Origin of the sequence: Pedobacter vanadiisoli (assembly GCF_042684385.1) — a bacterium.
Classification (GTDB): domain Bacteria; phylum Bacteroidota; class Bacteroidia; order Sphingobacteriales; family Sphingobacteriaceae; genus Pedobacter; species Pedobacter vanadiisoli.
In genome coordinates, this window is sequence record NZ_JBHULL010000009.1 from 288357 (window position 1) to 481270 (window position 192914).

Annotated in this window: 136 protein-coding genes and 2 tRNA genes (1 of these 138 only partly in view); 96 read left to right on the forward strand and 42 right to left on the reverse strand. The window is 39.3% G+C overall.

The window, feature by feature from the left end; translation table 11 throughout:
* The 3 genes in view from ACFSR6_RS12465 to ACFSR6_RS12475 are tightly spaced (at most 9 nt apart) and all read left to right on the forward strand, a layout consistent with a single transcriptional unit that may run on beyond the window.
* Positions 1–1270, forward strand: partial view of an N-acetylmuramoyl-L-alanine amidase gene (locus tag ACFSR6_RS12465; protein WP_379079320.1) — the 3' portion only. It extends 290 nt beyond the left edge of the window; 1270 of the gene's 1560 nt are visible here — the last part of the coding sequence; the start codon falls outside the window, past its left edge; its stop codon occupies positions 1268–1270.
* 9 nt (positions 1271–1279) lie between these two features.
* Entirely contained in the window at positions 1280–2944 is a 1665-nt protein-coding gene (locus ACFSR6_RS12470) for a M56 family metallopeptidase (RefSeq protein ID WP_379079323.1), read from the forward strand.
* Positions 2945–5317 carry a TonB-dependent receptor domain-containing protein gene (locus ACFSR6_RS12475; RefSeq protein ID WP_379079326.1) on the forward strand — a complete coding sequence of 791 codons (2373 nt, stop codon included), beginning with the start codon at positions 2945–2947 and terminating at the stop codon, positions 5315–5317. It abuts the gene before it with no gap.
* 149 nt (positions 5318–5466) lie between these two features.
* Here ACFSR6_RS12475 and ACFSR6_RS12480 read toward each other — a convergent pair whose 3' ends face one another.
* Positions 5467–6597, reverse strand: coding sequence for a BamA/TamA family outer membrane protein (locus ACFSR6_RS12480; protein ID WP_379079329.1), 1131 nt, complete (start codon positions 6595–6597; stop codon positions 5467–5469).
* A gap of 442 nt (positions 6598–7039) precedes the next feature.
* Between ACFSR6_RS12480 and ACFSR6_RS12485 the strand changes: the two genes are divergently transcribed.
* From ACFSR6_RS12485 to ACFSR6_RS12610, 26 genes are all read left to right on the forward strand, one after another.
* The gene (locus tag ACFSR6_RS12485; RefSeq protein WP_379079332.1) at positions 7040–8020 is read left to right on the forward strand and encodes a deoxyhypusine synthase family protein; all 981 of its coding nucleotides are present in this window, start codon (positions 7040–7042) and stop codon (positions 8018–8020) included.
* A gap of 255 nt (positions 8021–8275) precedes the next feature.
* The gene (locus tag ACFSR6_RS12490; RefSeq protein WP_379079335.1) at positions 8276–9574 is read left to right on the forward strand and encodes a c-type cytochrome; all 1299 of its coding nucleotides are present in this window, start codon (positions 8276–8278) and stop codon (positions 9572–9574) included.
* Between the two features lie 48 nt (positions 9575–9622).
* On the forward strand, positions 9623–12664 hold the full coding sequence (locus ACFSR6_RS12495) for a TAT-variant-translocated molybdopterin oxidoreductase (protein ID WP_379079338.1): 3042 nt from the start codon (positions 9623–9625) through the stop codon (positions 12662–12664).
* 26 nt (positions 12665–12690) lie between these two features.
* Positions 12691–14163 carry an NrfD/PsrC family molybdoenzyme membrane anchor subunit gene (gene nrfD / locus ACFSR6_RS12500; RefSeq protein WP_379079341.1) on the forward strand — a complete coding sequence of 491 codons (1473 nt, stop codon included), beginning with the start codon at positions 12691–12693 and terminating at the stop codon, positions 14161–14163.
* Between the two features lie 2 nt (positions 14164–14165).
* Entirely contained in the window at positions 14166–14702 is a 537-nt protein-coding gene (locus ACFSR6_RS12505) for a DUF3341 domain-containing protein (RefSeq protein ID WP_183767752.1), read from the forward strand.
* Complete coding sequence (locus ACFSR6_RS12510) at positions 14674–15279, forward strand: c-type cytochrome (protein WP_379079344.1); 606 nt, start codon at positions 14674–14676, stop codon at positions 15277–15279. Before ACFSR6_RS12505 ends, ACFSR6_RS12510 begins: the two co-directional genes overlap by 29 nt.
* 16 nt (positions 15280–15295) lie before the next feature.
* Positions 15296–16516 carry a quinol:cytochrome C oxidoreductase gene (locus ACFSR6_RS12515; protein ID WP_379079347.1) on the forward strand — a complete coding sequence of 407 codons (1221 nt, stop codon included), beginning with the start codon at positions 15296–15298 and terminating at the stop codon, positions 16514–16516.
* A gap of 67 nt (positions 16517–16583) precedes the next feature.
* On the forward strand, positions 16584–17816 hold the full coding sequence (locus ACFSR6_RS12520) for a cytochrome c oxidase subunit II (RefSeq protein WP_379079350.1): 1233 nt from the start codon (positions 16584–16586) through the stop codon (positions 17814–17816).
* Positions 17817–17839: 23 nt separating this feature from the next.
* Entirely contained in the window at positions 17840–19720 is a 1881-nt protein-coding gene (locus ACFSR6_RS12525; protein ID WP_379079353.1) for a cytochrome c oxidase subunit I, read from the forward strand.
* Positions 19721–19802: 82 nt separating this feature from the next.
* Positions 19803–20861 (forward strand): COX15/CtaA family protein, encoded by a 1059-nt coding sequence (locus ACFSR6_RS12530; protein WP_379079356.1) that lies wholly within the window; start codon positions 19803–19805, stop codon positions 20859–20861.
* Positions 20862–20873: 12 nt separating this feature from the next.
* Entirely contained in the window at positions 20874–21782 is a 909-nt protein-coding gene (cyoE, locus tag ACFSR6_RS12535; RefSeq protein ID WP_379079359.1) for a heme o synthase, read from the forward strand.
* Between the two features lie 15 nt (positions 21783–21797).
* Entirely contained in the window at positions 21798–22364 is a 567-nt protein-coding gene (locus tag ACFSR6_RS12540) for a cytochrome c oxidase subunit 3 (protein WP_379079362.1), read from the forward strand.
* Between the two features lie 31 nt (positions 22365–22395).
* A complete protein-coding gene (locus ACFSR6_RS12545; protein ID WP_113947728.1) occupies positions 22396–23109 on the forward strand; it encodes a cytochrome c oxidase subunit 3 in 714 nt (237 codons plus the stop codon).
* A 25-nt stretch (positions 23110–23134) separates the two neighbouring features.
* The gene (locus ACFSR6_RS12550) at positions 23135–23488 is read left to right on the forward strand and encodes a cytochrome C oxidase subunit IV family protein (protein ID WP_379079366.1); all 354 of its coding nucleotides are present in this window, start codon (positions 23135–23137) and stop codon (positions 23486–23488) included.
* Positions 23488–24183, forward strand: coding sequence for an SCO family protein (locus ACFSR6_RS12555; protein ID WP_379079369.1), 696 nt, complete (start codon positions 23488–23490; stop codon positions 24181–24183). The genes ACFSR6_RS12550 and ACFSR6_RS12555 overlap by 1 nt, the downstream gene beginning before the upstream one ends.
* Before the next feature lie 85 nt (positions 24184–24268).
* Entirely contained in the window at positions 24269–24811 is a 543-nt protein-coding gene (locus ACFSR6_RS12560; protein WP_379079371.1) for a DUF420 domain-containing protein, read from the forward strand.
* A 218-nt stretch (positions 24812–25029) separates the two neighbouring features.
* Positions 25030–25629 (forward strand): RNA polymerase sigma-70 factor, encoded by a 600-nt coding sequence (locus tag ACFSR6_RS12565; RefSeq protein WP_379079374.1) that lies wholly within the window; start codon positions 25030–25032, stop codon positions 25627–25629.
* A gap of 61 nt (positions 25630–25690) precedes the next feature.
* Entirely contained in the window at positions 25691–26851 is a 1161-nt protein-coding gene (locus ACFSR6_RS12570; protein WP_379079377.1) for a FecR family protein, read from the forward strand.
* A gap of 345 nt (positions 26852–27196) precedes the next feature.
* Positions 27197–30766 (forward strand): SusC/RagA family TonB-linked outer membrane protein, encoded by a 3570-nt coding sequence (locus tag ACFSR6_RS12575; protein WP_379079380.1) that lies wholly within the window; start codon positions 27197–27199, stop codon positions 30764–30766.
* A gap of 14 nt (positions 30767–30780) precedes the next feature.
* Entirely contained in the window at positions 30781–32364 is a 1584-nt protein-coding gene (locus ACFSR6_RS12580; RefSeq protein WP_379079383.1) for a RagB/SusD family nutrient uptake outer membrane protein, read from the forward strand.
* 2 nt (positions 32365–32366) lie between these two features.
* Positions 32367–33260: a zinc-binding metallopeptidase gene (locus ACFSR6_RS12585; RefSeq protein ID WP_379079386.1), complete on the forward strand. Its 894-nt coding sequence runs from the start codon at positions 32367–32369 to the stop codon at positions 33258–33260.
* 10 nt (positions 33261–33270) lie between these two features.
* Positions 33271–34080: a DUF4302 domain-containing protein gene (locus ACFSR6_RS12590; protein WP_379079388.1), complete on the forward strand. Its 810-nt coding sequence runs from the start codon at positions 33271–33273 to the stop codon at positions 34078–34080.
* 488 nt (positions 34081–34568) lie between these two features.
* Complete coding sequence (locus ACFSR6_RS12595) at positions 34569–34841, forward strand: hypothetical protein (RefSeq protein WP_379079391.1); 273 nt, start codon at positions 34569–34571, stop codon at positions 34839–34841.
* 4 nt (positions 34842–34845) lie between these two features.
* Positions 34846–35241, forward strand: a complete 396-nt coding sequence (locus ACFSR6_RS12600; protein WP_343523412.1) for a DUF983 domain-containing protein — start codon at positions 34846–34848, stop codon at positions 35239–35241.
* A 258-nt stretch (positions 35242–35499) separates the two neighbouring features.
* Complete coding sequence (locus ACFSR6_RS12605) at positions 35500–36162, forward strand: DUF2461 domain-containing protein (RefSeq protein ID WP_379079394.1); 663 nt, start codon at positions 35500–35502, stop codon at positions 36160–36162.
* Between the two features lie 108 nt (positions 36163–36270).
* A complete protein-coding gene (locus ACFSR6_RS12610) occupies positions 36271–37110 on the forward strand; it encodes an OmpA/MotB family protein (RefSeq protein ID WP_379079397.1) in 840 nt (279 codons plus the stop codon).
* Positions 37111–37763: 653 nt separating this feature from the next.
* Here ACFSR6_RS12610 and ACFSR6_RS12615 read toward each other — a convergent pair.
* Positions 37764–40355, reverse strand: a complete 2592-nt coding sequence (locus tag ACFSR6_RS12615) for a hypothetical protein (protein WP_379079400.1) — start codon at positions 40353–40355, stop codon at positions 37764–37766.
* Positions 40356–40593: 238 nt separating this feature from the next.
* Here ACFSR6_RS12615 and ACFSR6_RS12620 point away from each other — a divergent pair, with 238 nt between their 5' ends.
* The 4 genes from ACFSR6_RS12620 (at position 40594) to ACFSR6_RS12635 (ending at position 60328) form a co-directional block, all read left to right on the forward strand.
* On the forward strand, positions 40594–54057 hold the full coding sequence (locus tag ACFSR6_RS12620) for an Ig-like domain-containing protein (protein WP_379079402.1): 13464 nt from the start codon (positions 40594–40596) through the stop codon (positions 54055–54057).
* Positions 54058–54094: 37 nt separating this feature from the next.
* A complete protein-coding gene (locus tag ACFSR6_RS12625; RefSeq protein ID WP_379079405.1) occupies positions 54095–55096 on the forward strand; it encodes a PorP/SprF family type IX secretion system membrane protein in 1002 nt (333 codons plus the stop codon).
* 70 nt (positions 55097–55166) lie between these two features.
* Positions 55167–57167 carry an OmpA family protein gene (locus ACFSR6_RS12630; protein ID WP_379079408.1) on the forward strand — a complete coding sequence of 667 codons (2001 nt, stop codon included), beginning with the start codon at positions 55167–55169 and terminating at the stop codon, positions 57165–57167.
* Positions 57168–57529: 362 nt separating this feature from the next.
* Positions 57530–60328, forward strand: a complete 2799-nt coding sequence (locus tag ACFSR6_RS12635) for a lantibiotic dehydratase (RefSeq protein ID WP_379079411.1) — start codon at positions 57530–57532, stop codon at positions 60326–60328.
* Here the strand turns inward: ACFSR6_RS12635 and ACFSR6_RS12640 are convergent.
* Entirely contained in the window at positions 60325–61440 is a 1116-nt protein-coding gene (locus ACFSR6_RS12640; RefSeq protein ID WP_379079414.1) for a sensor histidine kinase, read from the reverse strand. The two genes, ACFSR6_RS12635 and ACFSR6_RS12640, sit on opposite strands and share 4 nt — an antisense overlap.
* 144 nt (positions 61441–61584) lie before the next feature.
* Here ACFSR6_RS12640 and ACFSR6_RS12645 point away from each other — a divergent pair, with 144 nt between their 5' ends.
* Positions 61585–61737, forward strand: coding sequence for a hypothetical protein (locus ACFSR6_RS12645; protein ID WP_183767802.1), 153 nt, complete (start codon positions 61585–61587; stop codon positions 61735–61737).
* 152 nt (positions 61738–61889) lie between these two features.
* On the opposite strand, the gene ACFSR6_RS12650 is transcribed toward ACFSR6_RS12645, so the two are convergent.
* A complete protein-coding gene (locus ACFSR6_RS12650) occupies positions 61890–62633 on the reverse strand; it encodes a LytR/AlgR family response regulator transcription factor (RefSeq protein ID WP_379079417.1) in 744 nt (247 codons plus the stop codon).
* A 366-nt stretch (positions 62634–62999) separates the two neighbouring features.
* On the opposite strand from ACFSR6_RS12650, the gene ACFSR6_RS12655 reads away from it, so the two are divergent.
* Together ACFSR6_RS12655 and ACFSR6_RS12660 are read left to right on the forward strand one after the other, a co-directional pair.
* Positions 63000–63374 (forward strand): hypothetical protein, encoded by a 375-nt coding sequence (locus tag ACFSR6_RS12655; protein ID WP_379079420.1) that lies wholly within the window; start codon positions 63000–63002, stop codon positions 63372–63374.
* 22 nt (positions 63375–63396) lie between these two features.
* Positions 63397–63861, forward strand: a complete 465-nt coding sequence (locus tag ACFSR6_RS12660) for a type I restriction enzyme HsdR N-terminal domain-containing protein (protein WP_379079423.1) — start codon at positions 63397–63399, stop codon at positions 63859–63861.
* Positions 63862–64031: 170 nt separating this feature from the next.
* On the opposite strand, the gene htpG is transcribed toward ACFSR6_RS12660, so the two are convergent.
* The 6 genes from htpG to ACFSR6_RS12690 all read right to left on the reverse strand — a co-directional run bounded on the left by htpG (position 64032) and on the right by ACFSR6_RS12690 (position 73255).
* On the reverse strand, positions 64032–65918 hold the full coding sequence (gene htpG / locus ACFSR6_RS12665) for a molecular chaperone HtpG (RefSeq protein ID WP_379079426.1): 1887 nt from the start codon (positions 65916–65918) through the stop codon (positions 64032–64034).
* Positions 65919–66112: 194 nt separating this feature from the next.
* Positions 66113–66505 (reverse strand): response regulator, encoded by a 393-nt coding sequence (locus ACFSR6_RS12670; RefSeq protein ID WP_379079429.1) that lies wholly within the window; start codon positions 66503–66505, stop codon positions 66113–66115.
* Positions 66506–66615: 110 nt separating this feature from the next.
* Entirely contained in the window at positions 66616–67479 is an 864-nt protein-coding gene (locus ACFSR6_RS12675; protein ID WP_379079432.1) for an N-acetylglucosamine kinase, read from the reverse strand.
* 253 nt (positions 67480–67732) lie between these two features.
* Positions 67733–69043 (reverse strand): TolC family protein, encoded by a 1311-nt coding sequence (locus tag ACFSR6_RS12680; protein WP_379079434.1) that lies wholly within the window; start codon positions 69041–69043, stop codon positions 67733–67735.
* A 1-nt stretch (position 69044) separates the two neighbouring features.
* Positions 69045–72155 carry an efflux RND transporter permease subunit gene (locus ACFSR6_RS12685; RefSeq protein WP_379079437.1) on the reverse strand — a complete coding sequence of 1037 codons (3111 nt, stop codon included), beginning with the start codon at positions 72153–72155 and terminating at the stop codon, positions 69045–69047.
* Entirely contained in the window at positions 72152–73255 is a 1104-nt protein-coding gene (locus tag ACFSR6_RS12690; protein WP_379079440.1) for an efflux RND transporter periplasmic adaptor subunit, read from the reverse strand. The genes ACFSR6_RS12685 and ACFSR6_RS12690 overlap by 4 nt, the downstream gene beginning before the upstream one ends.
* Before the next feature lie 405 nt (positions 73256–73660).
* On the opposite strand from ACFSR6_RS12690, the gene ACFSR6_RS12695 reads away from it, so the two are divergent.
* A complete protein-coding gene (locus tag ACFSR6_RS12695; protein WP_379079443.1) occupies positions 73661–75439 on the forward strand; it encodes a M61 family metallopeptidase in 1779 nt (592 codons plus the stop codon).
* Between the two features lie 108 nt (positions 75440–75547).
* Here ACFSR6_RS12695 and ACFSR6_RS12700 read toward each other — a convergent pair whose 3' ends face one another.
* The gene (locus ACFSR6_RS12700) at positions 75548–76012 is read right to left on the reverse strand and encodes a hypothetical protein (protein WP_379079446.1); all 465 of its coding nucleotides are present in this window, start codon (positions 76010–76012) and stop codon (positions 75548–75550) included.
* A gap of 257 nt (positions 76013–76269) precedes the next feature.
* Here ACFSR6_RS12700 and ACFSR6_RS12705 point away from each other — a divergent pair, with 257 nt between their 5' ends.
* The 6 genes from ACFSR6_RS12705 to ACFSR6_RS12730 all read left to right on the forward strand — a co-directional run bounded on the left by ACFSR6_RS12705 (position 76270) and on the right by ACFSR6_RS12730 (position 87013).
* On the forward strand, positions 76270–78039 hold the full coding sequence (locus tag ACFSR6_RS12705) for an AMP-dependent synthetase/ligase (protein ID WP_379079448.1): 1770 nt from the start codon (positions 76270–76272) through the stop codon (positions 78037–78039).
* A gap of 48 nt (positions 78040–78087) precedes the next feature.
* Positions 78088–79509 carry a TlpA family protein disulfide reductase gene (locus ACFSR6_RS12710; RefSeq protein WP_379079451.1) on the forward strand — a complete coding sequence of 474 codons (1422 nt, stop codon included), beginning with the start codon at positions 78088–78090 and terminating at the stop codon, positions 79507–79509.
* Between the two features lie 95 nt (positions 79510–79604).
* Positions 79605–81326, forward strand: coding sequence for a gamma-glutamyltransferase (ggt, locus tag ACFSR6_RS12715; protein ID WP_379079453.1), 1722 nt, complete (start codon positions 79605–79607; stop codon positions 81324–81326).
* A gap of 81 nt (positions 81327–81407) precedes the next feature.
* Complete coding sequence (locus tag ACFSR6_RS12720) at positions 81408–83744, forward strand: GAF domain-containing protein (RefSeq protein WP_379079455.1); 2337 nt, start codon at positions 81408–81410, stop codon at positions 83742–83744.
* 100 nt (positions 83745–83844) lie between these two features.
* Positions 83845–85554: a DUF885 family protein gene (locus ACFSR6_RS12725; protein ID WP_379079458.1), complete on the forward strand. Its 1710-nt coding sequence runs from the start codon at positions 83845–83847 to the stop codon at positions 85552–85554.
* Positions 85555–85690: 136 nt separating this feature from the next.
* A complete protein-coding gene (locus tag ACFSR6_RS12730) occupies positions 85691–87013 on the forward strand; it encodes a DUF6089 family protein (RefSeq protein WP_379079460.1) in 1323 nt (440 codons plus the stop codon).
* A 215-nt stretch (positions 87014–87228) separates the two neighbouring features.
* Here the strand turns inward: ACFSR6_RS12730 and ACFSR6_RS12735 are convergent, their stop codons facing one another.
* Complete coding sequence (locus ACFSR6_RS12735) at positions 87229–88212, reverse strand: hypothetical protein (RefSeq protein WP_379079463.1); 984 nt, start codon at positions 88210–88212, stop codon at positions 87229–87231.
* Between the two features lie 119 nt (positions 88213–88331).
* Between ACFSR6_RS12735 and ACFSR6_RS12740 the strand changes: the two genes are divergently transcribed.
* The 8 genes from ACFSR6_RS12740 to ACFSR6_RS12775 all read left to right on the forward strand — a co-directional run bounded on the left by ACFSR6_RS12740 (position 88332) and on the right by ACFSR6_RS12775 (position 97181).
* The gene (locus ACFSR6_RS12740) at positions 88332–88766 is read left to right on the forward strand and encodes a MarR family winged helix-turn-helix transcriptional regulator (RefSeq protein ID WP_183767829.1); all 435 of its coding nucleotides are present in this window, start codon (positions 88332–88334) and stop codon (positions 88764–88766) included.
* A 73-nt stretch (positions 88767–88839) separates the two neighbouring features.
* The gene (locus ACFSR6_RS12745; RefSeq protein ID WP_379079466.1) at positions 88840–91245 is read left to right on the forward strand and encodes a 3-hydroxyacyl-CoA dehydrogenase/enoyl-CoA hydratase family protein; all 2406 of its coding nucleotides are present in this window, start codon (positions 88840–88842) and stop codon (positions 91243–91245) included.
* A gap of 137 nt (positions 91246–91382) precedes the next feature.
* A complete protein-coding gene (locus tag ACFSR6_RS12750; RefSeq protein WP_379079469.1) occupies positions 91383–92558 on the forward strand; it encodes an acetyl-CoA C-acyltransferase in 1176 nt (391 codons plus the stop codon).
* A gap of 106 nt (positions 92559–92664) precedes the next feature.
* Positions 92665–93015 carry a four helix bundle protein gene (locus tag ACFSR6_RS12755; protein ID WP_379079471.1) on the forward strand — a complete coding sequence of 117 codons (351 nt, stop codon included), beginning with the start codon at positions 92665–92667 and terminating at the stop codon, positions 93013–93015.
* Positions 93016–93185: 170 nt separating this feature from the next.
* Positions 93186–94979, forward strand: coding sequence for an acyl-CoA dehydrogenase family protein (locus ACFSR6_RS12760; protein ID WP_379079474.1), 1794 nt, complete (start codon positions 93186–93188; stop codon positions 94977–94979).
* Between the two features lie 196 nt (positions 94980–95175).
* The gene (locus tag ACFSR6_RS12765) at positions 95176–95622 is read left to right on the forward strand and encodes an FKBP-type peptidyl-prolyl cis-trans isomerase (RefSeq protein ID WP_379079477.1); all 447 of its coding nucleotides are present in this window, start codon (positions 95176–95178) and stop codon (positions 95620–95622) included.
* 155 nt (positions 95623–95777) lie between these two features.
* Positions 95778–96263 carry an FKBP-type peptidyl-prolyl cis-trans isomerase gene (locus tag ACFSR6_RS12770; RefSeq protein WP_379079480.1) on the forward strand — a complete coding sequence of 162 codons (486 nt, stop codon included), beginning with the start codon at positions 95778–95780 and terminating at the stop codon, positions 96261–96263.
* 3 nt (positions 96264–96266) lie between these two features.
* On the forward strand, positions 96267–97181 hold the full coding sequence (locus tag ACFSR6_RS12775) for an FKBP-type peptidyl-prolyl cis-trans isomerase (RefSeq protein WP_379079483.1): 915 nt from the start codon (positions 96267–96269) through the stop codon (positions 97179–97181).
* On the opposite strand, the gene ACFSR6_RS12780 is transcribed toward ACFSR6_RS12775, so the two are convergent.
* Both ACFSR6_RS12780 and ACFSR6_RS12785 read right to left on the reverse strand, forming a co-directional pair.
* Entirely contained in the window at positions 97171–98472 is a 1302-nt protein-coding gene (locus tag ACFSR6_RS12780; RefSeq protein ID WP_379079486.1) for a cryptochrome/photolyase family protein, read from the reverse strand. The genes ACFSR6_RS12775 and ACFSR6_RS12780 overlap by 11 nt on opposite strands.
* Before the next feature lie 113 nt (positions 98473–98585).
* The gene (locus ACFSR6_RS12785; RefSeq protein ID WP_379079489.1) at positions 98586–99488 is read right to left on the reverse strand and encodes a TIGR01777 family oxidoreductase; all 903 of its coding nucleotides are present in this window, start codon (positions 99486–99488) and stop codon (positions 98586–98588) included.
* Positions 99489–99655: 167 nt separating this feature from the next.
* Here ACFSR6_RS12785 and ACFSR6_RS12790 point away from each other — a divergent pair, with 167 nt between their 5' ends.
* The 4 genes from ACFSR6_RS12790 to ACFSR6_RS12805 all read left to right on the forward strand — a co-directional run bounded on the left by ACFSR6_RS12790 (position 99656) and on the right by ACFSR6_RS12805 (position 105697).
* Positions 99656–100930, forward strand: coding sequence for a DASH family cryptochrome (locus tag ACFSR6_RS12790; RefSeq protein WP_379079492.1), 1275 nt, complete (start codon positions 99656–99658; stop codon positions 100928–100930).
* 186 nt (positions 100931–101116) lie between these two features.
* The gene (locus ACFSR6_RS12795; RefSeq protein ID WP_379079495.1) at positions 101117–103912 is read left to right on the forward strand and encodes a 2-oxoglutarate dehydrogenase E1 component; all 2796 of its coding nucleotides are present in this window, start codon (positions 101117–101119) and stop codon (positions 103910–103912) included.
* Between the two features lie 98 nt (positions 103913–104010).
* Positions 104011–105237 carry a 2-oxoglutarate dehydrogenase complex dihydrolipoyllysine-residue succinyltransferase gene (odhB, locus tag ACFSR6_RS12800; RefSeq protein ID WP_379079498.1) on the forward strand — a complete coding sequence of 409 codons (1227 nt, stop codon included), beginning with the start codon at positions 104011–104013 and terminating at the stop codon, positions 105235–105237.
* Positions 105238–105337: 100 nt separating this feature from the next.
* Entirely contained in the window at positions 105338–105697 is a 360-nt protein-coding gene (locus ACFSR6_RS12805) for a ribosomal maturation YjgA family protein (RefSeq protein ID WP_379079501.1), read from the forward strand.
* A 143-nt stretch (positions 105698–105840) separates the two neighbouring features.
* Here the strand turns inward: ACFSR6_RS12805 and ACFSR6_RS12810 are convergent, their stop codons facing one another.
* The 4 genes from ACFSR6_RS12810 to ileS form a co-directional block, all read right to left on the reverse strand.
* Positions 105841–106524 carry a 3-keto-disaccharide hydrolase gene (locus ACFSR6_RS12810; protein ID WP_379079504.1) on the reverse strand — a complete coding sequence of 228 codons (684 nt, stop codon included), beginning with the start codon at positions 106522–106524 and terminating at the stop codon, positions 105841–105843.
* Positions 106525–106864: 340 nt separating this feature from the next.
* Complete coding sequence (locus ACFSR6_RS12815) at positions 106865–107467, reverse strand: lipoprotein signal peptidase (protein ID WP_379079507.1); 603 nt, start codon at positions 107465–107467, stop codon at positions 106865–106867.
* Entirely contained in the window at positions 107467–107850 is a 384-nt protein-coding gene (locus ACFSR6_RS12820) for a TraR/DksA family transcriptional regulator (protein ID WP_039481375.1), read from the reverse strand. The genes ACFSR6_RS12815 and ACFSR6_RS12820 overlap by 1 nt, the downstream gene beginning before the upstream one ends.
* A gap of 30 nt (positions 107851–107880) precedes the next feature.
* Complete coding sequence (gene ileS / locus ACFSR6_RS12825) at positions 107881–111282, reverse strand: isoleucine--tRNA ligase (RefSeq protein ID WP_379079511.1); 3402 nt, start codon at positions 111280–111282, stop codon at positions 107881–107883.
* 83 nt (positions 111283–111365) lie between these two features.
* Between ileS and ACFSR6_RS12830 the strand changes: the two genes are divergently transcribed.
* The 8 genes from ACFSR6_RS12830 (at position 111366) to ACFSR6_RS12865 (ending at position 118137) form a co-directional block, all read left to right on the forward strand.
* A complete protein-coding gene (locus ACFSR6_RS12830) occupies positions 111366–111554 on the forward strand; it encodes a hypothetical protein (protein ID WP_379079514.1) in 189 nt (62 codons plus the stop codon).
* Positions 111551–111817: an isoleucyl-tRNA synthetase gene (locus ACFSR6_RS12835; RefSeq protein ID WP_379079517.1), complete on the forward strand. Its 267-nt coding sequence runs from the start codon at positions 111551–111553 to the stop codon at positions 111815–111817. The genes ACFSR6_RS12830 and ACFSR6_RS12835 overlap by 4 nt, the downstream gene beginning before the upstream one ends.
* Before the next feature lie 347 nt (positions 111818–112164).
* The gene (locus tag ACFSR6_RS12840; protein ID WP_379079520.1) at positions 112165–112830 is read left to right on the forward strand and encodes a DUF6134 family protein; all 666 of its coding nucleotides are present in this window, start codon (positions 112165–112167) and stop codon (positions 112828–112830) included.
* Position 112831: 1 nt separating this feature from the next.
* On the forward strand, positions 112832–113836 hold the full coding sequence (locus ACFSR6_RS12845; RefSeq protein WP_379079522.1) for an NAD-dependent epimerase/dehydratase family protein: 1005 nt from the start codon (positions 112832–112834) through the stop codon (positions 113834–113836).
* Positions 113837–113888: 52 nt separating this feature from the next.
* On the forward strand, positions 113889–114680 hold the full coding sequence (locus tag ACFSR6_RS12850) for an SDR family NAD(P)-dependent oxidoreductase (RefSeq protein WP_379079524.1): 792 nt from the start codon (positions 113889–113891) through the stop codon (positions 114678–114680).
* Positions 114681–114756: 76 nt separating this feature from the next.
* Positions 114757–115323: an RNA polymerase sigma-70 factor gene (locus tag ACFSR6_RS12855; RefSeq protein ID WP_379079526.1), complete on the forward strand. Its 567-nt coding sequence runs from the start codon at positions 114757–114759 to the stop codon at positions 115321–115323.
* 4 nt (positions 115324–115327) lie between these two features.
* Positions 115328–116278, forward strand: coding sequence for a FecR domain-containing protein (locus ACFSR6_RS12860; protein ID WP_379079528.1), 951 nt, complete (start codon positions 115328–115330; stop codon positions 116276–116278).
* A gap of 5 nt (positions 116279–116283) precedes the next feature.
* Positions 116284–118137 (forward strand): STN and carboxypeptidase regulatory-like domain-containing protein, encoded by a 1854-nt coding sequence (locus ACFSR6_RS12865; protein ID WP_379079530.1) that lies wholly within the window; start codon positions 116284–116286, stop codon positions 118135–118137.
* 43 nt (positions 118138–118180) lie between these two features.
* On the opposite strand, the gene ACFSR6_RS12870 is transcribed toward ACFSR6_RS12865, so the two are convergent.
* Both ACFSR6_RS12870 and ACFSR6_RS12875 read right to left on the reverse strand, forming a co-directional pair.
* Positions 118181–118774, reverse strand: a complete 594-nt coding sequence (locus ACFSR6_RS12870; protein WP_379079532.1) for a transposase — start codon at positions 118772–118774, stop codon at positions 118181–118183.
* Between the two features lie 57 nt (positions 118775–118831).
* Positions 118832–121183 (reverse strand): efflux RND transporter permease subunit, encoded by a 2352-nt coding sequence (locus ACFSR6_RS12875; RefSeq protein WP_379079534.1) that lies wholly within the window; start codon positions 121181–121183, stop codon positions 118832–118834.
* A 120-nt stretch (positions 121184–121303) separates the two neighbouring features.
* Here ACFSR6_RS12875 and recO point away from each other — a divergent pair, with 120 nt between their 5' ends.
* From recO to ACFSR6_RS12895, 4 genes are all read left to right on the forward strand, one after another.
* On the forward strand, positions 121304–122029 hold the full coding sequence (recO, locus tag ACFSR6_RS12880; RefSeq protein ID WP_379079536.1) for a DNA repair protein RecO: 726 nt from the start codon (positions 121304–121306) through the stop codon (positions 122027–122029).
* A gap of 94 nt (positions 122030–122123) precedes the next feature.
* A tRNA-Val gene (locus ACFSR6_RS12885) sits at positions 122124–122201 on the forward strand.
* Positions 122202–122255: 54 nt separating this feature from the next.
* Positions 122256–122330: transfer RNA gene (locus ACFSR6_RS12890), tRNA-Val, on the forward strand.
* 167 nt (positions 122331–122497) lie between these two features.
* Positions 122498–122668: a GIY-YIG nuclease family protein gene (locus ACFSR6_RS12895; protein ID WP_379079538.1), complete on the forward strand. Its 171-nt coding sequence runs from the start codon at positions 122498–122500 to the stop codon at positions 122666–122668.
* A gap of 310 nt (positions 122669–122978) precedes the next feature.
* Here ACFSR6_RS12895 and ACFSR6_RS12900 read toward each other — a convergent pair whose 3' ends face one another.
* On the reverse strand, positions 122979–123395 hold the full coding sequence (locus ACFSR6_RS12900) for a VOC family protein (RefSeq protein WP_379079540.1): 417 nt from the start codon (positions 123393–123395) through the stop codon (positions 122979–122981).
* A gap of 124 nt (positions 123396–123519) precedes the next feature.
* Between ACFSR6_RS12900 and ACFSR6_RS12905 the strand changes: the two genes are divergently transcribed.
* From ACFSR6_RS12905 to ACFSR6_RS12915, 3 genes are all read left to right on the forward strand, one after another.
* Positions 123520–124431: a UbiA prenyltransferase family protein gene (locus ACFSR6_RS12905; protein ID WP_379079542.1), complete on the forward strand. Its 912-nt coding sequence runs from the start codon at positions 123520–123522 to the stop codon at positions 124429–124431.
* Positions 124432–124547: 116 nt separating this feature from the next.
* Positions 124548–125180: a class I SAM-dependent methyltransferase gene (locus ACFSR6_RS12910; protein ID WP_379079544.1), complete on the forward strand. Its 633-nt coding sequence runs from the start codon at positions 124548–124550 to the stop codon at positions 125178–125180.
* Between the two features lie 68 nt (positions 125181–125248).
* Positions 125249–126145, forward strand: a complete 897-nt coding sequence (locus ACFSR6_RS12915; RefSeq protein ID WP_379079546.1) for an NAD(P)/FAD-dependent oxidoreductase — start codon at positions 125249–125251, stop codon at positions 126143–126145.
* A gap of 14 nt (positions 126146–126159) precedes the next feature.
* On the opposite strand, the gene ACFSR6_RS12920 is transcribed toward ACFSR6_RS12915, so the two are convergent.
* Complete coding sequence (locus tag ACFSR6_RS12920; RefSeq protein WP_379079548.1) at positions 126160–126324, reverse strand: hypothetical protein; 165 nt, start codon at positions 126322–126324, stop codon at positions 126160–126162.
* Positions 126325–126529: 205 nt separating this feature from the next.
* Positions 126530–127984 carry an amino acid permease gene (locus ACFSR6_RS12925; RefSeq protein ID WP_379079550.1) on the reverse strand — a complete coding sequence of 485 codons (1455 nt, stop codon included), beginning with the start codon at positions 127982–127984 and terminating at the stop codon, positions 126530–126532.
* Between the two features lie 579 nt (positions 127985–128563).
* Between ACFSR6_RS12925 and ACFSR6_RS12930 the strand changes: the two genes are divergently transcribed.
* From ACFSR6_RS12930 to ACFSR6_RS12955, 4 genes are all read left to right on the forward strand, one after another.
* Positions 128564–128899, forward strand: coding sequence for a PadR family transcriptional regulator (locus ACFSR6_RS12930; protein ID WP_379079552.1), 336 nt, complete (start codon positions 128564–128566; stop codon positions 128897–128899).
* Positions 128900–128916: 17 nt separating this feature from the next.
* Entirely contained in the window at positions 128917–130659 is a 1743-nt protein-coding gene (locus ACFSR6_RS12945) for a PspC domain-containing protein (protein ID WP_456238601.1), read from the forward strand.
* A 77-nt stretch (positions 130660–130736) separates the two neighbouring features.
* Entirely contained in the window at positions 130737–133190 is a 2454-nt protein-coding gene (locus tag ACFSR6_RS12950) for a TonB-dependent receptor domain-containing protein (protein ID WP_379079554.1), read from the forward strand.
* 172 nt (positions 133191–133362) lie between these two features.
* Positions 133363–133728, forward strand: coding sequence for a hypothetical protein (locus tag ACFSR6_RS12955; protein ID WP_379079556.1), 366 nt, complete (start codon positions 133363–133365; stop codon positions 133726–133728).
* Between the two features lie 424 nt (positions 133729–134152).
* Here the strand turns inward: ACFSR6_RS12955 and ACFSR6_RS12960 are convergent, their stop codons facing one another.
* Complete coding sequence (locus ACFSR6_RS12960) at positions 134153–134344, reverse strand: hypothetical protein (protein WP_379079558.1); 192 nt, start codon at positions 134342–134344, stop codon at positions 134153–134155.
* Positions 134345–134725: 381 nt separating this feature from the next.
* Positions 134726–135799 carry an FISUMP domain-containing protein gene (locus ACFSR6_RS12965; RefSeq protein ID WP_379079560.1) on the reverse strand — a complete coding sequence of 358 codons (1074 nt, stop codon included), beginning with the start codon at positions 135797–135799 and terminating at the stop codon, positions 134726–134728.
* 285 nt (positions 135800–136084) lie between these two features.
* On the opposite strand from ACFSR6_RS12965, the gene ACFSR6_RS12970 reads away from it, so the two are divergent.
* Entirely contained in the window at positions 136085–136531 is a 447-nt protein-coding gene (locus ACFSR6_RS12970; protein ID WP_379079562.1) for a hypothetical protein, read from the forward strand.
* Positions 136532–136651: 120 nt separating this feature from the next.
* On the opposite strand, the gene ACFSR6_RS12975 is transcribed toward ACFSR6_RS12970, so the two are convergent.
* The 4 genes from ACFSR6_RS12975 to ACFSR6_RS12990 all read right to left on the reverse strand — a co-directional run bounded on the left by ACFSR6_RS12975 (position 136652) and on the right by ACFSR6_RS12990 (position 138714).
* On the reverse strand, positions 136652–136900 hold the full coding sequence (locus tag ACFSR6_RS12975; RefSeq protein WP_379079563.1) for a hypothetical protein: 249 nt from the start codon (positions 136898–136900) through the stop codon (positions 136652–136654).
* 1 nt (position 136901) lies between these two features.
* Positions 136902–137276 (reverse strand): DUF6864 domain-containing function, encoded by a 375-nt coding sequence (locus tag ACFSR6_RS12980; RefSeq protein WP_379079565.1) that lies wholly within the window; start codon positions 137274–137276, stop codon positions 136902–136904.
* Between the two features lie 163 nt (positions 137277–137439).
* On the reverse strand, positions 137440–138183 hold the full coding sequence (locus ACFSR6_RS12985; protein ID WP_379079567.1) for an adenylate/guanylate cyclase domain-containing protein: 744 nt from the start codon (positions 138181–138183) through the stop codon (positions 137440–137442).
* 6 nt (positions 138184–138189) lie between these two features.
* Positions 138190–138714, reverse strand: coding sequence for a Pycsar system effector family protein (locus tag ACFSR6_RS12990; RefSeq protein ID WP_379079569.1), 525 nt, complete (start codon positions 138712–138714; stop codon positions 138190–138192).
* Positions 138715–138995: 281 nt separating this feature from the next.
* Between ACFSR6_RS12990 and ACFSR6_RS12995 the strand changes: the two genes are divergently transcribed.
* The 11 genes from ACFSR6_RS12995 (at position 138996) to ACFSR6_RS13045 (ending at position 160303) form a co-directional block, all read left to right on the forward strand.
* Positions 138996–141077 (forward strand): FUSC family protein, encoded by a 2082-nt coding sequence (locus ACFSR6_RS12995; RefSeq protein ID WP_379079571.1) that lies wholly within the window; start codon positions 138996–138998, stop codon positions 141075–141077.
* A gap of 1281 nt (positions 141078–142358) precedes the next feature.
* A complete protein-coding gene (locus ACFSR6_RS13000; RefSeq protein ID WP_379079572.1) occupies positions 142359–143021 on the forward strand; it encodes a GDSL-type esterase/lipase family protein in 663 nt (220 codons plus the stop codon).
* A 716-nt stretch (positions 143022–143737) separates the two neighbouring features.
* A complete protein-coding gene (locus ACFSR6_RS13005) occupies positions 143738–146656 on the forward strand; it encodes a triple tyrosine motif-containing protein (protein WP_379079574.1) in 2919 nt (972 codons plus the stop codon).
* 261 nt (positions 146657–146917) lie between these two features.
* The gene (locus tag ACFSR6_RS13010) at positions 146918–150037 is read left to right on the forward strand and encodes a SusC/RagA family TonB-linked outer membrane protein (protein WP_379079576.1); all 3120 of its coding nucleotides are present in this window, start codon (positions 146918–146920) and stop codon (positions 150035–150037) included.
* Between the two features lie 10 nt (positions 150038–150047).
* Positions 150048–151577, forward strand: a complete 1530-nt coding sequence (locus ACFSR6_RS13015) for a RagB/SusD family nutrient uptake outer membrane protein (RefSeq protein WP_379079578.1) — start codon at positions 150048–150050, stop codon at positions 151575–151577.
* Between the two features lie 88 nt (positions 151578–151665).
* Positions 151666–153069, forward strand: a complete 1404-nt coding sequence (locus ACFSR6_RS13020; protein WP_379079580.1) for a glycoside hydrolase family 30 protein — start codon at positions 151666–151668, stop codon at positions 153067–153069.
* A gap of 18 nt (positions 153070–153087) precedes the next feature.
* Positions 153088–154839, forward strand: coding sequence for a cellulase family glycosylhydrolase (locus ACFSR6_RS13025; RefSeq protein WP_379079581.1), 1752 nt, complete (start codon positions 153088–153090; stop codon positions 154837–154839).
* 54 nt (positions 154840–154893) lie between these two features.
* On the forward strand, positions 154894–156051 hold the full coding sequence (locus tag ACFSR6_RS13030) for a multiheme c-type cytochrome (RefSeq protein WP_379079583.1): 1158 nt from the start codon (positions 154894–154896) through the stop codon (positions 156049–156051).
* Positions 156052–156146: 95 nt separating this feature from the next.
* A complete protein-coding gene (locus tag ACFSR6_RS13035; protein WP_379079585.1) occupies positions 156147–158468 on the forward strand; it encodes a TonB-dependent receptor in 2322 nt (773 codons plus the stop codon).
* A gap of 4 nt (positions 158469–158472) precedes the next feature.
* Positions 158473–159282, forward strand: a complete 810-nt coding sequence (locus tag ACFSR6_RS13040) for a DUF4249 domain-containing protein (RefSeq protein WP_379079587.1) — start codon at positions 158473–158475, stop codon at positions 159280–159282.
* A gap of 61 nt (positions 159283–159343) precedes the next feature.
* A complete protein-coding gene (locus tag ACFSR6_RS13045) occupies positions 159344–160303 on the forward strand; it encodes a 2-hydroxyacid dehydrogenase (protein WP_379079589.1) in 960 nt (319 codons plus the stop codon).
* Between the two features lie 106 nt (positions 160304–160409).
* On the opposite strand, the gene ACFSR6_RS13050 is transcribed toward ACFSR6_RS13045, so the two are convergent.
* From ACFSR6_RS13050 to mutL, 6 genes are all read right to left on the reverse strand, one after another.
* On the reverse strand, positions 160410–163136 hold the full coding sequence (locus ACFSR6_RS13050) for a carboxypeptidase regulatory-like domain-containing protein (RefSeq protein ID WP_379079591.1): 2727 nt from the start codon (positions 163134–163136) through the stop codon (positions 160410–160412).
* A gap of 455 nt (positions 163137–163591) precedes the next feature.
* On the reverse strand, positions 163592–164224 hold the full coding sequence (locus tag ACFSR6_RS13055; RefSeq protein ID WP_379079593.1) for a nitroreductase family protein: 633 nt from the start codon (positions 164222–164224) through the stop codon (positions 163592–163594).
* A gap of 505 nt (positions 164225–164729) precedes the next feature.
* On the reverse strand, positions 164730–165842 hold the full coding sequence (locus tag ACFSR6_RS13060) for an endonuclease/exonuclease/phosphatase family protein (RefSeq protein WP_379079595.1): 1113 nt from the start codon (positions 165840–165842) through the stop codon (positions 164730–164732).
* Positions 165842–166696 (reverse strand): rhomboid family intramembrane serine protease, encoded by an 855-nt coding sequence (locus ACFSR6_RS13065; protein WP_379079597.1) that lies wholly within the window; start codon positions 166694–166696, stop codon positions 165842–165844. The genes ACFSR6_RS13060 and ACFSR6_RS13065 overlap by 1 nt, the downstream gene beginning before the upstream one ends.
* A complete protein-coding gene (locus tag ACFSR6_RS13070; RefSeq protein WP_379079599.1) occupies positions 166689–167408 on the reverse strand; it encodes a rhomboid family intramembrane serine protease in 720 nt (239 codons plus the stop codon). Before ACFSR6_RS13070 ends, ACFSR6_RS13065 begins: the two co-directional genes overlap by 8 nt.
* A gap of 181 nt (positions 167409–167589) precedes the next feature.
* On the reverse strand, positions 167590–169428 hold the full coding sequence (gene mutL / locus ACFSR6_RS13075) for a DNA mismatch repair endonuclease MutL (RefSeq protein ID WP_379079601.1): 1839 nt from the start codon (positions 169426–169428) through the stop codon (positions 167590–167592).
* Between the two features lie 363 nt (positions 169429–169791).
* Here mutL and ACFSR6_RS13080 point away from each other — a divergent pair, with 363 nt between their 5' ends.
* From ACFSR6_RS13080 to ACFSR6_RS13090, 3 genes are read left to right on the forward strand one after another with little or no spacing between them, the layout of a single operon-like run.
* Positions 169792–171426, forward strand: coding sequence for an amidohydrolase (locus tag ACFSR6_RS13080; RefSeq protein ID WP_379079603.1), 1635 nt, complete (start codon positions 169792–169794; stop codon positions 171424–171426).
* Complete coding sequence (locus tag ACFSR6_RS13085; protein ID WP_379079605.1) at positions 171413–173230, forward strand: serine hydrolase domain-containing protein; 1818 nt, start codon at positions 171413–171415, stop codon at positions 173228–173230. Before ACFSR6_RS13080 ends, ACFSR6_RS13085 begins: the two co-directional genes overlap by 14 nt.
* A gap of 59 nt (positions 173231–173289) precedes the next feature.
* The gene (locus ACFSR6_RS13090; RefSeq protein WP_379079607.1) at positions 173290–173811 is read left to right on the forward strand and encodes a hypothetical protein; all 522 of its coding nucleotides are present in this window, start codon (positions 173290–173292) and stop codon (positions 173809–173811) included.
* A gap of 149 nt (positions 173812–173960) precedes the next feature.
* On the opposite strand, the gene ACFSR6_RS13095 is transcribed toward ACFSR6_RS13090, so the two are convergent.
* Positions 173961–174923: an isopenicillin N synthase family dioxygenase gene (locus ACFSR6_RS13095; RefSeq protein WP_379079609.1), complete on the reverse strand. Its 963-nt coding sequence runs from the start codon at positions 174921–174923 to the stop codon at positions 173961–173963.
* A gap of 360 nt (positions 174924–175283) precedes the next feature.
* On the opposite strand from ACFSR6_RS13095, the gene msrA reads away from it, so the two are divergent.
* On the forward strand, positions 175284–175883 hold the full coding sequence (msrA, locus tag ACFSR6_RS13100; protein WP_379079611.1) for a peptide-methionine (S)-S-oxide reductase MsrA: 600 nt from the start codon (positions 175284–175286) through the stop codon (positions 175881–175883).
* A 408-nt stretch (positions 175884–176291) separates the two neighbouring features.
* Positions 176292–177809, forward strand: a complete 1518-nt coding sequence (locus tag ACFSR6_RS13105) for a malate:quinone oxidoreductase (RefSeq protein ID WP_379079613.1) — start codon at positions 176292–176294, stop codon at positions 177807–177809.
* A gap of 295 nt (positions 177810–178104) precedes the next feature.
* On the opposite strand, the gene ACFSR6_RS13110 is transcribed toward ACFSR6_RS13105, so the two are convergent.
* From ACFSR6_RS13110 to ribH, 4 genes are all read right to left on the reverse strand, one after another.
* On the reverse strand, positions 178105–178320 hold the full coding sequence (locus ACFSR6_RS13110) for a hypothetical protein (protein ID WP_379079615.1): 216 nt from the start codon (positions 178318–178320) through the stop codon (positions 178105–178107).
* Between the two features lie 78 nt (positions 178321–178398).
* Complete coding sequence (gene ytxJ, locus ACFSR6_RS13115) at positions 178399–178731, reverse strand: bacillithiol system redox-active protein YtxJ (RefSeq protein ID WP_379079617.1); 333 nt, start codon at positions 178729–178731, stop codon at positions 178399–178401.
* Positions 178732–178816: 85 nt separating this feature from the next.
* A complete protein-coding gene (locus tag ACFSR6_RS13120; RefSeq protein WP_255420130.1) occupies positions 178817–178939 on the reverse strand; it encodes a hypothetical protein in 123 nt (40 codons plus the stop codon).
* 113 nt (positions 178940–179052) lie between these two features.
* Positions 179053–179544 carry a 6,7-dimethyl-8-ribityllumazine synthase gene (ribH, locus tag ACFSR6_RS13125; RefSeq protein WP_090501043.1) on the reverse strand — a complete coding sequence of 164 codons (492 nt, stop codon included), beginning with the start codon at positions 179542–179544 and terminating at the stop codon, positions 179053–179055.
* Positions 179545–179706: 162 nt separating this feature from the next.
* Here ribH and ACFSR6_RS13130 point away from each other — a divergent pair, with 162 nt between their 5' ends.
* Positions 179707–186066, forward strand: coding sequence for an alpha-2-macroglobulin family protein (locus ACFSR6_RS13130; protein WP_379079619.1), 6360 nt, complete (start codon positions 179707–179709; stop codon positions 186064–186066).
* A 50-nt stretch (positions 186067–186116) separates the two neighbouring features.
* Here ACFSR6_RS13130 and ACFSR6_RS13135 read toward each other — a convergent pair whose 3' ends face one another.
* A complete protein-coding gene (locus ACFSR6_RS13135; RefSeq protein WP_379079621.1) occupies positions 186117–186791 on the reverse strand; it encodes a LytR/AlgR family response regulator transcription factor in 675 nt (224 codons plus the stop codon).
* A 246-nt stretch (positions 186792–187037) separates the two neighbouring features.
* Positions 187038–188570, reverse strand: coding sequence for a sensor histidine kinase (locus ACFSR6_RS13140; protein ID WP_379079623.1), 1533 nt, complete (start codon positions 188568–188570; stop codon positions 187038–187040).
* A gap of 325 nt (positions 188571–188895) precedes the next feature.
* On the opposite strand from ACFSR6_RS13140, the gene ACFSR6_RS13145 reads away from it, so the two are divergent.
* The 4 genes from ACFSR6_RS13145 (at position 188896) to ACFSR6_RS13160 (ending at position 192681) form a co-directional block, all read left to right on the forward strand.
* The gene (locus ACFSR6_RS13145) at positions 188896–189243 is read left to right on the forward strand and encodes a Spx/MgsR family RNA polymerase-binding regulatory protein (RefSeq protein ID WP_379079625.1); all 348 of its coding nucleotides are present in this window, start codon (positions 188896–188898) and stop codon (positions 189241–189243) included.
* Positions 189244–189311: 68 nt separating this feature from the next.
* The gene (locus tag ACFSR6_RS13150) at positions 189312–190052 is read left to right on the forward strand and encodes a carboxypeptidase-like regulatory domain-containing protein (RefSeq protein WP_379079627.1); all 741 of its coding nucleotides are present in this window, start codon (positions 189312–189314) and stop codon (positions 190050–190052) included.
* A gap of 119 nt (positions 190053–190171) precedes the next feature.
* Positions 190172–192157, forward strand: a complete 1986-nt coding sequence (locus tag ACFSR6_RS13155; protein WP_379079629.1) for a M1 family metallopeptidase — start codon at positions 190172–190174, stop codon at positions 192155–192157.
* A 116-nt stretch (positions 192158–192273) separates the two neighbouring features.
* Positions 192274–192681, forward strand: a complete 408-nt coding sequence (locus ACFSR6_RS13160) for a RidA family protein (protein WP_379079630.1) — start codon at positions 192274–192276, stop codon at positions 192679–192681.
* Positions 192682–192914: the final 233 nt, after the last annotated feature.

Consider the following 192914-nt stretch of genomic DNA (forward strand, 5'->3'; position numbering starts at 1 on the left):
ACTGATATATGGTTATTACACTATCCTGGCAATCCTTGTTTTCAGGATCTTGTTTATGATGGTTCGTATCCAGGTTCAATTACGCAAACATGCGATAGGTAAAGATGGCGCTATTATTTTGGTGGATAAGGAATCGACGATAAAAAACTGCTCTTTTTTTAACCAGATTATAGTTGATGCTTCCTTGCCGGATGATGAAAAGCATTTGGTTATCCGGCACGAATATATACATGTGCAGCAATGGCATGTGGTTGATAAGCTGCTGGCTAACCTGATAACCGTTGTTCTTTGGTTTAATCCTGTCATTTATTTCTGGCGCAATGCGATTGATCATAACCATGAATTTTTAGCCGATCGTGGAAGCGTCCGGTTTGCAGATAAAAAAATATATGCTTCACTGCTGTTAAACCTGGCGATGCCTGCTAAAAATTTAGTGGTGAATAGTTTCAGCAAACTTCCGTTAAAAAACAGGATTACGATGTTGTACAAAGAAGAAAATGTAAAGCTTCAAAAGCTGGCTTACCTGGCCGTTATGCCAGTTTTAATAACTTGCTGTATGGCCTTCGTAACCCGCAAAGAAATTATTGTAGCAAAAGCTGCAAGCGGAAACCTGGCCGCTGTAGACGCACCTCAAGGGCCAAACGTTTATGCCATGAGGTATTTAAATGGCAATATTAAAGTTGATCCGAATGCGCAACCTGCTTTAAAAGAGGTAGCTCCTGTGCTGGTTATTGATGCCGGTCACGGGGGTAAAGATGGTGCGGTAGCTGGCCTTGATGGGCAAAAGGAAAAAGACCTGAACCTGCGAGCGGTAAATATACTGAAAGAAGAGGCCGCAAAAAGAGGCATTAAGGTTATACTCACCAGAAATTCTGACCAGTTTATCTCACTTCGCGACCGATTGCCAAAACAGGAAGCCACAGCATTTATTTCTATCCACCATAATGCTGCACGTGCAGACGCCTCAGCCCCTTTTGGCGGAATTGAAGTTTATGTTTCTAAACTAAATGGCAATATTAAAGCTGCCGAAGATCTTGGAGCAGGCATTTTAAGCAAGCTGAAACAATTGAATGGTTTGGCGGTAAAAGATTCTTTAAAAGATGCGAACCTGCTCTTGCTCAGAGAATCGAAAGTACCTGCGATTTTAATTGAAATGGGAAATATTTCGGATCAGAAAACACTCGATTACATCAACCAGGAACAAAATATCCGTAAGATCAGTAACCTGATTTTAGACGGCTTTGTACAGTTCTCAAAACGTGGATGCTAAATAATTAAAATGATGGAATGGTTAATCTACCTGCTTAAAGTTACCGTTTGCACGGTATTGTTTTTCGGCTTTTACCTGTTGTTTTTAAGAAAACTCACGTTCTTTAAAATCAATCGCTTTTACCTGTTGGGTACCTTATTGCTGAGTTTTATTATCCCTGTTGTGCAATTTGAAATTAAACGCGAAACAGTAGTAACAGAGATCCAAAATTCGGTCAATGTAGGTGAAATAAAGCCATTTAATTCTGTTCAGCCTATCTTACCTGAGTATGATGGTCAGGCAAAACCCGAGATAAACTGGTCGGAGCAGATTTATGGAGCTTATGTTGCAGTAGCTTCACTTTTATTACTGATCTGTTTATGGCGATTGTTCAATTTACTAAAATATACAGGCAAATACACTAAAAATGGCAGTGGATTAAAACTCATTTCCAAATCGGTTGGTTTTACCAATTGTTCCTTTTTTAATTATGTTTTCATCAATGAGTATAATATAAGTCAGTCGGATATGGCCGTTTTGCTTAAACATGAAGAAGTACATGCCAGGCAATTCCACTCTGCTGATAAAATGATGCTGATGATTTTTAAATCCATTTTATGGTTTAATCCCGTTATTTACCTGTACGATAAGGTTTTGGAACAGGTGCATGAATATGAGGCTGATGAAATAACCTCGAACGGTTTCGGAAATCAGGCTTATGCCAATCTATTATTGAAACTGGCCATCAGCAAAAGTGATATGCCCCTGATCCACAATTTTGTAAAAAATCCGGTTAAAGAACGTATTAAAATGCTGTTTCACTCAAAATCTAAAAACATGAAGAAATTAATGTACCTGTTGGCACTGCCAGTAGTGGCAGGGTTGTTCTGGTTATTTGCTGTGCAGGTGGTATATGCCAATAAACTGGCTGGTTTAAAACATGGTGGCTTATTGGTGCAAGAAGGAAAGATATTATTTACCGATATCAACAGCATCAGAAACATTCCTGGCGAAACCCTATCTTCAGGAAAAATTGATAAGACTACTTCTGCTTTATATAAGACTGCACAGGTTAAATCTAATAAAGAAGTGCTAACAGATACAGTTAAACCTAAGCCCGTTAAGCCTAGAATCATTTCATATCGTAAATTGAGGGGCGATGTAAAGACTAAAACTTATTATATAGAGAACGCTGTTATAGATATTGTCAACTGTAGATTGGAAGCGGGATATGTAGAATTTGACCAGGCCAATAATAAAATACTTGCCAGGAATGCCACTCTTAAAACGCTCGATAGGAAAAGTACAATAAAATCAGCCTTATTTACCTTCGACTTGAATAGCGGAACCTATAGTGCTGAAAATAATGAAGCTAAAACAGGAGGGAATATACATGATGCTGAGCGTAAGAAGGATCTTTTAATAAAGTTAAATGACAAAGTAGATTATGCTGCCAAAGATTCGGTTAAAATAAGCCGGGATAAATTAATTGTATCTCTATTCGGAAATGCAATGTTATCTTATAACGAGGTAAAGTTATCGGGGTCTAAAATTGTTTATAACAAAAAGGATAATAGGGTGCTTGTGAACGATGCAACCATGACTTCAGGTGATACTAAAATAAAAGCAGATAGTTTGGTTTTTGATATAAAAACAAAAAAGACCAAATTATTCGGAGCCGATTTTAATCACTAGATGCTGAGGTATATTTTCTTCTTCATTACGGTTTTTTCTGGTTTTTCTTCCCAGGCACAGCTTAATCTTTCGGGCAAGGTAGCGGATGAGGCGTTTAAAGCTTTACCGTTTGTTACAGTTAAAATTTCTGGAGCTCAGAATAAAGTATTTTATACCCAAACCGATAGTTTAGGTATATACCAATTTAAATTACCAGCAGGGAAATATTCGGTTGTTTTTTCTGCAGTCAATTTTAAAAGTCTTGGCCGTTTGATTACAATAACGGCCGATACGATCATTAAGGTTCAACTGCAAAGAAGTGCGGATACGCTTGCCGATGTTCAGGTTAGTGCTAAAAAAGCATTGATGGAGAAAAAGATCGACAAGACAGTTTTTAATGCAGAAAATAGTATCTCTGCAATTGGAACAGATGCCTTAGAGTTACTTTCGAAAGTTCCTGGCGTACGCATTTTGAACGATAAGGTTTTGCTGGTAGGCAAGGGAGGGGTTAACGTGATGATCAATGATAAACTGGTGCCTTTATCGGCAGATGATCTATCGAATTATTTAAAATCCATCCCTTCAGCTAATATTGCTAAAATTGAAATCATTACCAACCCTCCTGCTAAATTTGATGCACAGGGAAATAACGGGCTGATTAATATTGTGCTTAAGAAAGTTAATGCCGAAGGTTTTAAAGGTTCTGTTAATGCGGCTTTGACTAAAGCAAGCTATTTTACCGGATCTGCCGGCGGGAATTTAAATTACCGGAAAAACAAGATTACACTTTATGCTAATTTTAATATCAGAAAGGGGTCTATTGTTCCTTTTGAGCAAAGTGACGTTTTTTATCATACACAAACCTGGAATATTGTAAATAAAGACCGCAATTTCAGGATGGTACCCGGCGGACAGGTAGGAATTGATTACCAGGCTTCCAAAAATACCTTATTGGGTTTATCGTATAATGGAGGATTAACCGATTTCCATTCTGAAGAGAATATCAGAACAAAGGTTTACAACCAAAGCAAGGGCTTAGATTCGATGCTGAATTCTGATGCAAATGCTAAAATTAAGTCTCATTACCATTCGGCGAATATTTATTTAAAACAAGCCTTGGATTCGGTAGGTAAACAGCTCACCGTTAATGGCGATTGGTTTACCTACAGGGATGATAAAAACAGGTTTTTTAATAATACCAGTTATTTTCAAAATGGAATGGAAATTCCGCATTCCTTTGCCGAATACCTGTCGACAAGTAAACAAAATATTGATTTATATACTTTGAAAGCTGATGTAGATCTTCCTTATAAAAGCTTTAAATTATCTTTCGGTGCAAAGCTGAGTTTTATTAAAAACCAAAGCGATCTTGCCTTTTATAAGTCGCGAAACAGTAATTATGAAATAGATCCACAACAGAGCAATTTGTTCAAATACGATGAAAATACCCAGGCATTATATATAAATTTTAATAAAACGATTAAAAAATGGGATTTTCAGGGTGGATTAAGGGGAGAATATACACAGGTTGATGGAATATCAGTTAATGAACGGAATAAAAATGACTATTTACGCTTTTTTCCGACGATTTACGTAGTTTACAGGGCAAATGATAAAAACACTTTTTCGCTAAATTATGGCCGCCGTATTAACCGGCCCCCTTACCGTAAACTTAACCCTTTCCGCTGGTATAGTAACCAGTATGCTTATGCCGAAGGCAATCCTTTTTTGCAGCCTTCTTATAACGACAACATCGAATTTTCCCATACCTATAATATATTTACTACTTCTTTATCTTTTACAAAAACCTCAAATGGTTTTAATGATGTTAATTTTACTGATCAGGCGACTAATATTCAGGCTTCCAGACCGGTTAATTTTATAACCGGCTACCACTATCAATTGAGTCATACCATTGGTTTTAATGTTATAAAAGGATGGGAAAGTAACAGCCAGCTAGATTTTTTTTACAATGTAGCTCGTTCCGGTATTGCCCAGACCCTGGGGAATTTAAACGGATTTGGCGTCTACTTTTCTACACTGAACCAGTTTGTTTTTAATTCTTCGAAAACCATTTTAGGCGAAATAAGCCTGTGGTATCAGCTCCCTACTGTTGACGGATTGAGCCAAAATAAAAGTCAATACAACCTCGATGTGGGGATCAAAACTTTATTGCTTAATAAAAAGATACAATTGGCCTTTACAGCGGCTGATGTTTTCAAAACAAACCGATACCGTTTTAGCAGTGTGATCAACAATATCAGGCAGGAATACCATAACTATTACGATAGCCGGCAGCTGCGGATTACGTTCAGGTATAATTTTGGGAATGAAAAAATTAAAACCCGCGATAGAAAATCGGGGAATGAGGAGGAGCGGGGAAGGAGTAACTAAGGATGGATGATGGAAAATGGGTGATGGAAGAGAAGTATTTGTTTTTCCCCTTCCATAATTAAAAGGTGCCTAACTGTATTCAGGATGATGAAAGGGATAGGATAGGGTATTGCTCTATCATCCATTCTCCCTTTCACCTCTTCCATCCCTTAAAACGCTTCCGCTAAACTGATGTAAAAACCGGCCTGCCGTTTTTCATTTGCCAGTTTTTCGCCTATGCCATAATCAAGGCGTACACTTAAACCTTTCGCCGGATCGAAGAAATAACGCCCACCAACACCGAAGTTTGGTTTTAGACCATCGAAATTGAATGCTCCGTTGCTAAAAACTTTTCCGGTACCGGCAAAGGCCACGATGCCAAAACGGTTCATAAAACGGTAGCGGATTTCGGCCTGTGTGGCCATCAGGTTTTCATCGCGGTAACGGCCGCTATAATAACCGCGCATCATCTGGTCGTTGCCTAATTGCTGCAATAAATAAAACGGTGTGTTTTTACTTTGTATCGTATAAAATATGCCTTGTACGCCCAGAACCACTTTCGGTGCGAGACTGAAGAAACCGCGGAGATCTAACTTAATCTGTGAGCCATTGAAACTTTCGCCGCCGAAAAAATCTGGTGCATACTGATAAGTTGCCCTTCCGAAAAACCCTTTGGTAGGGTAATTGTTGCTATTGCGGGTATCGTAACTCTGCGAAGCACCTACCCAGGCTACTGAGCCGCCATCTTTATCTAAAATATTCGGATTGGTGCTAAAAATTCCTCCGGCTACCTTATCTATAAAATGGTAATTCTCGAAACCTAAAGATATACCGGTATAGGCTTTGGGCAGGGTATTCATCTCGGCATCGAAAAGTGTTTTAAAAATCTTTTGGTCTAATTTATCTTCATCTGCTTTTTTTGCATCATTGCCAATGCCGTAAAAGTTAAAGGGCTGATTTTTGAAACGGATATCGCCGATAAAGTGATATTTGTTTCCTTTTGTCCACATATCGCCCTTAAGCATAAAATTAGCTGTCTTTTTGGTAGAATAGGTCGTGTTCAGGGCAAAATTAGAACTGCGGTTCAGTGTATCCTTACGGTCTATATAAAAGGAATAAATGGCGCCAACGCCAAATTCAAATCCTGTTTCCTGACTATAGCCAAAAGCAGGAAGTGGCAAAAAGCTTGCCTTACGGGTAGTATCTTTTTCGTTGGAGAGCATTTTCCTGATCAGTTTCATTTGTGCAAAAGAAGTTCCTGAAACGAGTGCAAGTAAAATAATCAGATAATATTTTTTCATCAGCGCAAAGAAAAGGAAATTAGTTAATAGTTCATTCGTTCACTGGTCATTTGTTCATTGGTCATTTGTCATTAGCTCATTGGTCATTGGTTCGTTTGTCATTTGAATTGCCAATTGCCTTATTGCTATTGCCTTCTGTTAAATAAACCGGATTGAAGGGTAAAGCCCGGAGCGAAGCGAGGACTTGTACCGGAAAGCCGGACTACCTTTAATAAAAGCTACTGCAACTGCTTTTCAAATAAAAGATCCTTCTACTACGCTCAGGATGACAATCGCAGGAGAAGATTTATCTGATGTAACTGACTAAGGACTATGGATTCGAGATTCTTCACTTCTGACTAATTTAACGCCAAACGCAGCCCGCCAAACGCTAAACACGTTTAGGCTTTCACCTTTCGGCCTAAATGCCTATTTTTGCCGCAAACAATACAAAACGAACACAATGAGCAATACAAGAGGACCAATATCTCAGTTTATGGAGCGTAATTATCTCCATTTTAACGCTGCGGCCATGATGGATGCAGCTAAAGGCTACGAAACGCATTTAGATGAGGGTGGTAAAATGATGATCACGCTTGCTGGTGCCATGAGTACTGCCGAACTGGGTATTTCACTTGCAGAGATGATCCGTCAGGATAAGGTGGCCATTATTTCTTGTACAGGAGCCAACCTTGAAGAAGATATTATGAACCTGGTTGCACACTCACATTATAAACGTGTACCTAATTACCGCGACTTAAGTCCGCAGGATGAGTGGGATTTGTTAGAGAACCACTATAACCGCGTTACTGATACCTGTATCCCTGAGGAGGAGGCTTTCCGTCGTTTACAAAAACACATCCACAAAATCTGGAAAGATGCAGATGATGCGGGCGAAAGGTATTTTCCGCATGAGTTTATGTACAAAATGCTGCTAAGCGGTGTTTTAGAACAATACTATGAAATTGATCCTAAAAATTCATGGATGTTGGCTGCAGCCGAAAAGAATTTGCCAATTGTGGTACCGGGATGGGAAGATTCGACCATGGGTAACATCTTTGCTTCTTATGTGATCAAAAACGAGTTCAAAGCTACAACGATGAAAAGTGGGATTGAGTATATGGGCTGGCTTGCCGATTGGTACGTTAAAAACTCTGCAGGCAAGGGAATCGGTTTCTTCCAGATCGGTGGAGGTATTGCCGGCGATTTCCCGATCTGTGTGGTGCCGATGTTATACCAGGACATGGAAATGGAGAATATTCCGTTTTGGAGCTATTTCTGCCAGATTTCAGATTCGACCACTTCTTATGGTTCTTATTCAGGAGCTGTACCAAACGAAAAGATTACCTGGGGCAAACTGGATATTAATACGCCAAAGTTTATTGTAGAAAGTGATGCAACAATTGTAGCACCGTTAATGTTTGCCTGGATATTAAAACAATAACGATAAGATTTTAATAAACCAAATTGGTTTTTGGTATACCCGTTCGGAATTTCAAGTCAAAAATGGGCATTTTTATTGCCTGAACGGCCTGAAATGACGTTTGTTTAGAATGATTATAAATTGTATTTCCCGTCACTATTATGTCATGGGATTTATTAATAAGTTATACTTTTGTTCAAGTTTTGGTGGGGCTATCTGGGTTCAATCATCAATTTCACAACAAAAAGTAAATTAAATAAGTATAAAGTGTTCATTATGAGAGATATCTCGATGATTTTAAAAAGCGTTTGGAAGTCGTTATTCGTATTTTCAGCAATTTCCGTAATGGCGGTTTCTACCGTAAATGCGCAGGATGCTAAAGAGGGGAGAACGCTTTTCAAAGCGAAATGTTCTTCGTGCCATGCGTTAGATCACAAAGTTGTTGGTCCGGCATTAGAAGGAGTAAGCGATCGTCACCCTGAAGCGTTCCTATTAAAATGGATCCCGAACAACGCGGCTTTAATTGCTGCCGGAGATCCTGCCGCTGTTAAATTATTTAACGATAACGGTAAAGTGCCTATGACTACTTTCCCTGAGTTAGATGAGGCGAAAGTAAAAGATATCTTAGCATACATTAAAGAAGGTGAGCCTAAAGCAGCTGTAGATCCAAAGTCACCAAAAGCAGGTGCCGAAGATCATGGTACTTCAGGTTTATCAATCGCAGGTATCGTTGCTATCGTAGTATTAGCTATCGTTATCCTTGTAATCTTAGGTCGTGCTTCTAAATTGCTGGAGCGTTTGATCCTGCAGAAACAGGGCATCGAGATGGAAGAAGATGTGCCGTTAAAAGTAGGTGTACGCAAAATGTTCAAAAACAAGAAGTTCGTGATGTTCTTTATCTTGTGTTTGATCATCTGTTTAGGTTCATTCGGTTGGATGGGCATGTGGAACACTGGTGTTCATACAGGTTATCAGCCGGTTCAGCCAATTAAATTCTCGCACGAACTGCATGCCGGTATCAATCAGATCGATTGCCAGTATTGCCACAACGGTGCGTTTAAATCTAAAAATGCAACCATCCCTTCATTAAATGTTTGTATGAACTGTCACAAAGCGGTACAGGCAAGGGATAAATATGATGGTGAGATTTCTCCTGAGATCAAAAAAATCTACAGTGCTTTAGGTTACGATCCTGAAACACAGAAATACGACGAAAGTAAGTCAAAACCAATGGAGTGGGTACGTGTACACAATCTTCCTGATTTTGCTTACTTCAACCACTCTCAGCACGTGGTGGTTGCAGAAGACGCAATCCGTAAAGCAAAAGGATTACAGCCAACTGAACCTGTTTGTTTCGCTTGTCACGGTCCGGTTAATACCATGGAAGAAATTTATCAATATTCTCCATTAACCATGAAATGGTGTATTAACTGCCATAAAGAAACAGATATTTCTGGTCAGAAAAACAATGCTTTCTACGCTAAGGTTATCGAAGCGCACGAGAAAATTAAAAAAGGCGAGAAAATCACACCAGCTTTATTGGGTGGTTTAGAGTGTGGTAAATGCCACTATTAATAGATTAGAGTTTAGTAAGAACGTTCGATAAACAGTAATATAGCTTAAATGGAAAGCAATAAAAAATACTGGAAAGGCTTAGAGGAGTATAACAATACACCCGATTTTGTTAAGAATAACAAAAACGAATTCGCCGAGCCACTTCCAATTGAAGATGTTTTAAATGAAGCAGGGTTAAGTACCGTTACCCCACGCCGCGACTTTTTAAAGGCGTTAGGTTTTGGTTTAGGTGTGGTTACATTAGCTGCCTGCCAAAGTACACCGTTAAAAAAATCTATCCCTTACCTGGTAAAACCTGAGGAAGTAACCCCTGGTATACCTAACTTCTATACTTCCAGCTTCAATGGCCAGAGTATCTTGGTTAAAACAAGAGAAGGACGTCCGATTAAAATTGAACCAAATCCTAATGCGGGACAATTTAACTGCGGTACGGATGCAAGAGCACAGGCTTCTGTATTGGATTTATACGATGTATCTAAACTAAAAGCACCTGCTACCGTGAAAAATGGACAGGTTGAAGAGACCACCTGGGCTAAAATCGACAGCTTTGTAAAAGGCGAACTGGCAAAGGCACAGGCGGGTGGGAAGAAAATCCGTATCGTATCATCAACGGTAAACAGCCCGTCAACAAATGCAGTAATTGCTGCTTTTGTGGCGAAATATCCTGCTGCTAAACTGGTGCAGTACGATGCAGTTTCTTACACAGGTATTATCCAGGCCAATCAGAACAGTTTCGGTAAAGCTGTTTTACCAAAATATAACTTTGATAAAGCCGATTTAATTGTAAGTTTCGGTGCCGATTTCTTGGGTACCTGGATCAGTGGTGAAGAGTTTACTGCTCAATACACCGCTAACCGTAACTACAAATCGTTAGAAAATAAAAAAATGAGCCGCCACATTCAGTTTGAAAGTGGAATGAGCTTAACAGGTACCAATGCAGATACCCGTGTTCCGGTTAAATTATCGGAAGAAGGTCCTGCTTTAATTGCTTTATATAATGCAATTACAGGTGCAGCTTTACCAGGCGGAACGTTGGGTAACAACGCTACTGCCGATAAAGTAATTAAACTGGCAGCAAAAGAATTATTGCAAAATAAAGGTAAAGGCCTTGTAGTTTGCGGTTCTAACGACGTTTCTACTCAGATTTTAGTAAATGCCATTAACGCCGCTATCGGAAGTTATGGTACTACTATCGATTTGGATAATGTTTGCCATTTATATGCTGGTAACGATGCCGAATTTAATGGTCTAGTTGCCGAAATGAGCCGTGGTGAGGTTGGTGCAGTATTATTCTTAAACAGCAACCCGGCTTACGATGCAGCAAATGCAAAAGCATTTACAGATGCATTGGCAAAGGTACCTACGAAAATTTCTTTCTCAGACCGTGCCGATGAAACTGCTTCACTTTGCGATGCCATTGCGATTAACCATAACTACTTAGAATCATGGGGTGATGCTAACGCTTACGAAGGATATTATTCTATCGTTCAGCCAACCATTAACCCGGTATTCAATAGCCGTCAGGCAGAAGAGAGTTTATTAATCTGGGCAGATGCCCCTGTTAAAGATTACTACCAGTTTGTACGCAGCAACTGGGAAGCTAAAGTATTACCGGCTGCCGGTCTTAAATGGGATCAGGTTTTAGAAAAAGGTGTGGTAACTACCACTGCTAAAACGGCTGGAGCCTACAGCTTTACTTTATCATTAAATGCTGTAGCAACTTCAATCATCAATAGCAGCAAAAGCCTTGCAAAAGGTGGCGATCAGTTAGAGTTACAGGTTTACGAAAATGTACCGATGCGTGATGGTAAAAATGCCAACAACGCTTTCTTACAGGAATTACCTGATCCGGTATCAAAAGTAACCTGGGATAACTTTGTTGCACTTGCACCAAAAACTGCTGAAAAATTAAAAGTTAAAGAATTTGACGTTGTTGCTGTTAAAGGTAGCAATGGATATTCAGTAGAGCTTCCGGTGTTGATCCAGCCAGGACAAGCACAGGGAACAGCCTCTATTGCTTTAGGTTATGGCCGTCAGAAAGCAGGTAAGGCAGGAAATGATGTAGGTAAAAATGCTTTCCCTTTCATTTCTTTTGTAAACGGAACCATGCAATATGCTACCAATGTAACCATCAGCCCAACAGGCGGTTACTATGAGCTTGCACAAACACAGACTCACCATTCTTTCGAGGGCCGTGCCGTGATTAAAGAAGCTACTTTTAAGGAGTACTTAAAAAATCCTGGTGCAGGTAACGAGAAAGGCGAGCATAAAGATTATGATCTTTGGGATCAGTATGAGAAACCAGGTAACAACTGGGTAATGGCAATCGATTTGAATGCTTGTACTGGTTGTGGTTCTTGTATTGTTGCGTGTAACGTAGAAAACAACATTCCGGTAGTAGGCCGTGATGAGGTTCGCCGTCGCCGCGAGATGCACTGGATCCGTATAGACCGTTACTATAGCTACGAAACACCAGCAGGTGATGTAACTAAAGAAAAAGAAATTGCTAAGTTGGAAGACTTGGATCATGTTTCTGTGGTTCACCAACCAATGTTGTGCCAGCACTGTGATCATGCACCTTGCGAAACCGTTTGTCCGGTATTGGCTACCGTACACTCTTCAGATGGTTTAAACCACATGGCTTACAACCGTTGCGTAGGTACACGTTACTGTGCTAACAACTGTCCGTACAAAGTACGTCGTTTCAACTGGTTCAATTACTGGAACGATTCGCGTTTCGATAACTATTTAAATAACGAGTTTACCCAATTGGTTTTAAACCCTGATGTAACTACACGCTCGCGTGGTGTGATGGAGAAATGCTCAATGTGTATTCAACGTATACAAGGTGGCAAATTACAGGCTAAATTGGAAAAACGTCCATTAAAAGATGGCGATATTAAAATGGCTTGTCAAGAAGCTTGTTCAGCAAATGCAATCATATTTGGTGATTCAAACGATCCTAATTCAGAGGTTTCAAAAGCATTACGTTCTGAGCGTATCTACTACGTATTAGAAGAAATTAATGTGAAACCAGGTATCGGATATATGACTAAAATTAGAAACACAGATACAAAAGTACAAGCGTAAGCTTTAGTATAAAGAAAATACAAATTATGTCAGGACATAACGAATCAATACTTAGAGAACCATTAATTACCGGCGATAATATCACGTATGCTAAAATTACGGACGATATTTTGATGCCGGTAGAAAACAAGCCAAATAAAGCTTGGTGGATTGGTTTCACCGTTGCCTCATTAGGTGCCCTACTTTGGGTTGTAGCAGTAAGCTACACTTTCTGGAATGGTATCGGATCTTGGGGTTTAAATAAAACAGTAGGTTGGGCATGGGATATCACCGGTTTCGTATGGTGGGTAGGTATTGGTCACGCCGGAACACTTATTTCGGCCGTACTTTTACTTTTCCGTCAGAACTGGCGTAACTCGATCAACCGTTCGGCAGAAGCGATGACTATCTTCGCCGTAATCTGTGCCGCAACTTACGTTGTATCGCATATGGGCCGCCCTTGGTTAGCGTATTGGGTATTACCCCTGCCAAATCAGTTCGGTTCACTTTGGGTAAACTTTAACTCACCATTGGTGTGGGATATGTTTGCGATCTCTACCTATTTCTCTGTATCATTATTATTCTGGTACACAGGTTTATTACCAGATATCGCGACCATCCGCGACCGTGCAGTAGGTACACGCAGAAAAATCTATTCAATCTTTTCATTTGGATGGAGCGGAAGCGTTAAAACATGGCAGCGTTTCGAAGCGGTGTCGTTAATCTTAGCTGGTATCTCTACACCACTTGTACTTTCGGTACACACCATTGTATCAATGGACTTTGCAACTTCGGTAATTCCTGGATGGCACACTACCATCTTCCCTCCATATTTCGTGGCCGGGGCGATCTTCTCAGGTTTTGCGATGGTATTAACGCTATTATTGGTTGCACGTAAAGTATTGGGTCTGGAGAACTACATCACCATGTTCCACATCGAGTCGATGAACAAGATCATCATCTTAACCGGATCAATTGTAGGTGTGGCTTACTTAACAGAGTTCTTCATTGCCTGGTATTCAGGTTCTGAATATGAATCATATGCATTCGTTAACCGTTCTACAGGTCCTTACTGGTGGTCGTACTGGATGATGATGACCTGTAACGTAATCTCACCACAGTTATTATGGTTCAAAAAGATCCGTTTAAGCATTAAAGCTACCTGGATTTTATCAATCGTAGTAAACGTGGGGATGTGGTTTGAGCGTTTCGTAATTATCGTAACTTCATTACACCGCGATTACATCCCTTCAAGCTGGGCGATGTTTTATCCAACCTGGGTTGATATCAGTGTATTCGTAGGTTCAATCGGATTATTCTTTACTTTATTCTTATTGTTCTTAAGGGTATTGCCATCAATTGCTATTGCAGAGGTAAAAATCATTCTTAAATCGGCTTCAGAACAGGCTAAGAAAAAGATTATTGAAGAAGGTTCAGAAAAACCTGAATACATTAACGAGTATATTGAATCGTTAGAAAAATTTGATAGTGTTAAACAAGAAGATTACGCAAAAATATAACAATGAGTGATATCAAATATATTTTAGGCAGCTTTGGCGATCCTGATGAAATGATGCACGGCATCGAAAAGCTTCAGGAAAATAACATCAGTATTTATGATGTATATACCCCGATGCCTATACACGGAATAGAGGCCAAATTAGGAATTAAAAGATCAAGGATTGATATCGCAGCGTTTTGCTTTGGTATTACCGGTACCTGCTGTGCATTCGCTTTGATTTATTTCTGCGCAGTAATTGATTGGAGAGTAAACATTGGTGGTAAACCATCATTCGCATTGCCGGATTTTGTGCCGATAATGTTCGAGCTTACCGTATTATTCTGTGCTTTCGGTATGGTATTAACGTATTATGCTTCTACCCACTTATTTCCGGGTAGGGCGCCTCGCGTAATGGATTTAAGGGCAACTGACGACCGCTTTGTAATTGCAATTGATGCAAAAGACAACGCAGAACACACTGTAATTGATGGTTTATTAAAAGGTGCAGGTGCTTTAGAAGTAAAGTATAATGAAAGGAAGTACGTTAGCTATGAATAAGAATAAATTTGTTTACAGGTCGTTTTTAGCTATTGCTTTCGCAGTTACCTTTTCGGCATGTAGAGATAAACGCAGTACTGGTTTAGAATATGCCAGGAACATGTATGATCCGATTGCTTATAACCCGGATCAGCCAAATAAAAATTTTAAAGACGGTAAAACTGCACAGTTGCCGCCTGCACATACCAAACCGGTAGGATTTACCGAGTACGATGAGTATCCTAATACAAAAGAAGGATATGAAGCAGCAGGTGTAAGCATGGTAAACCCTTTACCGGTTGATACCATTAACTTGGCACAGGGACAACACTTGTTTAAAGTGTTCTGCAGCCCATGCCATGGTGAAAAAGGTGATGGACAAGGACACCTGGTTAAAATAGAGAAATTTAGCGGTGTACCTTCTTACTTCTCCGGAAGTTCGTCAAGAGGTGGAGAGATGAAAGCGCTTACTGCCGGTAAAATCTACCATACCATTACCTACGGTGTAAATAACATGGGTTCGCATGCATCGCAGATCTCTCCAATTGATCGTTGGAAAGTAGTGATGTATGTTCAGGAATTACAAAAACAACAATAAGTAAAGCAGAATATAAATGGGAACTCACAATATTAATTTTAGTGAACAGTTTGAGTTTACAGGTAAAGTAAAAACATTAAGCATAGTAGGCATCATTTTAGGTGTTGTTGCTATAGCTTATGGTTTCTTCGCGGGCGATAAAGTAATGCACGAGCGTACTTTTGCTAACCTGTTACTTATGGCGTATTACTTTGCATGCGTATGTATGTCGGGTACATTTTTCCTTGCTGTTCAATATGTAGCTCAAGCAGGTTGGTCTGCATCAATTTTACGTGTACCACAAGCTATGGCAAAAACGTTGCCAATAGCAGCTGTAATACTTATTGTAGTTATTTCAGCAGGTTTGTACTCACACAATTTATATCACCACTGGCATGCAGATGGTTTAACCGTAGAGGGTAGCCCTAATTACGATGCCATTATTGCTGGTAAATCGGTATTCTTAAATGTGCCTTTCTTCTTAGGTCGCCAGGTGGTGTTCTTAGGTATATACAGTATATTTTCGATCCTTTTTGTTAAGTTTTCTTATAATGAGGATTTAGCAGGTGGTTTAAATTCATACAGAAAAAGCTTTAAAAATGCTTGTATCTTCTTGGTAATTTACGGTTTTACTACACCTGTATTTGCTTTTGATACCATCATGTCATTAGAGGCTCACTGGTTCTCAACCATGTTTGGCTGGTATAACTTCGCAGCAATGTGGGTGAGCAGTTTAGCAACTATCGCTGTGATCATTATCCTACTAAGAAGAGCAGGATACATGCAGTGGGTTAACAATAGCCACTTGCATAACTTAGGTCAGTTTATCTTTGGTTTCTCTATCTTTTGGACTTATGTATGGTTTGCCCAGTTCTTGTTGATCTATTATGCAAACATGCCAGAGGAAACCGTATATTTTTACAAACGCTTTGAATATTACAAATTCTGGTTTTTCTTAAACCTTGCCATGAACTTCTTAGCACCTGTATTATTGTTAATGGACAGGGATAACAAAAGAACTGATGTTAAATTATTATTCGTTTCAATCGTAGTATTGTTAGGCCATTGGGTAGATTACTACCAGATGATTATGCCAGGAACGGTAGAAGCACATAACGGTTTTGGCATTATTGAAATTGGTACAGCACTGGGTTTTGTTGGATTGTTTACCTTTACGGTTTTAACAGCATTGAGCAAAAAACCTTTAATTGCAAAGAACCACCCATTATTACAAGAAAGTTTGCACCATCAGTTATAGTGGTGGTAGGATATAGCAAATATTTTAATTATTATAATTAGCAGTACGGCGTACTACTTTTAAGAAAATGAGTTTAAGAAAGTTTATAACGAATAAAACGACCGCAGCTTTAGCAGTATTGATTACCGCTTTTGCAAACACTAGCGTATTTGCGCAAGATGCAGCAGCAGGAGCTGCCGCGGCACCGAAGGTTGATATGGGCGAGATTTATAAATCAGTAATATTTTATGTACTGGCTTTTCTTGCCATATGTTTATTCATTGCCATTATTGGTAAAGCAATAAGGGTATATGAATTAAGCCGCGAAGCACAGGGTAAACCTGTAGGCATCAACTGGAACAGGATTCATGCAAGTTTATTTGCCCTGTTTTTAGTGGTAGGTTTATATGGTGTATATTGGGAATATACCGTACATGGTGCTATGCTGCTTCCTGATGCAGCGTCAGAACATGGAAAGAAAATTGATAAAATGTTCAATTTAACATTGATCATCACCACAATCGTATTTGTAGTTACACACATCCTGTTATTCGGTTTTTCTTATATCTACAAATATTCTGCTAAAAGAAAAGCTTATTACTATCCGCATAACAATACAATCGAGAAAATCTGGACAATTATTCCAGCTTTGGTATTAACAGTATTGGTATTGATGGGTTTCTTAACCTGGAGATCGATTTTCTTCAAAACAGAAGATCCTAAAAATAAACCATTGCAAATCGAAGTTACTTCTGAGCAGTTTAAATGGTCTATCCGTTATCCCGGAGCAGACGGAATTGTTGGAGCTAAAAACTATAAGTTAACTACAGCTACCAATCCATTGGGTATCGATTTCAAGGACTTGAACTCGCGCGATGATGAGATGGCAGATGAAATGGTAATTCCTGTTGGAAAACCGGTAAAACTGATCCTTACCAGTAAAGATGTAATTCACAGTTTTTATATGCCACATTTCAGAGTACAATTAAATACTGTGCCAGGTATGCGTGTTTTCTTTGAGTTTACACCTACAAAAACTACTGCAGAAATGCAACAGGAAACAAATGATCCTAACTTTAAGTACCTTTTCTACTGTGCTAAAATCTGTGGATCTGGTCACTACAACATGCAAAAAGTGGTACGTGTAGTTTCTGAAGCTGAGTACAAAACTTGGATAGCTGAGCAGAAAACATACTTAAACGACGATTTAAGAAAACAATTTAATTTGCCAGGGGCACCTGCACCTGTAAAATCGGTAGCAGATTCAGCAGCTAAAGATTCAGCTGCTGTGAAAACTAACCAAATGGCTTTAAATAAATAATATTAAGCAGGAGCGAACGAATTATGTCAACAATAGCATTACACGACGAACACAATCACGATCACGCTGATCATGGGCATCATAAAGAGACTTTGATTTCAAAGTATATCTTTAGTATGGATCATAAAATGATTGCTAAGCAATTTTTAATTACCGGTATTATTATGGCGGTAATTGCAATGGGCTTATCAATTTTATTCCGTATTCAATTGGCATGGCCAGATAAAAACTTCCCATTTTTAGAAACCTTTTTGGGTAAATGGGCAGAAGGTGGCCGTATCAAACCTGATTTTTACCTGGCTTTGGTAACCATCCACGGTACCATCATGGTATTCTTTGTACTAACCGCTGGTTTAAGTGGTACCTTTAGTAACTTACTGATTCCGCTTCAGGTAGGGGCGAGAGATATGGCTTCGCCATTCCTGAACATGCTTTCGTATTGGTTCTTCTTCCTGGCATGTGTGGTAATGATGTCATCGTTTTTCATCCAAACGGGACCTGCTTCAGGAGGTTGGACGGTTTATCCCCCATTATCTGTTGTAGCTAAGGCTATGCCGGGTTCAGGTTTAGGTATGACACTGTGGTTAGTAAGTATGGTGCTTTTCGTAGCCTCATCTTTAATGGGAGGTATCAATTACGTAAGTACAATCTTAAACATGCGTACTAAAGGTATGGACCTTTGGAAAATGCCGTTAACCATTTGGGCTTTCTTCCTGACTGCTATTTTAGGTATCTTATCTTTCCCTGTTCTTGTAGCCGGGGTAGTATTAATGGTATTCGACCGTAGTTTCGGAACTAGTTTCTATTTATCAGATATCGTAATGGGTACCGATATTTTACCAAATGAAGGTGGTTCGCCAATTTTATGGCAACACTTATTTTGGTTCTTAGGTCACCCTGAGGTATATATCGTAATTATGCCTGCATTGGGTATCTCCTCTGAGGTAATTTCTGTAAACTCGCGTAAACCGATCTTTGGTTACCACGCAATGGTTTACTCGCTTATCGGTATCACCGTATTATCGTTCATCGTTTGGGGTCACCACATGTTTGTAACGGGTATGAATCCATTGCTGGGCGGTGTATTTATGATCACTACATTGATCATTGCGGTACCATCTGCAGTAAAAACCTTTAACTATTTAGCTACATTATGGCGTGGTAACATCCGTTTCACCCCGGCAATGTTATTCGCGATCGGTTTGGTGTCATTCTTTATATCTGGTGGTTTAACCGGTATCTTTTTAGGAAATGCATCTTTAGATATTAACTTGCACGATACTTATTTTGTTGTTGCCCACTTCCACCTGGTAATGGGTTCGGCAGCAATTTTCGGTATGCTTGCCGGTGTTTACCACTGGTTCCCTAAAATGTTTGGTAAAATGATGAATGCCAAATTGGGATACCTGCATTTTTGGTTAACTTTCATTGCAGCTTATTTGGTATTTTTCCCACTTCACTTCTTAGGTTTAGATGGTGTACCTCGTCGTTACTATGCATTTACCGAGTTCGAATTTATGAAGAAGTGGTTAACAGTAAACGTATTTGTAACTTGGGCAGCTATTATGGCAGCACTTGCACAGGTAGCATTCCTGTTCAATTTCTTCTACTCGATCTTTAAAGGAAAAGTATCTCCTCAAAACCCTTGGGAAGCTAATACTTTAGAATGGACAGCACCAGTTGAACATTTACATGGTAACTGGCCTGGAGAAATTCCAACTGTTTACAGATGGCCTTACGATTATAGCAAGCCAGGACATGATGCAGACTTTATCCCTCAAACTGTTCCTTTCTCTCAAACCATGAGCTCTAACCTGCCTCACGATTTTGAAGGAAATGAAGAAGCAGAGAAAATTCAGCAAGAGTGGGAATTAGCTAATCCTATTGCAGAAAACAAGGGCTAGTCTAAGCTTTAAATAAAATTTTAAAAGGGGTATCTGATTAAGTTTCTGCTTATCCGGATACCCTTTTCATCTTAATAGATATATGGTCAGCAGATCAGAACAACGTTTCATTAACATTAATCTTATAACCATCATCGTTACGCTGCTGGTTATACTTGCCGGAGGTATTGTACGCAGTACAGGTTCTGGCATGGGCTGTCCGGATTGGCCTAAATGTTTCGACCGTTATATTCCGCCAACCGATGTATCACAGCTTCCTGCCAACTATAAAGAAAAATATGTAGCGGGTAGGTTAAAAAAGAACGAAAAATTTGCCAAATACCTTGAAAGCATGGGAAAGGTTGCCCTTGCAGATAGTATCAGGCACGATAAAAGCATTACCATACCAGAGGAGTTTAACCCAGTAAAAACCTGGACTGAATACCTTAACCGATTAGCTGGCGTAGCAGCAGGAATATTTCTGTTTTTAACCGCGGTTTATTCATTTACCTACCGTAAAACGGCTAAACGTATTATCGCGTTAAGTATACTGAATTTATTTGTGGTAGGTTATCAGGGTTGGTTAGGCTCTATAGTGGTATCAACCAACCTCACACAGTGGGTTGTTACCGTACACATGCTTTTGGCATTGGTTATTCTGGCCATATCTATTTATACCTATAATTACGCGAAACAGCTCAGTAAAGCACCTTCAGTAATTATGTACCGGATATTATGGCTAAAAGGCTTCCTGTTTTTTACGCTCGTAATCAGTATTGTTCAGATTGTATTGGGAACCGATGTAAGGGAAGCAGTAGATGTGATTGCAAAAGAACTTGCCTATGGCAGTAAGAGTACCTGGCTTTCGAAGGTAGGATCCGTATTTTCTTACCATCGCGACCTGGCCATTTTGGTGGTGGTAACTAACGCGATTGTATATAAAATGGTAATAGACCGTTTTAGCGGTAAGGCAGCACCATTGTTAACGGCCAGATTTATTCTGATTACGCTCTTGGTACAATTATTAAGTGGTTTTGCATTGGCTTACATTGCTTTTCCGCCGGCAGCACAGGCGCTGCATATCCTGTTCTCTACGTTGCTATTTAGTTTACAATTTTATCTGTACTTGCTGGTTTACCGTACAAGTACTTATAAACAATAATATTTAAGGGAATTGAAACAATATATTTCAGATTTTTCTAAACTTATCAAATTCAGGCTATCGTTTACGGTAGTGTTTTCTGCATCGATTTCTTTCTTAATCGGACAGAAAATGCAGGTAGGCAGAGGTCATATCCCTACCATTGACTGGGGGAACTGGCTGATCTTAATTGCCGGAGGATTTTTAGTTACGGCAGCAGCAAACTGTTTTAACGAGATTATTGAAAAAGACCTGGATAAACTCATGTCGCGGACAAAAGACCGCCCGATGCCGGCTGGTAGAATGACTACCGGGCAAGGCTTAATCCTGGGCGTTTTTATGGGCTTTCTGGGAACCTGGTTATTAGGGAAATTAAACCTTGAAACGGGACTTTTATCTGTGTTTTCGATTTTATTATATGCATTTGCTTATACACCTTTAAAAAGAAAATCGCCAATCGCTGTTTTTGTGGGGGCCATTCCTGGTGCATTGCCGCCACTTATTGGCTATCTGGCTGCTTTCGGGAGCTTAAAGGCAGAAATGTTCCATGAAATTGATTATTACATTGCCGGTATTTTATTCCTGATCCAGTTTGTATGGCAGTTTCCTCACTTTTGGGCCATTGCATGGGTGCTGGATGATGATTATAAAAAAGCGGGTTTCAGGTTGTTACCAACCAAAAAAAGAGACAAAACTTCGGCCTTGCTTACATTTTTAAGTACGCTGATTTTAATCCCTGTGAGTTTATTGCCAACCATTTATGGCTTTGGTGGTTATTATATCGCAGGTTTATCATTAGTAGCCGGATTAATATTTAGCTGGTTGGCTTTTAAACTTTTAATGAACAGAGAATTAAGTGATGCAAAGAAAGTGATGTTCTGTTCGTTTTTTTACATCCCTGCTGTACAGCTGGGCTTATTATTAAATTTTATAGCAAAATAACTTATGGATATCGCGATGGAAAAATTCCAGGATACATTTGATCCCAAACCCAGAAAGTTTATTGTTTGGCTATTTGTAGTAACATCTACCATTATGTTCGCAGGCTTTACCAGTTATTACCTGGTATTTGCGGCATCTAAGGGCAAAGGGCATGGCTTAGTGCTCCCCGATGCTTTTATTTACTCGAGCATAGTGATTATTGCCAGCAGTATCACCTTATTTTTAGCAGCGAAAGCATTAAAAAAACTGAATTTTGGCTTACAGCGTAACCTGCTTTGGGTTACCGTTATATTGGCCATCGTTTTTGGCGTAATGCAGTTTAACGCATGGGGAAGCATGGTAAGAACTGGTGCTACGCTTGTAGGCAATAATGCAGCCATTTCTTTTATTTATGTAGTATCGGGTATGCACTTATTGCACATTATTGCAGGTGTTGGCCTTATTATTAGTGCATTAGCAGGTAGTTATAAGAATATCCCTACTGCTAAAAGCCAGTATAGAATGGAAATCGCTTCTATTTTTTGGCATTTTATAGATATATTATGGATATATCTGTATGTTTTTTTACTTTTGAACCGTTAAATTTGTTAACAAACTATTATACTATTTCCAAATGAATGCAGTATCACAATTAGATCAAGTTAAAACCGGACCATGGAATGGTGGTCGTTCTCCGTGGTCGGTAGAATATGGCAAAATCATGATGTGGTTTTTCCTTTTGTCAGATGCTTTTACCTTTTCATCTTTATTGATCTACTACGGCGCTCAGCGTTTTTCTAAATTAACATGGCCAGCTCCAGATAAAGTTTTCCAATCTATCCCAGGTGTAATGGAACACGGTGCTCCATTGGTATTTGTGGGGATCATGACTTTTATCCTGATCATGAGTTCGGTAACCATGGTATTGGCTGTAGAAGCCGGACACAGACGTTCTAAAAAAGAAGTAATTGGCTGGATGATTGCAACCATTATCGGTGGCTTCATGTTCTTAGGCTGTCAGGCAATTGAGTGGACACACTTACACCATGATGGTTTCTGGTGGGGACATATCCCTTCTGCTGAAGAATTAAAACACTTTTTCAATAAACCAGAAGATGTATCTTTAATTGCATCACAACAATTTGCAAACTTGTTCTTTACCATTACGGGTTTCCACGGTTTCCACGTATTTAGTGGTGTAATCATCAATATCATCATCCTGATCATGACCATTAACGGAACTTTCGAAAAACGTGGTCATTATTTAATGGTTGAAAAAGTTGGTTTATACTGGCACTTTGTAGATTTAGTATGGGTGTTTGTATTTACATTCTTCTATTTGGTTTAATTTATCATATTATAAAAATATTTTTATGTCAGAGCACTCACATACAACAGAAGGTCACGGGCACGATGAGCACGCAGGTTTATCAAAAGGTAAAATCTGGAAAGTTTTTGGTGTCCTTTTATTAATCACGGTAATTGAGTTCATCATTGCGTTGGTATTAATTCCGAAAGGATACATGACCCAGCACATCGGTAACTATGTTTATATTGTGTTAACTTTATTGAAAGCATTTTATATCGTGGCTTATTTTATGCACTTAAAATATGAGAAACTGGGGTTGCAGCTTTCATTAACCGTATCGTTCATTTTTATTATTTACTTTATTGTTTTAATGTTAACAGAAGGTGGATTTTTAAATCTGCACATGCTACACCATTAATGAAAAGAAGCCCGATAAAAAAGGTATTAATCCTGGTAAGCATTTTAGCTATACCGGGATTTTTATTTTTTTACTTATTGCCGCACTTTGCAAAAAACAGATATAAGAGTTTACCAATTTTTGGAAAAAAAATAGTTGCCTCTACATTCCATAGTGTTAAAGGGAAGAAAATACCAGATACCATTTATCATCAGGTTCCGGATTTCAAACTGATCAACCAACATAATGATACTATCAGCTGGAAATCTTTAGAAAATAAGATAGTGGTACTTAACCTGTTCTATTCAGGCGCCGGTAGTCAACAAACTAATAAATATATTAAACAGTTATCTGATGGTTATGAACAAAAACCATTAGTTAAATTTTTAAGTTTATCTGTAGATCCCGCTGATAAAAATAAGCTGAGCAATTTCGCTAAAGGTTTTAAGGCAAAAGAAGGTAAATGGGATTTTCTTGCAGGTGATACTGTGCAGACTTATCCTTTAATTAAACAGGGGTTATTGCTCGATGTGCTCGAAGATGACAGTAAAGAAAAGCCAAGCTTTATTTTTAGCAATAAAATCCTGCTCATTGATAATCTTCATCGTATCCGTGGCATTTACGATGCTGATAATGCAGAGGCCAACGCCAGGTTGGAAGACGAGATAAAAGTACTGATTGCTGAATACCTGAGAAACGTTAAAGACGGCAGGTAGGTTAGTTTGGAGCTGGGAGTCCGTAGTTTGGAGTTCAAAGTTTACAGACGAATAGAATAATTAAATAAATTGATTAAAAATACTCATGGAAAATAGCCCAATAGAGAAGAAATATAACAAGTGGATCATTATTTTATCCGTTTTTATTCCTGTTGCCGTAGCCTTTTTGTTTGTTGTAAAGCTAAAGGATCTTGGAATTGATGCACCAACGCTTCCGTTTCTGCCTCCTATATATGCTACCATTAATGGTATAACAGCCGTATTATTGGTTATTGCAGTTTGGGCAATTAAAAATGGAAAAATCGTTCTGCACCAAAATTTAATGAAAACGGCCATTGGCTGTTCGCTTCTGTTTTTGGTGATGTATATCGCCTATCATATGACTACACCTTCTACCAAATTTGGTGGTGATGGAATGGTAAAATATATCTATTTTTTCATCCTTTTAACACATATATTGCTTTCAATAGCAATTATACCATTGGTTTTGATTAGTTATGTAAGGGCAATTGCCGAACGTTTTGATAAACACAGGAAAATTGCAAAAATTACGTTTCCATTATGGCTTTATGTGGCTGTTACAGGTGTTGTGGTTTACCTGATGATTTCGCCGTATTATCAATATTAGGAAATTTAGAAGCATTATCCAGAAGTATAAATGAAGCCTTATTTAAAAATTAAGGCTTTTATTTTTTGTACATTTTTTAGCACGTAAAATTTCTTAATCTGTATATTTGGTTATAAAGTTATATTAAGGTTAAACTAAATAGTTTTAGTTTTCCATCTCTGTTATCTATCTGATAAATTCAGAAAATGAAATACATGGCGGTTATGATGAACTAACTTATGACAGTAAGTAATATGGATAAAGAACGGGCCCTGATTGATAAGATAGTAGAGGGTGATGAACAGGCTTTTTCAGTACTGTTCTTCAAATACCTGCCCGTACTCCAATTATTTGCCGCAAAATTTACAAAATCCGACGATGCCGCCGAAGAAATTATTCAGGATGCTTTTTTGAGGGTATGGTTAAACCGCGATAAACTGGCTGAAGTAGATAATGTAAAAGCTTATCTATATAAATATGTTTCCAATGAGTGCTTAAGTTACCTTCGTAAAAAATTAAAGGAAGATAGAGTTGTAGATGCATTTACAGCCAAGCAACAAGATAGCCATAACAATACCATCGAAACGATTAACTTAAACGAAGTAACTAAAATTATAGCTATTGCGGTCGAAAAATTACCTGATCAGCGCAGAAATATATATCAATTAAGTAGGCGTGACGGTAAAACCATACCCGAAATTGCCGAAATATTAAATATTTCACCCAATACCGTTAAAAATGCCCTTGTAATTGCGTTAAAATCAATACGCATACATCTGGACCAACATGGGATTGTATTCTTTTTCCCAATTATTTGCTTCTTTTTTAAAATAAAATAAAAAAAAGTGAAATCCCGATAGTCCTAATTTTCTTTTACCGCTTCTTAATATCAGAATCTTTATGGAGGAACGTATACATTATTTATTACAACAGTTTACAGCTAAGAAACTAAGTCAAGCTGAAAGAGAAGAACTTTTAGCTTTGGCTGTCGACAATAATTCATTGCTTTCGGACGAAATTGTGAAAATGATTATCGCTGAAGAGGAGCATGCCACTGATATTGTTGATGAAAAGTGGAATAGGGTTCTGAATAAAATTCTAACGGTAGATAAACCGGCACGGTCGCCTAAACGGATTTTAATGAATAGGTTAAAGTGGGCAGCGGCTGCAGTTGTTTTTATTGTGTTTTCATTTACGGCTTATATTTCTTTACAGAAAAAGAAAGAGCATGTTTTTGCAACTGATGTGGCTCCGGGTAAAAATAAAGCTGTTTTAACTTTGGCAGATGGGAAAAAAATTTCGCTTTCTGATGCTTTAACCGGTAATGTTGCCAAGGAGGCGGGTTTCTCGATCACTAAAACGGCAGATGGCCAACTGGTGTATAATATTGATGAATCCGAAAATATTGACGATACAAGGGTAAATACCATCGCAACCCCTAATGGTGGTCAGTGGCAGATTCGTTTACCGGATGGAACGAAAGTATGGCTAAACGCCGCTTCATCCATGCAATACAGTTTAAACATTGGTAAGGCAAAGCAGCGGCTGGTTAAACTTGATGGTGAAGCCTATTTTGAAGTAGCTAAAGATAGTGCGCGACCTTTCGTTGTTGAAACGGATAAACAATTGGTTGAGGTATTGGGTACTCATTTCAATATCAATAGTTATTACGATGAAATTGTAACCAAAACCACCCTTTTAGAAGGAAGTGTTCGTGTACTGCATAAAAGTACCAATGAAACTGAAATATTGAAACCAGGCGATCAATCTATTGTATCTGCCTCGGGTATTGAAATAAAAGAAGCCGATGTTGATGAAGCCATTGCCTGGAAAGATGGTTATTTCAAATTTAACAACGAAAAACACGTAAGTATTTTACGCAAATTGGCCCGCTGGTATAATGTGGAAGTAGAATATGCCGATCCGCAGGCAAAAAATGTAATATACTACGGAACGGTAAGCCGTTTCGAGAAAATATCGAAAGTTTTAACCAAACTGGAACAAACCGGTAAGGTTCGTTTCGATATAAAGGGTAATAAAATTATAGTTTATAAAGAATAAAATGAGCGGACAGGGGAGTAACTAACCTTTGTCTTTAAATAAAAGAACCTAAAATTAATCAACTAATCAACTTAATCAAAACTATGAAGAAATCTCGACAAAGTATCTAGCCTTATCAAGAATTGAAGCAACAAAAAAGGAGTGCTTCCAACACCCCTTTTTGTTCATCTGTTCATTCGTTCTGGTACGCCAGAACCAATTAATTAATTATTTCTTGGATTAACCGCGAATCGCTTTTTAGCGCTTAAACATAAATGCGTTCGCAAAAAAACAGACTAATAAATGTACAAAATTTATATTGGAATTTTATGTACGCATCGCCGCTACATACCTAAATTGCTATTAATGATGAAGTTAATTACGGTCATTTTGCTTGCCTCGTTAATGCAGGTAAGTGCAGCTTCATTTGGCCAGCTGGTTACATTAAAGGAGAAGAATGTAACATTAGAGAAAATGTTCAGGGAAATCAGGCAACAGTCTGGTTACGATGTATTATTATCAACAAACAGAATTAAAAGTACCACAACCATCAATGCCGATTTTACCAATGCTACCATTGAGGAAGTGATGGGAAAAATTATCTCTGGAATGGATTTGACCTATACAATAGAGGACAAAACAGTTCTCATTAAACCTAAGGAAAAATCTTTGTTCGATAAGGTCATCGATTACTTTGCAGCGGTAAAAGTAACCGGTAAAGTAAGAGACAAGAAAGGTAACGAGCTTCCTGGAGTAAGTGTGAAAGAAAAAGGTGCTGCAAATGGAGTTTCAACAAACTCTACTGGCGACTATACGATCAGTGTAAATGAGCGGGCTGTCCTTGTTTTTACCTACATTGGTTATAAAACAGTTGAAATACCCTTAAACGGCAGGACAAGTATAAATGTCACCTTAGAAGAAGATGCTGCTGAGTTAAATGAGGTTGTGGTTACTGGTATGGGAACCAAAGTAGATAAAAGAACCTTTACAGGTGCTACTTCAAATGTAAAAGTATCGGATGCTGAAATTGGCGGTTTGCCTGATCCGAGCAGGATGCTTGACGGTCGTGTTGCCGGTGTAACCGTTCAAAATACAACAGGTACATTTGGTACTGCTCCAAAAATCAGAATTCGGGGATCGAGTTCTATTTACGGAAGTTCAAAACCGCTTTGGGTTGTAGATGGTGTAATTCTGGAAGATGTTGCTGATATCAGTTCTGATGATTTGTCATCCGGAGATGCGCTAACGCTGATTAGTTCAGCTGTTGGGGGGTTAAACGCAAATGATATTGAAAGTTTCCAAATCTTAAAAGATGGCGCTGCAACATCAATTTATGGTGCAAAAGGAAAAGGGGGGGTAATTGTAATTACCACCAAAAGAGGTAGAGTGGGCGTAAATAGCTTTAGTTACGTGTCAGAACTTACCACACGCTCAAAGTTCTCCTATGATAATTTTAACATCATGAACTCTCAGGAACAAATGGGGGTTTATCAAATGTTAGAGCAAAGAGGCTGGTTAAACAATTCAAGCGTATCCAATGCTTCAAACAGTGGTGTGTATGGAAAAATGTATCAACTCATCAATTCTGGTCAATTACAAAATACTGAAGCCGCTAAAAACGCTTATTTACGGGAGGCAGAATACAGAAATACAGATTGGTTTGATTTGCTATTTAACAATAGCATTATGCAAAATCACTCCATTAGTATGTCGTCCGGAACAGAAAAAGCACAGTACTATTCGTCTTTAAGTGCCATTTATGACCCTGGATGGACTAAGCAAAGCAAGGTAAAAAGATATACGGCAAATTTTAATGCCACCTATAACCTGCGTGATAATTTAAAATTAACGCTCCTATCAAACGGATCATATAGAGATCAAAGGGCCCCAGGAACACTAGGCCAATCTACCGATGTGGTTTTTGGAACAGTAGGCCGTAATTTTGATATTAACCCATATTCCTATGCCTTAAATACATCTAGAACATTAGATGCAAATACTTTTTACACCAGAAACTATGCTCCATTTAATATCTTACATGAGTTAGATAACAATTATATGGATGTTAATGTGGCTGATGTTAAGTTTCAAGGAGAATTGAGTTGGAAAGCGCTGAAAACATTAAACTTCAGTTTTCTTGCCTCAACAAGGTATAACCAAACATCACAACAACATTATATTAAAGACAGCTCCAACCAGGCACAAGCATACCGGGCAATGGGAACTACGATCATCAGAGATAACAACCCATATCTGTATACAGATCCAAGTATCTTATATGCTGTTCCGGTTTCAATTTTACCGTCAGGAGGTATTTACAATCGCGTAGATAATAAACTTACCAGTAACGATTTCCGTTTTATTACTCAATATAACGAAACTTTTGCCGATAAGCATAATATTGATATTGTTGGTGGATCTACTTTAAGTGAAATTTACCGAAATAACAATTTCTTTAGGGGCTGGGGATTACAATATGATTTAGGTGAAATTCCGTTTACAGACTATCGTGTATTTAAAAGAGCTTCAGAAGAAAACACCAATTATTATAGTGTAGGTAATACCAGAAGTAAAGAAGTTGCCTTCTTCGGTGAAGCAGCCTATACTTACAATCAAAAATATACCATTAAAGCAACCGGAAGATATGAAGGAAGTAACAGGTTAGGTAGGTCTACCTCAGCCAGATGGTTACCAACCTGGAGTGTATCCGGCTTGTGGAATGTGATGGAGGAAAAATTCTTTCAGGGTTTAAATACGCCATTTTCGAGCCTATCATTCAAAGGTTCATATGGTTTATCAGCCGATAGAGGTCCGAGTTATGTAACGAACTCGAAGGCAATCTACAGCAGCTACACTCCTTGGAGACCAACTGCTGCTGATAGGGAAACAGGTTTAGAAATTAGCACTTTAGAAAACTCTCAACTTACATTTGAGAAAAAACATGAGTTAAACCTTGGTACCAGCTTTAGCTTGTTTAAAAACAGATTAGCAGTTGATGTAGACTGGTATAAAAGGAATAATTTTGATTTGATTGGTATTATCAATACGCAAGGATTGGGTGGCGAAATTACGAAGTATGGTAACGTAGCTGACATGAAATCAAGTGGTATTGAGGTTAGTGTAGCCGGTACAATACTTAAAAAGAATGATTTCTCTTGGACCGCGAATTTTATCTATACGCACAACCAGAATGAAGTAACTAATTCTGAAAATAATGCCCGTGTTATTGATTTGATTACAGGTACAGGATATGGCTTACAAGGCTATCCGGCCCGTTCTTTATTCTCGATACCATTTGTTAGGTTACAAAATGATGGATTACCAATTTTCACCAACAGCGATGGCAGCGAAACTGTTACAGGAGTATATCTACAAAATAGAGATAAGGTAGACTTCCTAAAATACGAAGGAACTACCGAACCTACTCATTTAGGAAGTTTAGGAAACATCTTTGGCTATAAAGCATTTAAGCTAAACGTTTTTGTTACTTACTCTTTCGGTAATGTAGTGCGCTTGAATCCGGCTTTCAAAACGGGTTATACCGATCTTGATGCCAGTACCAGAGAATTTTACGATGCATGGACTGTTCCTGGAGATGAGTTAAGAACAAATATTCCTGTTATCTTGGATACCAGATATATTAGAAATAACAGTAATTATAGTATTGCTTACAACTCTTATAATTATTCATCAGCAAATATTGCAAAAGGAGATTTCGTTCGTTTAAAAGATATTTCGCTTTCTTACGATTTCAACAAGAAATTATTGTCGAGAATTGGTCTTAATGCCGCTTCGTTACGTTTAAATGCTACCAATTTATGGTTAATCTATGCAGATAAAAATCTGAATGGTCAGGATCCTGAATTTGTAAATGCAGGTGGTGTAGCATTGCCATTAGCCAAACAATATACTTTAACCTTAAGAGTTGGATTTTAACAATGAAACTTACAATGAAAAATAAATATTTATTTCTCGCATTTAGTGCAATTATTATTTCCGGTTTTTCTTCTTGTAAGAAATACCTGGATGAATTGCCAGATAACAGGGCAGAGCTTAATAATACCGAAAAAATAGCAAAAATGCTGGTATCGGCCTACCCTGCAAACTCCTATGTGTTGGTGTCTGAGTTATCTTCAGATAATGTTGATGATTATGGTGAATCAAACCCATACTATGATAGGTTTTCTACGCAAGCATTTAATTGGCAAGATATCACTGAAACAAATAACGATGGTATTGATAGGGTATGGAGCGGTTGCTACAGTGCAATAGCCAGTGCCAATGCTGCCCTTAACGCTATTAGTGAGCAAGGTAACCCGGCAAATTTATCGCCACAAAGGGGCGAAGCCTTAGTGGCCCGGGCATATGGCCATTTTATATTGGTAAATATGTTTGCACAACATTATTCCCCATCAAAATCGGCAACAGATTTAGGTATAACTTATATGACCAAGCCAGAATCTACGCTTGATCCTAAATATCAACGCAATACTGTAGCAGAAGTTTACGACCTCATGATTAAAGATTTGGAAGAGGGTATTCCGTTGATAAATGATGCTGCTTATTCAAACTCAAATGTTGCTAAATATCACTTTAACAAATCGGCAGCAAATGCTTTCGCAGCAAGGTTATTTCTTTACAAAGGCGATTGGGCTAAAGCAATAAGCTACGCTACAGCTTCATTCAACAATTCGCCTTCTACCTATTTAAGGGATTATGCATACATCGCTACTTTTAGTGCCAACTTTGCCAATACAACAAGAGAATACAACTCAAGTAGTATAAAGGCAAATTTTCTGATCAGTACACCCGTGTCATCCGCCGCAGCAAATTTTGGTAATTATTATACGGGTAGCAGGTATTCTCATGGTGCTTACATTGCAGGTAATGAATCAATTTTAATAAGAAATACCCCTCATGGAACTTATTCTGGTGCTCCTGGTTACCGTGTTCGGAGCTACACCTATTCAGGTGCAAATTTAGATAAAGTATTACTACCTCATGTTTCTTATCAATTTGAGTATACCGATCCGGTTGCAGGTATTGGCTATACACATAGTGTTTTTACGCCTTTTACCTTAGAAGAAGCTTTACTTACCCGTGCTGAAGCTTATATTCAATTGAAAAATTATACTGCAGCCTTAGCTGATATTAATCTTTTCGTAGGTAATACTTTTACTTCATCTTTAGCTGTAACACAGGCCAGGGTTGATGCATGGGCTACATCATTTGCCTATTCAACTCCAACAGCTTCAACACCAAGAAAAAAGTTCAATGCTGAATTTAATATTGAAGCAGGTACACAAGAAAATATGCTTCAGGCGGTATTGTATTATAGAAGAATAGAAACCTTACTTACTGGTTTACGCTGGTTTGATGTTAAACGTTATGGTATAGAAGTTACAAGACGTACGATTGTTGCCGGTGCACCAGGCCCGGTTAGCAGCAATACATTAGTAGTAAGAGATAATAGAAGAGCAATACAATTGCCACAAGATGTAATCACTTCTGGTTTAACCCCTAATCCAAGATAGACATGAAATTTAATAAAATTTATTTATTTCTTTTGGCAGGAACATTAGTATTAAACGGCTGCAAAAAGGAAAAGTTGGATCCAAATAGTGTTTTTGTTGATTCGAAAATCGAAAAAAATGCATTAGATAATTATATCTACAATAATTTAGTATTGGATTATAATATTGATGTTCTATATAAATATGTAGATAAAGAATCTGATCAGAACTATAATCTGGTCCCTGCGAATTATGACAGCTCGATAAGAATGACCAAGTTGTTAAAATACCTGGGTTTTGAGCCATATGATGATATAACAGGAGGAAAATCTTTTATTAAAGGCTATTTTCCAAAACTGATCAACTATATCGGTGAAGCAGCTTACAGAAATAATGGTACCAGGATATTAGGTACGGCAGAAGGTGCCAGAAAGATTACACTTTATGAAGTGAACAGGTTGAATGCCACCAGTGGGGTTAATGCAAACTTTTTAACCGACAGTTATTTTCATACCATTCATCATGAGTTTCAGCATATCTTAAACCAAACTACCGATTTTCCAAGTAGCTTTAGAACAATTTCCGGAACTTCTTATGTAGATGATCTTTGGGTTTCTGCTTGGGCTAATGATGGCGCAGCAATCGCAGCAGGCTTTATTTCGCCGTATGCAAGTAGTTCGGATAAAGAAGACTTTGCAGAACTGTATTCTTTTTACGTAACCTTGTCGGCCACCCAGTGGGATGCCAGGTTAAACGCCACCGGAAGTACTGCCGCAGGTAGAACAATTATCAACAATAAGTTGATATTGGTGAAAAATTACATGCTAACGGTGTGGAATATTGATATGGATGTATTAAGGGCAAATATCCAGGCTCGTATTGCCAATCTGCCTAATTTTAATCAAACTTCATTATAATCTATATATTATGAAAAGAAATTATTATCTGTTAACAATCATCTGTTTTCTGTTTTTAGCTGCATGCGATAAGAAAAAAGACAGGGTTTTTGACGAAAGTCCAACGGTGCGATTAAACGCGGCAGTGGCTAATGCGCAAAATATTTTAAGAAGTAAACCTAATGGTTGGATTTTTCAATATTTTCCAGGTGCTAATGCACCATACGGAGGGGTGAATTTATTTGTGAATTTTACCTCTGCTACCGATGTAAATATGCAGGCTGATTATACAACCGGGAATATTACCAGCTCTTATAAAGTATATCCTGGTGCAGGCCCGGTATTAACTTTTGATACCTATAACTCTGTTCTGGATTACTTTGCCCTGCCTGGCGTACTTAGCAACTGGGGGGCTTCTGATACCGGTTTAGGAGGTGATATAGAGTTTCTGGTAGTAAAAGCCAATGCTGATTCCGTTATCTTAAAAGGCAGAAAAAGAAACACAACCCTGGTTATGGTACCAGTACCGGGAGATGCAGCAAGTGTACCGGCTTTAATTGCTAATTACAGGACTTCTTTTAACCGCTTTTACAATGCAAATTCTTTCCGTTTTGTAACAGCGACTAAAACTACTGCTTTATCGTGGGGAACGTATAACGGTTTAATGGCAGGAAGCATTAACTATTCATTCAGGCCAACAGATACAGGCGTTGATGGTTTCCAGCAATATACCGTTGATGGCATAACATTTAAACAGCTAACCTTTAAGGCGGCAACAGCTACTTACACAAAGGGTTATTATGCCAATGCTGATGAAAGCTTGAAATTGGTTATTTTATAATAAATTAACATCTCTAACGAAGCCCCCGAGATATTCGGGGGCTTGTATTTTTTATATGTCTTTATGCTTTATAAACAAATGTTAGGCTACCTGGTTTTTATTTTAAACCACCTCTTCTATATGTTGCTTAATCAAAAAGTATATTCTTTACGGGTTAAGTTAATCAGCAGTATCTTGGGTATTATTGTTTTGGTTATAGGCCTGATCGATTATTCTTTCAATTATAAAAAAGCAAGAAAGTTTTATATCTCACCAAGCTTGTTAATCACTTTAAACCTGTTCATGTGGATTTTATCAGGTTCATATATTTTTAGTATTATCAATATAATTTTATTGACTGCTTTTATATGGTGGGAGAAACAATTAAGTAAGGAACCGAAACACTTAAATAATTAAAAATCTCTAAATTTAAAACCGCCCGATAAGGCGGTTTTTTTATGACATAATTTTTAAACCCCTCCGGTCGTTTATTCATATATTTGTACATCATGAAGAAAAAAGTATTTTTTATCCTGTTGCTATTGGTATTTACTTTTGCGCTGGCCCCAAATGTTAATGCACAATGTGCCATGTGCAGCATTAATGCCGAGCAGGGTGTTAAAAATGGCAATACACAAACCGCAGGCTTAAATACGGGTGTTCTTTATCTTTTATCTGTTCCTTATTTAATGGCCATTATTGTTGGGGTAGTGTGGTATAAAAAATACCGTAAGAAAAATATCCACCTCAACATGCGTAAAGAACCTATTAATCTAAATTAAACGTATGCGGGGGCAAACGTCAAAGCTTTATGCCATTGTGCATTGCAAATGCCCGCATTGTCGCAGGGGAGATATCTTTACAGGCAGTATGTATGGCTGGAATATTCAGCATACCAAAGAAATCTGTGGGCATTGTGCGCAACGTATAGAAATAGAACCAGGTTATTTTTATGCAGCCATGTATGTAAGTTATGCCATGAATGTGATCGAAATGCTGCTAGCCAGCTTGATCACCTATCTCATTTTCGGACCACTTACCGACGCCACTTTCTGGCATTACCTCATCGTAATTTTTACAGGCTGTTTTGTCCTGTATCCCTTTAATTACCGATATTCGAGGATCATATTGCTCCATGTTTTATCGCCAAATATTAAGTATAAGCCGTATTACGATAAATAGGTTAACTGTTTAAACTGTATAAATCGGTTAACTATTGGTTTGGCGATTAGCGAGAATTAACCAATGATCAGTGAGCCATTATTAAATTTTGAGTGGGCGTTTGGAGTTGAGAGTAGCTGAAAGGTAAACAATTAACCAGTATACAGTTTTTAGTTGGCAGTTTACAATTAAGCAATTCGACAATAGCAATATCTAAGCACTGCGCTAACCAATGAACTAATGACGAATGAACCAATGATCAGTTAACCATAAAACTGTATGTTAAAAAAAGAAACCTTAAAATTTATAAAAGATGTGGCGGAGAATAACAACCGCGAATGGTTTGCCGCTAACAAAGATGTATATGAAGGAGCAAAAGCCGATGTATTGGCACTGGTAGCCAAGCTAATTCCTGAATTAGCAAAGGTAGACCCATTACTTTCGGCAGAAGCTGACCCAAAAAAAAGCCTGTTGCGCATTTACCGCGATGTGCGTTTCAGTAAGAATAAAGATCCCTATAAAAACAACTTCGGTATCTGGTTTTCTGCAAAAAGCAAAGGAGGAAATGAGCCTGGTTATTACCTGCATATCCAACCGGGTAAAAGCTTTATTGCCGGCGGATACTGGATGCCGGAAGCGCCACATTTAAAACTCATCCGGCAGGAAATTGATTATAATATAGGCGATTTTAAAGAAATTATCAATGCAAAGGATTTTAAGAAAAACTTTAAACTAGGCTTTGATAATTCGCTTAAAAACGCCCCGAAAGGTTATGATCCTGAAGATCCAAACATCGAGTTTTTAAAACTGAAAAGCTTCGAAGCCATCACAAAAATAGATGATGAAGAATTTTTTAAACCGAACCTCGTTAATAAGTTGATAAATTCTTTTAAAACAGTTCAGCCTTTAGTTGCATTTTTACGAAATGCGATTGAGCAGTAATCAATTCACAGTTGTCAGTTTTCAATAACTAAAAAGCAATTCACAAACTGGTAACTTTAATACTTGCTGCTCGATATAAATATCCAATTCCTAACCCTTGAACAAAAAATGAAAAATACCTTTCTTGCCTTTGCCATTCTCCTCTTTATTTCTTCGCTCACTTCCTGTGTGGTATTATCGCCAAAAAAGTACAAAGCTTTATTGGGAACCAAAGATTCACTTTATACTGCCTTTAACGAAAGTCAGATCAAAATAGAAAACCTCGAAAAAGAAGTGGCAAAACTGAAAAAGGATACCACTTTAATGGCCGAAGAACTGCGCGATCTGCAGAACAGCTATAACACCGTTGATGCGAACTACAAAAAGCTTAAGAGCAACTCGTCAACAGAAATCACCAAATTATCAGGCGATCTGGCTGCACGCGAAAAGCGTTTGAAAGAAGTAGAAGAAGTATTGCGCAAACGGGACGAAGCCACCAATGCATTGAAGGAGAAACTTCAGCAGGCTTTATTGGGCTTTACCAAAAGCGGCTTAACCGTAGAAATTAAAAACGGTAAAGTGTACGTTTCGTTAACAGATAAGCTCTTATTTCCTTCGGGCAGTATCATTATTGATGAAAAAGGAAAACAGGCTTTAGCGCAGTTGGCGAATGTATTAAAACAGCAGCCCGAAATCAATATTGCGGTTGAAGGACATACCGACAACCAGAAAATAAATAATTTAGGACAGATAAAAGACAACTGGGATTTAAGTGTGCTCAGGGCAACTTCTGTAGTGCGTTATTTAACTGAGAATGAGAAAGTAGAGAGCGTAAGGATGACAGCTACTGGTAAAGGCGAATTCCAGCCACTGAGTACCAATGCAAATGCCGACGGCAGGAGCAAAAACAGAAGAATCGAAATTGTACTTTCGCCAAAGCTGGATGAGCTTTATAATCTGATTAAATAACAATACTTACATAATAAGGAGGGGTGTCTCGCTTTTGAACAGGCAAAGCACCCCAAATTATTCCCGTCGCCGTGGTTTGTGTCCTCACATACTATAAAAAAACATTGATTGGTGCCTCACCGGTCAGAATAGGATTAGAAAATGACTGGTCTGTGGTTCTTGGCAGTATGCAGTCCCGCTTTCGCTTATAGTCCTCGCTGCGCTCTGGGCTATTCCGCTCAATCTGGTTTAGGTGGCTTGGCTGGTACAGATATCAAAGGCTAATTATCCAAACGTTCCGACGGAACGAAACGCCAATTGTACAATTGGCTACACAGGAGTCGTCCCGGTAAGACGAATATTTTGTTTTCATAAGAACAAGGTGAATGGCTTTTAACTTATTATCACAGTTCGTCCTGTCAGAACAACAGCCGCTATGAAACATTGTCCCTTGATTTATTAAAAAGAAAAACATTTTATCATTAACTGGAAATGATCGGATCTGCGCGTTTGGCATTTTTAGCCTCCCGCCCGTTGCAAGGTGGGCAGTTGAAGGGCGCCCTAAGGTTGTTAAGTTAAGCCTTCAATTCAGCACAATTTAACCACAGATAAATAGGGCGTACACAGATATAAAATTCTTGTTTATCTGTGGTTAAATTGTTGATGCTGGCTTCTTATAAGTTTTGGTGCCGGCGATAAGATTTTAAAATCTTAAAGGTATGTTCGAACTCATGACTGCTCAGGTTAGTATAATCCGGCATAGAGAGCTTATGCACCGTTAAAAAGTTTAGCAGTTCTTTAATTACGTTCGATACTTCTTCCGATTCTTCGGTATGCTTTAAGGTTTCAATCTTATTTAATAACAGGGCAATCTCGAATATCTTAAAGTTATTCCTGGCCGTAATAGCCAGTCCGTTATTCGTTTCTATAAGTGCCTGTTCATAATTATTGGTGGCATTGTAAAAGTTGGCTTTAAGTACACTAAAGCTGGCCAATATAAAATTGGTATAATAGGTATAATCGCTGCTGATGATTTTATCAACGAATTGTATAATGCGCTGTGCTTTTTTAAAATAGTTGAGCTTGATGTAAGTTTGGCCTAAATGCAGCAATAAAAAAGGAGAAAAAACAGAATATCTTACATAAAAAATATTAGGATACTTACTTAAAATGGCCATGATAAAGCGATGGCATTCTGCATAGCTTTTTTGCGAAAATAAGGTGATCAGTACTAACCGGTAAGAGAGTATTTCAGCAGAAGTGATCTCTTCATTTTTTTGTGGTTTACTCTGGTCTATCTCCTGGCAAAGCTTTACTATTTTCTCTTCGAGGGTTTTGCTCTCGTTGGGTTTATTAACGAGGTTATTGTAGAAGTAAAGAATTAAATCATAAGGATTGATGGGGAAAAGTTCGTTTAATCTTTTGTAATTCCGCTTTAACAGCTGCATGGTATTGGCTAAAGCTATTTTATCTACATCAATTAGATTAACGTTACATTCAATTACATGCAGCATGATCTGAATGTCTTCATTCAGTACATTCTCCGAAATGGTTTTGATGGTTTCCTTATACAGGTCGCTCATGGTTCGTCCTGTAGCTACAATGTCGATAAAATCGATACCAACGCTTAACTTATTGAAGTTTGAATTAGGTTTACTAAGTTCGTACTTAGACACATAACAGATAAAATCAAAAGCATTGTTTTTTTCACTGTTGGTAAACGGTAACCTGTAAATGTTTTTTAGGGCCGCAATTTCGTTCCGGGTGATACAGAACCTGATTGCCCAGTTGAGTATATGGTTTCTCAGAGAGGTTTGACCAGGGAAATTGCTTAAAATATGTTCGAAAAATGATTTACAAGGCTTATAATCAAATTTATCAGTGATCTGTATAAATAGGAAATAGGTATAAATATCATCATTTAGAAAACGGACAATTTCAGTAGGAATGGTTGTACTTAACCTTTTTTCTTCGATGATGATCCCTACTTGTAAAAGTTCTTCGTATGCATCGGGATAACAATTGATATAGCTTAAGATTTTTTCTTTGGAAACCCTTAATTTCTTATTCCCTTCTGAGATGCAATCGCTAATTTTTTTAAGGAGAAATACTTTTTCGGTACTCTTTTTTGCCAAAAACACGCGTTTCTCTAAAAAATAGCTAATTAATTCGTAACATAACAAAGGATTGCTCAGTTCAAGGTGGTGGTTCTCTTCCTTAAGCTTAAAATAAACCTGTAGCCAAAATGGTGTTTTAAACTGAGATAACAGGGGCACGCTTACATCGGTGCGGTTGATGATTTTGTTTTCTACATGGCTTAAGGTGTAAAGTACCTCATCGGCATTTAACGACGGCACATTACTTAGGGTTTCCTGATCATAAAATAAGCCCGTATACCAGGCTTTAGTTAGAGATGCGGAACCATAAATAGCAGGCTGAAGATTGATCCAACTATTTGTTCTGAGGCCAAATACAAGCTTAACAAAGTTGTTTTCTTCAATGCTATATAAGAAATCGATAAACATCTTAAAATAACTGCTTCTTCCTAAGTGTTCATCAATTCCATCAACAATAATGATGAAACGACCTTCTCTCTTTTCTGGATTTTTTTTAAAAAAACTGATCAGCTCGGAAAGGCTCCCGAATTTAAATTCTTTTAAAAACCAGTCTTTTAAAGTATCTCCGTTTTGAATAATGGTATTAATGCTGGTAGAATTAACCATTAAAACAATGTCGTTTTTATAAAGCGCGTTTTCCGATAAGAAAAAATACTCTACCATATGTGCAAGCAGTATCGATTTTCCCTGGCCAGGTTGAGCACTTATGGTTGTAAACAGGTAATTGTTTTTTAAGAAATAATCAAAATCAGGATAAAAAAAACTTCTGTTGGCCGTAGCATTAAATGGAACGCCAGAATTATTTTTTTGGGCAATTAACGATACCTCTGTGATGGCATGTGCTTTTAGTTTTAAATCCTGCCAGATACTTTGAACGGAGGTAGTCTGATTTTCCTTGTCTTTACAGAATGAATCCCAGTCGTTATAGCCTATATACTGCGATAAGCTGTTTAAAGTAAATAAGGAAAATTTATGTAGTGTATTCGCAAAGCCAAAGAATCGCTTAATGGTTGTTTCACTTACATAGTTTTTGGTTTCTTGAAATACATATTCAGAAATAATTTTACAATGAGCTGGGTCGATATTTCTCAAACCAGATTTTATGAGGACAAATTTCCTGAGTTCGATAAGGAGATCGTTAGCATTCATTAATTAACAGATGGGATGACTACCGCTAATGTCATCATAATTTCACAATTGAGGAAATCTATTCACGAAGAAAGCCTCGTATGAATAAAATGAATGAAACAGAATGAATAAAAATGAATAGCAATGGATAGGATAGGATGCCATTCTAGATTTAGATTTGTCATTATATAATGCACTGCCAAACATTTACCTAACAGCAGCATTAGCGCATAGTATGTCTCCTAAAATAACGCCTGACATGATGAAAACTCATACTTTTTCGTCCCTAAATGGGATAATTCGCAATACTTGTGTTGCCATCATCATTGTATTAACGCTCTTCTCCGCTAAATCGTATTCGCAAACTAAAATTTTTGCAAATACAGTTACCAAGTCAGATCACGTAACCAATGCAACCAATGCAACATTGAACGACAATACCTTTGCATCGGTTAATTCGTATGGCGGAGTTGCTGTTGGTATAGGATCGTATAGCGGCGAACTGGAACTAAAATATCCGGCCCCGGTTGCTGCTGGAGTTACTTCTTATATCAGGATAGACTTTGATGGAGATATCCTGAACAGGCTACTGGGCGGTAGCTTAGGTACTTTACTGGCTAATGTGGGCGGAACGGTAGTTCTGGGGAACCATTCGTTCCAGGTTGGTGCCAGAAACGGCGCTACAGCAGTACCCCCAACAGGTGGAAATAGTGTTGATGGCTTTTCTTCAGATTATTTACGGCTGGTAAAAGATGCAAACGGTTTCTTTTACATTGAAATAACCCCAACACAGGCTTACGACAGGGTGTTTATAAAAGACGTAACCAATGCGCTTCTGCTTTCAGTTTCCAATAGCACTAAGGTTTATTACTCGTTTTATACTTCAGGTACCGACCCCTGCGCGCAGGCGTTTACTACCGGCTATGAAGGAACCGGTATTACACTCGATGCATTACAATTGGGTAGTTCGGGTGTAACTAATAGTGAAAGGGCAATTGATTCAGATCCAAATAATTATTCTCAACTCAGTTTAGGTGTACTTGGCGTGGGCGCATCCATTAGCCAAAATTTTTATTTTGCAACACCATCAAATCCTGGCGATGATATTAACCTGAGAATCAGCTCTTCTCCTGCGTTATTAACGGCCGGGCTTTTACAAAATATATCAATAACAGCATACAATGGCGGTACCCAGGTGTATACCGGATCGGTTCCGACTGTGCTAAATCTAGACCTGCTTGGCTTATTGAATAGCGGGCAACCGGTATCTATACCTTTTTCTCCAGGTGCCAATGTGGTGTACGACAGGGTGAAGGTAACACTGGGTTCGGTGGTAAACTTAAATCTTACCCAAACCTTAAATGTTTATGGCGTAATCCGGTCAGCTGGCAGGCCAACACCAGCAAGTACTGCAATTTCTGCATGTTATAACAGTACAGTAGCTTTAAATGCAACTACGCCTTCTACTAACGAATTAAGGTGGTATGATGCAATTGAAGGAGGAACGGCCTTACAAACTGTTGCTTTTGACGGCACCTTTACAACCCCACCATTAACCGCTAACAAAACTTATTATGTTGCTGCCAGAAGGCTTGGCTGTACGGCAGAATCAACAAGGATTCCTGTTACAATTACCGTAAACCCACAAATTATTTTTAATGGGGCAACTTTACCGAATGCTACACCAGGCTTTGCTTATTCTAAACAATTGGATGCAGCCACAGGTGGAACAGCGGGTTATACTTATGCTGTAGCCGCAGGCAGTACACTACCAGCTGGTTTAACGCTATCATCAACTGGTGCAATTACAGGAACACCAACGGTAAGTGGTAATTCGACATTTGATGTAGTGGCTACTGACAGTAAAGGCTGTAAAGCAACTGCAACCTATAATTTAACGGTTACAGCTTCACTGGTGTTTGTTCCAGGCACATTACCTGATGGTATAACCGGAACGGCTTATCCTACACAGACTATTCCTGCCGCTACCGGTGGAACAGGACCATATACTTACAGTGCAACGGGGGTGCCTCCGGGCTTAACGTTTAACCCGGCAACAAGAGAAATTACCGGAACGCCAACACAACCTGGAATATATTCGATTCCGGTTACAGTTGTTGATGCTAATGGAAACACCATTGTTGCGAGTTATTCGATTAAAATTACTGATCCATTTATATTGCCAACAGCCACCTTAGCTGATGGTACAGTTGGAACAGCTTATCCTGCGCAGGTTATTCCAAGTGCAACTGGCGGAACAACACCTTATACCTATTCAGCAACAGGTCTTCCTCCAGGTTTAACTTTTAATCCATCAACCAGGGCCATTACCGGTACACCAACAACACCTGGAACATATACTGTTCCGGTTACTGTAACCGATGCTGATGGAAAAACTGCAACTACAAACTATAGTATTACAATAAATAATCCGTTGGTACTTCCGGCAGCAACCTTGCCGGATGGAACAGAGGGCGTGGCTTATGCCACACAAGTGTTGCCAGCTGCTACAGGCGGTGTCGGACCATATACTTATGTGGCAACAGATCTTCCTCCGGGATTATCTTTTAACCCGGCTACAAGAGAGGTTACAGGTACGCCAACTCAGGCTGGTAATTATGCAATCGGTGTTACGGTTACTGATAGTCAAGGTAAAACAGCAAGTAATACTTATGCTGTTAAGGTAAATGGTACCTTAACTTTACCTACAAAAACTTTACCTAACGGAGTGGTTGGTTCTTCATACTTACCGCAAACATTGCCTGCTGTAACAGGTGGTACCGCACCTTATACCTATGTAGCTACGAACCTTCCTCCGGGATTGTCTTTTAATCCAACAACAAGAGAAATTTCAGGTACACCAACACAGGGTGGCAACTATAATATTTCTGTAACAGCTACAGATGCCAATAATAATAAAGCAACTACCGCTTATGCCATAACCATAACTGTAAATGCACCTGTTGTGGCTTCGGCTACAGTATGTAGTGGAAGTTCTGCTACTTTAACAGTAAGTAACCTTCAGGCCGGCGTAACTTATAATTGGTATGCCTCAACCGGAAGCACCCCATTAGTAACCGGCAATAATGGTACTTTTGTAACACCTGTTGTAAATTCGGCAACTGTATTTTATGTAGAAGCTGTTTCCGGAACGGCAGTTAGTTCAAGAACATCGGTTACAGTTTCAGTTAACCCACCTGCCACTTTAGCAACGGTTACCACCAATAACCAGGTCATCAACTCCGGACAAAGCGCAACTTTAACTGCTACTGCTGACGCAGGAAATACCATAGCCTGGTTTGATGCGCCAACTGCCGGAACGCAGGTTGGAACAGGAACTTCGTTCACTACACCAGCTTTAACGGCAACCAAAACTTATTATATTGAAACTACAAGCAGCAATGGCTGTAAAAGTGCAAGTCGTGTGCCGGTAACAGTAACCGTAATTAACGGTGGCGGTGCTACAGCTTGTAATGCGGCTAATAGTCAGAATACCGGTATTAATGGTATCTGTCTACTTTGTGGTATAAGTGGTGCAGGTAATTCAACTGATGCTGATGCCAACAACTTCACCAGGATTTCTCTGGCTGTAGGTGTTGCCGCAACCGGTTACCAACAGTTAATTTTTCCATCTGTTGGAACAGCTACTGATAGCATTCGCTTAGATTTAGCTTTACCAACGGGTTTAGCCGATGTTGGCCTTTTAAATAATGTAACCGTTACGGTATTAAATGGTACTACAGTTGTAAAAACGGTACAATTAAACGGCGGGTTATTAAGTCTTCAACTTTTATCCGGAAATCGTTTTGCTGCAACTGTTTTAGCAGGAGGAGCTTATGATAGGGTTCAGGTGAGCTTTGGGGCACTGGTTTCGGCTTTAACCAGCTTAGATATTTATGGAGCAACAGTAGTTTATCCTAATCCAACATTTATATCAGGTGCACAATCTATTTGTTCGGGTAGCACTGCAACATTAAGTGCAACGGCAAATGGTGGTACAACTTTAGCCTGGTTCGATGCGCCAACAGGTGGAACACAGGTTGGAACTGGAGCAAACTTCACTACTCCGGCATTAACCACAACAACTACTTATTATGTTCAGGTAACTAAAGGAACCTGCTCAAATACAACCAGGGTTCCGGTAGTGATTACTGTTAATCCGGCAATTGTATTTGCGGGTACTACGTTGACCAATGCAACAATTGCCTCTCCATACAGCAAACAGTTACCGGTAGCTACCGGCGGAACGCCAGGTTATACCTATGCCTTAGCTGCTGGTAGTACCTTGCCAGCTGGTTTAAGCCTATCGGCAAGTGGCCTGGTAAGCGGAACACCAACTGCAACAGGTAACCCAACATTCGATGTTGTAGTAACTGATACAAAAGGTTGTACTACCACAGCAACATTTACTTTAACTGTAACACCTGCATTGGCACTCACTCCGGGAGCATTACCTAACGGTGTAACAGGTACAGCTTATACTACAAACGGAATTCCAGCCGCAACAGGCGGAACCGGACCATATACTTACACGGCTACAGGTGTTCCTCCAGGATTAACTTTTAATCCGGCAACGAGAGAAATCACAGGTACGCCAACTCAAACCGGAACCTTTACAATTCCGGTTACGGTAACTGATGCCAATGGCAATACCATTACTTCTAATTATACGCTTAAAGTAACTGATCCATTGGTTTTACCAGCAGCCACTTTAGCTAATGGAATTACCGGTACAGTTTATCCTACTCAAACTATTCCATCTGCAACAGGTGGTTCAGCACCTTATACTTATGCTGCAACCGGTCTTCCTCCGGGTTTAACCTTCGATCCGGCAACAAGAGCAATTACCGGAACACCTACACAATCCGGAACTTTCACAGTACCGGTAACCGTTACTGATGCCGATGGAAAAACGACAACCAGTAACTATACAATCGTAGTGGTTGATCCTTTATTGTTGCCAACAGCAACTTTACCTGATGGAACAGAAGGAACAGTTTACGCTACCCAAACCCTGCCTTCGGCCACCGGTGGTGTTGGACCTTATACCTATGTTGCCAGCAACCTTCCGCCGGGATTAACTTTTGATCCGGCAACGAGACAAGTTTCAGGAACACCTACGCAGGCCGGAAATTATTCGATCGGCGTAACTGCTACCGATAGTGAAGGCAGAACAGCAAGTAATACTTATGCACTTAAAGTAATAGGTGTACTATCATTACCTGGTGCAACTTTACCAAACGGCACAGTAGGTACCCCTTACCCAACACAAACTTTACCAGCGGTAACAGGCGGAACAGCACCATATACTTATTTGGCTACAAACCTTCCTCCGGGATTAAGTTTTAATACAGCCACAAGGGAAATTACAGGAACACCAACTTTAGGTGGAACTTTTACGATCTCTTTAACTGCAACAGATGCAAACGGAAACAAAGCCACAACAGCCTATAGCTTAACCGTAACGGTTGATGCACCAGTGGTTGCTGCAGCTACAGTGTGCGCCGGAAGTCCGGCTACATTAAGCGTTAGCAATTTACAGGCCGGAGTAACTTACAACTGGTATGCTTCTACCGGAAGTACACCATTGGCTACCAATAATACAGGTGTTTTTGTAACACCTGCAGTAACTGCTCCAACAGTATATTATGTTGAGGCGGTATCAGGAACTGCAGTAAGTTCAAGAACTGCAGTTAATGTTTCGGTTAACCCGCCAGCTACAGCGGCAACGGTAACCACCAACAACCAGGTAATTAATGCCGGTCAGTCTACCACTTTATTGGCAACAGCTGATGCCGGAAATACCATTCAATGGTACGATGCTGCTACAGGCGGAACACAGGTAGGAACCGGTACTTCATTTACGACCCCTGTGCTTAACGCAACTACTACCTATTATGTAGAAACCACCAATGCAAATGGTTGCAAAAGTGCAAGTAGAGTACCAGTAACCGTAACCGTATTAAATAACAATGGTGGTACTGCCTGTAACGCTGCAAATTCGCAAAACTCTGGTATAAACGGAATTTGTTTATTGTGCGGTATAACCGGCCCAGGAAATTCTACTGATGCCGATCCTACTAACTTTACCAGAATATCTCTTGCAGTAGGTGTAACCGGATCTGGTTACCAACAATTAATTTTCCCTAATGCTGGAACAGCTACGGATAGTCTTCGTTTAGACTTGGCATTACCAACCGGTTTGGCAGATGTTGGTCTATTAAACAATGTAACGGTTACCATATTAAATGGTACTACGGTTGTAAAAACAGTACAATTAAACGGTGGGCTATTAAATCTGCGGTTGTTATCGGGTAACCGTTTCACTGCCACTATACTAGCGGGTGGTGCTTACGATAGGGTACAGGTTAGTTTCGGAGCCTTAGTTACCGCTTTAACCAGCTTAGATATTTACGGTGCAACAGTAGTTTATCCTAATCCAACGATAACAGCGGGTGCACAGACCATCTGTGCCGGAAGCACAGCGACTTTAACCGCAACAGCAAATGGTGGTACAACATTGGCCTGGTACGATGCTGCAACTGGTGGTACGCAGTTGGCCACCGGCGAAACATTTACTACACCAGCTTTAACCGCCACCACAACTTATTATATCCAGGTAAGCAAAGCAGGTTGCCCGAACACAACAAGAGTTCCGGTTACTGTAACGGTTACCCCGGCATTACCAACACCGGTACTGGCAACAATTGCCAATGTTTGTGAGGGGTCATCAGCAACTTTATCGGTTGCCAACCCTGATCCGGCAGTAACATACAAATGGTACGATGCCGCAACTGCTGGTAATTTAGTATTTACCGGGGCGGTATTCCAAACCCCGGCGTTAACAGCAGCTACTACTTACTATGTGGAGGCATCGCAAGGTAACTGTACAAGTACTGCACGTGCTGCAGCAGCGGTATCAGTAAATCCTCGTCCGGCTTTACCTGTGGTAACTGCGAGTTCATCAACTGTAAGTGCTGGTCAAACAGCCATTTTAACTGCCAGTTCTGCAGATCCAACCAACACTTTTAACTGGTACACTTCTAATACTTCAACTACACCGGTTTATGTAGGTGCAACTTATGTTACTCCACCGTTGTTGGCCACTACTACATATTATGTAGAGTCAGTTTCTACAAATGGTTGTGCATCAGCAAGCCGGGTACAGATTACGATAACAGTTGATGGCAACGGTTCTCCTAATCCGGTTCCTTGCGAGGCGGCAACAACACAGGTAAATGGGGTTACAGGTGTAGCTTTATTATCGGGTGTGTTTAACCCTACCTTGGCGATTGATAACGATACACAAACTGCATCTTCATTGGTAATGCCAGTTGGGGCACTTGGTGCATCGGTTTATCAAAGAGTCGGTTTTGGATCGTTATCTAAAGTAGGCGATACCGTACGTGTATTGGTATCATCACCAGGAAAATTATTATCACTTGCGTTATTGGGTAACGCTGCAGTTACTACTTATGTTGGAAGCAACAGTAATGGCGATTCGCACCTGTTAAACGATAACTTAATTAATATCCAATTATTAAGCGGCAATACACAGGCCTTAATCACTTTTGTTCCAACGAATGTTTTCGATGGGGTAGAGGTTAGGTTAAACTCAGGTTTATTGGGCGCTTTAACTTCGATTAACTTAAATTACGCACAACGTATTTTAATGGCGCCAACAGTAACGGCTGCCAATGTTACCTCTTGTGTAGGTTCTACTGCACAGCTGCAGGTGAGCAATCCATCAGCAGGTTTAACTTACAGGTGGTATGATGCAAGCGGTACTTACCTAAGCGGTAAAGACGGTGTTATATTTACTACTCCGGTTTTAACAGGCGATACTAAATTCTATGTGGCTGCAGTTTCAGCAACGGGTTGTGTAAGCTACAAAACAGTAGTAAATGTGACTACAAATCCTGCTCCGGTAACGCCTGATTTACTTTCGGCATCGGTTAATACCTGCCCTAACACATCGGTTACCTTCCAGGTTAAAAATCCGGTTGCTGGTACCACTTATAACTGGTACGATACCGCAACCTCAACTACTGTATTATTTACCGGTGATAACTTTACTACACCGTTAATTACGGCAGACAGAAGTTATTTTGTGGCTGCGGTAAACAGCTGTGGTACATCATCAACCAGAACTGAAGGTAAAATTGTACTTGGAACCATTGATGTTCCGGTAATTACACCACCATCAATAACCATTAGTGAAGGTTCTGTTGCTGTATTAAAAGCAACTTCGAGTACAGCGGGAGCAACCATTAACTGGTACACTACTGCCAACGGAACAGTTCCGGTATACACTGGCGAAACCTATGTAACGCCACAATTAAGCAGTACAACTACTTATTATGTAGAGGCTACCATACCAGGCGGATGTACTGCAACGAGCAGGGCAACCGTAACTGTAACGGTAATTCCTAATGGTGGCCCGATACCTACCCCTTGTGGAGCGGCTACAACAACAGTTGCAAGCGGTGTAACAGGTGTAGCAGTATTGGCCGGCGTGTACAACCCTTCTTTTGCGGTTGATAACGACATCAACACAGGATCTAGCCTGGTTATCCCGGTTGGCTTATTAGGTGCATCTGTTTATCACCAGGTTGGTTTTACTGGATTATCGAATGTAGGCGATACCTTAAGAGTAAAAATTACTACTCCGGGTACATTGCTTTCGGTAGCTGTACTACCTAACTTAACAGTAACCACTTTCCAGGGAACAACCAGCAATAACGATGCAGTTTCTGTATCTAACCCATTAATTAGTTTAAAACTATTAAGCGGTGGAACATCGGCTATATTAACTTTCGTACCGACCAGCAGGTTTGATGGAGTAGAATTGAGGTTGAACTCGGGTTTACTCGGAGCACTAACCTCAGTTAATTTCGATTATGCACAAAGGGTAATCACAGCGCCTACAGTTAGCGCCGCTACAGCAAGTGCTTGTCAAGGATCATCAGCAACCTTAAATGTTCAGAATCCACAGGCAGGTGTAGTGTACAAATGGTACCTGGGTACAACTTATCAAACAGGAAAAGACGGGGCAACTTTCACAACCGATCCAACTTTAGCTGCCGGAACCTATGTTTATTCGGTAACTGCAACAGCTAATGGCTGTGAAACTTTAGGTACTAAAGTAACAGTAACCGTATTGCCTCCGGCAGTAGCACCAATTCCGTCAACTACTAATCCGGCTACTACTTGTATAGGTACATCGGCTACCTTGAGTGTACAGGCAGTTGCTGGCATTACTTACAACTGGTATGATGCGGCCACAGGTGGAAATATGTTGGTAACCAATAACAGCAGCTTTAATACGCCTGCAACACTTGCAGCAGGAACCTACGATTATTATGTAGAAGCCGTAAGTGGAGCAGCCTGTTCAAGCTCAACCCGTACCAAGGTTTCAATTACGGTTAATCCATCGGCATTACCTACTGATTTAACGGTAACCGGAACAACTTCACTATGTGCTTCTGGTACGGCAGTACTTACTGCAGCCAGCACCACGGTAACCAGTCCGGTATTTACCTGGTACAGTGATGCAGCTTTAACACAGGTGGCTTATGTTGGAGCAGTGTTTACTACACCAGCAATTACAGCCACCACCAAATATTATGTTACTGTTGGCGGAACAAATAAATGCGCTAACACGGCAGGTAATGCAAAAGAGGTTACCATTACAGTAAACCCTGTTGCAGGCCCATCTGATATCAATTTAGCTGGAACAAGTACAGTGTGCGGCGGTTCCTCAGTTACTTTAACTGCAACAAGTACAACTGTAACCAACCCGGTATTTACCTGGTATAGTGATGCCGCTTTAACAACGGTAGCATTTACCGGAGCTAGCTTTGTTACGCCAACACTTAATGCTACAACCACTTATTATGTAACGGTTAAAGGCGATAATAAATGCGAAAATACGCCAGCTACTGCAAAATCGATTACCATTACAGTTAATCCTGCTGCTACTGATGCTGACATTACTGCAAGCGGAAACACTTCAATCTGTAAAGGATCAACGGCAGCATTATCTGCCTCAACAACGACGGTAATTAATCCGGTGTTTACCTGGTACAGTAATGCTGCTTTAACAACTGTAGCTTACGTAGGAGCAAACTTTACTACACCAGTACTGAATGCAAGTACAACTTATTATGTAACCGTTAGGGGTGATAACAAATGTGAAAATTCAGCTGCTAACGCTAAAGCAGTTACCGTAACCGTTAAGGATTTTGCTACTGCTGCAGACATTGCAGTAAGCAACGCCCAAATCTGTTCAGGCTCTACCGTAATGTTAATGGCCTCGAGTACCACGGTAACACAACCAGTATTTACCTGGTACAGCGATGCTTCATTAACCAACGTGGTATTTACCGGACCAACCTTTACCATAGCTGGCTTAACCGCTACGACCACTTATTATGTAAGTGTTAAAGGAACCAATAAATGCGAAAATGCTGCAGCCGATGCTAAAGCTGTAACCGTAATAGTTAATCCATTGGCTACCACTACCGATATTATTCTTAACGGAAGCACAACTGCTTGCGCAGGCTCATCGGCAGTATTAAGTGCAACTTCGGTAACAGTAACCAATCCGGTATTTACCTGGTACAGTGATGCGGCTTTAACCAATGTAAGTTTCGTTGGCGCTACGTTTACTACGCCGCCTTTAAATACAACTACTACTTATTATGTAACGGTTAAAGGCGACAATAAATGTGAGAATGCGCCTGGTACGGCAAGGGTGATCACCATTACGGTAAGCCCGGTTGCTACAGCTTCTGATATCACGGCTGCTGATGCAACAATCTGCTCTGGATCTGGTACTACCCTGGTGGCAAGTACAACAACGGTAACCAACCCAACATTTACCTGGTACAACGACGCTGCTTTAACTTCGGTTGCTTATGTCGGCGCATCATTTGTTACCCCGGTATTAACGGCAACAACTAAATATTATGTTACAGTTAAAGGCGATAATAAATGTGAAAACTCAGGTATTACTGCCAAAGTGGTAACTGTAAACGTTAATCAAGGTGCAACAGCTGCAGATATTACCTTATCTACACCTACAATAGTATGCGGATCGGGTACAGCGGTAATCAATGCAAGCTCAACAACAGTAACCAGTCCGATATTTACCTGGTACAACGATGCTTCATTAACCAGTGTGGCCTTTACCGGACCAATATTTACCACACCGGTACTAACCACTACCACCACTTATTATGTAACTGTAAAAGGTGCTAACAAATGTGAAAACAGTGCCGCAAATGCAGCAAGTGTTACCATTAAGGTTAACCCAGTAGCAGTTGCAGCTGATATTGTGGTAAGCGGTTCAACCAGTGTTTGCGGAGGATCTAAAGCCGTATTAACAGCAAGCAGCACAACAGTTACCAATCCGGTATTTACCTGGTATACCAATGCAACTTTAACTGATGTAGCTTTTGTAGGTGCAGTATTTACCACGCCAACATTAGCCGCAAACACTACTTATTATGTAACTGTAAAAGGCGATAACAAATGTGAAAACAGCGCGGCAACGGCCAAATCTGTTAATATTGTTGTTAACCCGGTAGCTTCGGCAACTGATGTTACTGCCGCAGATGCAACCATTTGTGCAGGCTCGTCAGCCAGCTTAGTGGCCACTACCACAACAGTAACTAATCCAATATTTACCTGGTACAGCGATGCTGCTTTAACAACACCAGTATTTACGGGAGCAACGTTTAACACACCGGCATTAAATGCAGCAACTAAATATTACCTAACCGTAAAAGGCGATAACAGATGTGAGAGTTCAGCAGCAAATGCGAAAGTAGTTACCGTTAATGTAAATACAGGTGCAACCGCTGCCGATATAACATTATCAACCCCTGCCAGGATATGTGGCTCTGGAACAGCAGTAATCAGTGCAAGCTCGACAACAGTAACCAGTCCGATATTTACCTGGTACAATGATGCTTCATTAACAAGTGTTGCCTTTACCGGACCAATATTTACTACTCCTGTATTAACGGCTACCAAAACTTATTATGTAACCGTTAAAGGTGCCAACAGGTGTGAAAACACAGCAGCAAATGCAAAAACAGTAACCGTAACGGTTAATCCAAATGCTGTTGCAACAGATATTACAGTAAATGGATCAACTTCAGTTTGTGCAAGTACGGCTGCAACTTTGGCTGCAACAAGCACAACGGTTACCAATCCAATATTTACCTGGTATAGCGATGCTTCTTTAAACACAGTAGTATTTACAGGTTCAGTGTTTACCACACCAGTATTAACTGCCAGTACAACTTATTATGTAACCGTTAAAGGGGATAATAAATGTGAAAACACGGCAGCAAATGCAAGGGCAGTAGCCGTTACCGTAAGTGCAGCACCAAACAACCCTGTAGTGTCTGTTCCAAACGGAGGCATATGTGCAGGAGATGGTGCTACCCTAACCGTAACCAATGCACAGGCAGGTGTTACCTACGAATGGTACAATGCAGCAGTTGGTGGTAATTTATTATTCACAGGCACTACATTCAATGTAACAGCTTTAGCGGCAACAACAGATTACTACGTTTTAGCAATCGGAACCGGAGGTTGTAACAACAATGGTGGCCGTGTTAAAGTAACGGTTACTGTTAATGCGAAACCAACGGTACCAACAGTGGCCTCATCATCAGTTAGTGTTTGTACAGGCAGTTCAGCTGTATTAACTGTTACAAACCCTCAAACAGGTGTAACTTACAATTGGTACACGGCATCAGCAGGTGGAACATTAGCCGGAACGGGTGTAAACTTTACAACACCTGCAGTTAATGCAAACATCACCTACTATGTTGAAGGTGCAAACGGAACTTGTACATCGTCATCCAGAACACCGGTAAATGTAACTGCATTACCTGTACCAGTTGCACCGGCATCGGTAACAGCGGCAAATGGAACACTTTGTGCTGGTAGTTCAACCATATTAACTGTAAATAATCCGGTAACAGGATTAGTATACAGATGGTATGCTGCAAGCTCAGGCGGGGCAGTATTGGCCGAAGGTATAACCTTTACTACACCAAACTTAACTGCTACCACCATCTATTATGTAGAGGCAATAGCCGTTGGAGGTTGTGCTAGTCCGACAAGAACAAGTGTTACCGTTAATGTATTGCCAGTACTGGAAAAACCAGTAGTGGTGGTGCAAAACACAACACCAAACAGTGTAAACTTTGCATGGGCTGCGGTTGCAGGTGCTACGGCATACGAGGTTTCTTTAGACAATGGTTTAACCTGGGTTAATCCAACAAGCGGATCAACCGGAACAAGCCATTTGGTTACCGGTTTAAAACCAGATCAAAGTGTAACCATCATTGTAAGGGCCAGAGGTCAGATTGAGTGTCAAACCAGTGCAAATTCTAACCCGGTAACTGGCAAGGCTGCAAATCCTTTTGGAGATCAGGTTTACATACCAAATGCATTTACTCCGAATAACGACGGTAAAAACGATGTCTTCCTAATCTATGGTAATACCATAGCAAGTGCGAAAATGAGTATTTACACACAATGGGGTCAATTGATATTCCAATCAGATAATGTCGCAAATGGATGGGATGGAACCTTCAAAGGTGTAAATCAACCGATTGGGGTTTATGTTTACATGGTCGATATTACATTCACCAATGGAACAACATCATTGAGAAAAGGTACTGTAACGCTGATTAGATAAGAAGAGGATTAATAATAAACAGATAAAAACAAAGACCATGAAAATATTATCGGCTTTAAAAATATATGTTGCAGTGCTAGGATTGCTGCTGTGTACAGCAAAGTCCTTCGCACAAACTGATCCGCATTTTTCACAATATTATGCAAACCCATTGTATCTTAACCCGGCCCTGACGGGAGTAATAGATGGCGATTACCGTGCAACTGTAAACTTTAAACAACAATGGAGCGCGCTTAATAGCTCTTTCTTAACGGGTGGTGCATCTTTCGATATGGCTCCTAAAAAGAACTTCGCATTTGGTGCAACCGTTTTAAACCAGAGGGCCGGAGAGCTTGATTTTAATTACCTGTCGGCCCTGGTATCGGGCTCGTACCGTTTAAGGTTTGGTGCCGAAGGTTTGCAGATGGTAAGCTTTGGATTACAGGCCGGTGTAATTAACCGCAGTTTCGATTTCTCTCAAGCCAGGTTTGGTAACCAGTTTAATCCAATTTCAGGCTATGATGGCGGTATGATGAGCGGCGAAACACTTTCATCCCAGTCCTCTTTGGTTCCTGATGTAAACGCAGGCGTAATGTTTTTTGATGGTAACCCTAACAAAAGTGTAAATGTTTTCTTGGGAGCAAGTGCAGCGCACTTAACACGGCCGATGGATCGTTTTTCAGGCTCAAACTCGCGTATTCCTATCCGTTTTACCGCACATGGGGGAGCACGTATCAAAGCCTCAGATTTATTGGATATTGTACCCAATGCATTGTTCATGTACCAGGGCAATACAAACGAAGTTTCCTTAGGTGCTTATGCACAGCTTAATGTTAACCCATCAGCAAATATCCTGTTTGGTGGCAATTACCGTAATAAGGATGCTGCAATTGCCTTTGTGGGCTTACAGTTAAAGAACATGGTGTTTGGGTTAAGCTATGATATAAATACCTCTACATTTAATCGTGCTTCCAATAGTAACGGTGGATTAGAGCTTTCCATATCACTTATTGGCCGTAACGGAATTATTGGTCCGAATTTCTTTTGTCCACGTTTATAATTAATCAAATGGAGCGATCATGATTTTATGATCATGACCGCTTCATAACCATTGAAACAAGTTTAGAAAGATGAAAAAAATATTACTCTTTTTGTTAGTGGCACTTGGCGGTTTTGCAAACGCGCAGTATGTGGTAAATTATAAAAAGGTTGCCGATACTTATTTCGAAAATAAGGATTATTATGCGGCATCAACTTTTTATAAAAAAGCCTTAAAAATTACTGGCGATAGTACCCAGGCCATTTTACCGTATGGTATGGAAAGAAAATCGGCAACTAATGATAAAGTGATAGAAGATTACGAAGGATCGATTTATAACCTTGCAGAGTCAAGTAGATTGTACAGGGAGTTTAACGAGGCTGAAAAATATTATGCTATAGCGATAACCTTTACCAATACACGATATAGAAAGGCATTATACTATTATGCAGAAAGCTTAAGGGCAAATAAAAAATTTAACCTGGCTATTGATGCTTTTCAACAGTTTATCCAGAAAAATCTGGGTGATGCATTAGCTAAAGATGCCCAAAAGGAAATCGAATCGTGCAAATTTGCGATCGATGAAATGCGCTTTCCACGCATGGTACAGGTTAAAAAAGTACCTGGCAATGTAAATGGTTTAGGATCCAATTATGCTCCTGTTAAAATTAATAACGAGTTGTATTTTACTTCATCTCGCCCGGTTGCTGTAGGGAGTAAGAAAGACATGGTTAAAACAGATGCCGGCGAAGTTCAGGTATCAACCAAAAGCAATCCATTTATTAATGGCATTTATGTAGCTAAAGGCGGATTAACTTCAACAGATATTGCAGTTAAAAAAATTGATATCAGCTTTCCTAAAAATATGGAAGCTGCTGCTGCTGCTTTTACTCCCGATGGAAATACGGTTTACTTCACCGCTTGGAAGGATAAAGAAAAATATGCTATTTATTCTTCAAAAAAAACTGGTGATAAATGGTCAGATCCACAACCTGTTGGTTTACAGGTGAACAGTAAAGATTTTAATTCATCGCAGCCTTTTGTGACCAGCGATGGTAAATTCCTCCTTTTCTCTTCTGATAGAAGTGGCGGTTATGGTAAATTCGATCTTTGGTATTGTGCCATAAGGGAAGATGGTTCATTAGGTCAGGCTGTAAATTTTGGTCCGGAGATTAATACCGAAGCCGACGAACGTGCTCCATATTATAACACCTTAACCAAAAAGTTATTGTTCAGTACTGACGGCCGAATAGGTTTTGGAGGTCTTGATTTCTTCGAGTCAGAAGGTGATCTGGTAAATTGGTCTAGTCCTAAAAACCTGGGTTATCCATTCAACTCATCAAAAGATGATCTTTACTTTACCGCAACCGATGATAAAGGTACGAAAGGTTATATTAGTTCTGATCGCGAATCGTCATGCTGCTTAGAAGTATTTGAAGTGAAAAAAGAATACCTTTCTATAGCAGGACTTTTAACCGATTGTAAAACTAAATTACCATTAGCAGGTGCCGATGTAACCCTAACCAATGCAGAAGGTTCTCAGAAAATAACAACCGGAACCGATGGTATTTACAGGTTTAAGGTAGATTCGAAAAGACCGATCAAATTGCTCTTTGCAAAAGATAATTATTTTGCAATTACTAAAAACTATGCCTATGAAGAACTGGCGAAGGCAGATACCTTAATTTATAAAGATTATTGCTTAAGTCCTTTCAAATTAGGTATCCCAATAACTTTAGAAAACGTTTATTACGAATTTAATAGTGCCGAACTCACCGAAGCTTCTAAAAAGGTATTGGATTTTCTGATCCCGATTATGGAAGATAACCCTGGAATGGAAATAGAACTAGGTTCACATACCGATAATATTGGTACAGATGAATATAACCTGGATCTATCCAACAGAAGGGCAAAATCTTGTACTGATTATTTAGAAAGCAAGGGAATTGCAGCTTCCAGAATGACTTCTAAAGGATATGGAGAATCAATGCCGATTGCGCCAAACGAAATTATCGTTAAACGTAAGAAAAAAGATAATCCTGAAGGAAGAGCAAAAAACAGAAGAACAGAATTTAAAGTGACCAAAAAATAATAAACAATTAACATCCCGGAGAGCCATCTTTTTTTAAAAAAAGATGGCTTTTTTTATGGCTTTTTCATGAAATGAAAAGATCCTTGGTTCATAATACGGGTTTGCAATCCCGGTAAAACGGAGGCTAATTAATTGTTGCTTAGTGGAGGCACGAACCAGGGCATTTGAGCTTTAATCCAATAGCAAATTTTTAATCTCAATTCTTCCTTTGCCCCAGTGCCCTCACGGACCAAAAAACGAATTAAGAGGCTAACGAAGTCCATTACATTTTGAGGTTAACCTTGAATTAAGATTCACCAATTATGAGCTGAGAACTGATAATTAAATTAATCTTTGTAATTTTCGGCTATCATATAAACGCGATGAAGCTGAATATCCAACCAACCATAATTTTTAGAACACCTAAATTTTCATATCAATCCGAACTGGTAGATTGTTGGGAGGAATTAAAACGCGCTATTTCTGTATCTTCAGCAGCTTTTTATGAAACCATAAAAGAGGTAAAGGCAAGCGAACTCAAAGATCTTCCCCCTAGGGTTTATTTTACCATCTGGAAATATTTTAACCGTGCAAAATTCCGGTCGACACCTTATGGCACTTTTGCTGGTTTCAGCTTGTTAAATAATGCCATAAAGCCATCTGAAAGCAGAATCGTAATTGAAGAGGCTCAAAAGGTCCGCGAACTGATAGATTGGCCTTACAAAAATAATATTCAATTGCCTTTAGCAGACCTGTTGCAAAAGAATTGCCTCCTATTTAGTAACAGCAGTTATTATTTAACGCCCAACAGTATCCGGTATATAGCCTGTACCGAAGGTGTTTTCGAACTGGCCGAGTTAGATCAGGATGACTTTGTAAAACAGATACTGGCAGCCTGTTTAAAGCCCGTCAGGTTTAATGATCTGATAAAACAATTAAATCTTAGCGATGCTGAAACCCATAATCTATTTGATTTGCTGCAGGATATGCATGATTTGCAGCTTATTTTTACCAACTATGATCCTAATATTATAGGTGATGATTATTTTGAACGTTTAGGCCTCACGGCTGCAGCCAGGCTGCCGAAATATCTTATTGCACAACGCACAGCTTTATCGGGTGGTATTAATGAACGTTTGTTTCAGGCCATTCCAGGTTTGATCAATACACTGCATAGTATAATTCCGGCAAAAGATCGTGATGCCCTTAGCCAGTTCCAGGCGAGGTTTAGGAAGAAATTCGAAGATCAGGAAGTACCGCTTTTATTAGCGCTTGATCCGGAAATGGGGGTAGGGTACGATGAGTTGGAGCAGTCAGGTCAAAACAGCGGGTTTACCACACGTTTCAATAATAAGCCCCCTAAAAAAGCAGAGGTAGAAAATATAAAAACGGCATTAAAATCCTATCTGACGGAGCAAAACTTCGAAAAAGGTAAAGTTATTTACCTGAACAAACTAGATTTGAAGCCGAATCAGAAATTAGCACCTCTTCCCAATTCGTTTAGCATGGTAATGTCGCTTCATGAAGATTTGATTTTTATTGAACAGATGGGGGGAGCAACATCGAATGCACTGAACGGAAGATTTACTATGGCTGCAGATGAGGTAGCACAATATGCTAAAAACATTGCAACTGCAGAACAAGAGTCAAATCCGGAGGTACTGTTTTTCGATGTGGCTTACATGGTAGAGGCCAATGTAGATAATGTAAACAGGCGAAAACTGATTTATGGGCATCAATTATCCATCTTAAACTTTGATACCTCCGCATCGCCACTCGCCTTAAACGATATACAGATTTCAATTCGAGGCACAGAAATTATTCTTCGCTCTAAGCAATTAAATAAGCGGCTTGTACCAAGAATGGCTTCTGCATACAACTACATACGTTCTGATCTTTCTGTATTCCGGTTGCTGTGCGATTTGCAATATCAGGGCATACAGGCAAATCTTTCTTTTCAACTTGATGCCGTTTTCCCGGACCTGGATTATTATCCAAGGCTACAATATCAAAATATCGTTTTAAGCAGTAATAAATGGAGAATTAAAAAAGAAGCCCTTTTAGGAAACGATCAAAAGCCACTGTCTATCGCCAATTTTAGGTCGTACCTGAGCAATTTAGGCGTTAGCGAATATTTTAAAGCAGGTATATCCGATCAAACCTTGTGCTTTGCCCTTCAAAACGATGATGATATTGGTGCTTTTTTGCAGTACCTGCAAAAAAATGGAAGTACTTACATAGAAGAAATGTTACTGCCTCAAAACAGTATTGTGATTGATGAGGCCACTAAGCCCTATTTAGCGCAGTTTGTAATAAGCATAGGTCACAATGAACAAATTTATCGGGGTTTGACTAAAACACTCGTAAATGAAGAGGTAACAAGATTTTTCTTACCAGGAAAAGAATGGTTGTATTTCGAAATTTATTGCCACCATCAGCGTGGTGATCAGATTTTGGCAGAAATAATCGCTCCCTTTGTATCCGGTTATACAGATCTTATTAAAGCGTGGTTTTTTATCCGCTACAATGAAAATGGAAACCACATCAGGTTTAGGATTCAACTTAACGATCCAGTAAACGGACAGCTATTAACATCAAAACTTATGGATGATCTTGACCTGTTCTTAAATTCGGGTCTGGTGTCTGATGTGCAGATTAAAACCTATAAGCGTGAGTTAGAGCGTTACGGCAGTAATATGATCGAACAGGTTGAGCAGCATTTTGCCATTGATAGCGAATTTGTATTATCGCTTTTGGAAACCCAGACTGATGATTTCAACAAATATCAATTATGTAGCCTTTTGTTTTCAAAGATTATCGAATCTAATATCATAGATAAGGTTGCCATGAATAAAATTGTGAAATTAATGTCTGATAGTTTTAATGAAGAGCACCGGTTAGATGCAGCCGATTTTAAACAATTAAATATTCATTATCAAGAGTTTCGAAAAACAGAAAGTACAGCATTAATAGCAGGGCAGCAGAAAGCCTTTGACCTGTTTTCGGGTTCGTTTAACAAAATTCTTAAACTTTGCAGTCCGGAAAATGCACCAAAGCTATTGACCGATTTAATCCATATGCATGTAAACCGGCTTTTCAGCAAAGATCAGCGGACTCATGAAATGATCATGTACTATTTTCTGCTAAAAGATATTCAGCGCCAGAATGCTACGAAAATTTAGCGGTTTAACTTAGCCAATGGATTCAGGGCCGTTACATTTATTTCAGTAATATAACGGTTAAGCGGATCTTTGTAATGCCTGAATTCATAATCATTGCCATAAAAACTACTCAGGCGCTTGGCAATATTCTCAATTCCAACATGATGGCTTTCCGTCTGCCTGCCCTTATTGTCATTGATCATGTTGATGGTGCTGATATTAAGTTTGTCTTTTTGATAAGCAATTTTAATAAGTGCCTGTTGAGTAGAATGCGAAACATTTCCATGCTTAAACATGTTTTCCACTAGCGTTAATAAAATAAGCGGCGGAAATCTTAACCCGAACATATCACCCGTTACCTCGAGTTCCAGGTTAATTGTGTTAGCGGTACGCAGTTTATGGAGGTTAATCAGATGTTCAATTTGCTCAATTTCTTCACCCAAAGGAACCATCTCTGATGCTTCAGGCCGTTTTAATGCATAACGCATCATTTCTGACAGATTCATGATGGCGTCTGCCGCCATTGGCGCCTTTTTGCGGGCATCATTATAAATAAAGTTCAACGTATTAAACAGAAAGTGCGGGTTGATCTGACTGCGCAGGTAATCGTTTTGCGATTGAACCAAATCATTCTCTAAAGCCTGCTTTTCGATTTGGGTAACAAGATTCTGTCTTTCCAGCGCCTCTAATCTTTTTTGATCCTGGAATGATTTAATAATATATACATAACCGGTAGAATAACCAATATAGAGTATACACCTGTAAACACAAGATAATATAAATTCGCGATCTAAGAATCCTATTGGACTTTTCGTTAGCAGCCCTATTTTTTCAAACAAAATGATCAGTAGAAATGTAGAAACTGTATATCCGGAAATTACTAATGTAATCAGAGATACAATTTTTAATATTTTTAATGATTTCGTTAGCGTTGTTAATGCTTTCTTAAAGAAAAAACCATAAATATAGAATGTAGAAATATTAACAATGTAAACGAGTAAATAAGCGGCAGGTTGTCTGAACCTGTTGGTTACCAAACCAAGAATAAATACTTCATAAACGATGTAAAGACTCCATACCAATAGGTGAAACTTGTACTTTTCGTAGAATGTTTTTAAGTTTAAAAAGTTCATTTTTTTTCCTTTAATCTATTGAAATGGGGTTTTTATCTCCCAAAACTGGGGGTTTGTGTAAAAAAATGGTTGTAGTTAGTTTTGACATGCATCTTTACAGAAAATTAATAACAAAAATAATTACAACAGTTAATATACAACATTATGAAAGCTCAAAATACAACTGCCACAACTAAACTTGCTAAAAAAACTGCTTTTATTTATAAAAACATTAAAGCTCAAAATAACTATTCTACAAGTCCAACAGGCGATATGAGTCATAGCGTAATGACAAGCTTCATTGTAGATGTAATATAGTTTATTCAGAAATACAGTAGCTACGGGTAAATTTGCTAATAAGCGTTTTGTTTATAAAAAATATTAAGGTTCAGAACCATTAAGCAACTCATCTGAGTTCTGAACAAAGCCATGCAATAATACTGATCGACTGGATTTATACTGTTTTAGGATTATTGATTCCTGTTGGATTTTAGTAAACTGCTTTGTACATAGGCGAAGAAAGTATCTTTATAACCTTCGCCAATTTGTATCATTTCGTTATTTACCAAACGGATTATATTTCCATCTACCTTTTTAATTGCAGCCTTGGCAACAATATTAGATTTATTAACACGTATAAATGCGTGGTTTTCTAAAGCCTTTTCAATTTCCTTAAGTGTAAGATAGGTAGTATGGGTTTCAGATTTGGTAATAATCTGTATATAGTTCTGCAGTGCCTTGATGTAAAGTATTTCGTCTATTGCAATATTGGAAAAAGCATATTTATGGTCGCCTTTAATATATAGGGCTGCTGCCGGCTCTGCTTCTTTGGGAGTAACTTTTGTGCTGTTTGCTTCTTTCTTTAAAATCCTGTCGATACCTATTGCAAATTTTGAAAATGAAATGGGTTTTAACAGATACTGATCCGATTGTACGTCAAATGCTTGCAAGGCATAATCCGGATGCGCTGTAGTAAAAATTAAATACTTTGCTTTTTCCCTGATATTTTTGGCCAGTTCTAATCCATTTATTCCCGGCATATCAATATCCATAAATAATAAATCAATTTCGTCTTTTAAACTTATCTCCGTAAGCGCCTGGACAGGGCTGGTAAAAGTTTTAAAAACTGTTAAACCAGGCATTTCTGCAATGTGATCAGTTAGTACTTCAATTGCGTGTTGCTCGTCGTCTATAACAACGCATTTTAGATTCATGGGTATAAATAGGTTTGTTTTGATTTGAATGCAAGTTAAATAAAAATGAATTGATTTAGCACATGGGCTAAAAAAAATCTTCAATCCGTTTCATCTAAAAAACTTAGGGGTTTCGTGTAAAATTCTGGGGGGTTCATGTAAAAAAATTAATCTCACCACTTCTTTTCTTAATCTTTATACTGTTTGCCAAAAACACATAATTAGAAGTGAAAACTGCTAATTGAAAAAAAACATCTACCTGCCCAATTTTGTGTAGCCTGTTATATAATAAAATTAAAAACAGGCCATACAATACTGGGTTAAAATTTACTTAAAACAAAAACCGAAAAACAAAGAAATATTCCCCTACACCTACCAAGTCTCCACATGAAACACAACGAATACGAATATTTACTGAACAAAATCTACTACAAGGGGATTCTGAAAAATCAAGGAATCAACTCGGATATGTACCAAAGAATGCAAAATGAATATAGCAATCTTGACGGACAAAGCATTGTTAAGGGTCAGTTGGAGGGCGATTATGCATTTAGAAAATCTTTCCTGGTAGTACGCAACTACGTTCAGCAGGCCATTAAAGATGGTATGAAAAGCCTTCAGTTTACAATGCAGGCAGCTGATATCAATAAATTAACATACATGGTTGATATGTTAAACAGAAACTTTTTTGATAAGCAAAGTTTAGATCAGATTATTATCACCGCTAACTCGGTATTTAATCAGTACAATTTAAAAAACTAACCACCTAATAAGAGATAAAAACATGGAATTGAAAGACGAAATCGGGCAATTTGCCGTAAGAATTAAGAAAATGCTTCCACAAGTTCAATCTGAGGATTTAACAAGGAATGCGTTAGTTATGCCTTTTATCCAAATCTTAGGATTTGATCCTTCTGAGGTTCAATCTGAAGCTGTTTTAGATTTTGGGGTTAAAAAAAGTAAAAAAGTTGATTATACCATTATGAAAGATGGCGAACCAACTATTCTTGTGGAATGTAAACATCATAATGATAATTTAGATATTCACGATTCACGTCTTTCGAAATACTTCCGTAAAACAAAAGCTAAATATGGTTTATTAACCAATGGTTTAGTATATCGCTTTTACACAGAGAAAATGGTAAGATCAAAGAAAAATCAGGAACCATTATTTGAATTTAAAATAACTGATACTAAAGCGGCAATCATTGCCAAAATGATCGAAGATCATAACGTTGCTTCAATATAGCCCGCATTAATCTAGTGGCAAGCTCAACAAGATTAATTTTAATCGAAGCACTTCCGAAAATTATTACTTAAAAGCCCTGATCTGATCGGGGCTTTTTTATATCCGGTGCCAAAAGAAAAAGGGAGAAACCGATCCGGTTTCTCCCTTTACCATTATAAGTGATTTACTGATTAAATTAGTTCTACACTTCTGCTTACAAAAGCTGTCAATTCTGCACCTGTTAACATACCTTGTGCTAAAAGCGCTAAATCTACAGCTTGTTTGGCCAGGTTGCTTTGCTCTTCTCCTTCAGCTTTTAAAATTTTACTTATCAGCTTATGGTTTCCGTTAATGGCAACCTTATAGTTGTCTGGCATTTGGCCATAGAAGCTCATTCCACTACCCATTGCAGCCATATCTTTCATCCGACGCATAAATTCGTCCATGGTAATGGTAACCGGTAATTCTTCAGGGTGTAAAGCCACAATTTCTACATGCATACCAGGTTTGATAACTGCTTTTTCAAAAATACCAGTTAATTCTTTTACCTGCTCTTCGCTTAATACATGCTCATTCTGTTCGTCTTTTTCAATTAATTTGTCGGCAACACCTGAATCCACACGTTTAATCGATGTTTTTTCCAGTTTTTGCTCTAACTGATTGATAAAGTGGTTGTCAATAGGCGAATCCAATACCAGAACATCATAATCCTTTTTATTGGCCGATTGGATGAAAGCATCCTGTTTAGCGGCATCATTGGTGTATAAATAAACCACAGTACCGTTTTTATCAGTCTGTAAAGGAGATACTTTTTCTTTGTATTCAGGAAGCGTAAAGAGCTCATTTTTAGTGTTACCAACCAAAGCAAAATCTTTGGCTTTATCGTAAAACTTCTCTTCACTGATCATACCGTATTTAACGAATAAACCAATGTCTTTCCATTTGTCTTCATAAGCTTTACGGTCTTTTGCAAAAAGTTCAGCAAGCTTATCGGCAACCTTTTTGGTAATGTAGTTATTGATCTTTTTAACATTGCTGTCAGCCTGTAGGAAACTACGCGATACGTTTAATGGAATATCAGGCGAATCGATTACACCGTGCAATAGCATTAAAAATTCCGGTACAATATCTTTAACCTCATCGGTTATGAAAACCTGGCGTGAGTAAAGTTTGATCTTGTTACGCTGTATTTCGAAGTCGTTTTTCAATTTAGGGAAATATAGAACCCCGGTTAAATTGAACGGATAATCAACATTAAGGTGGATCCAGAATAATGGTTCTTCACTAAACGGATATAATTCGCGGTAAAAACTCAGGTAATCCTCGTCTGACAAATCTGCAGGAGCTTTTGTCCAGATCGGGTTGGTGGTATTGATAATGTTATCAACTTCAACATCCTTATATTTTGCTTTACCCTCTTCATCAACGCCATCTTCAACTGATTCCGTTTTGGTGCCGAATTTAATCGGAACAGGCAAGAATTTAGCATATTTATCCAGGATTCCCTGAAGTTTGCTTTCTTCTAAAAATTCTTCAGAATCTTTATTTACATGAAGGATGATGTCGGTACCACGTGTAGTTCTGGTGCCTTCTGTAATTTCGAATTCGGTACTGCCATCGCAAACCCAACGTGCAGGTTCTGCACCATCTTGATATGATAAAGTTTGAATCTCAACTAAATCTGCAACCATAAAGGCCGAATAGAAACCTAAACCGAATTTACCGATGATTTCATTGGCATCTTTCGCATCTTTAAATTTTTCTACAAACTCACTTGCACCAGAAAATGCAACCTGGTTAATGTATTTTTTGATCTCTTCGGCAGTCATCCCCAAACCATTATCACTAACCGTGATGGTTTTGGCCTCCTTATCAACCGCAACCTGCACCAACGGTGCGCCAACTTCTCCGTTAAACTGACCTAATGAGGCTAACCTTTTAATCTTTTGAACCGCATCTACTGCGTTAGAAACCAATTCACGAAGAAAGATTTCGTTATCAGAATATAAAAACTTTTTAATTATCGGGAAGATATTCTCGGTATGTATCGAGATATTTCCTTTTTCCTGTATGCTCATACGTAAATAAATTGTTTAAATCTACATCCGACATAACAAGGGTTGTTCCAAAAGGATTTGTTTGCCAAAATGACAGATTTGAAAAGGTAATTGCAATAAGGTTGAGGGTAGAAAGTGCAAATAAAGATATCGCAGAAAAAGAAAAGCCAAACAACGGCATGTTATTTGGCTTTTAAAATTGTATATGATGTTCTCTAATTTAAAAGAAAACTGGGCTTATCTTCTTCAAGGGAAAGAATTTTGCTGATTTTTTTAAGCAGCACATCCATTTGGAACGGTTTTGATAAGAAATCATCCTGGCCGTAGTTTAAAGTCGTAAAATCTTTAGGGTCATATAAACCAGAAATAAGTAAAATTGGAATTTTAGAGGTGCTTTCAATAGATTTTAACTGTTCGCATAATACACGCCCATCAATATGGCCCAGAGAAATGTCTAATAAAATTAAATCAGGATTAAATTTTTCAATTCTGTTAAAAATCTCTTCGCCATCATTCAGTGCCGAAACTTTAAACCCCCCGATTTCCAGTATTAATTGTATGGTTTCTAAAACCTCAATATCATCGTCTACTACCAGTATTCTCTTCATATGTGTTAGCAATTATGCGCCATTAAGCTTATAACAAACGTTTGTGCGGATATGTTTACAATCTTAAGCATATTTTAACAATTTTATTATGGCTTAAAGTAGATTTTGATTTAGCCGACCTGCTGTATGATACCTTCTTTCTGCAAAATGAAGCTAAACAGGTCATCTATCGGTTTTTGTAAAATTTTACCCGGCTCGATGCCATTTTCTACCAGTACCGAAATAAGTACATCCTGATAGTAATAGGCAATTGAACCTACAAAATGACATGGTACACTTTTATGTTTGGGATAGTCTTTAATATTCGTATCTATAAACTCCTGAAAGCCTCTTCTTAAGATATCCTGAATAAATGGATGCTCTTTGTGGCTGGCCATAAAACGGCTAAAGCCTGCCAAATAGATATTTGGAAAAGGCTTTTGATACACATTGGTTATAATCTGTTCTTTTTCTGCCGGAAAAGCCTTTTTAAACTCTGCTGCCAAGGTTGATGGCATTTTATTGTACAGGTAGCTTAAAAGTACCTTTTTTCCGAAAAAGGTGCCAGAACCCTCATCGCCCAAAACATAACCTAAGCCATGGTGCCCATCGTGGATTTTTTTTCCATCAAAATAACAGATATTTGATCCGGTACCTAAAATACAATTTAAGCCTTCAGCATTGCCACAGGTAGCATATACAGACCCCAGAAGATCGTGGTCAACCGAAATAAAAGCATTGGTGAAAATGGCTGAAAGGCCATTTGAAACTACCTCATGCTTATCGGGCGAAGAACAACCAGCTCCAAAAAAATAGATTTCTTTTACCTCATCAGCATATTGTAATAAGGACTCATTTTTAGAAATCAGCTTGGTTATTTCTTGTTCACTTAAGAAATAAGGGTTTATTCCGGGGGTGCTAAATTTAATGGTTTCGCCATTATGATAGCCCATCCAATCGGTTTTTGATGAGCCACTGTCTGCAACAAGTATCATGGGACTAAATATAAAAATTAATTATAGAATTTTATACTTGAAATAATTTCGTTACTTGAGTTAAACCGTTTTAGTTAAACGGATAAAATAACCGTTCATCAGGAACAAATGATTAACCAATTGCCAATGAACCAGTTTTGGGTTGAGTGTCAGGAGCCGGTTAAACAATTAACCACATTTCAATTTACGGTTAACAGTTTGCAGACAATAAAGAAATGACCAGTCAATTACGAATGAACCAGTGAACCAATAACTATTTTGATAAATCTATATTTCCGCTGATTGCTTTTAAGTTAGTTTCGGCTATTTTGGCCTGGTATTGCATTTCGATGAAACGGTTTTTGGCATCAATGGCATTGCGCTGTGCCTCTCTTAATTCTAAAGGGGCTATGCTGCCCAAACGGTATTTTGCTAAAGTAATATCCAGGTTTTCTTTTGCAATATCTACATTCCGCTGCTCCAATTTGATCAGATCCAAATAAGTGCTATAATTTTCGTAGGCAGTAAGCAACTGTGCATTCACATCCAGCTTGGTTTTGTTCAGGTTAAGGATAGAATTATCGATCTCTATTTTTGCATTACGTTCTTGCTGACGTTGTAAAAAGCCATTAAACAAATTTATACTCGCTGTAACACCGTAGGTAAATCCATTTGCTGCAAATTTTTGGTTAAAACCGGTAGGGCTGGTGCTGTTTGCCCTGCTGTACCCCGAATTTAAGCTAACTGACGGATAACGTGCCCCACGGATAGATTTTAGATTTAAGGAAGCAATACGCTGATTAATAAATGCATTCTGCACATTAGGGTTCTGTTGTTCGGCCATTTCGGCCATTTGGCTAAACAAGATACCTTTATCCACGTCAATGCTATCTGTAACAGAAAAGGCGGAGCCAATGTCTCTAACCATTAATTGGTTTAAACGCACTTTGGCTACCTGTAACGCATTTTTGGTCTGCAGATAATTTGAAGTATCGGTGTTATAATCAACCTGTGCCGTTAATACATCCAATTTGGAGCCGCGGCCAAGCTGTAATTTGGTTTTGGCAATGTTGGTACGCAATACCGAAACATCCATGGCACTATCAGCTGCTTTAACCAATTGCTGTTGTCTTACAACATCGTAATAAGCCGTAATTACATCGGCCACAGTGGTTAAAATGGTTAAACGTGAATTTAATTCACCCTGTTTTTGCAGTTCTTTTAAACGATCGTAATTGGCAAACATGCTAAAACCATTAAAAATGGTCCAGTTTAATTCTGCACCATAACTGTTATTGGTACTCTTCGCACCTGTAATTACCCGGTCGGGGCCGGTTGCGGGTGTTTGCCGCGTATTCTGGATACTTCCGCCATTGGTATAACTTCCCGTTAAGTTAGGTAACATGCCCGCATTGCCAATATTGGCATTATTCTTTGCTATATCGATCTGGTTTTTACTGATTTTGATGTCGTAATTATGCTGTAAAGCAATGGTAATGGCTTCTTGCAGGCTTAGCTTTTCTTGTGCAAAGCCTGAAAGCGATAAGCTTATCAGCAGGATAAGTATTCTTAATTTCTTGCTCATCTTATTCTTCTGTATGTAAAGCTTCCTGTTCAAAACGATGGGCTTCTTTTAATTCTTTATTTGGTTTGTAAGGTTTGGCCCAATAAGAGTAAATAGCCGGTATAACAAATAGGGTTAATACCAAAGAGAACAAGGTACCACCTACAATGACGGTTCCCATACTCATTCTGCTTTTAGCGGCAGCACCCAATGCAAGTGCAATAGGCAAGGCTCCAATGGCAATAGCCAAACTCGTCATTAAAATTGGGCGTAAACGCGAAACCGCAGCTTCTCTGATGGCCTCTGGGATGGCTATACCTTTTTCTTTAAGCTGATTGGCAAACTCAACAATTAAGATACCGTTTTTAGTTACCAGACCAATAAGCATAATAGTACCGATCTGGCTAAAGATATTCCAGCTCTGGCCACACAACCAAAGTGATAAAAAGGCTCCGGCAACGGCCATAGGTACCGTTAAAATAATGATAATCGGATCTTTAAAGCTTTCGAATTGTGCCGAAAGGATTAAATAAACGAGCAGGAGTGCCAAACCAAATGCGAAGAAGGTATTGGAAGAACTTTCTTTGAAATCGCGCGATTCGCCACTTAAATCGGTAGAGAAAGTCTCGTCCAATACTTTTTTGGAAATGGCATCCATCGCATCGATACCCTCGCCAATACTTTTTCCAGGTGCTAAACCTGCCGAAACGGTAGCGGCAATAAAACGGTTGTTCCTGTAAAGCTGTGGCGGACTACTTTCTTCTTTAGCGGTAACCAGGTTATCAAGCTGAATCAATTCGCCCTTATCATTACGAACATAAACCGAACTCAGATCCAATGGGTCTTTCCTGTCTACCCGATCAAACTGACCAATTACCTGGTACTGTTTCCCGTTCATGAAAAAATACGAGAACCTTTGCCCGCTCAATCCTAAATTCAGGGTTTGTGCAATAGCAGAGATAGAAACCCCTAAATTCTTGGCCTTATCACGGTCAATTGTCAGGTTGATTTCGGGTTTGTTAAATTTCAGGTTCACATCCGAAACAGTAAAAGTAGGATCTTTTGATACTGCATCCATAAACAAAGGGATTTTTTCCCTTAGCTTTTCGAAATTCTGCGCTTGTATAATATAGCTGATCGGTAAGCCACCACGCCGGCCAACTGAGATGGTAGGCTGCTGGTTAACAATGGTTTTACCTTCAGTATATTTTTTAGTCACCCTGGTAAGCATATCTGCAATATCCTTTTGTGAACGCTTACGTTCTTCGGGATTGACTAAACCCATCCTCACAAAACCAGAATTTACCGAACCGGAGCCCCCAAAACCAGGCGAGGTGATGGTAATGTTCACGTTTTTTTCCGGAACGGAATCGATCACCAATTGGTTCAGTTTCATAATAAACTGATCGGTATAGGTGAAAGATGCACCTTCAGGGGTGGTTACATTGATGTTGATGGCGCTTCTGTCATCGTATGGGGCAGTTTCTTTCGGTAAGATTTTCCAGAATAAGAAAATTAAGCCCATACATACCAGAATAATCGGAATGGAAAGCCATCTTTTATCTAAAAACTTATTCAAATTCGATCCATAGGCATCGTTCAGCTTTACAAAGTAGGGCTCCGTCCAGTCGTAAAACTTCGATGGTTTGTGACCACCCTTTTTCATCAGGTAGGCGTTTAACATCGGTGTTAAAGTAAGGGATACAAAAGCCGAAACCAATACAGCGGCACCAATTACCACCCCGAATTCTCTAAACAAACGGCCAACAAAACCCTGCAGGAAAATTACCGGTAAGAATACCGCGGCAAGTGTAATGGAAATGGAGATTACGGCGAAAAAGATTTCGTTAGACCCTTTTATGGCCGCTTCAAATGGCGACATGCCTTCTTCTACCTTTTTAAAGATATTTTCGGTAACTACAATACCATCATCTACCACCAGACCGGTTGCCAGTACAATGGCCAGCAAGCTCAGTACGTTTATCGAAAAGCCAAAGGCATACATAATAAAAAAGGTGAAAATGAGTGATACCGGAATATCGATCAATGGCCTGAAGGCGATGGCCCAGTCCCTAAAAAACAAGTAGATGATTAAAATTACCAGTACCAGTGATAAACCAATGGTTTCGGCTACTTCGGTTACCGAACGCTTGATGAAAAGGGTATTATCCAGTGCAACCTTCAGTTTAATATCCTGGGGAATATCGGCTTTTAATTTATCAAAACGTTTATAAAATTCTTTGCTGATATCGAGGTAGTTAGCACCTGGCTGTGGAATAATGGCAATGGCCACCATGGGCCTGCCCGATTCGCGCAGAATGGTTTCTTCGTTTTCCGGCCCCAGAACTGCATAGCCCACATCTTTTAACTTAACCACCTGGTTACTGTCGGCTCTTAAGATCAGGTTATTAAACTCGCTTTCGTTGGTTAGCTTTCCTAAGGTTTTAACAGTTAGTTCAGTGGTAGCCCCCGTAATTTTTCCTGACGGGAGCTCTACGTTTTCATTGTCTAAAGCGGTAACAATATCCTGCGAGGTTAAGCCGTAGGCACTTAGTTTATTTGGATCCATCCAGATGCGCATGGCATATTTCCTTTGGCCCTGGATCTGTACGCTACTTACCCCCGGAATGGTTTGAATACGGTCGGCAATTACGTTTTCAGCGAAATCGCTTAGCTCCAGGGTATTGCGCTTATCGCTCTGGATTGTCATCGATAAAATCGGATCAGAGTTGGCATCAGCCTTACTTACTACCGGTAAACCGTCTATATCTTTAGGTAAAGTTCTTGCCGCTTGCGATACTTTATCACGAACATCGTTTGCGGCTTCTTCAATATTTTTATCGAGGTTAAACTCTATGGTTATATTACTCGTTCCCTGGTTACTCGATGAAGAAATGTTCCGGATCCCGTCGATCGCATTGATCGATTTTTCCAAAGGTTCGGTAATCTGCGATTCGATAATATCAGAGTTCGCCCCAGGATAAGAGGTTCTTACTGAAACTACCGTCGGGTCAATTGAAGGATATTCGCGAACGCCTAGAAAAGTATAACCTATAATGCCAAAAAGAACAATCAATAAGTTCATCACAATGGCCAAAACCGGCCGTTTTATGCTCGTAGTGGAGATACTCATAATTTTTCCTTAACCAAATGAACTTTTACAGGAGCATCTTTCTTCAGGGCCATTGATCCGGTAGTTAGCACAGTGTCTCCGGCTTTTAATCCCGAAGTAATAACAATGTTTTCATCAGTACGGGTTCCGGCCTCAACCTTAACTTCCTGCGCTTTGCCATTTTTTTGGATATATACAATTTTGCCTTTTAAAACCGGAACAACCGCTTCATTTGGAATGAGAATAGCATTTTGAAGAGTATTGAGTGCCAGTTTAATTTTAGCGAAAGATCCAGGCAACAGCATATTATCTGCATTTGGTGCCAAAGCCCTGATCTGTAAAGTACGGGTAGCCGCATTAATTCCGGGCTCTATAGCATAAACTTTTCCTTTATTTTCTTTAGAAGAGCCGTCAGTAGTAAATATGATTTCTGAATTCACTTTAATCTGTCCGGCATATTTCTCAGGAATGGAAAAAGTAACTTTAACGGGGTTGGTACTTACCAGGTTGGCAATTACCATTGTCGGAGTTAAATAGGTTCCTTCAGAGATATTGCGCAAGCCTACTCTGCCACTAAAAGGAGCACGGATGGTGGTTTTAGCCAGTTGAGCCCTGATTAATTGTGCCTGCGCCTGCAGCGATTTTAAATCTGCAAGGGCAGTATCGTATTCTTCCTGGCTTATTGCCCCTTTAGCCAATAATTGTTTTGCCCGGTTCTCGTTTGTGCCCGAAAGTTTTTGTTTGGTCAATGCATCCTGCAATTGTGCCTGTATATCCCGGTCGTTTACTTTTACCAATATACTTCCTTTAGATACCGTGGTACCCTCCCGGAAATAAATGCCGGTAACCAGACCCGATACTTCGCTCTTTAAAGCAACCGATTCGTTTGCATCAATTGCTCCGGTAATTTCAAGGTCGTTATTAAACGATACAGGTTTTACCACAACACCATCTACTACAAGAGGTGCCGATTTTCCGTCTTTACCCCCAGGTTTACCTTTTCCTGTACCAGCAGACGGACCGCCCTTTCCTTCAAGTTTTTTGTTAGCGTTAATTCTGTAATAAACCAAATAAGCTAAGCCTATGGCTAAAACAGCATAGATGAAATACCTTTTCTTCATGTTTTTATTTGTGTCATGCCTATTCTGGACATTAAAATAAGATTAATATCCCAGCATTATAGCACAAAAATATTCAAATAGTTTAGTCCTAAAATTGTTGTATTAAGGATGTTACCGATTTTCAGTTTGGAGTTAAGTTAGCGGAGAACAGGATGTAACTGGTATTTATATGCTACAACTAAGCTGTAGGCAAGTAAGGCAGTTGATTTTTACAGTCTAATTGGCTAAAAGACCGTTAACCATCAACTATAGTCCAGTGAAACAGAAACAACTATTTTACACCATATTTAGCTATTTTATATTAAAACCCCATCAATAAATCTAAATTTGCAGCAAAACACAGTCAATATCAATATGTTTAACAAAAAATCATTTTTAAGTTTAGTTTTACTACTAACGTGTATTATGGCAGCGAAGGCGCAGGTAAAAATAGGCTTTGAGGTTTCTTTTAAAGAACCGCAAGCGCATTATGCGGAGGTGCAGATGAATATTTCTGGCCTGGCAAAAGATTATGTAGATGTAAAAATGCCGGTTTGGACACCTGGCTCTTATTTGGTTCGCGAGTTTGAAAAAAGTGTTGAAGAATTTAAAGCTACCGCTGCAGGTAAATCTGTAAAAGTTGAAAAAGTGAGGAAAAACACCTGGAGAATTTTTTCAGCCAAGGCTGCCAATATCCAGATCAATTACCGTGTTTATGCATTTGAAATTTCTGTGCGTACACCTTTTATCGACGAATCTCATGCTTTCTTATCCCCAACCGGAATTTTTATGCATCCTGATGGTATGATCAATTCGCCAAGTACAGTTAAAATTATACCTTTTAGTACCTGGAGCAAAGTTTCGACCGGTTTAACCCCGGTTGCCGGCGAGCAGTTTACTTATAAAGCTACCAATTTTGATATTTTATACGACAGCCCTATTGAAGTAGGTAACCAGGATACTTTTGAGTTTACGGCAGCAGGTGTTCGCCATGAAGTGGCCATGTATGGCGGAGGGAACTACGATAAAGAAAAACTTAAGGTTGATATGGCCAAAATTGTAGAAAAAGAAACTGAGGTATATGGCGAAAACCCAAATAAATACTACCTGTTTATTGTTCATAACTTTTTAAAAGGTGGCGGAGGGTTAGAGCATTTAAACTCAACTACTTTGGGTGCGACCAGGAATGCCTATAATACGGCTGAGGGTTACAAAGGCTTTTTATCTTTGGTGGCACATGAATATCACCACCTTTGGAATGTTAAACGTCTGCGCCCCGTAGCGTTAGGCCCTTTTGATTATGACAATGAAAACTATACCACCAATCTTTGGGTAGCCGAAGGATTTACGTCGTATTACGAAAATAAATACCTGCACAGGGCTGGCTTTACCGATGTAAATGAATTTTTGAAAGATTTGGCAAGTGGTATAGGCACGGTATTAAACACACCTGGTTCGAAATATCAATCAGCTGCTTCATCAAGTTATGATGCATGGATTATCGGTTACCGCCCGAACGAAAATTCAAAAAACAATTCGATTTCTTACTATAGCAAAGGTGAGGTAATCGGTATTTTAATGGACCTTGAAATTATTAATGCCACAAAAGGTGCTAAAAGCCTGGATGATGTGATGAAAGCGATGTACCTGCAATGTAAAACGCTAAAACGCGGTTATACCGATGCAGAGTTTAAAGCTATGGTCGAAAAAATATCAGGAATTAGCTTTACCAATTTCTGGGCGAAATATGTTAACGGAGTAGATGATATTGAATATGTAAAATATTTTGGCTATGCAGGTGTGAATGTCTTAACAGAAAATGCAACACCTGGAAAACCGGTTACGGGGGCTTCAGGGCAATTAACCAATGATGGCCTGGTAATTACTTCTACAACACGAAACTCTGCTGCCTGGATAAATGGTTTAAATGTAAATGATGTGGTACTTAGTTTGGATGATACATCATTGAGCGATGCCCTATCAACAGTAAGGTTAAAAAGCCCTTTGATTTCTTTAGATGTAATTCCTTTGGTGGCTAAAAAGAATATTGGAGATGTATTGAAACTAAAAGTAATTCGTGATGGGCTTGAGAAAGAAATTTCTTTAACCTTAAAAGAAAATCCGAATGTAAGGTTAAAAGCAACGGTTAACGAAAATGCAACGCCTGCACAAAAGGCTGTGTTAAAAAAATGGGCTGGAATTTAGTTTTTAGTCCCCAGTCTTGAGTCTTTAGCTCATGGCATAAAAAAATCCCGTAAGACGATTTCTTACGGGATTTTTGTTTTTTAATTTATACTTAGCGCATGCGCTTTGCTAGAAAGTATATCTAAAGCCTAAACCAAATCTGCCGGCATTAAAATCACTGTCGTTAGATCCGATATAAAGTCTTGGTCTCCAGTCTAATGCAAGTGCTAAGGGTGCTCCTGAAAATTTATAATCTAGACCAACCATTGGTACCAGGTAGAAGCTAGAACCACCATCGTACAATTGAACAGATGGACCACCACCAATATACCAATCTAAACCTCTTGCTCCTGGAATTGAAGCATTATACTGTAAAAATCCTTGAATAACTGTTGAGTTACCACCAAAAAGTATATCGCCCTGGATAGCTGCTTTAGGGCTAAAGTGATGTCTGATTGATGGACCAACCAATGTTGCACCATCACCGAAATCAATACCTAAACCTAATCCGGTTTTATAGTTCTGAGCTTTAACGTTTGTTGTACTTAAGGCAAATAATGCAATGCATCCTAAAATTGTAAATAACTTTTTCATAATTGATATGTTTTTGTAAAATAATTATCTGCCTAACAACTTTAATGCCGTTTATGTTTTTAAGGTCAAAATCGAAAAAGAATAAAAAACAATGCTTGCATAGTAATTTTGTAATTGCTAAGTTTAGTTTTAAATTTTTAATCATCATAAATACAGTGCCTGGCAAAGCAGGAATGGTATTATTTTAATTAAAGAGCACATAATGCTCAATCTTAATGATTGATTTTTTTTAACTTAACCAAATAATAGCAATTCATATGGCGGCAGAAATTAAACGGGTTTTTGATCTTTTGAAATATAGCCTCGAAAATCCTAAAGACGAATTCATCAGCGGAAAAATTAATGGGAAATGGATAAATTACAGTACAGCAGATTTTTGTAATGCGGTTGATAATTTAAGTCGTGGGTTAATTAAACAGGGTATCAAAAAAGGTGGAAGAGTGGCCGTAATGTCGCATAACAGACCCGAATGGAATATTGCCGATTTTGCCGCCAACCAGATTGGGGCTTACCAGGTTCCCTTATACCCAACGCTGGCCGAACATGATATCCAGTTTATATTAAAGGATGCAGAAGTCACGATTGTGTTTGTGGCCGACGAAGAATTGTATAAAAAAATAAAGCCCTGTATCGATGCCATAAACCCAGACATTAAGATTTATAGTTTCAACGAAATTGCGGAAGCCGAAAATTGGAAGGTACTGATAACGGAGGGCCAGGCTGCTGCAGATATACATCTGGATGATTACCGTTCGCAGGTTGAGTCCGAAGATGTTTTAACATTAATTTATACGTCGGGTACAACAGGCACCCCCAAAGGCGTAATGCTTACACATGATAACCTGGTGGCCAACTTTGTCAACTCATCGGTATTGATTCCCGAAGGGGTTAAAAAGGGATTGAGCTTTTTGCCTTTATCGCACATTTTCGAGCGGATGATTATTTACCTGTACCTGTTTAATTCTACTGCGGTATATTACGCCGAAAGCATGGAAACCATTGTGGCCGATATTCAACATGTAAAACCCAACGTATTCTCTACCGTTCCGAGGTTGCTCGAGAAAGTGTACGATAAGATCATGGAGAAAGGGAAATCATTAACCGGTATTAAAAGAGCTATTTTCTTCTGGTCGGTTGCTTTGGCCGAGAAATACTCCGTTAACGCGGGTGCCTGGTATAACTTTAAACTGAGTATTGCCCGTAAACTGGTTTTTAAAAAATGGCAGGAAGCGCTGGGTGGAGAAATTGTGGTGATCGTATCAGGTGGTGCTGCACTGAATCCACGTTTAACACGTATTTTTTGGGCAGCTGGTATGCCGGTTTTCGAAGGTTACGGATTAACCGAAACTTCGCCGGTAATTACTGTAAATCATTACGGCGGTATCATGTTTGGTACGGTGGGCGAGGTGATTAAAGGTGTTGAAGTTAAAATTGCCGAAGATGGTGAAGTACTGACACGTGGGCACCAGGTAATGAAGGGCTACTACAACCGGCCTGATTTAACCGGTGAAGCCATAGATCAGGATGGCTGGTTCCATACTGGCGATATCGGTGAGCTGGTAGATGGACGCTTTTTAAAGATTACCGACCGCAAGAAAGAGATGTTTAAAACAGCAGGCGGTAAATATGTAGCCCCACAGATACTTGAAAATAAATACAAAGAATCGATCTTTATCGAACAGATTATGGTTCTGGGCGAGAACAGGAAATTTCCTTCTGCACTGATTGTGCCTAACTTCGAAACCTTAAAAACCTGGGCAGGCCGCAAAGGCATTAGTTTTTCAGCAATAGAGGAGTTGATTAAAAATGAACAGGTTTTAGCCAAATATAACGAAGTAATTGAGGCCGCTAACGCCGGCTTCGGTAAATGGGAGCAGGTAAAAAGATTTGCTTTACTACCTAAAGAGTGGAGCATAGATGGTGGTGAACTTACGCCAAAATTAAGCCTGAAAAGAAAGATAATTACCGAGAAAAACAACGAAATAATTGAAAAGATATATAAAGATGCTGAGGGGTATAAACCGTAAAAAGATTTCAGCATAAGAATTTAAAAAAGTCTTAAGCCAGTCAAAATTATGAACAGGATTATTTTATTTATTATATTAACTACAGCAGCGATAAATACTTCTGCCCAACAGGCAAAAATTACTATCAAGATACTGCACGCCAAAAATAATATACTTAAAATTCAAGCCCCTGTTGATAATACCTGGTTTTATCCTGCTGTAAAGGAATTAAGTTTTGGTGCAGATAGTACAATACATTATTCTTTACCAATAAAAAACTTTGCATGGCTGAGTATCAATAATAACCAAATTTTAATTGAGCCAGGTACCACGAATTTGGTTTTGGATAATAATGTTTTGGTAAAAAGTGACCGGAATATGGAGGGAATGTTGCTTTTTAGCAAAAGGAATACTGAGTTTTATCAATACAGGGCCCGAGATTATTACAAGAGAGACAGCACTTCAGCTGGTTTATATCAGTTGCTCGAAAATGATAAGAATGAAGTACTAAAGCCTTATGCCGAGTTGTTTTCCAAGCAAAAGATCTCGGCAAACTTTTATAACGAAATAAAAAGGTATTTTTCTGCGGAACAGATCATTCTGCAAGCTGCTATCCCAATGATCGTTTTAAGTACGAAGCAAAAAATAAACAACGATTTGGATAAAATGTGGGCAGAGGTATACCAGAAACACCCGGTAGATAATGCTCAATATGTCTTTTATCCTGATTTTTACTACCATGCAAGATACTATGCCAGCACCTATCTTCATTATTATCTTCCTTTAAAAAAGGGGATAAAGCCATCAAAAAGAAACGAAGACGAAAGCCTGAAAAGCAACTATAAAAGCTTTGAAGATAATTTTAGCGGTAGAACAAAAGAATACCTTTTGGCTACCTTTCTTTATGATGAAATGTTGCAGAGTAATCATCAAAGAATTTTGCTTGATTTGTTCGATAACTTTAAATCTCACTATCCTAAGAGCAATTTTTCGCCCTTTTTACAACCATTTGCCAACAAAATTTTAGCTTACCAAAAGGATATAAAAAAGGATTATGCCGCAAATGAAAAATTTGTAGCCAATTATCCTGAAATTAACAGCTTAGACAGCTTAATGAACAGGTTTAAAGGCAAAACGGTATTTGTAGATATTTGGGCAACCTGGTGTGGACCATGTAAAGCCGAATTTGAATATAGTGCAGGTCTGGAAAAATTTCTACAAGCTAAAGGCGTTGAAATGTTATTTATTTCCATGGATAAGGATACGGAAGACCAAAGGTGGAAAGAAATGATAAAATATTATAAACTTTCTGGTAATCATATCCGTACAAATAATGCCCTGCAGAAAGACTTAATTGATAAATTGTGGGGAGGTAAGGGATACGCCATACCACGTTATTTAATTATTAAAGATGGGAAATTAGTTGTGAAAGATGCTTTAAGACCAAGTGATAAGGAAAAATTATATGCACAGATTGGTAAATATTTATAACTTTCCGGAAAAAGTATTCTTCTTTCTGAAAGCCAGGGTTAAATAAGAAATTGGCTGCCGGAAAAAGATAATAAAGCAATAAAAAATCGATAAACATGCTGAGAACGATAAAGCCCCTCAATAATTTTAAAAAATCGGTAAGCTACCTGGGTCTGCTGTTCTTATTGACAGGTTGTGTAACCGGGCAACTGGGTAAAAATAATAGTGGCGAATATAAAAACGGCATGGTGGTTTCTGCTCATCCGGAAGCATCGCAGGCAGGTATAGATATTTTAAAAAAGGGTGGTAATGCGGTTGATGCTGCTGTTGCCGTGCAGTTTGCCCTTGCAGTTGTTTATCCCAATGCCGGTAATATCGGTGGCGGCGGTTTTATGGTATACAGAGGTGCAAATGGCGAAATAAATGCTTTAGATTTTAGAGAGAAAGCCGCAGGGGCAGCGAGCAGAGATATGTACCTCGATGCTGCGGGTAATCCGATAGTAGATAAGAGTCTTTACGGCCATTTGGCTGCCGGTGTACCCGGATCTGTTGATGGCATGGTAGAGGCCCATAAAAAATATGGGAAGTTAACTTGGGCACAGGTACTTCAACCCGCAATAGACTTAGCTAAAAACGGATTTAAAATTACCAACCGTCAGGCTGGTGAGTTGAACAGCTTGCACAGAAAATTAATGGATTTTAATCCTAACGGAACAGCACTCGTAAACTTAGAACATCCATGGCGGGAAAATGATGTATTGGTACAGCCGGAATTGGCCAATACTTTAAAATTGATTCAGGAAAAGGGCAGGGCCGGCTTTTACGAAGGTGCTGTGGCCGATTCGGTGGTGGCCGAAATGCAGCGTGGAAAGGGCTTAATTACCAAAGCAGATTTAGAAAACTACCATTCGGCCTGGCGAAAACCCATTACCGGAAGTTATAAAGGCTATAAGATTATTACCATGCCGCCAACCAGCAGCGGAGGCATTGCTTTAATCCAGCTGCTGCAATCGGTAGAGCCTTATCCTTTAAAAAAATGGGGACACAATGCCGATTCAACTGTACAGGTAATTGTGGAGGCCGAGCGGCGGGTGTACGCAGATCGTGCCACACATCTGGGAGATCCCGATTTTTATGCCGTTCCGCAACAACAGTTATTAGATGCATCTTATAATAAGAACCGGATGGCAAACTTTAACTGGGCTGCGGCAACACCAAGCAGTACCGTAATGGCCGGCGAAATTAAAGGTGCCGAACATGAAGAAACCACACATTTTTCTATTGTAGACCGTGATGGAAATGCCGTTTCGATTACCACAACATTAAACGGCTCTTATGGATCGTTAGTTGCAGTAAAGGGAGCGGGGTTTTTATTGAATAACGAAATGGACGATTTTTCGGTTAAACCCGGTGCACCAAATATGTATGGCCTGGTTGGCGGCGAGGCCAATGCCATTGCACCCAATAAACGAATGTTAAGCTCCATGACCCCTAGCATTGTGGAGAAAGAAGGGAAACTGTTTATGGTGGTGGGTACTCCCGGCGGCTCTACCATTATTACTTCAGTATTTCAGACCATCATTAATGTAATCGATTTTAATATGTCGATGCAACAGGCGGTGGCAGCTAAGAAATTTCATCACCAATGGTTACCAGATGAGGTGTATATAGAAAAAGATGCCATCGATAGCTTATCAATAGAAAAATTAAAGGCAAAAGGTTATAAAATCGTTCCCAGGGGACCAATAGGCAGGGTTGATGCCATCTTAAGAACCAAATGGGGTAATTATCAGGGCGGAGCCGACCCGAGGGGAGATGATAAAGCCATTGGCTGGTAGCAATTTCTCAATCTATTTTTTATCTTAGCATTAGTAATCTTTTTTCAATACAGTTAGTTGTATCGTTTAAAGTTCTAAGAGATGAAAAAGCGCATATTTAGTCTAGCCATCAATTATCCGGATTTACCTGGCATAGATTCTGCCATCTCTTTTGGGCCTTTTATAAAATACCTGCACCGAAAAGTAAAGGAAGAGCAAACTGTAAAATCTGCACTTTACCACAATGCCCTCAAAGAATTTAAAAAGCAGGGTATCGATGATCAGGTTATCGCGCTCGAAGATATTTACAGGCACGAGTTATTGCTCGAACATATGTATACCTGTCTTTCGCCAGCACTTCTTACCGAAGATCATATGGCCTGGGGGCTTTGTGCACCTATGCAGCCCATTACTTTTTACGGAACCGATCTGATGTACGAATTGCTTGAGCATGAAGAAAAAGATCAAAACAGTTTTGCCGGATCAAGAACCGCTGAACAGCAGCAGCACGACCGGTTACATTTTATATATTCCTTTATTCTAAATGAATTATACGCTTTCCATGCACCATTAAAAGAAAAATACCATTCTGGAATCAATTCAGATACTGCGCTGCCAGGCTATTTTCATATTGGGGTAAATACAGGGTTTATAGAAGTAAAAGCTAAGCAACCCTTGCCCGAGCTTAGTTACAGGGAGTTACAGCAATATTTAAGTGAACACTCCGGACTTGATAAGCTACAACAGGTATTGCCCTTATCGCTTTTCGAACTCAGGGGGATTTCGGTGTTGACGATTACCGATGTTACAGCAAGGCAGGCAGTAGAAAATATTAAAGCCGTAAGGTTGAGCCGTGTGCCGGGTAACGAAGGTTCAGCTTATTCAGCAGTCATTCAATCGCTTAAGGTACTGGTCCAAAATGCCAATATAGAATTCGATCTTTTCCCTTTTGTAAGGGTTAACAATAAAATGGTTTACGGTTATGTGAAAGAAGGGAGTGGATTACTTTTTTCGGTGTGGGGTGAAGAAACGCTGAGTCCTGAAGCTTTTCAGGAAATTGCCGAAAGCTATGCTGCAAACCCCAATTCCTTTTATTCGCCCGATATTTGGGCCGAGAGCAGGGAAATGTTTCCCTGGTTAGAGCGCTTTAGAGAACTGAATGTAAAATCAATGGCGCTTTTGCCTGTATTTCATAATCAGGTATTGGTTGGCGTATTAGGCATGCATACCTGGGTTGGCGAAACTTTCGATGAAAAGAAAATTACATTGCTGGACCAGGTACTCGGCCCCATTGCCCAGTTGCTACAGGTTTATATAGATGAATTTAACCTTGAGATAGAAAATATCATTAAAGAGAAATATACCTCCATTCAGCCTGCTGTGCAATGGAAATTTAACGAAGCAGCCTGGCATTACCTGCACGATAAGAAAAAGAATTTGCCCCTGCGTACGGAAGACATAAGCTTTACCGATGTTTATCCGTTTTATGGGGCTATAGATATCAGAAACTCTACAGCCGAGAGGAATGTTGCCAGTAAGGCCGACCTTAATCTGCATTTGAGCCTGTTACGAAATACACTTGAACAGCTCAGTAAGACTTATAGGGATGCATTGCTTGTCGAAATTATTTTTAACTGCAATAAATGGAATACCATTTTACAAGGCAACGAGCTGAATACCACCGAAGAAACCAGCCTCAATGTTTTCCTTAATGAAGAAACCAGCGATTATTTAAAACTCATCTCGCAATCGCATCCCAACACAAAAAAGATTATCGATCAATATCTGGAAAGTATTTCAGTGCAGGGTGGTGAAGTGTATAAAAACCGGCAGGCTTTAGAAATTTCCATGCAGTTGATTAATACCGATATTAACAATTATTTCGAAGCCGAACGCGAAAAACTGCAGGAATCTTTCCCCTGCTATTTCGAAAAATTCAGAACTGATGGAGTGGAGTACGACATCTACATCGGGCAGTCTATTGCCCCCGACCGGATTTTCAATCATTTTCACCTGAAGAACTTGCGGTTGTGGCAGCTTTCATCAATGGCAGCAATAGCTAAAATGATGCGGCAGCGTCAAGCTGATCTGCCTGTTAAACTGGCTACTACTCAATTAATTTTTATCCATAACCATCCTATCGACATCAGTTTCAGGGTCGATGAAAGAAAGTTTGATGTTGAGGGAGCCTACAATATCAGGTACCAGATGATTAAAAAAAGGATCGATAAAGTGCTTATCCGTAATTCTGAGGAACGGCTAACCCAACCTGATAAACTGGCCTTGATCTATTTCAATAAAAGGGACATAGATGACTACCTTCCCTTTGTAAAATACCTTCAGGAAACCGGAGTGTTGGGCACTGAAAGCGAAGATCTTGATTTAGAAGATTTGCAGGGCTTAAGCGGATTGAAAGCACTTCGTTTAACCATTGTTTAATGGTTTAAGGCCCACTATCTTCAATAAGTTACATTGCCCTCTTATGAGCAATTATTCCTGTTTCTTATATTGCGTCAGCTAACCCAAACCACCTATTGCTATGCGGAAACTATTTCCATTGCTTTTGCTTTTAACTTTTACGGCGAAATTACAGGCCCAAACCAACGAAGCCAGCCTTGTAAGCCCACTGATTAACCAATACCAGTCAGACAAGACCATGCTTAACCGCAAGTACAGCATTAAACGGTCAGAAGAATACTTTAAACGGATGGAGCGTTTTTATGCCACGTGGCATAAGCAATTAAAAGCATTGCCATTTAGTAAACTTACTGTAAATGAGAGAGTAGATTACCTCTTGCTTAAACGCGATATACGTTCTGATTCTGCAGGTCTACAACAAAATTACAACGAATTTAAAACCAATATTTTTACGTTACCCTTTGCCAATATCCTGCTGGATTTTGAGGCAAAACGAAGGATTGGCCAGCAGCAGGATGGTAAAACCATAAAACAGCAATTCGAACAATTACAGGCAGCTATCCGGAAAACAGCAAAGATGGTAGAAAACAATGAACGCGCCGTTACGCCTGTACAGGCTTTGTGGGCGCAGCAAACCATTGATCAATACCTTGCTGTATTTACCGAAGCCTATAAGTTTTACGATGGTTATGATCCGCAATTTACCAAAGCTGCCAAACCGGTTTACCCGGAAGTAGTTGATGCCATGAAAGATTATGCTGCGGTACTCGGTAAAATGGCTAAACCTGCTAATGTTCAGGATGACGGAAGTGGCATTATTGGCAATCCTATAGGCAGAAATGCATTGCTAAGCAATTTAAATGACGAAATGATTGCCTACACACCCGAGCAGATAGAAGCTATTGCGATGAGGGAGTTTGCCTGGTGTGATGCCGAAATGCTCAAAGCCTCGCAACAGATGGGTTTCGGGAACGACTGGAAAAAGGCACTCGAAAAGGTAAAAACCGACTATCCTGAATTGGGTAAACAACCCGAACTGGTTTATGAGCTGGCAAATGAAGCGATAAACTTTGTAGAAAAAAACAAACTAATTGTTATTCCGGCAATGGCTAAAGAAGGTTGGCGCATGCGTATGTTAAGTCCACAGGAGCAATTGTATGCCCCGTTTTTTTTGGGTGGCGAATCAGTGTTAATTGCCTACCCGACTGAAGATATGAGCGAAGAGACTAAAATGATGACACTGCGCGGTAATAACAGGCATTTTTCAAGAGCAGTAGTGTTTCATGAACTTATTCCAGGACATAACCTGCAATATTTTATGCAAAACCGCTACAAGCCATACCGGAAAGTATTTAGTACACCTTTCTGGACCGAAGGTTGGTCGCTTTACTGGGAGATGTTGCTTTGGGATCAAAATTTTCCTAAATCTCCTGAAGATAAAATCGGTATGCTTTTTTGGCGTATGCACCGCTGTGCGCGCATTATTTTTTCGATGAATTATCATTTGGGCAAATGGACGCCAAAGCAATGTATCGATTTCCTGGTAGATCGTGTAGGTTTTGAACGCGCTAATGCCGAAGCAGAGGTGCGCAGGTCGTTTACCGGAGGTTACGGGCCGCTTTACCAAATCGGTTATATGTTGGGTGGGCTACAATTCAGGGCACTGCATAAGGAGCTGGTAGAAAGTGGTAAAATGAGTAATATCCAGTTTCACGATCGCATATTACACGAAAATAATATGCCCGTAGAAATGGTAAGGGCTTTGCTTACCAATCAGCAATTGCCAGAAAATTTCAGTACCCGGTGGAAATTTGCAGGCGATATTAAGTAAGTAAAATTCGATAATCAAGATCAGATTTCTAAGACTAACGCTGTGGAAAAGTTGATAAGTATTTTTACAGGTCTGTAGTTTTTGGTATGGCTATTGTAAAGGTTGTGAAACGCTATTCAACGTTATACAGAAAATTATGAAATTACAATTATTCAAAGCCTTACCAGTTGCCCTCGCTGGTTTACTTATCGGGTCAGTTGCTTCAGCTCAGGAAAGCCCTGCAACTTCATCAGCAACGCTCAGAACATGGTCTATCGGTGTAAACGCCGGTGTGCTGACACCATTATCGCCATTGGGTGGTAAAAACGATTTTAGCAACAACAAATCGAGTTTTGGTTATGGCCTTTACATCAAAAAACAATTTACACCTTATTTCTCCCTACGTTTAGACGGAGTTCGTGGTAAATTAAAAGGCGACAATACCGAGCCTTATGAAAGTGGAGCGGTAAACAATTCTCCAGTAAGAGCTTTCGATACACAGCTATCGTATTCAGGAAGTTTGAGTGCTGTAGTAAACATGTTCAACATCGATCTGTTTAAAAAAGAGAACACTTTACAGCTATATGCTTCTGCTGGTGCAGGTATTGCCGGTTATAAACCAACCATTACCACAGCAGCCGGTACTTTTCTTTTTGCCGGAGATAAAAACATCAATGAGTTGATCATCCCTGTAGGTTTAGGGGCTAAATTTAAAATCTCAGATGCGGTTAACTTCGATTTAGGTTGGACAATCAACTTTGTTGATGGAGATAACTTAGATGGTTACTACAGAGGTGGCAACGATAAATACAACTATGCTTATGCAGGTTTAGAGTTTGCCTTAGGTAGCGGAAAACAATTGGCTTTCCATAATCCGGTAGCTTTAACTTATGATGAAGCTTTAAAAGCAAAACAAACTGCAGAAGGTTTGAAATCTGATTTAAATGCACAAAAAGCAGATAATGCCAAATTACGTGCTGAATTAAACGATATCTTAAAAGATTCAGACGGTGATGGCGTAGCAGATAAATTGGATAAATGTCCTGATACACCTGCAGGTACTGTAGTAGATGGTTCAGGCTGTCCATTAAAAACTCCTGAAAAAGTTGTAGAAAAAGTAATTGTAACTGAAGAAGACCGTAAGGTAGTTAATGAAGCCATTAAAAACTTAGAGTTCGATTTAGGTAAAGCAACTATCCGTCCTAAATCTTATGCATCATTAAACAGGGTTGCTGCATTGTTAATTCAGAAAAACTTCAGCTTAAAGTTAGCAGGTCACACTGATAATACTGGTTCGAAAGAATTAAACTTACGTTTATCTAAAGAAAGAGCAGAATCTGTTAAAGCTTATTTGGTTTCTCAAGGTGCCAATGCATCACGTATCGAAGCTACAGGTTACGGTATGGGTCAGCCAATTGCTTCTAATAAAACAGCAGCTGGTCGTCAGCAAAACCGTCGCGTAGAGTTTACACTTTACTAGTCCGTTTTCAAATAACATAAAAAAGTCCCGGTGCAAACCGGGACTTTTTTGGTTTAAGGGGTTTAGGTGGATCTGTCATCCTGAACGTAGTGAAGGATCTTTATTAGACTAACTCTAGTCATAGCGTCTCGCTACGACTAGAGTTAGTTCTGTAATGTTAAGTTAGCATTTCCAGGCCTAGTGAGGCACTAAGACCAGGTAGGTTAGAGACCAGATTATTCCAACTCAGTTTGCTTAAGCGAAACAATCACCTTTTTAATTTCGCTCAAATCATTCATCTCAAAATTTGGTGTTTGGGGATAAAACCGCTGATAAATGATCCTGTTGTCTTTACTGTCATAAACACTGATAATCTTATCCTCAGAGCGTTGCGTATAAATCACATATTTAACAGGGTTTTCTTTGTTCAGGATCAGACTGTCAAGCGTTTTATACGGCGCAAATTTGAGCTTATACGGATAAGGTTCCAAAACGATACCCGATTTAGGCAAGAGTGCCAATTTCGACGAAAATACCTCTTTAATATATTCTGGTACATAAAGCGTTTCCCTTGCCAGCTCTGGCAGGCGGATTTTATTGTAAAACTGGTAATCTATACCATGATTTTCACTTGATATTAAACCGTCATTGATCTGTTTTAAATAACCGGTCAAAAAGCCGGGCGACCAGTTAAGGAAATGGGACCTGTTGTAAAGAAGGGATAAAAGGGTGGCTTTTTTGTTCTTTTTTGAGTCAATCTGTTGATCCAGCAAGGTAATAAGCAGATTTGTATTCGGATCGGTAAAAAGATTAACTGTTGCCAGTACGCTTTCTTCCTTTACTTTCGGTTTTTTAGATGGTGTAATTAATTTCAATGCATAAACCACGTTTATATCGGTTTTGTTATCCAGTTTTTCTGTATAGGCATCGAAATAGAAAAATGAATAATTGGCAAGTGTGTCATACTTTGCAAGTTCATCCGGTTTGATAATTTTATAAGGGGTAATGGTCCAGGTTTTTTTTATCGCCTGGTCATATTTTTCCAGCTCGGCATAATCAGTATATTGAAAGGTGAACAAGGTGGTGGTTTTCTTAAAAACCTCTAACTTTTGACTGTTTAGCAGTGCTGACCCAAAATAAGATACCTGGCTTTTGCAGATTGTAGCCGATAGAAGAAGCAGACTAAAAAGGAATATCCCTTTTGCTTTTGATATATTCATTGATTTCATTTTGTGTACAACGATATTAGAAAAATTTTGACAATTATTTTGAATTTTCCTATTGCATTAACAAAATACATTCATTAGCTTTGTTATGCAAGCATAATAAATTAACAGAAATGAAACAACATCAAACCATAGATTACCATGTTAAGTTTGCGTGGCAAAATATGTTTAATAAGTATAATCAGATGGCATCCGGTTTTGGGATTACACAGGCCATTGGATATATGCTGATCAACATTGACGATACTGATGGCACAGCTGTTTCAAATTTAGCTGCCTTGCTGGGTGTTAAAGCCACCAGCCTTTCCCGTATGTTAAACAATATGGAAGAAGCCAACCTGATTTACCGCGAAACTTCTGCAGGTGATAAACGTTCGGTAAAAGTTTTCCTTACCGATTTTGGTAAAGAGAAAAAACATCTGGCGAAGGGCGTTGTTCGGAAATTTAATGAATATCTGGATGAGCATTTTACTAAAAAAGAGAAAGAAACCTTCATTAATTTACTCATAAAACTGAATGAAATCACGGTAGCTTATACTGTTGATTAATCAGTTATAAATCAACCTGTTTGGCAAATGGTTAACAGGTTCTTTAAGACTACTGAAAAGCAAATAGATAACAATGAAACGAAGCATTAATAAAGTTGCTGTTTTAGGTTCTGGTATTATGGGGTCGCGTATTGCATGCCATTTCGCCAATATTGGTGTAGAGGTATTGTTATTGGACATCGCCCCAAAAGAACTCAGCCCCGAGGAGCAGGCAAAAGGATTAGCACTGGATAACCCAGCGGTAAAAAACAGGATTGTAAATACGGCTTTGCAAACGGCAGTGAAAACAAATCCATCGCCGGTTTATACCAAAAAAGTATTAAATAAGATCAAAACCGGAAACTTCGACGATGACATGCCGAAAATTGCGGGTTATGATTGGGTAATTGAAGTGGTAGTCGAAAACCTTGATATTAAGAAAAAAGTTTTCGAACAGGTAGAGCAGTTCCGTAAGCCAGGCACTTTGATCACTTCAAATACTTCCGGTATTCCGATACACCTCATGGCAGAAGGCAGAAGCGAAGATTTTAAAGCGAACTTCTGTGGAACACACTTTTTTAACCCACCGCGTTATTTAAAATTACTGGAGATCATCCCTACGCCGTATACAAAGCCTGAGATCGTTGATTTCCTTATGCATTATGGCGATAAGTTTTTAGGTAAAACAACCGTTTTATGTAAAGATACTCCGGCTTTTATTGCTAACCGTGTTGGCGTTTATTCCATTATGGCACTTTTACACCTGGTTGAGAAATTAGATCTCACTGTAGAAGAAGTGGATAAATTTACCGGACCGGCGCTGGGCAGACCAAAATCGGCTACTTTCCGTACTTCTGATGTGGTGGGTTTAGATACCATGATCAAGGTGGCCAAAGGCCTTTATGATAACTGCCCTGACGATAAAGCGCATGAACTGTTTAAACTTCCGGCCTATGTGCAGAAAATGGAAGAGAACAAGTGGCTTGGCGATAAAACCAAACAGGGTTTCTACAAAAAGACAAAAACTGCTGATGGTAAAACCGAAATCCTGGCACTTGATTTAAAAACATTAGAGTATAAACCTCAGCAAAAAGTAAAGTCAGCCACTTTGGAAATGACCAAACCGGTGGAGAACCTTCGGGAGCGGATGAAAATTTTTGCTAAAGGAAAAGATAAGGCAGGCGAACTGTTCCGCCACTCTTCTTTTGGTTTGTTCGAATATGTATCTGATCGTATTCCCGAAATTTCTGACGAACTATACCGTATTGATGATGCCATGCGTGCAGGTTTCGGCTGGGAGCTTGGTCCTTTCGAGTTGTGGGATGCTGTAGGTGTAAAAGAAGCCCTAGAAGGCATGGAGCAATACGGCAATAAAGCTGCTGCCTGGGTGCACGAAATGCTCGATGCGGGGAATACCTCATTCTATAAAGTAGAAAACGGCATCAAAAAATATTACGATATCCCTTCTAAAAGTTATAAAGCTTTACCGGGCACAGAAGAGTTTATCATCTTGGACAACCTCCGTGAAAATAAAACGCTGTGGAAAAATTCTGGTGTTTCGATCATCGACCTGGGAGATGGCATTCTGAACGTAGAATTCCACACCAAAATGAATACCATTGGTGGTGATGTAATCTCCGGAATCAACAAAGCCATTGATATGGCTGAGAAAGATTACCGTGGCCTTGTTATTGGAAATGATGGTGCAAATTTCTCTGCTGGTGCAAATGTAGGGATGATATTTATGATGGCGGTAGAACAGGAGTGGGACGAACTGAATATGGCGATCCGCATGTTCCAGAATACTTCAATGCGTATCCGTTATTCTTCCATCCCGGTTGTGGTAGCTCCTCATAATTTAACCTTGGGTGGTGGATGTGAGTTCAGTTTACATGCTGATCATGTGCAGCTTTCTGCCGAAACTTATATGGGCTTGGTAGAGTTTGGTGTGGGCGTGATCCCGGGTGGTGGCGGAACAAAGGAGTTTGCTTTACGTGCATCGGATGAATATAAGGACGATCAGATTGTGCAGAATGCACTGAAAGATCGTTTTTTAACCATCGGAATGGCCAAAGTTTCTACTTCAGGTTACGAAGCTTACGAGCTGGGTTACCTCCAAAAAGATAAATTTTCAATCTCGATGAACCGCAACCGTTTATTGGCCGATGCAAAAGCCAAAGCCATTGAATTGGCCGATGCAGGATATACCAAACCGGTTCAGCGTAACGATATTAAAGTATTGGGTAAACAAGGATTGGGAATTGTGTATGCAGGCGCAAATAGCATGTATGCAGGGCATTTCATCTCTGAACACGATAAAAAAATCTCCGAAAAATTAGGTTATGTAATGTGTGGTGGCGATTTATCTTATCCAACAGAAGTAACCGAGCAATACTTATTGGATCTGGAAAGAGAAGCATTTTTATCACTCGCAGGAGAACGGAAATCGTTGGAGCGGATTCAGTCAATTATTACGAAAGGTAAACCGTTGAGGAATTAGTGAGTTAAATATTTAGGAATGAGTATCAAGTATCAGGATACGAATGACGAATAAAGTTTTACTTACATTAATTAACAAATAAAACAATGCGAGGATTAGGTCTTGATACTTGATTCTGGCTACTAGATACTAAAAAAATGGAAGCATACATAATAGCAGGATACCGTACAGCAGTGGGTAAAGCACCCCGCGGTGTATTCCGTTTCACAAGGGCCGACGATTTAGCTGCAGAAGTAATTAGGGCCCTGGTGGCTTCGGTTCCGAATTTAGATAATGAACAGATTGATGATGTAATTGTGGGCAACGCTACTCCAGAAGCAGAACAAGGGCTAAACATTGGCCGTATGGTTTCGCTAATGGGGCTGGATACCGATAAGGTTCCTGGCGTTACCGTGAACCGTTACTGTGCGTCGGGTTTAGATACTATTGCTACGGCAGTTGCCAAAATTAAGGCAGGTATGGCCGATTGTATCATTGCCGGTGGGGTAGAGGTAATGAGTGGAATGCCTTTTGGAGGCTGGAAACTCGTACCTAATGCCGAAGTGGCAAAAAATAATCCGGATTGGTATTGGGGAATGGGCTTAACTGCCGAAGCAGTTGCTAAAGAATATAAGGTGAGTCGTGAGGATCAGGATGCATTTTCATTAAAATCTCATGAGAAAGCCATTCATGCCATTAAAAATGGTCACTTAAAAGATGGTATTTTACCTATCACCGTGAACGAAAATTACCTGGATGCCAACTTGAAAAAGAAAACGCGTTCTTACGTAGTTGATACCGATGAGGGGCCACGTGCAGATACTACCTTAGATAAATTGGCGAAACTGAAACCTGTATTCGATGCGGTTGGAAGCGTAACTGCGGGTAATTCATCGCAAACATCTGATGGTGCAGCTTTTGTTTTGGTAGTGTCTGAAAAGAAAATGAAAGAACTGAATGCTGAACCGATAGCCAGACTGGTAAGTTACGGTATTGCAGGTGTTCCACCCCGTATTATGGGCATCGGACCAATAGAGGCTATTCCAAAAGCACTGAAACAGGCTGGCTTGAAAAAAGAAGATATCGATTTAATCGAACTGAACGAAGCCTTTGCCTCTCAATCTTTGGCGGTAATCAGAACTTTGGATTTAAACCCCGATGTTATCAATGTTAACGGAGGAGCAATTGCACTTGGCCATCCACTGGGCTGTACCGGAGCAAAACTGACCGTACAGATCATGAACGAATTAAAAAGACAGAACAAAAAATACGGAATGGTAACCATGTGCGTAGGAACCGGGCAAGGTGCTGCGGGGATTTTTGAGTTGCTTTAAATAGTATCAAGATATGAGTATCAAGTGTCGAGATTGAATAATAGGTTTCTACCATTTATAAAATCATCCCAAACATATTTGAATTCATAATTTAATACTAAAATATATGCACAATTTTAAAGAATTAAAGGTTTGGCAGAAATCAATTGATTTGGCAGTTGATGTTTATAAGGCTAGTTCGTTTTTGCCTGTTGATGAGAGATACGGTTTGATTTCTCAAATGAAAAGATGCTCCGTTTCAATACCCTCCAATATTGCTGAAGGGGCGGGTAGGGGAACCGGTGCACAGTTTAAATATTTTTTAACTATAAGTCAGGGTTCTGCTTTTGAACTGGAAACTCAGGTAATTATTTCAAATAGACTGGGATTGTTGGATGATCCGCTTACTATTGATCTGATTGAAAAAACCAGTGAGGTTCAAAAAATGATTTATGCTCTGGAAAGAAGATTAATTTAATGTGGGTATGAAAGTTAAGATTTGATTTCAAGTAATAAGATTGAATTACATGGCTGGAAATGTAAAATGAAAATTTATAATGTAGGCTTTGTTTTGATCCTCGATACTCATGCCTTGATACTTGATACTGATTTCTTGATACTTAATACCCGCGACTAGATATTATAACAATGGAAACAACTGAAAAAAAGACAATTAAAGGTGGAGAGTTTTTAATTAAAGATACCACTTATCAGGAAGTATTCATCCCTGAAGAATTTGATGAAGAGCAACAGATGATTGCACAGACCTGTCGCGATTTTTTGGCGGCTGAAGTTTATCCTAATTTAGATAAAATCGATAAACAGGAAGACCCGGAATTAATGCCTACACTTTTAACCAAAGCTGGCGAACTGGGTATCCTGGGCGTTTCGGTACCCGAAGAATACGGAGGTTTTGGGAAAAATTTTAATACCTCTATGTTGGTTGCCGATGTGGTTGGTGCCGGACACTCTTTTGCAGTGGCACTTTCTGCACATACAGGTATTGGTACATTACCAATTTTATATTACGGAAATGAAGAACAAAAAGCAAAATACATCCCTAAATTAGGCTCGGGCGAATGGAAAGCTGCTTATTGTTTAACAGAGCCAAACTCAGGTTCGGATGCAAACTCAGGTAAAACAAAAGCTAAACTGAGCGATGATGGTAAACATTATATCATTAATGGCCAGAAAATGTGGATCACGAACGGTGGTTTTGCCGATGTTTTTATCGTTTTTGCTAAAATAGACGACGATAAAAATCTAACTGCATTCATTGTGGAGAAAGGTTTCGGCGGTATTACCATGAACCCGGAAGAACATAAAATGGGCATCAAAGGCTCTTCAACACGCCAGGTTTTCTTTAACGATTGTCCGGTGCCTGTTGAGAATATGCTAAGCGAGCGTGAAAACGGTTTCAAAATCGCGGTAAACATTTTAAATATTGGCCGTATTAAACTATCAGCTGCCGCTATCGGCGCTTCAAAAGCAACGTTAAATACAGCGATCAATTATTCAAATGAAAGGATCCAGTTTGGCCGTCCCATTTCTAAATATGGGGCCATCCGTTTTAAAATTGCAGAGATCGCTTCTAAAATTTATGCTGTAGATGCAGCGAATTACCGTGCCGGACAGAACATAGATGATACCTACGACCAATTGGTTGCAGGAGGAATGGAATCGGGCAAAGCCAGGTTAAAATCTGTTGAGCAGTTCGCCGTAGAATGCGCCATCTTAAAAGTATGGGGTTCAGAAGCATTGGATTATACCGTTGATGAAGGCGTTCAGATTTATGGTGGTATGGGCTTTTCTGCCGATGCACCAATGGACAGGGCTTACCGTGATGCACGTATCAACAGAATTTTCGAAGGTACCAACGAAATTAACCGTTTATTAACCGTCGACATGATGCTAAAACGTGCCATGAAAGGCGAATTGGATTTAATGACACCGGCCACTGCTGTAGCAGCCGAATTAATGAGCATTCCCGATTTCGGAGAAGAAGATACTACGCTATTTGCTGCAGAGAAAAAAGTACTGTCGAACCTGAAAAAAGCAACCTTAATGGTGGCAGGAGCTGCGGTACAAAAGCTCATGATGACCTTAAGCAAAGAGCAGGAAATTTTAATGAACATTGCCGATATGGCCAGTTACGTTTATGTGGCTGAATCAGCATTGTTGAGAACCGAAAAATTAGTTGCCATGCGTGGCGAAGCCGCAGTTGCCGGTCAGCTGGATTTGCTTCGCATCTATTTGGTTGAAGCGGTTGATGGAATAGCCAAGGCGGGTAAAGAAGCATTGTGGGCATTTGCCGAAGGCGATGAACTGCGCATGATGCAGGTAGGTTTACGCCGCTTTACCAAAATGGAACCGTTTAATGTTAAAGATGCACGCCAAAGGGTTGCGCAACAATTAATCGAAGCCAATAAATATATCTTTTAAGGTAGAAGGTCCAAAGGTTGAGGGTTTAAGGTTTAGGTGCATGCCTAAATCTTAAACCCTTTTTTTATTTTGCAGATGCTCACTATAGGCAGTCATGCCGAAGCACGAAGAATCTTTCGTTGCAAGGTTTCAACAAGGCAGAAATTCAAAAGTGCATAACATTTAGCTTTAAGGTATTAAAGTCATATTTTCGCATATGATTAAATTTAGATTACTTACCCTTCTTTTTTTAAGTGTAGCTGTTGTTTCATCTTGTAAAAAAGACGAAGACCCCGAGAAACAGATTGCCGAATTTATCAAAAAGAACAATATTAATGCTACCAAAGATGCTTCGGGATTATATTACCAGATCATTAAGCCTGGCACCGGTTCTTTTACCTATCCAGGTAATACCAGGATAACCATCAAATACGAAGGACGATTGTTAAATGGAAATGTTTTTGATAATGGAGGAGGTAATGAACAGACATTCAACCTGGCTGAGCTAATTCAGGGCTGGAGAATCGGCATTCCTAAAATTCAAAAAGGCGGAGAAATCAGGCTGATCGTTCCTCCAGGTTTGGGTTATGGTAGTAGTGCGGTGGGCCCTATTCCCGGAAATTCGGTACTGGATTTTAATATCCAGCTATTAAATGCTCAATAAGTGTAAAGACTAGGAAAAAAACCGAAGCAGAAAGCTGTTTTCTCGATTTTCTATAATGCCTTTTGGTCTTTCTGCTTTTACCTTTAAGCACTTTAAATTTGTTAAAATAGGTTAAAAATTGCAGCATCTGCATTAAAAGCTTATTTTTGCTGACTATGGTTAAGTTTAAACAAGTTATTTTATTGATATGTCTTACGGGATGCCTTGCCGCCTGTAAAAAAAATGTGCCGGTTGATGATTACGATCCTACGCCACAATTTAAGGCCGATACGGCTGCAATAAGTACTTTTGTTAAGACTAATAATATCCCGGCAACAAAAGATGCCAGTGGTATTTTTTATCAGATTATAGCCCCAGGGTCAGGAAATGTAAGTTATCTAACCTCTACGGTAATTACTGCAGATTATGAGGGTAGATTATTAAATGGTACCATTTTCGACAGTACCAAAGGAACCCCAATTTCTTTTAAACTCGGAAATGTTATTTTAGGATGGCAGTTTGGGATTCAAAAAATACAAAAAGGGGGAAAGATCAGGTTAATTATTCCATCTTACTTCGGTTACGGAACACAATCGCCATCATCATCAATCCCTCCTAATTCAGTACTCGATTTTACTATAACACTTACAGACGTACAATAATAAATGAACAAATTTACTAAACTTGGCCTGTTTACACTTTTACTGGCTACTGTAGTTTTCAGCTCGTGCAAAAAGGACTATGAGTCTATTCAAAGTATAGATGATGCTGCTATAAAAGCTTATATATCAAAAAATAATTTAACACAAATGATCCCTGATCCTGATAAAACAGGGTTTTATTATCAGGCTACTAATCCTACGGATGGAACATTTTTTTTGAATCCTGATTCAGTATTCTATGATATAACAGTGAAATCGATGCAAACTGGTGCAACTTATCTTCAGTCTCCTGTTAATGGTAACTTGGGTACTTATGTAGGTTATTTAAACAGTTTTTTCCAATCGTCTTTATCAACATCCATTACTTATAATATACCTGCATTAAGGACTGCTGCTTTGAGTCTTAAGCCAGGAGGAAGTGCGAGGATATTACTACCATCCTATTTAGCTTTTGGTAAAAATGGAGCAGGTCCGATACCTTCTAATGAGAATCTTGATTTTACGATCAAAACTTATCCGTATCGTAAACAGTGGTTATTTGATGATGATAAAATAAAAAATTTTTTAGCTGCTAAAGGTTTAACCGCAAGTGCGACAAAAGATCCAAGTAGAATTTATTACATCGTTAATACTGTTGGTACTGGTGATGTCATAAATGGGATCGAAAGTACGGTAAATGTAAAATATACAGGCCGTACTTTAGATGGAGCATCTTTTGATTCCAATTCTGATGGTTATTCATCAACTTTAACAAGCCTGATTCAGGCTTGGCAAATTATGATTCCAAAGTTTAAGGTTGGAACAAAATTTAGAATGATTATCCCATCAGATTTGGCTTATGGAAAGTCGGGTAGTGGCGCCATCCCCGGTAACGCAGTATTGGATTTCGATATAGAAATTGTAAGTGTTACGAATTAGATAAAGCCTCTTTAAAAATTTTTAACACTCTTTCCCTTGCAAAAGTATGCTCAACTATTGGTTGGGCATATTTTTTTGTCCCGAATTCTGGTACCCACTTTTTAATATATTCAAATTTAGGATCAAATTTTTTGGTCTGTAATTCAGGATTAAACACCCTAAAGTATGGCGCGGCATCGTTTCCTGAGCCTGATGCCCATTGCCAGCCACCAACATTACTTGCCATTTCGTAATCCAATAAATTTTCTGCAAAATATGCTTCGCCCCAGCGCCAATCAATCAGTAAATGTTTGGTCAGAAAACTGGCTACAATCATACGTACGCGGTTGTGCATCCATCCGGTTTGGTTCAATTGCCGCATTCCGGCATCTACTATCGGGTAACCCGTATTGCCTTCGCGCCAGGCCTTAAATTCACCTTCATTGTTGCGCCATTTAATCTTGTCGTATTGCTTTTTAAAAGAATCGAAAGCCGAGTAGGGGAAGTGCCAAAGTATCATCATGTAAAATTCGCGCCAAGCCAGTTCCGAAAGCCAGACGTTTGATTTTGCATTTATAGCATCGCTTACTGCTTTTCTAATACTTAAAGTGCCAAAACGTAAATGCAGGCCAATATGGGTAGTGCCCTCTGCTGCCGGGAAATCGCGTTCTTTTGCATAATCGTCAAGCTTGTTTTTATAACTGATTTTGGGGAAATCCAGTTTGCTTTTTTCAAAGCTCATTTCTCTCAAAGTTGGAAGAGGCAGGTGTTTGGTTTGCAATAAATTTTTGAGGTATTTTTTGCTGGGATAGGCCTTTACATAAAAATCGTTCAGTTTAGCATGCCATTGTTTATAAAAAGGGGTAAACACCGTATAAGGTGTTTTATCGGCTTTTAAGATTTCATTTTTCTCAAAAATAACCTGATCCTTATATGTTTTAAAGGCAATTTTTTCACTGGCTAAATATTCTGCCGTGTTATCATCACGTTCGCGTGCATAAGGCTCATAATCGTGATTGGTATATACTTCTTTAACATCGAATTGCTTTAAAATTTCAGGCCATATCTTTTCTGGTTCTCCATATTTTACCAATAAATCTGATCCAAGTTGCTGAAGTTCTTTTTTTAAATCTGCAATGGTTTGGTAAATAAAAGTTACACGGGCATCATCTTTTAGTAGTTTATCCAGTATGTTTTTATCAAAGATGAAAAGGGGGAGAACCGGATAATTACTTTTTAGTGCGTGGTATAAGGCAGCATTATCTTCTACACGTAAATCGCGGCGGAACCAGTGAATAGATATTGGAGTCATTTTTTAAAGGTTGTTAAAGAATTTAGATGATTGTAAACGTTTGGAGTTGGGCATTTGGCGTTAATGAACCATAAATACGGTTTTCAATTGGCAGTTTGCGGTTAACAATAAACCTACTTATAAAGATCTTTCAAAGCATCCTCCAAATGTGTGAATTTAAATTTAAACCCAGCATCTAAAATTTTTTGTGCTGAAGTATTATTACTCATTAAAACAGCTTCTACGCGTTCTCCGAGCAATAACGCCAATGCTTTCTTAGGGACTTTAATTGGCCATACCGGGCGATGCAACTGTTTGGCAATGGCTTTGGTTAAGGCGCTGTTGGTTACAGGAAAAGGTGCGCAGGCATTGTAACTGTTCTCCATTTTAAGGTTTTCTATGGCTTCAATATACATTTCAACCATATCATCAATATGTAACCAGGGTGTCCATTGTTTGCCTGTACCTAATGGTGCACCTGCGAATAATTTTACAGGCTGGGCCAATTGTGGCAATGCTCCGCCCTTCCTACTGAAAACAATACCGGTACGGAGTTTTACAACCCTTAGGCTTAGCTTTTTGCCCTGATCTACGGCATTTTCCCATAATTTACAGCACTCAGCTAAAAAACCGTAGCCATTTGGACTCTCCTCAGTTAAAATTTCATCACCACAATCGCCATAAAAGCCAACTGCAGAAGAAGAGACAAAAGATTTGACCTGATGATCAAGCTTGGATTTAATGGCTCTGAAAAGCAGTTCTGTAGATTTTACCCGGCTATCGATAATTTGTTTCTTGCGCCCGTTGGTCCACTTTTTATCTGCAACCGGTTCCCCTGCCAAATGGATGATGGCATCAACACCATTAAGGCAATCTGCATCAATTGTTCCCTTGTACACATCCCAAACAAAACCATTCGGATCATTACTCTTTTTTCGCGAAAGTGTATTTACCTCATAGCCTTTGTTTAACAAATGCTTTTTTAGCTCGGTACCCACTAATCCGGTAGCTCCGGTAATCAGAATTTTTTTTACCATATTTTTAAAACACTGAAGATACAAAAGGGTTTGTTTGCACAACTTAAAATGTATTAATCTGGTTTTAATTCTTTTGTTACCTATTTGTAAAGAATTATTTAGGGGTTTGATGTGGAAGAAAAATAAGATAAATTTGTAAAGCGTTCTTATACCCTTTTCGATAAAAGATGTCCAAAAAAATTTTAGTCTGGTTTAGAAATGATCTTCGCTTGCATGATAACGAAATGCTGGTCGAGGCAATTGCTAAATCTGATTCAATTTTGCCTGTTTACATTCTCGATCCCCGTTCTTTTGGCGAAACCAAATATGGTACGCTGAAAACCGGAAATATTAGAGCACAATTTATTTTAGAGAGTGTTTTAGGCTTACGTAATGCTTTAAAACAGATTGGCGGCAATCTGCTGATTGCAGAAGGTAATCCGGAAGATATTATTCCGCAGCTTGTACAGGAATACGAAATTACCGAAGTATACCATCACCGCGAAGTAGCGCGCGAAGAGACCCATGTTTCTACACTGGTAGAAAATGCACTTTGGAAATTACGTGTTAACCTGAAACATTTTATCGGTCATACCTTATATAATAAAGAAGATCTGCCTTTTCCCATTAAGGATATCCCCGACGCTTTTAACCAGTTTAAAAAGAAAATTGAACGCGATTCGATCATCAAGCCTTGTTTTGCGGCACCAGACCGGATCAATGTGGCTGAAGTGATCGATTGGGGCACCTTATCATCGTTGGAAGATCTTAATCTTTTACTCCACCAGAAAGATCAGCGGGCTGATTTTGAATTTATAGGCGGCGAAGCAGAGGGTTTGGCTCACCTACAGAAGGTGATTCTGGCCATGCAACAGGCTGCAACTACCAAGAATTTAATTCTCGCCTCAAAACTATCTGCCTGGCTGGCTATTGGCAGTTTATCTCCCCGTAAAGTGTATTGGGAAATTAAAAAAATGGAAGGTGTACCCAATACCAAAGCCATGTTCAATCATATTTTATTAGGCCTGCTGTGGAGAGATTATTTCCGTTTTATGTTCAAAAAATACGGTAATACATTCTTCAGTCCCGATGGATTTGGTAGCCAGGGTTTGGTTGATACTGCCAATGAGCAAGAAAATCTCCATAAATGGAAAACTGCACAGACAGGATTTGCAGTGGTAGATGCGGTAATGACGGAGTTAAACCAGACCGGTTTTATTTCGAATATTGCCAGGCAAACGGCTGCGCTATACCTGATCAATAACCTGGAAGTAAGCTGGGTTTTAGGAGCCGCTTATTTTGAAGAAAAACTGATCGATTATAACCCGGCAAGTAACTGGGGCAACTGGGCTAATGTTGCCGGCGTAGGAAACGATCAGAAATCAAAAAGTGTATTCGATTTAGATAAAAACATCAAAAATCTCGACCCAAAAGGCAACTATGCTTTAACTTGGGCATCATAGTTGTATTGACTCAATGATTGAGTGTTGAATGATGAAATTGAATTTTATCGATTGGTACAAGTCGTATTTTTGTCATTCTATAATTTAATAATTCGCTCATTCAATAATTCTCATTTTAATCGAGATTTTTGCCGTTTATATAAGGTAAAATTCTAATTTTGTAGTGCTTATAGTAAATAGTTAATAATGGATAAATTATCTTATCTTAATGGCGCAAACGCCGAATATATAGAGTCTTTATATCAGTCGTATCAACAAGACCCTGAGTCGGTTGAGTTTGGCTGGCAGAAATTTTTCGAAGGTTTCGATTTTGGAAGAGGATCGGAATCACCATCAGTAACCGCAGAAACTCCTGAACATTTTTTAAAAGAGGTTAATGTTTTAAACCTGATTGATGGCTATCGCAGCCGTGGTCACTTGTTTACGCACACCAATCCGGTACGCGAAAGACGTAAACATTTGCCAACTTTAGATCTTGCCAATTTTGGATTATCAGATGCAGATCTGGAAACTGTTTTCAACTCAGGCGTAGAGATTGGTATCGGTGCTGCAAAACTGAAAGATATTGTTGCATTTTTACAACAAACATATGTTGGTTCTATAGGAGCCGAATTTAAATTTTTACGTACACCTGAAGTGTTGAGCTGGATTCAGCAGAAAATGGAGAGTGCACGTAATACCCCTAATTTCTCTATCGAAGAAAAAAAGCGTATTCTCCGGAAATTAAACGAAGCAGTAAGTTTTGAAAACTTCCTTGGAACAAAATTTTTAGGCCAAAAGCGTTTCTCTTTGGAAGGAGCTGAGGCTTTAATTCCTGCATTGGATTCAGTGATTGAAAAAGGTGCTGAATTGGGAATTGAAGAATTTGTAATTGGTATGGCCCACCGCGGACGTTTAAACGTGCTGGCCAATATCATGCAGAAAACCTACAAAGATATTTTTGCAGAGTTTGAAGGCAAAAGTTACAATCCGGATACCCCCTTTGGCGGCGACGTAAAATACCACCTAGGTTACTCAACCGATGTAACTACAAATGCGGGTAAAAGTGTTCATTTAAGTTTATGTCCTAACCCATCGCACCTTGAAACTGTTGATGGTGTGGTAGAAGGCATGAGCCGTTCTAAAATCGATTTTAAATATGGTGGCGACAATAGCCGTTTAGCGCCGATTTTGATCCATGGTGATGCTTCAGTTGCCGGACAGGGTATTGTTTACGAAGTAATCCAGATGGCAGGACTTGAAGGTTACAAAACCGGTGGTACTATCCACCTGGTGATCAATAACCAGATCGGTTTCACTACCAATTATAAAGATGCACGTACCAGTACTTACTGTACCGATATTGCTAAAGTAACGTTATCTCCTGTTTTCCACGTAAATGGCGATGATCCTGAAGCCTTGGTTTATGCGATCAATTTAGCAATGGAATACCGTCAGAAATACAAAAACGACGTTTTTATTGATATTCTTTGCTACCGTCGGTTCGGTCACAATGAGTCTGATGAGCCTAAGTTCACTCAGCCTTTGTTGTACAAAACCATCGAAAAACACCCTAACCCAAGGGAAATTTATATCGATCAGTTAACCAAAGAAGGTAAGTTAGAAGCTGGTTTGGCAAAAGAAATGGAAAAAGATTTCCGCGGTATTTTGCAGGAACGTTTAAATGAAGCCAAAGAGTTTGTTGCCGGTAACGCTGAAGTTAAATTTGGTGGTGCCTGGGCAGATCTTCGGATGGCAACACCTAAAGATTTCGAATCTTCGCCGGTTACTGCGGTTAAAAAATCTACTTTGCTTGAAATCGGTAAACGCATTACTGCTTTACCTTCAAATAAAAAGTTCTTCAAAAAAATTGAAAAATTATTTTTGGAAAGAACTAAAATGGTTAACGAAACACATGTTTTCGACTGGGCAATGGGCGAGCAATTGGCTTATGGCACTTTGTTATCAGAAGGTAAACGCGTTCGTTTAAGTGGCCAGGATGTTGAACGTGGTACTTTCTCTCACCGTCATGCCGTTTTAACACTTGAAGACAGCGAGGAAGAATATGTACCATTGGCAAATATTTCTGATCAACAGGCTGCATTTGACATTTATAACTCGCACTTATCAGAGTACGGCGTTTTAGGTTTCGAATACGGTTATGCCATGGCTAACCCTAATGCTTTAACCATCTGGGAAGCACAATTTGGAGATTTCTTTAATGGTGCACAGATTGTAGTAGACCAGTATGTAGCTAGTGCCGAAACCAAATGGCAGCGCGAAAACGGTTTGGTAATGTTATTGCCGCACGGTTATGAAGGTCAGGGCCCGGAACATTCATCAGCACGTATTGAGCGTTTTATGGAGCTTTGTGCCGATTATAATATGCAGGTAACCAATTGTACCACTCCTGCCAACTTTTTCCATGTTTTACGTCGCCAGTTTAAACGCGATTTCCGTAAACCACTAATCGTATTTACACCTAAAAGTTTATTAAGGCATCCGGCTTGTGTTTCTAAATTAGAAGAATTTACTGAGGGTGGTTTTAAAGAAGTAATTGATGATGTAAATGCTAAAGTTGCAGACATCACCCGCGTTGTTTTCTGTAGTGGTAAAATTTACTATGAATTGCTGGAGAAACAACAGGCTGATAAGATCAAACACGTAGCTTTGGTTCGTGTTGAGCAGTTGTACCCAACCCCGGTTGATCAGCTGGAAGCCATCAAGAAAAAATATAAAAATGCAAAAGAAATTTTCTGGGTACAGGAAGAGCCAGAGAACATGGGCGCATGGCCATATTTGTTCCGTAAGTTGTACAAAACTGCATTAAAAGGTATTGAAGTAATTTCGAGAAGAGAGAGCAGCAGTACAGCTACAGGTTTTGCAAAACAGCATGCTAATCAACAAGCTTATATTTTGGCAAAAGCTTTAGAAATTTCGGTTACGGAAGATGTGAAAGACATTGCAAAGAAGGCAACAAAGAAATTAGTTCAGATCGATTAAATGAGGCTTAAGGCGTAAGGTTTGAGGTATAGGGTATAAGCACCTGAACAGTTCAACTTTACAGCATTAACCTTTAACAATAAAAAAACATAACAAAAATGAGTTTAGAGATAAAAGTTCCACCTGTTGGTGAGTCGATAACCGAAGTTGTTTTATCACGTTGGATAAAAAACGATGGCGATGTTGTTGAAATGGATGAAGTAATTGCTGAATTAGAATCAGATAAAGCTACATTCGAATTAACTGCAGAACAAGCTGGAACTTTAAAAACCATAGCCGCCGAAGGCGATACTTTAGCCATTGGTGCAGTAGTTTGTAAAATTGAAGATGGTGGTTCAGCACCTGCGAAAGCTGACGCACCAAAAGCTGAAGAAAAAGCAGTTGTTGCTGAAGAAAAAGCTGCAGCTCCTGTTGCTGAAAAATCAGGCGAAAGCTACGCTACTGGTACTCCTTCACCTGCTGCGGGTAAAATCCTTGCTGAAAAAGGTATTGATGCTTCTACAGTAAAAGGTACTGGTGTTGATGGCCGTATTACCAAAGATGATGCTGTTAAAGCTGAAGCTGGTAAAAAAGCTGAAGCGCCTAAAGCCAGTGCTCCGGTTGCTGCTGCTGCACCTGCTGGTAGCCGTGTCGAGCGTCGTGAGAAAATGTCTCCATTACGCAGAACAGTTGCAAAACGTTTGGTTGCCGTTAAAAACGAAACCGCGATGTTAACCACCTTTAACGAGGTTAACATGAAACCAATTATGGATTTACGCGCAAAGTATAAAGATCAGTTTAAGGAGAAATTTGGTGTTGGTTTAGGTTTCATGAGCTTTTTTACAAAAGCCGTTACCGAAGCATTAAAAGATTTCCCGGCGGTTAATGGTCGTATCGAAGGTGATGAAATTGTTTACAATGATTTTGCTGATATTTCGATCGCAGTTTCTGCGCCAAAAGGTTTGGTGGTTCCGGTTATCCGTAATGCAGAGAGCATGACTTTAGCTCAAATTGAAAAATCGGTATTGGAGCTAGCTTTAAAAGCGCGCGATAGCAAATTAACCATCGAAGAAATGACCGGAGGAACATTTACCATTACTAACGGAGGTGTTTTTGGTTCAATGATGTCGACTCCGATTATCAATGCACCACAATCGGCCATTTTAGGTATGCACAATATTGTTGAGCGTCCGGTTGCCGAAAAAGGTGAAGTGGTAATCCGTCCGATGATGTATGTTGCTTTATCTTACGATCACAGAATTATTGACGGACGTGAGTCGGTTGGTTTCTTGGTTCGTGTGAAACAATTATTGGAAGATCCGGCTAGGTTGTTATTGGGTATCTAGACATTTAAATCCCTTAAGGGGACTCTACACGTTTATAAGGAAGTCAAGTTTTAATGGCCAATGTGCTATAAAAACTTGACTTCTTTTTTATACCAGGAAAATGAAATTAACGTTTAACTCAAAATTCCTCTTTATTTTTCTTGCGATATTCTTATCTGAAATCTTAATCGCAAAATATCTTCATGATGTATTTATTCGCCCTTTTGGTGGCGACGTGCTCGTGGTTGTCTTAATCTATGCTTTTTTAAGATCTTTTCTGAAAGCCAATAACCGAAAGCTGGCTTTAGGTGTACTGCTTTTTGCTTTCCTGATCGAGTTCCTTCAGAAATTAAATTACGTAACCTGGTTTGGTTGGGAAAACAACAAATTAATGAGCACCATACTGGGTACTTCCTTTAGCGTTTATGATTTGCTCGCTTATTTTGTAGGTTACCTGATCTGTTTGTGTTTTAGAGATTGAGCGCAGGTATTGTATCCTCATCCTTGTCGTCATCTCGACTGGAGCAAAGCGGAATGGAGAGATCTTTTTCCTAAGTTTTAATCCAAAAATTTCTCCTTCGAAGGAGTTCCTTTGGAACACTACTGTCGAAATGATGATTCTAGCTAAGATTTAGACAATGCTCTAATTGGTTTAATATCCAGCTGTTTAAACTCTACCTCGCTACCTTCTGCCTGTAGGGCAATCTGTCCGCTACTTGCCGTACAATTGGTGCCATAATTTACCAATGTGCCATTTACCCAAACTTTAACTTCATTGTTAAGGCACTGTATCACCATGGTATTCCATTCGCCAACAGGTTTTTCACTATTATCTGTTAAATTTTTAATGCGGCGGAGTTTGTTTCCGTTTACACCCCAGTTTTCTTTCGGGCCACGTCTGGCAAGCATATCAGGTACCGTAATATCTTCTTCAATACACCAGAAATCACCTGCATCCAGATGTTGCATTTGCACTTCCAAAGATTTTGGGAACATACCATACAAAGCCCTTGGCGTAGAGGCATGTACCAGAACACCGCAGTTGCCAGGTTTACCTGCAAAACGGTATTGTACGGTTAATTGGTAGTTTTTATAAATTTTATCGGTTATTAAATGCCCGCCCGGAGTACCTAAACTTACCAGCATACCATTGCGTACAATAAATGGGTTAATGGTATCGGGTTTCTTATCCATAGCGGGAACATCTACATGCCAGCCTTTTAAATCTTTGCCATTAAAAAGGCTCTTTTGGGCTAATGCAGGTAGGCTAAATGTAATGAACAGGAGTAGGATAGTATATAATTTCATAGCATATTTGGTTTTATCAAATATATTCTAAAAAAATGGAAAATAATGATGTTTGTCACCCTGAATGAAATAAGGATCTTCTGGATTCTTAACTGGGTTCAGCATTTCGCCTGTAATCCCAATAGCTTTATCGTCGTTCCTTCTTATACTTATAATGGCAAGTGCTTTTTAAATAAAAAGCCCATCTCAGTTAAGAAATGGGCTTTTTTGTATTTTTGTCACCCTGAATTTATTTTACAGGTAGAAATTATATTTTGATTTACCTTGTAATTACTTCGTGGTCAGGGGTTTGCCTGCGCCAGATTGATGCTGAAACAAATTCAGCAAGAAGTGTTTCTCTTTAATCCTCTACAATTTCGCTGTTGATGCTCACCTCGTCTTTTACATCTTCTTTAAAGTAATTTTTCTGAAAGATGAGGATCAGGATCACGCCGACAGAAATTGCTGCATCTGCAAGGTTAAAAACAGGTCTGAAGAAAACAAACTCTTCGCCACCCCAAATTGGGAACCAGCCAGGGAAATGTCCTTCGGCAATCGGGAAGTAGAACATATCAACTACACGGCCATGGAACCAGCTTTCGTAACCATAAATTTTGCCATAAAAAACCGAATCGATAATATTGCCCAACGCACCCGAAAAAATCAAAGCCACATTTAAGATCAACCCACGGTGATATTTATGTTTAATCAGATAATGTAAGCCATAACCAATACCTGCAACAGCAGCAATCCGGAAGAGTGATAAGGCCAATTTACCGAACTCGCCACCAAACTCCATTCCAAAGGCCATGCCGTTATTTTCGGTAAAATGGATAATGAACCACTTGCCAATAATATTGAATTCCTGGCCCAGGTACATATGCGTTTTAACCCAGGTTTTAACCAGCTGATCAGCCAGTAAAACCAAAAAGATTACAACTAAAGGTTTTGTATAGCCTTTCATTAACCCTGCTTTAATTTAGCTTCCATGCTTAAAGTTGCATGCGGAACTGCACGTAAACGCTCTTTTTGGATCAATTTACCGGTTTCGCGGCAAATGCCATAAGTTTTGTTTTCGATACGCACCAATGCGTTCTCTAGGTTATCAATAAATTTTTTCTGACGGGCAGCCAATTGATTGATCTGTTCTTTTTCCATTGTTGCAGAACCATCTTCCAGTGTTTTGTAAGCACCCGAAGTATCTTCCGTTCCGTTAGCATTAGGATTACTTAATGATGCGGTAAGCGCATTAAGTTCTTCTTTCGCCATACGCAATTTATCTTGGATCAATTCTTTAAATTCCTGAAGTTCACTGTCTGAGTAGCGTGTTTTATTACTGTTTTCCATGTTTTTAATTTAGTTTTCTAATATATGGATTTATATTTTAGTTACCGAAATGCTTAACTCAACATCATCAATGGTGATTTTGTTTGCATTAGTTACAGTATCTGTTAATTCTAATTCGTCGGCCAATATTTCCGCGCAAATGTAGCCCTTGTTTTTGGCAACTGCACTGGCTACCAAGTTATCATTTTGTAACGAAACTTTAATCCTATCGGTCACCTCAAAATTTAATTCTTTACGTAAATTCTGGATGCGGTTAACCAGCTCGCGCGAAATTCCTTCCTGTTTCAGCTCATCGGTAATGGTCACATCTAAAGCAACGGTTAAGCTGCCCAGGTTAGTTACCTGCCATCCTGGAATATCTTCGGCAAAAACCTCTACATCATCATTTAAATCAATAGCATGCTGGAAATTATCACTACCAAAAACATTAATGTAGCCATCAACTTCCAAACGCTGGATGTCGTCCTGGTTCATATTTTCTAAAGCCTGCTTCACAATGCTCATATCCTTGCCTACTTTTTTACCCAACGATTTAAAGTTCGGTTTCAGCTTTTTCTTTACGATGCCATGTGTATCGGTAATGAATTCGATATGTTTCACATTCGTTTCAGAAAGAATATAATCGGCAACTTTTGAGATTTTTTGTTCGAAATCGCCATTTAAAGATGGGATTAAGATTTTCTCGAGCGGCTGACGCACATTGATGCCCGACTTTTTACGCAATGATAAAACCATTGATGAAATATCCTGTGCATAAAGCATTCTTTCGTTCAGTGCATTATCGATCAGGCTTTGATCAGCTTCATTCCATAAGGTCAGGTGAACCGATTCTTCGGCATGAGCATCGGTAACTGTTAAGTTGCGGTATAACCAATCGGCAAAGAAAGGTGCCACAGGACTCATCAGCTGTGCCAAAGTTTCTAAACAGGTAAACAATGTTTCGTAAGCAGCACGTTTATCATCTGTCATTTCGCCTTTCCAGAAACGGCGGCGGCTTAACCTGATGTACCAGTTGCTTAAGTGCTCATCAACAAAGGTTTGGATAGCACGTGTAGCTTTAGTTGGCTCATAAGTATTGTAACTTTCGTCAACTTCGCTGATCAGGTTTTGTAATAACGATAAGATCCAACGGTCTAGCTCCGTCCGGTTTTCTACTTTGCTCAGGTTGTTTTTGTCGATTTCGAATTTATCGATATTGGCATATAAGGCAAAGAAAGCATAGGTATTGTAAAGCGTTCCAAAGAATTTACGGCGTACCTCGTCTAAGCCTTCTAAACTAAATTTAAGGTTATCCCATGGTGAGGCATTGCTGATCATGTACCAACGGGTAGCATCGGCACTATAAGTTTCGATGGTGTTGAACGGATCGATGGCGTTACCTAAACGTTTCGACATTTTGTTACCGTTTTTATCCAGTACCAATCCGTTCGAAACCACATTTTTAAAGGCTACACCAGGATTGCCCACTTTTGCATTTACGGCTTTAATTTCATCACTGGCTTCGCTAAGCATTACCGCTATGGCATGCAGGGTAAAAAACCAGCCACGGGTCTGATCTACACCTTCTGCAATAAAATCGGCAGCATAGGCATTTTCAAACTCTTCTTTGTTTTCGAAAGGGAAATGCCATTGTGCATAAGGCATGGCGCCGCTATCAAACCAAACATCGATAAGGTCAGTTTCGCGGGTCATTTTTTCGCCTTTTGATGAAGTTAAAATTACATCATCAACATAAGGGCGGTGCATATCTTTCAGTTCGAAACCTGCCGGCATAAAACCTGCTTCGATCGATTTGGCGATCTCTGCATTCAGTTCAGCAATAGAGCCGATGCATTTTTCTTCCAGTCCGTCGGCAGTACGCCAGATCGGCAATGGTGTTCCCCAATAACGCGAGCGCGATAAGTTCCAGTCGACAAGGTTTTCCAACCAGTTACCAAAACGGCCTGTTCCGGTCGATTCTGGCTTCCAGTTGATGCCTTTGTTCAATTCTACCATTTTATCCTTAACGGCAGTGGTTTTAATAAACCAGCTGTCCAGCGGATAGTATAAAACAGGTTTATCCGTTCTCCAGCAATGTGGATAGGTGTGCACGTATTTCTCTACCTTAAAGGCTTTGTTTTCTTCTTTTAACTGAATGGCAATTTCTACGTCGACAGATTTTTCCGGCGCTTCGCCATCTTTGTAATATTCGTTTTTAACGTATTTGCCGCCGTAATTTCCACCAAGGGTTGCAATGAATTTTCCTTGTAGATCTACCAATGGAACTGCATTTCCCTTCTCATCCAATACCAACATTGGTGGTACCTCTGGTGTAGCCAGTTTAGCTACCCGGGCATCATCAGCACCAAAAGTAGGTGCAGTGTGCACAATACCGGTACCATCTTCGGTGGTCACAAAATCTCCGGAGATTACCCTAAAAGCATTTTCCGGGTTCTGATAAGGTAATGCATATGGCAATAGCTGTTCGTATTTAATGCCCACCAGATCGGCGCCCACAAATTCTGCTAAAACAGCATAAGGGATCTTTTTATCTTCCGATTTGTAGTTCGTAAAAGCTTCATCACCTTCGGCCAAGAAATATTTTCCGGCAAATTGTTTACTCACCAAAGCTTTGGCCAGCACCACCTGGATAGGCTCGAAAGTATATTGATTAAAGGTTTTAACCAATACATAGTCGATTTTAGGCCCTACAGTTAAAGCTGTGTTGCTCGGTAGGGTCCATGGTGTGGTTGTCCAGGCTAAAAAGTGAACTGTACCAAAGCCTTTTAAAGCTTCAGGTAAAGTCGATTCGATGGTTTTAAACTGTGCCACTATGGTGGTGTCGCTTACATCTTTGTAGGTTCCTGGCTGGTTTAACTCGTGCGAGCTTAAACCTGTACCTGCAGCAGGCGAGTAAGGTTGTACAGTATATCCTTTATATAAAAATCCTTTATCGTAAAGCTGTTTTAAAATCCACCAAAGGCTTTCAATGTATTCGTTTTCGTAAGTAATGTATGGATTTTCAAGGTCGACCCAATACCCCATTTTTTCGGTCAGGTCGTTCCAAACATCTGTATAACGCATTACCTCGGTACGGCAGGCTTCATTATACTCATCAACACTGATCTTTTTACCGATGTCTTCTTTGGTGATGCCCAGTTTTTTCTCCACGGCAAGTTCGATCGGAAGACCATGTGTGTCCCAACCACCTTTACGTTTAACCTGGTAGCCTTTTAAAGTTTTATAACGGCAAAAAATATCCTTAATCGCACGCGCCATTACGTGGTGAATACCCGGCATGCCATTGGCAGAGGGTGGACCTTCGTAAAAAGTAAACGGATTAGATTTAGGACGGGATGAAATGCTTTTTTCAAAGATGTTTTCCTTTTTCCAAAAATCCAGTATTTCTTGCCCTATTTTGGCAAGTTCCAATTGTTTAAATTCGCTATACATCAATTAAGTACCTCAAAAAATTAAGGTTGCAAAGTTAACAGTATTGACTGAATTTTGGTAGTTTTGATGTAAATACTTTTAACGTGAAATTATTTAATATCGGGCTTACATTGATGATTATTGCCGTAATTGCATTGCCAATTGTTGCGGTTATCAACCCATCCAACCGCGATTTTGTGCTTTATGCATTTTATTTCTGCGGCCTGCTCGAACTAATTGGGCTCATCTTTGTTTTATTTCATATTATCACACTAAAAAGAAAGAACCCATGATCAAGCTGTTGAAATTGCAAAAAGCTGTTTTCGTACTTGTTGCGGGCCTGCTTTCTTTTATTGCCTATAAAGTTTTAGATGCCAACCACGTTAAAGGAAGTATTTATCTGCAAATGCTGGCAGGTGTGCTCGTCATTATTGGTGCATTATGGCTGTTATACCCCATTTTATTTGCCAAAAAGGATAAAGATGGTAATGCCGAAATCATTACCGATCCAACGGTCGAAGTTCCGGTAGATGAAGAGGAAAAAACAGAAATATAAACTTACTCCAAAAAAGGTAAAGCCTATTGGTGGTGGTGAGCTGGAGCAAGCCCAAAGCCAAAGTGTACATCTGTGGTAAAAACCCTTAACTTAATGATATTGAGCCCTATCCTGGCTGAGAGAACGTTTTTGAAAAGCAAAAGTTGTGCGCTATTTTAATGTTTGCCCTGCTGTACGCTGTAGCCCTCATGCTTCGGGGCTGCCGCTTCCATAAGGTTTGGGTACTTGGGACGGAGTAGGAAACAGGGCTTTCTTTCCATAGCCTTAAATTTTTTCAAAAAAAATAAATTTCAAATAGGGGTAAATCTCTTGTGAGTTGTAATAGCTCTAAATAACAAATAGAGATTATGATTCCAGCAATTATTATTTGGGTCTGCAGGAAATACTTTGCACCAAAGCGCTACAAAAAATTCTCCTCCCAAAATCCGGTTGATCCTAAGCGTGTTGTTACCGTACTTTTTCTGGTCTGCTCATTGTCGGCAGCTTTTGCGCAGCAGAGTAAATTTAACATCAAGCGTAACGGCGAGGTGATTGGGGAGATGTATTTCCAGCAAAAGAATGAAGGAGAAAATACCTATTTAACCATAACTTCAAAAGTGCAGACCCGGTTTGTATTTAAAATCAATGTAGAAACCGAAGATCAGGCCCATTTTAAAAACGGTAAGTTATTAACTTCTAACGTAAGCCGGATTGTAAATGGTAATGCCAAAGAGGTTAAAAAAACAAACTGGGTAAATAACCTCTATCAGCTTAAAACCGGCGATAAGACCAATACACTCGATCAGCCGATCAGTTATAACATGATGCTTTTGTACAGTAAAGAGCCCGTTAATATTTCTGAAATATATTCTGATAACTTCCAATGTTTTATTCCCGTTCAAAAGAATGGTGTACATCAGTATCGCATTAAACTTCCGGATGGAAATTATAACGATTACCATTTTGAAAACGGGGTTTGTAAACTGGTCGTGGTAAATCATTCATTGTATACCATTAGGATGGAAAGGGTTTGATATGGAAGCCGTAGCAAATAAATATTTAAGGGTATTGGTAACCGGCGCTTCAGGATTTATCGGTCGGAAATTAAGCTTTGCCCTCGCAGAAATGGGTTATGACGTAATTGCGTTTTGCAGAGACATAAAACATCCGTTTTTGATCAACCATAGAAATATCCAGTTTGTAAAAGGTGATGTTTTGGATCCCATAAGTTTAGAACGTGCAATGGAAGGTTGTTACCAGGTTTACCATACTGCAGCAATGGCCAAAATGTGGTGTAAAAACGAGCAGGATTTTTATAATGTAAATGTAACCGGTACCAGGAATGTGCTTGATTGTGCGTTAAAATTAGGGATAGAAAGGGTGGTTCATACTTCAACCTGTGGCGTATGGGGTCCAACCTTAAATCTGCCGGTTTCGGAGAACGACCCGCGGGCGGTTGGTTTCCCGATCAGTTACGAACGTACGAAATACCTGGCCGAGCTGGAAGTAAAAGAATTTGTAAAAAAGGGATTGGAGGTGGTGATTGTAAATCCATCCAGGGTATATGGTGATGGGCCAATTACCGATAGCAATACCGTAAGCAAAATGGTAACAGGGTACATTAATGGAACCTGGCATTTTATTCCGGGCGACGGAAAAGCAATAGCCAATTATGCTTTTGTTGATGATGTAGTTGATGGGCATATTGCTGCCATGCAAAATGGAAGAAATGGCGAAAGGTATATTTTAGGCGGAACAGATGTTTCATTTAATGGTTTCTTCAATACTTTAAAACAGCTTACGGGTAAACAGCGGAGTTTATACAAAATCCCGGTAGGTATTATAAAAGCATATAGTTTGTTGGAGTCACTAAAGTCGAGGTTATTTAAACTTACACCATTTTTTCTGCCAGAATTTGCCGATAGATTGAAATACAATCAGCAATATTCGAGTAGCAAAGCCATCGCTGAATTAAATTACCGGATTACACCTTTTACGGTGGGTTTAGGGAAAACCATTAATCATTTTAAACCTAATTAGGTTAAGGTTATTGTCCTCGTTGCAAACGAGGACGATATAAAAAAGATATAAAATGAAACAATTAACCGTATTGATAACAGGGGCAAGTGAGGGCCTGGGGAAATCTTTGGCTATCGAATCGGCCAGGCGTGGCCTCGGATTGGTATTGGTTTCGCTGCCCAACAGCGGGTTGGAGCACTTGGCAAATTACCTCCGGGTAAATTTTAACTGCAAAGTCTTCTGCATTGAGATCGATTTAACGAAAAACAATGCCGCAACCGAAATATTCGGAAAATTAAAAGCGCATAAAATTGAGGTTGACGCGCTGATCAATAATGCAGGTTTGGGAAACTGGAGTTGGTTTGAAGATAAAAATGTAGATTTTTACCGGAAACAGATCGATCTTAACATCACCAATACCGTGCTGCTTACCCGTTTGTTTTTAAACCATATCGATAAAAACACCGCGAGTTACATTTTAAATGTGGGCAGTTTGGGTGGACATTTTATTGTACCTAAAAAACAGGTTTATGGAGCAACTAAGTCTTTTATAGGCTATTTTACCCGTTGTTTACAACTGGAGCTAAGCGGTTCTAATGTACACATCAGTTTACTTAGCCCTGGAGGAATTAACACTAAGCCCGAATTGCTCATCATGAACAGTGAACTAAAGGGTTTTGCAAAAGCCACTATTTTAGAAGCCGATTATGTAGCCAAAACAGCTATAGATGGTATGCTGAAAGGAAAAAAAGAAATTATACCTGGTTTTGCCAACCGTTTTTTGCTTGTGCTCGATAAAATTATACCAGGCTTTTTAAAAGAAATAATTATTAGGCGTAAATTGAAATCGATTTTAACAGCATAACATGAAATATTAACCACAGATAAAAAGGATACAATGGGCATCTGTGCCAAAAAAAAACGAAAACATCATATAAAGCTTGGAAAGTAACGATACCCACCTTATCGGATTAATTAAAAGCGGTAATAAACAGGCTTTTGACGAAGTGTTTTTAAAACATTTCAAAAGCCTGCATGCCTATACTTTCACCCTAATCAGGGATAAAGATGATGCGGAAGAGATTGTTCAAAATGTGTTTGTACGTATCTGGACGAAAAGAGAACAACTTAAAGAAGATGGTTTTTTAAAATCATTTCTATATCGTTCGGTACATAACGAAAGTTTAAACTACCTCAAACATCAAAAAGTGAGGTCGGATTTTAATATTCATTATACAGATGCAATGAAAAATGACACCGGAAATTTAAATGCAGAGATTATGGCAACAGAACTTGAAAAAAATATCCATTCGGCAATAAACGAACTGCCAGAGAAATGCCGGAACGTATTCCAGTTGAGCAGGTTCGACCAGATGAAATACCAGGAGATTGCTGATGCATTAAACATTTCTATCAAAACAGTTGAAAACCAGATGGGGAAAGCGTTAAAAATTTTGCGGCTTAAGGTTGTCGATTTCCTCATACTCATTTTTTTATTATTGAAGTAAGCTTATGGATAAAAACTATACAAATATTAACGATGATTTGCTGGCAAAATACCTGCTTGGAGAGGCTTCTGTGCCCGAGAGCGAGCAGGTTGAAGCCTGGGCTTCATCAAATCCGGATCACCGTAAGCAGTTGGAGGATTTCAGGAATATATTGGAGGTCAGTAAACTCCAGACTGACCATTCTATAGATGAACATGAGGCTTTGGGGCGGTTAAACATCCGTTTGCAACGCGAGAGAAAATCAATTAACTATAAATTAGTTTTACGCTGGGCAGCGGTTATCGCCATCATTTTTAGTGCAGGTTTATTTGGTTACAATAATTTAATTGCCAATAAAATCAATGTAAGCAGTAGCGGAGAAACTTTAACCCAGGTTTTGCCTGATGGTTCTACCGCTATATTGAACAAACAGTCTTCCATATCTTTTGTGGGTGGGTTCTTTAATAAAACCCGGGCAGTAAAATTAAAAGGAGAAGCATTTTTTAGAGTAAGTGCCGATAAATCGAAACCTTTTATTATCAGTATTAACGATGTTCAGGTAACTGTTGTTGGTACGGCATTTAATGTTAAAGGTGATGAAAAGGAAACTGTAGTAATTGTAGAAAGTGGTATTGTAAAGGTGAATAACCAAAAAGACAGTGTGCGTTTAACAGCGGGAGAGAAAGTAGAAGTAAGCCGGAATCAGGTGCATTTAACCAAAGGTCAAAACCAGGGAAAGTTATATAATTATTATTATACCAATGAGCTGATCTGCGAGGCAACACCACTTGCCGATCTGGTTTTGGTGCTCAACGAAAAATTTAAGAGCAATATTGTAATTGCAAATCCTGCCTTAAAGACACTCCCCATCAGTACTACTTTTAAACAGGAACCACTTAAAGAAATCCTGAATGTAATTGCCGAAACTTTTAAAATAAAGGTAGAGTATGGGCAGAATGTGATTAAACTAAGATAATACCTATGCGCGCCCTCAAAATTACTGCTATTTTCCTTGTCGTTTTCTGTTCCCTGTTAAAAGCGCAATCTACTTTATCCAGAAATATTTCCCTCAATATAGAACAGCAGAAATTAAGTACTGTTTTAGCTGTCATTGAAGAGAAAGGTGGCTTCAGGTTTTCTTATAACAGCAATATATTGCCGGTTGATAGTTTGGTAAGCATTCACGAAAATAACCTGAATATTGCCGAAGCACTGGATAAATTGCTAAGTCACCGGTTTGAATACCGTCAATCGGGTAATTTTGTCATCATCCGGTACGCTCCGCTTGAACTGGTTCTACTGATTAACGAATCGGTAGGTAATCCAGAACTTTACACCATTTCCGGACAAGTGGTAGATAAACGGACCAATAAACCGATCGAGGATGCCAGTATTTATGAAAAAAACCTGCTGGTTTCTGAAATATCAGATGGGAACGGTTACTTTTCGATGCGCTTAAAGAATATTACACAACCCATATCCTTAACTGTAAGCAAAGAGAACTATAAATCGACCATTACCCACTTTTTGGCCGAGGTAAACATCAGGCCTAAAAAAGAAAATACAGGTGAGGCTTTTATCAGCGGTAATTTAGATGATGTAGAAAAAACCTGGTTGGGAAATGCCCTGGTTACTGCGCAACAAAAAATCCAGTCGATTAATATCGGTGGTTTTATTTCTAAAGCGCCATTTCAGTTTTCCCTCCTTCCGAGATTAAATTCACACGGTTCATTAAGTGGTCAGGTGGTCAATAAATTTTCCCTTAATATAATCGGGGCTTACAGTGCAGGGGTAGACGGGGCTGAAATAGGCTTAGGTTTCAATATCGATAAAAGTGATGTGCAATATTTTCAGTTTGCCGGTGGTTTCAATATGGTGGGAGGAGATGTACGCGGAATACAGATAGGAGGCTTTTTTAATTATGATATAGGAGACGTTAGGGCAGCACAGATTGCCACAGTTTATAACCGTGTTGGTAAAAGTTTCGAAGGTTTCCAGGTTGGGGGGATTTACAATAAAGTGAACCAGGATTTCAGCGGGATGCAGGTATCGTTGGGTTTAAACGATATTGGCAGAAACGTTGACGGTTTTCAGATTGGGGCGCTAAACCTGATTTCAGACAAGCAGGAAGGTTTTCAGATTGGGCTTGGGGGTAATATCATAAAAGGGAAATCCCGGGGTGTTCAGATTGGCGGAATTGCTAATTTAAATAAGGAATCGGATGGATTAAATATAGCAGGATTCGCAAATTATACGGCAGCTACTGCAAATGGATTACAAACAGGTGCAATCAATTATGCTAAAAATTTAAAGGGTGTACAGCTAGGAATTTTTAATATTTCTGATGAAAATGATGGTTACTCGATCGGACTGATTAATATTGCTTTTAAAGGCTATCACAAATTTAGTGTTGGCACCAACGAGAGCACAAGGTATAATTTTGTCTATAAAGGAGGCAGTAAACGTTTATACAACATGCTAATGTTTGGGATGAACACAAAACCTTCAGAAAAAATGTATACCGGTGGCTTGGGTTTTGGGAAAGAGATGAGCCTCTCTAGAAAAATTTCCCTGAATCCTGAAATAAGTAGTCAGCTGGTATACCAGGGTAGCTGGGCCGTTAACCTGCTGAACAAATTTGAACTGCCACTAAACATCAGGCTAACTAAGTGGCTGGCCGTTCAGGGCGGTCCAGCGGTTAATGTATATTACACCAAGCAAAATACTAAAATTGGTGAGTTTGGTCTTTTACAGGAAAAACACCGCGATTTTACCTTTAAAGATTCGAGGTATACAGGCTGGATAGGTTGGAATGTGGGATTGGTGGTTTTATAAAAATAGCCTAACAGACCTATATGGTTTCAAAAACCTTATAGGTCTAGATTTCTAAATCTATAAACTTTTCTTTTTTATGAAATTCTACAAACTCTTCGATTCCTCCAAACCAATCGAAAACAACGTTTCGTTCAAGCTTTGAATTTTTATTAACCGAAATTATTGAGTTGTAAGAAGAATAATCCCATTCAGATGGTAATTGGCAAAAACCATGATGTACTGGGTTTTGATGGATATAATTGATTAATCTCGAAAAATAAAATTCATCCTTAATCTCCTTTCTTCGGGTAAAATCTAAAAATAAAGCTCCTCTTCTATTATATTGTTTGTTAAATGCTTTCGCATAACTATTTAAGAAATTACTGAGTTGTTGCATAATGAATTTGTGAAAATCAAATTCATCATTATCATTTTTTGCTAATATTCTGATTGCTTTTTCATCTCTTACTTGTATCAATACATGGAAATGATTTGGCATTAAACAATAACTGAATGTTTTTGCAACCGGATATATGTATTTATGATATCTACTTAAGAAAAAAATAAAATTATCATGTTTTCTAAACAGATTTTCATCTCCTACATGGTTATAAATATGATAAAAATTGTCGGGATGAAATTTGTCGAAATATTTCATGGCAATTTTTTTTATAAATATAACAATCCTATAAGGTTTTCAAAACCTTATAGGATATTAATGGTCAAACTCACCAAGATTTTTTGCCGACTCCTCATCAGAAATCACTTTTCTTACTTTCTTTTTATCCAGCCATAAAACCAGTGCTGGCAATAAAGTTAGATTGAAAATTAAGGCTACGAATAAAGTTATCGATAGCAGTAAGCCTAGTATTACGGTTCCACCGAAAGTGGAAGCGGTGAATATCCCGAAGCCAAAAAATAGAATAAGCGCAATATGTGTCATACTTACCCCGGTTTCGGTAATGGTATCTGTAATTACTTTTGGTACGCTGAAATTGGTTAAATTTAATTCCTGTTGGTAACGGGTAAGGAAATAAATGGTCTGATCGGAAGCTAAACCAAATGCAATGGTGAAAATTAAAATGGTAGAAGGTTTTAACGAAATCCCGAAATAACCCATAATTCCGGCTGTAATAATTAAAGGAACAATGTTTGGAAGCAGGGAAATAAACATAATGCCCAAACTCTTAAACTGCATTAACCTTAACAATGAGATTAGTACTATGGCAAGTGCAATACTTTCTACCAAATGCCTCAACATATAATCTGTTCCTTTCGAAAAGATAATGCTCGATCCGGTAAGCTCCACATCAAATTTTGCCGGAGGCAGGATGCTGTCGATCCGGGGTTTTAGCTCCGCCATAATTGCATCTAAACGTTTCGAACCCACATCGGCCATCTGGAAACTGATCCTTGTACTCTGATTTCCCTTGCTGATAAAGTTCGTCAACAAACTGGCATTCCCTTTTCCGCCGTTGGCGATATAAGCCAAAATAAAATTCTTTTCTAAGTTATCCGGTAAACGGAAAAAAGTCGAATCGTTATTGTAAAATGCCTGTGTAGCATATTTTAAGCCCATATTCACCGAAATAGAACGCGAAAACTCGGGGTAAGCCGAAATCATTTTTTCCAATTTTTCCATTCTTTTCAGATTGGTTAAATTGAAAACCCCGTTCTTTTTCTTGGTATCAACGCTTACCTCTAAAGGTAAAATGCCCTCGAAATTTTTCTCAAAGAATTTAAGATCGGTTAAAATTTCAGAATTTTTCGGAAGATCATCAACCACATATCCGTTAACGTTGATTTTCATTACCCCGATGAAAGCAATAATTGATATAATGATCGTTCCGATATAAATCAGCCCGCTTTTATGCTGTACAAGTGTATCGGTTTTAACCAATAATTTATGCAGTAAACCTTCGTCAATGTGGGTTTGCGGTTTCAGTTTTGGTGTAGGCAGGTAGCTGAAAATAATCGGTATCAAACATAAACACATTAACCAGGTCACCATTACGTTGATAGAAGCTACACTGCCAAATTGCATTAAGAGTTCGCTTCCGGTAAAATAGAGAACACCAAAACCAATGGCTGCGGTTACGTTTGCAATCAATGTGGTAATGGCTATCCGTTCAATTGTAATGCTTAATGCTTTTTGCTTGTCGCCATGTTTCCGCAGTTCATTCTGGTATTTGTTAAGCAATAAAATACTGTTCGGGATACCGATAATGACAATCAGTGGTGGGATCAATCCTGTTAAAATGGTCAGTTCGAAACCGAACAATACCAAAGTGCCTATGCTCCAGATTACGCCCATTACGACCACCAGGATAGGGAAGAAAACAGCGTAAAATTTCTTAAAGAAAAACAATAAGATCAAAGCCGAAACCAAAATCGATAAGCCTAAAAACAGCACAAACTCGTTGCTTACCAGTTTGCTAACCGCAGTGCGGATATAAGGCAGGCCCGAAATATGTACCTTTATTTTAGTCGATGCCTGGAAAGCTTTTGCCTTAGCTTCTATTTCTTTTAAAATCGGATTACGTTCGGCAGTATTTAAGATTTTAGTATCGAAAGTGATGGCCATTAAAGTGGCATTCTGGCGGTTGTACACCAACCCTTCAAAAAATGGATTGCCATAAATAATATTCCTGATCGAATCCATGCCGGCATCGGTTTTAACCAGGCCACCGGGAATCGGTTTTAAAATAAATTTTTGGTTCACGGTATCTTTTTCCAGTTGAAAAATCCGTCCCGAAGATAAAACCTGTTTTATTCCCTTTAATTTTTGGATTTCGTTTGAAAGCTGAACCCATTGGTTGTAAACCTCTTTTTTAAAAATATCCGGCGATTGTATACCCACCACCATTACGCTTCCATCTTCGCCGAAAGTTTTTTTAAAAGCATTGTATTTTACAAATGCGCTATCGGTAACGGGTAGGATTTTGCTCCCCGTGTAGGAGAGTTTTACATTTTTGGCCTGGTAAGCCATGAAAATAGTCCCTAAAACAAAAAATACGATGATTGCGATACGGTTCTGAAGAATAAATCTCGATAGCTTAACCCACATGTGCAGCTTTTTTAATGATAATATTAACGGCAAAACTAATCTTATTTGTAAAATGCTATTACTTTTTGCGCAATTAAATTTGCACAAATAACATACTTTTGAAAAAATTGTTTTAGGGGCATGTTGCATAAAGTTAGGGGCATTGTTTTAAAGACCACCGATTACAGCGAAAGCAGCGTAGTGGTGCAGGTACTTACCGATAAATTCGGCATGCAATCTTACCTTATTAATGGGGTTAAGAAGCCCAGGGCCAAGATTAAGATGAGCATGCTGCAATCGCTGCATTTGTTGGATATGGTGGTTTATCATAAGACCAATACCAATATCCAACGGATATCTGAAGTACGGCAGACACCTGTTTTTAAAAGTATCCCTTACGATATGATTAAAACCAGTATCGTTATTTTTTTAAATGAGGTACTGTATAAAAGTATCAGGCAACAATCGGCGGATGAGGGTTTGTTCGATTACATTTTTAATTCGATAGCCTGGTTTGATGAGGTAGAGGAGGTTAGTCCTAATTTTCACCTGTCCTTCTTATTAAAGCTGACACGTTTTTTGGGTTTTTCGCCCAACGGAAAAAGAAGGGACGACCAGATTTACTTCGATCTGCAGGAAGGAGAATTTACTTCGCGGTTACCGATTCATTCCCACTACCTTCAAATAGATGATGCAATAGGTTTTATTTCATTGTTTAATTCACCGCTCGATAAAATTTCTGAAATAAGGTTGAGTAATACCCAGCGGCGGTTTTTATTAGATAAGATATTGGTTTTCTACACCTTACATACAGCCTCATTTGGGGTAGTGCAATCACATAAAATCCTCGAAACTTTATTAAGTTGAAAAAAAAGAAAAAAAGATTTGCAGAACAGTTTTATAGCGCTATATTTGCATTCCCAAACGGAGAGTGGGGCATTAAATTGACAAAATAACAAAAGGGAAATTAGCTCAGCTGGTTCAGAGCACCTCGTTTACACCGAGGGGGTCGGGGGTTCGAACCCCTCATTTCCCACCAAGCCTTTCAGGATACTGGAAGGCTTTTTTATCAAACATTGACATACACCTTAATGGGAAATTAGCTCAGCTGGTTCAGAGCACCTCGTTTACACCGAGGGGGTCGGGGGTTCGAACCCCTCATTTCCCACTAAAGCCTTTCAGGATACTGGAAGGCTTTTTTTTATAATTAGATTTTAGGTTTTTTAGCGCATCCCGCGATTTTAATCCGGATGACTGTCTTAATTTGATCATCAGGATAAAATCTCTTTAGCTCCAACCGGAGCATTTATTTGGCTTATTCTTATATTTATTTATATGTTTTATGCTTATATTTTATATTCAGCAGTTCGAAATAAATATTATGTTGGATCGACAAGTAATCTCCAGAATAGGTTAAAAAAACATAATACAAATCACTCAGGCTTTACCGGTCATACCGGAGACTGGCGTATCGTTTGGAGTGAAGTTTTTGAAACAAGAACTTAGGCAATCCTAAAAGAGAAAGAGATTAAAAACTGGAAGAGCAGGCTGATGATTGAAAAATTAATTGCAAAATACATTAACATAATTTAGCTCAGCTGGTTCAGAGCACCTCGTTTATACTGGGAGGGGGCGTCCCGATTTGAATATCGGGATCATTTCCCACCAAAGCCTTTCAGGATACTGGAAGGCTTTTTTATGCTGTCATACTGAACGCAGTGAAGAATCTTTCACAAATAGTACGTTTATTAAGATTGCCTAGATGTATTAAAAGATCCTTCGCTGTGCTCAGGATGACAACAATGGGTAGAGGTACCTATTTAGGCTCCCATAACTCAATTTTATTGCCTTCAGCATCCATAATATGGACAAATTTTCCAAAATCATAAGTGGCCACTTCATCGAGTATGGTTACTCCGTTTTCTTTAAGTTTCTCCAATAGTGCTTCAAGGTTTTGAACACGGTAATTGATCATGAATTCCTTTTTTGAAGGTGAAAAATATTCGTCGCCTTTTTTAAAGGGGCTCCACTGCAATGTTTCAACTTCGTCAGGATTGTTAATATTCCGGGAATCAAAACTCACTGATCCCCATGCATTAACTTCTACCCCTAAGTTTTTCGCATACCAGTCTTTTGTTTCTTTTGGGTTGTCTGAAAAAAAGAAAATGCCACCTATGCCCGTTACCTTTGGCGCGTTATCTGCACCTGGAGTTAAGTTTTTTGAATCTTCCATATTGTTATTGGTTTATAATTTTTTTTCGTCAATTTCTTTCTAACCCTAAGATAGTAGAAAATCAATTTTATTATTACCTTATTCAATTATATATCCGAAATTGCCTCAAGAAAAACGGTAGCAAATGCTCGGTAAAATAATCAGGTTTATATTTTTTGGGAACTACTTTGTAGGGATTTTGGCAGTAGCGCTTACCCTCGAAGCTACGCTGCAATTAAGGCTGCCTTTTAACTCCCTCAATTATTACCTGCTCTTGTTTTTGGCACCCACCATTTATTATACCTACGCTTATAATAAAGTTTCTACGGCACCATCCGCCACTAATCCCCGCAATCAGTGGTATTTCAAGCACAAGAAATTTATCAATTGGAGCCAGGCCGTACTCTTTGTCATTTGCATGCTGTTGGCCATTAATCTGCTTTACCAAAACTTTAAGTATATTCTGGCACTTCCACTTAGTTATTGGCTTGCAATTGTAGTTATCATTATGGCAGGAGGTTTATACTATGGCTTGTTGCCTAAATCTTTCCTTAAATTCAACCTTCGCAATACCGGTTGGTTAAAGGCTTTTGTTATCGGTTTTGTTTGGGCATGTTGTGCCAACGTGCTGCCATTGATAATGCTTAAAATCGAAACAGGAGTGGGCTACCATGATTCCGTACTGTGGACCTGGTTGTTTATTAAAAACTGGATGTTCTGCACTGTAAATGCAATCATTTTCGATATTAAAGATTACCCAACAGATGCCAATAGGCACCTGCGCACTTTTGTAGTGCGTTATGGTTTGAGGAGAACGATTTTTAATATTTTGATTCCGCTCTTAATTATTGGTTTAATCTCTTTAGGCATATTTGCCAGTTACAAGGGCTTCAGGATACCACAGGTTCTATGCAATGTGCTGCCGTTTATATTAACCATTTATGTGGCTTATTCCATGCACAAGAGAAAAAATATCCTTTATTACCTGATGGTTATTGATGGATTGATTTTGTTTAAGGCAATATGTGGGATAATAGGAATGCAGTTTGTTCATTAATCAAAAAGATTAAAGCAGAAAGACCAAAGCGCATTTACATTCAAGAAATTATCTTGATACTTGATCCTCAATACTTGATACTTAATGCCTGATTCTGATACCTGATACTGAATACTATGAACAACAACTACGATAAAATAGCCGCTTATTACGATACCTTAAGCCGTTTGGTGTTTTTTAAATCGCAGGTTAATGCACAGGTCAATCAACTTCAGTATCTTCCAAAAGATGGCTCAGTTTTAATTGTTGGTGGCGGAACAGGATGGATTTTGGAAGAAATTGCCAAAGTACATCCGGGTGGTTTAAAGATTGTTTACGTAGAAATATCGGGTAAAATGATGGCGCTTTCTCAAAAACGGAACTATAAAAATAACGTTGTTACATTTGTGAATATTGGTATTGAAGATTTTAAAACCGATGTGTCGTTTGATGTGATTTTAACACCGTTTCTTTTCGATAATTTTGCTGAGCAGCGGGCTGCAAAAGTATTTGAACTCTTAAATACATACCTGAAAAATAATGGCCTGTGGTTTTTAGTCGATTTTTCGCTCCAAAACAACAATGGAAACTGGTGGAAATTGTTTCTGCTCAGATCTATGTACGGCTTTTTTAAATTGCTCAGAATTGTAGAAGCCAATCAGCTGATCGATATGAACCCTTACTTTTTGAATGCACATTATCAGATTTTAGAGTTGCGTTTTTATTACCGTGACTTTATAAAAGCAGTCATTTTTAAAAAAATAAAATGACATTGATTTAATGCATCTATGTTGCATTTATAATTTGATTTCAGATCTTTGCTCCAAAAGATAAGGATATGGATTTTGATGTAATTATAATCGGAGGCAGCTATGCTGGTTTATCTGCTGCATTAACCCTGGGCCGTTCAACCCGGTATGTTTTGATAATCGATGCTGGCAAACCGTGTAACAGGCAGACTCCGCATTCACATAATTTTTTAACGCATGATGGCGATCGGCCGGCTGATATTGCTAAAGCTGCAAAGGCAGAGGTACTTAAATATCCAACAGTCAGCTTTTTAGAAGGGAAAGCCATTTCTGCCAAACAGATAGGTATTGGCTTTACCATTGGGTTAGAAGATGGAGGAAGTTTTACCGCCCGGAAAATCTTACTGGCCACTGGTTTAAAAGATACGCTGCCCAACATTAAAGGATTGGCAGCATGCTGGGCCATTTCTGCCATACACTGCCCTTATTGCCATGGTTATGAAGTGAAAAATGAAAAAATAGCTTTATTAATGAAGGGCGACCATGCCTTCGAGATGGCTAAAAATCTTCACCTTTGGAATAAAGATTTAACCATTTTAACCAATGGAAAATCGGGATTTACTGCCGGGCAAACCGAAAAACTGAAATCTAAATCGATTAGCATTTTAGAAGAGGAAGTTGTTGAACTGGAACATCAAAATGGCCAGCTCCAGCATATTGTTTTTAAAAATGGCGGGAAGAAAGCTTTTAAAGCAATTTATATTAAACCCGAAATAAAACAGCACGTAAACTTTAACGAGCAGCTTGGATTTGAATTGACAGACCTGAAAACGATTAAGGTAAATGAGCAGCAGCAAACTACTGCAAGTGGCGTTTATGCTGCAGGAGATTGTACAACCTTGTTTAGATCGTTACCTATCGTTACAGCCGCTGGAAACATGGCTGCAGTGATGATTAATAAGGAACTGATTTCTGAAGATTTTTGATGCATCATCAGAAATTAAAATAAGATGGCACCAATAATAGTAAGAATAAACATTGCTGCCATTACAATTCTATCAGCAATGATCCATTGATCTCTTGTAAGTGGTACTAAAACTTTTTTTACAGTTTCAGCTTTATGCCTTGAAAGCTTGAAAACTGACGGGTCTAATTTAATAATCATGGGATTATGTTTAATGTGGTCAATCTTTTTAAGGCAAATCCCAAGCCAAAAAATTAGAAAAATGTTAAATTGTGGATAACTAATATTTTTTTCTTAATTAATTGATATTTATACGGTTGTAAATACAGTACATCATTAAAAAAGGCAATCAGGTTGTATGGAATATCCAACAGCCCGATTGCCCAATGTGTATAGCAATGTTTTATTATAGATGACCGTTTTGTTCTTCTTTTGTATTTAATTTGCTGTTTTTCTTGCCATACCAGAAGTAAATAGCTAAGCCAATAATTAACCACACCGCTAGTCTAATCCAGGTTTCCCAAGGCAAAAATACCATCATGGCGATGCAGGTTAAAATGCCCAAAATAGGGATTAAAGGTACCAGAGGGACCTTAAACGGACGTTTCGCTTCAGGATTTGTTTTTCTTAAGATCAGGATGCCCGCACAAACCATTAAGAAGGCCAGCAAAGTACCAATGCTGGTCATTTCGCCAACAACATTCATGGGAACAAATGCTGCAAAAAGACCAATAAACAAACAAAGAATAATGTTTGATTTATATGGTGTTTTAAATTTTTTATGCACATCAGAGAACATTTTTGGTAATAATCCGTCCTTACTGATGGAATAGAACATCCGCGATTGCGCCATTAAATCGATTAAAATTACTGAAGTATAGCCGATCAGAATGGCCAGAATAATGGCTTGACTTAGCCAGGCATAAGGCGTTTTTTCGATGGCAATGGCTACAGGCGCACCGCTATTGGCAAATTCTTTATAGTTGGCCAGGCCCGTCATTACATGGCCAAACAATCCAAACAGAACCGTACAAACCACCAGCGAACCAATAATACCGATTGGTAAATCGCGTGCCGGATTTTTGGTTTCCTGTGCAGAAGCAGCCACGGCATCGAAGCCTATAAATACAAAAAATACCAGCCCTGCGCCGCGTAATATACCACTCCAGCCAAACTGGCCAAACGTTCCTGTGTTTTCAGGGATATAAGGATGATAATTCGCCGGATCGATATACTGCCAGCCTAAAGCAATAAAAACCAAAACTACACCCACTTTAAGAAATACAATAATTCCATTTACAATGGCTGAGCCTTTTGTACCGCGTATAAGTATGGCTGTCATCAATACCACAACCAGTGCTGCTGGGATATTAATAATGCCATTAACGGTGGTACCATTAGCCAGTTTAGCGGTTTCAAAAGGGGATAAGGTTAACTGCGGAGGAAGATAAATGTGTAAGCTGGCCAGAAATTTGGTTAAATACTGCGACCAGCTAATGGCCACTGTTGCACAACCTACGGAGTATTCCAATACCAGGTCCCAACCGATGATCCAGGCAAAAAGCTCACCCATGGTAGCATAAGAATAAGTGTATGCACTGCCTGCAACCGGGATCATTGAAGCGAATTCTGCATAACAAAGTGCCGCAAAACCGCAGCCTAAAGCTGCAATTACAAACGATAGGGTTACAGCGGGGCCCGAATAATTGGCCGCTGCCAAACCTGTAATTGAAAATAAACCTGCGCCCAGTGTGAGGCCGATACCAATTAAAATCAGGTTTATGGGGCCTAAGGTTCTTTTAAGCGTACCTTCGCCGCTTTCGCTTGCTTCAGCAACAATGCTGGCAATAGATTTCTTCATGAATATAAGTTAAGACGCTACAAAAATATTAAAATATATTAAATCTATAGTATTTATATATTAATTCCTCTAAGCCCAAACATACTTATGTACTGCCTAACTTTAGAGGTCACAAACAATTTTTTGAAAACGTAACTGCTGCTTTTCATAGGTACTGTAGTCCCACCATCGCTTGTAGTCCTCTCCCGATGAAAAATCGGGATGTGGGCTACCTGCTCTGTCGGGTTTATTTACAAAGGACTGTTCTGGCATTATCCCCAAACCGTAAATAGGAATGCCAACCTTTTACACCTTAAACCTGATAGAACCAAATAGCTCCCGATTTTATCGAATATTTTATATTTAAAGTGTATCCAAATCGGGACTATAGGTGATAGCAGGACTGTGGAAACCTAAGCATTACAGGACTTTGCTTTACTAAAAAAAGCTATAATACTTAATTTTTATCCACTTAAACCTTAAACATAAAATTTTTATTAAAAAATTAATTAACTGATAATGAGTTGTTTGTGTGTTTTATTTGATTTATTTTAGTACTATGTATTGCATGGTAGTTTATAAAACATATATCTTTGTATTATGATAGCAGAAAATACGCAAACACAAATGCGGAAGGGGATTCTGGAATACTGTGTTTTATCAATCATCTCGAGGGGCGAAATCTATGCCTCTGATATCATTGCCGAATTAAGGTCGGCAAAACTGTTGGTGGTTGAGGGCACATTATATCCATTATTAACCAGGCTTAAAAACAATGGTTTGTTAAGCTACAACTGGGTAGAATCTACCTCAGGCCCTCCCCGTAAATATTATACCTTAACCGAAGATGGTCGGGGCATTTTATCACAATTAGATCAAACCTGGCAGGAACTGGCCTATGCAGTAGGAGTTTCGCAACAAGGAGCCAATTCATAATCATTAGTAACAAAGAAATGGAAAAGACCATCATCATAAATATAGGGAACACGATTATTCACATAGAAGAAAGTGCCTACGAACTCTTAAAGGTGTACCTGAACGAGGTAAAACACTATTTTGCCAATCATGCCGACGATCTTGAAATTGTAACGGATATTGAGAACCGGATTGCAGAACTGCTGACCGAGCAGCTGGAAGAGCAGAAAAAACAGGTTGTAGATTCGGCCAATGTAAATTCGGTAATTGCACAGATGGGCCGGGTGCAGGATTTTGACACGGCTGAAGAAAGTGAAGAAGAACCTGTAAGCAGCAATACTTATCAGTACCAGTATGCGGAGAAAAAACTGTACCGAGATATGGACGATCGTGTGGTAGCAGGTGTTTGTTCTGGTATTGCACATTTTGTAAATGCTGATCCTAAGTGGATCAGGCTGGCCACATTGCTGATCAGTTTTGCCGGTGGATTTGGCTTATTGGTGTACGCCATACTTTGGATCATCATGCCGAAAGCAAAATCGAGGGTAGAAAAAATGGAAATGAAAGGCGAACCTGCCAATCTTCAGGGTTTCCAAAAGAACCTGGATGAAGAGCTGCAAGCCGTTAAAGAGCGTTTGGGCGAAGTAAACAAACATGCACGACCGATATTTGCCCGCCTGGGGATTTTTATCGGCGAATTTTTCGAATGGATAGGTCGCTTTATATCGGGTACAGGAAAGGTAATTTTTAAAGTAATAGCTGGTATTATCGTTGTATTTGGTGTGCTTTTTTTACTGGCGCTAATTACAGGTACAGCCATATTTCAGGGCTTTTGGGATGCAAGTGTTTACGAATATTTCCCGTTCTCCATTGTTAATGAAAGCAACAGGGGCATCATTTTGTTTGGTGCATTTATTGTATGTTTTGTGCCGGTTTTGGCTTTGGTGTTATTCTCGATCAGGATTGCCTTTAACAAACAAACCACTAATAAAACACTTTCTTTCGCCCTGTTGATCATTTGGTTGGTAGGTGTGGCCGTAACAGGCTACCAGGTTGCAAAGATTTTATCAGAATTTAAGCAACACGCAGAGTTAACCCAAACAACCGACCTGAAAACTTACCCGGTTTATACCATCAGTATTGATAAAAGTAAATATTTCAGTAAAGAGGATAGTATTGCTTACCACATTGATGCGAACAACCGCCACCAGATTGTGGTTGATGATTTTGAAGACGGACCATTTGTTTCGCCTAACCGTATCCGTATTGATATTAACAAAAGCGAAACGGGTATTACCCGCTTAACACAGAAATATGAATCGCAGGGCAAAACCTTTCAAAGTGCCTTGCAAAATGCCCAGAACATTAGCTACAATTATGTAATGAAAGATTCTGAGCTGGTTTTAAGTCCGAGGTTTCAATTGAGAAAGGGAGCTATTTGGAGAAACCAGGAAGTAAGGTTAAACCTTGAAATTCCGGTGGGCACCAAATTAATTTTAAAGCAGGATACTTATCGTTACGTTAATAATTATTGGACCTGGGGATGTAACGATAGCGAAAATGACCATAACGATTCCAGTATATGGATTATGACGGATGATGGTTTGAAGTGCGTTGCCAAATTAAAGGAGGAGGCTCTAAAAAAACAAAAGCTAAAGGGAGAACTGTTCGACCTGGAATTATTGCAAAAGAATAAATCTACTGATACAGTTTATCAGGATTCTGTATCAAACAGGATTAAAGAAGTTAAAGAAGAGCTGGGTATTGCGCCTGAAAACTAGTCCTGTTACTTAAAATATTCATCATTCTGGGCGAAGCGCAATGCGGGCGGGATGACGATGATACTTAAAAGATAACCATGAAAACATTATTTACCCTAATTGCATGCTTTATCGCATGTGGGACTTCTTTTGCTCAAAAATTAAATAAAATTACCGGAAAAGTTGTGGATGAAAAAAATGTTCCGGTATCATTTGCCATTGTCAGGGCTTTAAATTATCCGGATACAAGCCTTGCTAAAAGTGTATCGACCAATATAGACGGTGAGTTTAGTATAGACCAGTTAAAAAGTGGCGATTATATACTTTCGGTTTCCATAGTGGGCTTTAAAAGCAAAAAGACAGTGCATTTTCCACTAAGCGGAGATTTAAATATGCCTGCCATCAGCATCGAAAGTTTAACCAGGCAACTAAAAGAAGTGAGTGTACAGGGGCGAAAACCTTATGTTGAACACCAGATTGATAAAACGGTGCTGAACGTAGAAAACAGCATTGTTTCATCGGGTAGTACTGTCCTCGAAATTTTGGAAAAAGCACCAGGTGTGCAGATCGACAGGCAAAACGAACAGATTTTATTGAACAATAAATCAGGAGTGATGGTGATGATTGACGGAAAAAACAACTTTTTGTCAGCATCTGACTTAACTGTTTATTTAAATAGTTTAAACAGCAGCCAAATTGCAAGCATTGAAATTATTACCAATCCATCAGCCAAATATGATGCCGCGGGTAACTCAGGTATTATCAACATTAAACTGAAAAAGAATAAGGCATTTGGTACAAACGGAAACATTTCTTCAACCTATCGCAATGCCATAAGGGCTAATCTGCCAACCAATGTTTATGGATCGGAGCTTAACTTCAATTTAAATCACAGGGTAGAAAAGTGGAATTTTTATACCAATGCAAATGCATCAAAAAATAATAATTTCTCCAATTTATTTTTAGACCGGTCTACCAATTCAAACGGTTTGCAGAGCTTATTTAATCAAAACTTTCAAAAAATTTATACCGGATCGCGCCTGGCTGCAAAACTGGGTGCAGATTATTTTGTGAGTGATAAAACTACCATCGGGGTGATGTTGGATGGTAGTACAAGTACGCGTAAACTGGATAATTTTTCTCAGACATTTATAAACGAAGCTAAAGCTGGTACAGTAAATAAAAATTCTTTAATCCAATATTCTGATGCCAATACGCCAAACAAAAATTATAGCCTAAATTTTAATCTCAAGCACGATTTTAAAAAGGAAGGTGCAAGCCTGAATTTTGATGCAGATTACTCTGGTTTTGATTATTCGGGACTGGAAAATTTTAAAGCCAATTTTTATGACGAGAAAGGCGCTCTTTATAATAATACGGTGATTAGGAACAATAGTAAAATAGCGATTGATATTTATGCAGCAAAAACTGATTTTACCTGGCCAATATCAAAAACTACAAAGATTGAAACAGGTCTGAAAAGCACTTATGTTAAAACCAATAACGATTTTCTTTCATCAGCCCTGATCAACAATGAGTGGCAGAATATAGTAGGACAAAGCAATAACTTTATTTATAAAGAAAATGTAAATGCAGCTTATGCAAATTTATCTAAAGATTGGGGCAAGTGGCAGCTTCAGGCAGGTTTGCGGGCTGAGTATACACAATCTACCGGAACATCGGTAACCAATAATACCGAGACAAAGCAGCATTATTTATCGTTGTTTCCAACTGTTTTTGTTAGTCAGAAAATTTCAGAGAGCAGTAATATACGTTATTCGTACGGCAGGAGGATAGACCGGCCAAATTACCAGCAACTTAATCCTTTTAATTTTTATATGGATCCTTATACCATTGCACAAGGAAATCCTTATTTAAAGCCTCAGTTTACGAATAATTTCGAAGTGAGTTATAATTATAAAAGTGGATTATCATTTTCGCTGGGTTATTCAAAAACAAAAGACCTCATTTTGGACAGTAAAACCGCACAAAACGATAGCACCAGGATTGTTACGGTTGGACAGGGCAATATAGGCAGCGGGCAATATTATACTGCAGGCTTATATTTTCCGCTTACCATCGCCAAATGGTGGAGCCTGCAAAACAATTTTAATCTTTTTTATAATAAATTTAAAGACGATAACCTGGAAGGAGCCCCTTTTACATTGAGTAAAGTAATGTACAACTTTAACATTAACAGTTCTATAACCTTACCAGATAACTGGACTTTTGAAACCAATTTCTGGCTAAATTCGCCACGTGTGCGTGGTATAGAACGGACTACAATTTACCAAAAGGCCTTAAATATGGGTGTACAAAAAAGTTTCTTAAACAAAGCTTTAAGACTCAGATTAAATGTTGATGATATCTTCCAAAGCAATTATTGGAAAGGAACGCTCGATTATCAGAATGTGAATTTAAGGGTGCAGAATAATTATATTAGCAGAAGGGCTTCATTCAGCATCAATTATAACTTTGGAAACCAAAATTTAAAATCGAACCAAAACCGTAAAACAGCGGCTGATGATAGTAAAAACAGGGCAGGAGGCTAGGGTAGTTTGCAGTCTTTAGTCTGTAGTCGGAAAGCCAGAGGACTGAAAGTTGGGAGCTTGGAGCTGGGAGTTTTGAGACAATTAAGAGATTAAAACAATTAATCCAATGAACTAACGACTAATGACTAATGAACCAATTGACAAATTTAAACAATTAACCAGTTAACCCATAATGATGAAAAATATCTTTTACAGTATTGCAATTTTAGTTGCCACGTTAAGTTTTGGATGCCATAGCAGCGGTGGTTATTTATCCATCAGTACACAGGATACGAATAGCTCATTTAAATTTGAAGCGAATTATGCAGATGGTAAAACTGCTAAGCTGGAGAAATACCTGGATAGTGCATTGAACAACGAACTGCCACTGGATCAGCATATTGATCTGTTTGTAAACTTAAACGGCAGCGATAAATTTAACCTGAAAGCCAAAAAGGGCTGGCTTGAAATCAGCTTCGATAAAAGGAATAGTTCTTTGGCAGGCTATATGAAAGTGAAAAAACTTACTGAAGGCATTAAAAAGAAGTTAATGGAGTAGCGCATTTAACCGCAAAGGACGCAAAGCTGTATGGTCTTCAACTACGCTACCATTGACAGTTCCTATAGAAGAATCGTCCTTTCGACTGTAGCGTGCCGATTTTTCATCGGTAGCGAAATGGAGAAATCTATAGTGACAGATTTAGCTTCGCTGAGCAATCGTGGTTCTCGACTGCGTTGCACTCCGCTCGAAATGACGACTCGTGAGAGGGCTGTCAGTCATATTGATTTTTATGCAATAAATTATCCCTCAGACAGCCGATTTATAAAGAAAAATCTGCCAATAGCTGTGTAATCAGCGGGTAATCAATATTGTCATTCTGAACGTAGTGAAGAATCTTTACTTAACCTAACGTTTGGCGGATTAGTTTTGGCTGATTAAAAAACGCCCATATTTCCTGTATCGACATTTTTATTTATTACTCTTAACGTTTAACATCGGCTGGGGCATTTGTGGTCGAATCGGCTGTAGAATCTGTATGTGTACTGTCAACCATTTTACTGGTATCGGTATATTTATGCATGGTATCGGCATTCTTCTGATCGGCTTTTTTACCCGTACATGCTGATAGCGTTAAACCTAATGTGGCAGCTAAGATGATTACGTTCGTTTTCATATCAAATGTTATTGGTGTACTTATATAATCCTTTTAAAACGTAATTGTTTTGTTAATAGTTAATTAGTTGGGAGTCTGGTGTCGGAAAGGCTAAGTTTTATTTTTTTTAACCACAAAGGTAAAGGAACACAAAGAAGGCGAGGAGTACCAGCTGGAATATTTAAATTAGCCTCAAAAGATACGTCATTGCGAACTGAAGCATGGGAAGGAGTGGTGGCGTGAAGCAATCCATCAGGTTATATTTCTTACAAAGCTTTAATGGTAAAACAATTTACCATCTCCCTTAAACAAAATCAACCGGAAATCTTGATTGTTCCCGGTTGAGTAAGTGATTTCTAACCTTTAGGCTCCGAAATATGAGCATTATAGGATATGGGCAAATTAATCTTTCACTAACCTTACTGCTGCGCCTGTGGTTTTACTATAATCGGTTACACGTGGTTCGCTGTATTTGTTAAAGTCAAGGTAATAGGCAAAGCTATCGCCGCTTGATTTGGTCGTGCTCGACCACCAGTAGCTTAACCATATCCCGTACTTGAACGATTGACCGCCGCCATATTCGTCGCCACCTGCACTGCCATTGGTCAATAAATTAAGACCCGATGAGTTATCGCCATTGCCATGTGCAAATTTGTACGAATCTTTTATGTCCCAACCGGTAGTTCCACGCATTTTTTTACCGGCTACCTTTTCCCCACCTAAAGCCGAAATAAGCGTTAAAAATTCACTGCTGCTGGGCACATGCCAGCCTGCAGGGGCTAAGCCACGGCGATCGGTAACCGCATAAAAGTTATAAAGCTTTCCGTATTTCTTTTCATTACTGCTATCGAAATTAAGGTAACAATAAGCCGGAATCTTTTCCCTGCTCACCTTTTCCCATTCTTTTTGGTTGGCTGCATAATAGATCTGTTCGCCGTTTCTATAGGTGCTCACGTTTAAATTGGTACTTGTCCACACCTGGTTACCAATTTTTACCGGACCTGTAATTTCCGGTGAGGCGTTGTATATTTCGTTTAACTGTGCCGCCTGGGCTGAATTGCAGCTCCAAACAAAGTTAGTGGGCTGTATACCACCACTTCTTTTTACACATTCTTTAATGGCAATGGCATCTGCCGCCTCTTTGGTTTTAGCGATGCCCCAGCCGAATGCTGTACCGACATTGCCATCAATGGTGCGATAGGCCGCACAACCTGTACCCGAATAAGTAAGCACAATGCTGCAGGCACCACCACGCTTGGTACATTCGTCGATAGCTCTTTTTTCGGCTTCCGGCCGGTTTGGCTGATCGAACGAAAAGCCGTAATAAAAACCATTCGACCGGTCAATCGCTAAAGCTCCATATTTAGTTTTAACAGGAGCAACTGCTTTGGCTGCCGGTTTCTTTACCTGCGCCATCACAGCAGATGCCGTTGCCAATAGCACTGGTGCCATTAGTAGGAATTTGTTTATTTTCATACCCTTAATTGTTTGTTTATTACAAGCAAATTTGCCAAATCAGGTACGCAGCCACAATACCGTCTATTGGGTATATTTTTTAGTCGGAAGTCTTTAGTCCGGAGTCGGAAGTGAGTGTGCCTCACTCAAAAGATAGGTCATTGCGAATGGAAGGATCGTCATGCTGAATTTATTTCAGCATCTCTTCTATGATGATATTTCATTCATTTTTTCAGCAGCTTCATTATAAAATTTTGCTATATTTATACCGCGAACACAGTTGGCCTGTATTTAATTTTTCACAAAATGCAACCAACAAAAAATCAAATTACTTTAGCTAAACTGGAGTTTAGTTATTGCACACTGAAAAAGCCAGTTAATGTAAACCTGGCTAAAAATTCAATTCAATTTTTAAAACAGCTCCGCGGCAAACCATCATCTGGTAAAGCCTGCGATTGGTATGTGCTGTTTGTAAACCAAAACCACGAGGTTTTTTGCTGGTACAAACTAAAGCAACAGGCAAAACCCATTAACTGCATACAGCAACTGGCGGGTTTGGCTGTTGCCTGCAATGCTTATGGCGTACTGGTGTTAAACTATTGCGATGTGAAAAGCATTAAGGTTAACCCACTCGACGAACTTTTTGTAAGCACCTGTTTTACTACCTGCTCAAAGCTAAACATCGAAATTATTGATTATGTAATCTGTAATGGGCAAACGCATTATAGTTTTAGAGATGGATATAGGGATTAAAATATCACTGGGCTGCTTTGAAGGCAGCCCAGTAGGTTTAATGGTTGTGAACAAGTATTTTTAAAGCGCAAGTTTAGCCGTTGCACGGGTTAAGGAGCTAAGACTTGCGCTAGATCAGTTTCAATTATCTCCATTAAACTTAGTACCAGCAAAAAAACCTGCTAATACCCCTAATAGACCAGTCAAGCCAGTTACTAGGTTTTCTGGCACAATATCTTTCACACAAACAACCACTATGAGGCATATTAGTGTTATTAGAAATAATATTGCAACTATTAAACTTGTAGTATGTTTGCCGGATAATAAATCAAGTTTACTATGAGGTGTTGTTCCAGATTGATTAAAATTTGGTTGATTTGATGGTGCCATTTTATTCTTCTCCCCAAATTGTTAAATGAAAGAAGCGAAAAGAATTCTTCACATCAGCCGAGCTTTTAAATTTAATCCATATCTTCTTTCCCGATTGTGTTGCTGTCAAAATTACAGGTTTTAAAATTTCTGAACCTTCTAATTTATCCCATTTATAGAGAATCATGTTGACTGTTTTTTTATCTTCACTAAGATTACCGGAGGTCTTTAACGGTTCTCCGTCTTTAGAAAATGTAAAGTTAAGTGTCAATGTTATTTTTAATTTTTCATCATGAAATGAAAATGATAAAGTGTCATCTATATCTACAAGAAGGATCGATTCATTGTATATAATTCTTCTCTTGAATCCGTCCGTACTAGTTGCAGTAACGTTCATAATATTTATATAATCAAATTTATTTTAAGTTAATTTACGAAGATTAGTCTAACTTGGAAAAATTGTATAAATCTTTAAAGATTTTTCACATGAATAATCAGTAATTAAAAACATATTACGAGCAGTTAGGAAACAGATAAAGCAATAAATCTAAATGTATATTTTAAGAAACAACCCAGTGCCATGAAGTTTTATAGAATGTTTCTTGCTTGCTATTATACATTACATAATATGGTGTCCACATATTTACTTTATTCTTATTTCCCCAATAATCGGTTTGTATACCATATTTGACGTCGTCATTCAGATTAGCATACACATAGCTTGAAATTCCAATATGTTCTGGAGATTTGCATTCATCACTAATAACCACAGCCTTGTTCACAGCATTACCAATCCAGATTAAATCCTTTGTATTAGCATCTCCACCTACACCTACTTTAGCACATAATATCTTGCCATCATCTAAGCCTATACCGAAGTCAACAGCCGAGTACTTAGCAAGTAAAGAGTTTATTCCACTGCCAGAATTTGCTATCATGTATTTGATACGCATTGCAGCTTTAACTGCATTACTTAGAGTATTCTTATTAGTTCCCTGAAAGAATGCAAGCACACTGTCGCCATTGAAACTTCTAACTTCTCCCCCAAGAGAAGTTGCGATCTTGACTGTGGTGTGCAAATAAGCCTTATGTATTTTAGCTATAGTAGATTTATTGTGTGCATTGAGAATGCCTGTTGAATTTCTTAAGTCTATAAATAGAGTAGTAGCTTCGAAACGTAAACCTGTGTTGTTAAAAGTTAGTTTAGAGTTACTAATTTCCGGAACATATAATACATCTTCTATGTTAAAATTGGTGTCAAGAATATCTTTTACTTTAGTGGTGATATCGGCGTTTAATCCCATGTGCTTTTATTTATCGTGATCAAGAAATATACGATGTATGATTAATATAACAGGTGTGAGTAAACCTGCGAATGTAAAGCTCATGCCAAGATTAAATAATTTAAATTTCCTGCTTGCTATTTGACTAGTAATTATAACTTGTTTAGCAATATCTTCTTCATGCCTTTGGTTCTCACTTGTACAGCCATATTCAGTTTGAAGTTTAGTTACCAGTTCTTCGTGCGTGAGGTCAGCTAACGTTTCAAAGAACATAAGGTTACTGTTTCGATGTCTTGCGGTATTATTTGTTGTATGCTTTATCTTGGCAATAAGCGACGAGAAAGTAATAAAGACAGATATAATGCACATAAGAATAGTGTATTGAAGATAATATTTTATCCAGAAGATATTTATATCTTTTAATAACTGGGCAAGACCAATAATTATGGCTCCATTAAACGCTATCAATGTAGTGTTCTTAGCCTCTCCAAATTTCACCATCTCAAAGGCATGATCATATTGTTTTTGTAAATAGTCAACAGTTTTTGTCATGAAGGATAATTAATGTACGTATTGTAGGTTACTCAGAACTATTCAATTGTAAAAAATAATGGCCACAATGGATGAATATAAAGCTGGTGCCTAAAATAAGAATGTTTAGATAATTAACATTACGGTAATCCGTAAATACTCATTTTTAGTGAGATGCAATCACTTCACCAAAGTCCAAAGAACAAATCGGTATCTGGTTTTGTGTAGTTATTTGCTATGCATGCATTGTAAATCTGTATCTTTGCCGCGTTTAAGCATAATCAGTATTCATAACATTATTCATGGGCAAAAAAAGCATCGGCTCTACCATTACCTATTTCTTTTTGGGCGAATATTTTTCTGATGCATTGCGTACCACCATTACCGTGGTACTGCCCATTATTTTATTCTTTTACCTGGGCAATCCTGAGGCTGCAAAAGGAATAGGGGTTGGCGCTTTATTGATCAGCCTGACCGACTTACCCGATAACCGCCTGAATAAATTGAAAACGGCACTGTGGAGTATTATCGTGTTTTTCGCTACCACACTGGTGGTTTCGTCGGTTTTAGATCATGTTTATCTCACCGCGGTTGTGGTAATCATCGCCGCTTTCAGCTTTTCTATGTTTGCCGTATATGGGCAAAAGCTGGCCTTAATAGGTACCATGGCTTTAATTGTGTGCACCTTTACCATGGGCCTGCACCCTGCCCGGCCCTTGTATTTTAGTACCTGTATTTTAATAGGAGGGCTGTGGTATTACGTAATCAGTTTAATTCAGACCTTGCTTCGTCCTTACCGCTCGCTGCACCATGCCATTTTTGAGTGTTTAAAGAGCAGTGCCGAGTTTCTGCACATTAAAGCCAAAAATTACGATGTAACTGTACCGCTCGATCTGCAGCAGAAAGCAGCCATTAAGCTGCATATCAAAGTAAACCAGAAACATGAGCTAATCCGCAATTTGTTGCTTACCGATAAGTATGCCATGAATCCCGATAATCCTAAAGGTCAGTTGTTGTTGGAGCGGGCAAGGTTGCTGATCGATTTATATGAACAGTTGAATGCCGTACATTACGATTATGGCCTGGTGCGCAAAACCCTTAATGAGGGCACTAGCCTGCAACTGATTGCTACCCTAATTGAGATTTTAGCAAAAGAGCTGGAGCAATTGGGGCGACATGTACGCTCAGCAAAAGCTTACAAAGGTGAGTTAGCCACCAATATGGCCTACCACAAAAACCGGGTGCTGTTGCAGCAGGAGCTGGAGCGATTAAATGAAACCCAGCGTTTAATTGTGCTCAAGGTAATGGCCAATATGAACGATATTGTGCGCATTATTGAAATGATACGCGGTAATGAGCGCTTACCCGAAAAGGAGCAGCAAGAGTTAAGCGGTACCATAGCTTATCCCTTATTTATTACCGGCGACCGCTTTTCGGTTAAAGAACACCTTACCTTAAAATCGCCCATATTCAGGTTTTCGCTGCGGCTGGCCATCTGTTTCCTTTTTGGTTTTCTGCTCATTTGGCAGTTAGAACCGAGCAAATATAGCTACTGGCTTTTTTTAACACTGGTAATTGTGGCGCGGCCCAAATTCTCCATCACCTGGAAACGCAACCTGCAACGCTTAAAAGGGAGTATGGGCGGTGTGGTTATTGGTTTGCTACTGGTTTACCTGATTAAAAGTCCGGCTGTTTTGTTGTCTTTTTCGATTATTTTTTTATTGGGTTTTTATGCTTTTAACCGCTTAAATTATACCATTAGTGTGCTGTTTATTACCCCGGCGGTAATTTTAACACTGGGCAGTTACCAGGGGCATTTCGATCATATTGTGCACGACCGCATTATGTTTACGTTACTGGGCTGTGTAATTGCCATTTTTGCCACTTACCTGTTTCCAGTATGGGATAGCCGGCAGCTGAAAACAAAAATTGCTGATGCTGCGAAAGCCAGTATTCATTACCTGGAAGTGGCCATTCAAAACCGGTCCGAACGCGATGAAAATCAATCGCGTATGGCCCGTAAAAATGCCAATTTAAGTTTATCGGCCCTTAGCGAAGCCATAGAATCGGCCCGGCAGGAGCCCCTGCAGAAAAGTATTGATTTTAAAGGACTTTACGATGTACAGGCCATTATATACCAGGTTAACGCCATTATTACTTCGATATACCTTTCGCTTAACCATAAGGCCGAACAAACCGATCTATTTTTGGTTAAACAAATTGTAAATAACCTGGGTAATGAAGCCATATTAAAAAATGATGCAGCACCACGTATTGATGCCATGGGTGTAAATGATGAAGATCATTCTACCAGGCAGAAGTTGGCGTATATTTTGGCTTTATCGTTAGATTTTAAGCGGTTTAGTGCTGGTTTCTGGGGGTGAATTTAATTGCTTGTTAGTATGTCCAAAGGACTCCTACGGAGAGCGGAGTCGAAGGCCCTGTTGGTTTTAAATAGATTGTTTTATTTGTTGTTTTTGGAAATGAAAGGGCAGTATATCTTGGCGGATTGTAGTCCTGCTTTCCATTCCAAGTCCTCACCCGATGAAAAAATCGGGATTCCGGGCTTTCCATTGCAATCAGGTTTATTCACAAAGTTTTTGCTGGTTTCAGGGATCGCATTTAACTGTTTGTCACGTTGAGCCTGTCGAAACGCCTTTGAAGCATTTAAAAGAGGATTTAACGTAAAAGATCCTTCGACTACGCTTAGGATAACAGATTCCTATAGAAAAATCGTCATTCTCGCGCATGCGGGAATCTTAATGCAAACGTTTTAAGATTCCCAATCAAGTTGGGAATGACGATCTCTAGAGGGATACTACCCGATAAAATTTATCTGTTAATCATATTGATTTTTATACAAATAAATTATCCCTCAGGATGACAGATTTCTATAGAAATATCGTCATTCTCGCGCATGCGGGAATCTTAATGCAAACGTTTTAAGATTCCCAATCAAGTTGGGAATGACGATCTCTAGAGGGATACTACCTGATAAAATTTATCTGTTAATCATATTGATTTTTATACAATAATTATCCCTCAGGATGACAGATTCCTATAGAAATATCGTCATTCTCGCGCATGCGGGAATCTTGATGCAAACGTTTTAAGATTCCCAATCAAGTTGGGAATGACGATCTCTAGAGGGATACTACCTGATAAAATTTATCTGTTAATCATATTGATTTTTATACAAATAAATTATCCCTCAGGATGACAGATTTCTATAGAAATATCGTCATTCTCGCGCATGCGGGAATCTTAATGCAAACGTTTTAAGATTCCCAATCAAGTTGGGAATGACGATCTCTCGAGGGATACTACCTGATAAAATTTATCTGTTAATCATATTGATTTTTATATAAATAAATTATCCTTCAGGATGACAGATTCCTATAGAAATATCGTCATTCTCGCGCATGCGGGAATCTTAATGCAAACGTTTTAAGATTCCCAATCAAGTTGGGAATGACGATCTCTCGAGGGATACTACCTGATAAAATTTATCTGTTAATCACATTGATTTTTATACAAATAAATTATCCCTCAGGATGACAGATTCCTACATGTCAATAACATCATAAACAACAGTAATAAAATTGTTTGATTTACCCGCAGCCAGTTGTATATTGTTATATTGGGTTCGTTTTAAACATTTTTATATGAAAAAATCATTGTTTGTTCTGCTTTGCCTCTCTCTTTTAACCATAGCCACTTTTGCCCAAAAGAAACCCAATTTTTGGGATGATGTACAGGTAATTAAAAAGTACGATCAAATGTATAAACCGCCTGTAAACCCGGTGCTTTTTGTGGGGAGCTCATCTATTCGCAAATGGGACGACTGTACACAGATTTTTGCCAAATACAATGCTTTAAACCGGGGGATTGGCGGTGCGGTGATTAACGATATTACCTATTATTTAGATGATATCGTTTTCCCATATCAACCTAAACAGATTGTACTTTATGTTGGCGAAAACGACCTGCCCAACGATGCAGTAACACCTGATACGGTGCTAAACCGTACCATTAACTTGTACAATGCCATCAGGGCAAAATTGCCCACTGTACCTATTGTTTACATTTCAATTAAACCTAGCCCAAGTCGCGATAAGTTTAAAGAAAAAGCGGTGGCTTCAAATGCTTTAATCCAAAAGTTTCTCAAAGACGAAGCCAATACCAAATTCATTAACATCTACCCTTTAATGCTCACCAAAAAAGGGCAGTTACGCCCTGAACTTTTTGTTAACGATATGTTGCATATGAATGCTGCCGGTTATGCGATCTGGAGAAAAGCTGTTGAGCCACATTTGTTGAAAGACTAAAGCTGAAAGCTTAGATGTGCTAAGATGCCTGAGGTGGTAAAAAGAGTCCGGGGTCCGGAAGTCGGAGGTCCGGGGATTTGGAGCATAGAGTTCGAAAAAAGCTGAAAGACCAAAGCAGAAAGCCTGGGTGTGCTAAGATTACCGTCATTTCGAGCGCAGCCGAGAAATCTACCTGAGCTAAAAGCTTAATGACCAAAGCAAAAAGCTTAGGTGTCTTAGATGGTAAATAAGGGCGCGTACCAGACGATACAATCGTTAAGCTATTTCTGCACGCGTTAGAAACGCGCGCAAGCTAGAATTAAAATCACGACCAACAAAATTTTCTGCAGTGCTGAAGTTAACTAGCCCCGATTGAACGGAAAGCCCGCAATCCCGATTTAAGCATTCATAATTTTGTTTATCGGTATGCTTGCTTGTTCCACAGGTTTCATCGGGAGAGGACTTGCAGGGAAAGCGGGACCGAAGCCAGCCCATTAACCACAGGCATTGCGCTTCAAAATAATAAGAAGACCAAAGCTGAAAGGCCAAAGATTAAAGCTGAAAACTTGAGTGTCCTTAAATGTCTTAGGTGGTTAAAAATGGTATGCATAAACGATGCAATCGTTAAGCTGTTTCTGCACGCGTTAGAAACGCGCGCAAGCGACTGAAATTGTAAGCGTGTCAATGCGGAATTAAAATTATATATTTATTATTGCGTTAACCGTTCCCGAACCTACATGAAGAGACTTCTACTCATTATATTATTCTTCCTGACCATTTATTGTGCCCAGGCCCAGGTACTATTAGGGATTCCGCAAGTGGTAAATTACAATAACGAGCAGTATAATGGCGGTATCCAGAACTGGGATGTAGAGCAGGATAAAAATGGCATCCTCTATTTTGGCAATAATGAGGGACTGCTTACTTTTAATGGCCGCTATTGGAACCTGTTCAGGTTGCCCAATCTTACCTCGGTACGTTCGGTGGGGATCGATTCTAAAAACCGAATTTACGTGGGCGGGCAAGATGAGTTTGGTTATTTCTACCCGAATGCGCAAGGTGTTTTAAAATACACATCGCTACTAAACCTGCTGCCCGAAAACATGCGGAAACTAGCCGATATATGGGGCGTTTCAATTGTGCGCGATGAAGTGTTTTTTAGATCGATACATGCCATTCTGCATTATAAAGACGGCGTAGTTAAAAGTTACAAAACCAATACCACCTGGATGTTTATGGGCACTGCAAAAGGCAAAGTTTTTTCGCAGTCTGCTAATTCGGGCCTGATGATTTACGACCACGAAATGTGGAAGCCCTTTTGTGTAGATAGTGTTTTAAACCGCTCGGGCATTACAGCGGTACTGCCTTATGGTGGCGATACCTTATTGGTATCGATGTTAAAAAAAGGTTTCTTTTTGGTGGTTAATCATCAGCTAAAACCTTTAAAAACCAGTTTGGATCAGGTTTTTTTAAACGATCGGATTTATTTTACCACTCAGATTAGCCCGGATTTATACGGGGTAGCCACCACTTCGGGTGGCGTGTATATTATGAACAAGCAGGGAAACCTGGTGCAGAAATACAATTATAAAGAAGGTTTACAAAATAATAATGTAAGGGGGATACTGCTTGATAAGGATAAAAATATGTGGCTGGCCCTTGATGATGGAATTGCTTATGTGGCCATAAACAGTGCAGTTAAAAGTATTGCCCCCGATCGCAATAAGCAGATTACCAGTTACGCTTTCCGTAAATATGGCGAATCGATCTACATTGGTACCTCTTATGGCCTGTACCGGACTAAAGTTAATACAGCTATGCCCGATTTAAGTTATTCGCCTGCCAACTTCGAAGAGGTAAAGAATACAAAAGGGCAGGTGTGGGGGCTTGATGAAATTAACAACCAGCTGCTTATGGCACACGAAGACGGAACCTTGCTGGTAAAGGATAATGCTGCCACCCCTTTGTACAGCTCTATTGGTACCTGGATGTACCAAAGTATGGATAATGTTTACCCGAGCAAAGAGGTAATTGCAGGTACTTATGCCGGACTACAGGAAATAAATTACGATGGAAACCGCTTTATTAACGGCGGTAAAATTGCCGGAATTAACGAAACGCTGCGCTTTATTGTGGCCGACAACAATAACCCTGACCTGATCTGGGCTTCGCACCCTTACCATGGTGTATATAAAATAGAACTAAAACCTGATCATAAAAGTGTGTTGCGTACTACCTTATGCTCTGACCGTGATGGCTTGCCTACCAAGCTTTATAATTATGTATTCCATCTTAAAAACAGGGTGTTAATTGCTACTACAAGCGGTGTTTTCGAATATAACGCGGTCAGTAAAAGGTTTATCCGGTTTAAATTGCTGGGGTCGGCACTCAACGGTGTTGCCATCCAGTACCTTAAAGAGGATAACGATGGCAATATCTGGTTTGTTACCAATAAAAAGGTAGGTGTAATCGATTTCCACAGGCCACAGGGTAAAAATGCTTTCAGTATTTTATACCTGCCCGAGCTAAATGGCAAAGTGGTTGGTGGTTTCGAATCAATATATACACCAGATAGCAAAAACATATTTATAGGCGCAAACAAAGGGGCTTACCATATCAATTATCAGAAATACATTCAGAATATAACCCGGCCAAATGTAGTGTTGGGCACGGTTAAATTAATGGGCAACAAAGACAGCGTGGTTTTTGGAGGCTATTTTGTAAATAAAGGCACCATTGTGCCCAGGCAGGATTTGCAAGAAATACCTGAATATGTGTACAGCTTAAATTCTATCCATTTCGAATATGCCTCTACACTTTTTGAGCATGATAAGAACATTAAATTCAGCTACCAGCTTATTGGGTTTGATAGCGAATGGTCGGCATGGAATACTAAAAGTGAAAAGGACTATACCAATTTGCCTGCCGGAAAATATACTTTTAATGTAAAGGCCAGTACCGGCATCAGTAACGAATCGGAAATAGTGAGTTATACATTCGTGGTTTTGCCTGCCTGGTACAATACCATTTGGATGCGCATAGTTTACCTTATTTTAATTGTATTGGCCCTGAGATTAATTATCAGGTGGCAAAAAAAGAAGCACATAAAAGAACAGGAACGCATGAGTTACCTGCACCAGCTGGAGCTTGATAGAAATGAAAAAGAAATTGTAAGGCTGCAGAACGAAAAACTTGAGGCTGATGTGAATTATAAAAACAAAGAACTTTCTACCATGACCATGCACCTGGTGCAGCGGGGTAAGGTTTTGGCTAAAATAAAGGAAGTAATATCGGCTGTGATTAAAAACCACGACCTTAACGAAAGCTCGCCAAGTTTCAGGCACCTGATCAGGCTGATTAAAGATGTGGAAAAGAAAGACCAGGAACTGGATCATATGAGCGTACACTTTAACCATGTCAATACTGAGTTCTTCAGCAGGTTAAAAGATCTTTATCCCGACCTGAGCCAGAACGACCTGAAGTTCTGCGCCTACCTTTCTATGAACCTTTCTTCAAAAGAAATGGCCCAGCTGATGAATGTAACCATTAAGGCCATAGAAGTGGGGCGTTACCGCCTCAGAAAGAAACTTCAGCTTAAGCCAGAAACCAATTTATACGAGTTCCTGATCGAAATAGCACGGCAAAAAACGTCTTAAACGCATGTTTTTAGGTAATTATTGTCGTTTTTTGTTAAAAAAATTAAAATGCTGTAAAACAGTTGTTTATGTTTCTCATGTAGGGCTTATGTAGGTCTATTTTTTCTGTTTTTTAGGCTGGTTGAGGGTTGGTGTATGGTTTGTGTAGTAGTGGCAAATTGTGCTATTGCTCATCGCGTCTATAGATTTGATTCATGAAACAGCAGTCTGTAAGTCTGTATCATGAACTAACCAAATATCATTCACTAAAAACTAATTTCTATGAGAGGAAGATTTACATTCGTATTCTTCATTTACTGTCTCCTGGCTTTCCCGTTTGCTTTATTGGCACAAGACATTCCGGTTACAGGAAAGGTAACGGAGCAAAATGGCTCGCCATTGCCTGGCGTAACGGTTAAGTTAAATGGAACAACAAGAGCAGCATCGACTGATGCCAACGGTGTATTTACCATCCAGGCTCCGGTAGGGGCAAAGCTCACTGTTAATTTAATTGGCATGATTGCACAAACGGTAACTGTTCCGGCAGGAGGCCGCATTAATGTAACGCTGACAGCCGATTCAAAAGATCTGACGGAGGTAGTAGTGGTAGGTTACGGTACACAAAAGAAGAGTGTGGTAACCGGATCTATTTCGAGCGTTAAAGCCAAAGATTTAGAAAGTATGCCCATTAACAGGGTTGAACAGGCTTTACAAGGCAGGACATCTGGTTTAACTATTGCCAGTAGTAACGGACAGCCAGGTACTTCTTCTACCGTACGCGTAAGGGGATATACTTCTTTTGCTTCGGGTGGTAATAACGATCCGCTTTGGGTAGTGGATGGAGTAATTGTAGATAACGGCGGTATAGGTTACCTTAACCAGGCTGATATCGAATCTATCGAAGTGTTAAAAGATGCTGCCTCGCAGGCTATCTATGGTGCCAGGGCTGCTAACGGGGTAATTATTATTACTACCAAAAAAGGAAGAGCCGGCTTAATAAGTATAAATTATAACGGTTTTTATGGTACTTCTGCACCAGCCAAGAAACTCGATTTACTAAATGCCACCCAGTATGCTACCATCAGAAACGAATCGGCGGCTAACTCCGGGTTGCCCCAGCCATATGCAAATCCGGCTGCTTTAGGGGTAGGCACCAACTGGCAGGACCAGGTATTTAATGATGATGCCCGCCGCCAGACACACGAGTTCAGTGTTAGTGGAGGAAACGATAAATTTACCATCTACAGTTCGGTGGGTTACATTAAACAGGATGGTATTGTGGCCAGCCCGATTTCTAAATGGAACAGGGCAAACGTAAGGATCAATTCTACTTACAAACCTGCAAAATGGATTACTTTTGGCGAAAATTTAGGTTACAGCCACTCCGTAAACAGCAGTTTGGGTAATACCAACAGTGAGTTTGGCGGGCCATTAAGCTCGGCCATTAACCTCGATCCGATTACCCCGGTAATAGAAACCGATCCGGCTTTAATTGCCAAATCGCCTTACACTATTGCCAATACACTTAGAAACCCTGATGGATTCCCTTATGGTATTTCGCCTATTGTTGGTCAGGAAATGACTAACCCAATAGCTTACATGCAAACCCGCCTGGGTAACTACAGCTGGGACCACAACATTGTTGGTAATGCTTTTGCGGAAATTGAACCCATTGCCAATTTAAAATTCAGATCAAGTTTAGGTACTAAAGTAGCTTTTTATGGCGGTGATTCGTACACCCCGCTTTTTTACCTTAACTCTTCTTCTAAAAACGATAAAAAATCGTTCTACCGCGAAATTAATACGGTATTAAACTATAACTGGGAAAATACTTTAAGTTATTCGCGCAATTTTGGTAAACACCATGCTTTTATTATCCTGGGTCAGGGATACTATATGGATAACAATACCAGAAGTTTAAACACTACGTATCAGAATATCATTGCCAACAGCTTTTACGAGGCAAATTTAAATTATGATCCCGGAACGGCTAACAAACTTGTAGGTGGTGGCGATGGAACATTACATGTTGTAAACTCATTGTTTACCCGCGTTACCTACGATTACGATGAGAAATACCTGTTTACCGGTATTATCAGGCGTGATGGTTCATCGCGTTTTGGTACCAATAACCGTTTTGGTTATTTCCCTTCGTTCTCACTGGGCTGGGTGCCTTCAAAAGAGGCTTTCTGGAAAGAAAATGATATCGTGAATTTCTTAAAAATCCGCGGAGGTTATGGGGTTACCGGTAACGATGCTTTGGGCGATTTCAGGTACGTTTCATTGGTAAGCAGTGGCCGTAACTATACCTTCGGTACAACCGATCAAAGCATGATAGGCTGGAGCCCTGCCGCACTATCTAACCCCGATCTGAAATGGGAAGAAACCCGCCAGACCAACTTTGGTTTTGATGCAACCCTGTTTACCAATTTCACCTTATCGGCAGAGTACTTTAAAAAGAAAACCGTTGGGGTATTGCAAACACCTGATATTCCTCTATATGTGGGTGCAGCCGGAGGCCCGACACAAAACGTGGGCGATATGCAAAATACCGGTTTTGAGTTCGAACTTGGTTACCGCAAAAAAATCGGTGATTTTAACCTGGGTGTAAACGGAAATTTATCTTTCCTTAAAAACAAAGTGACCAAGTTATTGCCGGGTAAAACCTTTATCGAAGATAATGCGCAAAGCTTCCAAACCATGGGTAACTTTACCCGTACCGGCTTAGGCAGATCTTTCAACGAATACTATGGTTATGATATGCTGGGTATTTTTCAAACTCAGGCAGAAATTGATAGCTATGTTGGCCCGGCAGGTACCAAACTACAGCCTAATGCCAAACCCGGTGATATTAAGTTTGCGAACTTAAATGGCGATAATGAAATTAATTCGTCAGACAGAACGTATTTAGGCAGCCCAATTCCTAAATATACCTACGGTATTACCATTAACCTGGCTTATAAAAACTGGGATTTGGTGGCTTTTGGTAATGGTGTTGGCGGAAACCAGATTTTTCAGGGCTTACGCCGTTTAGATGTTACCTATGCAAACTGGCAAACCAAAATCTTAGATCGCTGGACGCCTTCTAATCCGTCTACTACCATGCCACGTATTGTAGAATCTGATCCAAACGGAAACTACATCAAATTCTCTAAACTATACCTGGAAAAAGGTGATTATTTCAGGTTAAAAACTTTACAGGTAGGTTATACCCTTCCTCAAAATATCTCGAAAAAAATTGGTGCACAAAAAGTCAGGGCTTACTTAATGAGCGAAAACTTATGGACCATTACCAAATACACAGGATATGATCCGGAAATCGGCGGAACGGTATTAGGGGTTGACCGTGGAGTTTACCCGCAGGCACGTTCATTTATGATTGGTTTAAATGTTGGATTTTAATAGTTGAACAATGAAAAAGAGTATTTTTTATATCGCGGCTTTGGCTGCTTCATCACAATTGTTTGTGTCTTGCAAAAAACAGTTGGATGTAAACCCAAGAGAACGCATTTTGGAGACTGGTTATTACAAAACACCTGCAGAAGCATTAACATCACTCATTTCGGTGTATGATGTGCTGGGAAATCAATCTTCAGGATACCTGACCAAAGTGAATATTTTATCGGCAGGTTCTGATGACCATTTTGCCGGAGGTGATTCACCATCTGATATCGGCGATTTACAAACCATCAATAACTACACCTTAACTTCTACCTCTGGGGCGGCCAGCCATTTATGGGGTAAGGGTTTTACCGGTGTTTACCGGGCAAATGTATTTTTGCAAAAGGTAAATGGTGCAGGTTTAGACGATGCCACCAAAACGCGCTACATTGCAGAGGTAAAAGCTTTAAGGGCAATCTATTATTTCGACCTGGTGAGGTTATTTAAGAATATTCCCTTATTAACCGATGTAGTTGAGCCTAGTGCCATGTTTGATGTATTACAGGTTCCCGCAGATCAGGTTTATGCTTTGATTGTTAAAGATCTATCAGAGGCTATTCCTAATTTGCCAACTACTGTTCCGATTGCTTCGCAAGGTGGCAGGCTTACTCAAGGTGCCGTACACGCAGTTTTGGGTAAAGTATATATGTGGCAGCAAAAGTGGACTGAAGCTGCGGCAGAATTTGCATTGGTAAACGGACCAACCCCCGGAGCGAGTACCTATGGCTATAAATTACTGCCTAACTTTGCCGATCTGTGGAACGTTAAAAATAAGTTCAATTCAGAATCGATTCTGGAAATTGTGTATAACACCACCTCTGATATGGGCTGGGGAACCGTTGGCAGCCGCGAAGGTAACGTTATGAGTATTTTGGTTGGCCCGCGTAACTATGTGCCGGTAAATGCCGCTTTGGCGCCCGATTATATTTCGGGCTGGAGTTTCCTGCCTTTTACTAAAGATTTCTTTGATCAGATTCATTACGATCCGAGGAATAAAGCAACTGTTGCCAATCTGGATAGTTTGGAAAAAGCAAATATTGTGACCTATAAACATGCAAATGCCAATACCGGATATTTTATAGAAAAATACGCCGGCCGTACTTCTACCAAAGCGGCCAGTGGCCAGTTAGAACTTAATTTTGGTCAGGATATGTACGAAATCCGTTTAGCCGATACCTATTTGTTAGAGGCAGAAGCCTTGCTGAAAAGTGGTGCAGGTGTTGGTGCCGGAACAAAAGCTTATGTGATGTTTAATGCAGTAAGGGCAAGGGTGGGCTTAAATCCGTTGCCGGTAACCATGGATAACATTATGCGCGAGCGCCGTTTGGAGCTTGCTGCAGAAGGACACCGCTGGTTTGACCTGGTACGTTGGGGCTTAGCGCCAACGGTATTAGCCGGTAAAGGTTTTAAAGCAGGCAGAAACGAAATCTTTCCAATTCCGGAAAGAGAACTGGCCAACTCTAAAATTTTACAAAGTAAAGAATGGGGTGGCACTAAATAAATTCCAGTCTGTATATCCTTAATGTTTAATTGTTACAGGAAGAAAGCCTGGCCTTTCTTCCTGTTTTTTACCAGATCATCTTTCTTATATGCTATTCACCAGGTCCTTTGGACTCTTATTGGGTTGTGCTTTTACTTTTTCGGTTACTGTTATGGCACAGGTACAGCCACAAGTGTGGTTAACTAAAGCCGATCGTACAGCCTTATTTACCCATCAAAATACAGGCCTAAGCCTGGCTACAACCAAAAATAAGCATCCTGTAATTGTTGTAAACGATAAAGAAACTTATCAGCGTATAGATGGTTTTGGCTATGCCTTAACCGGGGGCAGTGCACAGCATATTGTTAAAATGTCGGCACCAGCAAGGGCAGCACTGCTTAAAGAACTCTTTGCAACCAATGGCAATAACATTGGTGTGAGCTACATCAGATTAAGTATTGGGGCATCAGATTTAAATGAAAAAGTATTTTCTTACAACGATCTTCCTGAAGGCGAAACCGATTTGGAGCAGGCTAAATTTGATTTGGGCCCCGATAAAGCAGATGTTATTCCGGTAATGAAGGAGATCCTGGCTATTAACCCGAAGATTAAAGTTATGGGGTCGCCATGGTCTCCTCCCTTATGGATGAAAACAACATACGATGCCCGTGGCGGTATGCTGAAACCTGAATATTATAGCGCTTACGCTAAGTATTTTGTGCGATACGTACAGGAAATGCAGAAGGTTGGGATTCCGATCGATGCCATAACGGTGCAAAATGAACCCTTACATCCGGGCAATAACCCCAGTTTATTTATGGCCGCACCCGATCAGGCGCTTTTTGTAAAACAGTTTCTGGGGCCTGCTTTTGCTAAAGCCAATATTAAAACCAAAATTATTATTTACGATCATAATGCCGACAGGCCCGATTATCCAATCAGTATTTTAGATGATCCCGAAGCAAGGAAATACATTGCAGGTTCGGCCTTTCACCTCTATGGGGGTAAGATAGAGGCTTTAACCGATGTGCATAATGCCCATCCCGATAAAAACATCTATTTCTCCGAGCAGATGGTGGTTGAACAGCCCGATGCAGCAACCATCAATATTGTAAATCCGGTAAAGCGCTTAATTATTGGCGCTACACGTAACTGCAGCAAAAATGTTTTGGAATGGAACCTCGCTGCCGATCCTGAAAATAAGCCTTATACCGATAGAGGCGGTTGCTCCATGTGCCAGGGGGCAGTTACCATTAGTGGCGATAAGTATAGCCGTAACCTGGCTTACTTTTCCATTGCCCATGCTTCGAAATTTGTAAGGCCCGGCTCTATACGGGTGGCTTCTAACGAGCTGAACGGTTTGGCCAACGTTGCATTTAAAACACCCGAAGGTAAACATGTGCTTATTGTCGCCAATACCGGCAAAGAATCAGCGGCCTTTAACATCAGTCAGAACGGCAAAACGTACGCTGCAGCGCTCGATAAGGGTGCAGTAGCCACTTATATCTGGTAATTATCAATTGTTTAAACTATGTTTTTAAGAAAATCACTTCTATCTATTTTTCTGTTCAGCAGCATTTCGTTTACCGGTTTTAGTCAGGGTTTTTTAAAAGCATCGGGCACAAAAATTGTTGATGGCCAGGGCCAGAATGTATTGTTGCGTGGCATCGGCCTTGGAGGCTGGATGTTACAGGAAGGCTATATGCTAAAAATTAATAATGAGGCACAACAGTATCGTATCCGCGAAAGGATTGCCGATCTGATAGGGCCGAAGCAAACGCAGGAATTTTACGACGCCTGGCTGGCTAACCACATGCGTAAGATCGATGTCGACTCGATGAAACGCTGGGGATTTAATTCCATCCGCCTGCCTATGCATTATAATCTTTATACCCTGCCGGTAGATCAGGAACCCGTGGCCGGAAAAAATACCTGGCTCGAAAAAGGCTTTGCCTTGACCGATAGCTTACTCAACTGGTGTAAAGCCAATAAAATGTACCTCATTTTAGATCTGCATGCTGCACCGGGCGGGCAGGGTAACGATTTAAACATTGCCGACCGAGATCCGTCAAAACCCTACCTGTGGGATAGTGAGGCCAATCAGCAGAAAACCATTGCCCTGTGGCGAAAACTGGCCGAGCGCTATAAAAACGAACCTTACATCGGGGCCTACGATATTATAAATGAGCCAAACTATGGTTTCAGCAATCCGGGAGAAGATAAAAACGGTACCAAAGAAAAAGTAAATGCTCCTTTAAGAAAACTGATGGTAGAGATTACCAAAGCCATCCGTGAGGTAGACCAGCAACACCTGATTATTATTGAAGGTAATGGCTGGGGCAATAACTATAATAGCATTTTCCCATTGTGGGATAAAAACATGGCCTTAAGCTTTCATAAATACTGGAATTATAACGACCAGGCCTCAATAGCACATATTATCAAAGCCCGGGATGAGCAGCAAGTACCCGTTTGGCTTGGCGAAACAGGAGAGAACTCTAATGTCTGGTTTACCGATGCCATCCACCTTTTAGAAAAAAACAATATCGGCTGGTCGTGGTGGCCGTTAAAAAAAATCGGGTTCAATAACCCGATGGAAATTAAATCGAACCCCAATTACGATGCGCTGGTTAAATACCTGAACAATGGCGGTAATAAACCTAAAGATAGCAATGTGTATAGCGGACTAATGGAACTGGCCATTTATTCGAAGTTAGAAAACACCATCATTCATCGCGATGTAATCGATGCAATGATCCGTCAGCCTTTTAGTAACGAAACCAAACCTTTTAAAGCCCATTTAATTCAAAACAAAAGCATAGTATATGCGGTTGACTACGATTTGGGTAAAAATAGCTTTGCCTATTTCGATACCGATACGGCCGATTACCACACTTCAACCAATAAAAGATCGGTCGGAAACCGCGGCAGGATTTACCGCAATGATGGTGTTGACATTGCGAAAGATTCGCTTCAATATGAAAAATATTATGTAAACCACATCGAAAATGGTGAATGGTTGCAATACACAGTTAATGTTGTGCAGAAAGGTACTTATACCTTAAAAATAAATGCAGCAGCCGAAAATGCTGCCGGGCGAATTACAGTTTTAATCGACGGTAAAACCATTGCCAAAGAAGTAACGGTTCCAAATACCGGGGATGCAAAAAGATTCGCCACTTTCGAAATCAAAAATGTGCCTTTAAAAGCCGGGAAGCAAAAAATAAGGGTGCTGGCCGCTACCGGTGGCTATAATTTTAGCTATATTCAGTTTGTAAAATAAAAAACAGGTATCATCTTGAAAGGTATAAAACGAATCCTGGTTATATTAGGAGCGATGGCAGTAGTCATCATTATCCTTTCAAGGTGCATGAATGCGGCCGATCAGTTACCAAAAGACATCAGGGGCGAAGCTTATACCGGTGCCGCCACCTGTGTAAAATGCCATAAAGACATTGAGCAATCTTTTACCCATAATGCACATGGTTTAACGTCTAAACCAATAACCGAACAGCAATTGATACAGGTTTTTGCACCAGATTCGAATGTATTTAGCTACGATGGGCACCAGAAGGTAGTGATCGAAAAACGGGCAGGAGGCATTTTCCAGGTAGCCTATGTAGATGGAAAAGAAGTACGTGCCGAAAAGTTCGATATGGTATTTGGTTCGGGCGAGAAGGCTTATACCTACGCCTATTGGAAAGGCAAAAAGTTGTATGAGTTGCCACTTTCTTCTTTTTCGGCTATCCGGAACTGGGCCATCAGTCCGGGGTTCCCTAAACAAACCTTTTATTACGACCGGCCAATCGGTAGTCGTTGTTTAGAGTGCCATGCCTCATATGTAGACAAGAAAATAACCCAAACTTCGGGTGTTTCTACGGATGAGGAGATGGAGCGCGGCGCCTTGATTTATGGCATAGATTGCGAGCGTTGCCACGGGCCAGGCCGGCAACATGCAGTTTTTCACCTGGAAAATCCTGAAGAGAAAACGGCAAAATTCATCACCATTTATAAAACGCTGAGCAGGAAACAAAAGATGGATGCCTGCGGGGTATGTCACTCCGGAAATGCATTGGTTGCCCAAAAATCGGTTTTCGGTTTTCAGCCCGGCGATAATTTAGACGATTTTTATGCACAAGACTTTGCAGGCTTTGGCGGGGCCGATCCTGATGTGCATGGCAACCAGACCGAAATGCTGAAAGGAAGTAATTGCTACCGCAAAAGCAAAACCATGACCTGTCAGTCGTGCCACAGTACGCACGAAAACATCAAGGGTAATTTAAAGATTTACTCGCAACGTTGTATTAGTTGTCATCAGGATAGTAAACACAGCGAAGCTACGCTCGCAAAAGGATCGCTCAGCAACAATTGCATTGATTGTCACATGCCAAAAATACCTTCCAAACTCATCACTTTTCAACAGGCTGGTAAAGCTGATTTAAGTGCTTATTTACTGCGTTCACACCATATCGGCATTTATCCCGTTAATAAGTAAAACCATATCCTGTATTAAGAAATTGTCTATTGTCCGTTAAACGGACTTGGATTTCGTACATTTGGTTTCCATCTTAAAATTAGATAGTTGCCCGTATGCCTATAAAACTCTACTTAGCTTTATTCCTTCTTTTTTTCAGTACATCTATTTTTGCGCAGAATAAATTTAACCTTAGCGGAACCATCCGGGATGCAGCTACAGGTGAAACCCTGATCGGTGCTACTGTCAGGCTTTCTGGCACTTCTACTGCTGCAACCCTCACCAATAATTATGGTTATTTCGCTTTGAAACAGGTTGAGGGTACTTATACTCTGGCCATAAGTTATACAGGCTATGCCCCCGTGGTTAAAACCATTAATTTAACAAAAGATACCAAGTTAAACGAAGAGTTGAAAAGCGCGAACGATCTTGCTGAAGTAACCGTAAATGCCAATAACCGTAAAAACGAAAATGTAAAAAGTGCGCAAATGGGGCTCGAACGGATTGATATGAAAACGCTAAATACCATACCGGTGCTGCTGGGCGAAAAAGATATTTTGAAAACCATCCAGTTATTACCGGGTGTAAAATCTGGCGGGGAAGGGAATACCGGTTTTTATGTGCGTGGGGGAGCGGCCGATCAGAACCTGATTATACTCGATGAGGCGGTGGTGTACAACTCATCGCACCTGCTGGGTTTCTTTTCTACTTTTAATGCCGATGCGATTAAGGATGTGAGCCTGTACAAAGGTGGGATGCCTGCACAGTATGGTGGCAGGTTATCGTCTGTTTTAGATGTAAAAATGGATGATGGCAATAATAAAGAATTTAAGTTTCAGGGTGGTATAGGCTTAATTGCTTCGAGGGTTAAAGCAGAAGGCCCTATTGTTAAAGACCGCGGCTCATTTATGGTGAGTTTCCGACGCACTTATATCGATGCGTTTTTACGTTCTTCGCCAGATTCGTCCGTAAATGGAAGTACCCTTAATTTTTACGACATCAATGCCAAGGCGAATTATAAAATCAACGATAGGAATACCATTTACATTTCTGGTTATTTCGGTAAAGATAATATCGGCGTTAAAGACCTTTTTGAAAATAACTGGGGCAATGTTACCACCACTATCCGCTTAAACCATATTTTTAGCGACCGTTTATTTTCTAACACCTCCTTAATTTACAACAACTATAATTATACTGTAAGGTTGTTAAACGATGCCACAAACTTTAAGGCCACGTCATTGGTACGCGATTTTAACTTTAAAGAAGATTTTCAGTATTTCAGCAATAAACATACCCTTAGGTTTGGTGTAAATGCCACACAGCACCGTATTTCTCCTATTGATATCGACAGTGATAAATCTTCGCAGGTAAATTCGTTAACACAGGAAAGACGTTATGGCATAGAATCAGCAGCTTATATCTCCGACGAATGGGCGGTTAACGAACATTTAAATTTTTTATATGGTGTGCGTTTAGCTGCTTTTTCCCTAATGGGGCCAGGTAATTTTAGTAATTATGATGCGGACGGGAATATCACATCTACAGAGAATGTAGCCAAAGGGAAATTTTATAAAAGTTATTTTAACCTCGAGCCGCGTTTCTCGGTAAGCTATTTATTTAACGAACAGAACTCAATCAAAGCCTCTTACAACCGGAACACTCAAAATGTACATATTTTAACCAATGCTACTTCCAGCTCACCTACCGATCAGTATGTGTTGAGCAGCAATAACGTTAAGCCCGAAATTGCCGACCAGGTTGCTATAGGTTATTTTAAAAATATCGAGGATAACAATTACGAACTTTCAGGCGAGATTTATTACAAATGGCTACAAAACCAGATCGATTATAAAAATGCTGCAGAACTGCTGGCCAATTCGAATGTAGAGTCTGAGTTATTATATGGCGTTGGCCGCGCTTATGGAATGGAACTGTTCTTTAAGAAGAAATTTGGCAAACTGAATGGTTGGCTGGGGTATACCTTATCGCGCACTGAGCGTAAATTTACCGAGCTCAATAATGGAAGGTATTTTCCGGCAAGACAGGACCGTACACATGATATTTCGGTGGTGGGCATTTACAACATGAGCAAGCGTTGGACCTTCTCTTCGAGTTTTATTTACAGTACGGGTAATGCGGTAACTTACCCGGCAGGAAAATATAGTATTGGAGGCCAGATGGCTTATTATTATACCCAAAGAAATGCCGGCCGTATGCCTTATAATATGCGGTTGGATGTAAGCGCTACTTTAGAGGGTAAACCTGGAAAAAAATACCAGTCGAGCTGGAATTTCGGGATTTATAACTTATTGGGGCGGAAAAACCCTTATTCGATCGAGTTTATTACAGATCCGAACGACCCGACTAAAACAGCAGCACAGCAAACCTCTTTGTTTGGACTTATTCCGTCAATTACCTGGAACTTTAAATTTTAAAGCAATGAAAAAACTGATTATATCCCTTTCACTGTTCACTCTTTGTTTCACCGGATGCAAGAAAATTATTTCTATAGATACCGAGAATGCAGATCCCCAGATTGTAATTGAAGGAAAAATTAATGATCAGTTGATCGATCAGCAGATTAAGATCAGCAAAACCATTGGTTATACTGAAGCCAATGTGTTTCCAAAAATTTCCGGAGCAAGCGTTACCGTAACCGATAATAAGGGAAACACCTATGTTTTTAAAGAAGGTACAACGCCGGGAACTTATATCAATAAAATGAAAGGCGTACCTGGTGTTACCTATCATTTAAGTGTGGTCGCAGAAGGACAGACTTACACAGCCAGTTCGAAAATGCCTAATGTGGTTAAAATGGATTCGATTGGTGTAATTAAAAACTTTTTCTTTGGCAGAGAGCGCAAAACTGCTGCAGTATTTTTAAAAGATCCGGCCAACGAAACTAATTTTTATCATTTTAACCTTTATGTAAATGATGTGCTATCAGAACGGTTTTATGTAAGCAATGATCGTTTAACAAATGGTAATGACCTGAGGATACAGCTGTTTTTTAAGCCACCTACCAACGATCATGATAGTGACGAACTGAACTCCAACGATAAGATCAGGATAGAGATGGAGTGTATTGATTCGAATATTTTTGATTACTGGTATGCTTTGAGTCAACAATCCAACCGCGGACCAAACCAGGGCACCACGCCAGCCAACCCAACTTCCAATATTTCAAATCAGGCTTTGGGCTATTTTAGCGCTAATACTTATGAGGTACTTTCTGCAACGGTAAAATAATGCTTTAAGAGGTCAATTTACATTATCCAAAACACCTTAAAATATCTGCTGTTAAATAAACATGAAAGTATTTATAAGTGGCAACATTGCGCCAGTGGGAATAAAAGAACTGGAAGCAAACAATATTTCGATTACCCAATGGAAAGAAAACCGGCAGATCAGTCCGGCAGAGTTGATCGAAGCCTCTCAGGGTCAGGATGCATTAATCAGTGTTGGCCCAAACAAAATCAATGCCGAGTTTCTAAAAGCCTGTAGCCATTTAAAGGTTATAGCCCTGCATTCGGTAGGTTATGATAATGTTGATGTAGCGGCAGCAAAGGCATTGAATATTCCGGTTGGGAATACCCCTGGCGTGTTAAGTGCTGCTACTGCTGATACCGCTTTTTTATTGATGCTTGCTGTATCGAGAAAGGCCTTCTACATGCACAGGAAAATTATTAAAGGCGAATGGAAAAAATATGAGCCTGCAGCCGAGTTGGGTATTGAGATAAACGGCAAAACCCTGGGTATTTTCGGTCTTGGGAAAATTGGTATAGAAATGGCCAAAAAATGTATTGGCGCTTACAACATGCCGGTAATTTATCATAACCGTTCGCGTAACGAAGAGGCTGAACGAGCATTAGGTGCTAAATATGTATCTTTTGATGAACTTTTGGCTCAAAGTGATGTTCTTTCTATCCATACCGCGCTCACGCCTGAAACTAAAGATAAATTTACGCTTGGGGTGTTTAAGCAAATGAAACCCAATTCCATTTTTATCAATAGCGCAAGAGGAGGCATCCATAACGAAAAAGACCTGATCAAAGCCCTGGAAGAGAAAATAATCTGGGGAGCTGGTCTTGATGTAACCAATCCGGAACCTATGGATCCGGAAAATCCTTTGCTTTCTATGAAAAATGTAGCTGTTCTACCGCACATTGGTTCAGCCACCGAAGAAACCAGGGCCGCCATGGCACAGATTATTGTGAAGAATATTTTAGCGGGATTGAAAGGGCAAAAAATACCGTTTGAGGTGAAGTAAGCCGAAAGGCTATTGGTCGATAGTCAATGGTGCATAGTTAATGGCAGATAGACATCAGCCTATTCTTCATGGCTATGAACTATCAACCATTAACTAAATGCCCTTTCTATTTAACGGTATACTTCAACACCGATCGGCCTAAATTTCCATTGGCATCTATACCTTCTATAATTACTTTGTACTGGCCTTTGCCATCTGCATTATAGTACTCGAAAGAGGTATTTCCCGTAGCGTCGGTTACCACCTTAGGATTCCAGTAAATGGTGGTTCTTAAATCGTTGCGGTTCATGCTTGCAGGTACGTCGTATTTAGGCGAATAGAACTGTCTTTCTTTATTATAGCCCTGTGGTGAGAAAGTAAGCTCATAATATTTAGGCAGCATGTCCATTAACTGGGCTTTTGTAATTTTGGTTCCTTTAGGAGCTTTTTTCTGGTTAAATACAATTACACCATTTACATTGTTGGCACGGTTAACCAGGCCTAAATCGTCTCTTAAAAATACTTCAACCGATTCAATCTGGTTTGCATCTAAAGTATTGATCTGGTTTACATCCACGTTCATTCCGTTGATAAAAATACCCATTGGGATTCTTTTGCCCTGGTTATAATCCCTGCTCACATAGAAGTTATTATCAGCAAAAGTTACACCGGCCAGCATACCCTGTAAGCAATTGATCAAAAGCCCGCAGCCTTTTAAGCGATCGCCACTGATTTCGTGATCGGCCATTTGGCTCAAGCCAGTTAATGCCGGGTAATCCTTATGGCTAACTTTTGGTACCACCGCCCCTTTGATGTTTACATCTTTTAGGGTATGCAAATAAGCATACTGTTTTTTGCTGTTATCCAGGTAACTGGTTAAAGCACTATCAATGTTAAGAACTTCTTCAGCAGCGCTGAAGTTCCGGGTCAGTGTAGGAACCGGTGTACCGTTTAAGCTTAACGTCATATTCTTATAGTTCACGTTATATTTAGCCGTAATGGTCACTTTTGACGAATCGTTAAATACCAGGTTGGAAAATTTAAAATTCCCAACGGGGTCGGTAGTGCCTTCCAAATTGAAACGTTTATCGGGAATACTCAATAATAGCGCACCTTTTCTTACCGGAATGCCATTATTTTGACGCAGGATACCCGAAATTTCGATGCCCTGCTCTGGTAAGAAATCTATTTTAGGCAGTTTATTGGCAATAATATCAGTGTATTTAAAACTGCGGTAACCCTGGGTGAGTAATAGCACATCCAAATCGGCATTTTTCTTGGCATCTGGTGCATTAAAATAATAGTTGGCTTTTTCAATATAGCCTTTAACATCACTGCTCAATAACAGGCCTGTTAAAATGGTGCTGGTGGCATCCTCGCTAGATGGTACTTTAGTTTCATCAACAACTGAAACAGAAAAACTGCCTTCAACAGGAGCCCCGTCTTTTTTAGCTGCTACATTTATTTTTACCTTTTTCTTAACCCCATAAGTAGTTGCCGCAGTAGTTAAATTAATGGCCATGGTATTTTTTTGCTGTACAAAGACCAATCTTTCGCTCAATGGTTTGCCAAACTCATTAAACAAGGTAAATTGGGCAATTCCATTTGGAAATTTAGATTTAAGCACAGTGGTATTGTATTCTTTGTTTGACAGTGAAGTTTGCGCACCATAACAGATTACACCCTTGCTCTGCGCAATTAAATAAAGCTTTTTACCCTGATTCTGTTCAAAAAAAGCATCATTTGCAGCAATTTTTACCGCTATATTATCAGCACTGCTGTTGTCGATGTTTACTACAACACCGTTTGCCTGAACAGTTGGTAAGTTATAGGTCTGAGTAGTGCCATCGGCATAAGTAACCAGGGCTTTATAGGTTTTTCCGGTTTCGGCAGCTAAGTTGAAACTGCCCATGCCCAAATGCTGAGCGGCAAAGGTGGCCACCGTTTTGCCATCATTATCGGTAACGGTACCTTTAGAGCTGATGCCCAAACCGTCACTTTTAATGGCTTTAAAAGCAACTTTATTGGTTAAACCGGCAATTAAACTTCCCCCTTCCGGAAAAAATTGGAAATCTTTACTTAAGATAGCATTTTTTAATGAAAAGGTATTGCTGGCTACATCCTTATCAGTGGTATTTATGCTCGTAATAAGCTGGCCCTTTTGCAACTGATATTCGGCCTTTTGAGCATTGCTCATGGCGATGGTTAGATAACCATTGGCATCGGTTGTACCCCGGCCTTTAGCAATTACCGTATAACTGGTAATTACCTGCCAGCTTACATTTTTATTGGCATATGGTTTATTGTTGGCATCTTTAAACTGAACCCTCGCATCGATCTTTTCTAATTTATCAGTCGAGGTATTTTTATAGGTAATATGGGTTTTTACTTCTTTATCTATGGCTTCACCCACGTAAAAAGTTTTGTTAAAATAAGCTGGGTCATCACTGTTCAGCATCCATAAGGTATAGGCCCTGATGTGATAATTACCCTGTTTGTAATTTACCTGATCCAGAGGGAAGTTACCATAGGCAAAGCCACCTGTAATAGGTAATTTTAAGGTTTGGATGAGCGAATCATTCTGGTTGATTACGTCAACATAGATAATTTTACTGATTCCCGATAAGAAATTCTGATTTTCAGTAACGTAAGCTTTAAACCAAACGGTATCGGCCACCGCGTAATAAGGTTTGTCAAAATGAAGGTAAATTTTTTCGGCAGGGTAATCGCTTAAAACCTTATTGGTTTTGCTGATGATGGTATTTATGCTGATGGTATCGGTTTGGGCCAAGGAAGAGAAACTGAGCGCTGATAAGAGAGAAAGTATGATAAAAGATAGTCTAAAAATCTTCATGGATTGGTTATTAAATGCTATGCCCGTAAATATATCTAATTATAAAGAGAGCGCCTAAATTGTAGGAAGGTTTAACACTTTTTTACAAAAATATTAGTTCATTAGTTCACTGGTCACTGGTTTATTAGTTCATTGGTTCACTTGTCATTAGTCACTTGTCATTAGGTCATTAGTTCACTGGTCATTAGTTCACTGGTCATTAGTTCACTGGTCATTAGTTTATTTGTTTAAACCGCTAACTGTTCCGAAGGGTACCACGGATTTAGAAATAGAAGAAGTATCTGACTCGCTTTATAATCATTGAGTTATAAACTCAATCTCATTCAGCAATCCGTAGAGACGCTATGCTTAATTCTACGGACAATGTTTCAAATCGACTCAAAGGCCAAAGGCTCGCTTCTAAACAAAACAAGCCGCTAAAAAGCGGCTTGTTTAAGTATAATAGTGTTTGCCTGTTATTTAAACTCGATTAAGAATTCTTCTTTCGGAACACGTACCTTTTTAAGGTTAACCAACCAATCGCCTTCCTCGTCTCTGTGACCTAAAGGCAATAGGGTAACGCTTCTTAAACCTTTTTTATCTAAACCTAAAAGTTCATCCAAAGCAGGTCCGTTAAAACCTTCCATTGGGGTCGCATCTACCTTTAACACAGCTGCTTCTGCAATGGCAATACCGAAAGCAATATAAGCCTGACGTGCAGCATGGTTAAAATTTTCTTCTGCAGTCCTTGGTAAAAGGATACTTTTAAGTCGTTTTTTATAATCATCAGTGGTATTTAGGGGTAAACCACGCTCTGCATTCATCCTGTCGAAAATTGCATCAATACCTTCTTCTGTATAGTTTTCGTTTGCAGCGAAAATTAACAGGTGCGATGAATCGATAATCTGCGATTGGTTAGAAGCAATCGGCGCAATTTTCTCTTTTAATTCCTGGTTGGTTACCACGATTACTTTAAAAGGCTGTAAACCTGATGAAGTAGGCGCCAGGTGTGCAGCAGCTATAATTTTATCTACTTTTTCCTGTTCAACAGGCTGTCCATTCATTTTTTTAACGGCATAACGCCAGTTTAGGGCATCTATTAAGCTCATATTTTTGAAGATTTTTTTTAAATTCTATGTAGCAAATATGGAAATAAGGAATAAACCTATTGTTGATGTATGGTAAGAAAGCAAAATTGCGGGTAAGCTGGTATTCACTTGCATTAAGCTTACATTTCTTATATGGTTAATGTTGTTCCACTATTAGAAAGAAAATGAGTGGCTTGTGGTTCTTGGCGGCATGCAGTCCCGCTTTCGCTTATAGTCCTCGCTACGCTGCGGGCTATTCCGCTCAATCGGGTTTAGGAACAAGGGTTTCTGCATCCTGCAACCCCCAATATGAAATACTGCTGTTGCCACCTAGCCCCGGATGAAGCGTTACCCTGCAGCAACGAGGCATGAGGCAGCGAAGCGTAAAAGCGTAAAAACGGGAGGGAATTTAGTGGGTATTACAGACTTTGCGCTCCAAATATAAAAACCGTTTACCACAAGAAACCATTGGTTATTCCCATTGCTATGGTTCATGTCCTCAGGTACTGTAAACCGTTATTAAATTCTAGGGAACAAACCTTAAATCACTTCGCACCGGAAAGTGATCGGATAATTTTGCACGTGTAATTTTGTAGTTCAATACTTCCAGCTCTTTTGATGTGGCGATATAATCGATCTGGAAATTCGGAAATTTGCCGTTATAGGTTTTGCCGAAGCCATTTCCCTTTTTTATGAAACTGTTATTCAACCCGGCAGTAATCTGAGTAACCACGTATGATGCCGGTGTATCGTTAAAATCGCCGGCAATAAGATATGGTGTGGTACAGGAGGCCATTTCTTTTTTCATAATATCAACCTGACCGCTGCGTTTCAGAAAAGCATTTTTTAGCATGCTTAAGATTCGTTTGGATGGTTTTAGCTCCGTATTCATTTCTTTTACCTTATCCAGGTATTCATAATCCTGTTTTTCGAAAGAAATAGACTGGAAATGCACATTGTATATCCGCAGGGTTTTCCCTTTGATGTTTAAATCGGCATAAATGCTCATGTTACCGGGATAGCCGGTAACAAATGGGATTTTACCTGTGTTTTTAATGGGAAATTTAGAAAATATAGCCAAACCAGTGGCTTCGTAATCGTTTTTATTGGTGGGTACGAAATAATAATATTTGGTGTTTAACAATACTTTTAAGCTGTCTACCGTGTCGAATGCACCTTTGTAACGTGTAAAAAACTCCTGAAAACAGATAATGTCAGGGTTTTGTTCTTTTACTACCTGCAGCATTTTTTCCTTTACCGATTCGGTATTGTCTTCGCCGTAAAGTTTAAAACTATGTACATTGTAGGTCATCATCCTGATGCTGTTATCGGCTTTTTCAACCGGGCCTTCATCACCACCGATGGCAAAAGTTGCCTTTAACGTTTTACCTCCAATAACAATAACCAAAATAGTAGCGATTGCGAAAATCCATTTTTTGCTTAAAAACCACCAGATCAGGAAAATAATATTACCGAAGAGTACGAAGGGGTAGGCCAGGCCAAAAAATGCAATTAATGCATGTTTACGTGGATCCATGTTTCCGGCAAGCACTCCCAAAAGCAAGGCTATAGCCAGTGCAACTGCCATGGGCAGGAGGAGTTTATCCAAAAAACTGTACTTCTTCTTTTTTTTTGCCATTAATCTTTACTTGCCTTAAACAGTTTTTCTTTTTCTGCCGCGGTTAATTTATCATATCCCGAAGTAGATATTTTATCTAAGATGGCATCAATTTCCTGTTGCGAAACCCCACCTTTAAAGGCTGGCTTTTTAACCGGTTTTTCGTTGCGTACCACTTTTAGTTTTGGTTTGCGCTCAAAAAGCTTGCTCCAGTCGCTTCCGCTTTGCAGGCGTTTAATAAAAACAAAACCCACCAGGGCACCGCCTATATGTGCTAAACTGCCACCTGCATTTACCGAACCGATGGCTGGAAAATCAAGAATAAAATATACAATGGCAATCCATTTTATTTTAACCTCACCAAAAATAAAGAGCACAATGGTGTAATTGGGTACCAATGTTGCTGCAGCAAAAATGATGGCCATTACCGCTGCCGAAGCGCCCACAATGGTAACACCTGTTAAACCTGAGGCATAAACCGGGAACAGGTTTAACACCGCAACTGCAAATAAACCACCAAATATGCCTCCGGTCAGGTACACAAAATGGAACTGCCTGCTTTTTAAGAAATTCATGAATATGTTTCCGAACCAGAACAATCCGAGCATATTAAACAAGATATGAAGAATCCCATCATGAATAAACATGTAAGTGAATACGGTATAAAAGCGTTCCGGTAATCTGGAAATGTTTACGGGCAAACCTACATACTCGCTAACCAACGGATCGATCAAATTGCCTTTACCACTTAACCAGGTAAATATCCCAGTAACTGCGATAATCAGAAACAAGAGCACGTTTATGCCAATGTAAAAGAATATTGGGTTGCCAGATTGAAAAACCTTGTATTTTAAATCTTTGAAAGTATTATTCATAGAGTGTATAAAATGTATCGTTTTTATCTTTCCATAATTTAACGAGTATAAAGCCAATTAAAGCACCGCCCAGGTGAGCATAATGTGCAACAGAATCGCCTTCAAACTGCGCAACACCCAAAGATAACTCTACTAAAATATAAATGGGTATAATATACTTTGCTTTTACCGGAACCGGGATAAACATAATGAGTAATTCGGCATTGGGATAAAGCATGCCAAAGGCAACCAATAAGCCAAAAATAGCACCCGAAGCCCCAACCATACCGCCAAAATAGATGCTAAATAATGTTTTTATCTGGGTAGGTGAAGATTCTGTGGCATTGTATAAGTTGTTTAAATCTAATTTATCGCCGGCCGTAAAAGTCCCTAATATCTGGTGAACTTCAAAAGCCTGTACTGCCCATTGCAGGAACAGGGCGCCGAGGCCTGTGATGAAATAAAATATGATAAACTTTTTTGCACCCCATCTCGATTCCAGGATGCTTCCAAAAGAATACAATGCAAACATATTGAAAAAGATATGAGCTATACCGCCATGCATAAACATATAGGTTATGGGCTGCCATATTTCGAATTTTGGCGAATCAAAATAATACACTGCCAAAATATTATCCAGGTGAAGGTTGGTTAATAAATAAGTTGCCGCGTAAAATAAAACATTAATAATTAGCAGGTTTTTTACTACCGGTGGAATATATATGTTGTTCATTTAAATTTTAAAAATGGGTTAATGTTTAAACTGGCTCATTGGTTCATTAGTCATTGGTTCATTAGTCATTAGTTCATTGGGTTAATTGTCTCAAAACTCTCAGCTCCAAACTCCCAACTTTCAGTCCTCTCTCCGGACTTACGACTCTCGACTTAAAACTCATAAACCCGGCTACAAGTGCCTAACTCTTCTCAAACTTTTTATCCAGCTCTGCTAAAGTAATGGTTTGTATAATCGGTTTTCCACTCACACTAAAGTTAGGGGTTTTGCAGGCAAAAAGTTCATCAATCAGCGTATTCATTTCTTCCTGCCCAAGGCTTGTACCGGCTTTAATGGCGCTATTTTTTGCCAGACTTCTGGCCAGGCTATCGCGTTTGCTTAATTTTAACTCCTGCTGCGAGTTTTTAAAGCCTTCAATCAACTGTTCAAATAATTGTGTTTCGTTAATATTACTGCTGCCCAGATCAACCGGAACACCTTCTACTACCAACGTGTTTTTCCCGAATTCGCGTACATCGAAGCCCAAACTTTTTATATCATCCAGCAAACTTTTGGCCAGTTCGAAATCGTTGGCATTAAGCGTAATGGTTTGTGGAAACAAACTCTGCTGCGATGCGCCTTTTCTATCCTCAAGATGTACGAGAAAACGCTCGTAAAGGATCCGCTCATGTGCCATTTGTTGATCGATCACCATCAATCCCGACTTAATCTGCGAAACAATATACCTGTTGTGCAATTGCATGTATTGTTTCTGCTTGGTTTCTAAAACCGTTTCGTCTGCGTAAATAGAGGTTTGCTCTACCACAGGCTGCTCTGTTATTTCATATAAAGAACCCCAGTTTTTTGTACTTGGTTTTGCTTCATAATTTCTTGGCGATGAAGCATAACTGTTTGCAACGCTTTTATCGCTGGCAAAAGGGTTAAAATCAGGGTTGAAATTGATACTCGGCGGAACAATATCTTCGACCGCTTTTTGGGTAATCATATTGCTAAAGCCCGTTTCCTGGTCAAAATCAAGGCTAGGGGCAATATTGTAACGGCCTATAGAACGTTTTACCGCCGATTTAAGGATCGCATAAATGGATTTTTCATCCAGGTATTTGATCTCCGTTTTGGTCGGGTGAACGTTTACATCAATTTTTGAAGGGTCGATCTCAATAAACAGCACGTAAAGGGGGTAACTATCATCAGGTAATAACTCCTCAAAGGCCGAACTTACGGCATGGTTTAAATAAGGATCTTTAATAAAACGGTTGTTTACAAAAAAGAACTGTTCGCCCCTGGTTTTTTTTGCAAAAGCAGGTTTGCCGATATAACCTTTAAGGTTAATAATAGTGGTTTCCTCTTCAACCGGAACCAGGCGTTCGTTATAGTTATTACCAAAAAGGTGCACAATGCGTTGCTTTAAATTACCTTTTGGCAGGTTAAAAATCTCTACTCCATCGTGGTGCAAACTAAAAAATACACCCGGATGTGCCAGGGCTACCCGTTGAAACTCGTCTAAAATATGGCGCATTTCTACAGGATTGCTTTTCAGGAAATTTCTTCTTGCAGGGGTATTAAAAAACAGGTTTTTAATCGAAATCTGTGTTCCGGCAGCTGTAGCTACAGGTTCCTGGTTGATTACCTGTGCCCCTTCGATAGAAATACAGGTGCCAATTTCGTCCTCGTGCCTGCGCGTTTTCATTTCTACCTGTGCAATTGCCGCGATAGAAGCCATGGCCTCGCCACGGAAGCCCATGGTGCGGATGGCAAATAAATCTTCGGCCTTTTTTACTTTTGAAGTGGCATGCCGCTCAAAACACATTCTTGCATCGGTAACACTCATTCCACAACCATTATCAATGATCTGAATCAGCGCCTTACCGGCATCTTTTACTACCAGTTGAATTTTATCTGCGCCGGCATCTATCGAATTTTCGAGCAATTCCTTCACCGCAGAGGCAGGTCGTTGAACAACTTCTCCGGCAGCAATCTGATTGGCAACAGCATCAGGCAATAAGTGAATAATATCAGTCATGTATTAAGGCAAAGTGAATTCGCTAAATTATGCAAAATAAGCTTAATGAACCCCGTTTGTTTAAAACTCAACTCATAAATGACTGTAGGTAAATAGAATTAATTGCTTCTGCTGGTTTTATTTACACCAGTTGCCATTCTGGACGGAGTAGAATGATTTATGGCTAAACAGAATTAATTCTTTATGCTTAAATTTCTTGTTTTCTTTTTTTGAAAAGCAAGGCATAGTGTCAATCGGTTCCGGTAGTCCTGCTGTACAGGGTGGCTATTCTTAGCGGTGCCATTTAAAAACCAAGGGCACAAATCCTTTCTGTAAAGTTGAATTTACAAAGGCAAATGCTTTCAATTTTCTATCTTTATCGATATGAAATCCATTCTCTACAGCCTTTTTCTGGCTTTGCTGTTTACTTCCTGCACTAAAAAAGAAGAAGTTGATGTAATTGTTTATAATGCTAAAGTTTATACTGTTAATAGTAAGTTTGATACGGTTGAGGCTTTCGCGGTAAAAAATGGAAAAATCCTGGAGCTGGGTAATAGTAAAGAGATAAAAGGGAAATATACCTCCAAAGAGGAAATCAATGCAGAGGGTAAAGCCGTTTATCCTGGTTTTATCGATGCACATGCTCATTTTTATGGCTATGGGCAAAGTTTACAGACAGCTGATTTAAGGGAAACAAAATCCTGGGATGAAGTGCTTGCCCGTTTAACTGCTTTCGCCAAAACCCATCCCGATGGTTGGCTGATCGGTAACGGCTGGGATCAAAACGATTGGGCAGATAAGGCGTTTCCGACAAACGAAAAACTGACGGCGCTTTTTCCTGATCGCCCGGTATTCCTGAATCGTATTGACGGCCACGCCGCCATTGCCAACCAAAAAGCATTGGATGATGCAGGCATTAAAGGCGAGCAAAAACTGGTAGGGGGTGATATGCTTAGTCAAAATGGAAAACTTACCGGGGTTTTAATCGATAACGCTGTAGCTTTGGTAGAGCGTAAAATGCCGTCGCCAGATGCCAAACTCGCCGAAAAAATATTTACAGATGCGCAGAAAAACTGCTTCGCCGCTGGGTTGACCACCATTGACGACTGTGGTTTAAGTTATTTAGCGGTTGATTTTATTGAAAAACTGCAGAAAGAGAAAAAACTTAAAATGAGGCTGTATGTCATGCTTTCTGACGAGCCTGATAATTATAAATATTTATTTAATCGTGGCCCGATTAAAACAGACCGCTTAAATGTGAGGTCGTTTAAAGTTTATGCCGATGGTGCTTTAGGATCACGTGGTGCCTGTTTAATTCATCCCTACAGCGATATGCCAAATAAAACCGGTTTTTTGCTGAGCAATCAAAAACATTTTGAAGAAGTGGCAAAAAAAATAGCAGCCAACCATTTTCAGATGTGTACCCATGCCATTGGCGATTCTGCCAACCGCGTAATCCTGAATATTTATAATAAAATTTTAAAAGGTAAAAACGATCAGCGCTGGCGTATTGAACATGCACAGGTCGTTAATGCTAATGATTTTGACCTTTTCGGTAAGGCCAATATTATCCCTTCTGTTCAACCTACACATGCTACTTCAGATATGTATTGGGCTGGCGACCGTTTAGGTGCAGAAAGGTTGAAAAGTGCTTATGCTTACAAACAATTGTTAAAACAAAATGGTTGGATTCCTTTAGGAACCGATTTCCCGGTAGAAAACATTAATCCATTATTAACGTTTTATGCTGCAACAGTGAGAGAAGATGCAAAAGGTTTTCCAAAAGGTGGCTTTCAGATGGAAAATGCCTTAACACCCGAAGAAGCCTTGCGGGGAATGACCATTTGGGCTGCCAAAGCCAATTTTGAGGAAGAAGAAAAAGGAAGTTTGGAGAAAGGGAAATTAGCCGATTTTGTTATCCTCGATCATGATATTTTAAAATCAACACCACAGAACGTATTAAAAACAAAAGTCTTAAAAACCTATTTGAACGGAGAAAAAGTATATGAAGCGAAATAGATTATATATCCTTGCTGCAGCGAGTTTTTTTAATGTTTTATGTTTAATGGCCTGCGCACAGGAGCATGCCACGAACGAGAAAAAACTTTCCATTGCCAATGCCATTTCGAATACCACCGTATTATTAAATAACCAGGATGCTATTGTTCCGCTAAAATCGCTTGAAAAGAAAAATATTGCTTCTGTTAGCCTGAGTTTTGCCTACAGTAATGTATTTGATAGTTTGGCCAATAAATATGATAAAATTACTTCATTTTCTGCCGATTCTTATAAAGACAGTGTAAACCTGAACGATCTGGAAGACGATTTAAAATATTTCAACACCGTTTTAATCAGCATTGATGATCAGAATGTAAATAAAGCTAAATACATTAATTTTATTAACAGTATCAGTAAGAATAAGCAGGTAATTATTTCTTTTTTCGGAAACGGACCTGGTTTGAAATCATTTGATCTGTTGCAGTCGCCGATTATATGGACCGCACAGAACAATGCCGATGCCGCTGCGATTGTTCCGCAGTATATTTTTGGGGGCATTGCTGCTGTGAATAAGCTAACTGCAACTTTTTCTGCACGTTATACTATGGGATCTGGTTTTGTTACCACTGCCACCCGCTTAAAATATACCGTACCGGAAGATGCAGGCATCAACTCCAACAACTTAAAAGAAATTGATGCCATTGCTTTCGAAGCAATCAGTCAGAAAGCAACTCCCGGGTTGGTGGTGCTGGTAGCTAAAGATGGTAAGGTAATTTTTAACAAAGCTTATGGCACACATACCTACGATACCAACGTGCCTGATAAGGTAACCGATATTTTCGATCTGGCTTCCGTAACGAAAGTAACTGCAACTACGCCAGCGGTTATGCGTTTGTTTGAAGAAGGAAAATTAAAACTGGATACCAATATCGGGGCATATATTCCGAAGGCGCGTACCACCCCCATGAATAATATTCAGATCCGCGAGGTCATGCTGCACCAGGCTGGTTTTATTCCCTATATTCCTTTTCACGATTATGTGAAAACCGGCGATTACAGCAGGGATTCATCAGCTGCCTTCCCAACCAAGGTGGCCGATAACTATTACATCAAAAAAGGCTTTTTTAAGGATTTTATGTGGCCCAAAATGCTTAATTCGCCCATTAAAACCCGCGGTAGGTATGTGTACAGCGATATCAGCATGTATGTGATGAAAGATATTGTAGAGCACATTAGCGAAGAACCTTTAAACCAGTATACGTACGAAAATTTCTATAAACCCCTGGGCATGCAAACTGCAGGTTTCCTGCCGCGCAACCGGTTTAAACCCGAGCAGATAATTCCGACTGAAGATGATAAATATTTTAGAAAAACCTTACTTGTAGGTTATGTTCACGATCAGGGAGCAGCTTTGGCCGGAGGAGTTTCAGGGCATGCCGGTTTATTTGCCAGTGCGAACGATCTGGCCATTATTTACCAGATGCTGTTAAACCGGGGAACCTACGGCGGAGAAACCTATTTCAAAAGCACTACAGTTGATATGTTTACTTCAAAGCAGTCGGATGTAAGCCGTAGGGGATTGGGTTTCGACCGTTGGGATCCTGATAGCACCAAACATTATCCTTCTGATCTGGCTTCGCCACAAACTTATGGGCATACAGGGTATACCGGAACCTGTGTTTGGGTAGACCCATCGCGGGGTTTAGTTTATATATTCCTGTCAAACCGGGTTAACCCAACGGTTACCGATAAACTTTCTAACCTGAAAATAAGGGGGAGAATACAGGATGTGGTGAATAAAGCGATAGATGAATCGAAGAAATAGCAGGCATAAGTCTAATTATTATTTGTAAATTGAGTACATAAACCTAAGAACAAATCAATATGAAATGGACTAAGAAACTGGCCTTTATGCTGCTTTTTTGTGTAACCACAGCTATTGTTAAGGCACAGCAGATTAAAGATGGGGAAACGGTAAATGTAAATGGTATTGCGGTAACCTATACCATTGTGAATAAAGAAAAGATAAACATCAAAGACCAGAACTTTGATCGTTATAAAGTTTTGGCTTCGGTAAAAAACAACAGCGGCAAATCGTTTAATATTCGTCTGGCTAGTTCGCTTGATTTATCTGGGATAACCAATTCAAAAATAGTAGAATTAGATTGTACCAATGCTACAGGTGCGAGGTTAACCTCAAAAAAGCTACAGGTTAGCATGAAAACGCATTTAATTAATGTTACCTATGCTACAAAAGATAAAGATGGAAAAACCATCAGCGCAGTATTGCCGGTTACAGCCGGATATTATTTCGATCAGGGACAGGTAATAGAAAGTGATGCTATTTTTATTGTACCTGCTGGAGAAACGCCACAAGTGGTGGTAAGAAGTTTATTAAAGAATTAAAAACAGCATTGCGGGTGTTGGATCAGTAAAGCTGATTATTTTAACTACGTATTGTGTTAAGTATTCATAACGAAAAAAGCACCGGTTTTAGCCAGTGCTTTTTTATGCAATTCGCTGAAAACTCCAATCTAAGAGCTCCCAACTCCAAACTACTTCTTCAATCCAATTTCCCTTAGTCTTTCATCCAGGTATTCTCCAGCCGTCATATCGCTATAAGCTTTAGGATGTTCTGCATCGATGGTTGATGGTAAACTGGTTAAATCCATATCACTGCGTGGATGTAGGAAAAAAGGCACTGAGTAACGTGACGTTTTCATCAATTCGCGCGGAGGGTTTACCACACGGTGAGTAGTCGATTTTAATTTATTATTGGTTAAACGTTGCAACATATCGCCAACATTTACCACAATATCGGTATGGTGCGCTTTAATTGGCAGCCATTCATTGCTGCGGGTTAATACTTCCAGTCCATCGGCACTTGCGCCAATGAGCAAGGTAATGAGGTTAATGTCTTCATGTGCGCCAGCACGTACCGCGTCATCAGGAATTGTTTCAGGATTTTCGATCGGGAAGTAATGTATGCCCCTTAAAATAGAATTTCCATTGTGCACATGTTTATCAAAATAGTTAATAGGCAATTCTAAATAAGTAGCAATGGCGCGCAGTAAATGCGTTCCGTTTTCTTCCAGTTTTTTATAGATATCGCTTGTTACTTTATTAAACTCAGGCAGTTCCTCCAGGATTTCGTTGTCAGGATATTCGTTTTTAACCGGATCGCCATCGGTAACTTCTTGGCCAATCTGCCAAAATTCTTTCAGATCTGGTGTTTTAGCACCTTTAGCTGTTTCTTTGCCTGCACTGGTATATCCACGCTGACCGGCCAGTTCAGGCTTTTCGTATTTTCTTTTAATTTCAATAGGGAGCGAAAAAGCGGCTTTAATATTGTCGTAAAGCTTGTCGATCAATTCCTGGCTTAAACCATGGTTGGTAATGGTAACAAACCCCGAATCGTTAAAAGCCCTGCCCAATTCGTCAGAAAACTTTTTGCGGTCTTCTTCAGAGCCATTAATGTAAGAGCCTAAATCCAGGCAAGGAATATACGGTGTAGACATAAATTTAAATTTTTAATGTTATACGAATTTAAAAAAAGAATTGTTAATAAGTGCATTTGAGTGATGCAATGTCTGTTTAAAAATCTGTTTGTCAGCAATCTAAGTTATTAACATTGGTCGCGAAATTAACAGCTTGTTGCGATTGTCACACAAAATCCATTATTGATTTCATGCAAACTACTACCTGTTTTTTTGCGTATAATTAGAGACGAATTATTCAAGATGGCTGTAAGGTTTAGCGCTTGTTCCCGACTAATAACTAAAAAACGCAGAGATGAAACTATCAATGATTGCATTTTTACAGGCAATCGGGTAAAAAAATATGGTCGTTTCGTTACAGATAAAAATAAATAACACACAATGAAAAAAATAATTTTAATTCTATTGGCTGTATTGGCATTAAACCAGACCCATGCACAAGGTAAAAAGACAGAGAAAGCAACTTTTGGAATGGGCTGTTTTTGGTGTACAGAAGCGATATTTCAACGGTTGAAGGGAGTAGTTTCTGTAAAATCGGGCTATGAAGGCGGTACTTTGGCCAATCCAACTTACGAAGAGGTGTGCACAGGCGCCACCGGCCATGCAGAGGTTTTAGAAATTACCTATAATCCGATGGTAATTTCGTATGACGATTTATTGGAGGTTTTTTGGAAAAGCCATGATCCGACAACCTTAAACCGCCAGGGAGCCGATAGCGGTACACAATACCGTTCGGTGGTTTTTTACCATACACCTGAACAAAAACTCCTGGCCGAAAAATATAAGGCAGAATTAAATAAAACCAATGCTTATGGCAAAAAAGTGGTTACTGCTATTGAAGCTGCCAAACCGTTTTATGTGGCCGAAAACTACCACCAGAATTATTTCAATAAAAACGGAAGTGAGCCTTATTGCAGGTTGGTCATCCAGCCGAAAATAGATAAGCTCGAAAAAATATTTAAAGCGAAGCTTAAAAATTAACTACTTGTTTTGTTAGCCCTACCCTAAATGGTGTAGGGCTTTTTCTTGCTCAATTACCAGGCTGTGGTAAAAAACACTAATGCCAAAAAATAGCCGGAACTGAAAGGTGTTGTTTGATTTCAGGTTTATTGAAAAACTATTAAAAAATAGAGCTATTTTAATGTATAATGATAAAATATTACAGGTATTAGGTAGGGTTTTTGAAATATTGATAACCTGATCCTAATGTTGTTTTAATGTCTTTTTAAAATTTAGGATTTTTGATTTAAAACTTTGGACCAAACTTTGATAAATGCTTCTGTAAAAAGAAAATATTTCTAATTTTTAGGCAATTTTTTTAAGATTTAATGGCTTAAAATTCGTGTGATGTTTAAAATCGTTCTAAATTTGTAACTCCTTTAAAGTAAGATGACAAAAAAGAAAAAGACAGTTGGTAAAACTGACGCTGATGTAATTTTAATAGGGGCTGGCATCATGAGTGCAACCCTCGGTGTTTTATTAAAACAATTAGAGCCCAACTTAAGTGTAGAAATTTACGAACGTTTGGATATTGCAGCAGCAGAAAGTTCTGATGCATGGAATAATGCCGGAACCGGGCACTCCGCATTTTGTGAATTAAACTATACACCCGAAAAGAAAGACGGTACCATTGAAATCAAAAAAGCAGTTCAGATTGCCGAACATTTTGAGGTATCTAAGCAGTTTTGGTCTTACTTAGTAAATAAGGAACTGGTTTCTGATCCATGTAATTTTATCCGGAATATCCCTCACATGAGTTTTGTATGGGGAAAAAAGAATATAGAATATCTTAAAAAACGTTACGATGCTTTAACCCAATGTGATCTTTTTAGCGATATGCAGTACACAGAAGATCCTGAGCTGGTAAAAAGCTGGGCCCCCCTGATTATGGATGGCCGTAAGAAAAACGAAAAAGTTGCAGCAACAAAAATGGATTTAGGTACCGATGTTAATTTTGGTACTTTAACCCGCGATATGTTTAACAACCTGAAGCAGCAACCCAACGTAAATTTGTTCTTTAACCATGAAATTCGCGACCTTAAAAAAAATAAGGATGGCAACTGGATTGTAAAGGTGAAAGATCTGGATAGTGGCGATAAGCGTAAACGTGTAGCTAAATTTGTATTTATAGGTGCTGGTGGCGGTTCTTTGCCATTGCTGGAAAAATCAGATATTCCGGAAGGAAAAGGTTTCGGCGGTTTCCCGGTAAGCGGACAATGGCTGAAATGTACCAATGAGGAAATCATTAAAAAACACCATGCAAAGGTATACGGAAAGGCGGCAGTTGGTGCGCCGCCAATGTCGGTACCGCATTTGGATACCAGAATGATTAATGGCAAACAAGCCTTGTTGTTTGGTCCGTATGCCGGTTTTTCTACTAAATTCCTTAAAAACGGTTCGTTCCTTGACCTGCCAAAATCAATTAAATTTAACAATATCCGTCCGATGATTTCGGCAGGATTGCATAACCTCGATTTAACAAAATATTTGATAGAGCAGGTGAGGCAGTCGCCGGAAGACCGGTTGGAAGCGTTGAAAGAATATTTGCCAACTGCCGAACTTAAGGATTGGGAATTGGAATATGCCGGACAGCGGGTGCAGGTAATTAAAAAAGACGAAAAACAAGGTGGTATTTTAGAGTTTGGTACTGAGGTGGTAAGTGCAGCCGATGGTTCCATTGCCGCATTGCTGGGTGCTTCTCCAGGTGCTTCAACAGCGGTATCGATCATGCTCGATTTATTAAACCGTTGTTTTGCAGAAGATCTGGCAACAGAAGAATGGCAGGCTAAAATTAAAGAGATGATCCCAACCTATGGAAAATCGCTGGCCCAGGATGCTGAACTTTGTAAAGCAACCAGGAATGAAACTTCGAAGGTATTGAAAATAGAAAATACAGTACTGGCTTAAGCGATAAGCAGAATAATTTTTAGAAGGTCCCGGGCAATCGGGGCCTTTTTTGTTGTTTATATTGTTCCACGAAACGTTCCTACGGAACGACACAAATAATAAAAACATTATTTGTGCTACCTACGAAACGTCCCTCTGGTACGGCACATATCTGTCTGTAGCGTTAAGCATAGCGTCTCTATGGATTGATGAATCAAATTGAGTTTATAACTCGATGTTTAAGTTGAGTCGCGGAGACTCTTTCTTATGCTGTAATCCGTAGCGCCTTTCTGAACACTTAGTTAAAATCTTAACATCATAATACGTCCCAACGGGACGTGTTGTAGGTAACATCAGAAGAAGAGAGCTTTTTCGTTCCGTATGAACGTTTGGTGTTTTTATACTCAGGCTTTACGGTAATAAACCTGATGGGAACGGCACCTTTTTGGCTGCCACCCCGGAACGGAGTAGAAGTATAGCCAAAAAGTACAGTGTACAGCAGGGCTACCTTAACCGATAACACGCTGAACATTGCTTTACTAAAAAATAAGCGATTACCAAAAAAGGGTATCCAATTGCTTGAATACCCTTTGTCTGAATTTTTTTATCTTTAAGCTGCAATTACTTCTGCAACTTCACTGGCAGAAATATCGCTATGCGAGGCTTCCAGTACACAATCGCCGTTTTTAATTAATAAAATTTGCGGCGATTGATGGGCTACCTGAAAGATTTCGGCAATCTGGTTGGAAATATCACGATAGCTGATTAAATCTAAAAAATAAAGTTTTGTATCTGCCGGGATTATATCCCAATCAAATTCGAAATTCTTTTTAGCCATTAAGCTGATCGAGCAACGCGTGCTATGCTTAAAAATTAGGCTAAAACCGCTTGCGTTTTTAATTTCATCAAGCTGTTCTATTGAAGTTAAGTTAACCCAAGTCATGATATGATATAGTTTTACAGGATAACATGTGTAGTGAAATAAAGTTCTACAAATGACCTGTATATGAGATTACAAATGAGATAGATTAATTCCTTCTGCGTTTTCCTTCCGGGTAAGACCCATAAGCAGGACAAAGTTTAGAAGAACAAGATTCTAAAATGGTAATGGTGCAAAACACCGCCAATAATAAAATGGCTACTTTTTTCATCTGTGTAAGTTTGTTTCAATGATAATGAAGCTATCATGAACTGGTCGTGATGGTTTCATTTAATCTGATAATTTTTAAACTTCTAAGTTACAAATAATTATTAAAACACAAGTTTAAATCTGTGCTGAAAAATCAGCCATTTTAATGGCCGTAATTGCAGCCTCATCGCCTTTATTGCCGTGTTTCCCGCCTGCACGGTCTTGTGCCTGCTCCAGGTTGTTAGTGGTTAAAACCCCGAAAATGACGGGTTTACTGTATTTGATGCCAACATTGGTGATGCCCTGTGCCACCGCATCGCAGATAAAATCGAAATGTTTGGTATCACCCTGGATCACACAACCTAAACAGATTACAGCATCAATATCGCTCCTTTTGCTCAGCAGGATTTCTGCACCACCGGTTAATTCAAAACTTCCGGGTACAGGTAAAGAAATAATGTTTTCTTCGGCAACGCCATTTGCTAACAGGGTTTTTAATGCACCATTGTATAAAGCACCGGTAATTTCGGCATTCCATTCGGCTACAATAATCCCGAATTTATAGTTTGCACCACTCGGAACGGTAGTATGAGAGAAATCGGATAGATTTTTTAATTGTGTTGACATGGGGCAAAGATAATGTTATGCCACGAATGTTAAAAACCTTAATGTTTGCTGGTTGTAACATTTAGTTCATTAATACTTAGATTCGTGTAAGAATCAGATAAATATTTACCGCTTATGGAATTTAAGCGTTCAGCTCATCTATATTAAAAACGCAAGCCAGCTATGAATATATCATTACGCCTCTCCAGTTTATTTTTTCTCCTCATTTTACTGTCGTTACATCTTTCCGCCCAGCAGAAATATACACTCGACGATTTTTACAGGGTCGATTCTATTGCTAACCAGGGCAAACCAAAAGACGCACTTGCCCTGATTGAAAAAATAAATGAACAGGCACGACAAACGAACAATACGCCTTTGCTGGTTAAATCGGTTATTTACCGGATGATGTTTCAGAGTTACCTGGAAGAAAATGCATTTGATAAGATTTTGATCGATCTGCGCAAAGATATCAGTAGTGCTAAACAGCCTGAAAAAAGCATTTTACAATCACTTTTGGCCGAAACCTATTGGAATTACCTGCAACAGAACCGTTGGCAGATTAACCAGCGTACCCAGGTTCAGGGCGATATTGGCGATGACATTAAAACCTGGGATATTAAAAAACTGAATGAGGAAACCGTAAAGTATTATATGCTATCGTTAAAGGAGAGTCAGGTTTTACAGCAGACCAAGGTAGATACTCTGGATGCGGTTTTGGCAGGAGATAAAAAATACCGAAGCTTTAGGCCCACCTTATATGATCTGCTGGCCCACCGTGCCATCGATGTTTTTAGTAATACACAGCTGAACCTAACTCAATATGAAGATGAATTAATCGATATGAGTAATGTTGACTGGTTTGGAAACAGACAAACATTTTTAAATACGACAATACCAACTGATAGTACTTTATTTAATGTCCAGGCTTTACAGCTATTTAAAAACCTGATCAGATTTCATCAGAACAGCGGTAATTCTTCAGCATTGGATGATGTGGATTTAAAACGGCTAAAATTTATGCAACAGCATTTTGCCAGCAACGGGCAAGAGTTATACAGTAAAGCTTTAACTCAGTTGGCTGAGCAAAGTACCCAAAGCGAAGTTTTTGCTAATGTTTTGTACGAGCAGGCCATTATCCATAAAAATGCACAATTACCTGTTGATAGCAATAAACAAAACCTGATTACTGCAGTTGCTTTGGCTGAAAAAGCCATAAATGCTTATCCAAACAGCATTGGGGCTGAGAATGCCAGGAATTTAGTTGAAGAGATTAAAAGTAGTAGTTTGTCTGTTAAAGTAAAAGAATTTGTGCAGCCTGACCGGCCCGCTCAATTATATCTATCTTATAAAAATGCAGATAGCATACAGCTGAGCTTGTATCATTCGCCAGAATTGAAAAATGAATATGAACAATTTAAAAACAAGGCCGATTTTTTAGCTTTTTTAAGAAAAAATAAAACCATTAGGCAATGGGTAATCGCTGTTCCTAAAACCAATGATTATCAAACCCACAGTTTGGTTGATAAAATTGAGGCATTGCCTTTGGGTAGTTATACTTTAATTGCCCAAACCATTAACCGTAAACAGGGCGATACTGTGTATAGCAACATTAATTTTAAGGTTACGGCAATGGCGGTTATTAATCGGCGTAGTATTGATAAACATGAATATTTTGTTAGTCGGCTGGATAATGGTACGCCTTTAAAAAATGTAACCATCAGGCAGAGGAGGTATGATTACAATACCGGTAAATACATTGATGGCGGATTATTAACTACAGATGCAAATGGTTACGCCAGTACAACCGAAGTACAGGAAGGTATGAGTGCCGCATTGATAAAGCTGGGTAAGGATGAATTACAGATCAATATCAACAATTATAATAGCTACCGGGATGATGAAGATGAGGAAAAGGAACGTGTAATTCTATTTACTGACAGACCGATTTACCGCCCCGGACAGAACGTCTATTATAAGGGATTGTGTTTGAAAATCCAGAATGGAAAAAATAAGATTGCGGTAAATAAGGCAGTTGATATTTCTTTTAATGATGCCAATGGAAAAGAGATTACATCAGTAAAATTAATAAGTAATGATTATGGCACATTTCAGGGTTCGTTTACCATTCCAATGGGTATATTGAATGGCCAGATGGAAATAGAAACCAAACATGGCAGCATTGCTGTACAGGTTGAAGAATATAAGCGGCCTACTTTCGAAGTGGTTTTTGATAAAGTCAACAAGCATTATAAACTGAATGACAGCATTAGGGTAGAGGGTAAGGCAATTTCTTTTTCAGGTTATTCGGTAAGCAATGCGAAGGTAAATTATAAAGTTTTCAGGAGCGTGAGGGATGATTACAGGCCCGGCTATATACAGCGGAGTGCGATTTATGGATCCAGGATGTATGCCGAAAGAAAACAGGTGGCCATCGGTAAAACCAACACCAAAGCCGGGGGTAAATTTGAGATCACTTTTTTCGCAAACGCCACTGATACCAAAGCAAATTACAGCTACGAAATTGTGGCTGATATTACCGATTTAAATGGCGAAACCCGTTCAAAGACAACCAGCATAAATGTAGGGAAAAAGGATATAATGCTTAATATCAGTACAGAACAGGTGGTGTATTTGAGTGGTAGGCCTGATAGTATCCCATTTTCGGTTACCAACTTAAACAACGAAACCATTAAGGCTGATGTTAAAGCAGAATGGAATTTGTTACAGGCGCCATCGAGGCTGATGAACAAAAGCCCGTTTTATGCCGAAAATTACGCCTTGAGTAAGAAAGATTTTATTAAAAACTTTCCTGATGATGATTACGACAATGAACTCGAAGTGGCTAAATGGCCGGTAAAGTCGGTAGAATTTAAGCAGAACTTGAGTGCTAAAAATGGTCGTGGAAGCTTAAATTTTAGTCAGAAAGACCTGAAGCCAGGTTATTATAAAATCAGGTTAACGGCTGTAAATGGGCAAAATGATACGGTTAAAGTAGATAAATACCTGGTGGTTTATCATGAAGCGCCAGCGGTAATACAATCAAACATCGAGTGGATTACACCAGAAGTTACAGTAATCAAACCCGGCGAAAGCGCTATCTTCCGTTTGGCAGGTTTTGCAGAGAACAGCAAGGCTTATTATGAGGTTTATTATCGCGATAGCATAGCCGAAAAGGTATGGATCAATTTATCGCCTAAACAGAGCATCCTTAAAATACAACCCAAAACCAGTTACAACGATGGTTTTGCTGTACAGTTTGTAATGGTACATCAGGGTACTGTTTATAACTCCATGCAGCAGGTTAAAATTGTAGATCCACAGAAAGAACTGAACATCCGCTTTTTAACCTTTCGCGATAAATTACAACCCGGTGAAAAGGAAAGCTGGAAACTGCAAATCAATAATAACAAGGGAGAAAAACAAATGGCCGAAATGGTGGCCACACTTTACGATGCAAGTTTAGACGACCTTAAGCCGATGAACTGGAATACCAATCTGCAAACCAGTTTTAATTATGGTTTTTATAACTGGAATTTCAATACAAACAATGTTGCTAACCCGAGTTACCTATGGTTTTTAAGACCAGACAGGGACTACAGCGTAATTACCCGGGGTTACGAAAGTCTTAATCTGTTTGGTTATAACTATTATGGCGGATATAATTACGGATACCGGAACTACATCCGCAATTTACAACAGGCTAAACGAAAAGATTTATCGCCGGAAGTGGTAAAAAAACTGGCAGAGTTAGAAAAAGGTAAATTAATTTATGGGGTGGTGTTCGATAGCCAGGGTGCAATACTGCCGGGTGTACAGGTGAGTGTAGGCAAAAAGGTAAGCACAACCAATGTTTTTGGTATTTATACCATTGATGCCAAAGCGGGGGAGACACTACGTTTTTCTTTTATTGGCTTTAAGCAATACACCGTTAAGGGGGGTAACAAAAAACGGGTTGATGTAACACTAAAAGAAGATGGGAGCACTTTAAATGAAGTAATTGTGACCGGTTATGGTGCGCGAAAAAAGGAAAATTTAACCGGAGCAGTAATAAAGCTTAGAGGTGTAGCTTTACCAGCAGCAGAGAGCCTGGCGGCACCAACAGTTGAGAAATTAAAAAGTGCAGTTTCAGGTAGAGAAGCATTGCTTGATAGACTGCCAGATCCAACGTTACGCCAGGAAGTAGGACCGCTTCAATATAAAAAAACAGATATCGCCACCCGTACCAACTTTAATGAACTTGCGTTTTTCTACCCGCAACTGTTAACGGATGCCAAAGGTGAAATCATAATCGAATTTACCATACCGCAAAGTTTAACCCGCTATAAAATGATGGGCTTTGCGCATACCAAAGATTTAAGAACGGCATCCATAACCAATGAACTGGTTACGCAGAAGCAATTGGCCATTGCAATCAATGCACCACGTTTTTTCCGCGAAGGTGATACCATTTTATTAAGTGCCAAACTCAATAACCTGGCAGGTAAAAAACTTACAGGTAACGCCAGTTTAGCACTTACCGATGCCTTAACAGGAAAATCAATCAGGATTTTTGGCGCAGACGATCAGCCGGAAAAAACTTTTGAAGTGGATGATGCGGGCAATACCGTTATAAAATGGACCTTAATTATCCCATCGGGCATTAGCGCCATTACCTATAAAGTTTTGGCTCAAAGTGGTAAATTTAGCGATGGCGAAGAAAATACTGTTCCGGTGTTAGCTAATGCCATGTTGATAACTGAAAGCATGCCGATAAATGTTCGGGGCAACACCACTAAAACTTTCGATTTCGAAAAACTCGAAAAATCCGGCAGTTCTAAAACCATGCGCAACCAAGGCCTGACTTTCGAGTTTACCTCAAACCCCGTTTGGTATGCTGTACAGGCCTTGCCCTATCTGATGGAATATCCTTATGAGTGCGCTGAGCAGACTTTTAGCCGCTTTTATGCCAATAGCTTTGCAACGGGAATCATGAATTCATCTCCAAAAATCAAAACGGTTTTTGAGCAATGGAAAAATACCAATAATGGCGAAGCATTGTTATCCAACCTGGAGAAAAATCAGGAACTAAAATCGATTTTACTGGAAGAAACGCCTTGGGTACGCAATGCAGATCATGAAACCGAACGTAAAAAACGTTTGGCAACACTTTTCGACTTAAACAGAATGACCTATGAATTAAAAAGCAATTTTGAGAAGTTAGAAAAAATGCAGTTTAACAACGGCGCTTTCCCATGGTTTAGTGGCATGCGTGAAGACCGGTATATTACCCAGCACATTGTTTTGGGTATGGGCCAGTTAAAAAAACTGAAAATGGTTGATGAAAAGGCCTATCCGAAATTTAATACCATACTCAATAAAGCAATTGTTTACCTTGATGCGGCATTGGTAAGGGATTATAAAGATGAAATGAAAGGGAAACGCATGGCTTATTTGCCACTGCATTACCTGTTTGCCAGAAGTTATACCAATCAAAAAAATACCAATGCTGACTTCGTTAAAGCCAAAGATTTTTACCTTAAAAAGCTGGCATCCGGATGGAAAACTTTCGATACCTATCAGCTGGCGCAAACGGCATTGGTGCTCAATAGAAATGGCAATACTGCAGAAGCAAAAAAAATCATTACGCTGTTAAGCCAAACCGCCCAACAAAATGACGAACTGGGAATGTACTGGGCTACCAACAAAGCAGGATGGTGGTGGTACCAAAGTCCGGTTGAAACACAGGCTTTATTGATTGAAGCCTTTGATGAAGTGGCTAACGATGTCAGAGCGGTTGAGGAAATGAAAATCTGGTTGCTCAAAAACAAACAAACCAACGATTGGAAAACTACAAAAGCTACTACAGCAGCCTGTTATGCTTTGTTAATGAGGGGTACCGATTTATTAACCGAAAGTAACGAACCAGAAATTACCATTGATGGCCGGAAATTAGCAGAGCTGCAACAGCCCAATGCGGCAAAAGAGGCTGGTACCGGTTATCAGAAAATAAGCATTGCTGGAGCAGATGTTAAACCCGGAATGGGGAGGGTAGAAGTTAAAAACAATAACAAAACCATAGGCTGGGGCGCATTATACTGGCAGTATTTTGAGCAATTGGATAAAATCACACCTGCAAATACTGGCATTAAAATCAAAAAACAGTTATTTATTCAAAAAACCAGTGATAAAGGTGATGTGCTAACACCGCTTACTGGTAGCAGTGTTTTAACACCAGGCGATTTACTGAAAGTACGGATAGAAATTTATTGCGACAGGGATATGGAATACCTCCATTTAAAAGATATGCGTTCATCAGGTTTCGAACCTGTAAATGTAATTTCCAGGTATAAGTATCAGGATGGATTGGGTTATTATGAGAGTACAAAAGATGCTTCAACCAATTTCTTCATCAGTTATATGCCAAAAGGAACCTATGTGTTCGAATATCCGTTAAGGGTAACCCATGCAGGAAGTTTTTCAAACGGGATTACCAGTTTGCAGAGCATGTATGCACCTGAGTTTACCACACATTCTGTAGGAATTAGGGTGAATGTAAAATAATTGGCTCGCAAACCTCGCCGGTTTTTAAAACCTGTAAAGTTTAGATTGCATCAGGTAAGTTGAATGCCGCCATAAGTGGCCCCGATGGGAATAATTTTATCACCTATCCAAATTTGGCTGCGGTCAAATTTGGATACTTTGTTTTTAGCGACAATAAATGCCCGGTGACAGCGGATAAAATCTGTCTTTGGCAGCAGTTCGGCGAGGTCGTTGATGGTAATACGGGAACTCAGCAATTTGTCTTTTAATTGGATCTTTGTATAATTTCCGGAGGCTTCCACATAAAGGATATCATCTAATTCAACCTTTACCTGTTCATAACCATCTTTTATAAAAATGTATTCCGTTTTTGCTTCCTGTTTCTGGCCACGCAGGTTGAAGAGCTCGTGGGCCTTATTGCAGGCTTTTAAAAAACGCGAAAGTGAAAAAGGTTTTAACAAATAATCAACAGCATCCAGTTCAAAACTTTGCACCGCATGTTCCGTATAGGCCGTGGTGAAAATAACCATCGGTGCTTTACTTAAACTCTTTAAAAAATCAATGCCGCTGATGTCGGGCATTTTAATGTCCAAAAAAATCAGGTCAACCTTATTATGTTGAAGATAACTGATGGCGGCAAAGGCATCGGTAAAGGTTTGAACCAATTCTACAAACGGAACTTTCGAAGCATGCGATTTTATAATATCCAGCGCAATCGGTTCATCATCTATAGCAATGGCAATCATATTTGTTTCTGTTTTTAATCTCTTTTGTTTTGCTAAGGAAGGAAGCGTTTCCAAGGTAACATTCAATCGTCATCTCGACTGAAGTGAAACGCAATGGAGAGATCTGCTGATATATAGATTTCTCGGCTTTGTTGCACTGCGCTCGAAATGACGACATCCTGGGGCCAATAATAGGGATTTTTACAAACAAATTTCGGGATTAACCCAATTTTCACTTCAATTTTTGTTTCCGATAAACTTACTGCCTTAATCCAACTGTAAAGTCAAGTGAACAAAAAATTCGTTGGCACTTTCACGGATAATCAGTTCATGTTTTCCATAATAAAGTAATGATAACCGTTGTTTTACATTTTCTAAACCTATACCACTTTTTAATTTTTCAGGATCGTTATCGGCTTTGATATAAATACTGTTGCTAACATCAAAATATAAAGTCTTTTCTTTGGTCTGTAAAGTAATTTTAATGTATGATGGCTGTTGCAGACTGATCCCATGTTTAAAGGCATTTTCGATAAACGGGATCAATAACATTGGTGTAATCTGCAAATTGTTCAGCTGTTCTTCAATATGGGCTTCAATCCTGATATCTGCCGAACGCGAGGTGCGGAGTTTTTGTAGATCGATATAGTTGTTCAGGTATTCTACCTCGCGGGTAAGCGAAATTTTATCCTGTGTATTTTCGTGGAGCATAAAACGCATCATATCGCCCAGTTTTTGAATACCCTCGCCGGTTCTTTCTGCATTTTCCTGTAAAGCTGTTCCATAAAGGGTGTTTAAGGCATTGAATAAAAAGTGCGGGTTGATCTGCGATTTTAAGAAATTCAGGTTGGCGTCTGATTTGCCCAACTCCGTTTTCAGCATCTGTATTTCGCTCAGTTTTTCAAACTTGTGTTTGTAGATATACCAAGCTAATGGCGTGGTGATGCAGATTAAACATATGGCATTCAAAATCAGTGTAATGGGAACAATTTCCCTGTTATGCATAAAAGGTATAAGTATAATCAGAAGCAGCAGCGAAATGATAATGGTTAAACCTACATTTCCCCAAAAATACCTGCCAAAACCTTTAAAATTCTTCCGCAGATTTGGAATGATGTAATAAATGGCACAAAAAGCAAAGAAAATATTTACAGGAGGTACAAGTAGCCAAATAATTAATATTTCATAATCGATCTTTAAGGAGAGTACTGCCGCAAATACCATCAAGGAAATCAACCAGATTTTTGTGGTGGTAAAAACTTCAGGTATAATGTTGTTATTGTTTTGCTTTAACAGCGGAATTCTTTTGAGCAGTTCAATTCCACGCTCGTTAAAATAAGCGTAAGTATTAAAAAGCAGGTAAAGAAAAAAGATATAGGTAAAAGCCTCGCCAAAAAACATATCATAAGCTTTATCTAAATTATCATATTCAACTATTCTGTAAGCCTGCGAATAAGTATTGGTAACCATCCAGGCAATAATAGAAAAGATGGTAACAGCAACCGTAATAATCAGGTTCATGGCGATGTGCTGTTTTCTTGCCAATTGGGGCATCGAAACAAAATTGAAAAGCAAAAAGCTAAAGTAAAGGATACTGATTTTGAAGATCTCGGGCAGAAAGAAATTTTGCATTACGCTATAATCAAGCGAATGTTGCGAAAAATGATAAGCGCTGCCACCACCGTAAGTTGTCTGCGTGCAGATACTGATCAGTGCAAAAATAAATAAGGTAGTTGAAATCCAAAACTCAAGCTGATTGATGTTTTTGGTGGTATAGGGTTTACCAGAAATAATTTCCATTTTTTTTAGTTTACAGTACAATTTTACAAAGAGAATCGGCTGTAATATTTAAAATGTGATGGATAAGGCAAAAAATGTGACGAATGAACAGGAATTACAGGGTTTTAAGATGAGATGATAATTCCATCAGCCGTATTATATTAACCTCATTTGACCATTAAGGTTTAACATTAGTTCTTAAGCTGTTTGGCATTGGTTATTACGAATAGATCATTGGGTATATTCCGTTACATTTTCCATTTTTTACTATCTTTGAAAAGGATTGTTGGGTTATTTCCCATCATCTATTGTACAATTTCCATTTATCATACATTCATTTATCAATATGACCGTTTACGGAATTCCAAATTGCAACACAGTTAAAAAATCGCTCGATTGGTTAAAAGACCATCATATTGATTTTGAATTTCACGATTTTAAGAAAAAGGGCGTAACTGAAGAGAAGCTGAACGAATGGTGCAATACTTTTGGCTGGGAAACCGTGCTGAACAGAAAGGGATTAACGTGGAAAAAACTGACTAAAGAGGAACAGTCCAAAATTGATAATCAAGCCCTGGCTGTGGCTTACTTAAAAGAGAATACAAGCGCCATCAAACGACCGGTTATTGAGCAAAATAACAAAGCAATATTAATTGGATTTGATGATGAAAATTATTTAAAAACACTAACCTAATTCATTTGTTCTAATGTTAAAGTTTGTTAAAAGCAGATTTTAAACGTCGAACTAATTTACTTTTGAGTATGTACAGACTGATCATTTTTCTATTGCTTGTCCTGCCTATAGGCGTCTTTGCTCAAACGGTAACTACAGGTACGGTTTTCGATTTTACGAAAAAAACACTTTCCATTCCGGGTGTTTCGGTGAGGAACCTGAACAGTAAAAAGTCGACCACTACAAACAAAGATGGTAAATATACCATTGCTGCAAATATTGGCGACCTTATTGAGTTTTCGGCGGTAGGTTATCATACCGATACTTTATATTTGACGAACCTCTTAAACCGTACCATATACCTTCCGGTTAAAACAAACAATTTAAATGATGTTGAGGTAAGTGCGATAAGGATGAACAGTAAGATTACCGATGCAAAAGATCCTTTGGCAGAAAAGTATACGTTACTCAGTACAGGCGGTAATTTAAACCGTAAGCGTATGACCGACAAAGTTGGGGGCTTGGGCCTGAACCTGGGTTATGGCAAATACAAAAGGCAACAGCGTAAAGAGGCTGATTTGGAAGAAAAGGAAATGTACCAGCAGGAAATCGATGAAAATTTTACGCCCAAAGCCATTACCGATCTGACCAAACTGGAAGGCGAAGAACTTAAAAACTTTATGATTATTTACAGGCCATCCATAGAAGCTGTAAAAGGAGAAAGGCCTTTCCGTTATGCTTTTTACATCTCGCGTGCCTTTGTGGCATGGAAAAAATTAAGTCCGCAGGAAAGAAAGCTTCAGGATCTGCCAAAATTAAAGGTTAATTAAGCGGATAAAATTCTCACTTAACTAAAATTGTAGCCACTATTGGTAACATTATAACCACAAATAAAACTGTATGTGGTTATTTTCTATATTTACCGCAATATAACAACCTTATTATTATCATGAAATTGACTAAACTGATTAATTTTGGTTTGGTTTGTTGTGTTGTTGCTTTTTCGGCATCTGCTCAACAGGCTACATCCCCTACACCAGCGACCAATTATAACCCTGCTGAAGCATTTGGTCCGTTATTTTACACCCAGAACGGAAACGAATTCCGTTCGGCAATTGGCGCACCCGGGCCAAAATACTGGCAAAACCGTGTAGATTATAATATTACTGCCACCCTTGACGATGCCAGGAATATGGTTTCGGGAACAGTTACCATTACCTACAAAAACAATAGTCCCGATAAGTTACCCTACTTATGGTTACAACTGGATCAGAATACCTTTAAAGAAACTTCAAGAGGTTATGCCATTACCCCTTCACGCAGTCGTTATGGTGCGCAGGGTGAAAAATTTGATGGTGGATATAAAATCCAGAACATTAGTGTCGCGCAAAAAGCAGGTGCTGTAAAGTTTACTTCTTTGGTAGAAGATACCCGTATGCAGATTCGCTTAGATCAACCATTGGCGGCTAATGGAGATATAATAACCATTAAAATGGATTACTCGTACATTGTGCCAAAAGAAGGATCGGACAGAACAGGGCATTTGACCACTAAAAACGGCGAAATCTTTGCCATTGCACAGTGGTTCCCTCGTATGTGCGTTTACGATGATGTAATTGGTTGGAATACACTGCCTTATTGGGGTGGTGGAGAGTTTTATTGCGAATATGGCGACATCAATTATGCCATTACTGCACCTGCAAGCCATATTGTAATGGGCTCAGGCGAATTATTAAACCCTACAGAAGTATTTACCGCAGAGCAGTTAAAAAGATGGAACGAGGCTAAACAGAGCGATGCTACCGTACATATTCGTACAGAGGCAGAAGTAACCGATCCAAAATCACGTCCGGCAAAAGATAAATTAACGTGGAGATTTAAAATTACCAATGCCCGCGATGCCGCCTGGGCTTCATCCAAAGCATTTGTATTGGATGCAGCGCGGTATAAGCTTCCAAGTGGTAAAACAGGGTTAGCCGTTTCTGCTCAGCCGGTAGAAAGTAACGGGCTTGATTCTTACGGCCGTGGTGTAGAATATGTAAAATCTACCATCGAGCATTATTCATCAAAATGGTTCGAGTATCCTTACCCGATGGCTGTAAATGTGGCAACCAATATTGGAGGTATGGAATATCCCGGTATTGTTTTCTGTGGCTGGAAGGCTAAAAAAGCCGGCGCGTGGGGAGTAATCGATCATGAATTTGGTCACACCTGGTTCCCTATGATTGTGGGCTCCAACGAACGTAAATATGGTTGGATGGATGAAGGTTTTAATACTTTCATTAATGGAATCTCGAAGAAAAACTTTAATAATGGCGAATATGCTGGTCAGCCGGCCGATTTACATAGAATCGGTAAAAATATTATTGGCAATCCGGTTTACGAAAACATCATGCTGATGCCTGATGGTATGACTGAAAGAAACATCGGTAATAATTTATACAGCAAACCAGGCTGGGGGCTGGATATTTTAAGAAACCAGATTTTAGGTGAAGACCGTTTTGATTATGCTTTTCGTCAGTACATTAAAAACTGGGCATTTAAACACCCAACACCGTTTGATTTCTTTCGTTCGATGGAAAACGGGGCTGGCGAAGATTTAGCCTGGTTTTGGAGAAGCTGGTGGTTAAATAACTGGAAAATGGACCAGGGTATTGCTGCAGTTGACCAGGTAAAGAAAGACGATAAACTGGTAGGTTACACCATTAGAGTAGTTAACCTGGAAAGAATGCCGATGCCGATTATCCTCCAGATCAAAACCAAAAGCGGAAAAACCGATGTTGTAAAGGTTCCGGTTGATGTTTGGATGAAAAACACCAGCTGGCTGGTGCGTTACCCAACAACAGAAGAAATTGAATCAGTTACTTTAGATCCGGGTAAAGTATTGCCGGATTCGAACCCTGATAACGATACCTGGACAGCTACAGGTAGCTAAGTTCGGATTAATAATTAGAAGCCTCCTGATTTTAAAAGATCAGGAGGTTTTTTATTGCAAACTACCGACGCTTTATTGTAGGCTATAAGATAATTTAGCGCTCAAAATTTACAGATATGGAAAAACCGGTTTTAGAAATTACTAATCCTGATGGTATATATGACCCTCGTGCACATGGCTATTCTCACGTGGCTTCAGTTTCGGCCCAAAGTCAACTGGTATTTGTTGCCGGCCAGGGCGGTAGCAGAACAGATGGCATTTTAAGTGATGACTTTGGTACACAGGTAAGCATTGTTTTCGAAAATATTGCCTTGGCGTTAAAAAGCAAAAATTTAACCATGGCCAACATTGCTAAACTCACTACTTTGGTGGTAGATTATGATGAAGCCAAGCATAAGATCCTGATCGAAGAATCCAACAAAATATGGCCTGACCAAAAATTTCCGGTAAATACGCTTATCCCGGTACAAAAATTGGCTTTAAATGGCATGCTGATCGAAATTGACGCTACGGCTGTGGGTTAACTTATCAATCCGCTTAGCATTATTGTTAAATTGGTATTGTTTTGGAAATGAAGGATTCTGTGCTCTTGGCGGTTTTTAGTCCCGCTTTCCGTTCAAGTCCTCGCTGTGTGGACTGCCCCCAAAAAGTTGGACACTTTAATAGGAGCATTTTATGAGCAGAAAAATTAAGTATAGTCTGGAATTTAAACTGGCTATCATCGGTCAGGTCTTAAGTAGAGAGAAATCTTTGGTTT

Coding starts and splice junctions, on each gene's coding strand:
- ACFSR6_RS12985 (WP_379079567.1), bottom strand. CDS start 138,183: ATGGGATTAAACGCCGATATCACCACTAAAGTAAAAGATATTCTTGAC.
- ACFSR6_RS12770 (WP_379079480.1), top strand. CDS start 95,778: ATGGTTAAGTTTAAACAAGTTATTTTATTGATATGTCTTACGGGATGC.
- ACFSR6_RS12560 (WP_379079371.1), top strand. CDS start 24,269: ATGGAAAATAGCCCAATAGAGAAGAAATATAACAAGTGGATCATTATT.
- ACFSR6_RS13130 (WP_379079619.1), top strand. CDS start 179,707: ATGAATATATCATTACGCCTCTCCAGTTTATTTTTTCTCCTCATTTTA.
- ACFSR6_RS13070 (WP_379079599.1), bottom strand. CDS start 167,408: ATGAACAACATATATATTCCACCGGTAGTAAAAAACCTGCTAATTATT.
- ACFSR6_RS12925 (WP_379079550.1), bottom strand. CDS start 127,984: ATGAAGAAATCTATTGCCAGCATTGTTGCTGAAGCAAGCGAAAGCGGC.
- ACFSR6_RS13030 (WP_379079583.1), top strand. CDS start 154,894: ATGGCAGTAGTCATCATTATCCTTTCAAGGTGCATGAATGCGGCCGAT.
- ACFSR6_RS12640 (WP_379079414.1), bottom strand. CDS start 61,440: ATGAACTTTTTAAACTTAAAAACATTCTACGAAAAGTACAAGTTTCAC.
- ACFSR6_RS12590 (WP_379079388.1), top strand. CDS start 33,271: ATGAAAAGAAATTATTATCTGTTAACAATCATCTGTTTTCTGTTTTTA.
- ACFSR6_RS12995 (WP_379079571.1), top strand. CDS start 138,996: ATGGGCAAAAAAAGCATCGGCTCTACCATTACCTATTTCTTTTTGGGC.
- ACFSR6_RS13145 (WP_379079625.1), top strand. CDS start 188,896: ATGACCGTTTACGGAATTCCAAATTGCAACACAGTTAAAAAATCGCTC.
- ACFSR6_RS12630 (WP_379079408.1), top strand. CDS start 55,167: ATGAAAAAAATATTACTCTTTTTGTTAGTGGCACTTGGCGGTTTTGCA.
- ACFSR6_RS12650 (WP_379079417.1), bottom strand. CDS start 62,633: ATGAATCTAAAATGCGTTGTTATAGACGACGAGCAACACGCAATTGAA.
- ACFSR6_RS12540 (WP_379079362.1), top strand. CDS start 21,798: ATGGAAAAATTCCAGGATACATTTGATCCCAAACCCAGAAAGTTTATT.
- msrA (WP_379079611.1), top strand. CDS start 175,284: ATGAAAAAAATAATTTTAATTCTATTGGCTGTATTGGCATTAAACCAG.
- ACFSR6_RS12720 (WP_379079455.1), top strand. CDS start 81,408: ATGAAAAAGCGCATATTTAGTCTAGCCATCAATTATCCGGATTTACCT.
- ACFSR6_RS12605 (WP_379079394.1), top strand. CDS start 35,500: ATGTTAAAAAAAGAAACCTTAAAATTTATAAAAGATGTGGCGGAGAAT.
- ACFSR6_RS13085 (WP_379079605.1), top strand. CDS start 171,413: ATGAAGCGAAATAGATTATATATCCTTGCTGCAGCGAGTTTTTTTAAT.
- ACFSR6_RS12850 (WP_379079524.1), top strand. CDS start 113,889: ATGAAACAATTAACCGTATTGATAACAGGGGCAAGTGAGGGCCTGGGG.
- ACFSR6_RS12860 (WP_379079528.1), top strand. CDS start 115,328: ATGGATAAAAACTATACAAATATTAACGATGATTTGCTGGCAAAATAC.
- ACFSR6_RS12910 (WP_379079544.1), top strand. CDS start 124,548: ATGAACAACAACTACGATAAAATAGCCGCTTATTACGATACCTTAAGC.
- ACFSR6_RS12675 (WP_379079432.1), bottom strand. CDS start 67,479: ATGATACTTGTTGCAGACAGTGGCTCATCAAAAACCGATTGGATGGGC.
- ACFSR6_RS13040 (WP_379079587.1), top strand. CDS start 158,473: ATGAAAAAACTGATTATATCCCTTTCACTGTTCACTCTTTGTTTCACC.
- ACFSR6_RS12595 (WP_379079391.1), top strand. CDS start 34,569: ATGAAGAAAAAAGTATTTTTTATCCTGTTGCTATTGGTATTTACTTTT.
- ACFSR6_RS12700 (WP_379079446.1), bottom strand. CDS start 76,012: ATGAAAAAGTTATTTACAATTTTAGGATGCATTGCATTATTTGCCTTA.
- ACFSR6_RS12775 (WP_379079483.1), top strand. CDS start 96,267: ATGAACAAATTTACTAAACTTGGCCTGTTTACACTTTTACTGGCTACT.
- ACFSR6_RS12510 (WP_379079344.1), top strand. CDS start 14,674: ATGAAAGGAAGTACGTTAGCTATGAATAAGAATAAATTTGTTTACAGG.
- ACFSR6_RS12970 (WP_379079562.1), top strand. CDS start 136,085: ATGCAACCAACAAAAAATCAAATTACTTTAGCTAAACTGGAGTTTAGT.
- ACFSR6_RS12495 (WP_379079338.1), top strand. CDS start 9,623: ATGGAAAGCAATAAAAAATACTGGAAAGGCTTAGAGGAGTATAACAAT.
- ACFSR6_RS12975 (WP_379079563.1), bottom strand. CDS start 136,900: ATGGCACCATCAAATCAACCAAATTTTAATCAATCTGGAACAACACCT.
- ACFSR6_RS12475 (WP_379079326.1), top strand. CDS start 2,945: ATGCTGAGGTATATTTTCTTCTTCATTACGGTTTTTTCTGGTTTTTCT.
- ggt (WP_379079453.1), top strand. CDS start 79,605: ATGCTGAGAACGATAAAGCCCCTCAATAATTTTAAAAAATCGGTAAGC.
- ACFSR6_RS12915 (WP_379079546.1), top strand. CDS start 125,249: ATGGATTTTGATGTAATTATAATCGGAGGCAGCTATGCTGGTTTATCT.
- ACFSR6_RS12815 (WP_379079507.1), bottom strand. CDS start 107,467: ATGAAAGGCTATACAAAACCTTTAGTTGTAATCTTTTTGGTTTTACTG.
- ACFSR6_RS12905 (WP_379079542.1), top strand. CDS start 123,520: ATGCTCGGTAAAATAATCAGGTTTATATTTTTTGGGAACTACTTTGTA.
- ACFSR6_RS12730 (WP_379079460.1), top strand. CDS start 85,691: ATGAAATTACAATTATTCAAAGCCTTACCAGTTGCCCTCGCTGGTTTA.
- ACFSR6_RS12840 (WP_379079520.1), top strand. CDS start 112,165: ATGATTCCAGCAATTATTATTTGGGTCTGCAGGAAATACTTTGCACCA.
- ACFSR6_RS12625 (WP_379079405.1), top strand. CDS start 54,095: ATGAAAATATTATCGGCTTTAAAAATATATGTTGCAGTGCTAGGATTG.
- ACFSR6_RS12780 (WP_379079486.1), bottom strand. CDS start 98,472: ATGACTCCAATATCTATTCACTGGTTCCGCCGCGATTTACGTGTAGAA.
- ACFSR6_RS12945 (WP_456238601.1), top strand. CDS start 128,917: ATGGAAAAGACCATCATCATAAATATAGGGAACACGATTATTCACATA.
- ACFSR6_RS13135 (WP_379079621.1), bottom strand. CDS start 186,791: ATGATTGCCATTGCTATAGATGATGAACCGATTGCGCTGGATATTATA.
- ACFSR6_RS12610 (WP_379079397.1), top strand. CDS start 36,271: ATGAAAAATACCTTTCTTGCCTTTGCCATTCTCCTCTTTATTTCTTCG.
- ACFSR6_RS13150 (WP_379079627.1), top strand. CDS start 189,312: ATGTACAGACTGATCATTTTTCTATTGCTTGTCCTGCCTATAGGCGTC.
- ACFSR6_RS12920 (WP_379079548.1), bottom strand. CDS start 126,324: ATGATTATTAAATTAGACCCGTCAGTTTTCAAGCTTTCAAGGCATAAA.
- ACFSR6_RS12805 (WP_379079501.1), top strand. CDS start 105,338: ATGAAATTAACGTTTAACTCAAAATTCCTCTTTATTTTTCTTGCGATA.
- ACFSR6_RS12670 (WP_379079429.1), bottom strand. CDS start 66,505: ATGAAGAGAATACTGGTAGTAGACGATGATATTGAGGTTTTAGAAACC.
- ACFSR6_RS12525 (WP_379079353.1), top strand. CDS start 17,840: ATGTCAACAATAGCATTACACGACGAACACAATCACGATCACGCTGAT.
- ACFSR6_RS13160 (WP_379079630.1), top strand. CDS start 192,274: ATGGAAAAACCGGTTTTAGAAATTACTAATCCTGATGGTATATATGAC.
- ACFSR6_RS12680 (WP_379079434.1), bottom strand. CDS start 69,043: ATGAGCAAGAAATTAAGAATACTTATCCTGCTGATAAGCTTATCGCTT.
- ACFSR6_RS13010 (WP_379079576.1), top strand. CDS start 146,918: ATGAGAGGAAGATTTACATTCGTATTCTTCATTTACTGTCTCCTGGCT.
- ACFSR6_RS12655 (WP_379079420.1), top strand. CDS start 63,000: ATGAAACACAACGAATACGAATATTTACTGAACAAAATCTACTACAAG.
- ACFSR6_RS12755 (WP_379079471.1), top strand. CDS start 92,665: ATGCACAATTTTAAAGAATTAAAGGTTTGGCAGAAATCAATTGATTTG.
- ACFSR6_RS12960 (WP_379079558.1), bottom strand. CDS start 134,344: ATGAAAACGAACGTAATCATCTTAGCTGCCACATTAGGTTTAACGCTA.
- ACFSR6_RS12785 (WP_379079489.1), bottom strand. CDS start 99,488: ATGGTAAAAAAAATTCTGATTACCGGAGCTACCGGATTAGTGGGTACC.
- ACFSR6_RS12795 (WP_379079495.1), top strand. CDS start 101,117: ATGGATAAATTATCTTATCTTAATGGCGCAAACGCCGAATATATAGAG.
- ACFSR6_RS12580 (WP_379079383.1), top strand. CDS start 30,781: ATGAAAAATAAATATTTATTTCTCGCATTTAGTGCAATTATTATTTCC.
- ACFSR6_RS13120 (WP_255420130.1), bottom strand. CDS start 178,939: ATGAAAAAAGTAGCCATTTTATTATTGGCGGTGTTTTGCACCATTACC.
- ACFSR6_RS12505 (WP_183767752.1), top strand. CDS start 14,166: ATGAGTGATATCAAATATATTTTAGGCAGCTTTGGCGATCCTGATGAA.
- ACFSR6_RS12575 (WP_379079380.1), top strand. CDS start 27,197: ATGATGAAGTTAATTACGGTCATTTTGCTTGCCTCGTTAATGCAGGTA.
- recO (WP_379079536.1), top strand. CDS start 121,304: ATGTTGCATAAAGTTAGGGGCATTGTTTTAAAGACCACCGATTACAGC.
- ACFSR6_RS13055 (WP_379079593.1), bottom strand. CDS start 164,224: ATGAGCTTAATAGATGCCCTAAACTGGCGTTATGCCGTTAAAAAAATG.
- ACFSR6_RS13050 (WP_379079591.1), bottom strand. CDS start 163,136: ATGAAGATTTTTAGACTATCTTTTATCATACTTTCTCTCTTATCAGCG.
- ACFSR6_RS12490 (WP_379079335.1), top strand. CDS start 8,276: ATGAGAGATATCTCGATGATTTTAAAAAGCGTTTGGAAGTCGTTATTC.
- ACFSR6_RS13015 (WP_379079578.1), top strand. CDS start 150,048: ATGAAAAAGAGTATTTTTTATATCGCGGCTTTGGCTGCTTCATCACAA.
- ACFSR6_RS12765 (WP_379079477.1), top strand. CDS start 95,176: ATGATTAAATTTAGATTACTTACCCTTCTTTTTTTAAGTGTAGCTGTT.
- ytxJ (WP_379079617.1), bottom strand. CDS start 178,731: ATGACTTGGGTTAACTTAACTTCAATAGAACAGCTTGATGAAATTAAA.
- ribH (WP_090501043.1), bottom strand. CDS start 179,544: ATGTCAACACAATTAAAAAATCTATCCGATTTCTCTCATACTACCGTT.
- ACFSR6_RS13080 (WP_379079603.1), top strand. CDS start 169,792: ATGAAATCCATTCTCTACAGCCTTTTTCTGGCTTTGCTGTTTACTTCC.
- htpG (WP_379079426.1), bottom strand. CDS start 65,918: ATGAGCATACAGGAAAAAGGAAATATCTCGATACATACCGAGAATATC.
- ACFSR6_RS12950 (WP_379079554.1), top strand. CDS start 130,737: ATGAAAACATTATTTACCCTAATTGCATGCTTTATCGCATGTGGGACT.
- ACFSR6_RS12615 (WP_379079400.1), bottom strand. CDS start 40,355: ATGAATGCTAACGATCTCCTTATCGAACTCAGGAAATTTGTCCTCATA.
- ACFSR6_RS13045 (WP_379079589.1), top strand. CDS start 159,344: ATGAAAGTATTTATAAGTGGCAACATTGCGCCAGTGGGAATAAAAGAA.
- ACFSR6_RS12620 (WP_379079402.1), top strand. CDS start 40,594: ATGATGAAAACTCATACTTTTTCGTCCCTAAATGGGATAATTCGCAAT.
- ACFSR6_RS12980 (WP_379079565.1), bottom strand. CDS start 137,276: ATGAACGTTACTGCAACTAGTACGGACGGATTCAAGAGAAGAATTATA.
- ACFSR6_RS12565 (WP_379079374.1), top strand. CDS start 25,030: ATGACAGTAAGTAATATGGATAAAGAACGGGCCCTGATTGATAAGATA.
- ACFSR6_RS12760 (WP_379079474.1), top strand. CDS start 93,186: ATGGAAACAACTGAAAAAAAGACAATTAAAGGTGGAGAGTTTTTAATT.
- ACFSR6_RS12845 (WP_379079522.1), top strand. CDS start 112,832: ATGGAAGCCGTAGCAAATAAATATTTAAGGGTATTGGTAACCGGCGCT.
- ACFSR6_RS12725 (WP_379079458.1), top strand. CDS start 83,845: ATGCGGAAACTATTTCCATTGCTTTTGCTTTTAACTTTTACGGCGAAA.
- ACFSR6_RS12965 (WP_379079560.1), bottom strand. CDS start 135,799: ATGAAAATAAACAAATTCCTACTAATGGCACCAGTGCTATTGGCAACG.
- ACFSR6_RS13155 (WP_379079629.1), top strand. CDS start 190,172: ATGAAATTGACTAAACTGATTAATTTTGGTTTGGTTTGTTGTGTTGTT.
- ACFSR6_RS13140 (WP_379079623.1), bottom strand. CDS start 188,570: ATGGAAATTATTTCTGGTAAACCCTATACCACCAAAAACATCAATCAG.
- ACFSR6_RS12745 (WP_379079466.1), top strand. CDS start 88,840: ATGAAACGAAGCATTAATAAAGTTGCTGTTTTAGGTTCTGGTATTATG.
- ACFSR6_RS12955 (WP_379079556.1), top strand. CDS start 133,363: ATGATGAAAAATATCTTTTACAGTATTGCAATTTTAGTTGCCACGTTA.
- ACFSR6_RS12600 (WP_343523412.1), top strand. CDS start 34,846: ATGCGGGGGCAAACGTCAAAGCTTTATGCCATTGTGCATTGCAAATGC.
- ACFSR6_RS12480 (WP_379079329.1), bottom strand. CDS start 6,597: ATGAAAAAATATTATCTGATTATTTTACTTGCACTCGTTTCAGGAACT.
- ACFSR6_RS12835 (WP_379079517.1), top strand. CDS start 111,551: ATGATCAAGCTGTTGAAATTGCAAAAAGCTGTTTTCGTACTTGTTGCG.
- ACFSR6_RS13060 (WP_379079595.1), bottom strand. CDS start 165,842: ATGGCAAAAAAAAAGAAGAAGTACAGTTTTTTGGATAAACTCCTCCTG.
- ACFSR6_RS13020 (WP_379079580.1), top strand. CDS start 151,666: ATGCTATTCACCAGGTCCTTTGGACTCTTATTGGGTTGTGCTTTTACT.
- nrfD (WP_379079341.1), top strand. CDS start 12,691: ATGTCAGGACATAACGAATCAATACTTAGAGAACCATTAATTACCGGC.
- ACFSR6_RS13035 (WP_379079585.1), top strand. CDS start 156,147: ATGCCTATAAAACTCTACTTAGCTTTATTCCTTCTTTTTTTCAGTACA.
- ACFSR6_RS12990 (WP_379079569.1), bottom strand. CDS start 138,714: ATGACAAAAACTGTTGACTATTTACAAAAACAATATGATCATGCCTTT.
- ACFSR6_RS12735 (WP_379079463.1), bottom strand. CDS start 88,212: ATGAATATATCAAAAGCAAAAGGGATATTCCTTTTTAGTCTGCTTCTT.
- ACFSR6_RS12900 (WP_379079540.1), bottom strand. CDS start 123,395: ATGGAAGATTCAAAAAACTTAACTCCAGGTGCAGATAACGCGCCAAAG.
- ACFSR6_RS12930 (WP_379079552.1), top strand. CDS start 128,564: ATGATAGCAGAAAATACGCAAACACAAATGCGGAAGGGGATTCTGGAA.
- ACFSR6_RS12515 (WP_379079347.1), top strand. CDS start 15,296: ATGGGAACTCACAATATTAATTTTAGTGAACAGTTTGAGTTTACAGGT.
- ACFSR6_RS13105 (WP_379079613.1), top strand. CDS start 176,292: ATGACAAAAAAGAAAAAGACAGTTGGTAAAACTGACGCTGATGTAATT.
- ACFSR6_RS12520 (WP_379079350.1), top strand. CDS start 16,584: ATGAGTTTAAGAAAGTTTATAACGAATAAAACGACCGCAGCTTTAGCA.
- ACFSR6_RS12660 (WP_379079423.1), top strand. CDS start 63,397: ATGGAATTGAAAGACGAAATCGGGCAATTTGCCGTAAGAATTAAGAAA.
- ACFSR6_RS12635 (WP_379079411.1), top strand. CDS start 57,530: ATGAAGCTGAATATCCAACCAACCATAATTTTTAGAACACCTAAATTT.
- ACFSR6_RS12570 (WP_379079377.1), top strand. CDS start 25,691: ATGGAGGAACGTATACATTATTTATTACAACAGTTTACAGCTAAGAAA.
- ACFSR6_RS12555 (WP_379079369.1), top strand. CDS start 23,488: ATGAAAAGAAGCCCGATAAAAAAGGTATTAATCCTGGTAAGCATTTTA.
- ACFSR6_RS13110 (WP_379079615.1), bottom strand. CDS start 178,320: ATGTTCAGCGTGTTATCGGTTAAGGTAGCCCTGCTGTACACTGTACTT.
- ACFSR6_RS13005 (WP_379079574.1), top strand. CDS start 143,738: ATGAAGAGACTTCTACTCATTATATTATTCTTCCTGACCATTTATTGT.
- ACFSR6_RS12750 (WP_379079469.1), top strand. CDS start 91,383: ATGGAAGCATACATAATAGCAGGATACCGTACAGCAGTGGGTAAAGCA.
- ACFSR6_RS13000 (WP_379079572.1), top strand. CDS start 142,359: ATGAAAAAATCATTGTTTGTTCTGCTTTGCCTCTCTCTTTTAACCATA.
- ACFSR6_RS12740 (WP_183767829.1), top strand. CDS start 88,332: ATGAAACAACATCAAACCATAGATTACCATGTTAAGTTTGCGTGGCAA.
- ACFSR6_RS12790 (WP_379079492.1), top strand. CDS start 99,656: ATGTCCAAAAAAATTTTAGTCTGGTTTAGAAATGATCTTCGCTTGCAT.
- ACFSR6_RS13025 (WP_379079581.1), top strand. CDS start 153,088: ATGTTTTTAAGAAAATCACTTCTATCTATTTTTCTGTTCAGCAGCATT.
- ACFSR6_RS12645 (WP_183767802.1), top strand. CDS start 61,585: ATGAAAGCTCAAAATACAACTGCCACAACTAAACTTGCTAAAAAAACT.
- ACFSR6_RS12810 (WP_379079504.1), bottom strand. CDS start 106,524: ATGAAATTATATACTATCCTACTCCTGTTCATTACATTTAGCCTACCT.
- ACFSR6_RS12550 (WP_379079366.1), top strand. CDS start 23,135: ATGTCAGAGCACTCACATACAACAGAAGGTCACGGGCACGATGAGCAC.
- ACFSR6_RS12895 (WP_379079538.1), top strand. CDS start 122,498: ATGTTTTATGCTTATATTTTATATTCAGCAGTTCGAAATAAATATTAT.
- ACFSR6_RS12685 (WP_379079437.1), bottom strand. CDS start 72,155: ATGAGTATCTCCACTACGAGCATAAAACGGCCGGTTTTGGCCATTGTG.
- ACFSR6_RS12695 (WP_379079443.1), top strand. CDS start 73,661: ATGGCAGCGAAGGCGCAGGTAAAAATAGGCTTTGAGGTTTCTTTTAAA.
- ACFSR6_RS12485 (WP_379079332.1), top strand. CDS start 7,040: ATGAGCAATACAAGAGGACCAATATCTCAGTTTATGGAGCGTAATTAT.
- ACFSR6_RS13065 (WP_379079597.1), bottom strand. CDS start 166,696: ATGAATAATACTTTCAAAGATTTAAAATACAAGGTTTTTCAATCTGGC.
- ACFSR6_RS13090 (WP_379079607.1), top strand. CDS start 173,290: ATGAAATGGACTAAGAAACTGGCCTTTATGCTGCTTTTTTGTGTAACC.
- ACFSR6_RS12470 (WP_379079323.1), top strand. CDS start 1,280: ATGATGGAATGGTTAATCTACCTGCTTAAAGTTACCGTTTGCACGGTA.
- ileS (WP_379079511.1), bottom strand. CDS start 111,282: ATGTATAGCGAATTTAAACAATTGGAACTTGCCAAAATAGGGCAAGAA.
- ACFSR6_RS12820 (WP_039481375.1), bottom strand. CDS start 107,850: ATGGAAAACAGTAATAAAACACGCTACTCAGACAGTGAACTTCAGGAA.
- ACFSR6_RS12865 (WP_379079530.1), top strand. CDS start 116,284: ATGCGCGCCCTCAAAATTACTGCTATTTTCCTTGTCGTTTTCTGTTCC.
- ACFSR6_RS12870 (WP_379079532.1), bottom strand. CDS start 118,774: ATGAAATATTTCGACAAATTTCATCCCGACAATTTTTATCATATTTAT.
- ACFSR6_RS12530 (WP_379079356.1), top strand. CDS start 19,803: ATGGTCAGCAGATCAGAACAACGTTTCATTAACATTAATCTTATAACC.
- mutL (WP_379079601.1), bottom strand. CDS start 169,428: ATGACTGATATTATTCACTTATTGCCTGATGCTGTTGCCAATCAGATT.
- ACFSR6_RS12875 (WP_379079534.1), bottom strand. CDS start 121,183: ATGTGGGTTAAGCTATCGAGATTTATTCTTCAGAACCGTATCGCAATC.
- ACFSR6_RS12585 (WP_379079386.1), top strand. CDS start 32,367: ATGAAATTTAATAAAATTTATTTATTTCTTTTGGCAGGAACATTAGTA.
- ACFSR6_RS12705 (WP_379079448.1), top strand. CDS start 76,270: ATGGCGGCAGAAATTAAACGGGTTTTTGATCTTTTGAAATATAGCCTC.
- ACFSR6_RS13095 (WP_379079609.1), bottom strand. CDS start 174,923: ATGTCTACACCGTATATTCCTTGCCTGGATTTAGGCTCTTACATTAAT.
- odhB (WP_379079498.1), top strand. CDS start 104,011: ATGAGTTTAGAGATAAAAGTTCCACCTGTTGGTGAGTCGATAACCGAA.
- ACFSR6_RS12710 (WP_379079451.1), top strand. CDS start 78,088: ATGAACAGGATTATTTTATTTATTATATTAACTACAGCAGCGATAAAT.
- ACFSR6_RS12690 (WP_379079440.1), bottom strand. CDS start 73,255: ATGAAGAAAAGGTATTTCATCTATGCTGTTTTAGCCATAGGCTTAGCT.
- ACFSR6_RS12545 (WP_113947728.1), top strand. CDS start 22,396: ATGAATGCAGTATCACAATTAGATCAAGTTAAAACCGGACCATGGAAT.